This is a genomic window from Saccharopolyspora sp. ASAGF58, assembly GCF_012277335.1.
GTDB classification, from domain to species: domain Bacteria; phylum Actinomycetota; class Actinomycetes; order Mycobacteriales; family Pseudonocardiaceae; genus Saccharopolyspora; species Saccharopolyspora hattusasensis.
Genome location: NZ_CP040605.1, coordinates 1,565,001 through 1,792,183, shown reverse-complemented (window position 1 = coordinate 1,792,183; position 227,183 = coordinate 1,565,001). Strand labels below are relative to the sequence as shown.

Annotated in this window: 220 protein-coding genes, 1 tRNA gene and 8 pseudogenes (2 of these 229 cut by a window edge); 128 read left to right on the top strand and 101 right to left on the bottom strand. The window is 69.3% G+C overall.

The annotated features are described in order from the left end of the window. The 6 genes from sucC to purH all read left to right on the top strand — a co-directional run. Nucleotides 1-144, top strand: partial view of an ADP-forming succinate--CoA ligase subunit beta gene (sucC, locus tag FDZ84_RS08220; protein WP_168585401.1) — the end only. The gene continues 1,023 nt to the left of window position 1, outside the view; only the last 144 of its 1,167 coding nucleotides appear in the window; its start codon lies beyond the left edge, outside the window; it ends in the stop codon at nt 142-144. A 4-nt stretch (nt 145-148) separates the two neighbouring features. Continuing rightward, a complete protein-coding gene (gene sucD, locus FDZ84_RS08215; protein ID WP_168585400.1) occupies nt 149-1,033 on the top strand; it encodes a succinate--CoA ligase subunit alpha in 885 nt (294 codons plus the stop codon). 262 nt (nt 1,034-1,295) lie between these two features. Continuing rightward, nucleotides 1,296-2,237 (top strand): DUF5336 domain-containing protein, encoded by a 942-nt coding sequence (locus FDZ84_RS37685; protein ID WP_246868883.1) that lies wholly within the window; start codon nt 1,296-1,298, stop codon nt 2,235-2,237. Nucleotides 2,238-2,545: 308 nt separating this feature from the next. Next, nucleotides 2,546-4,018 carry a DUF6350 family protein gene (locus FDZ84_RS08205; protein ID WP_168585399.1) on the top strand — a complete coding sequence of 491 codons (1,473 nt, stop codon included), beginning with the start codon at nt 2,546-2,548 and terminating at the stop codon, nt 4,016-4,018. Nucleotides 4,019-4,208: 190 nt separating this feature from the next. Then, nucleotides 4,209-4,790, top strand: a complete 582-nt coding sequence (gene purN, locus FDZ84_RS08200; RefSeq protein WP_371812813.1) for a phosphoribosylglycinamide formyltransferase — start codon at nt 4,209-4,211, stop codon at nt 4,788-4,790. Then, entirely contained in the window at nt 4,787-6,352 is a 1,566-nt protein-coding gene (purH, locus tag FDZ84_RS08195) for a bifunctional phosphoribosylaminoimidazolecarboxamide formyltransferase/IMP cyclohydrolase (RefSeq protein ID WP_168585398.1), read from the top strand. The genes purN and purH overlap by 4 nt, the downstream gene beginning before the upstream one ends. 232 nt (nt 6,353-6,584) lie before the next feature. Here the strand turns inward: purH and FDZ84_RS08190 are convergent, their stop codons facing one another. Further along, nucleotides 6,585-6,845, bottom strand: coding sequence for a type II toxin-antitoxin system RelE/ParE family toxin (locus tag FDZ84_RS08190; RefSeq protein WP_168585397.1), 261 nt, complete (start codon nt 6,843-6,845; stop codon nt 6,585-6,587). After that, entirely contained in the window at nt 6,842-7,165 is a 324-nt protein-coding gene (locus FDZ84_RS08185; RefSeq protein WP_246868882.1) for a type II toxin-antitoxin system Phd/YefM family antitoxin, read from the bottom strand. The genes FDZ84_RS08190 and FDZ84_RS08185 overlap by 4 nt, the downstream gene beginning before the upstream one ends. Nucleotides 7,166-7,396: 231 nt before the next feature. On the opposite strand from FDZ84_RS08185, the gene FDZ84_RS08180 reads away from it, so the two are divergent. The 3 genes from FDZ84_RS08180 (at nt 7,397) to FDZ84_RS08170 (ending at nt 13,142) form a co-directional block, all read left to right on the top strand. Beyond that, entirely contained in the window at nt 7,397-8,110 is a 714-nt protein-coding gene (locus FDZ84_RS08180) for a hypothetical protein (RefSeq protein ID WP_168585396.1), read from the top strand. 2 nt (nt 8,111-8,112) lie between these two features. Further along, nucleotides 8,113-9,783, top strand: coding sequence for a DNA polymerase Y family protein (locus FDZ84_RS08175; protein ID WP_168589895.1), 1,671 nt, complete (start codon nt 8,113-8,115; stop codon nt 9,781-9,783). Between the two features lie 74 nt (nt 9,784-9,857). Next, complete coding sequence (locus FDZ84_RS08170; protein ID WP_168585395.1) at nt 9,858-13,142, top strand: error-prone DNA polymerase; 3,285 nt, start codon at nt 9,858-9,860, stop codon at nt 13,140-13,142. A gap of 887 nt (nt 13,143-14,029) precedes the next feature. Here the strand turns inward: FDZ84_RS08170 and FDZ84_RS38705 are convergent. Both FDZ84_RS38705 and FDZ84_RS38700 read right to left on the bottom strand, forming a co-directional pair. Next, nucleotides 14,030-14,626, bottom strand: a complete 597-nt coding sequence (locus FDZ84_RS38705; RefSeq protein ID WP_246868881.1) for a peptidase dimerization domain-containing protein — start codon at nt 14,624-14,626, stop codon at nt 14,030-14,032. Nucleotides 14,627-14,711: 85 nt separating this feature from the next. Beyond that, nucleotides 14,712-14,825, bottom strand: a pseudogene (locus FDZ84_RS38700) (hypothetical protein); the annotation flags it as partial. Nucleotides 14,826-15,183: 358 nt separating this feature from the next. Between FDZ84_RS38700 and FDZ84_RS08160 the strand changes: the two are divergent. The 4 genes from FDZ84_RS08160 to FDZ84_RS40565 all read left to right on the top strand — a co-directional run bounded on the left by FDZ84_RS08160 (nt 15,184) and on the right by FDZ84_RS40565 (nt 17,672). Next, entirely contained in the window at nt 15,184-15,645 is a 462-nt protein-coding gene (locus tag FDZ84_RS08160) for a universal stress protein (protein ID WP_246868880.1), read from the top strand. Between the two features lie 219 nt (nt 15,646-15,864). After that, nucleotides 15,865-16,233: a zinc ribbon domain-containing protein gene (locus FDZ84_RS40570; RefSeq protein WP_371812811.1), complete on the top strand. Its 369-nt coding sequence runs from the start codon at nt 15,865-15,867 to the stop codon at nt 16,231-16,233. Nucleotides 16,234-16,572: 339 nt separating this feature from the next. Further along, the gene (locus FDZ84_RS08145; protein ID WP_168589894.1) at nt 16,573-17,163 is read left to right on the top strand and encodes a pentapeptide repeat-containing protein; all 591 of its coding nucleotides are present in this window, start codon (nt 16,573-16,575) and stop codon (nt 17,161-17,163) included. After that, nucleotides 17,055-17,672 (top strand): DUF5753 domain-containing protein, encoded by a 618-nt coding sequence (locus FDZ84_RS40565; RefSeq protein ID WP_371812876.1) that lies wholly within the window; start codon nt 17,055-17,057, stop codon nt 17,670-17,672. The genes FDZ84_RS08145 and FDZ84_RS40565 overlap by 109 nt, the downstream gene beginning before the upstream one ends. A gap of 302 nt (nt 17,673-17,974) precedes the next feature. Here FDZ84_RS40565 and FDZ84_RS08140 read toward each other — a convergent pair whose 3' ends face one another. Continuing rightward, nucleotides 17,975-20,542: a TNT domain-containing protein gene (locus tag FDZ84_RS08140; protein ID WP_168585393.1), complete on the bottom strand. Its 2,568-nt coding sequence runs from the start codon at nt 20,540-20,542 to the stop codon at nt 17,975-17,977. A gap of 349 nt (nt 20,543-20,891) precedes the next feature. Here FDZ84_RS08140 and FDZ84_RS08135 point away from each other — a divergent pair, with 349 nt between their 5' ends. From FDZ84_RS08135 to FDZ84_RS38680, 6 genes and pseudogenes are all read left to right on the top strand, one after another. Continuing rightward, the gene (locus tag FDZ84_RS08135) at nt 20,892-22,079 is read left to right on the top strand and encodes an MFS transporter (protein ID WP_210435473.1); all 1,188 of its coding nucleotides are present in this window, start codon (nt 20,892-20,894) and stop codon (nt 22,077-22,079) included. Nucleotides 22,080-22,138: 59 nt separating this feature from the next. After that, nucleotides 22,139-22,522, top strand: a pseudogene (locus FDZ84_RS40560) (DMT family transporter). Next, the gene (locus FDZ84_RS38685; RefSeq protein WP_246868877.1) at nt 22,519-23,064 is read left to right on the top strand and encodes a DMT family transporter; all 546 of its coding nucleotides are present in this window, start codon (nt 22,519-22,521) and stop codon (nt 23,062-23,064) included. Before FDZ84_RS40560 ends, FDZ84_RS38685 begins: the two are co-directional and overlap by 4 nt. A gap of 6 nt (nt 23,065-23,070) precedes the next feature. Then, complete coding sequence (locus FDZ84_RS08125; protein ID WP_168585392.1) at nt 23,071-23,922, top strand: bifunctional methylenetetrahydrofolate dehydrogenase/methenyltetrahydrofolate cyclohydrolase; 852 nt, start codon at nt 23,071-23,073, stop codon at nt 23,920-23,922. A 51-nt stretch (nt 23,923-23,973) separates the two neighbouring features. Continuing rightward, the gene (locus FDZ84_RS08120) at nt 23,974-24,267 is read left to right on the top strand and encodes a DUF3017 domain-containing protein (protein ID WP_010315983.1); all 294 of its coding nucleotides are present in this window, start codon (nt 23,974-23,976) and stop codon (nt 24,265-24,267) included. Then, nucleotides 24,264-24,429, top strand: a pseudogene (locus FDZ84_RS38680) (GntR family transcriptional regulator); the annotation flags it as partial. The gene FDZ84_RS08120 and the pseudogene FDZ84_RS38680, both read left to right, overlap by 4 nt. A 31-nt stretch (nt 24,430-24,460) precedes the next feature. Here the strand turns inward: FDZ84_RS38680 and FDZ84_RS08110 are convergent. Continuing rightward, a complete protein-coding gene (locus tag FDZ84_RS08110) occupies nt 24,461-25,297 on the bottom strand; it encodes a DUF4253 domain-containing protein (RefSeq protein ID WP_168585391.1) in 837 nt (278 codons plus the stop codon). Between the two features lie 88 nt (nt 25,298-25,385). After that, nucleotides 25,386-26,429, bottom strand: a complete 1,044-nt coding sequence (locus tag FDZ84_RS08105; protein WP_168585390.1) for a medium chain dehydrogenase/reductase family protein — start codon at nt 26,427-26,429, stop codon at nt 25,386-25,388. Nucleotides 26,430-26,524: 95 nt separating this feature from the next. Here FDZ84_RS08105 and FDZ84_RS08100 point away from each other — a divergent pair, with 95 nt between their 5' ends. Next, nucleotides 26,525-27,205 (top strand): TetR/AcrR family transcriptional regulator, encoded by a 681-nt coding sequence (locus tag FDZ84_RS08100; RefSeq protein ID WP_168585389.1) that lies wholly within the window; start codon nt 26,525-26,527, stop codon nt 27,203-27,205. 334 nt (nt 27,206-27,539) lie between these two features. Here FDZ84_RS08100 and FDZ84_RS08095 read toward each other — a convergent pair whose 3' ends face one another. The 3 genes from FDZ84_RS08095 to FDZ84_RS08085 form a co-directional block, all read right to left on the bottom strand. Continuing rightward, on the bottom strand, nt 27,540-27,740 hold the full coding sequence (locus FDZ84_RS08095) for a DUF1918 domain-containing protein (RefSeq protein WP_168585388.1): 201 nt from the start codon (nt 27,738-27,740) through the stop codon (nt 27,540-27,542). Between the two features lie 84 nt (nt 27,741-27,824). Further along, nucleotides 27,825-28,253 (bottom strand): hypothetical protein, encoded by a 429-nt coding sequence (locus tag FDZ84_RS08090; protein ID WP_168585387.1) that lies wholly within the window; start codon nt 28,251-28,253, stop codon nt 27,825-27,827. Nucleotides 28,254-28,585: 332 nt separating this feature from the next. Next, a complete protein-coding gene (locus tag FDZ84_RS08085; protein WP_168585386.1) occupies nt 28,586-29,416 on the bottom strand; it encodes a metal-dependent hydrolase in 831 nt (276 codons plus the stop codon). 208 nt (nt 29,417-29,624) lie between these two features. Between FDZ84_RS08085 and FDZ84_RS08080 the strand changes: the two genes are divergently transcribed. The 8 genes from FDZ84_RS08080 to FDZ84_RS08045 all read left to right on the top strand — a co-directional run bounded on the left by FDZ84_RS08080 (nt 29,625) and on the right by FDZ84_RS08045 (nt 35,920). Continuing rightward, nucleotides 29,625-30,845, top strand: coding sequence for an NADP-dependent isocitrate dehydrogenase (locus tag FDZ84_RS08080; RefSeq protein WP_168585385.1), 1,221 nt, complete (start codon nt 29,625-29,627; stop codon nt 30,843-30,845). An 832-nt stretch (nt 30,846-31,677) separates the two neighbouring features. Further along, nucleotides 31,678-32,244, top strand: a complete 567-nt coding sequence (locus FDZ84_RS08075; RefSeq protein WP_168585384.1) for a hypothetical protein — start codon at nt 31,678-31,680, stop codon at nt 32,242-32,244. Nucleotides 32,245-32,296: 52 nt separating this feature from the next. Further along, nucleotides 32,297-32,941, top strand: coding sequence for a hypothetical protein (locus FDZ84_RS08070; RefSeq protein WP_168585383.1), 645 nt, complete (start codon nt 32,297-32,299; stop codon nt 32,939-32,941). A 478-nt stretch (nt 32,942-33,419) separates the two neighbouring features. Next, nucleotides 33,420-33,728 (top strand): SH3 domain-containing protein, encoded by a 309-nt coding sequence (locus tag FDZ84_RS08065; RefSeq protein ID WP_168585382.1) that lies wholly within the window; start codon nt 33,420-33,422, stop codon nt 33,726-33,728. Nucleotides 33,729-33,793: 65 nt separating this feature from the next. After that, nucleotides 33,794-33,994, top strand: coding sequence for a DUF4177 domain-containing protein (locus tag FDZ84_RS08060; protein ID WP_093273837.1), 201 nt, complete (start codon nt 33,794-33,796; stop codon nt 33,992-33,994). A gap of 69 nt (nt 33,995-34,063) precedes the next feature. Further along, nucleotides 34,064-34,138 (top strand) — tRNA-Val (locus tag FDZ84_RS08055). Nucleotides 34,139-34,790: 652 nt separating this feature from the next. Next, nucleotides 34,791-35,315, top strand: coding sequence for an RICIN domain-containing protein (locus tag FDZ84_RS08050; RefSeq protein ID WP_168585381.1), 525 nt, complete (start codon nt 34,791-34,793; stop codon nt 35,313-35,315). A gap of 305 nt (nt 35,316-35,620) precedes the next feature. Then, nucleotides 35,621-35,920, top strand: coding sequence for a hypothetical protein (locus FDZ84_RS08045; protein ID WP_168585380.1), 300 nt, complete (start codon nt 35,621-35,623; stop codon nt 35,918-35,920). Between the two features lie 132 nt (nt 35,921-36,052). Here the strand turns inward: FDZ84_RS08045 and FDZ84_RS08040 are convergent, their stop codons facing one another. Next, nucleotides 36,053-36,352, bottom strand: a complete 300-nt coding sequence (locus tag FDZ84_RS08040) for a hypothetical protein (protein ID WP_168584083.1) — start codon at nt 36,350-36,352, stop codon at nt 36,053-36,055. 708 nt (nt 36,353-37,060) lie between these two features. On the opposite strand from FDZ84_RS08040, the gene FDZ84_RS08035 reads away from it, so the two are divergent. After that, complete coding sequence (locus FDZ84_RS08035; RefSeq protein ID WP_168585379.1) at nt 37,061-37,462, top strand: SSI family serine proteinase inhibitor; 402 nt, start codon at nt 37,061-37,063, stop codon at nt 37,460-37,462. Nucleotides 37,463-37,826: 364 nt separating this feature from the next. Here FDZ84_RS08035 and FDZ84_RS08030 read toward each other — a convergent pair whose 3' ends face one another. Beyond that, entirely contained in the window at nt 37,827-38,237 is a 411-nt protein-coding gene (locus FDZ84_RS08030) for a hypothetical protein (RefSeq protein ID WP_168585378.1), read from the bottom strand. Nucleotides 38,238-38,708: 471 nt separating this feature from the next. Here FDZ84_RS08030 and FDZ84_RS08025 point away from each other — a divergent pair, with 471 nt between their 5' ends. Next, nucleotides 38,709-39,005, top strand: a complete 297-nt coding sequence (locus FDZ84_RS08025) for a hypothetical protein (protein WP_168585377.1) — start codon at nt 38,709-38,711, stop codon at nt 39,003-39,005. Nucleotides 39,006-39,273: 268 nt separating this feature from the next. Further along, nucleotides 39,274-39,597, top strand: coding sequence for a hypothetical protein (locus FDZ84_RS08020; RefSeq protein WP_168585376.1), 324 nt, complete (start codon nt 39,274-39,276; stop codon nt 39,595-39,597). Nucleotides 39,598-39,927: 330 nt separating this feature from the next. Here the strand turns inward: FDZ84_RS08020 and FDZ84_RS08015 are convergent, their stop codons facing one another. From FDZ84_RS08015 to FDZ84_RS08000, 4 genes are all read right to left on the bottom strand, one after another. Beyond that, nucleotides 39,928-40,197, bottom strand: coding sequence for a hypothetical protein (locus tag FDZ84_RS08015; protein WP_168585375.1), 270 nt, complete (start codon nt 40,195-40,197; stop codon nt 39,928-39,930). A 174-nt stretch (nt 40,198-40,371) separates the two neighbouring features. Next, nucleotides 40,372-40,683: a hypothetical protein gene (locus FDZ84_RS08010; RefSeq protein ID WP_168585374.1), complete on the bottom strand. Its 312-nt coding sequence runs from the start codon at nt 40,681-40,683 to the stop codon at nt 40,372-40,374. Nucleotides 40,684-40,943: 260 nt separating this feature from the next. Next, the gene (locus tag FDZ84_RS08005; protein WP_168585373.1) at nt 40,944-41,243 is read right to left on the bottom strand and encodes a MoaD/ThiS family protein; all 300 of its coding nucleotides are present in this window, start codon (nt 41,241-41,243) and stop codon (nt 40,944-40,946) included. Next, a complete protein-coding gene (locus tag FDZ84_RS08000; RefSeq protein ID WP_168585372.1) occupies nt 41,240-42,355 on the bottom strand; it encodes an exo-alpha-sialidase in 1,116 nt (371 codons plus the stop codon). The genes FDZ84_RS08005 and FDZ84_RS08000 overlap by 4 nt, the downstream gene beginning before the upstream one ends. 314 nt (nt 42,356-42,669) lie before the next feature. Here FDZ84_RS08000 and FDZ84_RS40555 point away from each other — a divergent pair, with 314 nt between their 5' ends. After that, on the top strand, nt 42,670-42,930 hold the full coding sequence (locus FDZ84_RS40555) for a PfkB family carbohydrate kinase (protein ID WP_371812809.1): 261 nt from the start codon (nt 42,670-42,672) through the stop codon (nt 42,928-42,930). Between the two features lie 191 nt (nt 42,931-43,121). Beyond that, nucleotides 43,122-43,826, top strand: coding sequence for an HAD family acid phosphatase (locus FDZ84_RS07990; protein ID WP_210435472.1), 705 nt, complete (start codon nt 43,122-43,124; stop codon nt 43,824-43,826). Between the two features lie 520 nt (nt 43,827-44,346). On the opposite strand, the gene FDZ84_RS07985 is transcribed toward FDZ84_RS07990, so the two are convergent. The 3 genes from FDZ84_RS07985 to FDZ84_RS07975 form a co-directional block, all read right to left on the bottom strand. Further along, nucleotides 44,347-44,703 (bottom strand): hypothetical protein, encoded by a 357-nt coding sequence (locus FDZ84_RS07985; RefSeq protein ID WP_168585371.1) that lies wholly within the window; start codon nt 44,701-44,703, stop codon nt 44,347-44,349. Between the two features lie 66 nt (nt 44,704-44,769). Next, on the bottom strand, nt 44,770-45,006 hold the full coding sequence (locus tag FDZ84_RS07980) for a DUF397 domain-containing protein (RefSeq protein WP_168585370.1): 237 nt from the start codon (nt 45,004-45,006) through the stop codon (nt 44,770-44,772). A 241-nt stretch (nt 45,007-45,247) separates the two neighbouring features. After that, on the bottom strand, nt 45,248-46,114 hold the full coding sequence (locus FDZ84_RS07975; protein WP_168585369.1) for a helix-turn-helix transcriptional regulator: 867 nt from the start codon (nt 46,112-46,114) through the stop codon (nt 45,248-45,250). A gap of 387 nt (nt 46,115-46,501) precedes the next feature. Here FDZ84_RS07975 and FDZ84_RS07970 point away from each other — a divergent pair, with 387 nt between their 5' ends. After that, nucleotides 46,502-47,296, top strand: coding sequence for an exodeoxyribonuclease III (locus tag FDZ84_RS07970; protein ID WP_168585368.1), 795 nt, complete (start codon nt 46,502-46,504; stop codon nt 47,294-47,296). Nucleotides 47,297-47,665: 369 nt separating this feature from the next. Here FDZ84_RS07970 and FDZ84_RS07965 read toward each other — a convergent pair whose 3' ends face one another. Continuing rightward, on the bottom strand, nt 47,666-48,196 hold the full coding sequence (locus FDZ84_RS07965; protein ID WP_168589891.1) for a dihydrofolate reductase family protein: 531 nt from the start codon (nt 48,194-48,196) through the stop codon (nt 47,666-47,668). 379 nt (nt 48,197-48,575) lie between these two features. On the opposite strand from FDZ84_RS07965, the gene FDZ84_RS07960 reads away from it, so the two are divergent. After that, the gene (locus tag FDZ84_RS07960) at nt 48,576-49,679 is read left to right on the top strand and encodes a methyltransferase domain-containing protein (protein WP_168585367.1); all 1,104 of its coding nucleotides are present in this window, start codon (nt 48,576-48,578) and stop codon (nt 49,677-49,679) included. Nucleotides 49,680-49,701: 22 nt separating this feature from the next. Here FDZ84_RS07960 and FDZ84_RS07955 read toward each other — a convergent pair whose 3' ends face one another. Further along, nucleotides 49,702-50,937 (bottom strand): NAD(P)/FAD-dependent oxidoreductase, encoded by a 1,236-nt coding sequence (locus FDZ84_RS07955; RefSeq protein ID WP_168585366.1) that lies wholly within the window; start codon nt 50,935-50,937, stop codon nt 49,702-49,704. Between the two features lie 173 nt (nt 50,938-51,110). After that, complete coding sequence (locus FDZ84_RS07950) at nt 51,111-52,604, bottom strand: S8 family serine peptidase (RefSeq protein WP_246868876.1); 1,494 nt, start codon at nt 52,602-52,604, stop codon at nt 51,111-51,113. A 230-nt stretch (nt 52,605-52,834) separates the two neighbouring features. Between FDZ84_RS07950 and FDZ84_RS07945 the strand changes: the two genes are divergently transcribed. From FDZ84_RS07945 to yhjD, 4 genes are all read left to right on the top strand, one after another. Next, complete coding sequence (locus FDZ84_RS07945; protein ID WP_246869137.1) at nt 52,835-55,363, top strand: bifunctional FO biosynthesis protein CofGH; 2,529 nt, start codon at nt 52,835-52,837, stop codon at nt 55,361-55,363. 288 nt (nt 55,364-55,651) lie between these two features. After that, nucleotides 55,652-55,861: a hypothetical protein gene (locus FDZ84_RS07940; RefSeq protein ID WP_168584082.1), complete on the top strand. Its 210-nt coding sequence runs from the start codon at nt 55,652-55,654 to the stop codon at nt 55,859-55,861. Nucleotides 55,862-55,921: 60 nt separating this feature from the next. Further along, a complete protein-coding gene (gene trpS / locus FDZ84_RS07935) occupies nt 55,922-56,965 on the top strand; it encodes a tryptophan--tRNA ligase (protein ID WP_168585364.1) in 1,044 nt (347 codons plus the stop codon). Between the two features lie 62 nt (nt 56,966-57,027). Then, nucleotides 57,028-58,068, top strand: a complete 1,041-nt coding sequence (yhjD, locus tag FDZ84_RS07930; RefSeq protein WP_168585363.1) for an inner membrane protein YhjD — start codon at nt 57,028-57,030, stop codon at nt 58,066-58,068. Nucleotides 58,069-58,161: 93 nt separating this feature from the next. Here the strand turns inward: yhjD and FDZ84_RS07925 are convergent, their stop codons facing one another. After that, nucleotides 58,162-58,887, bottom strand: coding sequence for an alpha/beta fold hydrolase (locus FDZ84_RS07925; RefSeq protein ID WP_168585362.1), 726 nt, complete (start codon nt 58,885-58,887; stop codon nt 58,162-58,164). Nucleotides 58,888-59,055: 168 nt separating this feature from the next. Between FDZ84_RS07925 and FDZ84_RS40550 the strand changes: the two genes are divergently transcribed. Next, nucleotides 59,056-59,265 carry a WYL domain-containing protein gene (locus FDZ84_RS40550; protein ID WP_371812808.1) on the top strand — a complete coding sequence of 70 codons (210 nt, stop codon included), beginning with the start codon at nt 59,056-59,058 and terminating at the stop codon, nt 59,263-59,265. A 62-nt stretch (nt 59,266-59,327) separates the two neighbouring features. Here FDZ84_RS40550 and FDZ84_RS07915 read toward each other — a convergent pair whose 3' ends face one another. After that, nucleotides 59,328-60,434: a D-alanyl-D-alanine carboxypeptidase family protein gene (locus tag FDZ84_RS07915; protein ID WP_168585361.1), complete on the bottom strand. Its 1,107-nt coding sequence runs from the start codon at nt 60,432-60,434 to the stop codon at nt 59,328-59,330. Between the two features lie 241 nt (nt 60,435-60,675). Between FDZ84_RS07915 and FDZ84_RS07910 the strand changes: the two genes are divergently transcribed. Further along, nucleotides 60,676-60,903, top strand: coding sequence for an SCO4848 family membrane protein (locus FDZ84_RS07910; RefSeq protein WP_029536182.1), 228 nt, complete (start codon nt 60,676-60,678; stop codon nt 60,901-60,903). A 649-nt stretch (nt 60,904-61,552) separates the two neighbouring features. Here FDZ84_RS07910 and FDZ84_RS07905 read toward each other — a convergent pair. From FDZ84_RS07905 to sdhC, 4 genes are all read right to left on the bottom strand, one after another. Then, entirely contained in the window at nt 61,553-62,338 is a 786-nt protein-coding gene (locus FDZ84_RS07905; protein ID WP_168585360.1) for a succinate dehydrogenase iron-sulfur subunit, read from the bottom strand. Then, nucleotides 62,338-64,128, bottom strand: a complete 1,791-nt coding sequence (sdhA, locus tag FDZ84_RS07900) for a succinate dehydrogenase flavoprotein subunit (RefSeq protein ID WP_168585359.1) — start codon at nt 64,126-64,128, stop codon at nt 62,338-62,340. The genes FDZ84_RS07905 and sdhA overlap by 1 nt, the downstream gene beginning before the upstream one ends. 73 nt (nt 64,129-64,201) lie before the next feature. After that, entirely contained in the window at nt 64,202-64,621 is a 420-nt protein-coding gene (locus FDZ84_RS07895) for a succinate dehydrogenase hydrophobic membrane anchor subunit (RefSeq protein WP_168585358.1), read from the bottom strand. Nucleotides 64,622-64,625: 4 nt separating this feature from the next. Then, a complete protein-coding gene (gene sdhC, locus FDZ84_RS07890; protein WP_168585357.1) occupies nt 64,626-65,060 on the bottom strand; it encodes a succinate dehydrogenase, cytochrome b556 subunit in 435 nt (144 codons plus the stop codon). A 443-nt stretch (nt 65,061-65,503) separates the two neighbouring features. On the opposite strand from sdhC, the gene FDZ84_RS07885 reads away from it, so the two are divergent. The 5 genes from FDZ84_RS07885 to FDZ84_RS07865 all read left to right on the top strand — a co-directional run bounded on the left by FDZ84_RS07885 (nt 65,504) and on the right by FDZ84_RS07865 (nt 71,124). Continuing rightward, on the top strand, nt 65,504-66,673 hold the full coding sequence (locus tag FDZ84_RS07885) for a BMP family protein (RefSeq protein WP_168585356.1): 1,170 nt from the start codon (nt 65,504-65,506) through the stop codon (nt 66,671-66,673). A 169-nt stretch (nt 66,674-66,842) separates the two neighbouring features. Next, nucleotides 66,843-68,393, top strand: a complete 1,551-nt coding sequence (locus FDZ84_RS07880) for an ABC transporter ATP-binding protein (RefSeq protein WP_168585355.1) — start codon at nt 66,843-66,845, stop codon at nt 68,391-68,393. After that, on the top strand, nt 68,390-69,484 hold the full coding sequence (locus FDZ84_RS07875) for an ABC transporter permease (RefSeq protein WP_168585354.1): 1,095 nt from the start codon (nt 68,390-68,392) through the stop codon (nt 69,482-69,484). Before FDZ84_RS07880 ends, FDZ84_RS07875 begins: the two co-directional genes overlap by 4 nt. Then, nucleotides 69,481-70,743, top strand: coding sequence for an ABC transporter permease (locus tag FDZ84_RS07870; protein WP_210435470.1), 1,263 nt, complete (start codon nt 69,481-69,483; stop codon nt 70,741-70,743). The genes FDZ84_RS07875 and FDZ84_RS07870 overlap by 4 nt, the downstream gene beginning before the upstream one ends. Then, complete coding sequence (locus FDZ84_RS07865) at nt 70,744-71,124, top strand: cytidine deaminase (protein ID WP_168585353.1); 381 nt, start codon at nt 70,744-70,746, stop codon at nt 71,122-71,124. A gap of 126 nt (nt 71,125-71,250) precedes the next feature. On the opposite strand, the gene FDZ84_RS07860 is transcribed toward FDZ84_RS07865, so the two are convergent. Further along, entirely contained in the window at nt 71,251-71,841 is a 591-nt protein-coding gene (locus tag FDZ84_RS07860) for a DUF3800 domain-containing protein (RefSeq protein WP_168585352.1), read from the bottom strand. Nucleotides 71,842-72,031: 190 nt separating this feature from the next. Here FDZ84_RS07860 and FDZ84_RS07855 point away from each other — a divergent pair, with 190 nt between their 5' ends. Next, entirely contained in the window at nt 72,032-73,333 is a 1,302-nt protein-coding gene (locus FDZ84_RS07855; protein WP_246868875.1) for a thymidine phosphorylase, read from the top strand. A gap of 26 nt (nt 73,334-73,359) precedes the next feature. Here FDZ84_RS07855 and FDZ84_RS07850 read toward each other — a convergent pair whose 3' ends face one another. Beyond that, nucleotides 73,360-74,553, bottom strand: a complete 1,194-nt coding sequence (locus tag FDZ84_RS07850; protein WP_168585350.1) for a hypothetical protein — start codon at nt 74,551-74,553, stop codon at nt 73,360-73,362. Between the two features lie 322 nt (nt 74,554-74,875). On the opposite strand from FDZ84_RS07850, the gene FDZ84_RS07845 reads away from it, so the two are divergent. Then, a complete protein-coding gene (locus tag FDZ84_RS07845) occupies nt 74,876-75,964 on the top strand; it encodes an adenosine deaminase (RefSeq protein WP_168585349.1) in 1,089 nt (362 codons plus the stop codon). 63 nt (nt 75,965-76,027) lie between these two features. Continuing rightward, nucleotides 76,028-76,309 (top strand): hypothetical protein, encoded by a 282-nt coding sequence (locus FDZ84_RS07840; protein ID WP_210435469.1) that lies wholly within the window; start codon nt 76,028-76,030, stop codon nt 76,307-76,309. 74 nt (nt 76,310-76,383) lie between these two features. Here FDZ84_RS07840 and FDZ84_RS07835 read toward each other — a convergent pair whose 3' ends face one another. Then, nucleotides 76,384-77,610 carry a primosomal protein gene (locus FDZ84_RS07835; RefSeq protein WP_168589888.1) on the bottom strand — a complete coding sequence of 409 codons (1,227 nt, stop codon included), beginning with the start codon at nt 77,608-77,610 and terminating at the stop codon, nt 76,384-76,386. A 260-nt stretch (nt 77,611-77,870) separates the two neighbouring features. Here FDZ84_RS07835 and FDZ84_RS07830 point away from each other — a divergent pair, with 260 nt between their 5' ends. After that, nucleotides 77,871-78,449: an SMI1/KNR4 family protein gene (locus FDZ84_RS07830; RefSeq protein ID WP_168585348.1), complete on the top strand. Its 579-nt coding sequence runs from the start codon at nt 77,871-77,873 to the stop codon at nt 78,447-78,449. A gap of 207 nt (nt 78,450-78,656) precedes the next feature. On the opposite strand, the gene FDZ84_RS07825 is transcribed toward FDZ84_RS07830, so the two are convergent. The 9 genes from FDZ84_RS07825 to FDZ84_RS07785 form a co-directional block, all read right to left on the bottom strand. Continuing rightward, nucleotides 78,657-80,267, bottom strand: a complete 1,611-nt coding sequence (locus FDZ84_RS07825; protein ID WP_210435184.1) for an ISL3 family transposase — start codon at nt 80,265-80,267, stop codon at nt 78,657-78,659. A gap of 129 nt (nt 80,268-80,396) precedes the next feature. Further along, on the bottom strand, nt 80,397-81,275 hold the full coding sequence (locus FDZ84_RS07820) for an aldehyde dehydrogenase (RefSeq protein ID WP_168585347.1): 879 nt from the start codon (nt 81,273-81,275) through the stop codon (nt 80,397-80,399). Then, complete coding sequence (locus FDZ84_RS07815; protein ID WP_168585346.1) at nt 81,268-82,707, bottom strand: aldehyde dehydrogenase family protein; 1,440 nt, start codon at nt 82,705-82,707, stop codon at nt 81,268-81,270. Before FDZ84_RS07815 ends, FDZ84_RS07820 begins: the two co-directional genes overlap by 8 nt. After that, complete coding sequence (gene deoC, locus FDZ84_RS07810; protein ID WP_246868874.1) at nt 82,707-83,684, bottom strand: deoxyribose-phosphate aldolase; 978 nt, start codon at nt 83,682-83,684, stop codon at nt 82,707-82,709. The genes FDZ84_RS07815 and deoC overlap by 1 nt, the downstream gene beginning before the upstream one ends. A gap of 180 nt (nt 83,685-83,864) precedes the next feature. Next, nucleotides 83,865-85,058 carry a hypothetical protein gene (locus tag FDZ84_RS07805; protein ID WP_246868873.1) on the bottom strand — a complete coding sequence of 398 codons (1,194 nt, stop codon included), beginning with the start codon at nt 85,056-85,058 and terminating at the stop codon, nt 83,865-83,867. A gap of 27 nt (nt 85,059-85,085) precedes the next feature. After that, nucleotides 85,086-86,540: a hypothetical protein gene (locus tag FDZ84_RS07800; protein ID WP_168585345.1), complete on the bottom strand. Its 1,455-nt coding sequence runs from the start codon at nt 86,538-86,540 to the stop codon at nt 85,086-85,088. Further along, entirely contained in the window at nt 86,537-87,013 is a 477-nt protein-coding gene (locus tag FDZ84_RS07795) for a hypothetical protein (RefSeq protein WP_168585344.1), read from the bottom strand. The genes FDZ84_RS07800 and FDZ84_RS07795 overlap by 4 nt, the downstream gene beginning before the upstream one ends. Further along, on the bottom strand, nt 87,010-88,341 hold the full coding sequence (locus FDZ84_RS07790) for a hypothetical protein (RefSeq protein ID WP_168585343.1): 1,332 nt from the start codon (nt 88,339-88,341) through the stop codon (nt 87,010-87,012). The genes FDZ84_RS07795 and FDZ84_RS07790 overlap by 4 nt, the downstream gene beginning before the upstream one ends. Then, nucleotides 88,325-89,191 (bottom strand): hypothetical protein, encoded by an 867-nt coding sequence (locus tag FDZ84_RS07785; protein ID WP_168585342.1) that lies wholly within the window; start codon nt 89,189-89,191, stop codon nt 88,325-88,327. The genes FDZ84_RS07790 and FDZ84_RS07785 overlap by 17 nt, the downstream gene beginning before the upstream one ends. Before the next feature lie 294 nt (nt 89,192-89,485). On the opposite strand from FDZ84_RS07785, the gene FDZ84_RS07780 reads away from it, so the two are divergent. Beyond that, the gene (locus FDZ84_RS07780) at nt 89,486-89,941 is read left to right on the top strand and encodes a helix-turn-helix transcriptional regulator (protein WP_168585341.1); all 456 of its coding nucleotides are present in this window, start codon (nt 89,486-89,488) and stop codon (nt 89,939-89,941) included. A gap of 721 nt (nt 89,942-90,662) precedes the next feature. On the opposite strand, the gene FDZ84_RS38665 is transcribed toward FDZ84_RS07780, so the two are convergent. From FDZ84_RS38665 to FDZ84_RS07770, 4 genes are all read right to left on the bottom strand, one after another. Further along, on the bottom strand, nt 90,663-91,070 hold the full coding sequence (locus tag FDZ84_RS38665; protein WP_246868872.1) for a PhoX family protein: 408 nt from the start codon (nt 91,068-91,070) through the stop codon (nt 90,663-90,665). A 12-nt stretch (nt 91,071-91,082) separates the two neighbouring features. Then, nucleotides 91,083-91,196, bottom strand: coding sequence for a PhoX family protein (locus tag FDZ84_RS38660; protein ID WP_246868871.1), 114 nt, complete (start codon nt 91,194-91,196; stop codon nt 91,083-91,085). Next, a complete protein-coding gene (locus tag FDZ84_RS38655) occupies nt 91,168-91,734 on the bottom strand; it encodes a trypsin-like peptidase domain-containing protein (protein ID WP_256413746.1) in 567 nt (188 codons plus the stop codon). The genes FDZ84_RS38660 and FDZ84_RS38655 overlap by 29 nt, the downstream gene beginning before the upstream one ends. Before the next feature lie 141 nt (nt 91,735-91,875). Then, nucleotides 91,876-92,199, bottom strand: a complete 324-nt coding sequence (locus tag FDZ84_RS07770) for a CU044_2847 family protein (protein WP_168585340.1) — start codon at nt 92,197-92,199, stop codon at nt 91,876-91,878. A gap of 202 nt (nt 92,200-92,401) precedes the next feature. Here FDZ84_RS07770 and FDZ84_RS07765 point away from each other — a divergent pair, with 202 nt between their 5' ends. Next, the gene (locus FDZ84_RS07765) at nt 92,402-93,535 is read left to right on the top strand and encodes a glutathione-independent formaldehyde dehydrogenase (protein ID WP_168585339.1); all 1,134 of its coding nucleotides are present in this window, start codon (nt 92,402-92,404) and stop codon (nt 93,533-93,535) included. A gap of 215 nt (nt 93,536-93,750) precedes the next feature. Further along, complete coding sequence (locus FDZ84_RS07760; protein WP_168585338.1) at nt 93,751-93,921, top strand: hypothetical protein; 171 nt, start codon at nt 93,751-93,753, stop codon at nt 93,919-93,921. A 50-nt stretch (nt 93,922-93,971) separates the two neighbouring features. Here the strand turns inward: FDZ84_RS07760 and FDZ84_RS07755 are convergent, their stop codons facing one another. Further along, entirely contained in the window at nt 93,972-95,276 is a 1,305-nt protein-coding gene (locus tag FDZ84_RS07755; protein WP_246868869.1) for an FAD-dependent monooxygenase, read from the bottom strand. On the opposite strand from FDZ84_RS07755, the gene FDZ84_RS07750 reads away from it, so the two are divergent. From FDZ84_RS07750 to FDZ84_RS07740, 3 genes are all read left to right on the top strand, one after another. Further along, nucleotides 95,256-95,759: a TetR/AcrR family transcriptional regulator C-terminal domain-containing protein gene (locus FDZ84_RS07750; protein ID WP_246868868.1), complete on the top strand. Its 504-nt coding sequence runs from the start codon at nt 95,256-95,258 to the stop codon at nt 95,757-95,759. The genes FDZ84_RS07755 and FDZ84_RS07750 overlap by 21 nt on opposite strands. Before the next feature lie 276 nt (nt 95,760-96,035). Then, nucleotides 96,036-96,659 (top strand): uracil phosphoribosyltransferase, encoded by a 624-nt coding sequence (upp, locus tag FDZ84_RS07745; protein WP_168585337.1) that lies wholly within the window; start codon nt 96,036-96,038, stop codon nt 96,657-96,659. 305 nt (nt 96,660-96,964) lie between these two features. After that, nucleotides 96,965-98,314 (top strand): glycoside hydrolase family 18 protein, encoded by a 1,350-nt coding sequence (locus FDZ84_RS07740; protein ID WP_168585336.1) that lies wholly within the window; start codon nt 96,965-96,967, stop codon nt 98,312-98,314. Between the two features lie 170 nt (nt 98,315-98,484). On the opposite strand, the gene FDZ84_RS07735 is transcribed toward FDZ84_RS07740, so the two are convergent. Further along, nucleotides 98,485-99,075, bottom strand: coding sequence for a TetR/AcrR family transcriptional regulator (locus FDZ84_RS07735; protein WP_168585335.1), 591 nt, complete (start codon nt 99,073-99,075; stop codon nt 98,485-98,487). Nucleotides 99,076-99,128: 53 nt separating this feature from the next. Between FDZ84_RS07735 and FDZ84_RS07730 the strand changes: the two genes are divergently transcribed. Together FDZ84_RS07730 and FDZ84_RS07725 are read left to right on the top strand one after the other, a co-directional pair. Next, a complete protein-coding gene (locus tag FDZ84_RS07730) occupies nt 99,129-99,335 on the top strand; it encodes a type II toxin-antitoxin system VapB family antitoxin (protein ID WP_168585334.1) in 207 nt (68 codons plus the stop codon). A gap of 14 nt (nt 99,336-99,349) precedes the next feature. Beyond that, nucleotides 99,350-99,730 carry a type II toxin-antitoxin system death-on-curing family toxin gene (locus tag FDZ84_RS07725; protein ID WP_168585333.1) on the top strand — a complete coding sequence of 127 codons (381 nt, stop codon included), beginning with the start codon at nt 99,350-99,352 and terminating at the stop codon, nt 99,728-99,730. A gap of 288 nt (nt 99,731-100,018) precedes the next feature. On the opposite strand, the gene FDZ84_RS07720 is transcribed toward FDZ84_RS07725, so the two are convergent. From FDZ84_RS07720 to FDZ84_RS07695, 6 genes are all read right to left on the bottom strand, one after another. Beyond that, on the bottom strand, nt 100,019-100,354 hold the full coding sequence (locus FDZ84_RS07720) for a hypothetical protein (RefSeq protein ID WP_168585332.1): 336 nt from the start codon (nt 100,352-100,354) through the stop codon (nt 100,019-100,021). Nucleotides 100,355-100,744: 390 nt separating this feature from the next. Continuing rightward, nucleotides 100,745-101,197 (bottom strand): flavodoxin family protein, encoded by a 453-nt coding sequence (locus tag FDZ84_RS07715; protein ID WP_168585331.1) that lies wholly within the window; start codon nt 101,195-101,197, stop codon nt 100,745-100,747. A gap of 2 nt (nt 101,198-101,199) precedes the next feature. Beyond that, nucleotides 101,200-102,864 (bottom strand): phospho-sugar mutase, encoded by a 1,665-nt coding sequence (locus FDZ84_RS07710; RefSeq protein ID WP_246868867.1) that lies wholly within the window; start codon nt 102,862-102,864, stop codon nt 101,200-101,202. Nucleotides 102,865-103,018: 154 nt separating this feature from the next. Next, on the bottom strand, nt 103,019-103,828 hold the full coding sequence (locus tag FDZ84_RS07705; RefSeq protein ID WP_168585330.1) for a purine-nucleoside phosphorylase: 810 nt from the start codon (nt 103,826-103,828) through the stop codon (nt 103,019-103,021). A 41-nt stretch (nt 103,829-103,869) separates the two neighbouring features. Beyond that, nucleotides 103,870-104,049, bottom strand: coding sequence for a hypothetical protein (locus FDZ84_RS07700; protein ID WP_168584081.1), 180 nt, complete (start codon nt 104,047-104,049; stop codon nt 103,870-103,872). A 37-nt stretch (nt 104,050-104,086) separates the two neighbouring features. After that, on the bottom strand, nt 104,087-105,778 hold the full coding sequence (locus tag FDZ84_RS07695) for a serine/threonine-protein kinase (RefSeq protein WP_168585329.1): 1,692 nt from the start codon (nt 105,776-105,778) through the stop codon (nt 104,087-104,089). Between the two features lie 445 nt (nt 105,779-106,223). On the opposite strand from FDZ84_RS07695, the gene mbhE reads away from it, so the two are divergent. The 11 genes from mbhE to FDZ84_RS07635 all read left to right on the top strand — a co-directional run bounded on the left by mbhE (nt 106,224) and on the right by FDZ84_RS07635 (nt 116,988). Then, nucleotides 106,224-108,602 (top strand): hydrogen gas-evolving membrane-bound hydrogenase subunit E, encoded by a 2,379-nt coding sequence (gene mbhE, locus FDZ84_RS07690; protein ID WP_168585328.1) that lies wholly within the window; start codon nt 106,224-106,226, stop codon nt 108,600-108,602. Beyond that, nucleotides 108,599-109,144: an MnhB domain-containing protein gene (locus FDZ84_RS07685; protein ID WP_168585327.1), complete on the top strand. Its 546-nt coding sequence runs from the start codon at nt 108,599-108,601 to the stop codon at nt 109,142-109,144. The genes mbhE and FDZ84_RS07685 overlap by 4 nt, the downstream gene beginning before the upstream one ends. Further along, entirely contained in the window at nt 109,141-109,557 is a 417-nt protein-coding gene (locus FDZ84_RS07680) for a Na(+)/H(+) antiporter subunit C (RefSeq protein WP_168585326.1), read from the top strand. The genes FDZ84_RS07685 and FDZ84_RS07680 overlap by 4 nt, the downstream gene beginning before the upstream one ends. Beyond that, a complete protein-coding gene (locus FDZ84_RS07675; RefSeq protein ID WP_168585325.1) occupies nt 109,554-111,089 on the top strand; it encodes a Na+/H+ antiporter subunit D in 1,536 nt (511 codons plus the stop codon). Before FDZ84_RS07680 ends, FDZ84_RS07675 begins: the two co-directional genes overlap by 4 nt. Continuing rightward, the gene (locus FDZ84_RS07670) at nt 111,082-111,633 is read left to right on the top strand and encodes a Na+/H+ antiporter subunit E (protein ID WP_246868866.1); all 552 of its coding nucleotides are present in this window, start codon (nt 111,082-111,084) and stop codon (nt 111,631-111,633) included. The genes FDZ84_RS07675 and FDZ84_RS07670 overlap by 8 nt, the downstream gene beginning before the upstream one ends. Before the next feature lie 2 nt (nt 111,634-111,635). Next, entirely contained in the window at nt 111,636-111,902 is a 267-nt protein-coding gene (locus tag FDZ84_RS07665; RefSeq protein WP_168585324.1) for a monovalent cation/H+ antiporter complex subunit F, read from the top strand. After that, on the top strand, nt 111,899-112,246 hold the full coding sequence (mnhG, locus tag FDZ84_RS07660; protein ID WP_168585323.1) for a monovalent cation/H(+) antiporter subunit G: 348 nt from the start codon (nt 111,899-111,901) through the stop codon (nt 112,244-112,246). Before FDZ84_RS07665 ends, mnhG begins: the two co-directional genes overlap by 4 nt. Before the next feature lie 156 nt (nt 112,247-112,402). Beyond that, nucleotides 112,403-112,681: a hypothetical protein gene (locus FDZ84_RS07655; protein WP_168585322.1), complete on the top strand. Its 279-nt coding sequence runs from the start codon at nt 112,403-112,405 to the stop codon at nt 112,679-112,681. A 485-nt stretch (nt 112,682-113,166) separates the two neighbouring features. Further along, the gene (locus FDZ84_RS07650; RefSeq protein WP_168585321.1) at nt 113,167-114,387 is read left to right on the top strand and encodes a M20 family metallopeptidase; all 1,221 of its coding nucleotides are present in this window, start codon (nt 113,167-113,169) and stop codon (nt 114,385-114,387) included. Nucleotides 114,388-114,548: 161 nt separating this feature from the next. Continuing rightward, on the top strand, nt 114,549-115,802 hold the full coding sequence (locus FDZ84_RS07645; RefSeq protein ID WP_168589882.1) for an amidohydrolase: 1,254 nt from the start codon (nt 114,549-114,551) through the stop codon (nt 115,800-115,802). A gap of 523 nt (nt 115,803-116,325) precedes the next feature. Then, entirely contained in the window at nt 116,326-116,988 is a 663-nt protein-coding gene (locus FDZ84_RS07635) for a hypothetical protein (RefSeq protein ID WP_246868865.1), read from the top strand. 41 nt (nt 116,989-117,029) lie between these two features. Here the strand turns inward: FDZ84_RS07635 and FDZ84_RS07630 are convergent, their stop codons facing one another. After that, entirely contained in the window at nt 117,030-117,233 is a 204-nt protein-coding gene (locus FDZ84_RS07630) for a hypothetical protein (RefSeq protein ID WP_168585320.1), read from the bottom strand. Nucleotides 117,234-117,567: 334 nt separating this feature from the next. On the opposite strand from FDZ84_RS07630, the gene FDZ84_RS07625 reads away from it, so the two are divergent. Both FDZ84_RS07625 and FDZ84_RS07620 read left to right on the top strand, forming a co-directional pair. Then, on the top strand, nt 117,568-118,335 hold the full coding sequence (locus tag FDZ84_RS07625) for an HAD family hydrolase (protein ID WP_246868864.1): 768 nt from the start codon (nt 117,568-117,570) through the stop codon (nt 118,333-118,335). Nucleotides 118,336-118,364: 29 nt separating this feature from the next. Continuing rightward, a complete protein-coding gene (locus FDZ84_RS07620) occupies nt 118,365-119,807 on the top strand; it encodes an FGGY-family carbohydrate kinase (protein ID WP_168589879.1) in 1,443 nt (480 codons plus the stop codon). On the opposite strand, the gene FDZ84_RS07615 is transcribed toward FDZ84_RS07620, so the two are convergent. From FDZ84_RS07615 to FDZ84_RS07595, 6 genes are all read right to left on the bottom strand, one after another. After that, entirely contained in the window at nt 119,808-120,092 is a 285-nt protein-coding gene (locus tag FDZ84_RS07615) for a nuclear transport factor 2 family protein (RefSeq protein WP_246868863.1), read from the bottom strand. It lies immediately after the preceding gene. A 222-nt stretch (nt 120,093-120,314) separates the two neighbouring features. Then, nucleotides 120,315-120,479, bottom strand: a complete 165-nt coding sequence (locus tag FDZ84_RS07610; RefSeq protein ID WP_168585319.1) for a hypothetical protein — start codon at nt 120,477-120,479, stop codon at nt 120,315-120,317. A 41-nt stretch (nt 120,480-120,520) separates the two neighbouring features. Then, nucleotides 120,521-120,766: a WYL domain-containing protein gene (locus tag FDZ84_RS38650; protein ID WP_246868862.1), complete on the bottom strand. Its 246-nt coding sequence runs from the start codon at nt 120,764-120,766 to the stop codon at nt 120,521-120,523. 36 nt (nt 120,767-120,802) lie between these two features. Then, entirely contained in the window at nt 120,803-120,985 is a 183-nt protein-coding gene (locus FDZ84_RS38645) for a hypothetical protein (protein ID WP_246868861.1), read from the bottom strand. Nucleotides 120,986-120,993: 8 nt separating this feature from the next. Next, a complete protein-coding gene (locus FDZ84_RS07600; protein WP_246868860.1) occupies nt 120,994-121,782 on the bottom strand; it encodes a DeoR/GlpR family DNA-binding transcription regulator in 789 nt (262 codons plus the stop codon). A gap of 81 nt (nt 121,783-121,863) precedes the next feature. Then, complete coding sequence (locus FDZ84_RS07595) at nt 121,864-122,316, bottom strand: gamma-glutamylcyclotransferase (protein WP_010315748.1); 453 nt, start codon at nt 122,314-122,316, stop codon at nt 121,864-121,866. A 223-nt stretch (nt 122,317-122,539) separates the two neighbouring features. On the opposite strand from FDZ84_RS07595, the gene FDZ84_RS07590 reads away from it, so the two are divergent. The 3 genes from FDZ84_RS07590 to FDZ84_RS07580 all read left to right on the top strand — a co-directional run bounded on the left by FDZ84_RS07590 (nt 122,540) and on the right by FDZ84_RS07580 (nt 125,879). Next, nucleotides 122,540-123,943: an NAD(P)H-quinone dehydrogenase gene (locus FDZ84_RS07590; RefSeq protein WP_168585318.1), complete on the top strand. Its 1,404-nt coding sequence runs from the start codon at nt 122,540-122,542 to the stop codon at nt 123,941-123,943. 268 nt (nt 123,944-124,211) lie between these two features. Continuing rightward, complete coding sequence (locus tag FDZ84_RS07585; RefSeq protein WP_168585317.1) at nt 124,212-124,610, top strand: thiol-disulfide oxidoreductase DCC family protein; 399 nt, start codon at nt 124,212-124,214, stop codon at nt 124,608-124,610. Between the two features lie 240 nt (nt 124,611-124,850). After that, the gene (locus tag FDZ84_RS07580) at nt 124,851-125,879 is read left to right on the top strand and encodes a tetratricopeptide repeat protein (RefSeq protein WP_168585316.1); all 1,029 of its coding nucleotides are present in this window, start codon (nt 124,851-124,853) and stop codon (nt 125,877-125,879) included. A gap of 424 nt (nt 125,880-126,303) precedes the next feature. On the opposite strand, the gene FDZ84_RS07575 is transcribed toward FDZ84_RS07580, so the two are convergent. Together FDZ84_RS07575 and FDZ84_RS07570 are read right to left on the bottom strand one after the other, a co-directional pair. Next, nucleotides 126,304-126,513, bottom strand: a complete 210-nt coding sequence (locus tag FDZ84_RS07575) for a hypothetical protein (protein ID WP_168585315.1) — start codon at nt 126,511-126,513, stop codon at nt 126,304-126,306. Then, nucleotides 126,501-127,253 (bottom strand): MBL fold metallo-hydrolase, encoded by a 753-nt coding sequence (locus tag FDZ84_RS07570; protein ID WP_168585314.1) that lies wholly within the window; start codon nt 127,251-127,253, stop codon nt 126,501-126,503. Before FDZ84_RS07570 ends, FDZ84_RS07575 begins: the two co-directional genes overlap by 13 nt. 424 nt (nt 127,254-127,677) lie before the next feature. Here FDZ84_RS07570 and FDZ84_RS07565 point away from each other — a divergent pair, with 424 nt between their 5' ends. Next, nucleotides 127,678-128,859 carry a macrolide family glycosyltransferase gene (locus FDZ84_RS07565; protein ID WP_168585313.1) on the top strand — a complete coding sequence of 394 codons (1,182 nt, stop codon included), beginning with the start codon at nt 127,678-127,680 and terminating at the stop codon, nt 128,857-128,859. 70 nt (nt 128,860-128,929) lie between these two features. On the opposite strand, the gene FDZ84_RS07560 is transcribed toward FDZ84_RS07565, so the two are convergent. Further along, nucleotides 128,930-129,799: an amidohydrolase family protein gene (locus FDZ84_RS07560; protein ID WP_210435467.1), complete on the bottom strand. Its 870-nt coding sequence runs from the start codon at nt 129,797-129,799 to the stop codon at nt 128,930-128,932. 392 nt (nt 129,800-130,191) lie between these two features. Here FDZ84_RS07560 and FDZ84_RS07555 point away from each other — a divergent pair, with 392 nt between their 5' ends. The 6 genes and pseudogenes from FDZ84_RS07555 to FDZ84_RS07530 all read left to right on the top strand — a co-directional run bounded on the left by FDZ84_RS07555 (nt 130,192) and on the right by FDZ84_RS07530 (nt 135,028). Further along, nucleotides 130,192-131,514, top strand: a complete 1,323-nt coding sequence (locus FDZ84_RS07555; protein WP_168585311.1) for an L-fuconate dehydratase — start codon at nt 130,192-130,194, stop codon at nt 131,512-131,514. After that, a pseudogene (locus FDZ84_RS07550) lies at nt 131,514-132,270 on the top strand (SDR family NAD(P)-dependent oxidoreductase). The gene FDZ84_RS07555 and the pseudogene FDZ84_RS07550 overlap by 1 nt, the downstream one beginning before the upstream one ends. 12 nt (nt 132,271-132,282) lie before the next feature. Next, entirely contained in the window at nt 132,283-132,609 is a 327-nt protein-coding gene (locus FDZ84_RS07545) for an L-rhamnose mutarotase (protein ID WP_168585310.1), read from the top strand. Next, nucleotides 132,606-133,625 carry an aldo/keto reductase gene (locus FDZ84_RS07540; protein ID WP_168585309.1) on the top strand — a complete coding sequence of 340 codons (1,020 nt, stop codon included), beginning with the start codon at nt 132,606-132,608 and terminating at the stop codon, nt 133,623-133,625. Before FDZ84_RS07545 ends, FDZ84_RS07540 begins: the two co-directional genes overlap by 4 nt. 79 nt (nt 133,626-133,704) lie before the next feature. Then, nucleotides 133,705-134,538 (top strand): NAD(P)H-binding protein, encoded by an 834-nt coding sequence (locus tag FDZ84_RS07535; protein WP_168585308.1) that lies wholly within the window; start codon nt 133,705-133,707, stop codon nt 134,536-134,538. Between the two features lie 262 nt (nt 134,539-134,800). After that, nucleotides 134,801-135,028, top strand: coding sequence for a hypothetical protein (locus FDZ84_RS07530; protein ID WP_168585307.1), 228 nt, complete (start codon nt 134,801-134,803; stop codon nt 135,026-135,028). Nucleotides 135,029-135,320: 292 nt separating this feature from the next. On the opposite strand, the gene FDZ84_RS07525 is transcribed toward FDZ84_RS07530, so the two are convergent. Further along, nucleotides 135,321-135,476 (bottom strand): hypothetical protein, encoded by a 156-nt coding sequence (locus FDZ84_RS07525; protein WP_168585306.1) that lies wholly within the window; start codon nt 135,474-135,476, stop codon nt 135,321-135,323. 461 nt (nt 135,477-135,937) lie between these two features. Between FDZ84_RS07525 and FDZ84_RS07520 the strand changes: the two genes are divergently transcribed. Further along, nucleotides 135,938-136,390, top strand: a complete 453-nt coding sequence (locus FDZ84_RS07520; protein ID WP_168585305.1) for a L,D-transpeptidase — start codon at nt 135,938-135,940, stop codon at nt 136,388-136,390. A gap of 558 nt (nt 136,391-136,948) precedes the next feature. On the opposite strand, the pseudogene FDZ84_RS07515 reads toward FDZ84_RS07520, so the two are convergent. After that, a pseudogene (locus FDZ84_RS07515) lies at nt 136,949-137,322 on the bottom strand (hypothetical protein). A 92-nt stretch (nt 137,323-137,414) separates the two neighbouring features. Next, nucleotides 137,415-137,835 (bottom strand): annotated as a pseudogene (gene tnpA, locus FDZ84_RS07510) (IS200/IS605 family transposase). A 24-nt stretch (nt 137,836-137,859) separates the two neighbouring features. On the opposite strand from tnpA, the gene FDZ84_RS07505 reads away from it, so the two are divergent. Together FDZ84_RS07505 and FDZ84_RS07500 are read left to right on the top strand one after the other, a co-directional pair. Beyond that, nucleotides 137,860-139,062: an RNA-guided endonuclease TnpB family protein gene (locus FDZ84_RS07505; RefSeq protein WP_168585304.1), complete on the top strand. Its 1,203-nt coding sequence runs from the start codon at nt 137,860-137,862 to the stop codon at nt 139,060-139,062. Nucleotides 139,063-139,327: 265 nt separating this feature from the next. Further along, a pseudogene (locus tag FDZ84_RS07500) lies at nt 139,328-139,666 on the top strand (DUF3558 family protein); the annotation flags it as partial. A gap of 264 nt (nt 139,667-139,930) precedes the next feature. Here the strand turns inward: FDZ84_RS07500 and glpK are convergent. Both glpK and FDZ84_RS07490 read right to left on the bottom strand, forming a co-directional pair. Next, nucleotides 139,931-141,436 (bottom strand): glycerol kinase GlpK, encoded by a 1,506-nt coding sequence (gene glpK / locus FDZ84_RS07495; RefSeq protein WP_168585303.1) that lies wholly within the window; start codon nt 141,434-141,436, stop codon nt 139,931-139,933. Nucleotides 141,437-141,469: 33 nt separating this feature from the next. Further along, nucleotides 141,470-142,216, bottom strand: a complete 747-nt coding sequence (locus tag FDZ84_RS07490) for an MIP/aquaporin family protein (protein ID WP_168585302.1) — start codon at nt 142,214-142,216, stop codon at nt 141,470-141,472. A gap of 457 nt (nt 142,217-142,673) precedes the next feature. Here FDZ84_RS07490 and FDZ84_RS07485 point away from each other — a divergent pair, with 457 nt between their 5' ends. After that, a complete protein-coding gene (locus tag FDZ84_RS07485; RefSeq protein ID WP_210435466.1) occupies nt 142,674-143,501 on the top strand; it encodes a DeoR/GlpR family DNA-binding transcription regulator in 828 nt (275 codons plus the stop codon). Next, nucleotides 143,501-145,336: a glycerol-3-phosphate dehydrogenase gene (gene glpD / locus FDZ84_RS07480; protein ID WP_246869136.1), complete on the top strand. Its 1,836-nt coding sequence runs from the start codon at nt 143,501-143,503 to the stop codon at nt 145,334-145,336. The genes FDZ84_RS07485 and glpD overlap by 1 nt, the downstream gene beginning before the upstream one ends. Nucleotides 145,337-145,424: 88 nt before the next feature. On the opposite strand, the gene FDZ84_RS07475 is transcribed toward glpD, so the two are convergent. The 6 genes from FDZ84_RS07475 to FDZ84_RS07450 form a co-directional block, all read right to left on the bottom strand. Further along, the gene (locus tag FDZ84_RS07475) at nt 145,425-146,222 is read right to left on the bottom strand and encodes an ESX secretion-associated protein EspG (RefSeq protein WP_168585299.1); all 798 of its coding nucleotides are present in this window, start codon (nt 146,220-146,222) and stop codon (nt 145,425-145,427) included. Continuing rightward, nucleotides 146,219-147,067, bottom strand: coding sequence for a PPE domain-containing protein (locus FDZ84_RS07470; protein ID WP_168585298.1), 849 nt, complete (start codon nt 147,065-147,067; stop codon nt 146,219-146,221). Before FDZ84_RS07470 ends, FDZ84_RS07475 begins: the two co-directional genes overlap by 4 nt. Before the next feature lie 5 nt (nt 147,068-147,072). Next, nucleotides 147,073-147,447, bottom strand: a complete 375-nt coding sequence (locus FDZ84_RS07465) for a hypothetical protein (RefSeq protein WP_168585297.1) — start codon at nt 147,445-147,447, stop codon at nt 147,073-147,075. 322 nt (nt 147,448-147,769) lie between these two features. Further along, nucleotides 147,770-148,426 (bottom strand): DUF3558 domain-containing protein, encoded by a 657-nt coding sequence (locus FDZ84_RS07460; RefSeq protein WP_168585296.1) that lies wholly within the window; start codon nt 148,424-148,426, stop codon nt 147,770-147,772. A gap of 46 nt (nt 148,427-148,472) precedes the next feature. Continuing rightward, entirely contained in the window at nt 148,473-148,850 is a 378-nt protein-coding gene (locus tag FDZ84_RS07455; RefSeq protein ID WP_223839932.1) for a DUF1707 domain-containing protein, read from the bottom strand. 131 nt (nt 148,851-148,981) lie between these two features. Beyond that, entirely contained in the window at nt 148,982-149,149 is a 168-nt protein-coding gene (locus FDZ84_RS07450) for a DUF397 domain-containing protein (RefSeq protein ID WP_168589876.1), read from the bottom strand. A 339-nt stretch (nt 149,150-149,488) separates the two neighbouring features. Between FDZ84_RS07450 and dnaE the strand changes: the two genes are divergently transcribed. After that, the gene (gene dnaE / locus FDZ84_RS07445) at nt 149,489-153,085 is read left to right on the top strand and encodes a DNA polymerase III subunit alpha (protein ID WP_210435465.1); all 3,597 of its coding nucleotides are present in this window, start codon (nt 149,489-149,491) and stop codon (nt 153,083-153,085) included. Nucleotides 153,086-153,518: 433 nt separating this feature from the next. Here dnaE and FDZ84_RS07440 read toward each other — a convergent pair whose 3' ends face one another. Genes FDZ84_RS07440 through FDZ84_RS07425 form a run of 4 tightly spaced genes read right to left on the bottom strand, consistent with a single transcriptional unit; the run spans nt 153,519 to nt 155,315 of the window. Beyond that, nucleotides 153,519-153,707, bottom strand: a complete 189-nt coding sequence (locus FDZ84_RS07440) for a DUF397 domain-containing protein (protein ID WP_371812806.1) — start codon at nt 153,705-153,707, stop codon at nt 153,519-153,521. A gap of 2 nt (nt 153,708-153,709) precedes the next feature. Beyond that, nucleotides 153,710-154,573, bottom strand: coding sequence for a helix-turn-helix transcriptional regulator (locus tag FDZ84_RS07435; RefSeq protein WP_168585295.1), 864 nt, complete (start codon nt 154,571-154,573; stop codon nt 153,710-153,712). Nucleotides 154,574-154,590: 17 nt separating this feature from the next. Then, nucleotides 154,591-155,109, bottom strand: coding sequence for a DUF6879 family protein (locus FDZ84_RS07430; protein ID WP_168585294.1), 519 nt, complete (start codon nt 155,107-155,109; stop codon nt 154,591-154,593). After that, complete coding sequence (locus FDZ84_RS07425) at nt 155,109-155,315, bottom strand: hypothetical protein (protein WP_168585293.1); 207 nt, start codon at nt 155,313-155,315, stop codon at nt 155,109-155,111. The genes FDZ84_RS07430 and FDZ84_RS07425 overlap by 1 nt, the downstream gene beginning before the upstream one ends. A 177-nt stretch (nt 155,316-155,492) precedes the next feature. Between FDZ84_RS07425 and FDZ84_RS07420 the strand changes: the two genes are divergently transcribed. Genes FDZ84_RS07420 through FDZ84_RS07410 form a run of 3 tightly spaced genes read left to right on the top strand, consistent with a single transcriptional unit; the run spans nt 155,493 to nt 156,300 of the window. Continuing rightward, nucleotides 155,493-155,753 (top strand): zinc finger protein, encoded by a 261-nt coding sequence (locus FDZ84_RS07420; RefSeq protein WP_246868859.1) that lies wholly within the window; start codon nt 155,493-155,495, stop codon nt 155,751-155,753. After that, complete coding sequence (locus FDZ84_RS07415; RefSeq protein ID WP_168585291.1) at nt 155,750-155,959, top strand: hypothetical protein; 210 nt, start codon at nt 155,750-155,752, stop codon at nt 155,957-155,959. Before FDZ84_RS07420 ends, FDZ84_RS07415 begins: the two co-directional genes overlap by 4 nt. After that, complete coding sequence (locus FDZ84_RS07410; protein ID WP_168585290.1) at nt 155,956-156,300, top strand: hypothetical protein; 345 nt, start codon at nt 155,956-155,958, stop codon at nt 156,298-156,300. The genes FDZ84_RS07415 and FDZ84_RS07410 overlap by 4 nt, the downstream gene beginning before the upstream one ends. 613 nt (nt 156,301-156,913) lie before the next feature. Here the strand turns inward: FDZ84_RS07410 and FDZ84_RS07405 are convergent. The 3 genes from FDZ84_RS07405 to FDZ84_RS40540 form a co-directional block, all read right to left on the bottom strand. After that, nucleotides 156,914-157,549, bottom strand: coding sequence for a nucleoside triphosphate pyrophosphatase (locus FDZ84_RS07405; protein ID WP_168585289.1), 636 nt, complete (start codon nt 157,547-157,549; stop codon nt 156,914-156,916). A gap of 113 nt (nt 157,550-157,662) precedes the next feature. Continuing rightward, nucleotides 157,663-157,872 carry a hypothetical protein gene (locus FDZ84_RS40545; protein ID WP_371812805.1) on the bottom strand — a complete coding sequence of 70 codons (210 nt, stop codon included), beginning with the start codon at nt 157,870-157,872 and terminating at the stop codon, nt 157,663-157,665. Then, nucleotides 157,863-158,003 (bottom strand): CocE/NonD family hydrolase, encoded by a 141-nt coding sequence (locus FDZ84_RS40540; protein WP_371812804.1) that lies wholly within the window; start codon nt 158,001-158,003, stop codon nt 157,863-157,865. Before FDZ84_RS40540 ends, FDZ84_RS40545 begins: the two co-directional genes overlap by 10 nt. 349 nt (nt 158,004-158,352) lie before the next feature. Here FDZ84_RS40540 and FDZ84_RS07395 point away from each other — a divergent pair, with 349 nt between their 5' ends. The 4 genes from FDZ84_RS07395 (at nt 158,353) to FDZ84_RS07380 (ending at nt 161,397) form a co-directional block, all read left to right on the top strand. Next, nucleotides 158,353-159,186 carry a biotin--[acetyl-CoA-carboxylase] ligase gene (locus FDZ84_RS07395; RefSeq protein ID WP_210435464.1) on the top strand — a complete coding sequence of 278 codons (834 nt, stop codon included), beginning with the start codon at nt 158,353-158,355 and terminating at the stop codon, nt 159,184-159,186. Between the two features lie 74 nt (nt 159,187-159,260). After that, nucleotides 159,261-159,782 carry a PH domain-containing protein gene (locus FDZ84_RS07390; RefSeq protein ID WP_168585287.1) on the top strand — a complete coding sequence of 174 codons (522 nt, stop codon included), beginning with the start codon at nt 159,261-159,263 and terminating at the stop codon, nt 159,780-159,782. Next, a complete protein-coding gene (locus FDZ84_RS07385; protein WP_168585286.1) occupies nt 159,782-160,747 on the top strand; it encodes a hydroxymethylglutaryl-CoA lyase in 966 nt (321 codons plus the stop codon). Before FDZ84_RS07390 ends, FDZ84_RS07385 begins: the two co-directional genes overlap by 1 nt. Continuing rightward, nucleotides 160,744-161,397 carry an adenosylcobinamide amidohydrolase gene (locus FDZ84_RS07380; protein ID WP_168585285.1) on the top strand — a complete coding sequence of 218 codons (654 nt, stop codon included), beginning with the start codon at nt 160,744-160,746 and terminating at the stop codon, nt 161,395-161,397. The genes FDZ84_RS07385 and FDZ84_RS07380 overlap by 4 nt, the downstream gene beginning before the upstream one ends. A gap of 253 nt (nt 161,398-161,650) precedes the next feature. On the opposite strand, the gene FDZ84_RS37670 is transcribed toward FDZ84_RS07380, so the two are convergent. Continuing rightward, nucleotides 161,651-161,836 (bottom strand): hypothetical protein, encoded by a 186-nt coding sequence (locus FDZ84_RS37670; RefSeq protein ID WP_210435463.1) that lies wholly within the window; start codon nt 161,834-161,836, stop codon nt 161,651-161,653. Between the two features lie 278 nt (nt 161,837-162,114). On the opposite strand from FDZ84_RS37670, the gene FDZ84_RS07370 reads away from it, so the two are divergent. From FDZ84_RS07370 to FDZ84_RS07350, 5 genes are all read left to right on the top strand, one after another. Then, nucleotides 162,115-162,579, top strand: a complete 465-nt coding sequence (locus FDZ84_RS07370) for a YbaB/EbfC family nucleoid-associated protein (protein ID WP_168585284.1) — start codon at nt 162,115-162,117, stop codon at nt 162,577-162,579. A 2-nt stretch (nt 162,580-162,581) separates the two neighbouring features. Continuing rightward, nucleotides 162,582-162,902 (top strand): WXG100 family type VII secretion target, encoded by a 321-nt coding sequence (locus tag FDZ84_RS07365; protein ID WP_246868858.1) that lies wholly within the window; start codon nt 162,582-162,584, stop codon nt 162,900-162,902. Between the two features lie 7 nt (nt 162,903-162,909). Further along, nucleotides 162,910-165,378, top strand: coding sequence for a glycohydrolase toxin TNT-related protein (locus FDZ84_RS07360; RefSeq protein WP_168585282.1), 2,469 nt, complete (start codon nt 162,910-162,912; stop codon nt 165,376-165,378). Further along, nucleotides 165,375-165,680, top strand: a complete 306-nt coding sequence (locus FDZ84_RS07355; protein WP_168585281.1) for a hypothetical protein — start codon at nt 165,375-165,377, stop codon at nt 165,678-165,680. The genes FDZ84_RS07360 and FDZ84_RS07355 overlap by 4 nt, the downstream gene beginning before the upstream one ends. A gap of 605 nt (nt 165,681-166,285) precedes the next feature. Beyond that, nucleotides 166,286-167,995: a DUF2339 domain-containing protein gene (locus tag FDZ84_RS07350; RefSeq protein WP_246868857.1), complete on the top strand. Its 1,710-nt coding sequence runs from the start codon at nt 166,286-166,288 to the stop codon at nt 167,993-167,995. Between the two features lie 123 nt (nt 167,996-168,118). Here the strand turns inward: FDZ84_RS07350 and FDZ84_RS07345 are convergent, their stop codons facing one another. From FDZ84_RS07345 to hisN, 3 genes are all read right to left on the bottom strand, one after another. Continuing rightward, nucleotides 168,119-168,304 carry a DUF397 domain-containing protein gene (locus FDZ84_RS07345; RefSeq protein ID WP_168585280.1) on the bottom strand — a complete coding sequence of 62 codons (186 nt, stop codon included), beginning with the start codon at nt 168,302-168,304 and terminating at the stop codon, nt 168,119-168,121. Then, nucleotides 168,297-168,596 (bottom strand): Scr1 family TA system antitoxin-like transcriptional regulator, encoded by a 300-nt coding sequence (locus FDZ84_RS07340; RefSeq protein ID WP_168585279.1) that lies wholly within the window; start codon nt 168,594-168,596, stop codon nt 168,297-168,299. The genes FDZ84_RS07345 and FDZ84_RS07340 overlap by 8 nt, the downstream gene beginning before the upstream one ends. Before the next feature lie 158 nt (nt 168,597-168,754). Next, entirely contained in the window at nt 168,755-169,528 is a 774-nt protein-coding gene (gene hisN / locus FDZ84_RS07335; protein ID WP_168585278.1) for a histidinol-phosphatase, read from the bottom strand. 114 nt (nt 169,529-169,642) lie between these two features. Between hisN and FDZ84_RS07330 the strand changes: the two genes are divergently transcribed. Continuing rightward, nucleotides 169,643-170,317: a response regulator transcription factor gene (locus FDZ84_RS07330; protein WP_168585277.1), complete on the top strand. Its 675-nt coding sequence runs from the start codon at nt 169,643-169,645 to the stop codon at nt 170,315-170,317. Between the two features lie 6 nt (nt 170,318-170,323). After that, nucleotides 170,324-171,598, top strand: a complete 1,275-nt coding sequence (locus FDZ84_RS07325; RefSeq protein ID WP_168585276.1) for an ATP-binding protein — start codon at nt 170,324-170,326, stop codon at nt 171,596-171,598. A 308-nt stretch (nt 171,599-171,906) separates the two neighbouring features. On the opposite strand, the gene FDZ84_RS07320 is transcribed toward FDZ84_RS07325, so the two are convergent. Further along, nucleotides 171,907-172,434: a GtrA family protein gene (locus FDZ84_RS07320; RefSeq protein ID WP_168585275.1), complete on the bottom strand. Its 528-nt coding sequence runs from the start codon at nt 172,432-172,434 to the stop codon at nt 171,907-171,909. A 49-nt stretch (nt 172,435-172,483) separates the two neighbouring features. Beyond that, nucleotides 172,484-174,979, bottom strand: a complete 2,496-nt coding sequence (locus FDZ84_RS38640) for a sigma-70 family RNA polymerase sigma factor (RefSeq protein WP_246868856.1) — start codon at nt 174,977-174,979, stop codon at nt 172,484-172,486. 225 nt (nt 174,980-175,204) lie between these two features. Between FDZ84_RS38640 and FDZ84_RS07310 the strand changes: the two genes are divergently transcribed. From FDZ84_RS07310 to FDZ84_RS07295, 4 genes are all read left to right on the top strand, one after another. Next, nucleotides 175,205-175,978, top strand: coding sequence for a hypothetical protein (locus FDZ84_RS07310; RefSeq protein ID WP_168585274.1), 774 nt, complete (start codon nt 175,205-175,207; stop codon nt 175,976-175,978). Between the two features lie 174 nt (nt 175,979-176,152). Beyond that, on the top strand, nt 176,153-177,337 hold the full coding sequence (locus FDZ84_RS07305; RefSeq protein ID WP_168585273.1) for a 5-(carboxyamino)imidazole ribonucleotide synthase: 1,185 nt from the start codon (nt 176,153-176,155) through the stop codon (nt 177,335-177,337). A gap of 67 nt (nt 177,338-177,404) precedes the next feature. After that, a complete protein-coding gene (gene purE / locus FDZ84_RS07300) occupies nt 177,405-177,893 on the top strand; it encodes a 5-(carboxyamino)imidazole ribonucleotide mutase (RefSeq protein WP_168589872.1) in 489 nt (162 codons plus the stop codon). A 433-nt stretch (nt 177,894-178,326) separates the two neighbouring features. Beyond that, on the top strand, nt 178,327-178,752 hold the full coding sequence (locus FDZ84_RS07295; RefSeq protein ID WP_210435462.1) for a DoxX family protein: 426 nt from the start codon (nt 178,327-178,329) through the stop codon (nt 178,750-178,752). 223 nt (nt 178,753-178,975) lie between these two features. On the opposite strand, the gene FDZ84_RS07290 is transcribed toward FDZ84_RS07295, so the two are convergent. The 3 genes from FDZ84_RS07290 to FDZ84_RS07280 all read right to left on the bottom strand — a co-directional run bounded on the left by FDZ84_RS07290 (nt 178,976) and on the right by FDZ84_RS07280 (nt 182,889). Beyond that, entirely contained in the window at nt 178,976-179,686 is a 711-nt protein-coding gene (locus tag FDZ84_RS07290; RefSeq protein ID WP_168585271.1) for a TIGR03089 family protein, read from the bottom strand. Between the two features lie 166 nt (nt 179,687-179,852). Then, nucleotides 179,853-181,034 carry an LCP family protein gene (locus tag FDZ84_RS07285; protein WP_168585270.1) on the bottom strand — a complete coding sequence of 394 codons (1,182 nt, stop codon included), beginning with the start codon at nt 181,032-181,034 and terminating at the stop codon, nt 179,853-179,855. A 136-nt stretch (nt 181,035-181,170) separates the two neighbouring features. Next, nucleotides 181,171-182,889, bottom strand: coding sequence for an LCP family protein (locus FDZ84_RS07280; protein WP_246868855.1), 1,719 nt, complete (start codon nt 182,887-182,889; stop codon nt 181,171-181,173). Between the two features lie 249 nt (nt 182,890-183,138). Here FDZ84_RS07280 and rfbB point away from each other — a divergent pair, with 249 nt between their 5' ends. Both rfbB and rfbD read left to right on the top strand, forming a co-directional pair. After that, complete coding sequence (rfbB, locus tag FDZ84_RS07275) at nt 183,139-184,128, top strand: dTDP-glucose 4,6-dehydratase (RefSeq protein WP_168585269.1); 990 nt, start codon at nt 183,139-183,141, stop codon at nt 184,126-184,128. Continuing rightward, a complete protein-coding gene (rfbD, locus tag FDZ84_RS07270) occupies nt 184,125-185,042 on the top strand; it encodes a dTDP-4-dehydrorhamnose reductase (protein WP_168585268.1) in 918 nt (305 codons plus the stop codon). Before rfbB ends, rfbD begins: the two co-directional genes overlap by 4 nt. A 176-nt stretch (nt 185,043-185,218) precedes the next feature. On the opposite strand, the gene FDZ84_RS07265 is transcribed toward rfbD, so the two are convergent. The 3 genes from FDZ84_RS07265 to FDZ84_RS07255 form a co-directional block, all read right to left on the bottom strand. Then, nucleotides 185,219-186,277 (bottom strand): glycosyltransferase family 1 protein, encoded by a 1,059-nt coding sequence (locus tag FDZ84_RS07265; protein WP_168585267.1) that lies wholly within the window; start codon nt 186,275-186,277, stop codon nt 185,219-185,221. Continuing rightward, entirely contained in the window at nt 186,267-188,777 is a 2,511-nt protein-coding gene (locus FDZ84_RS07260) for a glycosyltransferase (RefSeq protein WP_210435461.1), read from the bottom strand. Before FDZ84_RS07260 ends, FDZ84_RS07265 begins: the two co-directional genes overlap by 11 nt. A gap of 217 nt (nt 188,778-188,994) precedes the next feature. Beyond that, the gene (locus FDZ84_RS07255; RefSeq protein WP_168585266.1) at nt 188,995-189,942 is read right to left on the bottom strand and encodes a glycosyltransferase family 2 protein; all 948 of its coding nucleotides are present in this window, start codon (nt 189,940-189,942) and stop codon (nt 188,995-188,997) included. A gap of 170 nt (nt 189,943-190,112) precedes the next feature. Between FDZ84_RS07255 and FDZ84_RS07250 the strand changes: the two genes are divergently transcribed. The 3 genes from FDZ84_RS07250 (at nt 190,113) to FDZ84_RS07240 (ending at nt 193,516) form a co-directional block, all read left to right on the top strand. Next, nucleotides 190,113-191,213: a glycosyltransferase family 1 protein gene (locus tag FDZ84_RS07250; protein ID WP_168589869.1), complete on the top strand. Its 1,101-nt coding sequence runs from the start codon at nt 190,113-190,115 to the stop codon at nt 191,211-191,213. A gap of 141 nt (nt 191,214-191,354) precedes the next feature. Next, nucleotides 191,355-192,485 (top strand): glycosyltransferase family 1 protein, encoded by a 1,131-nt coding sequence (locus FDZ84_RS07245; RefSeq protein WP_168589868.1) that lies wholly within the window; start codon nt 191,355-191,357, stop codon nt 192,483-192,485. A 170-nt stretch (nt 192,486-192,655) separates the two neighbouring features. Continuing rightward, nucleotides 192,656-193,516, top strand: coding sequence for a glycosyltransferase family 2 protein (locus FDZ84_RS07240; RefSeq protein ID WP_168585265.1), 861 nt, complete (start codon nt 192,656-192,658; stop codon nt 193,514-193,516). Nucleotides 193,517-193,576: 60 nt separating this feature from the next. Here FDZ84_RS07240 and FDZ84_RS07235 read toward each other — a convergent pair whose 3' ends face one another. Continuing rightward, entirely contained in the window at nt 193,577-193,933 is a 357-nt protein-coding gene (locus FDZ84_RS07235; protein WP_168585264.1) for a hypothetical protein, read from the bottom strand. Nucleotides 193,934-194,104: 171 nt separating this feature from the next. Between FDZ84_RS07235 and FDZ84_RS07230 the strand changes: the two genes are divergently transcribed. Beyond that, nucleotides 194,105-195,202, top strand: a complete 1,098-nt coding sequence (locus tag FDZ84_RS07230; RefSeq protein WP_168585263.1) for a sugar phosphate nucleotidyltransferase — start codon at nt 194,105-194,107, stop codon at nt 195,200-195,202. Between the two features lie 20 nt (nt 195,203-195,222). Continuing rightward, a complete protein-coding gene (locus FDZ84_RS07225) occupies nt 195,223-196,134 on the top strand; it encodes a DNA-3-methyladenine glycosylase (RefSeq protein ID WP_210435460.1) in 912 nt (303 codons plus the stop codon). Nucleotides 196,135-196,448: 314 nt separating this feature from the next. On the opposite strand, the gene FDZ84_RS07220 is transcribed toward FDZ84_RS07225, so the two are convergent. The 4 genes from FDZ84_RS07220 to FDZ84_RS07205 form a co-directional block, all read right to left on the bottom strand. Further along, nucleotides 196,449-196,985 carry an NUDIX hydrolase gene (locus FDZ84_RS07220; RefSeq protein ID WP_168585262.1) on the bottom strand — a complete coding sequence of 179 codons (537 nt, stop codon included), beginning with the start codon at nt 196,983-196,985 and terminating at the stop codon, nt 196,449-196,451. Then, nucleotides 196,982-198,325, bottom strand: a complete 1,344-nt coding sequence (locus FDZ84_RS07215) for a coenzyme F420-0:L-glutamate ligase (protein WP_168585261.1) — start codon at nt 198,323-198,325, stop codon at nt 196,982-196,984. Before FDZ84_RS07215 ends, FDZ84_RS07220 begins: the two co-directional genes overlap by 4 nt. Beyond that, nucleotides 198,322-199,314 (bottom strand): 2-phospho-L-lactate transferase, encoded by a 993-nt coding sequence (cofD, locus tag FDZ84_RS07210; protein ID WP_168585260.1) that lies wholly within the window; start codon nt 199,312-199,314, stop codon nt 198,322-198,324. Before cofD ends, FDZ84_RS07215 begins: the two co-directional genes overlap by 4 nt. Nucleotides 199,315-199,486: 172 nt before the next feature. After that, nucleotides 199,487-200,248, bottom strand: a complete 762-nt coding sequence (locus FDZ84_RS07205) for a site-2 protease family protein (protein WP_168585259.1) — start codon at nt 200,246-200,248, stop codon at nt 199,487-199,489. 490 nt (nt 200,249-200,738) lie between these two features. On the opposite strand from FDZ84_RS07205, the gene FDZ84_RS07200 reads away from it, so the two are divergent. Together FDZ84_RS07200 and FDZ84_RS07195 are read left to right on the top strand one after the other, a co-directional pair. Beyond that, nucleotides 200,739-201,053, top strand: a complete 315-nt coding sequence (locus FDZ84_RS07200; RefSeq protein ID WP_223839945.1) for a WhiB family transcriptional regulator — start codon at nt 200,739-200,741, stop codon at nt 201,051-201,053. A gap of 140 nt (nt 201,054-201,193) precedes the next feature. Next, nucleotides 201,194-204,289, top strand: coding sequence for a glycosyltransferase (locus FDZ84_RS07195; RefSeq protein ID WP_168585258.1), 3,096 nt, complete (start codon nt 201,194-201,196; stop codon nt 204,287-204,289). A 377-nt stretch (nt 204,290-204,666) separates the two neighbouring features. Here FDZ84_RS07195 and FDZ84_RS07190 read toward each other — a convergent pair whose 3' ends face one another. Next, on the bottom strand, nt 204,667-205,140 hold the full coding sequence (locus FDZ84_RS07190) for a metallopeptidase family protein (protein WP_168585257.1): 474 nt from the start codon (nt 205,138-205,140) through the stop codon (nt 204,667-204,669). 321 nt (nt 205,141-205,461) lie between these two features. Here FDZ84_RS07190 and FDZ84_RS07185 point away from each other — a divergent pair, with 321 nt between their 5' ends. The 7 genes from FDZ84_RS07185 to FDZ84_RS07155 all read left to right on the top strand — a co-directional run bounded on the left by FDZ84_RS07185 (nt 205,462) and on the right by FDZ84_RS07155 (nt 212,710). Next, on the top strand, nt 205,462-205,821 hold the full coding sequence (locus FDZ84_RS07185) for a DUF3499 domain-containing protein (protein ID WP_168589865.1): 360 nt from the start codon (nt 205,462-205,464) through the stop codon (nt 205,819-205,821). 107 nt (nt 205,822-205,928) lie between these two features. Next, complete coding sequence (locus FDZ84_RS07180; protein ID WP_168585256.1) at nt 205,929-207,278, top strand: phosphomannomutase/phosphoglucomutase; 1,350 nt, start codon at nt 205,929-205,931, stop codon at nt 207,276-207,278. A 60-nt stretch (nt 207,279-207,338) separates the two neighbouring features. After that, on the top strand, nt 207,339-207,554 hold the full coding sequence (locus FDZ84_RS07175) for a Trm112 family protein (RefSeq protein ID WP_168585255.1): 216 nt from the start codon (nt 207,339-207,341) through the stop codon (nt 207,552-207,554). Nucleotides 207,555-207,559: 5 nt separating this feature from the next. After that, nucleotides 207,560-208,639 carry an SIS domain-containing protein gene (locus FDZ84_RS07170; RefSeq protein ID WP_168585254.1) on the top strand — a complete coding sequence of 360 codons (1,080 nt, stop codon included), beginning with the start codon at nt 207,560-207,562 and terminating at the stop codon, nt 208,637-208,639. A gap of 107 nt (nt 208,640-208,746) precedes the next feature. Continuing rightward, a complete protein-coding gene (gene manA, locus FDZ84_RS07165) occupies nt 208,747-210,003 on the top strand; it encodes a mannose-6-phosphate isomerase, class I (RefSeq protein WP_168589864.1) in 1,257 nt (418 codons plus the stop codon). A 111-nt stretch (nt 210,004-210,114) separates the two neighbouring features. Then, nucleotides 210,115-211,038, top strand: a complete 924-nt coding sequence (locus FDZ84_RS07160) for a cation diffusion facilitator family transporter (protein ID WP_168585253.1) — start codon at nt 210,115-210,117, stop codon at nt 211,036-211,038. A 133-nt stretch (nt 211,039-211,171) separates the two neighbouring features. Next, nucleotides 211,172-212,710: an amino acid permease gene (locus FDZ84_RS07155; RefSeq protein WP_210435459.1), complete on the top strand. Its 1,539-nt coding sequence runs from the start codon at nt 211,172-211,174 to the stop codon at nt 212,708-212,710. 404 nt (nt 212,711-213,114) lie between these two features. Here FDZ84_RS07155 and FDZ84_RS07150 read toward each other — a convergent pair whose 3' ends face one another. After that, on the bottom strand, nt 213,115-215,898 hold the full coding sequence (locus tag FDZ84_RS07150) for a hypothetical protein (RefSeq protein WP_168585252.1): 2,784 nt from the start codon (nt 215,896-215,898) through the stop codon (nt 213,115-213,117). Between the two features lie 381 nt (nt 215,899-216,279). Next, nucleotides 216,280-216,757, bottom strand: a pseudogene (locus tag FDZ84_RS07145) (OsmC family protein). Nucleotides 216,758-216,855: 98 nt separating this feature from the next. Here FDZ84_RS07145 and FDZ84_RS07140 point away from each other — a divergent pair. From FDZ84_RS07140 to secA, 7 genes are all read left to right on the top strand, one after another. Next, on the top strand, nt 216,856-217,503 hold the full coding sequence (locus FDZ84_RS07140; RefSeq protein ID WP_168589862.1) for a dTMP kinase: 648 nt from the start codon (nt 216,856-216,858) through the stop codon (nt 217,501-217,503). A gap of 256 nt (nt 217,504-217,759) precedes the next feature. Beyond that, entirely contained in the window at nt 217,760-218,437 is a 678-nt protein-coding gene (gene mtrA / locus FDZ84_RS07135) for an MtrAB system response regulator MtrA (protein ID WP_168585251.1), read from the top strand. Between the two features lie 290 nt (nt 218,438-218,727). After that, nucleotides 218,728-220,488: an MtrAB system histidine kinase MtrB gene (mtrB, locus tag FDZ84_RS07130; protein ID WP_168585250.1), complete on the top strand. Its 1,761-nt coding sequence runs from the start codon at nt 218,728-218,730 to the stop codon at nt 220,486-220,488. Continuing rightward, on the top strand, nt 220,485-222,215 hold the full coding sequence (locus FDZ84_RS07125) for an LpqB family beta-propeller domain-containing protein (RefSeq protein ID WP_168585249.1): 1,731 nt from the start codon (nt 220,485-220,487) through the stop codon (nt 222,213-222,215). The genes mtrB and FDZ84_RS07125 overlap by 4 nt, the downstream gene beginning before the upstream one ends. A gap of 55 nt (nt 222,216-222,270) precedes the next feature. Beyond that, the gene (locus tag FDZ84_RS07120) at nt 222,271-222,957 is read left to right on the top strand and encodes a ComF family protein (RefSeq protein ID WP_168585248.1); all 687 of its coding nucleotides are present in this window, start codon (nt 222,271-222,273) and stop codon (nt 222,955-222,957) included. A 416-nt stretch (nt 222,958-223,373) separates the two neighbouring features. Further along, complete coding sequence (hpf, locus tag FDZ84_RS07115; protein ID WP_168585247.1) at nt 223,374-224,051, top strand: ribosome hibernation-promoting factor, HPF/YfiA family; 678 nt, start codon at nt 223,374-223,376, stop codon at nt 224,049-224,051. Nucleotides 224,052-224,234: 183 nt separating this feature from the next. Next, on the top strand, nt 224,235-227,120 hold the full coding sequence (gene secA, locus FDZ84_RS07110) for a preprotein translocase subunit SecA (protein WP_168585246.1): 2,886 nt from the start codon (nt 224,235-224,237) through the stop codon (nt 227,118-227,120). Here secA and FDZ84_RS07105 read toward each other — a convergent pair whose 3' ends face one another. Next, nucleotides 227,121-227,183 carry the end of an Rv3235 family protein gene (locus tag FDZ84_RS07105; protein ID WP_168585245.1) on the bottom strand. Its footprint extends 294 nt past the window's final position, so only the last 63 of its 357 coding nucleotides appear in the window; the start codon falls outside the window, past its right edge; it ends in the stop codon at nt 227,121-227,123.

Below are 227,183 nucleotides of genomic sequence, written 5' to 3'. Positions count from 1 at the left end.
AAGCCGCTGGTCGTCCGCCTCGACGGCAACAACGTCGAAGAGGGTCGCCGCATCCTGGCCGAGGCCAACCACCCGGTCGTGACGATGGTGGACACCATGGACGGTGCGGCCGACAAGGCCGCCGAGCTGGCTGCGGGGGCATGAGGCCATGGCTATCTTCCTCAACGAGAACAGCAAGGTCATCGTTCAGGGCATCACCGGCTCTGAAGGCACCAAGCACACCGCTCGGATGCTGCGCTCCGGCACCAACATCGTCGGCGGCGTGAACGCCCGCAAGGCCGGGCAGACCGTCGAGATCGAGGGCAAGCAGCTCACGGTCTTCGGCACTGTCAAGGAGGCCCTGAAGGAGACCGGCGCCGACGTGTCGGTCGTCTTCGTGCCGCCGAAGTTCGCCAAGGACGCCGTGATCGAGGCCATCGACGCCGAGATCGGCCTGGCCGTGGTCATCACCGAGGGCATCCCGGTGCACGACTCCGCCTACTTCTGGGCGCACGCCAACGCCACCGGCAACAAGACCCGGATCATCGGGCCGAACTGCCCGGGCATCATCTCGCCCGGCAAGTCCAACGCCGGCATCATCCCGGCCAACATCACCGGCCCGGGCAAGATCGGCCTGGTGTCCAAGTCGGGCACGCTGACCTACCAGATGATGTACGAGCTGCGGGACATCGGTTTCTCCAGCGCCGTCGGCATCGGTGGCGACCCGATCATCGGCACCACCCACATCGACGCGCTGCAGGCCTTCGAGGACGACCCGGAGACCGAGGCCATCGTCATGATCGGCGAGATCGGTGGGGACGCCGAGGAACGGGCGGCCGACTACATCAAGGCCAACATCACCAAGCCGGTGGTGGGCTACGTGGCCGGTTTCACCGCGCCGGAGGGCAAGACCATGGGCCACGCGGGCGCCATCGTCTCCGGTTCGTCCGGCACCGCCGCGGCGAAGAAGGAGGCCCTGGAGGCCGCCGGGGTCAAGGTCGGCAAGACGCCGAGCGAGACCGCCAAGCTGATGCGCGAGATCGTCAAGGGCTGAGCGCCCGATCTCGGCACATCGTTTTCGGGGCCGGACGCCTTCGGGAGTCCGGCCCCGATGGCTTTCTGAAAGCTTTTGGGCGGCCGGCGGAACTTCGAGTGCCGCCCCGACGTCCGAGACCTTGCGGCGGTGCCGGAACGCATGCCCGGCCGATACCGCTGGCAAGTCCCGGTTTTGCGGTCTTCCGGCACACCGAGCCCGGTTGATTGGATACCGTCAGCAAGCTCCGCCCCGAGTGTTCAAGCGAGGAGTCCGTCCAGCCATGTCCGCGCCCTTCCCCCGACAGTCGACGCCGGCAGCCCAGGGAAGCTCCGGCGTTTCGCTCGGTCTCAACGAGATCCTGGTCCTGGTGGCGGCAGGCGCCGGTCTGATCGGATACCTGATCGGCTTCTTCGACGGGGTCGCCGGGGTGGCGATCGGCAGCCTCGTCGGTTTTTCCCTGATCGTCTCCGCGTCGCTGGCGGGCCTGCGGTTCCTGCCGAAGACGCCGGACGCGCTGTTCGCGGCCGCGCCGCTGTCCGCCTACGCGACGCTCGCGCTGCTGCAGGACCTCGTCGGTGGTGCCTCGGGCGGGATCGTCGTGGTGCTACTGCTGCTGTCGATCGCGCAGTTGGGTGCTGTGGTCGGCATCCTGCTTATCGAGGCTGGCATCGTCGACGCGCCGTCGAAGCCCGCGCAGCCGAAACCGCCCTTCGGGCAGTCCGGCCCGTTCCAGCCGGGCAAGCGCGGTGGCCCGTCCGGTCCAGGTGGTCCCGGTAGTCCCAGTGGACCCGGTGGACCGAGCGGCCCGGGAGGACCCAGTGGCCCGGGAGGACCCAGTGGTCCGGGCGGACCCAGTGGCCCGGGCGGACCTGGTGCGCCTGCTTGGAACCAGCCCGGTCAGTTCGGTCAGCCGGGCGGCGGTTGGAGCCCGGCGTCCGGTTCCCAGCCCCAGCAGCCCGGTGGTTGGGAGCCTGCCTCCGGTGGTTTCCAGCCCTCGAACCAGCCGGGGCAGCCGGGCCCGTCGAGCCAGTCCGCGCCGCCGTCGAGCCCGTCCGGTCAGCCGAGCCAGCCTGGTCAGCCAGGACCGTCGAGCCAGTCCGGTCAGCCGAGCCAGTCCGGCCAATCGGGTCAATCGGGTCAATCGGGCCAATCTAGCCAGGGCGCTGGTCCGCAGGGCACCCAGCAGATGCCGCACCCGGGCGCCAACCCACCCAGCTTCTGATCGGTTCGGCTTGGACGAGTGCGGGCGGCGCTGCCGCTCGCGCTCGTTCTTTGCCGGCTCGCGGTTCGCGATCGAGCTAAGCGGCCTCGTTGCGGGATCCGTTCGGTTGCGGGATCCGTTCGAAGGAGGTCGGACGACTAGGACCGACTAGGACGTGATCCGCCCGGCATGCCCCCAAGCGTCAGTCCCGTTCGGTACGAGACGACTCGGTACCGATGTCCAATGTGGACCAAGAGTGTCGCTCGATGGGCGGAGGTTGCGGCGTGTTGTGACCCGTTCGGCGGAATGTCAGTGCGACATTCAGCCGCGTGTCCGTGCTCGACTCGATTCCCCACGCCATCGCCGACGGCCCCCGCGAACGCCGGACCGGGATGCGCTGGTGGTTGCTCGCGGTGGCCGTCGTCGTGGTCCTGCTCGCCGGCTACCTGATCGCCGCGGGGCTGATCGCGCTGGTGATGGCGACCGCCGACGGCGCGCAGTTCAACCCGGTCGTGGTGCTGGTGGGAGCCCTGCCAGGGTGGCTCGCGCTGCACCAGACGGCGCTGAAGATCACGGACGCTCCGCTGAGCGTCCTGCCGTTGCTGCCGACCGCGCTGGTGATGCTGCTGATCGCCATCGCATCGGCCTGGGTCGCGCGGCGCTCCCGCCTGCGACGCCCGGACCAGGCGTGGCCGTTGATCACGGCGATGGGTCTGGTGCACGCCTTCGTAGGTGCCGGCATCGCAGTGGTGCTGGGCGGGCCAGTGCACGCGATCCCGGTGGATGCGTTCGTGAGCTGCGGGCTGACCGCGACGATCGCCTCGGCGGCCGGCGTGGCGAACCGGTGCGGGCTGATCTACCTGGTCTGGGAGCGGGTCGAAGCCGAGGTCTGGTCGGGCATGCGCCTCGGCCTGCTGGCGTTGGCCGCGCTCGTCGGGGCCGGTGGCGTGGTGCTGCTGGCCGGGATCTGCTTGTCGGGCTCGGCGATGGTCGCCGCGATGACCAGCCTCGGGAACACCGCAGGTGACGCGGTCGGCACCACGCTGGCGTCGATCCTGTACCTCCCGAACGCGGTGCTGGCGGGCTGGTCCTTCGCCGCCGGGACGGGCCTGTCGATCGGTCGGCTCGATGTCCAGCCGCTGCACGTCGTGCCCGGCCCGGTGCCGGACTTGCCGCTGCTCGCAGTCCTGCCGACGCACGATTCGGCGGCCTGGTGGGCGATCGTGCTGGCGCTGCCGCTCGTCGTCGGGCTCCTCGTCGGAGCCGCCTGCCGCCGGGTGCCCGGCAGCCTGGCGCGCAGGCTGCTCGCGGTCGGTGTGGCGGCCGTGGTCGCGGCGCTCGGGACGTTGCTGCTCGCGCACGTCGCGGGAGGCGATCTGGGCAATGGTCCGTTCGGGCAGGTGACGCTGCGGCCCGTCGCACTGGCCGCGGCGACACTGTGCTGGGTCGCGATTCCGGGCGCCGCCGTCACCTGGCTTGCCGGGCCGGACATCTACGAGCTCGCCACCGAGGAAACCGCTGGTCCGGAGGCCGATGGCGAGGCGCCCGAAGAGGCGAACGCAGATGCAGCCGACACCGCCGGTGACGCCGCGGACACCGATGCGGACAGCACCGCCGATGCCGACGGCGATCACGCCGACCCGACGCCCGACGCCGCATCCGTGGAGGACGAACCGGACGACTTGGAACCGGCGATTCCGCAAGCCCGCACGGCCGCGGATGCGGAGCCGCCCGTGCGCAAGGTCAGCGAGATCGACCCCACCGAGTTCGACGGCGACCTCTCTGGGGAAGACCGGAGGTGAGGGCTGCGCCACTCGCCAGGGCCCTGGTGGCGTCGGCACCGCAATCGGCGCTTACGCTGCTGCGAGAGATCGTGCCGAGGCATGTCAGGAGCGAACGCTGAACCCGAGTACGCCCGACCAGCCGAGCGCCGCCGCGCACTCGCAACACACCCGGTTCGCCACCGCTGGCCCAGCGCGGGTCGTCGTACTGGTGTCCGGCTCCGGCACCCTGCTGCAGGCCCTGCTCGATGCGACGAGCTCACCCGGCTTCCCGGTGCAGGTGGTCGCGGTGGGCGCCGATCGCGACGGCATCGAGGGACTGGCCCGCGCCAAGCGCGCCGGGGTGCCGACCTTCGTGCACCGGGTCAAGGACCACGCCAGTCGTGCGGACTGGGACCGGGCGCTGACCGAGGCCTGCGCCGAGCACGAGCCGGACCTGGTGGTCTCCGCCGGGTTCATGAAGCTCGTCGGCGACGACTTCCTGGCCCGCTTCGCCGGCCGGTACCTCAACAGCCACCCGGCGCTGCTGCCGTCGTTCCCCGGAATGCACGGGGTGCGGGATGCGCTGGAGTATGGGGTTCGGGTCACCGGCTGCACGTTGTTCGTGGTGGACGCCGGCGTGGACACCGGGCCGATCCTGGCGCAGGAAGCGGTCGAGGTGCGGCCCGACGACGACGAGGCGAGCCTCCACGAGCGGATCAAGGCCGTCGAACGGCGGCTGCTGGTCGACACCCTGGAAGAGCTGGCGTTGCACGGTTGGACCGTGCAGGGACGGAAGGTGAGTATCCCGTGACCGCGAACTCGCAGGAGCGGCGAGCCGTTCGCCGCGCGCTGATCGGCGTGTCGGACAAGTCTGGCCTGCTGGAGCTGGCCACCGGGCTGCACGCCGCAGGCGTGGAGATCGTGTCCACCGGCGGCACGGCCCGCACGATCGCAGCTGCGGGCGTGCCGGTCACCCCGGTCGAGGAGCTCACCGGGTTCCCGGAGGCGCTCGACGGCCGGGTCAAGACCCTGCACCCGCGGGTGCACGCCGGGCTGCTCGCCGACCTGCGCCGCCCGGAGCACGCCGACCAGCTGCGCGACCTGAACATCGCGCCGTTCGATCTGCTGATCGTGAACCTGTACCCCTTCGTGCAGACGGTGGCCTCGGGCGCCGCGCCGGATGAGGTGATCGAGCAGATCGACATCGGCGGGCCGGCGATGGTCCGAGCCTCGGCCAAGAACCACGCGAACGTCGCCGTCGTGGTCGACCCGAGCCGCTACGAGTGGGTGCTGGAGCAGGTCCGCGAGGGCGGCTTCACGCTGGCCGACCGGGTCGAGCTGGCCGCGGCCGCGTTCCGGCACACCGCGTCCTACGACGTTGCGGTCGCGTCCTGGATGAGCAAGGTGCCGACCGGGGACGACTCGGTGTTTCCCGGCTGGATCGGGGAGACCTGGGAGCGCCGCTCCGCGCTGCGCTACGGCGAGAACCCGCACCAGCCCGCCGCGCTGTACGTCTCCGGCGGTGAAGCGACCGGGCTGGCGGCCGCGGCACAGCTGCACGGCAAGGAGATGTCGTACAACAACTACGTCGACGCCGACGCCGCGTGGCGCGCTGCGCACGACCACAGCGAGCCGTGCGCGGCGATCATCAAGCACGCCAACCCGTGCGGGATCGCGGTGGCCGACGACATCGCCGCAGCGCACCGCAAGGCGCACGAGTGCGACTCGGTGAGCGCGTACGGCGGCGTGATCGCGACGAACCGCGAGGTGTCGCTGGAGATGGCCCAGCAGGTCGCCGAGATCTTCACCGAGGTGATCGTGGCGCCGGGCTACGCCGACGGCGCGGTGGACGTGCTGAGCAAGAAGAAGAACATCCGGATCCTGACCGCGCAGCCGCCCAAGAGCGGCCGGATCGAGATGCGGGCGATCTCCGGCGGCATGCTGGTGCAGGGCTCCGACGCCATCGACGCCGAGGGCGACGACCCGGCGAACTGGACGCTGGCGACCGGCTCGCCGGTGGACGAGGCCACGCTGGCGGACCTGAAGTTCGCCTGGCGCGCCTGCCGCGCGGTGAAGTCCAACGCGATCCTGCTGGCCAACGACGGGGCGACCGTCGGCGTGGGCATGGGCCAGGTGAACCGGGTCGACTCGGCGCGCCTCGCGGTGTCGCGGGCGGGTGACCGGGCGAAGGGCTCGGTGGCCGCGTCCGACGCGTTCTTCCCGTTCGCGGATGGCCCGCAGGTGCTCCTGGACGCCGGGGTTCGCGCGATCGTGCAGCCCGGCGGCTCGGTCCGCGACGACGAAACCATCGCGGCGGCGGAGGCGGCCGGAGTGCCCCTCTACTTCACGGGGACGCGCCACTTCGCGCACTGATCATCGCGAGTGGGGCGCCGGGCCGTTACTGCTGGTCCGGCGCCCCGCTTTTTGGTGCTCGGGGTACTCGGTGAACGCGTTCTCGAGTCCGTCGCGGCAGGACTTCTCGGTCAGTCGAAGCTCGTCGAGGTATGCGGCACACTCAGCAGCGTTCCGCTGCAATCGTGCGTAGGCGGCCAGGGCGGCTGCCTGCTCTGCAGGGCTGGCTGTGCGCGTTCCCGACATTTGCTTCCTATCGGTAGACGTCGGCTCGATGGGCGATCCGGACGACTTCGACCACCACGGTGTCGTCTTGAATCGCGTACACCACGCGGTACGCGCTCCGTCGAGCCGAGTGCAGGCCCTTGAACTCTCCGAACAGTGGTTTGCCGAGCCGGTGCGGGTTCTCGGCCAGCGGCCCGAAGATGAACTCGGCGCAAGCCGATGCGACCTTCTCCGGGAAGCATGCGAGGTCGCGCCCTGCACGTGCGGTGATCTTGATCGTGTAGGTCACTGCAGGTAGCGACTCTTGATTTCTTCGGTGTCAACGAAGCGCTCCGCTGCCGCGTCTGCCACGCCCTCCCGAATGGCCTCCGCCTCGCCGGGAGTGGTCAGTAGGTCCAGGGTCTCTTCTAGGGACGACAGGTCGTCGGGGGAGATGAGGACCGCGGCGGGTCGACCATGCCGGGTGATTTCAACTCGATCATGGGTGCTCTCGACCTGCGCGACCACCTCTGACAGCCGGTCGCGAGCTTCTCCTAATGGGATCGTCGTCATAAGTCGAGTGTAGCCAAAAGTTTGGCGTAAACCTTTCTCGAACAGTTGTTCACTCAATCTGGCGATGGGTCTTGACGCGGGCCGCTGCGCAGGGTTTACTTAACCTTGTTCGAACTGAGGTTCGAGATAACGGAAGTGGCCGGTGTCGGGGTCGGCTACTCCGATGGAGTCGGCGCTGTGTTCCAGGTGCAGGCGCAGCGCAGACTCCACCGCTGTCTTCCCCACAGCGGCTGATGGGTGCCCGCGCCGGGGTCGGGCACCCATACGGTCACATGTGGGGAGGCAGCGATGTCCGCGATGGCGTCCTTGACGACGCTGGGCGCGTCCACGGCTGACGGGGTGTCCGTGGGTGTGCCGGCCGTCGAGGCGGGTGGTGTCCCGGGAGCGGGCCGGGTGCTGCCCACGCGGACGGAGCTCGCCGCCGTGCTGCCATGGCCAGGTTTGCGCCGTGGCAGCACGGTGGCGGTGCACGGATCGGTTTCACTGCTGTTCGCGCTGCTGTCGGAGGCGACGGCGAACGGGTCGTGGGCAGCGGTGGTGGGGTTGTCCGGCATAAGTCTTGTCGCGGCGGCCGAAGCCGGGGTGGAGCTCGCCAGGCTCGCGGTGGTGCCGCGGCCGGGCGGCGATCCGGTGGGTGTGATCGCCGCGCTGCTCGACGGGGTCGACCTGGTGGCGGTGGGCGGCACCAGGCAGGTGGCCGATCCGGATGCCCGCCGGTTGTCGGCGCGGGCGCGCAATCGAGGTTCGGTGCTGCTGCCGTTCGGTCCGTGGTCCGGGGCCGAGGTGCAGCTGCGGTGCACCGATGCCAGTTGGCAAGGACTTGGGCAGGGCCATGGCTACCTGCGGGAACGTGCCGTCACGGTGCGCGCGGGCGGGCGCGGTGCGGCGTCCCGGCCGCGTTCGTGTCGACTGCTGCTCCCGGCGCGGGACGGGACGATCGGGGTGCCCGCGGACGAGCCGGGCGAGATCGTCCGGCCGCAGCTGAGGCCGGTGGCCGGGTGATGATGATGCCGCCTCGTCGCCTCGTCATCTGGTGTCCGGACTGGCCGGTGGTCGCCGCCGCTCGCGCCGCCGGGCTCGGACCGCTGGTGCCTGCTGCGGTGTTCGCGGCAAATCGGGTGGTGGCCTGCTCGGAAACGGCTCGCGGCAGCGGGGTGCGTCGCGGGATGCGCCGCCGCGAGGCGCAGGGCCGGTGTCCGGAACTGGTGGTGTGCGAACACGACCCGGCCCGGGATGTGCGGTTGTTCGAGCCGGTCGTGGCGGCGGTCGAAGAGCTGATGCCGGGCGTGGAGGTCGTGCGGCCGGGACTGGTGGCGGTCCCGGCGCGGGGGCCTGCCCGTTACTTCGGATCCGAGGGGGCCGTCGCCGAGCGAGTGGTGGACCAGTTGGACGCGCAGGTCGGTGTCGAGTGCCGGATCGGCGTCGCAGACGGGCTGTTCGCGGCCGTCCTGGCGGCTCGGCGCAGCGAGCACGTGGCGCCCGGGCGCAGCCGGGAATTCCTCGCCCCGCTGCCGATCGAGGAGATCGACCAGCTGACCGATCAGCTCAACGGACAGCGTGCCGCCGATCAGTCGGAACTGGTGGATCTGTTGCGGCGGTTGGGGATTCGCACGGTGGGCGAGTTCGCGGCACTGTCCTCGTCGGACGTGTCCACCCGGTTCGGGCGGGCCGCGCTGCTGGTGCACCGCGCGGCCGGGGGCGGGGAAGAGCGGCCGGTCGAGCGGCGCCGCCCGCCGTCGGACCTGGTGGTGGAAGAGGAACTCGATCCGCCGCTGGACCGGGTGGACCAAGCCGCGTTCGCGGCGAAGATCCTGGCGGACCAGTTGCACGCCAGGCTGGGCGAACTCGGGCTGGCCTGCACCAGGCTGGGGATTTCGGCCCGCACCGAGCACGGCGAGGAACTGCACCGGGTGTGGCGGTGCGCGGAGCCGTTGACGCCGGCGGCCACCGCGGACCGGGTGCGCTGGCAACTCGACGGCTGGTTGAACGGCCGCAGTGGTCGGCAGCGTCCGACGGCCGGGGTGAGCGTGCTGAGCCTGCGGCCGGAGGAGGTCGTCGGGGCAGGTGGGCTGCAGCTCGACCTGCTCAACGCCGCGACCGGGGAAGCGGACGCCCGCGCCGGGCGTGCGCTCGCGCGGGTGCAGGGCATGCTGGGGCCGGAGGCGGTCCTGACCGGGGTGCTCGGCGGCGGCCGGGACCTGCGCGACCAGGTTCGGTTCGTGCCGTGGGGCGATGAACGCCGCCCCGCGCTGCCTGCCGCCCGGCCATGGCCGGGGCGCATTCCGTCGCCGTCGCCATCTGTGGTGCCGGATTCGCCCTGGCCTGCGGAGGTTTTCGACGGCGACGGTTATCCGGTGGGCGTCACCGACCGGCATCGGCTCACCGCCGCGCCGTGTCGCGTGGGGGTGTCGGGCGGGCGGTCGCGAGCGGTGTCCAACTGGGCCGGGCCGTGGCCGGTGGCGGAGCGCTGGTGGGCGGAGCTGCTGGCGGACGGAGCGGGCCAGACGACGCCGGCGGTGCAGGTGCCGCCGCGGTCGTCGGTGCGGGTTCAGGTCGTGCTCGAGCCGGAGGCGGACCCGGCTGCGGCCGCCGGTGCCGACGATGCGGCGGGCGAAGTGGCGCTGCTGCTGGTGCACGAAGGGGGCCGGTGGTGGGTGCAGGGCGCCTATCGATAGTGGCGAACACTCGTTCGAGTGGAGTGCGGCTTATTTGGTAGCGTCGATGATTCGAACAGGAGTTCACTGGCTTCATGAGTTGGTTCAACCCGCCCCAGACGTGGTCTGACCTGGAGAAGGCGCTCTCCGGGCGACCGCCCTTACCCGCCGGGCGCCGCCTGCGCGACGAGAGGCGGCCCGGCGGCGAGAACGAAGGTCCAGCGTGGACTCCGCAGCGCGTGGACGCCGCACCAGTGGTGCCCTATGCGGAGCTGCACGCGCACTCCAACTTCAGCTTCCTCGACGGCGCGAGCCACCCCGAGGAACTGGCGGCGGAGGCGGCGCGGCTCGGGCTGGAGGCGATCGCGCTGACCGACCACGACGGGCTGTACGGGGTGGTCCGCTTCGCCGAGTCCGCGGCAGAGCACGGGGTGCGCACCGTGTTCGGCGCGGAGCTGAGCCTAGGACTTCCGGCGCCGCAGAACGGGGTCGCGGATCCGGAAGGCCGGCATCTGCTGGTGCTGGCTCACGATCCGGCCGGTTACGCGAGCCTGTGCCGGGCGATCAGCGAAGCCCAGTTGGCAGGCGAGGTGAAGGGACGTCCGGTGTACGAGCTGGAGCGGCTCGCGGAGGCGGCAGCGGGGCACTGGCAGGTGCTCACCGGGTGCCGAAAGGGCGCCGTCCCGGCGGCGCTCGTCGAAAGCGGTCCGGCGGCGGCCACCGCGGAGTTGGAGCGGCTGATCGAGCTGTTCGGCCGGGACCACGTCACGGTGGAGCTGACCGACCACGGGCTGCCCGCCGATTCGGAGCGCAACGACGCCCTGGTCGAGCTCGCCGACCGCGCAGGGGTGTCCACAGTGGCCACCACCGGTGCGCACCTCGCCCGGCCGGAACGCGCTCGGCTGGCCTCCGCGGTGGCGGCGATCCGGGCCCGCCGCAGCCTGGACGACATGGACGGCTGGCTGCCCGCCTGGGCGGGCAACTACCTGCGTTCCGGCGCGGAGCTGGCCGGGATGTTCGCCCGCTATCCGGGGGCCGTGCAGCGGGCCGCCGAACTAGGCCGGGAGTTCGCCTTCGACCTGAAGCTGGTCGCCCCGAAGCTGCCCCCGTTCGACGTGCCGACGGGCCGCACCGAGGCGAGCTGGCTGCGCGAACTCACCTACCAGGGCGCGCTCGACCGGTACGGCCTGCCGCAGGACAACCCTGCGGCCTACCGGCAGATCGAGCACGAGCTGGCGATGATCGAGCAGCTGGAGTTCCCCGGCTACTTCCTAGTGGTGTCCGACATCGTGGAGTTCTGCCGGAACCAGCGGATCCTGTGCCAGGGGCGGGGTTCGGCGGCGAATTCGGCGGTGTGCTTCGCGCTGCGGATCACCAACGCCGACCCGGTCCGCTACCGACTGCTCTTCGAGCGGTTCCTCACCCCGGAGCGGGACGGGCCGCCCGACATCGACCTGGACATCGAGTCGGACCGCCGCGAGGAGGTGATCCAGTACGTCTACCGCAAGCACGGCCGGATGCACGCCGCGCAGGTCGCGAACGTGATCAGCTACCGGCCGCGGTCCGCGGTGCGGGACGTCGCGCGGGCCCTCGGCTATTCGCCCGGTCAGCAGGACGCCTGGAGCAAGGAGATCGAACACTGGGGACCGCTGCCCGAGGACTCCGAGATCCCCGATCCGGTGCGCGGGCTGGCTGGCGAGTTGATGGGCTTCCCCCGGCACCTGGGCATCCACTCCGGCGGGATGGTGATCTGCCACCAGCCGGTCAGCGAGGTCTGCCCGGTGGAGTGGGCGAGGATGCCCGGCCGCACGGTCCTGCAGTGGGACAAGGACGACTGCGCGGAAGTCGGTTTGGTCAAGTTCGACCTGCTGGGCCTCGGCATGCTCTCGGCGCTGCACTACGCGATCGACATGGCCCTCGAACACCACGGGATCGAGGTCGACCTCGGCGAGTTGGACCTGAACGACGACGCGGTGTACGAGATGTTGCGGCGGGCCGACGCGGTCGGGGTGTTCCAGGTGGAGAGCCGCGCGCAGCTGGCCACGCTGCCGAGGTTGAAGCCGCGGGAGTTCTACGACCTCGTGGTGGAGGTGGCGCTGATCCGGCCGGGCCCGATCCAGGGCGGTTCGGTGCACCCGTACATCCGGCGCCGCAACGGGCTGGAAGAGTGGGATTTCGAGCACCCGTCGATGGCCGGTGCGCTGCAGAAGACCCTTGGCGTTCCGCTGTTCCAGGAACAGCTGATGCAGCTCGCGGTCGACGTCGCGGGCTTCTCCCCAGCCGAGGCAGACCAGCTGCGGCGGGCGATGGGGGCCAAGCGTTCCGCGGAGCGGATGGAGCGACTCCGGGGGCGGCTGTTCGAGGGGATGGCGGCCAAGGGCATTTCGGGGGAGCTGGCGGAGCGGATCTACCAGCGGATGCTGGCCTTCGCGAACTACGGCTTCCCGGAGAGCCATGCCCTGAGCTTCGCGCTGCTGGTCTTCGCCAGCGCGTGGTTCAAGCACTACTACCCGGCGGTGTTCTGCGCGGCGCTGCTCAAGGCCCAGCCGATGGGTTTCTACTCGCCGCAGTCGTTGGTCGCGGACGCCCGCCGGCACGGGGTGCGGGTGCGCGGACCGGACGTCAATGCGAGTCGGGCCCAGGCAGACCTGGAGCCGGATGAAGCCAGCGAAGGCGAGCGGGCGGTGCGCCTGGGGCTGGCTTCCGTGCGCAAGCTCGGGGAAGGCGCCGCCGAGCGGTTGGTCACCGAACGTGCGGAAAACGGCCCGTACAGCGACATGGCCGATGTGGCGCGCCGAACGCATCTGACTGCCGCGCAGATGGAGGCGTTGGCGACCGCCGGCGCCTTCGACTGCTTCGGCCTGTCCCGGCGGGAGGCGCTGTGGAACGCCGCCGCCGCTGCCGGCGACCGGCCGGATCGGTTGCCGGGCACCACCGCGTCGGCCGCCGCCCCTGCGTTGCCGGGGATGGACGGCGTGGAGATGGCTGCCGCGGATGTGTGGGCCACCGGGGTGTCGCCGGACAGCTTCCCCTTGCAGTTCGTCCGCTCCAGGTTGGACGAGCTGGGGGCGCTCTCGGCGTCGCAACTGTCCGAAGTGGAGCACGGAACCCGGGTGCTGGTGGGCGGTGCGGTGACCCACCGGCAGCGGCCGGCGACGGCGGGCGGCATCACGTTCCTGAACCTGGAGGACGAGACCGGAATGGTCAACGTCATGTGCTCGCAGGGTTTGTGGGCGCGCTACCGAAAGGTCGGGCGCACCAGCGCGGCGTTGCTGGTGCGCGGAATCGTCGAACGAGCGGAAGGAGTGATCAATCTGAGAGCTGACCGGCTGCAGAAACTGGAAGTGCGCATCCCCTCGACCTCGCGCGACTTCCACTAGCCACGGCGAGCCTCGCATCTCGCCGGCCACTGCGGCCACCGAACCCGGCGTCGACCATGCCCGACCGGCAGCGGAAGAACACTTCTCCCTCCCAGAGTGTGGTTCCGAAACCTGACCGGAGGCAACGGAAACGCCAGAGCTCGGGCACGACGTGCGTGCCGGCACGCGTGCCCGGGCCATTCGAAATCCCTGTCCACCGTTCACGAAACGTGTCAAAACGTTCCGTTTGCAGATGACTCGCGCCACCTGCGTTGACCACCAGGAAGACTGGTGGCCTTCACGCTTCCTCGACCACTGCCAGCACGAACGCTGGTCTGACACGGTCTCCACGTGCGTTTGGCCTTGCGGCGGTTCCCACGCAACTCGCGGTACCTGACGTGTTTCACCTGCCGCCGCAGGAAAAACTGCTGACCGGGCTTGGCTTTCGCTCGGTCAGCAAGCAATACGCCACACCACGCTCTGTCACACATTGACACAGGATCCGGAACTGTCAGTAACCCCTCGCCCAGCCGGATGCGCAGGAGGCGCCCTTGGTAGCTCAACATGCCGGTGCAGCACGTCGTTCGCCTTGGCTGCCCGTCTTTCGTGGCCCGGGCATTCGATGCTGCGGTGTCCCCGACATGGCGATGCCGGGCGATGTTGCTCCTGACCGCTGACGTCGCGGGAAATTTCGGTGAGTCCGCCCGAGCAGAGGACTCAGGACATCGCAGGAGGTCAGGCGATGCCGCAGCGGCGGATTGCCAGCAGGGCGTAAGCGCGCGCGGCCCTCTCCAGCTCCATGATCGCGACGTGTTCGTCGTGCGCGTAGCGGATGTCGCCGGGCCCGTACTGGAGCGTCGGGATTCCGGCGGCAGCGTACAGCCGCAGGTCCGTGCCGTACGGGGCATCTACCGCCGACGGGTGGGGAGCCCCGGCCGCGGCGACGGCGTCCTGGGTTTCGGCGAGCAGTTGATGTCCTTCGGGCAGCGTCCGCTGGCGAAGACTCCGCCCGGCCAGGCGACCCAGACCGGGTGCTCCGCCAACCACGGGTCCGCGGCGCACGCCTGCGCAATGGTTTCGGCGAAGTCGGCTTTCGCGGCGTCGATCGACTCGTCGATGCGGACGCCGTAGCGACCTTCGGCGATCGCGAGGTCCGGCACCGTGCTGGCCCAGTCGCCGACTCGCGCCATGCCGATGGACAGCGGATACGGCACGTCGAGGTGCGCGACCAGCGGGTCGGGGTCCGCGTTGCGGCGGGCCTCCAGCTCGCGCAGCACCGGCAGCAGTTCGGCGAGCTTGTCCAACGCGTTCACGCCGCGGTAGCGGGTGGATCCGTGCGTGCTCTGACCGGTGATTTCGGGCCGGAACGTGAGTGACCCGCCGGTCGCCGCCACGATCGTGCCCAAGCTCGGCTCGGCCAGGACGCAAGCGGCACCGCGATGTCCGCGCTGGAGCGTCGCGAAGGCGCCCAGCCCGCCGTCCTCCTCGCCGACGACGGTGTGCACGGCCACCGACCGGGCGAGCCCGATCGGTGGCCGTGCACAGGGCCTGCAGCGCACCGAAGATCGCGGCCAGCCCGCACTTCATGTCGCAGGTGCCTTGACCAGCGGCGATGCCGTTCTCGACCCGCAACGCGTACGGGTCGCGGTTCGGCCGCCGGTCGAGGTCGTCGGCCGGGACGACGTCGGTGTGCCCGCAGAACACCAACGCGGGCTCCGGGCCGTCGTCGTGCACGCCGACGCAGCCGTAGGCGACGTCGCGGTCGGCTTCCTGCCCTGGGAAGTCGGGCTGCTCGGCGAGCGCCCGGGCGTCGATGCGCCAGTGGTCCACCCGGTGCCTCAGCGCGCCGAGCTTGTCGGCGCACACTGCTGGGCGTCGTGCTCGCCGCTGGTGCCGCCGACGCTGGGGATCGCGACGAGTTCTCACAGGTCGTTCAGAATCCGTTCGCGTCCACCGCGTCCAATGCGCGACGTTCGAGGTCGGAGGGGGTTTGTGCGCCGTTCGCGTTTCGAGTGTGTCGCATGCGTCCAACTGCTCGGCGCGCGCCCACTACCATCTCCGCGTGGCCGAAGGCGACAAAACCAAGCGTGATTTCGAGATCGGCAAGGACGGACTGGGCGGCATCGTCGTGGGCATGGACGGCTCCCCGGCGAGCTTCCACGCCGCGGCGTGGGCGGCCGGCCTTGCCAGGCGGGAGCGCGCCCGCCTGGTGCTGGTCTACGTCGAGGCGGTGGGCGGCGTGGCCTACTGGTCGCCGATGGGCGTCGCGGTGGCCAGCGAGGCAGCCGAGAGCCTGGTCGAGGAGCTGAAGAAGGAGGTCGTGTCGCACCTGAAGTGGGTGGACATCGACTGGGACTTCGTGCACCACCGCGGCGACCCGGCGGTCGGCCTGGAGCAGGTCGCGGAGCAGTACCGGGCGGATCTGATCGTGGTCGGCAGGTCCCGCCGCCGCGGTGGCCTGCTTGGCACCGTGCCGGCGACCCTGGTGGTGGAGGCGGTCCGCCCGGTGGTCGTCGTGCCGTGATCGTTCACGAGTCCGGGGTCAGCACGAGGTAGGCGAAGCCGAGGGCACCGCGGTATCGCGCAGCCACGTGGCGCGGTGCCTCGTCGGCGAGGGCGCGGACTCCGTCGCGCGGCTGCGTCGGGATTGTCCAACAGCCACTTCTCCAGGGCGCCGCACCAGCGGGATTCGAAGCTGTCCCCACTGTCCCACTCGTCGGTGCTGGCAGTCGCGAGCCGCAGCATGCGGAATCCGCATTTCTCGGTGAGCTCGACCAGATCGGCGAGCGACAGGTCTACGCCGAGGTCGCTACGCATCGGCGTCTCGTCCCGGAAGGCCTCGCCGAAGAGCAACCGTCCACCGCCTCGCGGCCGGGGCCGGATCGCTTCGAACGCCTGCTGGGTACCGCCCCACGCATGGCTGCTGCACTACACCTCGCAGCACTGCCCGCTGTGTGGTCACACCGAGCGGGCCAACAGGCCCAATCGGGACTTTTTCTCGTGTCGTCGGTGTGGTCTCGCTGGACCCGCTGACGTCGTCGCCGGGGTCAACATGCGCGACCGCGCACGCTCGGCGTGGGTATTTGTAAACATGCCCGATCCCACCGGCTAGGTGTGTATGCGACCCGTCTCAGCACAGCCAGCGGTGAGACGGGAGCGCAAGCAAAGCCCCCACGGGCCGAGCCGCTTAAAAGCCCGGTCCTTAAGGGCCGAGTTGTTTACGGACTACCTGCGAGCCGACGAACCTGCTCGTCGAGCGTGGGGGGCGTTCAAGCAGCGGCTGGCGGTGAGCGCGCCGGACCTGTCGGGCTACGCGCAGATCAAGGCTCCCGCGACCGACGTCCTGATGGCGGCGGCCGAGCGGTGGGCCGCCCGCCACCGGCTGGACCGTCTCGTGACCCCAGGAGACGGTGCCTCCGGGAACGTCGGTGCCGCGTGCCACCCTAGGGGCATGACGAGCGCGGTCGGCGAGGACTTCCAGGACGCGGTGCTGACGGACGAGCAGTGGGAGGGGCGAACGTTCGAGCGCTGCGACTTCACCGATGCCGACCTGTCCGGGCTGAGCACCCGCAATTGCGTGTTCACCGATTGCGTGTTCACCGGCACCGATCTCAACGGTTCGAAGCACGTCGCCACGGCCTTCCGGTCCTGCAAGTTCGAACGCACGGTGTTCGGTAAGTCCACTTTGGATGGATGCAGCCTCCTGGGGTCGAGCTTCGTGGACTGCCGCCTGCGCGCGTGGACGCTGCGCGAGACGGACCTGACGCTGGTGGGCATGGGCAAAGCGGATCTGCGCGGCATGGACCTGCGCGGAATCCGCTTCCGCGAAGCCAATCTCACCGAATGCGACCTCCGCCGCTGCGACCTGCGCGAAGCGGACTTCACGGGTGCCCGCCTGCTCGGCGCCCGCCTGGAAGAGGCGGACCTGAGGGAATCCCGGATCGACGCCGATGCTTTCGTGCAGGCGAACCTCAGGGGAGCCCGCATCGACACGATGACGGCCCTCGCCTTCGCAGCCGCCCACGGCCTCCGAGTCGACTAACCCTTCCCCGCAATCCGTCGACTTGGCAGGGGAGGTCGTCGAGCGAGGAGGTCTGGCGTTACTCGCAGAACTTCATCGACGGCCTGCTGCAAACCCCGGAGTACGCAGCCGCCTTCTTGGAACTGGGTCCGAAGGCGACGGAGCAGAGCGTCAAGCAGCAAGTCGAGTTCCGCCGCGCACGTCAGGACCGGGTCAATCGGGAAGACAGCCCGACCAAACTCCGCGTGGTGCTCGACGAAGCGGCGCTGCGCCGAAAGGTCGGCGGCACCGATGCCACGCGCGACCAGATCCGCCACCTCGTGGAGCTCGCGGAGCGACCCAGCATCACGATTCAGGTCGTTCCGTTCGACGCGGGCGCGTACCCCGGCATGCAGAGTCCGTTCACCTGCTGCGGTTCGCCGAGTGATTCGACGACATGCATGCCGTCTACCTGGAGAACCAGCGCGGCGCGGTCTAGATGGAGCGTCCCACTGACATCAAGTACTACATCCGGCTCTTCGAGCGGATGACCGACGTCGCGCTAGCGCTGCGGGAAACCGCGCATTTCATGGATAACCTGGCTTCGTCCCTGTGAACATGCCCGAGGGAAAAGCGCGATGTGACGGATCTTTCCAGTGCCTTATGGCGAAAGAGCACGTACAGCACAGAGCAAGGCACTTGCGTGGAGTCGGCGTTGAACGTGCCGGGGGGGGTGCCGTGCGGGATTCGAAGGCTCCGGAGCAGGTGTCTTGGTGTTCAGCCCGACCCAGCCGCAGGGGTTCCTCGCCGCAGCTGGGTCGGGCCGCTTCGACCGCTGATGAACGGGATCGGGTTACTCCATGGGTGGGCGGTCGTTGGCCGGCATTTCGGCCAGGGTGCCGTCCGCGAGGAGTTCGCTGATCGTTGCGGGGAGCACGAACGCCGTGCCGCCACCGGGTTGTTCGAACCACGGCACCGCGGTGCCTCGCATCGCCTGGAGCGGCCGCTGCACCCGGTACGCGAAGTACGAGCGGTTCGACCACTGCGGCGGAAGCGAACGGTGCGTGTACGGCGTGCGGATCGTGTACGTGACGTTGCCGTTCGGCTCGCCGAACCGGTCCAGTTCGGTGCCCGGCTGCAACATCACGATCCGCCGGTCCCGGTACAGCGTCAGCGGCGGCTCACCGCTGAGCGGCTGGATCTGCTGCCCGCCCTGGGGCTGCCCGCCCTGGGGCTGCCCGCCCTGGGGCTGCCCAGCCTGCGGCTGCCCAGCCTGCGGCTGCCCAGCCTGCGGTTGACCTGGCTGGCCGCCCTGCGGCGGACGCGACAGCCCTGGCGGCGGTCCCTGCCGGTGTGGGCCGGCCATGCCGAGCCCACCCGGGCCTGGGCGCCGCTCCGCGCCGCCGGCCGGGCCCTGAGCAGAACCTGGCGGCACCGGAGCGCCGCTTTCCCGGCGCGGCTGGCGCTTCGGCAGGGGCGGCGGCGCGCCCGGTCCGCCGACGGGCGGCTGCGCGGGCTGCCCGACCGGCGGCGACGGCGGTGCCGTCGGACCAGCCGGGGGCTGTGCGGGGCGGTCCAGCCTCGGTGCGGACTGGAACCGGGGCGTGTAGTCCCCGGCCTGGGCCGCGGGTTCCTGGCTCGATGGTTCCGGCGGCGCACCCGCCGGCTCCTGGTTCGCGGTGAACAGCGGGTTCGCCCCGCCGAGTTCCGGTTCCGGCGCCGAACGCTGCGGCAGAGCGGCCGGTTCTGCCGGGGAGCGCTGCGGCAGGTCGGGAACTTCTGGCACCGAGCGCTGCGGGAGGTCGGGAACGTCGGGCGCGGAGCGCTGCGGGAGGTCGAAAGTCTCGGGCGCGGAGCGCTGCGGGAGGTCGGGGACTTCTGGCGCGGAGCGCTGCGGGAGGTCGGGAGCCTCGGGCGCGGAGCGCTGCGGCAGGTCGGGAACGTCCGGCGCCGAACGCTGCGGGAGGTCGGCCACCGGGGCGGGGCCCGGCGCCGCAGCGCTGGCGGGCCGGTCCATTAGGAGGCTGCCCAGCAGGTACGCGGCGGCGTGGTCGACGCGGGCGAACCGGACTTCTTCGCCGCCGTCGGAACCGGCGGTGACGACCCAGTCCGCGCCGTCCTCGATCAAGCAGCGGGCGTCCGGGCTGTGGCTCCCGATGCGGTAGCCGGCACCGTCCACCCGGTGGTCGGTGAGCCGGTCGTGCAGCTTGGCCAGCACTTCCTGCGTGTCGGGCGCTTCGGCCTCGTCGAGCACGTGCCGGGATCCGCCGGTCGGCTCGGCGCGCTCGGGCTCGTCGTCGAAGTCCGGCTCCGGAATGGGCTCCGGCCTGGCAGACGAGGTCTCCGGCTCGTCGTCGAGTCCGTCGTCGAGTCCGTCGTCGAGTCCGTTGTCGAATTCGTTGTCGAATTCGTTGTCGAGCCCGTTGTCGAGTTCGTCGACAGGCTGGTCAAGGAGTTCGCTGACCGCTGCGTCGCGGGTGACGTCGTCGACCTCGACGAGCTGGAAGCCGCGGCTGCGGATGTGCTCGACGAGTTCGGCTTCCGGCGGCACCCCGTACTGCGTCAGGTAGTACGCGATGGCGCCCGGCCAGAGCCAGGCGCCGTCGGTGTGCCAGGTGCCCGGCACCGAGGCGGCGCGCTCCGGGTCGAGCTGGTCCTCTTCGTCCTCGCGGGAGGCGAGCACGACCGGGGCGTTCTCCAGGTACTGGCGCAGCGCCGCGACTTCCTCGGCCGGGACCGGCTGGCGGTCGGCGACCACCGGGCGGCCTTGCTCGTCGTAGTCGTCGAAGACGTTGGCCACCTGGAACCCGTCGGCCGGTTCGGCGATCCCCGGCTCCGGGATCGGCGCCTGGGCGACAGCGGGTCCGGCGTCCACGAGTTTGGGGGCAGCGGGTCCGGGGGCGGCGGATTCGACCACCGGTGCCTCAGCGACCGGCGGCTCCACGGTCGACTGCTCGGCGGTCGGTGCTTCGGAGGCCTGGACAGGGGTGCCGTCGAAGCGCTCCCGCATCCAGTCCGGGACGTTCTCCTCGGCGCGCGGGTAGCGGCGCAGTTCGTCGACGTACGCGGCGCGCGGCAGCGGGCGCTGCCAGAGGGGCTCGGAATCGAAGTTGATGTCGATCCGGTAGCTCGATGGACGTTCGACGACGTAGAGCGCGCTGAGCCAGGTGCCCACGTCGGGCCGGTACATGCCTTCGCGCAGGCGCTCGAAGATCTCCTGCAGTTCGATCGGCGGCTCCCAGGGGCGGGAACTGCCGTCTTGCACGGCCACCTCACCCAGCAGGTCGTGGTACTCACCGGTGGCGCGGTACTCCACCGTGATCTCCTGCCAGTCCTCGGGAGCGCCCTGTAACAGCAGAACCCCGATCCTGCGGGCGATCTGCTCCTGCTCTTCCGGACTGATCGCTGTCGGACGCGACATGGGCGACATCCTCCCCCTCTCGACGAAGCAACCCGACTCCACCCCGGCCAAGACGCTACTCGACGCGAACCCGGTGATGTGAGTTGTGGGCGAGTTCAGCGCTGTTGGTCCAGGACACGTGCGCACCTCCAAGATCCTCATCACATCGCGCGGTGATCTCGTCACGAGAGCCTGCCTGCTGGGCGGCCGGATGAACATCACACCACCAGGTGGATCGGACCAGCGGTGGTCCGGCCGAGGCGGATGGTCGACGAAATTCGGTAGCGGTACGGGCGTGCCAGACGCCAGAGTGAGTCGTGTGCTGCGTCCTTATCGACTTCTGGCGGCGGTTCCGCATGCGTCGAGCCTGATGGCGTTCAGCCTGCTCGGGCGCCTGCACATGCCTGCCCTGGCGATGGTGCTGGCCTTCCTGGTCGTCGACTGGACCGGGTCGTACGCCATCGGCGGCGTCATCGGGGCGACGGTCACGGCAGGTCAGGCCATCGCCGGACCGCTGCGCGGCCGGGCCGCCGATCGCAGTTCGGCGCCGCGCCTCCTAGTGGTGACCGGGCTGGGTTCCGGGCTCGGGATGGCGGCGATGGTCGTGGTGTCGCGCTGGGTGGATCCGGCGCAGTGGTGGCTGATGCTGCCGGTGGCGCTGCTCGCGGGGCTGTCGCACCCGCCGATCACGCAAGTCGGTCGGGCGATCTGGCCGCGGCTGACCGACGGTCCGGCGCGGGAGGCGGCCTTCGCGGTGGAGGCGACGCTGCAGGAGCTGCTGTTCGTGATCGCGCCGATGCTGGCGTCGTTCGTGGTGGCCGCTTGGGGTCCGGTCGCCGCGATGTTGTCCTGCGCGGCCTGGGCGGCTCTCGGTGCGGCGATGTTCGCTGCTTCGCTGTTGCGCGCGGGGATGCGCGAGGCGCCGGGGGACGGCGCGAGCGGTGCCGGCAAGACCGGGTCGCTGTTCCGGGTGCCGGGTTTCACGTCGTTGCTGCTGTTCTTCGCGCTGCTGGTCGGCGGGTTGATCGCGGTGGACCTGATGCTCGTCGGCTGGGCCCGAGAGCGGGGCGCCCTGGAGCTTGCGGGGCTGCTGGCCATGGTGTGGGCGGTCGGTTCGCTGGCCGGTGGCCTGGTGTCGGGCGGTTTCGCGGCGCGCCCGCGGCTTTGGCTGCGCGTCCTGCTCGCCGCGCTCGGGCTCGCCGCCCTGGTGCCCGCTTTGCCGCCGATCGCCGATCCGGGTTCGCCGTGGTTGGTCGGCGCGATCTTGCTGGTCGGGGGCACCGCGATCGCGCCGACGCTGGCCGCTTGCAACGGGCGGCTGGCGGACCTGACGCCGGTCGAGCGGCGCAGCGAGGCGTTCGGCTGGATGGCCAGCGCGACGATGCTGGGCGGCGCGCTGGCCGCCCCGCTGGCGGGTTGGATGCTCGACGTCTCCGGCCCGGCGGCGGCTGCCGCGGCGGCGGCCGGATTGGCGTTGCTGGGCTTCGGGTTTGTCGTACATCACAGCGTTCGGGCATCGCGTGCGCTGCCGGAGACGGAGCAGACTTCGGTTACGTGACTGCTACTTCCGTGCGGCGAACGCATGACCGGCCGAAGACCCGGGAACGAGTGCTCGGCATGTTCGGCGCGGCCGGGGTCGGGGTGCTGCTCGCCATCCAGGCGCGGATCAACGGCACGCTCGGAGCGCGGATGGACGACGGGATCGCCGCCGGGCTGATCTCGTTCCTGTGCGGTTTCGTCGTGCTCGTGGCGGCGACCTTCGTGATCCCGCAGGCGCGGCGCGGCTGGCGGAACCTCCGCGCCGAGCTGCGCAAACCGGATGGTCTGCGGCCATGACAGTGCCTCGGGGGCGTGTGCGGCGGATATCTGGTGTTCACGCAGGGAATGGCGGCGACGGCGCTCGGCGTCGCGATGTTCACCGTCGCGGTGGTGGCCGGGCAGATCAGCAGCGGCCTTGTGGTGGACCGGCTCGGATTGGGTCCGGCCGGCCCCAGCACGTGACCCCGGCGCGGCTGTTCGGGGCCGGGCTGGCCTTGGTGGCGGTGGTGATCGCGGTGTCCACGCAGTTGGGAAGCGGTCGAGCGAGCTGGCTGGTGCTGCTGCCCGCGCTGGCCGGGATCGGGCTCGGCTTGCAGGCGGCGGTCAACGGCCGGATGAAGCAGGCCGTGGACTCCACGGTGTTCGCGGCGATGTTCAACTTCGGCGTCGGGATGACAGCCGTCGCGCTGGCGTTCGCGGTCGAGGTCGTGCTGCGCGGCCTGCCGCCGTTGCCGGCCGATGCGTGGCTCTACACCGGCGGTTTCCTGGGGACCTTGGTGATCGGCGGGTCGGTGGCGCTGGTGCGCTTCACCGGCGTGCTGGTGCTCAGCCTGGGCATGATCGCCGGTCAGCTGGTCGGCGCGCTGCTGCTCGACGTGTTCGCCCCGGCCGGTGCGGGCATCTCGACGTCCACGTTCCTCGGCGTGCTGCTCACGTTGGTGGCCGTCGGTGTGGCCGCAATGCCGGACCGGGCGGGACGGTCCGCGCGCCGTCTGCCACGATGAACAGCCGTGAGCGCGACGATTCTGGACGGCAAGGCCACCAAGGACGCGATTTTCGACGAGCTGCGGCCCCGGGTCGCCCGGCTCGTCGAGCAGGGGCACGCACCAGGGCTGGCCACAGTGCTGGTCGGGGATGACCCCGGCTCGCAGTCTTACGTGCGCGCCAAGCACAACGACTGCGCCAAGGTCGGCATCAAGTCGATCCGCAAGGACCTGCCCGCCGACGTCAGTCAGGCCGACGTCGAGGCGGTGCTGGACGAGCTCAACGCCGACCCGGCCTGTACCGGCTACATCGTGCAGCTGCCGCTGCCCAAGCACCTCGACGCCGGGCCGCTGCTTGAGCGCATCGCGCCGGAGAAGGACGCGGACGGGCTGCACCCGATCAGCCTGGGGCGCCTGGTGCTCGGCGAGGAGGCACCGCTGCCGTGCACCCCGCGCGGCATCATCGAGCTGCTGCGCCGCTACGACGTGCCACTGAACGGTGCGCAGGTCGCGGTCGTCGGCCGCGGCATCACCGTCGGCCGCCCGATCGGCCTGCTGCTCACGCGGCGCAGCGAGAACGCCACGGTCACGCTTTGCCACACCGGGACCAGGGATCTCGCCGAGGAGGTGCGCCGCGCGGACATCGTCATCGCGGCGGCAGGCAAGCCGCACCTGATCACGGCGGACATGGTCAAGCCGGGCGCGGCGGTGCTCGATGTCGGTGTGAGCCGCACCGACGCCGGGCTGGCCGGGGACGTGCACCCGGACGTCGTGCAGGTCGCCGGGTTCGTGTCGCCCAACCCCGGCGGGGTCGGGCCGATGACCCGCGCGATGCTGCTGACCAACGTCGTCGAGGCGGCGGAGCGCAACGCCGGCTGATCCGTGCCGGGGGTGCCCCCGGTTAGAGTCCACCACCACGGGAGGAACGGCGTGAGCGAACGGTTCGGCGACGGGTCGCGCCTTTCGGTGCACGTGCCGTTCGGCCTGGTGCTGCTGGGCGTGCTGATCGGGCTCCTGCTGATCGCCCTCGGGCATTGGCGGCGGGGTTCGGTGTTGCTCGGTGTTGCGCTGCTGGTCGCGGCGGCGATGCGCGGCATGGTCCCGCAGGAGCGGGCCGGGTTGTTGGCGATCCGCAGCAGAGCTGTGGACGTCCTGCTCTACAGCGGGTTCGGGCTGGTGATCATCGCTGTGGCGATGACCATCAAGGGCGGGCTGCTGGGCTGAGCGCCGTGCGCATCGATCATCGGGCGGATCAGCCGGTTCGCAGCGGGATTCCCGAGCACGGCCGGATTCCGCGCTACTACGCGGTGAAGATCGAGCTGCTCGATCGACGAGCTGGGCGAGGGTACCGCGCTGCCCGCGGAGCGGGAGCTCGCCGAGCGCTTCGGGCGGTTAGCAGCCGAAACGTCAGCCCGGGCTACTCCCACCAGAAGGACCAGGTGCGGCGGCCGCGGATCTCCTGGGCGTAGGCCCCGATGGTGCCCGTCTCCTGGATGATCCGGTCCGGGCAGAAGGTCCAGTGCTCCGCGGCGACCGCTGCGGCGTGGTCCGGGTCCTGCGGAGGCGCCGCCACGCTGAGGTCGAGCCGGTCCGGGCCTAGGCGCAACAAGCGCGCCCCGAAGCGCTCCTCCCAGCTGCGGGCCATCGCCGAAAGCCCCGCCGTCCGCGACACGTGGTTCGCCGCGCCCGACCAGCCCAGCGCCGTCAGCACGTCCGCGCCGCGCTGAACCGGGACCAGCGCGAGCCGGGTGTCGGCGTCGATGAAGCGCGGCAACTGCTGGTTGGCCAGGACATCCGGGTCCGCCAGCAGGTTCCCGCCCCGCGCCGGTCCCGGGCACGCGTAACCGAACGGGGCCAGCACTTCCAGGTCGTACGCGGGCCCCAGGTCGTCGTCGGCCTGCACCAGGCCGTCCCAGATCCGGACCATCACGTCGACGACCCGCCAGCGATCGATGTGCTCGAGCGGTTCCGGCGGCACGACACCGACGGTGCACCGCTCCCCGTAGACCTCGTCGCTGTCGCACAGCAGCAGCGGCAACAGGCCGGTGAGGCTGTGCTCGGCTCGGAGGGCGGCGATCAACTGCGGCACCGGGGCGGCGTCGCTGATCCAGCACAGCGGGGTGGGGTTGTCGCTGAGAGCGGTCTGCTCGGTCAGCACCTCACCTGGCGGTAGCGGGACGGAAACCGCTGCACGGGTGCCGAAAACAGCGGACAGGTCGGCAGGAGCCCCCGCTTGCCGGTCGTCTCGCAACACTTCACCGCCTCCTAGCCAAACGCCCCTCGTCGCGGACCACCTTAGAGGCAGGCCTGGACCTGTTTCCGCGGCGGTGCGCGCGCGAGGCCTAGGCGCGATCCAGCGAAAGGCCGGGGACGAGCACGATTCGCCCGGTCTCGGTGCCCGCCATGTGCAGGTCCAGGGCGCGCGCCGCGGATTCCAGTGGCAGCCGGCGGGCGACCAGGGGCCGCAACTGTCCACAGGCGACCATTCGGAGCAGCTCCGCGAGATCCGTTCGGAACTGGGCGTTCGGCTTGACGTAGTACATGCGCATCCGGCGGCCGCCCGTGCGCCCGAACAGCCGCGCCAGCTCCCAGCCGGCGAGCCGCCGCCCCAGGCCGAGGTAGGGCAGCCACCACGGTCCGTCGTCGTGCAGCGTCGCCGAACTGCCGTAGGCGTGCAGGGAGCCGCCGGGCGTGAGGAGTCGCCACGACCGATCCAGGCTCGCCGGACCGAGCGGGTCGAAGATGGCGTCCACGCCGCCGGGCGCGAGCTCCGCGACGCGGCTCCCGACGTCCTCGGTGCGGTGGTCGATCAGCTCCACCCCGATGTCCCGCAGCGCTTCGTGCCGACGAGCGGAGGCCGTTCCGATCACGCGGACCCCGGCGGCGACGCCGAGCTGGGCCAGCAGGATGCCGACCCCGCCGCCGACGCCGTGCACGAGCACCGTCTGTCCACGTCGGACTTTCGCCGCGCGGTGCAGCAGCTGCCAGGCCGTGACGCCGTTGAGCACCACCGAGACCGCCGTCGCGGCGTCGATGTCGTCGGGCACGGGAACCAGTTCGCTGTCGCGCACTTCGACGTATTCGGCCCACGCGCCGGTGCGCGGCATCGCCGCGACCCGCTGGCCGGGACGCCAAGAGGTCACCGCCGAACCGACCTCGAAGACCTCGCCGACCAGGTCGTAGCCGGGCACGAACGGGAACTTCGGCTGTGCCGGGTAGCGCCCGCGCAGCATCTGGACTTCGGCGAAGGCCACCCCGGCGGCCTCGACGCGGACCAGCACGCCGTGCGGCCCGGGCGCGGGCGGCGCGCTGCGGCGCGTGGTGACGACTTCGGTCCCGCCGAGGCCGGTCAGCACGATCTCGGTGCCGCTGGTGGGGATGGTCATGGACGCCTCTCTGTTAGAGCTAATTCTGTTGGTTAGAACATATAACATAACTATGAGCCTGTTACGGTTGGGCTGTCAAGCGGAGGAGGCAGGGCATGGAAGCAGCGCCGCGCAGCCCGCGCGAGCGGTTCCGGGAGCAGACCCGCGGCGAGGCCAAGCGGGTCGCGCTGGAGCAGCTCGCCGAATCGGGGCCGGAGGGGATCTCGGTGAACGCGATCGCGAAGCGGATGGGCATCACCGGCCCCGCGCTCTACCGGTACTTCGAGAACCGGGACGCGCTGCTGACGGATCTGATCGTGGACGCCTACCGGGACCTCGGCGACGCGCTGGACGACGTGGTGCAGGCGAACCGGCGGAAGGCGCCCGCGACGAGGTTCCGCGAGCTCGCCGCGCGGTTCCGGTCGTGGGCCCTGGAGCAGCCACACCGGTACCTGCTGCTGTTCGGCACGCCCGTGCCGGGCTTCCGGGCCCCGGAACTCACCATCGACCTCGCCGACCGGGCGTTCCGGCCCCTCCTCGACGTGTTCGCCGAACTGGCCCCCGACGGCCTACCCGGGGAGCGCACGATCCTGGACCGGCAGCTGACGGCCTGGCGCGAGCTGCGCGGCGGGCCGGCCGCACCGCCGGCTGTGCTGCAACGCGGACTGCATGCGTGGTCGCGCATGCACGGCCTGGTCAGCCTGGAAGTGGAGGGGCAGTTCGTCGCCATGGGCGTCGATCCGGAGCCGTTGTTCCGGGCGGAGGTGGAGTCGATCCTCGCCCAGCCCTGGCAGTAGAGACCGTTCCCGAAATCGTTTGCCTTGAGCTTCTGGTGGCTGCCCTGGCGGGAGGGGGTGGTGCCGCCCCGCCAAGTGGTGTGAAGCGAACGGCCCGCTCGCCTCGGTAGGCGGCTCGAACGGTCCGTCCGCTTCAACGAGCACATTCCAACAGCCGCTACACCCAGCCGACGCGCTCGCCGCGGACGCGCACGATTTCCGCCGGGACGTCGGGTGCCCTGCCCGTAGGCGGGCATCGTGGACCTGTGGCGGCGCGAGTGTGCGTGCACCGCTCGCCTGACGTCGACAGGTCGTGCCCGCCGCCTGCGCAGTCCGCTTGCCGCGATTTGCGGGGTCAGTCGCCCTCGCGGGGACGGGGCGTCTCGATCGAGCAATCGCCGCCCGGGTACACCAAGCCTTCGTGGCCGTCCCTGAACCGCACCTTGTACGGCGGGGCACCGTCCTCGCCGAGGACTTCCAGGATCTCGGCGAGCTTGTCGGCCTCGTCGACGTGCCTGCTGTGCACGTGCAGTTGGTCGCCTACGGCTGCTTTCATCACCCATCACCTCCGCGGTCCCAGACTAGGTGACCGAGGCCACACCGCGCATCGGGTGAGCCGCGGAGGTGATGGGCCGTTTCGTCAGTTGCCGATCTGCGAGCAGGTGGTGGTCACCTGCCGGTACTTCTCGAGCTGGGTGCTGGTCCACTCCGCGCTCGACTCCAGCGTGATCTCGCCGGAGGCGACCTGCTGCACGGACCGCTGGACGTCGATCAGGTTCTGCCGCAGCGTCTGGTCGGCCGTCTGCTCGGCCAGCTGGCGCAGTTCCTCAGCCTTCGCTTGCGCGTCGGCCTGCGCCTGCTTCGGGTCGGCGAAGTTGGGCATGAAGCTCGCGACGTTGATCGCCCGCAGGCAGGCCGACGCCGCGTCCAGGTTGGCCTGAGCCTGCTGGAGCTGCTCGTCGGCATTCTGCAGGTTCTGCCGGGCTTCCTGGACCTCGCCGCACGCGGCGAGGCCGATCAGCAGCGGCAACGACAGCGCTGCCACCACGAACCGCTTTCGAGCTCGCATGTTCCCTCCGGGGCTTCGGGCGGCGCCGGTGTGATTGCCGCTCTTGTACCCTATCGGCCCCGGAACGAGCGATGGGCGAAATGTCGTATCCTGCGGTGCCCGACGTCTCTATTCGAAGCGAACGGCCTGTTCGCGCCACCTGGAGCCGGTCGCAAAATTACGCCCATCACGTACCGTGATCGATCGATGACGGCTGAGGCGGCCACTGGTGGAGGAACGGCGGCGATCGAGCCTGATTTGGTACTTCGGTTCAGCCGTTTTCGCCGAAAACGCGACAGGCTCCCTGATGGCGCGAACGATCCGTTCGCTCCCTCAGGGAGGCTCGCGACGGGTCAGGACGGGGCGAGCCAGGCCATGACCTCGGGCGGCAGGTCGAGCTGGGCGAGCCACGGGGCCGCGCCGACGCGGTAGAGGGCGACCGCGCTGAAAACCACGGCGGCGATCGTCAGGCCCGGGCCGACCAGCATCATCTCGACCTTGCCGCCGGTCCTCATCCGTAGTGCCTTCGGCGGGGCGACCGGGTACCAGGTCATGCCGCTCAGCGGCACCGGCCAGAGCATCGGGCAACCCTGCTCGGTGATCGCGTCGCCGATGAAATGCGCGATGCAGCCGATCATCACCGCCACCCCGAAGGCCGCGGCGTTGGTGGGCTGGTCGTCGGCCCAGGCCCAGCAGGCGATGGTGAGCAGCACCGAGGCCACGGTGATCAGTAGCGCGTCCTTGCCGGAGGACCAGGTGTGCAGCAGCCCGCGGACCGCAAGCCCGGCGAAGAAGAACATCAGCACGCCGAGCGCGGCGCCCTCGCTGGTCTGCGCGATCGCCGTGGTGATCAGCCCGGCGAGCACCGCGAAGACGATGGTGTGGGTGAAGCCGCGGTGGGTGCCTTCCCGGTCGCTGTCGTGCTTGGTGCGGGTGAGGCGGTAGATGAAGCCGCTGAAGCCGCTGATCCCGGCCGACGCGCCGCGGGAGACGGCGCCGAAGGTGCTGGCCACCGTCGACTTGGGGTGGTCGATGTCGGGCAGCAGCGCGGCCCCGGCGGAAAGCGTCGCGCCGACCACCCAGGTCTTCGGGGATAATTGTCCCAGCGTGTGCGTGTCGGCCAGGGCGGTCACTGCCGCCCAAGCCGCGACACCGCTCATTGCGTGCGTCGGTCCAGTCGACACGGGCCCCTCCAATATCAGCCAACCAACCAAAGATCGTCCGATCGAGTGTCGAGCCTAGAAGAAGATCACGACACAGGGCACGCATCACGAACAGTGGCGCATCGCGCGTCCGCGCGGGTGGTGGTGGGCGACGGGGACAGGGCACAATCGAGGCCGATAGCAGTACGCTTGTACCGCTTGCATTCTCGCGAGAGGAGCACCCCGCCACATGAGCAAGATCAAGGTTCAGGGCACCGTAGCCGAGCTCGACGGCGATGAGATGACCCGGATCATCTGGTCCTTCATCAAGGACAAGCTGATCCACCCGTACCTGGACATCAACCTCGACTACTACGACCTCGGCATCGAGCACCGGGACGCCACCGACGACCAGGTCACGGTCGATGCGGCCAACGCCATCGCCAAGCACGGCGTCGGCGTGAAGTGCGCCACCATCACCCCGGACGAAGCCCGCGTGGAGGAATTCGGCCTGAAGAAGATGTGGCGGAGCCCGAACGGGACGATCCGCAACATCCTCGGCGGCGTCATCTTCCGCGAGCCGATCGTGATCTCCAACATCCCGCGCTACGTGCCAACCTGGACGAAGCCGATCGTCATCGGCCGTCACGCACACGGCGACCAGTACAAGGCCACCGACTTCAAGGTCCCCGGCCCGGGCACCGTCACCGTCACCTTCACCCCGGAGGACGGTGGCGAGCCGATCGAGTTCGAGGTCGCCAAGTTCGGTGCGGACGGCGGCGTCGCGATGGCGATGTACAACTACCGCAAGTCCATCGAGGAGTTCGCGCGCGCGTCCCTCCGCTACGGGCTCGATCGCGGCTACCCGGTCTACATGTCGACCAAGAACACGATCCTCAAGGCCTACGACGGCATGTTCAAGGACGTGTTCCAGGAGATCTTCGACAACGAGTACAAGGCCGAGTTCGACGCCAAGGGCATCACCTACGAGCACCGGCTGATCGACGACATGGTCGCCAGCGCCCTGAAGTGGGAGGGCGGCTACGTCTGGGCCTGCAAGAACTACGACGGTGACGTGCAGTCCGACACCGTGGCGCAGGGCTTCGGCTCGCTGGGCCTGATGACCTCGGTCCTGATGACCGCCGACGGCAAGGTGGAGGCCGAGGCCGCGCACGGCACGGTGACCCGCCACTACCGCCAGCACCAGCAGGGCAAGCCGACCTCGACGAACCCGATCGCGTCGATCTTCGCCTGGACCCGGGGCCTGCAGCACCGCGGCAAGCTGGACTCGACCCCGGAGGTCGTCGGCTTCGCCGACACCCTGGAGAAGGTCGTCATCGAGACCGTCGAGAGCGGCAAGATGACCAAGGACCTAGCGCTGCTCGTCGGCGGTGACCAGGCGTTCCAGACCACCGAGGAGTTCCTCGCGACGCTGGACGAGAACCTCCAGAAGAAGATGGCCGACCGCTGATCTTCGGCACCTGGTGAGAACGCCGTCCCCCTCGCGGGGGCGGCGTTTCGGTTTTCCGGGCGTCAGGGGGCGAAGACGCAGAACTCGTTGCCTTCCGCAATACCCCACTTGTGACATCTCTTTTCTGCCGCTGGCCCCGGTGGTGCGGAAATCGCTGCGACGCAAGGGTTTCGCCGCATTGAACAGGCACATGACGAACCGGCCACCACGCTCAGTGGCTGAGCAAGGTGGCCGGTTCTGCTGAAACTCAGGGCGGCGGTCGACCGTCTACCTGCGCTCGCTTCCGGGGTAGTCCGGAGCGCAGGTCGGAGTGCTCTCAACGAGGCCTTGATCAGGGCGGCCTCGTCGAACTCCGGAGTGATCCGCCGTGTTTTCTCCAGCCAGAGCTGGAACGGTGTCTTCCAGACATCATCGAGCCGCTATTCGGCGAAGTCACCTGGGACCCCGAGTGGGAGTCCTACGTCCGCCGATACCAGATCGGCTGGATCGAGCTGGCGCGCAAGAACGGCAATCCGAGCTGCTGGCGTTCATCGCATCATGGTCGCCGCGACCACGGCCGGGGACGATCCTGCCAGCTTCGCGCCCGCAGCGAGCACGACGAGGTGCGTGCGGATCATGCACGACCCAGACCGGGCGCGGCACCGCTTCGCCTACGTCCGCAACGTCGTCCTCGACGGGCGGACCAACGGCCGGTCACGCTTGATCGCCCGGTAGTTCGGTTGCCACAAGGACCCACAAGGACTCTGCTCTTGAAGTTATCTAAGAGAATTCCTCACGGGTTCTGAGTGAATCGCCGGGTATACCAGCCTCAGTGTGGGCACGAAGATCCCTAATGTCCGATGGAAAACTGCGCCGGAACCGCAAATTCATGCTGGAGGATGAGGCGATGATGCCGGTCAGGCTGCGTCGAGGTTTGGCTGTCGTGACTGTCGCAGGAGGGCTGGCTGCTGCTCTAGCTGGCAACGCGGGGGCTGCTCCCCGAAACTACATTGATTCTGCAGAGATTCTCCCGAAAGATCCAACGGTCCGGGAGCGGCTAATTGATGATTGCTTGCGGGATCCAAATGTTCCCGCAGGAAGCGAAGTGCTTGCCCTCAACAATGCCCCGGGTGGCCGGGTTAATTTGCTCTGCGGAAACGAAGGATTCGGAGCGCGCCACATTCACGCAGGCCACCCTATCGACAACTCGAACGCATTTGCGGCATGCTGGCTGGTTACCATAGCTAAAAACAACACTAACCCAGGGAGCGATCCCAACGGCACTACGGAGTGGCATTACGTTTATGGTGTCGGAAAGGAGGCGGTGGTCGTCACCGATAATGCAGACCGCGACACCATTACGGCTTACACAAAGGGGCCGAATGGCGCAGACTGGGAGGGATGCGCCGCCACCTTGTAAACAGCACTCGCATGGCACACCCGGCGACCGCTGGGTGTGCCACACTTGGAAGATGGTGGAGTACAACATCCGCGCCGCGCAGCCATCTGAGGCCGAGGTAGAAAGCCTGACGAATGAGCTCGTAGTCCGTCCGCATGTCACACCAGATGACGGTTCGGTGAGCAGGATGGTCGAGTGGCTCCGAACCGAACGACGTAAAGGCGGAGCCGAGCTGGCAGGATTTCACATTGCGGAACACCCAGTGTTCGATTCGTTTGCGAGTCGCAATGCTTTGAATAGTCCAGGTGTGATCGAGTCCGTGCTCGCCCATGAATCCGTGCGCGATTCGTTGCCGTACTTCCGGATTGCCAGCCCGCTTAAGTACAGGGACTTTGGGCGCCGCCTTCGCGGGTGGAGTGTTGTCTGGCCTTACCGGGTCGCGGGCGATTGGGCAACCTGCTTGGATTCAGGCGGATTCGACGTATTTCCCGATGAAGTCAAAGGGACGGGCCGAGAGGCACGTGGGGCTGCGGCTATGGACACGGCGATGTCCGCGTACAAGGCTCTCACTGGTGGTCGCTACCGCCCTGGCATTTGTGCCTATCAAACCTCGGACGCCTGGTGTGAATGGTTTCCTGGTGTTTTCAACAGCACGTGGATCGTGTACGACTCGGGCTTCCGCCTGCTGTGGCTTCTGGCGATCACCGACATGGATTGATGCCCTAGATCCCATCAAGCAGCGATAGCCTTGGCCGAGGCAATCGCCCTCCTGAATGCCCGGAAGACGGCTGAGCAGCCAGCCGCTGTGAATCAGTGACTTAACTGCAATACGGGACGTACGGCCTAAATTCGGCGGGTTTGGTCCGTACGCAGTTTCCTTGGCGGGTAGGGCGATACCAACCCCTCGCGCACAGAAGGACACGCGGTCCGGCCGCTTGATTCTCAGGCAGTGAGGAGAAGTTTGCCAGCCTCTTGTTGACTTCATCTAGCCGTCGGGCGAGTGCCCAGGCCAAGGGCAAGGTCCAGATCGCGGCCATGCGAGCGATTCAACCGGGCTACAGCCTGCGCTCGAACGCCGGGCGGGCGACACCCGAGGCGTTGAACCGGGCGTGCCGACGGGTGCTCCGGGTTCCGTCGCCGCTTCCGGCGTCGGACGCTGTGCCTTGGACGACCGTGGTCGACCAGGGAGGTATGCCATGTTCCTGCTGCCCCGCTCGTTGCTGCTCATCGGCGCCGGTGTTCTCGGGGTGAGCTACCTGATCGGCACCGGACAGGCCGGCAGCCGATTCGGCGGACCCGAGCCGTGCACCTTCCGGGTCACCGCCGACGTGCTCAACGTCCGCTCCGGTCCCAGCTCGACGAACGCCCGGGTGGGCGAGCTGCGACAGGGCGCGGAGGTGGCCGCGACGCCCAACGTGGTCGGCGGCTTCCGCGATCTCGGCGACGCGCACTGGGCCGCCACCGAGTTCTTGGCCCCAGCGCCGGACAGCACCTGCGGCCCCTGACGGAACCCGCGGCGGCCGCGCATCGTTCACCCCATGACACGTGTTCGCGCTGACGGGGAGAGCCGATGCCGTACCAGTACAAGGTCGTGGAGCTCCGGGAGAAGTGGCTCGGCGGCAAGATGTCCGGCGACAAGCTGGAGCGGGTCCTCAACGACCACGCCGCCGACGGTTGGCAGCTGAAGGCGATCACTGGTGCGGACGTCAAGGGCCGGTTGGGCCCGGGTGGCGTCGAGGGTCTGCTGGTCACCTTCGAGCGCCAGGTGTGAGGGCGGGGTGGTGCACGCCCGCGCTGGGGGCTCCGCTAGGCTGGTGCCTGCAAGCGGCCGGGCCGCTCGGCGCGATTAGCTCAGCGGGAGAGCACTACCTTGACACGGTAGGGGTCACTGGTTCAATCCCAGTATCGCGCACCAGCTCTCGCAGTTCGGAGCCCCTGTCGACGCACGTCGGCGGGGGCTTTCGGCGCTCCGGGCGGGGCACACGTGTCCATTGTGGGTCTCAGGCTTGCGGAACGTGAAGTTGGTCCGGCGGCGGCAGCAAGTGGATGGAGTTCTACCTCTACGACGTCCACCGGTCGCCCGGGTTGATCACGTCGATGACTTCCTTCGCGCGAACACGCACTGGTTCCAGCCCGCTGTGGCGCGACCACGGCGGCGCGCAGGCCGTGGTGTGCTACTTCGACCTGCTGGGCCGAGGCTTCCGGACATCCGGTGTTCCTGATGACCTTTCGGGTTTGGCTCGACCGCAACGCGAATCACCCTTCTGCCGGATGTCTACTGGGGACTCCGGCCGTGCGGCGACTCCTGCCGGTCGTGGACGAGGCCTGCGCGCCCCGACTTCTTAACCTGAAATGAGAGTCATCTTTCTCAGTTTTGGGTGTTGCGAAAAAGGTCCATTGAGGACTGTTATACGCGTTGATCTAGGCGTCGTTACCGAAGTCGCTGATCGACCACTCGTTGTAGTGACCCGGTGCGAACTTTCGCTCCGCTGCTGGTAGAGATCCTTATCGGATGGTCGGAAAACCGATCGCCATTCCCGAAAAACATTCTGTGTGGAGGGGTAGTAATGAAGCGTGCTCGCTGGATGCTGGGTGCCCTCGGTGCCTTGGCGGCGGTTTCCCTCGTGCCGGCCGGTGCCCAGGCTGCGTCGGCTCCTTCCCCCATCGGATTCAGCACGGAGATCACCAGCGCGGTCGACGGTTCCCGGTGGGCCGACTTCGGCGGCGACCCGGTGATCAAGGCCGCCCAGTTCGGGGTGTTCGGCGACGCTGACAAGTGGGTCGTGTCGAACCAGTACGACGGCAGCGTGACCATCCGGAACCAGCAGACGAACCGGTGCGCGCAGGCTAACCTGCAATGGGGGCCGGAGGTCCTCGCCGTGCCGTGCCTGCCCGGAAGCCTGAGCCAGCGCTGGATCGTGGAGGAGCGCGCGGCCGGTTACGTCATCAGCCCGCGGGCGACGCCGGACCTGGCGGTGTCCGTGGAACAGCCGAACTCCCCCGCGGGGAGCTGGCTGAAGCTCGAGCCGCGCTGGGACCTGAACGGGTCCAGCACCGCCAAGTCCGGGCACGTCTTCCGGTTCGGCATCTGATCTGATCACGGTGGCCCCGCTGGGGCCGGAGAAGTGCAGCGGCCCGCTGGTCCGACGAGCAGTCGTCGGCCCAGCGGGCTTCTTCTTGCTCGAATCGGCGAAAGCGGTGTCGCCCAACGGTGATCACTACATGGTGTGATCACCGGAGTTTTGCTTGCCACCGAATGTCGTTGCACCGGTAGATTTCTGTTGCCCCTTTTTCGGGGTTTGGATTCCGCGAAACCCGAAGGCGATGTGCATTTCCAGGATCGCTGCGGGGATCAGGAACAGTGCGGAAATAGTCGGTCTACGAAGGGAATCGGTTGATGCGTACTGCAAAGCGCGTGCTCGCTGCCGCCGCTGTGGGGGTGCCGCTGCTGCTCGGGGTGTCGGGTACGGCTCTGGCCGCTCAGGGCAACGGGCACCCGGTGAAGGCTTCCTGGATCGTGAAGGAGACCCAGGAGCAGAGCGCGCAGAACCACACGGTACAGAACAACATCAACGTCTCGCCCATCACGCAGATCAGCCACAACAGCAAGGGCGAGCAGGCGGCGATGACCTTTACCCAGCAGAACAACGTCAACGACACCGAGCAGACCGAGGGTGAGATGGACGTCGACGACTAGGGTCGGCACAGCCGCCCGATCAGTCGTGGCGGAGATGAAGGAAGATGAAAAAGGCTTGGCCCGGCGAGAGAATCGCCGGGCCAAGCCCTTTCATGGTGCGGTCGAACCGCGGCAGCGAGGGGGTCCCTGCCGTCAGTCCTCGTCCGCCTGCCAGGCCGCCTCGGTCTGGTCGGTGTCGGCGTCGTTGGCCTGGTTGCTCCAGCTCACCGAGTTCGCCTCGCCGCTACCGACGTTGAACGTGTACTGCGTCGGCTTGTTGAGGTTGGCCTGCTCGGTGTTGGCGTCCTGGTCCTGGTTCTGGAGCTGGTTGTCGGAGATGGTCGGCCATCCCTTGTGGTGGTGGCCGCCGTCGGCGAGAGCCATTCCCGGGGCGCCGAGCAGGATGGGAAGGCCCAGGGCGGTAGCAGCGATGACGCGCTTGGCAGAACGCATAACGAATATTCCCCTTCGTACTGATTTGTCGAATGACGCCGCAGGAATCGCCGACCGCCTTTGTCGGGTCGAATGGCAGTGGATTCCCATCGGGTTTTGAAACCCTGCCGCAGCGGGGTCTTCTAAAACATAGCGCTGCCTGATCTTCTCGCAACCCCAGATTTCGGTCGCTCACCTCATCTGATGATCTCCACTGGAATATGCACGGTGCGGCGCACCGGATGAGGATCTTCGTCCGGGGCAATACGCTGCGTTGTGCAGTAGTTCGTCGTGCGGCGGCGTCGGAACCGATCACGCGATCGGCGATCGCAGCACGTTTGTGTCGGATCGTGACTACGTTCCGTTCGTCGCTCCTGCGCTGCATTCGATTTGCGGATGATCAACGTCGGCACGAGGAGCCGGGACTCGATTAATGGGCAAATCTACGTGAAATTTCGTCATTTATCCACGGGTTCGGAACGCTGATGAGCTAATGGGCGCTACCCGGTGTCGTCAGGCGGCCCGGCGCCGTCGCCGAGTCGGATCGTCGCCCGCGGTCGCCGTAGATCTTCCGGGAGCGAATTCGGGGCTCATTGGTGGCTGGCGGTGATGATCACCGCTTCGAGGGAATCCGATCGGTGATCGTTTTCGGCTCGCGCGGAGAGGTCGTTCCGGGTGCGGTAAGGAAGACGGGGGTTTCCATTCCGGCCAGGACGGAGGATGCACGAAATGACCGAATCTCGGTTGCTCGGCCGCGGTGTCGCCGGCATTGTCTTCGCTGCGGTGGTGCTGGTTCCAGGGGTTGCTGCGGCCGCGTCCGGCGATGACGCGGACCAGAGCACGCTCAAGCTGACGGTGACGGAGTCCCAGAAGTCCCGGACTGTCACGCTGAACTGCGACCCGGCGAGCGGGGACCACCCGCGCGCGTCCGTAGCGTGCGACGAATTGCACCGGGTTGAAGGGAAGTTCGAGCGGTTGGACCCGGGGCAGCCGAAGAACTGCACCAAGGAAAGCCGGCAGACCACCGCATCCGCGGAGGGGACCTGGCGCGGCCAACCGGTCGGCTACCAGGTACTGCTGGCCAATCCCTGCGAGCTGAAGGCCGCGACCGGTTCCGTGTTCGCCTTCTGAGCGCACGAACCGCCGAGCGCCGGCTGGCCGGAACATCTGCCGGAACACGCTCCTGATGTCTTCGCCACACCCCATGGATTGCCGAAAGGCAAGGAGTGCAGCGTAAAAGTCGCCGCCCGTGGTCCAGAAGCGCACGCCACGCGGCGGAACCAAGGCGGGATCGCATGTTGGAGGGTGCGACTCTGGCCCTCCGGTCCGCCTGCGCCGCACTCTCGCAGTGGCTTCACCGGCTCCCCGGTGAAGCCACTGATCCATTTCCGGGATCCGGTGGTCGCAGCACTGCGGATGAGGACTGTCGATGAGCACGGCAAAAAGTCGGGGAGCGGGACTGTTCCCGCTCCCCGAAATGATTCCGGCACCTGTCCTAGCAGTGTCCAGTGATGGTCCGGTCGATGACGACCGTAGGACCCGTCGTCACGATGAGCCGGGAGCTTCCGTTGTTGGCGACGGTGACGCTGTTGATGGATACGCCGCCGCCGCTGACTGACCCGCTGGCCCGCACGTTTCCGTCCACTGCCACGGAGTACGAAACCGCCTGGCGGGCATTGGTGGCGCTCCGGAACGTCAGCCGCACGGTGGTGAGATCCTCCTGTCCCACAGCATCTTTCAGAAATTTCCCAACGATGGGCAGGTCTGCGGTGCGCAGGCACCGGGCTTCGCCCACCTCCACGTGCAGCGGTGGTCCGGCCCATGCGGTCGCGGCTGCCACCGAGGCGCCGGCGGTCAGCGTCCCGAGCGCGGCCAGCACGACCGCCGTCTTGCTGCGAATTTCCATGGCTTGCCTCCTGAAACGAAGTCCGTATCGGGATCAGCAACAAACGCTAGGGGTGGTTCGCGCGATGTGCGCGCGAGCTTCCCTTTCTTGATCCAAACGGGCGAAGTGTCTCAAGTTGGCGACGCCGATCGTGTTGCGCAAGTCCTTATAGCGCAATGCCTTTAGGGTTCGACGTTCTTGATCATTTCGTGATCGGGATCGGGATTCTACGTCTTGATCCTTTCTGTGGCGGTCGCAATTGCTTCATCTGATCAGTTGAGTTGTGCGGGTTGAGATCGGTCAGCCGAACGACGCTGCGTAGTCGTGCATCCGCAAGGGTGGCGAGCGATTCTCTTTGGTGTGACCCGACATGCCGGACCCCCCATATCAATGGCAACGTTTCTCTTGCCGGTCGGTGCACCCCCCAAATCCCCAGAATTCCGGGGAACTCAAACCGACCTGGTCATGTCCAACATGGATGGGAGTTAAGGAATGCGTACTTCGATTCGTCTTCTCGGTGTTACCGCCGCTGCGGCCGCGATGCTGGCGATGGGTTCGCCTGCCTTTGCCGGCGGGCACGGCAAGGGTCACGAGAAGGACGACCACTCGGTGACCTCCTCCGAGGCCAACGGCGGCAACGGCAAGGGTGGCAACGGTGGCATCGGCGTGAACGTCCTCTGTGGCATCGGTGTCGGTATCCTGGGCGAGGGCAAGGGCTCCTGCTCGGCCGGCAACGGCGGCAACGGCGTCGGCGGCGACGCCGAAGCCACCTCGTACGACGAGGACTGACGCCGAACCGGGCACCGGCAGCCCGGAGCGTCGAGTTGAGAGCGTGTCGACCGGTCTGTGCGCCGGTCGGCACGCTCTTTCTTTGCGGGCACAACGAAGTTGATCGCACCTCTGGGTGACTGGGGGTGTGATCTGCATGTCGCTGGGGGTGTTTTGCGGACTTCGGTGAAAGGGTCCACGCGTTGATCTCGGCTCCCGCCGAACTTCCCTCGGGTTTCAGCGGCGGGGCTGTTCAACCAAGTGGTATCCATCCAGATTGGAGTCTGCAGTGCGCAAGTCTGTTCGTGCTCTGTTCGCCGGGGCCGCCGCGGTCGGATTGCTCGCGATGGGAGCGTCTCCGGCGCTGGCCGCCAAGGGCAAGGAAAAGACGTCGGACGACGACTCCACCGTCACGGCCGCGGCCGAAGGTGGTAAGGGCGGCAACGGCGGCAACGGTGGCTTCGGGATCAACGTGTGCCCGTCGATCGCATTGTTGGCGCCGGCGAAGGCGAACTGCGGTGCCGGCAACGGCGGCAGCGCCAACGGTGGCGACGCGGAAGCCTATGCGGAAGACGACAGCAAGGACCGGAAGTACTCCAGCGACGACGAGTGATTTTGGAGCTTCCTGGCGAAGGGAGCCGCGGGTTCCGCGTCGGTCTTCCTGCCGGAAGACCGTCGCGCCGCGTCCGAGTTTCGAGTTGGTAGCGGGTAGGCCGCGTCCGAGAAATCCCACGGCCTGCCCGCTTTTCGAGCGTAACGCTGCCGTTCCGGTGCCCCCGGCTGAAGTGGCGAAAGCACCCGCATCGGGCGACTGGCGCCGCTTGGCGAACTAGCCTCGGCCACAGTGGACGATCGGGATTGACGGATTTCGTCGGTGCACGTGAGAATGTGCCGGTCTCCTTGCGGAGGCCGGCACATTCATCTTTTGCTCAGCGGGCGACCTTCAGTCGTCGTCGTCGCTGTTCTCCTCGGCCACCGCGGTCGAGTGCCCGTCGGTGCTCCCGCCGTTCGGCGCGACCGAGCATTGGGCCGTGATCTGACCGCCGGTGAGGGAGATCGGTCGGCAGATGCTGAAACCCTGGCCGGCTTCGCCCGCGCTACCGGGCTTCTCCTTGGTGCTTTCGTCCGCGACCGCCTGGGGCAGCATGCTCGTCGCCAGCACGCCGATGCCGAGTGCGGCGGCGGTGCTGAGGATGCGAACAGAAATAATCATCGGTCTCCTTTCGCGTCGTCGCTCCGGGTACGCCGGCCAGATCGTCCACCGGTCGGCGTTCCTGGCCGGGCGAAGACCTCGTATCGGGTGGACCCTGGGTGGATCAGCGCCCGGCCGCTCCCGTTCGGGCGGGAGCGCCCGGGCTGAACCGGACCCGCGAGGTCGGCGTCAGTCCTAGTCGGACTCGGTGTCCCGGCTGTCGTCTTCCGCGTAGGCTTCCGCGTCGCCGCCGTTGGCGTTGCCGCCCTTGCCCGCGGTGCAGTTGGCCTCGGCCTTCGCGAGGACGCTGATCGCCGGGCAGATGTTCAGGCCGAACCCGCCGTTGCCGCCGTTCCCGCCGTTGCCGCCCTGGGCTGCGGCCGTGACGACGGAGTCGTCGTCCGACTCCTTGGCCTTGCCCTTCGCGGCGAGGGCCGGGGACGCACCCATCGCGAGCAGGCCCACGGCGGCGACTCCGGCGAGCAGGGCACGTGCTGAACTGCGCATGTCAGACTCCGATTTGGTTGATTTCCGGTGGCGTCAGACGGGCACGGAATCCCGGGATCCCGGACCGGCCGCGCGATTGACGCGGCAAACCTTCCACCGGGGCCGAGAATTGACACGCCAACACGCCGGAGCGCCCGCTCTACCACCCATTAGTTGAACGGGCACGCCGAGCAGCACAATTTCGTCCAGTTTGGACAGCCCGTCGCATCCATCAGTCGAAGGATGGGACAACCAGTTCGGTTCGCGAGGGCGGGGCTCGGTCAGCCGCCCGCCATAGCTCCGACGATCAGGTACGGCTCCTCGCCCGCCGCGACCTCTTCCGGAAGCGGGGCGTCCGGCGACTCGTGGGAGAGGTCCCGCTCGCAGGCGAAGAAGCGGATGAACGCCCGGCGCAGGTGGGTTTCCTGGTCGCGGATGGTGCCGCGCAGCATCGGATAGCGGGCTTCGAGCGCGTCGAGCACCGCGCGCTGCGTGGGCCGGCCGTCGAGGTCCAGCTCGATCTCGCGGTCCGCGATCTTGGCCAGCGTCCGCAGGTGGGCGGGGAGCGCGACCCTGATCATGGCAGCGTCTGCACCTCGACGGACAGCACCGCCGGCAGGTCCCGGACGATCGGCCGCCAGCTATCCCCGGCGTCGGGCGACACGTACACCTGGCCGCCGGTGGTGCCAAAGTAGATGCCGCACTCGTCCAGCGAGTCCACCGCCATCGCGTCCCGCAGCACGTTGACGTAGCAGTGTTTCTGCGGCAGGCCCTTGGTCAGCGGCTCCCATTCGCCGCCGCCGGTCCGGCTGCGGTAGACGCGCAGCCTGCCCTCGGGCGGGTAGTGCTGCTCGTCGCTCTTGATCGGCACGACGTACACCGTGTCCGGTTCGTGGGCGTGCACGTCGATCGGGAAGCCGAAGTCGGTCGGCAGGTCGCCGCTGATCTCGTACCAGGAATCGCCGGCGTCGTCGCTGCGCATCACGTCCCAGTGCTTCTGCATGAACAGCACGTTCGGGCGTTCGCGGTGCAGGGCGATGCGGTGCACGCAGTGGCCGACGTCCGCGTCCGGGTCGGGAATGCCCTCCGAGTGCAGGCCGTGGTTGATCGGTTGCCAGCTCTTGCCGCCGTCGTCGGTCCGGAAGGCGCCCGCCGCCGAGATGGCGGTGAAGAGCCGGTTCGGGTTGTCCGGCGCGTGGATGATCGTGTGCAGGCACATCCCGCCGGCGCCCGGCTGCCAGCCGGAGGCGGAGTCGTGTTCGCGCAGCGCGCGCAGTTCCTGCCAGGTCTGGCCGCCGTCGGTGGTGCGGAACAGCGCGGCGTCCTCGACCCCGGCATACACGGTGTCCGGGTCGGTCGGCGACGGCTCGAGGTGCCAGACTCGCTCGAACTCCCAGGGGTGCGGCGTGCCGTCGTACCACCGGTGCGTGCCGGGGGTGCCGTCGTAGGAGAACTGGTTGCCGACCGGTTCCCAGGTCTGGCCGCCGTCGTCGGAGCGCTGGATCAACTGGCCGAACCAGCCGAGCGACGGCGATGCGTACAACCGGTCGGGGTCCGCTGGCGAGGCCTTGAGGTGGTACAGCTGCCAACCGCCGAAGAGCGGGCCGCTGATGTCCCACCGCTCGCGGGCGCCGTCCGCGGTGAGGATGAACGCGCCCTTGCGGGTGCCGACGAGAACTCGGACACAGCTCATGAGGAACCCCTGCTCAACAGTGGGACGCTTGTTCGATGTCGGTCACCGTAGGACCATGGGTCGCTCGTGTCTTCTCGATCTTGTGACTCGGCGTCCCGGCGAACCGTGCTGTCCCGGGTGAGCGGTCGGCGAGCCTAGCGCCCGTGAGTTTCCTAAGTCAATCCCTGGTTTGTGTTGATCTTCGTGGTGGCTTGGTGGGTGGCGGGACCGGACAGCGACTCCGAGCGCAGGGCCGCGTAGCGGGCTTGATCACCTCGTTGATCAGCGCGAGGCGCTGGTCGAACGGGATCAAGGCCGACTTCATCGCGTTCACCGTGAACCACTGCTCCATCAGCGCGGAAGGCAAGGGCGCCAACCAGGCGGTCGCCGCCGCACGGCTCGGCGCCCGGACGGCGCTGGTGGGTCGGGTCGGCGCGGACGCGCACGGCGAGACGCTGCTGGCAGCCCTGCGCGCCGACGGCGTCGACACCACGCAAACCCATCGCGACGTCGAAGCGGATACCGGCACCGCGTTGATCCGTTTCGGAGACCGGAGCGAACACGGTCGATGCGGTCGACTCCACCGGAGCGGGTGATGCTTTCGCCGCAACCGTGGCTTGCCGCCTCTGCCAGGGCGATCTGCTTCCCCTGCCGTGCGTCGGGCGACCCGCGTGGGAGCTTGCAGCGTGCAACACTCCGGTGCGCAAGCGTCCTATCCCGTGCTCGACCGCGTGCTGAGCGGATCCGGGCTGCCGGATTAGTCCCCGCCGCTAGGAGATTCCTCATCGTGTCCGATCGAAAGTCCCCCGCACTCCTTAGGATTGCCTCGTCCTTCGCCCTGCTCGGAGTGCTCGCCACCGGCTGCGCCGCTGCCCAGGGCGCCGAAGTCGCGAAGGCCGGCGAACCCCCGAACCTGACGGAGCTCAAGGAGTCCATCGTGGACTACCACGATTCGGGGCGGTGGGACGCCGACATCGCCGAGGCTGACCGGCGCGGCCAGGACTACCTGGCCAAGCGCCTGGAGCAGGGCGTGTCGAAACCGGCGATCGTACTGGACATCGACGACACCAGCGTGTCCACCTACGGGTACGCGAAGGACATCAACTTCGGTTTCGACAAGGAGTCGTCCGACGAGTACGTGCTCGCGCGCGGGCCTGTCGGGATCGCCGCGACGAGAGACCTGGCGCGATTCGCGGACTCCCACGGCGTCGCGATCTTCTTCGTCACCGGCAGGCGGGAGAGCCCGCAGATGCGCGAGGCCAGCCTGCTGGACCTCGAGGAGGAGGGCTACCCCGAGCCCGACGCCCTGTACCTGCGGCCGACGGACGACCACCGGCCGTCGGTGGTGCCGTACAAGAGCGGTACCCGCGCCGAAATCGAGCGGCAGGGCTACCAGATCATCCTCAGCGTCGGCGACCAGGAGTCCGACCTGGCCGGCGGCCACGCCGAACGCGGCGTGAAGCTGCCCAACCCCATGTACAAACTCCCCTGACCTGCGCTCGGCGCCGACGCCTGCACGGGTCGGCGCCGAGTCCTGTGTGGACTCATCGGCGGCGCAGGTCGCGGACCTTGCGGGCTCGGAGTGGGTTGCCGATAGGCCCCGGTGGGCTTGGGTTCGCATCCGGTCTGGGATGTCGGTGAGGTCGTGGTCCAGGACCAGCACGTGCTGCAGGTACCTCAGCAGACCGGCCGCCTTCGGGTGTGGGAATCCGCTGGTCTGCTGGCGCCCGCGCGCCGGGCACCAAGTACCGGATATTCAGCCCGATCGACGTCCGCGACGTTGCGGATGGTCAAGATGCTCCGGCAGGGGCAGGTATCTGCTTCCCCAGATCCGGCAGGTGCTCGACGGGCTCCGGCAGACGGGCAGCAGCGACCTCCCGCGCCGGGGCGCCGTCACGCGGGAACTCGATCGGTTCGGGGACCCGGCTCCGGGGCATGGTCCACAGAGGACTCCAGCGCCGGGGTCGGGGCGAGGTCTGGAGCGGCGGACCTGGGCGGTCCACCGCGGTGGCTCAGGCGGAGGCGGCCAGCCAGGCTGAGCGGCCCGCGTTGGTCGGCAGCCAGCAGCCCTTGGGCTGGCCGCCGAGCTCCGGGGTCGGCTCGGACAGCGCGAGCAGTTCGGCGATCACCTCGCGCGCCGGGCCGGTGGTGCGCCACAGGACCTTGCTCGGGAAGAGCACGTCGGGCTCGTCACCGGGGATCCGCGCCGCGTCGGCGTCGTGCTCGCCGAAGAGCTGCAGGATGTCGAAAACCCCGTGATGGACGCGGATTCCCACCACGGCGACCAGGCCGCCGTTGGTGTCGCGAGGGTGCGCGAACTGGAAGTCGTGGGCTACCAGGGCTTGCAGGCCGTTGGTAATCTCGTTCATGGCGCCACCGAGTTTCGTCGTCAAGGGCTTCAACCGTGGCTCCGCGCGGAGTGTCGGCGCGGCTGGTCAGACGATCAAGTCGTCGAACTCGCCGTCCTTGGCACCGTGCAGGAATGCGGCGATCTCATCCCGGCTGTAGACCAGTGCTGGACCCTCGGGGTAACGCGAGTTTCTGACGGCGATCCCGCCGTCGACCAACGGTGCCAATTCGACGCAGTTGCCCACCGCTCCGCTGTGGCGGCTCTTTCGCCACACCGCGTTGAAAAGCTGCTGCGCGGGCATACCGTTCTGGATGTTCGTCATCCGAACCTCACCCTTCCCCGACTAACGCTGCACGATCATCTGCACGTGCAGATGATCGTGCACCAAATTAGCAGGTGCAGATGCACGGTTGAATGCACGTGCATCTCAATGAGACCTTGATCACTCTTTTGGGTTAGTTTCGTAGCCTTGACGGTGACTCGTTAGTGCACGGATATCCTGAGCCGATATTCGGGCACAAAAAAGCCACCGCCGGGGGATATCCGGCGGTGGCGGCTGGACGTCAGCTGTGCTTCAGGACCTGCAGCAACGTCTTGCGGGTCTCCTCCGGGGTCTGCGCGTCGACCGCGAGCCGGTGGCTGACCTTGCTATACACCTCGACCTCGTCCGGCTTGTCCAGGTACAGCGCGCCGCAGAGGTGTTCCAGGTAGACGATGTCCGGCAGCTCCGGCTCGGCGAAGCGCAGGATCGTGAACGCGCCCTCCGCGCCGGACCGGCCGAGCTCGAACGGCAGGATCTGCAGAGTCACCGCGGACATCGCCGTCGCATCGAGCAGGAACTGGATCTGCTCGCGCAGCACCTCCCGGCTGCCGATCGGCCGGTGCAGCACCGACTCGTCGATCACCGCCCACAACCGCGGCGCCTTCGGCTGCATGAACAGCTTCTGGCGCTGCATGCGCAGCCGGACGCGCCGGTCGAGCTCGTCCGCCGGGAACTCGGGGCGGCCCTGGATGGCGACCGCGCGGGCGTACTTCTCGGTCTGCAGCAGACCAGGCACGAACTGGATCTCGTAGGTCTGGATGCGGGAGGCCGATTCCTCCAAGCCGACGTAGTCCTGGAACCACGACGGCATCAGGTCGTTGAAGCGGTGCCACCAGCCCGGTTCGTTCGAACGGCGCACCAGGTCCAGAAAGGACTCCTGCTCCGACTCGTCGGTCACCCCGTAGAGGTTGAGGAGGTCGGCGACGTCGCGCTCCTTGAAACCGACTCGGCCCAGTTCGAGGCGGCTGATCTTCGATCCGGAGCCGCGGATGGCGTAGCCGGCGTCCTCCCGGGAGATGCCGCTCGCCTCGCGCAGTCGGCGCAGCTGGCTGCCCAGCACGAGACGGCGGGCGGTTGGGCCGCTTCCCGTGGCACTGTCCGGGGCCACGCGAAACCTCCTGTGGAATGGGCTCTACGATCCACTGTCGCGATCCAGCGGTTGAACGTTACGCGGAGGGATAGTAGTGGAATCCAGCCGCAGGTCGAGTGTCTTACCCGGATTGGCGGTATCTGCCCACCAGCAACGCTCTCGATGCTTGATCACCTAACGCTGGTCAGCGCCGGGGAGGCAATGGGGTTGGGGGTGGCATGACACGAACCGGAGCTGGGCGTGCGGTGGGTTGCCGACGTTTCGGCGGGCTCGACGTGCTCGAGCCGGGCCTGGTGCGGGTGGCGACGTGGTGGGCGGACGGGCCCGGCGAGCCGCTGAACGCCTTCCGGTGGGGCGGGGTGACCGGCGAGTTGATCGTCGGTACCGGTGGTTACCCTCGCTGGCGTGCTGACTGTGTCGACCGTGAACGTCAACGGCCTGCGCGCCGCCGCCAAGAAGGGCTTCGTGGAGTGGCTCGCCGCCACGCGAGCCGACGTGATCTGCATGCAGGAGACCCGTGCGGAGGCCGACCAGCTCACGTCCGAGGTCCGGGAACCCGCCGGTTGGCACACCGTGCTTGCCCCGAGCTCGGCGAAGGGCCGCGCCGGGGTGGCGATCTACAGCCGCGCGGAGCCAACGGCGGTGCGCATCGGCTTCGGCTCGGCGGAGTTCGACGAGAGCGGCCGGTACGCGGAGATCGACCTGCCGGGCGTCGTGGTGGCCAGCCTCTACCTGCCCAGCGGCGACGTCGGCACCCTGCGCCAGGACGAGAAGGAACGCTTCATGAAGGAGTTCCGTGCGTACCTGGGTGACCTGCAGGAACGCGCCGCGGCGGAAGGCCGCGAGGTGCTGGTGTGCGGCGATTGGAACATCGCTCACCAGCAGATCGACCTGAAGAACTGGAAGTCCAACCAGAAGGAAGCGGGCTTCCTGCCGGAGGAGCGGGCCTGGCTGACGGAGGTCTTCGAGAGCGGTTACGCGGACGTGGTCCGCCGCCTCCACCCGGAAGGCCCCGGCCCGTACTCCTGGTGGTCCTACCGGGGGAAGGCCTTCGACAACGACTCCGGATGGCGTATCGACTACCTCGTCAGTTCGCTCGGCCTGGCAAGTCGCTGCACGGATGCATACGTGGAGAAGGCTGAGAGCTATGACCAGCGCTGGTCGGACCACGCGCCGGTGACGGCGGTCTTTGACTTCTGACCCGTCTCGTTCCCGATGACGGGTACCAGTTCGACGACACCGGACACGGAAAGGTGTAGGGCTCTCCGCGAGGATCCCGCTCGCGGCGCCCAGGCAGTACTGAATTGCCTGGGCGCCGACACAACATCGAACCCGGAACCATCGACCACTGCTGTGGTCAGGTCGAGCCCGTCGAGCGCGCGCAACTGGTCGAGTAGCGACTTGTGCACGAGCGGGAGAGCCTCGGCCCAAGTTCAGTCCCGCAACCGACGCCAATACGTCACGCTTGAACACCCCGCGACCGAGGACGGTAGCTGTGACCAGTGGACCAGCCGCCCCCGGCCGCCTCGTGGACCTCCTCCAGCACCTGCCCTAACCCGCCGCGGCGGGTCAGGGCTTGGTGTACGTCAGGTGCATCACGCCGCTGTTGAAGACGTGGGTGTCGGCGAGGTCGTACTGCTCGGGGGCGAAATCGCCGCCGAAGAGCGGGATTCCGGCGGCGGCGACCACCGGGTGCAGCTTGATGATCATTTCGTCGATCTCCGGTCGCAGCGCCGCCGCGAGCTTTCCGCCGCCGCAGAGCCAGATTCCCATGCCTTCTTCCCGTTTCAGCTCCCGCACCCGTTCGACCGGGTCGGTGGCGACGAATTCCACCGTGGGGTCCGGGCTTTCGGTGATGCTGCGGGAGAACACGATGCTGCGCAGGTGCCGATAGGCGTTCGTTATCCCGTCCCGCACACCGATTTCCCAGCTGCCGCGTCCCTGCAGGACCGTGTCGAAGTGCTTGTTCGGCGCGTCGGTGAGGTAGATCAGCGGGCGGATGTGCGTCGGCATGATTTCCGGGTACTCCTCGCGGATGAAGGTGCCGTGGTCGCCTTCGTGCAGGAAGAAGTCCGGGTTGTCGTTGGCCGGGACGGTGATGAAGCCTGATCGCCACCTTCGTCAACCGCTCCCTGGCATCCTGACGGTCTTCGGGTGTTCAGCTCCCATTAGGCGGTTGTGCTATTCCGGTGAGCCGTTTGGCCTAGCGTTGCTGCCAAAATGTGCCTCGAAAGCGTGATCCTGTTTCATTTTCAGGAAAATCCGCCCCACCTATGTGCTCTCATTGACGGCGCCGCAACGCTCGGTGAATTGGCCCGCGCTGCGACGAGGGCCTGATCGATTGGGAGGTCGGAATGGGCAAGCGGGACGTGGACCGCGACGGCCAGGGCGAAGCCCAACCGGAGAAGTGGGAGAACTGGGGCAATAAGGACGACGGCAACAAGCACGAAGGCGACGACGAGTAAGGCGACACGAAGAAGTGACCGCTTGGCGTGAACGGCTCGGTGTACCGCGCGATCGGTTCATCCCGCCCGAGGTGTGGGTCGATGACCCCGTCACGGGCGGGTTCGTCTCGGTGTCCAGGAAGACCGACGGGGCGCGGTGGCGAGAACTGGTCGAGGCCGACGAGCCGATCATCACGCAGGTCGACGACGGCAAGACCCGGCCCGGAGCCGTCGGCTTTCAGCCGAGCAGCTCGTGCAGCAAGCCGTCGCTCGTGGCCGACATGCTCGACGCCCTCCAGGTGGAGGACGGCCATCGGGTGCTGGAGATCGGCACGGGAACCGGCTGGAACGCGGCGAACCTCCGCGAGCGCGTGGGCGACGACGGCCAGGTGACCTCGCTCGAGGTGGACCTCGAGCTCGCCGAGCAGGCGGTCCGAGCGCTGATCGGCGCGGGGTGCGCGGTCGTGGTGGTGACCGCGGACGGGACCAAGGGCTACCCGGATCGCGCGCCGTACGACCGGCTGATCGCCACCGCTTCCGTGCGCCGAGTCCCCCGGGCTTGGATCGAGCAGGCAGTTCCCGGCGGCGTGATCGTGACGCCGTGGGGCACCGACTACTGCAACGGCACTCTTCTCCGGCTCACCGTGCCGGGGGACGGTTCGGCGTGGGGGAGATGCGGCAAGAACCTTCGGTTCATGCGGGTTCGCGATCAGCGCCGCGAATTCCTCGGCCCGTCCGACGCCGAGATATCCGGCGCCGAAAAGGGGACAACCCTCCGAAGCGCACGGGAACTCTTCGAGATGACGGAGTTCTCGCACGCAGCGTTCACCATCGGGCTTCGCGTCCCGAGCTGCTACCTCACCATTGAGGACATCGACGCCGATCACCGGCACATCGAGCTGCACGACGTCCGTTCCGCGTCGTGGGCCCGCGTGATCATGGCACGCGGGGCCGATTTCGAGGTCTACCAGCTCGGTCCGCGCCGGCTTTGGGACGAGGCCGACGCCGCGTACGCCCGGTGGCTCGAATCGGGTCTCCCGACGCCTGACCGGTACGGGCTCACGATCACGGTGGACGGTACCCACGAGGTGTGGTTGGACGAACCGACCAGCGAGCACCGGTGGGCAGTCGAGCTCTGACGCCCGGTCCGGCGCTCGACCGTCAGCGGGCGATCAGTTCGTTCAGGGGGGTTTCCGGGTCCGCCAGGAGATTCGTGTCGACCGTCGTGGCCGAGGTGATCAGGGTTTTGATCTGGTCCTGCACGTCCCAGATGTTCACGTTCATGCCCGCCAGGACTCGGCCTTCGGCTAGCCAGAAGGCGATGAACTCGCGGGCTTCGACATCCCCGCGGAACACCACCTGGTCGTATCCGTCCGGGTCGACGTAGCCGAGGTACTCCATACCCAGGTCGTACTGGTCGGTGAAGAAGTAAGGCAGCTCCGAGTACTTTCCGTCGCGCCCCAGCATCGACGCCGCCGCGGTGGCCGGCTGGTTGAGCGCGTTCGCCCAGTGCTCCACCCGGATCTGCTTGCCCAGCAACGGGTTGAACGCGTTGGTCACGTCGCCGGCCGCGACGATGTTCGGGTCTCCGGTGCGCAGCGAGGCGTCGACGAGGATGCCGTTCTCCACCCGCAGCCCGGCGTCCCTGGCCAGCGCGACGTCCGGCTCCACGCCGACCGCGACCAGCACCGCCTGGGCCGGAACCTCGGCGCCGTCCTTCAGCCGCACCCCGGCTGCCCGGCCGCTGTCGACCAGGATTTCGCTCACGGCGGCGCCGAAGCGGAAGTCCACGCCGTGGTCCCGGTGCAGTGCCGCGAAGACCTCGGCCACTTCGGGACCGAGCACCCGCAGCAGCGGCAGCTCGGTCGTCTCGACGACGGTCACGGCCACGCCGGCTTCGCGCGCGGCGGCGGTGACTTCGAGCCCGATCCAGCCCGCGCCGACCACCACGAGCCGTTCGATGTCGTTCAGGGTCTGCTTGATCAGGTCGGAATCCTCGACCCGGCGCAGGTACAGGACGCCGTCGGCGTCGATCCCGGGCACCGGCAGCGAACGGGGATGCGCACCGGTCGCGATCAGCAGCTTGTCGAAGTCGATCCGGCTGTTGTCGGAGAGCTCCACCTGGCGCAGCGCCCGGTCGATCCGCCGCACCGACACCCCGAGCTGCAGGTCCACCCGGTTGTCGGCGTACCAGGATTCGTCGTGCACGTAAGCGCTGGCGAAGTCGGCGTTGCCCATCAGGTACGCCTTGGACAGCGGCGGGCGCTCGTACGGGCGGTGCCGTTCGTCCCCGAGCAGTGCGATGCGCCCGTCGAACCCCAGATCGCGCAGCGCCTGCGCACCCTTGGCGCCGGCCATGCCGGCACCGACGATCACGAAGGTCTCCGAATCAGCCACGACAGCGCCTCACTCCCACCCGACAACCCTCCGGATCGTCAGCGTCCTGCCGTCAACTCGCCCAAGCAACCCCAGATCGTGCGAATTGGACGGTATGAAGGGCACCTTCGACCGGCAAAGCCGGTAAAGCCGGCCGAAGGTGCCCTTCGGTTATCACCCGTTAGTGGGAGAGGTCACTTCTGGACGGCGTCGAGGGCGTCGATGAGGCCCGCGCCGTAGAAGCCGGCTCCGCTCTTGCCGCCGGAGCAGACCGCGTCCGGCTTGCCGTCGCCGTCCGGGTCGTAGCTCGTCGGGCATGCCAGTGCGTCAGCCTGGTTGGTCAGCGCGCCGACCACCTGCTGGGCGTTCCAGTCCTGGTGCGTGCTGCGCAGCAGCGCGACCACGCCCGCGGCGTGCGGCCCGGCCATCGAGGTGCCCTGCATCCAGCCCCAGCCGCCGCCGGGCACCGTGGACAGCACCCGACCGTTCTGCGACGGCGTCTGCGGGATCTGGTTCTTGTCACCACCGGGCGCGGTCACCGTGATCGAACCCAGGCCGTGGTTGGAGTAGTAAGACTTCACCGCGTCCGAGCCCACCGCGGACACCGCGACCACACCCGGCAGCTCCCCTGGCAGGACGTGGCACTCGTGCCCGGTCTTGCGGTCCTGCGTCGGTCCGCCGTTGTTCGGGCTGTCGGTGTCGCGGATCGGCTTGGACAGGTCCCAGTTGCTGTTGCCCGCCGACACCACGTTCACGACGTCCTTGCCCTGCGCGTACGCGGCCGCGCGGCGCACCGCCTCGGCACCGGCCCGCTGGTCCGGGTCGCTGTCGCACCACAGGTACCAGGGGTCGACGAAGTAGGAGTTGTTGGTGACGTCGAAGCCGTGCTCGGCCGCCCAGATGAATCCGCAGACCGCGTACTCGGGGTAGATGAAGCCGCCGTCGTCGATGACCCGCACCGAGGCCAGCGTGACGTTCGGCGCGACACCGGAGATGCCGACGCCGTTGCGCGCGGCGGCGATGGTGCCCGCGGTGTGGGTGCCGTGGTTCTGCGTCGGGTCCTGCGGCTGCCAGGCCTCCTGCCGGATGTCCGGCACACCCTCGTTCACGCAGCTCACCGACTTGGAGACGTCCAGGTTCGGCTTCAGGTCCGGGTGCGCCGGGTCGATGCCGTAGTCCAGCACGCCGACCGTGATGTCCTTGCTGCCCTGGGAGATCGCGCTCGCCTGGTCGGCCTTGATCTGCCGCATGTCCCACTGCTCGGGCTCAAGCGGCTCCGCGTTCGCGTTGGCCGAGAACGCGGCGGGACCGGCCTTGCCCTCCAGCGACTCCAGCCGCAGCGACTGCGCGGGCGGCAGCTGCTCGGCGAGGTTGCGGCTGGCACCGGCCTGCTCGACGGCGGGCTGGGTGCGCACCGCGGCGGCGAATCCGGGATCCGTCGAGGTCGCGACGATCACGCCGATCTGCGGCCAGCTCTGCACGACGGTTCCGCCGACCGCGCGCACCGATTCCGCTGTCTGCTGCAGGCCGTCGCCGGTCGGGCCGAGCACGACGAAGTGCACCGGTGCGGCGGCGGCCGCGGGGGCTGGATCGGCCGCGCTGACGATGCCTGCGGGTACCAACAGCGCCAACGCGAGTGCCGAGCCGGCCATACGCGCGACTCGACCATTCTTTCTAGAGCGTGACACGTGTCCCTCCTATGGAGACATAGTGCGATTCACCCAGTGGTTTTCGTCGGATCTTGCGCGTGCTTCGGTGATCGTGGGTAGGACAGAACGGAGTAATTCAATAGCCGATAGTGAGGCGTGCGGCACGTCTGCGGCGGTTGGGCGGTAGGCGCTCGACCACTTAGAGTCGGCAGGTGTCGGTTGCAGATCTGGAAGTTTCCCCGCCGGAGCCCACCCCGAGCGAATCGGCGATGCGCCGCGCGCTCCGCCGCGCCACCGATGGTGTTTCGCTGAATGCCGCCGAAGCCGCGGTCCTGCTGCACGCCCGCGGCGAAGACCTGGAAAAACTGCTGGCCGCGGCCGGTCGCGCGCGGGACGCGCACCTGGTCGCCGAGGGCCACGAAGGTGTGGTCACCTACAGCCGGAACGTGTTCATCCCGTTGACCCGGCTGTGCCGGGATCGCTGTCACTACTGCACTTTCGCCACCGTGCCGCACCGGGTGAAATCCGCCTACCTGGAACGCGACGAGGTACTGGAGATCGCCCTGCGGGGTGCGGCCGCGGGCTGCAAGGAAGCCCTGTTCACCCTCGGAGACCGGCCCGAAGAGCGCTGGCCCGCGGCCCGGGAGTGGCTGGAGGCGCGCGGCTATTCCTCCACAGTGGACTACGTGCGGTCCTGCGCCATCGCGGTGCTGGAGGAAACCGGCCTGCTGCCGCACCTGAACCCCGGCGTGCTCAGCTGGTCGGAGCTGACCAGGCTCAAGCCGGTCGCGGCGAGCATGGGCATGATGCTGGAGACCACCGCCGAGCGGCTTTGGCGGGAGAAGGGCGGGCCGCACTTCGGCAGCCCGGACAAGGAACCCGCCGTCCGGCTTCGAGTGCTGGCCGACGCCGGACGTGTCGCGGTGCCGTTCACCAGCGGAATCCTCATCGGAATCGGCGAAACCCGCGCCGAGCGCGCCGAGTCGCTGCTCGCGCTGCGCAGCGCCGCCCGCCAGTACGGGCACATCCAGGAAATCATCGTGCAGAACTTCCGGGCGAAACCGGACACCGCGATGCGCGGCATGCCCGACGCCGACCTGCACGACCTGGCCGCCACGATCGCGGTCGCGCGGCTGCTGATGCCCTCCGGGGTGAGCGTGCAGGCGCCGCCGAACCTCATCGGCGACGAGCAGCTGCTGATGCTGCGCGCCGGGATCGACGACTGGGGCGGGGTTTCCCCGGTGACCCCGGACCACGTCAACCCGGAACGGCCGTGGCCGCACATCGACGAGCTCGCCGCGAAGACCCGCGAAGGCGGCTTCGAGCTGCGGGAACGCCTGACCGCCTACCCGCGCTACGTGCGCGCCGGGCTGGCCGGGGACAGCACCCAGTGGCTGGACCTGCGGGTGGCCGGCCACGTCGCGGCACTGTCCGGTTCGGACGGTTTCGCCGACGCCGACGCCGCACCGGTCGGGCGCGAATGGCAGGAGCCGGACGGCGGGTTCGAGTCCATCGGCCGCACCGACCTGCACCGCAGCATCGACACGACGGGCCGCACGGGGGATCGCCGCGGCGACTTCGACACGGTCTACGGCGACTGGGACGAGCTGCGTCGCCAGCTGCCCGCCGACGCGGCCCCGGAGCGGCTCGACGCCGATGCGCGGGACGGGCTGCGGCTGGCCGAGACCGACCCGGCCGCGCTGCTCGACGAGAGCCGCACCGCCGCCGCCATGGCCTTGATGACCTGCGACGGAGCCGCGATGGATGCGCTCGCCGGGATCGCCGACGGCCTGCGCCGGGACGTGGTGGGTGACGACATCACCTACGTGGTCAACCGCAACATCAACTTCTCCAACATCTGCTACGTGGGGTGCCGCTTCTGCGCCTTCGCGCAGCGGGAGCGCGACGCCGACGCCTACCGGCTCTCGCCGGATGAGGTCGCCGATCGCGCCGACGAGGCGTGGCGGGCCGGGGCCACCGAGATCTGCATGCAGGGCGGCATCGACCCGCGGCTGCCGGTGTCCGGCTACGCCGAGCTCGTGCGCGCGATCAAGCAGCGGGTGCCCGAGATGCACGTCCACGCGTTCAGCCCGATGGAGATCGTCAGCGCCGCGGCCAAGGCCGGGGCGAGCATCGCCGACTGGCTGGCCGAGCTTAAGAGGGCCGGCCTGGGCAGCATTCCCGGCACCGCGGCGGAGATCCTCGACGACGAGGTGCGCTGGGTGCTGACCAAGGGCAAGCTCCCCGCCGCCGAGTGGATCGAGGTCGTCAGCACCGCGCACCGGCTCGGCATCCCGTCCTCGTCGACCATGATGTACGGCCACGTCGACACCCCGGAGCACTGGCTCGGCCACTTCCGCACCCTGGCCGGTGTGCAGGACGCCGCGGCTGAGCACGGCAGCGCCGGGTTCACCGAGTTCGTCCCGCTGCCGTTCGTGCACCGCAACGCGCCGATCTACCTCGCCGGGCTCGCGCGCCCGGGCCCGACCCGCCGGGACAACCGCGCGGTGCACGCGATGGCGCGCATCTTGTTGCACGGCCGGATCGACAACGTCCAGTGCTCGTGGGTGAAGCTCGGCGACGAGGGCACCTCGGAGGTGCTCAACGGCGGCGCCAACGACGTCGGCGGGACGTTGATGGAGGAGACCATCAGCCGGATGGCCGGCTCCGAGCACGGCTCGGAGCGGACCGTCGAGGAGCTGCACGAGCTGGCCGCTCGGGCGGGTCGTTCCGCCCGGCAGCGCAGTACCACTTACGAGCGAATTGGCCGGGTGCAGCTGGGGATCAGCCCGGCCTAACCCGATTTGATGTGATGTGGATCACCGAATTGGCCGCGGTCGGGATCGGTATTCGGGCGATTCTGGCTGCTGGCCTGCTCGTTTATTGGTCTGGAGGCCCGGCGAAAGTCGTTAAGGATTGGAAAATATGATCACTGCGTCGTGGCCGGTTTACGCAAAGCGACCACGCCGGTAACCGGTGGTCGGTACGTTCCGCCACCGAACTCGGACGATTAGGTGACCTGAACGGGTCAACTTTCGTAGGGAGGCACGCCCGTGGGTAGCCGAATATCCCGCGTGGTCACGCGGGTGTCCGTGCTTGGCGCCGCGCTCGCCGCGGTGCTCCTGGCGGCCGCCGGCGGCGCCGCTGCCGTCGGCTCGCCCGTCCTCGCGGCCAGCCCCCTGGAATCGCTGAGCGCTCCGGTCGGCCTCACCGCGGTCGCCCTCGGAGTGGTCGGCATGGTCGCGGGCATGTTCCGGAAGAAGAAGATCCAGCCAGAGAACCAGCGCAAGACCTGACCCAGGGATAACCGGAGAGGTCGATCCCACAGCTCCGGCGGGACTTGCGAGAATCACCACGTGAGCAGCGACAGCCCCGCACCCCAGACCAGCGACCAGCCCGCGGCGCGGCCGCGCGTGCTGTCCGGCATCCAGCCCACCGCCGACTCGTTCCACCTCGGCAACTACCTGGGCGCCCTGCGGGAATGGGTCACCATGCAAGACGACCACGACGCCTTCTACTGCGTCGTCGACCTGCACGCCATCACCGTCGCGCAGGACCCGGAACTGCTGCGCCAGCGTACCCGGCTCTCCGCCGCCCAACTGCTCGCGATCGGCATCGACCCCGACCGCTCGACGCTGTTCGTGCAGAGCCACATCCCGGAACACGCCCAGCTCAGCTGGGTCCTGGAATGCCTGACCGGGTTCGGCGAGGCCGGTCGGATGACCCAGTTCAAGGACAAGTCCGCCCGCCAGGAAGCCGACCACGTCAGCGTCGGGCTGTTCACCTACCCGGTGCTGCAGGCCGCGGACATCCTGCTCTACCAGGCCGACGCGGTCCCGGTCGGCGAGGACCAGCGCCAGCACCTGGAGCTCACCCGCAACCTGGCGCAGCGGTTCAACTCCCGCTACGGCCATACCTTCACGGTGCCCGCAGCGCACATCCCCAAGGAAACCGCCAAGATCTACGACCTGCAGGACCCGACTTCGAAGATGAGCAAGTCGGTGCCCGCCGGGGTCGTCGAGCTGCTGGAGGCGCCGAAGCGCTCGGCCAAGAAGATCCGCTCTGCGGTCACCGACCTGGAGCGGGAGATCCGCTACGACGTAGAGAACAAGCCGGGCATCAGCAACCTGCTGGTGATCTACTCGGCGCTGACCGGCCGCAGCATCGCCGACCTGGAGGCCGCCTACGAGGGCAAGGGCTACGGCGACCTGAAGAAGGAGCTCGGCGAGGTCGTGGTCGAGTTCGTCACGCCGTTCCAGGAGAAGGTCCGCAGCTACCTCGACGACCCGGCCGAACTGGACAAGGTCCTGCACCGGGGCGCGGAGCGGGCGCGGGCGGTCTCGGCGGAAACCTTGCGGACCGTCTTCGACCGGATGGGATTCCTTCCGCCGATGGGCTGAACTGATCAACTGCGGGTAGCCTGCCACCGTTCGGGGGAAGCCGTTGCGGCGGGAGGTGCACCGTGGCCGGTCAGGAGCAGGACACGAAGCCGGGCCGATTGGCGCTGCTGCGCCGCCGCCACGCGTGGTTGGACCGGCTCATCCGGGCCTTCGAGCGCTACCAGGGCCAGTACGGCGACTACTACGCCGCCGCGATCACCTACTTCAGCGTGCTCGCGCTGGTGCCGCTGCTGATGATCGCCTTCGCCGTGGCCGGTTTCGTGCTGAGCGGGAACCCGGAACTGCTGGGGCGGCTGCAGACGTCGATCACCTCCGCGGTGCCCAGCCCGGCGATGAGCGACATGCTCAACCGCGTCGTCCAGCAGGCGATCAGCCAGGCCGGGACGGTCGGTGTGATCGGCCTGCTCGCCGCGCTGTACTCGGGGCTCGGTTGGATGACAAACCTGCGGGAGGCGCTGACTGCACAGTGGACGCAGGAGCCGGCGAATCAGTCGATGGTCCGGCGGACGGCCGCCGACCTGGGGTCGCTGATCGGGCTCGGCGCGGCGGTGGCCGTCTCGCTGGGCATCAGCGCGCTCGGCGGCGGGGTCGGGCGGTGGCTGTTCGAGCTGGTCGGGATCGAGGACAATCCGGCCGCGGCGTTCGTGCTACGGGTGCTGTCGATACTGCTGTCGCTGTTGGCGAGCTGGCTGGTGTTCTTGTGGGTGCTGGCGCGGCTGCCGCGCAAGCCGGTCACGTTGCACAGCGCGGTGTGGGGCGCGCTGTTCGCCGCGATCGGGTTCGAGGTCCTCAAGCAGGTCGGGGTGGTTTATCTGAACAGCGTCACCAGCTCGCCGGCGGGCGTGGCGTTCGGCCCGATCCTCGGTCTGCTGGTGTTCGCCAACCTGACCTCGCGGTTCATCCTGTTCGTCACGGCTTGGACGGCATCGGCCCGGGAGAACCTGGAGGTCGCGCCTCCGCGGCCGCCGGGCCCGGCGATCATTCGGCCGGTGGTCCAGGTGCGGGACCGGGTGGGCGTGCGGGCCACGGCGGGCCTGGTGGGCCTCTTGGGCCTGGTGGGCCTCGGCGCCATCGCGGGCTGGGCCTTGCGCCGCAAGCGCTGACCCCTGCGTCCCGCCGCAATTTCAATGGAAATCGGACCTCTGATTTCCATTGAAATTGCGGAAGTTATCCACAACCTCCGGCGTTGCGGACGGTCATCCGGCGATGCGGGAGAGCATTGCCGCGAGGTCGGCCGGGCGGGAGAACATCGGCCAGTGGCCGGTCGGGAGGTGGTGCACCTCAGCCCCGGCCATCGGCGCGAACAGCGGGATGCCGCTGTCGATGAGGGCCTGGACCTGCTCCGGGGTTGAGGTTGACGCGATCACCGAGATCGGCGTGCCCGGGATGCCCTCCGGCCGCTGCAGGGACTGCGTCGCGGTGGCGAACGGCTGCGGCGTGCTCATGGCGCGCATGCGGGCCAGCATCTCATCGGACAGCCCGGCGAGATCTTCCGGGCCGAACTCGGGGAGCGGGAGGCGCCAGCCGTCGCCTTGGGCCTCGACCTTCTTGCGCCACTCCTCCTGGACCTCCGGCGGGTTGAAGTCCAGCACGGATACGCCGCCCGGCATCGGCCCGGCGTCGACGTAGACGATGCGCGCGATCCGGTCCGGGATGCGGTCGGCGGCGCCGGTGACGGGCACGTTCGCGCCGCTGTGCCCGACCAGCACGACGTCCCGGAGGTCGTTCTGCTCGATGAACCGGACCAGGTCCGCTACGTGCGTCTCGACGCCGACCTCCGGCGAGGCTTCGGCGGCCCGGTCGGCGAGGCCGGGCATCGTCACCGGGTGGACGTCGTGGCCCGCCGCCCGCAGGTCCAGCGTCACGTCCTCCCACGCCCATGCACCGAGCCAGAAGCCGGGGACCAGCACGATCGTCGCCATTGCAGCACTCCTTCTCAGCCGGATCGATGGCCTGGACACTAGGCTCGATGCCGGACAGAAATCGCCCGGATTGTTCTGCGGGGAGACCCGTGTCACATCCCACGAGCTGGGTGTTGGCGATGCTGGAGCTGCCCGCAGGCGCACCAGCGGGTCGGCGGCTCGGCGTGGTTGGTCTTCCACTCCGGACGTTGGTACGTGACCGGCCACGACCACCGCAGCGGTGAGGCCCGCACCTTCCGGGTCGACCGGATCGGGTCGGCGGAGCTGCGGGCCAGTGCCCGTGAGTGGTTTTGGTTGCCATGGCGCCCAAAACCACTCACGGATCTATTCCCGGATCGCAACGACCACGGACCGTTAACAACGACCACGGACCGTTAACAACGACCACGGACCGTTAACTGATTGGATCCCGGCCAGCGGCGCGCCGGTAGCGGGTTCTGTCAGGGGTGGTCGCCGTTCTGCCTGCGGCGCGCGGCGGCGGCCAGACGCGCGCGGCGATGTCGGAGCGCCAGGACACCCGCAACCGCGACGGCGGCGATCGCGATCAGCGTCAACGGCCAGCCGACCGTGCCGAACATCGACGAGCTCTGCGCCTGGCTGGTCTCCGGCGAATCCGCCGCCGCGTTCTCCACCGGGGACGGGCGGGGTGACCTGGTCACCAGCTCGCCGACCGGGGCGCTGGCGTCGAGCCCGAACCCGTAGTCCAGCAGGCGCATGGTCTGCTGGGACTGCCGGATCGGTTGGTTCTCGCCGCGCATCAGCACCGCCACCAGCCGGCGTCCGTCGCGCTCGGCGGCACCGATGAACGTGTGCCGCGCATCGTCGGTGAACCCGGTCTTGCCGCCGATGGCGCCGGGGTAGTTGAGCAGCACCTGGTTGTCGGACCAGACCTCCAGCGGCGGGCCGCCCGGCTTGCCCGGCAGCAGCGTGTTGTGGACGCCGGCGATCGAGGCGAACGCCGGCTCGTGCATCGCCGCCCGGAAGATGGCCGCCAGGTCGTAGGCCGAAGTGCTCATGCCCGGACCGTCCAGCCCGGACGGCGTCGCGACCCGGGTGTCCAGCGCGCCCAGCTCGCGGGCCAGCGCGTTGACCTTGTCGAGCGTGGCGTCGAACCCACCCATCTTCATGGCGAGCGCGTGCGCGGCGTCGTTGCCGGACCGCATGATCAATCCGGACAGCACCTGCTGCACGGTGTAGGTGACGCCGGGGCTGAGCCCGACCCGGCTGCCCTCCTGGTTAGCGTCCTCCTGGGTGACGATGATCGTGTCGTCCATCCGCAGCTCGCGGATCGCGGTTAGCGCGGTGAGGACCTTGATCGTCGATGCCGGGCGGTGCCTGGCGTGCGGGTCCTTCGCCGCCAGCACGGCCCCGCTGTCCAGGTCTGCCAGCACCCAGCTCTCGGCGCTGACCTCGGGGGGCGGCTCCGGCAGGCCCGGCGCGAGGATCACGCCGCACTCCGCCATTCGGTCCCCGCCGACCGGCGTCTCCGGGACCGGCACCGGCTCGGGGACCGGCGAGCCCGGCGCGGGCACCTCGGAGGTGTCCACCGGAGGCGGCGGAACGGCGTTAGGGCACGCTGCCGGCGGTTGGGCCGCGGCCGTGCCGCCGGTTGCCAGCGCTAGCGAAGCGGCGAGAGTGCAAATGGCCGCACTTAGCGCGGATTTCGTGCGGAGTTGACCGCGGGCACTCAGAGGCACACGCAGCAGGCTAGCCAATCGCCGTGAGCACCGAGACGCAGACCGCCCCCGGACAGGTGGGTGAAGCAGGTTACAGCGGATACTGGGGGCCGTGACAATTTCCCGCCGCGTTGCGTTGTTCCTGCTGGCCTTCGGCGTCTGGTCGTACCTGCTGTGGCCGAACTTCGTGCGCAACATCTGGAACAGCGACCGCTCCTGGGCGGGCGGTTCGCCGACGTCCTACCTGATCGTCCACCTGGTGATCGCGGTGGTCTCCCTGGTCTTGGGCACGATCATCGGGGTCCTCGGCTGGCGGGCCTACCGGGCCGCCCGCCGCTGACCGCCGGCAAGCTAGCGAGCAGGTTCAAGACGACCGCATCCGCGGCACCCCGCCCTTGCGACCCAGACCGAACGCGACCCGATAGATGTCGGGAAGGTCGAGCTTGCCGTTCTTTCGGTTCGTCATCACGCCCAGTTCGATCAGCTCGGCGATGAGCTCCGACAGCTTGGTGCCGCGCGGGCCGGTCGCTGCCGGAGCCTGGTCGGACGCCAGTTGGAGGGCGTCGAGCTGCGTTTTCAGGTCGGCGTCTCGCCAGCAGGACTTCCACGTCCTGCTGCTCGATCGGCACCTGCAGTCCCTTCAGCGGCTCGATTGCGGTGGCGACCCAGGGGATGTCCTCGGCTTACTTGCCCGGTTTCGTCGGCCAGGTGGTTCGGCAACCAGGTGTAGGTGTGCCCTTTGCGATGGTTATTCCCCATGTGGAGTCCGGCGATGTTGACGAATTCGTCCTTCTGTCGACCGCCGTCGCCGACCAGCGATTCAGACGGGATACCAGCAAGGCATAGAGGTTGGCGCCGTCGGCAGGGAGCAGCCAGACTGCGCCGAGAGCGTACTGACTTGATGTAACCGTGCGCGTGCACATTGTCAGGAAGGCAAAGGGAAACGGCGCCCACCTCCGGGGAGGCGGGCGCCGTCGGTGTTCACTGGGTCAGCGGCGGCGGAACATCAGGGCTCGCTTGACCTCTTGGATCGCCTTCGTGACCTGGATGCCTCGCGGGCAGGCATCCGTGCAGTTGAAGGTCGTGCGGCACCGCCACACGCCGTCGACGTCGTTGAGGATGTCGAGCCGCTCCTCGGCGCCCTCGTCACGGCTGTCGAAGATGAACCGGTGCGCGTTGACGATCGCCGCCGGGCCGAAGTAGTTGCCGTCCGACCAGTACACCGGGCACGACGTGGTGCACGCCGCGCACAGGATGCACTTGGTGGTGTCGTCGAACCTGGCCCGCTCGGCGACCGACTGGATGCGCTCCCTGGTCGGCTCGTTGCCAGTGGTCATCAGGTACGGCTTGACCGACCGGTAGGCCTCGAAGAACGGCTCCATGTCGACCAGCAGGTCCTTCTCGACCGGCAGGCCCTTGATCGGCTCGATGGTCAGCGTGGTCTCGCCGCCCTTGGCCAGCAGGTCCTTCATCAGCACCTTGCAGGCCAGCCGGTTGACCCCGTTGATGCGCATCGCGTCGGAGCCGCACACGCCGTGCGCGCAGGACCGGCGGAAGGTCAGCGTGCCGTCGACGTACCACTTGATGTAGTGCAGCAGGTTCAGCACGCGGTCCGACGGCAGCGCCGGGACCCGGTAGGACTCCCAGTGCAGGTCCTCGTCGACCTCCGGGTTGTACCGAAGGATCTTGACGGTGACCATCGTGGCGCCGTCCGGGATCGGCGGGGCGTCACCCGGAAGATCGGTCGTGTCGTTGTTCGTGGTAGCGGCGGTCATCAGTACTTACGCTCCATCGGCTGGTACCGGGTGACGACGACGGGCTTGTAGTCCAGGCGGATGTCGGCCTGGAAACCGGTCAACCCGAGCGGCGCGTTCGGGTCCTCCTGGTCGGGCAACACCTTGTACTGCATGCTGTGCCGCATGAAGTTGACGTCGTCCCGGGCGGTGTAGTCCTCGCGGGCGTGGCCGCCGCGAGACTCCTTGCGGGCCAGCGCGGCGTTGACCAGCGCCTCGGCCAGGTCGAGCAGGAAGCCCAGCTCGATGGCCTCCAGCAGGTCGGAGTTGTACCGCTTGCCCTTGTCGTGCACGGAGATCCGGCCGTAGCGCTCCTTGAGCGCCTGCACGTCCGACAGCGCCGTCTTGAGGGTCTCCTCGGTGCGGTACACCGAGGCGTTGGCGTCCATCGTCTGCTGCAGCTCGGTGCGGATCGTGGCGACCCGCTCGCCGCCGTGCGCGGTGCGCAGGTGGTCGACCATGCCCTGCACGAGCTTGGTCGGCTCCTCCGGCAGCTCCACGTGGTCGTGGTTGAGCGCGTACTCGGCGGCGGCGATGCCCGACCGGCGGCCGAACACGTTGATGTCCAGCAGCGAGTTGGTGCCCAGCCGGTTCGAGCCGTGCACGGAGACGCAGGCGCACTCGCCGGCCGCGTACAGGCCGGGGATGGTGTTGTCGTTGTCCCGCAGCACCTCGCCGACGATGTTGGTCGGGATGCCGCCCATCGCGTAGTGCGCAGTCGGGTAGACCGGCACCGGCTCCTTGGTGGGTTCCACGCCCAGGTAGGTGCGGGAGAACTCCATGATGTCCGGGAGCTTCGCTTCGAGCAGGTCCTCGCCGAGGTGCGTCACGTCCAGCAGCACGTAGTCCTTGTTCGGACCCGCGCCGCGGCCTTCCAGCACCTCCAGGGCCATCGACCGGGCGACGATGTCGCGCGGCGCCAGGTCCTTGATCGTCGGGGCGTAGCGCTCCATGAACCGCTCGCCGTCGGCGTTGCGCAGGATGCCGCCCTCGCCGCGGACGCCCTCGGTGATCAGGATGCCCAGGCCGGCCAGGCCGGTCGGGTGGAACTGGTAGAACTCCATGTCCTCCAGCGGCAGGCCCTTGCGGTAGATGATGCCCATGCCATCACCGGTGAGGGTGTGCGCGTTCGAGGTGGTCTTGAAGACCTTGCCGAAGCCGCCGGTGGCGAAGATGACCGACTTGGCCTGGAAGACGTGGATCTCGCCGGTGGCCAGCTCGTAGGCGATCGCACCGGAGCAGACCTGCTGGCCGTCCGGGCCGTCGCTGAGCATGATGTCCAGGACGTAGAACTCGTTGTAGAACTCCACGCCGTGCTTGACGCAGTTCTGGTAGAGCGTCTGCAGGATCATGTGGCCGGTGCGGTCCGCGGCGTAGCAGGCGCGGCGGACCGGGGCCTTGCCGTGGTCGCGGGTGTGGCCGCCGAACCGGCGCTGGTCGATCTTGCCTTCCGGGGTCCGGTTGAACGGCAGCCCCATCTTCTCCAGGTCCAGGACCGCGTCGATGGCTTCCTTCGCCATGATCTCGGCGGCGTCCTGGTCGACCAGGTAGTCACCGCCCTTGATGGTGTCGAAGGTGTGCCACTCCCAGTTGTCCTCTTCGACGTTGGCCAACGCCGCGCACATGCCGCCCTGGGCGGCGCCGGTGTGCGAACGGGTGGGGTAGAGCTTGGTCAGCACGGCAGTGCGGGCGCGCTGCCCGGATTCGATCGCGGCGCGCATCCCGGCGCCGCCGGCGCCGACGATGACCACGTCGTACTTGTGGAATTGCATGGTCGCCTCCTCGGGCTGTGGCGGGACCCGCGGGTGGGGCGTCGATCTCGCCACGCTGTGGTCGTCTGCGGAGCTAGCCGATGTTCGGGTCGAAGGTGAAGATCACGAAGGTGCCCAGACCCACGGTCAGCAAGACCGAGACGTACAGCAGCATCTTCAGCCAGAAGCGTGTGCCGTCTTTTCGGGAGTAGTCGTTGATGACGGTGCGGAGTCCGTTACCGCCATGCAGACCCGCCAGCCATAGCATGGTGAGGTCCCAGAACTGCCAGAACGGAGAGGCCCAGCGGCCCGCGACGAACGCGAAGTTGATCTTGTGGACGCCGCCGTCCAGGAACAGCATGATCAGCAGATGCCCGAGCACCAGGAACAGCAGCACCACACCGGACAGCCGCATGAACAACCAGCTGTAGAGCTCGAAGTTGTTGCGGCGCGCGGCGGGGCGCGACGAGGTGCGCGGCTTCTCCACGGAAAGCGGTGCGTCGGTGACGGTCATTTGCTCAACCCCCGAAAACTTCCGTGACTGCGCGGCCGATCAGGCTGATCGCGGCCGGGATGATCAACACCAGCCAGAGCACCACGACCGTCCACAGCATCGGCTTCTGGTACTTCGTGCCCTTGGCCCAGAAGTCGACCAGCATGACCCGGATGCCGTTGAAGGCGTGGAACAGCACAGCCGCCAGCAGCCCCAGCTCGAACAGGATCATCACCGGGTGCTTGTAGGTTTCGATGACCGTGTCGTAGGCGTTCGGCGAAACCCGGACCAGGGCGGTGTCCAGGACGTGTACGAACAAGAAGAAGAAGGTGAGTACGCCCGTGATTCGGTGGGCGACCCACGACCACATGCCCAGATCGCCGCGGTAGAGGCTCCCCTTGGCGCGCGGTGCGGTGGCGCGCTGCGGTGCCTCTGCTGCGGAGGCGGTGGTGCTGGCCATGGTGGAAGGCCTCCAACCTCGCTGGTGGACTGACGGCCCCGTTCGGGAACAAGGGGCGACCGGCCCCGAGTTGCAGTTGGTCCCAATTGGTATTGGGTGCACGCCCGTCACCGGCCACGAACTGGGGCCTTGACGCAAGGGATGCTAGACCCGACTAAACGCCCGGGCCTACTCGCCTGCGCTCTCTGTGATCGACCAGACAAGAGTCCCGCCTCGGTTGATCGATGTAGAAATCATTTCGTGACACGCGAGCAATGCTCAAGCAGCAGCGTCAAGACTTAATTTCGAGAGCCACGTCACCGAATGGCGTGCGCCGCGCCCTGGAAGAACAATTCACCAGGAGGCAACACCTTCGTGTGGAGTTCGTCCGGGCCGCGGGCTTCCGGCAAGCCGGAACCGCAGGCGAATGGGCCGCGGCGGGACCAACAGGAAAGGGGAACGGCATGCGGCGAACGCCGATATGGGGAAGGCGCTCGGGTGCCGGAGGACCGCGCCGCAACGGCGCGGCAGTGGTCGCAGTGCTGCTCACCGGTGCGTTCGCGCTGGCGGGATGTGCGAAGGACAGCGGGGGTGGGGGAAATAACAATGCCCAGGGCCAGGGGTGCCGGCTGAGCGCGCCTCCAGCCGGGGCCGCACCGACCACTTCGGCCGCCGAGCAGCAGCCCGCGCCGCAGGCGCCCGCGATGCGGGTGGGGCTCGCCTTCGACATCGGTGGGCGCGGCGATGCCTCGTTCAACGACGCCTCGGTCGCCGGGCTGGACCGGGCGAAGTCGCAGATGGGCTTCACCGACGTCAAGGAGCTCGACGCCGGGGCCGGTGAGCCGGAGGACGCCAAGCAGACCCGGCTGCGGCAGCTGGCGCGCGAGGGCTACAACCCGGTGATCGCGGTCGGCTACGCCTACGCGGACGCGCTCAAGCTCGTCGCCCCGGAATTCCCGGGCACCAAGTTCGCGATCATCGACGAGGATGTGCAGGGGATCCCGAACGTCACGTCGCTGGTGTTCGCCGAGGAGCAGGGCTCGTTCCTGGTCGGCGTGATCGCGGCGCACAAGTCGAAGAACTGCCACATCGGCTTCGTCGGCGGGGTCAACACCCCGCTGATCCAGAAGTTCGAGGCCGGGTACGTGGCGGGTGCCAAGGCGGCCGCACCGGACATCAAGATCGAGCGCAAGTACCTGACGCCGGCCGGTGACTTCAGCGGCTTCCAGGACCCCAACAAGGGTTCCGAGGTCGCGACCGGCCAGCTGGAGGCGGGCGCCGACGTGCTCTACCACGCGGCGGGCGCCTCCGGTAAGGGCGTCTTCTCGTCGGTGAAGTCCGCGAACGCGCTGGCGATCGGGGTCGACTCCGACCAGTACAACCAGCCGACGGTCGCGGAGTACAAGGACGTGATCATCAGCTCCATGCTCAAGCGGGTGGACCTCGCGGTGTACGACTACATCGCGGCGATCGCGCGCAACGACCTGGGCTCGATGCCGAAGAAGTTCGACCTGTCCATCGACGGCGTGGGCTACTCCACGTCCGGCGGCAAGGTCACCGACCTGATGCCCGCGGTGGACGCCTACAAGTCGGCCATCGCACGCGGCGAGATCAAGGTTTCCGGCAAGCCGTAACCCGCCAGGTGAGGGGCATCTCCGGCCGAGCCGATCGGCTGGCGGTGCCCCTCCCGCTCAACTCGACCGAGTGGCGGGTTCGCGCCAAGATCGTCACGGTTGTGCCGAAACCGTCCATTGTTGAGCGTCCAGCTGGTTCGCTGCCCGTGCCGACGTCCCACGGAGCCTCATGAACACCTCGACTGAGCCGGATTCCGGCGGCCGACCCGGCGAAACCGGGTCCCTGGCCGTCGAGCTGACCGGCATCACCAAGACCTTCCCCGGCGTGGTCGCCAACTCCGACGTGAACCTCTCGGTGCGAACCGCCGAGGTGCACGCGTTGTGCGGCGAGAACGGGGCCGGCAAGTCCACCCTGATGAAGATCCTCTACGGGATGCAGGCCCCGGACTCCGGCACGATCCGCGTGCGCGGCGAGGAAGTCCGCTTCCGCACGCCGGCCGAGGCGATCCGCGCCGGTATCGGCATGGTGCACCAGCACTTCATGCTCGCCGACAACCTCACCGTGCTCGAGAACATCGTCCTCGGCGCCGAAGACGAGCACGGCATCGGCGCGAAGGCCCGCCGGCGGGTGCTCGGGCTCGCTGAGCAGGCAGGGTTCGAAATGCGCCCGGACGTGCTGGTCGAGCGGCTGGGCGTCGCCGACCGGCAGCGGGTGGAGATCCTCAAAGTCCTGTACCGGGGTGCGCGCATCATCATCCTCGACGAGCCGACCGCGGTGCTGGTCCCGCAGGAGGTGGACGAGCTGTTCGCCACCCTGCGCACCATGCGTGAACAGGGCTTCACGTTCCTGTTCATCTCGCACAAGCTCGACGAGGTGCGGGCCATCGCCGACACCATCACGGTCCTGCGGCGCGGCACCACGGTCGGCACCGTCCCGGCCGCGGAGATCACCAGCCGCCGGCTCGCCGAGATGATGGTGGGCAGCGAACTGCCGGTGCCCGAGCACGGCGAGTCAACGGTGCTCGATCGCGACGTGCTCGTCGTCACCGGCCTGTCCGCATCGGAACAGGACCGGATGCTGCTCGCCGGCATCGACCTGACGGTGCGGGTCGGTGAGGTCGTCGGCATCGCCGGTGTTGAGGGCAACGGCCAGACCGAGCTCGTCGAGGCGATCATGGGCATGCGGCCGGTCACCAACGGCCGGGTCTCGCTAGGCGACCGCGACCTGACCGGGCTGTCGACGCTGGCGCGCCGCGAAGCGGGCATCGGCTACGTGCCGGAGGACCGGCACCGGCAGGGCCTGCTGCTGGACGAGTCGTTGTGGATCAACAGGATCCTCGGCCACCAGACCCGCCGGCCGACGGCCCACGGGATCTGGCTGGACCGGGCGGGCGCGAAGGCCGACACCCAGCGGATCATTGAGGAGTTCGACGTCCGCACCCCCGGCATCGACGTGGACGCGGCCGCGCTGTCCGGCGGCAACCAGCAGAAGCTCGTGGTCGGCCGGGAGCTCTCCTGCGACCCGGCACTGCTCATCGCCGCGCACCCGACACGTGGCGTGGACGTCGGTGCGCAGGCGGGCATCTGGGGCCATCTGCGCGCCGCCCGGTCGGCGGGCCTCGCGGTCCTGCTGATCTCGGCCGACCTCGACGAGCTGATCGGCCTTTCCGACACCATCCGGGTGATGTTCCGGGGGCAGTTGGTCGCGACGGCCGACCCGCGCTCGGTGACCCCGGAGGAACTCGGCGCGGCGATGACCGGCGCAGGGGAGGCCGCATGAACACCTGGCGGACGCGGCTGCTGCCGCCAGCGCTGGCGATCGTCTTCTCGGCGGTGCTGTGCAGCGTGGTGCTGCTGGTCTCCGGCGCGGACCCGCTGTCGACGCTGGCGGAGATGATCGCGCAGGTCGGCCGCGGCACGACCGCCGTAAACATCGTCAACACGGCGGGGGCGTACTACCTGGTGGCGATCGCGGCCGCGATCGGATTCCAGATGAACCTGCTGAACATCGGCATCGAGGGCCAGTGCCGGCTGGCCGCTTGCGTCGCGGCGATCGTCGGCGGCGCGGTGAGCCTGCCGTTCGGGCTGCACGCGGCGCTGGTCGTGGTGGTTGGCGCGGTCACCGGCGCGCTGTGGTGCGGGATCGCGGCGGTGCTCAAGGTCTACCGCGGGGTGTCCGAGGTGATCTCCACGATCATGCTCAACACCCTGTCCATTGGCGTGATCGCCTTCCTGGTGCGGACGTTCGGCGAGATGCGCGGTAATACCCAGGGCACGGAGATCATCCCAGGCAGCGGCCTGGTGCCCGGGATTCCGCTGGGTGGCGCGGGCACGGTGTTCGGGCTGGTGCTGCTGGCGGTGCTGGTCGGCATCGGGTACGCGGTGCTCATTGACCGCACCCGCTACGGCTTCGAACTGCGCGCCTCTGGCCTGTCGCCGACGGCAGCCGTGGCCGGCGGGGTGAACTCCAAGCGCATGATCATGTCCGCGATGCTGCTCTCCGGTGCCATCGCGGGCCTGGCCGGGCTGCCGGAGATCCTCGGCCGGGACCACACGTTCATGATCAACTTTTCGGCCGGCTACGGCTTCGCGGGGCTGGCCATCGCCCTGCTGGGCCGCAACCACCCGATCGGCGTCGCCTTCGGCGCGCTGCTGTGGTCCTTCCTGGACAAGAGTTCGCTGACGCTGGACAACATCGGCGTGCCCAAGGAGATCGTGACGATCCTGCAGGGCGCGATCGTGCTGTCGGTCGTCGTCGCGTACGAGTTGGTGCGCCGCCGCGAACTCGCCGCCGAGCAGCGGCGGGTCGGGCGCGAGCTGGGCACCGTGGCCACTCCGGCCGCCGCCGGAACCGGAGGTGAGCGGGCATGACCGCGGTCGTGACCAAATCGGCACCGGCGGACCGGAAAACCGGCCTCGGCCGCCGGATGCCCGGCTGGGCCCGCGTCCTGCTGTGGGTGGCGGTCGGTTTCCTGGCGGTGTCGATCACCTCGTACCAGACCGGCGTCCCCCAGCTGACCTCGTCCGGCACCGTGCAGGCGGCGGTGCGGCTGGGCATCCCGATCCTGCTGGCCGCCCTAGGCGGGTTGTGGGCGGAGCGCTCCGGGGTCATCAACATCGGCCTGGAAGGCATGATGATCCTGGGCACCTGGGGCGGTGCCTGGGCCGGCTACCAGTGGGGGCCGCTGGCCGGGCTCGTCGCCGCGGCGGTGTTCGGCGCCCTCGGCGGTCTGGTGCACGCGGTGGCGACGGTGACCTTCGGGGTGAACCACATCGTGTCCGGCGTGGCGATAAACCTGCTCGGCGCGGGCACCGCGAAGTACCTGTCGACGCTGCTGTTCGAGCCGATCTCGCGGAACCCGCGGGAGTCGCCGCCGGTGCCGAAGTTCGACACCTACTCGATGCAGCCGGTGGCCGGCTGGCTGCAGCAGCTGGAGGACCTGCAGCGGGTCGGCATCTCCGACGCGGCGGGCATCCTCGGCGGCCTGGTCTCCGGAGTCTCGCCGCTGACCATGCTGGCCTACCTGCTGGTTCCGGTGAGCTACCTGGTGCTGTGGCGCTCGCCGTTCGGGCTGCGGCTGCGGTCCTGCGGCGAGAACCCGGTCGCGGCGGAGTCGCTGGGTGTGAACGTCTACCGCTACAAGTACATCGCGGTGATCATCTCCGGTGCGCTGGCCGGGCTTGGCGGCGCAGCGCTGATCCTCAACCCGGGTCAGGCGGGCTACCTCGAGGGCCAGACCAACAACCGGGGCTATATCGGCCTGGCGGCGATGATCTTCGGCAACTGGCGGCCGGGCGGGCTGCTCGGCGGCGCGGCGCTGTTCGGCTACTCCGACGGCCTGCAGCTGCGCAGCGGCGAGACCAGCGTGCACGCGCTGTTCTACGGTGCGACGCTGCTTCTGGTGGTGGTCACGGCCGTGCAGGTGTGGCGGCGCAGCTGGTTCGCAGCCGGCCTCTCGCTGGTTGCAGCCGCGGTGATGTACGCGGTGTACTGGTACACCGACTCGCTGCCCGAGGAACTCACCGCCTACACCCCGCACCTGGTGACACTGGTGGTGCTCGCGGCGGCATCGCAACGACTAAGACCACCAGAGGCGAACGGTCTGCAGTACCGCAGAGGCGAGGACTAGATGACGTCCACTGTGGACTGGGAGGCGCTGCGCGCCGCGGCGGTGGAAGCCGCGGCGCTGGCGTACTGCCCGTATTCGAAGTTGCAGGTCGGAGCGGCGGCGCTGTGCGACGACGGTCGAGTGGTGACCGGCTGCAACGTGGAGAACGGCTCCTTCGGCCTCACGTTGTGCGCGGAGTGCACCATGGCGGGCCAACTGCGTCTGACCGGCGGAGGCCGGTTCGTGGCGGTGGCCTGCCGAAGCGGAACGGGTGACCTGCTGATGCCGTGCGGCCGCTGCCGCCAACTCCTCTTCGAACTGGGCGGCCCGGACTGCCTGGTCGACACCCCCAGCGGAACCCTCCCGATGCGGGAAGTCCTCCCCGACGCCTTCGAGCTTTAGGCGGCCGTTGGTCAAGCCGTGTATGATGTCCATGAGAGCTCGGCATCGTGGGTGTCGGGCGAGTCGCAAGGTCAGGTGCTTCCCGGGGCAGACCGGGACCCTGACCTTACGCATGTCCGGAGGCAGTTAGCAATCGATCGCCAAGTCGATCTGGTAGAGACGGGCGTCCAGGAGCTCACGGCAGCTGTCTGATCCTTCCCTGCTGAACCGGACTGCACCAGCCACGATGTCCGCCGCCCAGAGTAGGGCCTCGCGACTTCCAGGCAGGTGTTTGATTTGGAAGACAGCTCCCTTGGGGAGTTCGTAGCGGGCCCCTCGCACGGTTGCAACGTCTCGGTCATTGAGCGCCCGCGATCGGCCCTCCATCAACAGGCGATCGACTCCGTAGCTGTGCAGCTCATGAATCAGCTTGGTGAGGCATAGGGCACGGGCGCGTTCCTGTCGTCGACTTGGGACGGGGGTTCCGACCACGACGACGTGAAATCCTTCGAGCTCGGCCACGGTCTTTGCCGCGTTGTGCTTCTCTTGCGAAGTCATCTCGTTCCAGTGCAGCTTGTATGTGTCGCGGCCACCACGTAGTTCGTGCATCGCAGATCTCGCCGGATCGTGGCTGCCAGTCTCGAAAACCACCGCAGCGAGGATGTAGTACCCGCCAACTTCGGCTTCCCGAAATGACTCGTCGGCGAAGGCTTGGTTGCCTGCCTCGGGGAGGATCACCCGGCAAGCCTAGCGTCTCGGTAATGTGCTCCGACTGGACGTTGAAATCCACATTGCGCACGGGTAAGTTGCGAAATCTTGGTCGTGCGCACCAATTTTCGTGAAGATCACCCGTTTGGGGTGTATCTGTTGATGGGGTTCGTTTCTCTATATAGGCGGAGGATTCCTACGGGCTGTGGAGGTGGCGAAAGTGCATTCCGCGATTGACGTGATCCGCGCGAAGCGCGACGGGCAGCGGCTCAGCGACGAGCAGATCGACTGGGTGATCGACGCGTACACCCGGGGCGAGGTCGCCGACGAGCAGATGGCGGCGTTGGCGATGGCGGTGCTGCTGCGCGGCATGACCCCGGCGGAGACGGCTCGCTGGACGGCGGCGATGGTCGCCTCCGGCGAGACGTTGGTGCTGGGCGGGGTTCGAAGGCCCACTGTGGACAAGCACTCCACCGGCGGTGTCGGCGACAAGATCACGCTGCCGCTGACTCCGCTGGTCGCCGCCTGCGGCGCGGCGGTGCCGCAGCTTTCCGGGCGCGGGCTCGGCCATACCGGCGGCACTCTGGACAAGCTGGAGTCGATACCGGGTTGGCGGGCCCGGTTGTCGGCCGACGAGATCCGGGCCCGGCTCGATGAGGTGGGCGCGGTGGTGTGCGCGGCGACGGAGGGGCTGGCCCCGGCCGACCGCAAGCTCTACGCGCTGCGCGATGTGACGGGCACGGTCGAATCGGTTCCGCTGATCGCCAGCTCGATCATGAGCAAGAAGATCGCCGAGGGCGTGCAGTCGCTGGTGCTGGACGTCAAGTGCGGTTCGGGCGCGTTCATGAAGGACCTGGACCAGGCGCGGGAGCTGGCCGCCGCGCTGGTGGACATCGGCACCGCCAACGGTCTGCGCACGAGCGCGCTGATCACCGACATGTCGGTTCCGCTGGGCCGCGCGGTCGGCAATGCGCTGGAAGTGGCCGAGGCCGTGGAGGTGCTGCGCGGCGGCGGGCCGCCGGACGTGGTGGAGCTGACGCTGGACCTGGCCCGCGAAATGCTCGACCACGCGGGCTTGTCCGATGTGGACCCGGCCGAGGCGTTGGCCGACGGCCGGGCGTACGACTCGTGGTGCCGGATGATCAAGGCCCAGGACGGCGACCCCGAGGCAGCGTTGCCGCGCGCCGAGCATGTCGAAGTCGTGACCGCGCCCGAGACCGGGACGCTGGCGAAGCTCGACGCGTACGCGGTCGGGGTTGCGGCCTGGCGCCTCGGGGCGGGGCGGGCCCGCAAGGAGGACGACGTCCAGCACGCCGCAGGCGTGCTGTGCCTGGCGAAGCCGGGTGAGCGCGTGACGGCGGGCCAGCCGCTGCTGGAACTGCACACCGACCGGCCGGAAACCATTGCCGGGTCCCAAGATGCGTTGGTGGGCGCATACGAGATCAGCGGCGCCGACGAGGTGTCGACGCCGCTGATCCTGGATCGGGTGGCCGCGGGCCACGTATCGACCGAGCCACCCTGATCGTGCGGCCCGGTCGCGCGGGCTTCTCAGGCGCTTTCGGCGGTGAAGTCGTCTTCGCCGTCTGCGGTGAGGGCCTTGTCGGTGTCGCGCTTTGCGCTCTTGGACCGGCCTCGGCGCTGCTGCCGGGGCAGGGTGGTGGGCGGCGGCGGGGCGGACGGCGCGCTGCCGCCGAGGATCAGCTCCGCGAACGTCGCCATCGCCTCGTCGAGCTGACCGGCGTGCCGCCGCTCGCTCTCTTCGTTGGCCTCGCGGACCAGGGCGCCCAGCGCGTCGCCGTCGGGACGCGAGGACAGCGTGCCGGACAGCTGCGACAGGTTCTTCGACAGCGTGCCGCCGAGCTCGCCGAGGCCGTTCTTGACGCCCTCTTCGACGTTGTCCAGGCGGCTGGTGAAGCCCTGCTCGACGTTGTCTATCCGGGTGTTGACGTTGTCCTCGACCTGGGTGAGGTGACCGGAGACCTGGTCCAGCCGGTTGGTGAGCTGCTCCAGACGCTCGGCCAGCTTGTCCAGCCGGTCGGTCGGGTCCACGGCGGGACGCGCGGCGAGCTGGTCGAGCTTGGCGTCCAGCTGATCGCGGGTGCCGGAGACCGCTTCGGCGAGCGTGTTCTGGGCGTTGGCGGCGGAGTCGGTGACCGCGCGCTGCAGCGCCTCGCGGGTGCCGTCGAGGTGCTCGTGCACGCCTTCGTCGATCTCGGCGAAGCGGCCGCGCAGGCTGGTCTCCAGCGAGTCGATGCGCTCGCGCACCGGGGCGTGCACCGCCGACGGCAGTGCCTCCAGCCGGCCGTCCTGCTTGTCGAGGTGCAGGCCGAGCTCGTCGAGGCGCTTGTGGATGTGGCCGAGCTTGTCCTCCAGGCCGTCCATGCGGCCGGAGACGCCGTCCATCCGGCCCGCCACGCCGTCCAGTCGCCCGTCCAGCTGCGCGAACGGCTTGGCGAGCTTGTCCACCAAGCCGTCGACGGCGCTCTTCAGGTCGACGAGCGCGCCGTCATGCCCTTCCAGCTTGGCGAGTGCCTCGTCGAGTCGTTCGGCGAGCACGCTGACCTCGGTGCGGTCGGGCAGCTCGGACAGGCGTTTCCGCACGGAGCCCAGGGACTCCAGCGGCGACAGCCGGGCGTGGATTTCGTCCAGGGCGTCGAAAATCTGCTGCTGCTCGCTCTCGCGGATCTCAGCCGCACGCGTGAGCATGTTGCGCATGCGGTCGAACGACATGTTCTCGGTCACGGCTAGGGGCGTCCTTCGTCGAGGGGGGTGAGGACTCCAGGAGCCTAGCTAGTCGGTTCCCGCGTTCCCAGGCACCCCCCGATACATAGCGTGATCATCAAGACGTTCTTGGCTCCGATCGGTCTCGTTTTATTAGGCCAAAAAGTCTAATGGAGGTGCCGCTGAATGATGCAAGAGTCGTGATTGCGTCCATCTGGGTGAGTTTTTAGGGACGGCCGTCCGGTTGAACGTGGCCGGAAAGCCGGACGTATCCGGGGTTACTCCCGGCTGCCGGTTGGTAGCTTTGCGCGAGCTCTTAGTCGGCGCGCTGTAACGTGGCTGCATGTCGACTCCGGTGAACCTGGACACGATCCGGCTGGTGCCGAAGGTGCTGCTGCACGACCACCTCGACGGCGGCCTGCGGCCGCAGACCGTCATCGATCTCGCGCGGGCGGCGGGATACTCCGGCCTGCCCCACGATGACGCCGATGAGTTGGGAAGATGGTTCGCTGCGGCGGCTGATTCGGGGTCGCTGGAACGCTATCTGGAGACTTTCTCGCACACCGTCGCCGTGATGCAGACGGAGGAGGCGCTGGCCCGGGTCGCCGCCGAGTGCGTCGAGGATCTGGCCGCGGACGGGGTGGTGTACGCGGAGATCCGCTACGCCCCGGAACTGTTCCAGGAACAGGGGCTGACGCTCGACCGGATCGTGGAGGCGGTTCAGGGCGGATTCCGGGATGGCGAACGCCGCGCCGCCGCCGAAGGAAAACGTATCCGAATCGGTACCTTGTTGTGCGCGATGCGGCAGAATGCGCGGTCGGCGGAAATCGCGAACCTCGCGGTCCGGTATCGCGACTCCGAGGTGGTCGGCTTCGACATCGCGGGTCCGGAAGCGGGATTTCCGCCCACCCGGAACCTGGACGCCTTCGAATATCTCCGACAGCAGAACGCGCATTTCACCATTCACGCTGGTGAGGCGTTCGGTCTGCCGTCGATCTGGGAGGCGATCCAGCACTGCGGCGCGGAGCGCCTCGGGCACGGCGTGCGCATCGTCGACGACATCAAGGTCGACGAGGACGGCTCGGTCCACCTTGGTCGGCTGGCGTCCTACATCCGGGACCGGCGGATCCCGCTGGAGATGTGCCCGTCGTCGAACCTGCAGACCGGGGCCACCAAGTCGATCGCCGAGCATCCGATCGGTCTGCTGGCGAAGCTGCGCTTCCGGGTCACGGTGAACACGGACAACCGGCTGATGAGCCACTGCTCGATGTCCAGCGAGTTCGCCGCCCTGCACGAGGCGTTCGGCTACGGGTGGGCGGACATGCAGTGGTTCGCGGTGAACGCGATGAAGTCGGCGTTCATCGGCTTCGATGAGCGGCTGGAGATCATCGATGATCTGATCAAGCCGGGCTACGCAGCGTTGCTGGAATGACGTGCGACCGCCGCCGAGCCGGGTGCGCGCGGCGGAGGCCGTGGATCGCGTGCGGCGGAGGCCGTGGATACTGCCAAGCCTGAATGCGATTCACGATCCGCGCGAGCGCGGCGGCGATTCGCCCGGCTGCCGCACCGCTGGCGGCGCGTCCTGTGGTGCATGGAGGCCGCGCGCCTGACGACGGCGGACGTCAGCAGAAAGCTCGGCATCAGCCGCAACAGCGCCGCCGCGCTCGCCTACCGAGCGCGGAAAGGTTTGCGGGAGTCCTATTCCCAGGTGTGCGCGGGCGAACCCAGCCGCCGCCGACTAGCGGCACCGGGAGTACTGCTCGCCGAGGCGGTTTGAGACCGCCGGACCGGGAGCGGGCGGCGATTTCGCGCGAAATCGCCGCCCAGCACACTTACTGAATCCGGTGCGGCTCAGTGCGTGCGGAACCGCTCTTCCAAGGCCTCCACCAGCTTGCGCCACGTCGCGACCTCGGCGTCGAACGGGGCGCTCGGCGGCAGCCGGTTCGGGCTCGGACGCAGCACGAAGGAGACCAGCCAGCCGAGCCGCTCCGAAGGCTGCAACGCCTGCTCGACGCTGTCGTCGCCAGCCCACGTCGCCGCGTCCATCAGTAGTTCCTCGGCAAGGTCCAGCTGGGTCGGGTCCACTTCCGACGGTCCGGCGCCGAGGTCGGCGTCCAGACCGGTCAGCACGTAGGTGTTCTCGGGGTCAACGTCGATCTGCAGCTCGCCCGCGGTGGCCCGCTCCTGGACCTGCGACCAGGTCGCGACCCGGGCTAGGTCGGTGTCCTCCACGGCGGCGTCGTCGGCCAGGAACCGGGCCAGCGCGCGTGGCGTGGGAAACACGTCGATCTTGCCGCCCGTGCCGAGGAAGATCGGGTCGTCGTCGAGGTAGCAGCGCAGCGAGTAGTGCTCGCCGGTGCCAGTGATGATCCGGATCGGGTCGATGCCGACCTCGCCCCAGAAGCCGACCTCGACCTCTTCGATGTCGTCGACCTCGGGCGCTTCGGCGGCGCCGGCCTCTTCCTCGGCGTCGGCCTCCAACGCCTCCGCGAGCTCGGTTTCCGCCGTGGCGACCGCGTCGGCCGGCACGTCCGGAGTGGTGACTACGGCGTCGATGGCATCCAGCAGCTCGTCCCAGCGCTCGACGACGACCTGGCACAGGTCGGTCCAGCGACGCTGCCCGTCCTTGCCGGAGAACGCGAAGGTGCCCTGGTCGAGCATGGCGAAACCGTCGGCCGCGTCGAGCACGTCGTGCACCGCGTCCAGCTCGCAGACGTCGGCCAGCGAGCGGGCGATCTCGACGATGTCGGCCAGCTCGCTGATGGTCCAGGTGTCCATCGGCTCGGCGACCAGCTCGGGCACGCCGACCAGGTCGTACTGGTGGTCCTCGTCCGGGCTCAGTTCGACCGCGGACAGGGCGGGCACCACGTGCCAGGCTGGGTGGTCGTCGAGGTCGTGCTCCTCGGCGGTGCGCACGAACGCCGCCAGGCGCGCGGCATCGGGGAACGCGTAGAGGTCGTCCTCGTGTCCGAGGAATGCCTCCCATTCCTCGCCGTCCTCGCGCCAACGCGGTGCCCACAGTGTGACGACGTCGCCCTGCGGGAGCCCGAGCTCGATGGGGACGATGTCCTGCGCCATCTCTCTACCTCCGGTCACCGAACCAGACCTCGCGGAAGCCTACGGGCTCCGCGTTCACAGCGTGTTCCCCGGTCCGGCTGTCACCGTATCGAGCCCCTCGAAAGCAACGTTCGACGGAACAGTTCGTAACGATCATCACTCGGATGCGCAGCTGTGGCCCAAGCGGAGTTGGGCCCTTCGGCGTAGTGACGGCCCGCACCCGGCTGTCAGGTCCCGGTTGGCGGTACCGGTCTGGTGAGTTCCCGACGATCATGGTCGGAATGGATGTCACGGAGCTGTGGACGAAGATCGTGCTCTGGCTGGCGGAGCACGCCCCGGTCACCGCAGCCGCCTTGCGTCCCCCCGAACCGCCCGACCTCGCCGAGCTGGCGGCAGAGTTCGCCGTCGAGCTGCCCGCCGAACTGCGCGAGCTGTGGACGTGCTGCGGTGGCACCGGCACCGATGTGCTGGCCGACGTCCTGCCGCCCTTCTACACGCCCTACAGCGCGGCGCAGGCGCTCCAGTCCTGGCGCGATCACCGCGAGAACTGGACGGCGCAGTGGGAGCGGCCGGCCTGCGACTACTACGCGGGCTCGCCGGGCTCCAGCTTCCACCCGTCGTGGATCCCGATCGCTGGTGATGGTTTCGCGGACGAGCTCGTGGTGGACCTGCGGCCGGGACCGCTGGCGGGCTGTGTGCTGGAGTGGGAGCAGGAGGCGGCCCAGGTGCTGAGGCCGGAGTGGAAGGACGTCACGTCGATGCTCGCCGACGTCCACCGGGCGCTGACCGAGGGAGTCCCGGCGGGCCACAGCTACCCGACGGTGACCGAGGACGGCCGCCTCGACTGGCAGATCAGCTGATTCGACTCGCCCGGCGACAGGACGGACGATCGTCCAACCCGCGGATCCGATCGCGAGTGCGCGTGGCCTACTGTCAAGGACACGGCGGTCGAGGTCCGCAATTTCCATGGAACCCGCCGGGTCCAATTTCAATGGAAATCGAAGGTCCAATTTCCAGGCTCTGTCGCAAATTGCGTGATCAACTTTTTGGTGGCTGGATCTTGGGGATCATGTCGTGAGCAGGATGCGCTTGCGTAGTAGGTCCAGTTTGGCCCGCCCGAAGGACTGCCTTTTCAGGTATTTCGCCCTGTTCACGGCCCCTTCCGTTGGGCCATTGCTCCAGGTGAGGGTGAGCCCGGCGGTCACCGCGGCCAGATCTTGGCGGAGGCCGTTGACGAACGAGCGTAGAGCGGGCAGGTCGTCAGCGCAGACGCGGTCCATCCAGTCGGGCAGCAGATCGCCGCGCAGGTCGCGGATCATGCTGGCGAACGCGCCGACGTGGCGGCGGGTGGCCTCCAACTCGGGGCAGCGGGCCAGGACGGCCTTGAGTCGTTGCCCGTCGTCGTCCGGGAGGTTGTCGGGGTCGCGCATGATCCAGCCGACGACCTCCCGGATCTTCGGCGGCCTCGGCGCGGACTCGGGGGCTTTGCCGGTGGAGCGGAAGGGACGCAGGTAGCGATAGACGGTCTGAGCGCTGCCACCGTAGCCCTGCTCGCGGATCTCGCGGACCAACAGGGAGACGTTGGCGCAGCCGTCGTTAAACCGCTGGTGCAGGTAGGGCTTGTATTCGTCCAATAAGGATGAACGGGAGGCGGTCTTGGAGAGGAGTTCTTCGACGCTGCCGGCCTGGAAGTATCGGCGCGCGGTCTTGCGGTCGAGGTCGAGCTCGCGTGCCACCGCACGGATGCGCTTGCCCTGGGCACGTAAGGATTGCACGGCTGCGTACCGCTGGCGGATCCGCGCCGCCAGGCCGGATTCGGCGGCCTCGCCAGAGACGGCTGGCTCTGCGACCGGTGTCGGGCTCGGCGACACCTCGGCCGCGCCGTCGGCAACGGTGTCGCCCTCGCCGCGTGCATCGTCGACGGCGGGCTCGATCAGGCAGCCGCGGTGCCCGAGCACGGTCTTCTCCACTGCCTCGCCCAGGTTCTTCCACAGATGCCACCGGTCCGCGCATTGCACCGCCTGAGGCGCACCGCGGGAAGCGCCCTCGGCATAGGCTCCGGACCTATCGCGTGTAATCACCTGGATCTCGGGATGCTTCTTGAGCCACTCGGCGAGGGTGTCGGCCTCCCGGCCCTCCAGCACATCGACGGGTCGATGGGTGGCCATGTCCAGCAAGATAGTGGCGTAGTTCTGCCCACGTCTGATCGCGAAGTCATCCACCCCGAGCACGGTTACCGCTTCCACCGGCGGGTCGGGCACGGCTCGCACCAGCCGCAACAGCGTGTCCCGTCCCGCCCGCAGCCCCAGACGATTGGCCAGTCGGGCTCCCGCACGGCCGGCCAGCGCCAGCCCGATCGACTCCAGCATCCCGCGCAGCGGCAGGCTCCGCCGGGCATGGCGCATGGTCAGGCCCTCCACCTGCTCGGCGAACGTCCGCACCGAACAGTCCTGGTGAGTGCAGAAAAACCGCCGCACCCGCAGCCACAACACCACCGGCCGACCTGCCACCGCCACGTCCGCCACTGTGCGGTCGTACCGACTATGCACCCGCGCCGAACAGTTGCCGCAGGCCGGGCACGCCGCCGAGGAGGCCCTGGCCGATGCCCAGATCCGCACCCCCGCGTCTTCCTGCTCCACCCGCTCAACCACCACCCCGGCCAGATGCGGAAGCAGCACGCCAACACCGTGATCATCACACACGAACCATGATCGCAAAACCAGGCCAGCGCCGATCACCCAGGCAATAGTTGATCACGCAAATTGCGACAGAGCCAATTTCCATTGAAATTGCGGGCCTCACGATTGTCAGGTGCCGACCGGGTGCCAGACGGTCTTGACCTCGGTGAAGGCGCGCAGGCGCTGGAGGCCCGGCTCCCGGGTCCAGTCCGGTTCGCCGCGCACCGGCAGCACGCGCTTGACCGTGTCCGCTGCCGTCTTGGCGAGCTCGGCGCGCAGCTCTTCTGGCGCGCCAGTCGGGTCCAGGGCGTTGACGTCGGCGTGGGCGGCTAGCCAGGGGGCGAGTTCGGCCGCCTGGCCGGTCAGGACGTTGACCACGCCCCCTGGCACGTCGGAGGTCGCCAGCACCTCGGCGAAGGTCACGGCGGGCAGCGGCTGGTCCGCGCTGGCGACCACGACGCAGGTGTTTCCGGCCGCGATCACCGGGGCCACCACGCTGATCAGGCCGAGCAGCGAGGAATCCGGGGGCGCGAGCACTCCCACCACGCCGGTCGGTTCCGGGACGCTGAACGAGAAGTACGGCCCCGCAACGGGATTCGCGGCGCCGAGCACCATCGAGATCTTGTCGGTCCAGCCCGCGTACCAGACCATCCGGTCCACGGCATCATCCACAGTGGACCGCGACTGCTTGCGGGACAGGCCCTCCGCGGCGGAGATCTCGGCGGCGAACTGCTCGCGTCGGCCTTCCATCACCTCGGCGATCCGGAACAGCACCTGGCCGCGGTTGTAGGCCGTCGCGCCGGACCAGCCGCCGAACGCCTTGCGCGCGGCGGCGACCGCGTCGCGGACGTCCTTGCGGGACGCGTGCGCGGCGTTGGCCAGGAACGCGCCCTGCCGGTCGTGCACCGGGTACACCCGGCCCGACTCGGAGCGTGGGAACGAACCACCGATGTAGAGCTTGTAGGTCTTGGCCACGGCTAGCCGCTCCGGGGTGCGGTTGTCAGACATCGAGGTACGCCTCCAAACCGGCGCGTCCGCCTTCGCGGCCGAAGCCGGATTCCTGGTAGCCGCCGAACGGGGCGGTCGGATCGAACCGGTTGAAGGTGTTCGCCCACACCACACCGGCCCGCAGCCGCTGCGCCGCCCACAGGATCCGGGACCCCTTCTCGGTCCAGATCCCGGCCGACAGGCCGTACGGGGTGTTGTTGGCCTTGGCGATGGCCTCCGCCGGGGTGCGGAAGGTCAGCACCGAGAGCACCGGCCCGAAGATCTCCTCACGGGCGATCCGCATCGACTGCTGGACGTCGGAGAACACGGTGGGGGAGAAGAAGAACCCCTTCTCCGGCAGCGGGCATGGGCTGGTCCAGCGCTGGGCTCCCTCGGCGTCGCCACTGGCGGCCAGCTCGGTGATCTTGGCCAGCTGCTCGGCGGAGTTGATCGCGCCGACGTCGGTGTTCTTGTCCAGCGGGTCGCCGACCCGCAACGTCTGGACCCGGATCCGCAGCTTCTCGAGCAGCTCGTCGGCGATCGACTCCTGCACCAGCAGCCGCGAGCCTGCGCAGCAGACGTGGCCCTGGTTGAAGAAGATCCCGTTCACGATGCCCTCGACGGCCTGGTCGAGCGGGGCGTCGTCGAAGACGATGTTCGCGGCCTTGCCGCCGAGCTCCAGCGTCAGCTTCTTGCCGGAACCCGCGACGCTGCGCTGGATCTGCTTGCCGACCTCGGTGGAGCCGGTGAACGCGACCTTGTGGACTCCGGGGTGCGCGACCAGCGCGGCGCCGATGTCACCGGCGCCGGGCACGATGTTCACCACGCCCGGCGGCAGCCCGGCCTGCTGGCAGATCTCCGCGAACACCAGCGCGGTCAGCGGCGTCGTCTCGGCGGGCTTGAGCACCACGGTATTGCCGCAGGCCAGCGCCGGGGCGATCTTCCAGGCCAGCATGAGCAGCGGGAAGTTCCACGGGATGACCTGCCCGGCGACGCCGAGCGGCCGCGGGTCGGGCCCGTAGCCGGCGTAGCCGAGCTTGTCGGCCCAGCCGGCGTGGTGGAAGAAGTGCGCCGCGGCGGTCGGGATGTCGGCGTCCCGCGACTCCTTGATCGGCTTGCCGTTGTCCAGCGACTCCAGCACCGCGAGCTCGCGGCCGCGTTCCTGGATCAGCCGGGCGATGCGGAACAGGTACTTCGCGCGTTCCTTGCCCGGCATCGTCGACCAGGTGTCGTCGAAGGCCCGCCGCGCCGCCCGGACCGCTTCGTCCACATCGGACACCGAAGCGCTGGAGACCTCGGCCAGCGGTTCCTCGGTGGCCGGGTTGATGCTCTTCAGCGGCTCGCCGCCGCCGTCGACGAACTCGCCGTCGACGAACATCCGGTAGCTGGGCTTGAGGTTCGCGATGTCCCGTGACTCCGGCGCCGGTGCGTACTCCCACGGGCTATCGATCATCAGTCCACCGCCACGTAGTCGGGGCCGCTGTAGTGGCCGTCGAGCTGGGTGTGCCGCTGCATCAGCAGGTCGCCGAGCAGGCTGGACGCGCCGAATCGGAACAGTTTCGGGGTCAGCCACTCCGGGCCGGCGATCTCGTGCACGGCCACCAGGTAGCGGATCGCGTCCTTGGTGTTGCGGATCCCGCCCGCGGGCTTGACGCCGCGCAGCTGCCCGGTGGAATCCCGCCAGTTGCGGACCGCCTGGAGCATCAGGTGCGTCACCGGGAGGGTCGCAGCCGGGGAGACCTTGCCGGTGGAGGTCTTAATGAAGTCCCCGCCCGCGAGCAGCGCGAGCCAGGATGCGCGGCGCACGTTGTCGTAGGTCGCGAGCTCGCCGGTCTCCAGGATGACCTTCAGGTGCGCGTCGCCGCAGGCGGCCTTGACGGCCTGGATCTCCTCGACGACCTGCCCGTACCGGCCGGCCAGGAAAGCGCCGCGGTCGATAACCATGTCGATCTCGTCGGCGCCCGCGGCCACGGCGTACGCCACGTCGGCGAGCTTCACCGCCAGCGCCGAGCGGCCGGACGGGAACGCCGTCGCGACCGAGGCGACCTGGATGCCGGTGCCGTCGAGGGCCCGGACCGCGGTGGCGGCCATGTCGGAGTAGACGCAGACGGCTGCGACCTGCGGGGTGTCCGGCCGCTCCGGGTCGGGGTGGCGGGCTTTGGCACACAGCGCGCGGACCTTGCCCTCGGTGTCGGCGCCTTCCAGCGTCGTTAGGTCGATCATCGAGATCGCGGTGTCGATCGCCCAGCGCTTCGCGCCCTTCTTGATGCTCCGCGTCGCGAGGCCGGCGGCCCGCTGCTCCAACCCGACCTGGTCGACGCCGGGTAGGCCGTGCAGGAACCGGCGCAACGACCGGTCGTCCCGGATGGCATCGGCGAGCTCGGACATGGCGAGCTCGGTGAGCTCGGACAGGGGCGGCGACTGTGCCATGCCCGGAGTCTAAGCGCCAACCCCGCACCGCCGCTGCGACTGGAGTGATCACGCCACGCGGCGTGGATTTCATCTGGTCGGGCGTTCCACCCGGGTATTCGCGCAGGAGGATGCCCGTGAGCGCTTTTGGGGGCTATGGCACCCAAAAGCGCTCACGGGCCTTGAACTGGGGTCCGGCGGTCACCTGGGGTGGCCGTTGAGGCGAGCTCGGCGGGCCAGGGCCGGTTGGTTGCTGCGGCCCGGTTCCGGGCGGTCGCCCCGGGACGGCGTCGCGACGCCTGCCGGCTGCTGGCGGTCCCACGGGAGCAGCTGCTTGGAGCCCGTGCGGTCCGCCAGGCGCAGGGACTGCGCCGAGGTGATCCACTCCTCCGCGGGTTCCGCGATCTCCAGCAGCAGCGCCTCGAACTCCGAGCGCGTCGTTTCCAGGATGTGCGGCGCCGCCAACCAGCGCAGGACGTTGCGGCCGGTCACCGCCATCCGCTGCCGCGGCGAGGTGACCAGCTTATCGTCGAAGTAGCGGATCAGGACCTCGTCCACCACATCCCACGCGTTCGCGGCGCCGAACAGGTCCTTGACGTCCTCGGCGTCGAGGATCTGGAAGCACTCCTCCAGCAGCTGCATGACCTCCACCCGCAGCACGTTCAGGTGGCCGTAGGAGGTGAACTTCAGGTTGTTGCGCAGGTCCAGGCCGCTGCGCCGCACCACGGCCATGCTGCCGAAGGCCATGTCGTGCGCCCGTTCCCGGATGACGTCGGAGATCCGCTTGTCCCGCCAGAACAGCGCGACCTGGTTGTTGAACTGGACGAACAACCGGTGGAAGTCGGTGTTCGGCCGCGAGTTCGCCGAGCCCTGCCCGCGCCCGTAGCCGAGCACCCGCCGGTAGGCGCTGATCCGGTCGCGCTTGGTGTAGCGCAGCACGTCGCGCCGGTCGAACCGATACAGCCCGAACGCGCCCGGCCCGTCGGAGAGCCGGATCGTGCCGCGCTGGAACAGCTCCTGCATCTTCTGCACGACGCGAAAGAACCCGATCCTCTCGTGCTGGTACAGGTAGTAGAGGTCGCCGACGGCGAGGATGCGTTCGGACGCGATCGTTTCGTCGTAGGTCTCGATGCCGTGCGGCATGCGCGTCGCGCCGAGGTCCCCGGCCGACTCGCCGCCGAGGCCCACCAGCTGCGCGAAGCCGCCGTCGGCCGGGCGGGGCTCGTTCTGGGCCTCGGTTTCGACGGCGAAGAGCATGTCGTCGATCTGTTTGAGGATCGCCTCGCCGACCTGGGGATTGCTGCCCAGCTCGTTCGACAGGTTGCCGGCGACCTGTCTGCGCAGCGCGGCGACCCGGTCGAACAGTTCCCGGTACTGCTTTTCGGTGGCCATCATTCCTCCGTGCGGGGCGCGGGCGGACCGCTATTCCGGCCGCGGGGCGGGCTTGGGCTCGGGACGCTTGCGCTGGCTGCGCGGCTTGGCCGCGGGATCGGTCGTCGAGATCGGGGCAGCCGTAGTGGTGGTTGCCGGCGCGGGTGCCACGGCCGGTGCGCTCGGTGCCACCGGCGGCGGATCGGTGGGCGCGGTTCCGGGTGGCGGCTGATCCGGTGGTTTCGGCCCAGCATCCGGCGGCGGTGCAGGCGGTGCAGGCGGTGCAGGCGGTCCAGGTGGGTCGGCGGGCTTCGCGCCGTGCCGGATCGGCCGGGCTACCCGCACGATCTCCTGCAGGTGGTCGTGCAGTTCGTCGACCGCGCGCTGGACCCGGAAGCTGAAGAACCCCGGCGGCAACGTCGCCCGGTAGTTGCCCGGCACGTCCTGCTTGTCGTCGTCGGAGCGCCTGGGCAGGTTGCCGACGAGCCGCTCCAACCGCTCGGCGACCTGCAGGAACGCGCTGTCCACGCCGTCCTTTCCCGCGACTTCGATCAGCTTGCGGCCTTCGAAGCAGGTGAAGTCGTGCGTCCAGCGCAGCAATCCGCCGAGCGACATCGAGCCGCCGTCCGGATCGGGGATGCGCAGCACCTCGCGGTCGCCGCGGTGGATACTCACCGAGCTCAACGCCGCGACGAGCTCTTCGGTCTGCACTGCGGCGGCCGAAAGCAGCTGGGACAGCGCCACGACAGCGGGGCCGAAGAACGGCGCCTGCCCGGTTTCGGGCTGCGCGAACGGGTCGATCCGGCCGCGGGCGTCCAGCCAGCCGCGGTACAGCGACAGCACCCAGTCGACGAGCGTGATGAACGAGGTCTGGACCCGCTCCTCTTCGATGGTGTTGACCAGGCCGCCGATCAGCCCGAACTCGTTGCGCAGCTCCCCGAGGTGCCCGCGCACCAGGTCTGGGTCCACCGCGGATCCCGGGTTCCCGAGCAGCAGCACGAAGAGCTGATCCACGCGCGGGACCCGCAGCAGCGGGCTCTCCAGCTCCTTGCGGATCTCCTCCAGCTCGTGGCGCACCAGGCTGCGGAATCCCTCGCCGTTCTCCGGATCCGAGCCCGCTCGCAGCGGCTTCAGCGAGTCGAGCAGCGCGGTCGCGTCCTTGATGGCGCTGCGCGCCCGCGCGGCCAGCGACGCCTGCCCGCCGGTGACCGCACCCAGGTCGGCCTGGATCGCGTAGCCGCGTGGCGTCCACTTGGCTTCGGTGTGTCCCTCAACGCGCTTGAGCTCGAAGCTCCCGGTCAGCGCGGCGGTGAAGCCCTTGGTGTCGCCGTCGCGCCACTTCCAGCCCAGCACGTCGCCGATCGCCTTGTTCGCGATGTCGCCGGGGCGCTCGCAGCACGGCGGGTCGTGCCGGGTGATCAGCGGATACGCGCTGTCGATGTCCTGGGCCGGCGGCAGCGCGGCGCCCCGGTCGTCGTTGACACGGCCGTCGTTGGTGATGCTCATCGCCTGCCCTCGCAGTTCCCCTTGATGCCGAACCGCACCGCGAGTTCGGCTGCCTCGCGCCAACACCGCAGCATGGTGTCCTCCGTGCTGCGCAACGAATCCACACAACCGTCCACACCGGACCGGATGCTGCGCGCCCAACCGAGCCATTCCGGTCCGCGCCCCTGCACCGCTCGCGCGAGGTCCGTTGCCGCGTGGTGGCAGCGGAATTCGTCGTCCAGCCGCCGTTGCATGCGCAGCAGCGCCAGCGCCGTGGTGTGGAGGACATCGGCGTCGACCCGGTCTCGAACCGCGCGCAGCGCCGGTTGCAGGTCGGCGGTGCCGTCGGTGACGACCTCGGCGAGCCGGTCCGACACCGCCGGGCTCTCGCCGGTCGGGCGGTCCTCGACCACGGTGACCTCCAGCGCCCGCCACGCGGCCGCGAACCGCCGGAGTTCCCTCGTCAGGACGGGGAATTCGCCGCGCAAGGTCATCGCGCTCGCCTCCCCAGCTCTTCCATGAAGAACCGCACCAACCGCTTCGGCGGTGCCATCCGCTGTTCGAGCGCGTGCCGGACGGCGCCGATCAGGAACCGCTCCGGCAACACACCGGGTGACACGCCGTCGGCTAATCGCCCGGCGGCCTCCTCGATCATCCGCTGTTCCTTCGGCTCGAACCGCAGAACCCGCGACAGGCTGCGGTTTCCCAGCGACGGGAAGGAGGTGAAGCACATCGCGTCCACCACCGCCGGGATCGCCCGGTCGGCGGTCGCCAGCAGCGCCCGCGGCGCGCCGGGCAGCTCGGCCCGCGGGTACATCGCGCGCCAGGCCCCCGCGTGCTGCCCGGCGCGCTCCGCGAAGCCCATCCGGGCGAGCAGCTCGATCGATAGCTTCCCGCGCAGGTAGGGCACGGGATGCACCGCCGCGCGCCGAAACTTCATCGTCTGCCGCCGGTCCCGCGCGATCACGTCGAACAGCGAGCCCACGACCAGCGGCCCGCCGAGCAGCAGGCCGGACAGGTCCGCGAACGTCTCCCGGTTCCAGCGCACCCAGACCGACACAACCGAGGGCGGCAGCCCGAGCTCGGTCAACCTGGCCGCGACCTGCATCGGGATCGCCCTCGCCAGCCCGAGGTCGTTCTGCAGGTTGTGGCTGACCTCGTGCAGCACCGCGCCGAGCGTCCACGGGTTGACCAGCCGGTGGTAGGGCAGCTGGATCAGCGGGAACGGGTTCAGCCGGTTACTCAGTCGTTGCAGCGGGATGCCGCGCCGAGACGTCGCCGGGCCGTGGCTGGGTTCCAGGTAGCAGAATGGCGGCGGCGTCGGGATCGAACGCCAGCGCCCGATCCCTAGGTAGGCGTACTGATAGCAGTCCAGGGCGATGCGGTCGGCCGCCACCAGCCACGGGGCGAACGTGCTCTGCCGCTGGTTGAACAGCTCCAGGTAGAAGTCCCAAAGCCGCTCGGTGTCACGCACCCAGCGCTGCGACCGGGACTTCGCATCCAGCAGGGCCCGCAACCGGCGCGGATCCGGATGCGCCGCGGCGGCTTCCGCCGCGCGGCGGACCGCGCGGGTGGCTTGGTTGAGCGGTTCTCGCAGGGTGGACATGGTTTCGTTGACGGCCACCAGGTGCGCCCGGCTGGGTCCGGTGGCCGGGTCGCCGAACTCCGCCCAGCTGAACGGCCGCAGCGCGCCCAGGTGCCGTTCGACGTTGGTGGCCTGGATGCGCACCCAGTCGGCCAGCAGTCGTTCTGTTCCGCGATCGAGTCGCCGGGTCGGCCGGGCCCGCGCCGGGGCCGACCGCAGCTCAGCGACGGCGGCCACGGCCCTTCCCCCGACTACGGGCCTTGCCGGCGCTGCGGGCCCGGGCCGTCCTCGAGCGGGCGGCCTGCGCCCGGCGGACCTGGGTCGCCCGGTTCGTCCGGCGGACCGGCCTGGCGGCGGGCCTGCGCCCCCGGCGGTTGGCCGGACGACGACGTCGGCCCCGGCCGCCTCCTATGGCGTCGGCGGTGTGCCCGGCCAGCGAGCGGGCGATGTGCCGGCCGGTGACCTTCTGCCCGTTCGCGTAGCGGTGGCCGATGTCCCGCACCGTGCGCCCGGCGATCTTGGGCACTTGGCGCACCATCTTGCGGGTGGTGGGGCTGCGCCACAACTTCTTGCCGATCGAGGTGACGCCCTTGATGATCTTTGGGGCGAACTTCTTGGCCAGTGGCAAGACCTTCGGCGCCAGGCTCATCGCCAGCGGTGCGAGCGCCCCCAGGAAACCTTCGACCTCGGCTTCGGTTTCGGCGCGCTCGGCCTCGAAGGCGAGCTTGGCCATCGTCTCGGCGTCGGAGTAGACGCGGCGGACCGGGTCGGCGAAGTACTCGTACTCGTACTCGTACTCGTCCGCGAACTCGGCTTCGAGTTCGCGGACCAGCTGCTCGAACTCGGCCTCCAGTTCGTCCTCGAATTCGTCCTCGTCCTCGTCTTCGTCCTCGAACTCCAGCTCCAGCTCGTCCTCCAGTTCGCGGACCAGGCCCTCCAGCTCGTCTTCGAACTCGTCCTCGAACTCCAGCTCGTCCTCGAACTCCTGGTCGAAGCCCTCCAGTTCGTCCTCATCCTCGAACTCGTCCTCCAGTTCGCGGGCCAGCTCGTCCTCCAGCTCGCCGTCGACGGCTCGGTAGCGACTCATGGCGGATCCTCCTGTCCTGCACCGCGTCCGGCGGCGTTTTCGGGAGCCGGCCGTCGGTGAGCGCGTGCGAACAGTCCAAGGCAAGCGAGCATTCGGGTGCCAGTCGCACGTTCAAGTGCCCACCGTCCGGGTTAGTTAACCTGGATGTCACTCGAATCGACGATGCGCGGACGGTCGATGTTGGCTTTGCTGGTATGCGTCGCGGCGAAACCGTGACCGGCCTGCGAAGGGGGAACGGGCCGTTGTGAGGCGGCGCGATCCGCCGTCCGCGGCCGGGACTGGGGAGGCCGGTACATGCCGGATGATTCGACTGCCGCGTCAATTCCGCGAATCCACCGAGGATCGCCCGAACCGGAACCGCCCTGGCGGGGGCCGGAGCGGCGCGACGACCTCGGTTCAGACGAACTGGTGCAGCACCTGGTGCGCGCATTGGTGCGGCGGGTCGGCGAGCTCGACGGATCACCCAGGGTGGGGCGAAAACCGTTGCTGGACATGACGGAGCTCGGCATGCGCTGCCTGTTGCTGCCGGTTGTGCCGAAGGTCGACGAGGTCCTCAGCCCGCGGGAGCGGGAGATCGCGCGGATGGTCGGCCTCGGCTACACCAACCGTTCGATAGCGGCGGTGCTGGACATCAGTCTCTACACGGTTTCCGCCCACATGCGGCGAATTTTCATCAAGCTAGGCGTTGGTTCACGCGCCGCGATGGTGGCCGCGCTTTCTGGCAATCCGGACCTCTACGGCTCGGACTAGGAATCCGAAAACCGCGCTGGAATCCCGTATTTGCTCCGAATGCGCCCGTTCGAGTGATCAGTCGGCGGCCCGGCGGTTCGCCCGGGCCACGCGGGCTGAAACGCGAACGGTGGGGGCCAGGCTGGGCAGTTTCAGGTAAAACTGCCCAGCCAGATGATCGGTACCATGCGAGTGTGATCAGGCTTCGATTGCCTCGGGCGTTGGTGTGGGATCACAACGCTCACTACCACCCGTGGTTGTTGCGTCAGCACGAAATCCACGTCGCGGCAGCGCAAATCCTCCCCGGTGCCCAGGTACGCCGCCGCCTCTTCTGGCGCTATGCCCTGGTGTGGCGCAAACCCTTCACCCGCATCCCCACCACGTGATCGCCCGGCGGCGTTCACCCGGAGTTGTGTCAATTTCGCGAGAAATTGACGTTCACCCGGGGGATGGGCAATTTCTCGCGAAATTGCGGCTGGTCCCAGGGTTCCCGCGGTTTCCATTGAAACTGCGGCAGGTCTCGAGGATCCCACAGTTTCAATGGAAACCGCGGAAGAACTTCCGCCGGAGGAGGAGATGCGGTGGCCGGAGGAACCGGTGGCGGAGTTCGTGGGCTCCTGGTCAGGTCCCGTGAGTACTTTCTGGCGCTATAGCGACAAGAAGTACTCACGTGCATCTAGCGGCGGAACGGTCCGGTGATCTCGTAGGTGTCGCCGTCGGAGAACTCGCCGGACGGGCCGTACTACGAGGAAAAGTACATTCGGTCGCCGGCCGGGTTGAACGCCGGACCGGTCAGCCCGGATGAGTCGTAACCGTTCACCCGCGGCATCGGGGCCACTACGTCGTCCGGCGTGATGATGCAGATCTCCATGTTGTCGCCCTCCTCGGCGACGTACAGGTCGCCGATGGCGCTCCCGGTGACGTTGTCAACGGCACGCAGGCTGCCGTCGCCGTCGTAGGCGAGTCCGAACGTATCGTCGGCGAGGTTGAACTGCCAGACCCGGCTGTCGCCCGTGGTGCTGAACCAACACCTGTCGGAGGCGTAGTAGCAGCCTTCGCCGCCGCCGAAGTGCTTCGCCTCGGCGACCTGCTCGCGGGTCGGCGTGTCACGTTCGGCGGGCGTCGGCTCCGGGACCTCCACCCAGGTCACCTGCCCCGACGTTTACTCGCCTGCGACCAGCACTTCCAGCAGTCCACCCGCGCCGAGGTCGCCCCAGTTGTTCGGCCGGAACCGGTAGAAGAAGCCATCAGGCTCGTCCTCGGTCAGGGAGATCACCTTGCGGACCGGGTCGCACGCCGCGGCTTCGTGGTTGAAGCTGCTCGTCGACTTCGTCGTCGCGGCCGTGGAACAGGGCGGCGTCCTCTTCCCGGAACGGCTGCAGACCCCGGTACGGGTCGCGGTCCGGGGTCGTCCAGGCATCGCCGAGCGCCGTCGTCGGTACCAGGTGGGCCGTGGTCCCGCTGCGGGCCGAGGTGGTCACGACCATCCCGACGATGCCGCGCAGCTCCTCGTCCCAGACCGGGGCTCCGCTGAAGCCCGGTTCGGTGCGCCAGCGGTCCGGGTCGACCGCCATCTGGATGCGGCCCGGGCCCTGCGCGCCGACCAGGCGGCCGGTCACCCAGATCCCGTCCGGCATGTCGCGCGGGAAGCCGAAGGTCCGGAAGCGGTGGTCGCGGACGTCGCCGATGATCCGGGCCGGAACCGGCGGCGCCCCCGGTGGTGCGTCTGCCAGCCGCAGGATCGCGACGTCCAGGTCGTCGCCCTGCGACAACACTTCGACGGCGTGGTCGTTGGCTGCCCAGCAACGGGAAATCGGCGACCGGCGTCGCTCCGCCGACCACGTGGGCGCAGGTGGCGACCACGCCCGGTGCGGCCAGGAACCCCGCGCCCAGGACGGTCCGGTCCTCGCGGAGCCGGACCACCGCCGGGTCGAGCGGATCGGCCGCCAGGCCGGTCATTTGCTCGACTTGGAGTCGCTCCACTCGACGGAGACGTTGAAGTTGGCCTCGCCCGTCGACTTGGCGACCGCGAGGTTGGCTTCCCCGGTGACCTTGATGCCGAACTGCACGCTGATCTTCGACGGCGGCTGTTCCATCGCGCGCAGCTCGCCGAGGACCGCCTCGGCGGCGGACCGGATGCTGCCCATCGCCTTCTGCACGGTCTCGGAAGCCTGCACGACCTTCCCGGCGCCGCCGACCGGGATCGCGCCCTGACCGTCTGCGGCCTCGATGAGCAGTTCGCAGCCGTCGTCCAGCGGCATCTTGACCAGCAGTGTCATGACCCGGAACCCCCGAACTCGCACCTGCGGACTTGATCGAAGTTAGCCGAAGATCACCCGCTGGTGGGTGAAGTTCCGGCAACTCCCCGTAGGACCCTCGTTCGGGTGACGCCCGTCCGAGTCTCAGGTCTTCCCGCTCGGGGTAATCCCTGGTCGGCATGCAGATGGATTTCGCGCGTCTTCCACCCGGAGGTGGTCAACGATGAAAGCAGTCGTGTACCAGGAACCATTCTCGGTCGCGATCAACGAGGTGGACCGGCCGACGATCGAGCACCCCAACGACGTGATCGTGCGCATCACCTCGACCGCCATCTGCGGCTCCGACCTGCACATGTACGAGGGCCGGACGGCTGCCGAACCGGGCATCGTATTCGGGCACGAGAACATGGGCATCATCGAGGAGGTCGGCTCCGGTGTGACCAGCCTGAACCGCGGCGACCGGGTCGTGATGCCGTTCAACGTGGCCTGCGGGTTCTGCAAGAACTGCATGGCGGGCAACACCGGGTTCTGCCTGACCGTCAACCCCGGCTTCGCCGGCGGCGCCTACGGCTACGTCGCGATGGGGCCCTACACCGGCGGTCAGGCCGAATACCTGCGGGTGCCGTTCGCCGACTTCAACTGCCTGACGCTGCCGGCCGACGGCAGCCACGAGGCCGACTTCGTGCTGCTGGCCGACATCTTCCCGACCGGCTACCACGGCTGCGAGCTCGCCCAGGTCTCGCCAGGCGAGAGCGTCGTCGTCTACGGGGCCGGGCCCGTCGGGCTGATGGCCGCCTACTCGGCGCTGCTGCGCGGCGCGGCGAGGGTGTTCTGCGTCGACCGCGTGCCGGAGCGGCTGGCGAAGGCGGAGGAGATCGGGGCCATCCCGATCGACTTCTCCAAGGGTGACCCGGTCGAGATGATCAAGGAGCAGACCAACGGCGAGGGCACCGACAAGGGCGTCGACGCGGTCGGCTACCAGGCGCAGGTCGGCGACGGCTCGAAGGAGGAACCGGCCGTCGTGCTGAACTCGCTGATCGACACCGTGCGCGCGACCGGCCGGCTGGGCGTGCCGGGCCTGTACGTGCCGTCCGACCCCGGTGGGCCGAGCGAGGAGGCAAAGAAGGGGATGCTGCTCGTCTCGATCGGCCGGATGTTCGAGAAGGGCCAGGTCATCGGCACCGGGCAGTGCAACGTGAAGCGCTACAACCGGCAGCTGCGGGACATGATCATCGCGGGCCGCGCCAAGCCCAGCTTCGTCGTCTCCCACGAGCTGTCCCTGTCCGAGGCGCCGGACGCCTACCGGAAGTTCGACCAACGCATCGAGGGCTACACCAAGGTCGTCCTGCACCCGTGAGCAGGACGCGGTGAAGGGCACCTTCGAGCAACCCGGAGCCTGTTGCAAAGCCCATCACGGACCGTGATCGATCGGTGACGGATACTGGCGGACGAACGGCGGCGATCGAGACTGATCTAGTACTTCGGTTCAGCCGTTTTCGCCGAACACAGCCTCCTCGGTTGCCCAGAGGTGCCCGTCACTCCTGATCGCAGACGTCGTCGAGGCCGGCGCAGATGTCGAAGGCGCACGCGGCCGGGGCAACGGCTTCAGTGTCGAGGCCGTCGGTCGTCCGGCCGCTGGAGATCTGGTGGACGTTTACCCAGACCGCGATCGGTTCAGCGGGGGACGAGCGCCGGACCTGGGAACTGCTCAGGGAACTGGCGTCGAACCAGGCCCCGAGCTGACGGCGTGGATTCGCAGTTTCATCCGAAACTGCAACACCCACCCGCGGCTTTCAGCGGTCGAGGACCGCACGGAGGGCTTTCTCCAGGTCGGCGGCGGTGCCGGGCCCCTGGCTGCGCCACGCGATGAAGCGGTCCGGGCGGATCAGCACGGCCCCGTCCGCGTCGACCCCGTACGGCCCGGTCCAGGCGCCGGTGACTTCACCACCGATCAGTTGCGGCTTCAGCCGGACCTCCAGGGTGGCGGCGACCTCATCGGCGGCCCTGGCCCACGCGCCGGATCCGGTCAGCAGCACGAAACTCCGGCCGAACAGGTCGATCGTGGACAGATCTCCATCTGGTGTGGACAGTCGTACGTGCGGGGCCCGCGAGCCCGGGCGGCCCGTCGGACGGGTCGCGTCCTCTAGGAGCTCGCCCTCGTCGCCGGGCTCCCGGACGACCGCGCCATTGTGCCGGTAGCCGAACAGCAGCACTGCCGGGTCTTCGATCGGCTGCGCGTCTCCTTCTCGAGCCAGGTCGGGCCGGTTGCGCACGATGGCGTTCCGGTACTGGTTCTCCGCGATCAGCTCGCCGACTGGCCGTCGCTCCGCGTCGTGGCTGTCGAGCAGTCCCGGCCCGGCCTCGCCCCGGAGCACCGCGGCGAGCTTCCACGCCAGGTAGAAGCCGTCCATCAGCGCGGTGTTGCCGCCCATCCCGCCCTGTGGCGGCATGGTGTGCGCGGCGTCGCCGACCAGGTGCACCCGCCCGGAGCTGAACTGGTCGGCCACCCGCATGCTCGCCACCGTGGTGTCCGTCATCAGGATCTCGACGTCCAGCCCGGGCACGCCGGTGACCAGCCGGATCTGCTCCAGGCTGCGCTCCTCGGTGAAGTCCGCCAGGTCCTCGCGCTCCGGGTCGTGGCCGACGCCGACCACGAACTGGTCGGGGTGGTCGGTGCTGGCCAGCACGCCGGTGCCGCCGGAGAGCTTCGGGTTCTGCAGGTAGTACATGACCTGGCGGTCGTCGACGACGGCCGACAGGTCGGCGCGCACCAGCCAGTGAATCGAGTGCCCGAGGGCGCCGCGGCCGTGAGTGCCGATGCCGAGCTGTTCGCGGATCGGGCTACGGTGGCCGTCGGCGGCGACGAGGTAGTCGGCGTGCACCGCGCGGGTTCCGGTGGCGTCGGAAAGTACTGCGCGAACGCCGTTCTCGTCCTGCTCGAACGATTGCAGCTTGGTGGAGAAGCGGATTTCGGCGCCCAGCTCGCGGGCGCGCTCGGTCAGGATGCGTTCCGCACTGGCCTGGCTGGCGTCGGCTGCTCCTGCGGGCGTCAGGTGGTCGAGCGGTGCGAAGGTGTCGTGCAGGATTTCGCGGAACACCGGGCCGCTCGCGCTTTCCGCGATGCGCAGCAAGTACCGCAGCCCGACCCGGAGAAGTGGCAGGAGCAGATCAAGGGCCTGATCCGCCAGCAGGTGGAGGTGCTCACGGCGCACCCCGGCATCGCCCAGGTAGTGATGCGCACTCCGGCGCCGACCGGGCCGAACGCGCTGGTCGTGTCCGAGGCGATGATGGCCGTCCTGCGCTCGGCCGGGCTGTCCGACCGCGTGGTGGCGTTCGCCGTCGACATCCTCGCCCTGTTCGGCACGGCGGTCGCCATGGAACGCAGCGCGGACTTCGGCCTCAGTGATGCGGAGCGGATCGAACGGATGGAAATGGTCCAGCAGTACTTCTCGGAGCTGCCGGCGGACCGGTTCCCGACGATGGTCTCGATGCTCCCGGCGCTGATGTCCGGCGACGAGGAAGAGCGCTTCGATTTTGGCCTCGACATCCTCGTCCAAGGCATCGCCGCCACCCCGCACTGACACCCCCGCCAGGTTCCGGCGCAATTTCAATGGAAATCGGACCTTCGATTTCCATTGAAATCGAAGAAGTAGTCCACAGCCTCCGGCGTGTCGGGCCGCGACACACCGGTGACTGTGGACAACCCGCAATTTCCATTGAAATTGGACCTTCGATTTCAATGGAAATTGCTGACGGTGACGGCGGGTTGACGCCCGGCTGCGGTCGGGTGCGACCGTGGACACGTTGTTGAGCAGCGGCAACGTGTCGCCCAGGGTTGGCGGTTACTGTTGTCGGTCATGGATGTACGGGTCGTGGACCACCCCCTGGTGAAAGCAAGGCTGTCCACAATGCGCGATGCGCGTACCAACAGCGCCGCGTTCCGCGCCGCGTTGCAAGAGCTGACGCTGATGCTCATCTACGAGGCGACGCGGGGCGCCGAGGTCGCGGTGGAGCCCATCCACACGCCCGTGGCGCGCACCAACGGCTTCCGGCTGGCGAACCCGCCGCTGCTGGTTCCGGTGCTGCGGGCCGGTCTCGGCATGGCCGACCAGGCGCACCGGCTGATCCCGGAAGCGCAGATGGGATTCGTCGGCCTCGCCAGGGACGAGACCACCCTGCAGCCCACGCCGTACCTGGAGTCGCTGCCCGCCGACCTCGCCGGGCGTCCGGTGTTCGTGCTGGACCCGATGCTGGCCACCGGCGGCTCGATGGTGCACACGATCAGCCTGCTGACCGACCGCGGTGCCACCGACGTCACGGCGATCTGCACGCTGGCCGCCCCGGAGGGCGTGCGCCGGCTCGAGGAGTCCGGGCTGCCGGTGCGGGTGGTGACCGCGAGCGTCGACGAGCGGCTCAACGAGTCGGGCTACATTGTCCCGGGCCTCGGCGACGCGGGTGACCGCGAGTACGGCGCGGTCTGACGACTCCAAGATCGCGCGGAGGATGAGCGTTCCCGATTTTGCCCGAAGTCGGGAACGCCGCTGCCGCGCCGCAGCGGGAATTTCCCGATTTTTCCTAAGGCTGGAAGCCCTGGAGATGCCTCGGCACGTCGTGTCGCGGCCGGTCCTACCTGGGATTTCCGGGATTCGTGGGGTGCTCGCCGCGGGTGCTGTCGTGAGCCGCCCGCAGTAGCGACTTGCGGCCAAACGGGCGCTATCTGGTCTAGACCTAACCCGAATATGGTCTAAACCATCTTGAGCGATCCCACGATGACGCAGGAGTCGCCATGTCCGTAAGACGCCGCTTCCCGTTCCGACTGCCGGTGTTGCTCGCCGCGATCCTCGCGCTGGGGCTGCCCGCGCTGGCCGCCCCGGCCGGGGCCGCAGACACCCCGGCCGCCCCCCAGCCGCAGGCCGCCGCCCGCAAGGTCGGCTACTTCACCCAGTGGTCGATCTACGATCGCAACTACTTCGTCAAGAACCTCGACACCTCCGGTGCCGCCGGGCAGTTGACTCACCTCAACTACGCCTTCGGCAACCTCAACGCCGGCGGCAAGTGCTTCCAGGTCAACCAGGCCGGCGAAGGCGACGCCTGGGCCGACTACCAGCGCCGCTTCACCGCCGAGCAGACCGTCAACGGCACGGCCGACGCCTACGACCAGCCGCTGGCGGGCAACCTCAACCAGCTCAAGCAGCTCAAGGCGAAGCACCCCGGCCTGAAGGTCTACATCTCCTTCGGCGGCTGGACCTGGTCGAAGAACTTCCACGCGGCCGCGGCGACCCCCGAATCCCGTGCCGCCCACGTCAAGTCCTGCATCGACATGTGGATCCGCGGCAACCTGCCGAAGATCGGCGAACCGCAGGGCGGGGACGGCGTCGCCGCGGGCGTCTTCGACGGCGTCGACCTCGACTGGGAGTGGCCGGCCTCCGAGGGTGGCCCCGGCAACGTCGTCGACCCGGCGGACAAGCAGAACTACACCGCGCTGCTGCAGGAATGGCGCACCCAGCTCGACGACGTCGGCCAGGAGCTCGGCAAGGCCTACGACATCAGCGCGTTCCTGCCCGCCGACCCGAAGAAGATCGAGGCCGGCTACGAGATGCCGAAGGTCTTCGACCTGCTCACCTTCGGCACGATCCAGGGCTACGACCTGCACGGCGCCTACGACCCGACGACCAACCACCAGTCGGCGATCTTCAGCCCCGATGGCGACCCGTCGCCGGAGAAGTGGAGCATCGACCAGACGGTCAAGGCCTGGCGTGCAGCCGGGGCGCCGAACGACAAGCTAGTGCTCGGCGTGCCGTTCTACGGTCGCGGCTGGACTGGGGTGCCGAACCAGAACAACGGCCTGTTCCAGAGCTCGACGGGTCCCGCCCCGGCAAGGTACGAGGCCGGCTTCGAGGACTACAAGGTGCTCAAGGCCAAGGCCGGCTCGTTCACCCTGCACCGCGACGAGAAGGCCGGTTTCGCCTGGCTCTACGACGGAACCACGTTCTGGACCTTCGACGACGCGGCCGAGATCACCCGCAAGGTCGAGTACCTCAAGCAGCAGGGCCTCGGCGGCGCGATGGTCTGGTCGATGGACGGCGACACCCCCGAGGGTGAACTCATGACCGCCATCCACAACGCGCTCGGCTGAGGACGTTTCGGAGCGTGCCGCGCGGCGGTGCGGGCGGCGGAACCCCGAACGCCCCTGCACCGGGCGAGAACCGGCACGACCCGGAGGCAGTCGTGGGCGCCCGTGGCCATTGACCAGGCCTGGAGGCTCACGACGCGCTGGCTTCGGAGGAACCCCCCGCCGCTTCGGGGTCAGCGCCGCCAACCGGCGAAACCATTGCGCAGTGCCTGGTCGTAGCGGGCGCTGCGCTCGTCTTCGGTGGGCGCCGAACCGCTCAGCTCCAGCGAGACCAGGCCGTGCACCAGGGCCCAGGCCGCGAAGACGACCTCGGCCGGGTCGGCGTCGATCAGCTCCCCGTCCTCGATGCCCTTGCCGATGGCGTCCCGCAGCGGCTGGATGCTGCGCAGCGCCTGCTCCCACGCCTGCTCGTCGGGGGTGAAGTCGGGCACCGCGTGGCCGAACATGATCGAGTAGAAGTGTGGGTTGGCCAGCGCGCTGTCCCGGTAGGCGTGGCCCAGCGCGGTCAGGTCGTGCTCCGAGTCGCCGGTCCGAGCCACCCGCTCCATCCGGTCGCACAACCGCCGGAACCCCTCGACGTACAGCTCGCGGACCAGCCCCGGCTTGCCGCCGAGCAGGGAGTACACCGCGGTGGTCGAGGTGCCCACGTCCGCGGCGAGTCGGCGCAGGCTGAGCCCTTCCGGGCCGTGCGCGGAGAGCAGCTCCCCGGCCCGGTCCAGCAGGCGGGTGCGGAGGGCTTCGTCGTGCGCTCGCGGTCTCGCCATCGACCGAAAGTATCGCCTTTGACGAGTGGTATCAGCGCGATACCATCTACCGCATGGCCATGACCCTGCGCCTCACCGAGGAAGAGAACCAGCGGCTCGCCGAGCTCGCGGCGGCCGAGGGACGGTCCAAGCAGGAGGTCGTGCGCAGCGCGCTAGCGGAGCGCTGGGCGCGGCAGCAGAAGGAGCAGCAGCTAGACGACGTCATGCGACGCGTCCTGCCGCGATATCAGGGCTTGTTGGACAAGCTCGGTCCTGCATGATCAACTATTGACCGGTGACCGTATATCTCGACACTTCCGACCTGCTCCTGCTCGCGACGGCTGTGGCCGACGGCGATCTGCTGGTGCGGGACAGCGGACTGCTAGACGCGGCGGCGTACCGCCCGCGCGCGGAGGTTCTCGGCGTACCCGCCTACGAGACGCTGTGGCTGAAGTCGGCCGCGCTGCTGGATTCGATCGTGCGCACCCGGCCGCTGGCCGAGGGCAACTGGCGGCTGGGCTGGGTGGCCGCGGTGGCGATGTGCGACGTGAACGGCTGGTGGGTGGAAGCCGACGACGAGACGGCCCTGGTGCTGGTCCGCGAGGTCGGCCGCGACCAGCGAGAACTCCCCGCAGTGGCGGACCAGTTGGAGCGCTGGGCCAAGCCCAAGGTCTGAACTTTCCCGTCGGTGCGCGAATCCGTGGCGCGCAATGTGATTCGCCGCTGAGGGTGGCGGCTGCGGGCGATGGCCGCACAGCTTCAGTTGAAACTGTGGTTTCCCGCCGCGCGTTGTTGGCGCGGTGATGTGGCCCGGGGTCCCGGTGCTGAGCTCTGAACGGCGATGGCCCGCCCGGGGGCCGGGCGGGCCATCGCGATCAATTCGTTCGGTTCTGCGGCCGAGGTCCGTTGGTTTCCGGCACTGCTCGCCGTGGTCGGCCGACCACGCCGGTACGTGCCGCAGGTCTCAGCCGACGGCGCCGCTCTGCAATCTCCGCAGGGCGATCGGTGCTCCTGCTAGATCCTCTTCGTTGCAGAGCAACTTGAGGTCGTAGTAGGGGACGCCTTCGCGATCGTCGTAGTCCAGGTGGACTGCGATGACATCGATGGGTTCACCCAGCCAGTTCTGGGCTTCGCGAAGCCATTGGGCGGACCGCTCCAGGGCGGCCGGCAGGTCGTCGTCACGGAACTCGACAGGTCGGTAGGGAACGCCCTGAACCTGATCGTTCGGACCGGGGGGCTGTGGGAGATCCACGGAGACGCCGGAGTCGTCGAGTTCGAGTCGGATCGCTTCCTCACTCACTGTCGCAGGGTAACCCCTGCGGCTGGACAAATGCTGCCGGAGTCCTGCGCAGTTCTCCTCGATCGACCTGCTGAGCTGCTCGGACCGGTCGGTCGATTACGATGAGCGAGGTGCGGGGCGCCCCGAACATCGCACGTTGATGAGGGAAGGCGGGCTTTGCCCGGGGCGCCCCACTGCCGTCAAGGGGCGCGCCCCGACGACACGATCAGGTTACTCCGACCGGGCGGACCAAGATCAACTGGGGTTGGTCGCGGAACACGGCGATTTCGCGCGAAATCGCCGCCCGGCACGCGTGGGGGGTGGCGATTTCGCGCGAAATCGCCGCCCGCCAGCTCCGGACGGGGCGCCGTTGCGCGGTCGATGTGAGTGCGGAAACGTCGTCGCGGCTGTTCAGGGCATCAGCCCGGCCGCGACGGTGGCGCCGAGTTCCCAGCAGGCCTCCAGCGCATCCTTGTCCGGCTGGCCGAGCACCGTGACCGGTTCCGCCACCTGCTGCCACGACAGACCCTTCGTGATCGACCGGATCGCTCGCAGTGCGCCCTCCACGCCCTCGTTGCCGTGCACGTAGCAGCCGTACGGCCGACCGATCGTCGAATCCAGGCACGGGTAGTAGATCGTGTCGAAGAAGTGCTTGAGCGCGCCGCTGATGTAGCCGAGGTTCGCCGGGGTGCCCAGCAGGTAGCCGTCGGCTTCGAGGACATCGCTGGCGGTGGCGCTCAACGCCGCTCGCCGCACCACTTCGACGTCCTCGATCTCGTCGGTCGTGGCTCCCGCGACGACCTTCTCGAACATCGCCTGCATGCCCGGCGACGGCGTGTGGTGCACGATCAGCAGTCTCGGCATCGTCAGTCCCCCCGCACCAGATCGGAAACCGCCTGCTTCAGCGCGTCCAGCCGGTCCGCGGCCCGCTGTTTCGCCGCCGCCAGCGGGAGTTCGCCGACGTGCTCGACTACCTGCAGGTAGCACTTGAGCTTGGGTTCGGTCCCGGACGGGCGGATGACGACGCGCAGCCCACCCGTCCCGGTGATCACCAGGGCATCGGTTCCTGGCAACAGGTCGTCCACGTCCACAGTGGTCTCCGCGAGCTTGGTCGGCGGCTGTTCGCGGAGCCGCTGCATGATTCGCGGAATTGCGCTCAGATCCGTGACCCGCACCGAAACCTGGCCGGTCTGGTGCACACCGTGCTTCGCGGAAAGCGCATCGAGCAGCTCCGGAACGCTGCGCCCGGATGCTTTCGCAGTGGCGGCCAGGTCGCTTGCCAGGACGGCGGTGGAGATGCCGTCCTTGTCACGCACCGCGTCCGGATCGACGCAATGCCCGAGCGCTTCCTCGTAGGCGTAGACCAGTCCGGTTCCGGCGCCGTCACCGGCCCGCACCAACCACTTGAACCCGGTCAGCGTCTCGTCGTAGCGGACGCCGAACTCGGCGGCGATCGAGCGCAGCATGGTCGCCGAAACGATCGTGGTCGCCACCAACGGGTCTGGATCCCTGTCGGAGTCCAGTGTGGACAGAATCTGCTGGGCGAGCAGGACGCCGGTTTCGTCGCCGCGCAGCATCCGCCAGGCGCCGTCCTCCTCGACACCGAGCGCGCACCGGTCGGCGTCTGGGTCCAGCGCGATCGCCAGGTCCGCGCCGACCTCGGCGGCCAGTTCCAGCAGCGCGTCGGTCGCCCCCGGTTCCTCCGGGTTCGGGAAGCCGACGGTGGGGAAGTCCGGGTCCGGTTTCGCTTGGGACGCAACGAGGCGCACGTCGTCGAATCCCACGCGATGCAATGCCTGCAGCAGCGTCTGCGCGCCGACGCCGTGCAATGCGGTCGCCACGATCCGGAGCCTGCGGGCGTTGCCGCGCGGCAGCGTCGACACCCGTGCCAGGTAGTCGTCGAGTGCGGACCCGCAGATCGACCAGCTTTCCTCGCGCGGCACCGCGTTCGCCGCCGGAGTCGCGGCGATCGCCGCCTCGATCTCGGTGTCGGTCGGGCTCACCAGGTGAATGCCGCCCTGCAAGTACAGCTTGTAGCCGTTGTCGTGCGGCGGATTGTGCGATGCGGTGATCTGGATGCCCGCGACCGCGTGCAGCGCGCGGGCGGCGTAGGCCAGCACCGGCGTCGGCAGCGGTTCGGGCAGCATCCGCACGTCGAAACCGGCGGCGGCCAGCACACCCGCGGCGTCAGCGGCGAAGTCCTCCGAGCCGTGCCGCGCGTCGCGACCGACCACCACGACACCGCCGGCGTGACCGTGCTTGGTCAACCAGGCCGCCAGGCCCGCAGTCGTGCGCACGACCACGGCGCGGTTCATGCCGTTCGCACCCGCGCGCACCGCCGCGCGCAGGCCTGCGGTGCCGAACTGAGGCATGCCGGACATCCGGTCCGCGAGCTGCGGGGCGTCGGCGTCGAGCAACTGCTGCAACTCGGCCTGCGTTCGCGCGTCGATGTCGTCGGCGATCCAGCGCCGAGCGGCCTCGCGCACCTGCGCATCCAGCGTCACGCCGCCTCCAGAGCTCCGTTGCATCATGAATGGTTCCGTCAGTGATTCTGGGCGCTGCGGTGCCGGCTCGTAAGCCGGTTTCGGTCCTTGAATCCGCGTATTGGTCATGCACGAATCGGTGATCCGGAGTCCGGACGGCGTCTGAGGTACCGCCACCCGGGACGATCCCGGAAAGCTGCCCCTACGCGGCTTCCAGCAGGGAGCGCAGGAGCTTGCCCATCCGGCTGGCCGAAGCCTGGCCCGCGTCCAGGACTTCCTGGTGGTTCAACGGTTGCCCGGACAGCCCGGCAGCCAGGTTCGTCACCAGCGATAGCCCGAACACCTCGGCGCCTTCGGCGCGGGCCGCGATGGCCTCCAGCACCGTGGACATACCCACCAGGTCGACGCCGAGCCCGCGCAGCATCCGGATCTCCGCCGGCGTCTCGAAGTGCGGGCCGGGCAGCCCGGCGTAGACGCCCTCCTCCAGCGAGGAGTCGATGCCGCGGGCCAGTTCCCGCAGCCGCGGCGAGTAAAGGTCGGTGAGGTCCACGAAGTTCGCGCCGACCAGCGGCGACCGGGCGGTCATGTTGACGTGGTCGCTGATCAGCACCGGCTGACCGACCTGCATGCCCTCGCGCAGCCCGCCGGCGGCGTTGGTGAGCACCACGGTCCGGCACCCGGCGGCGACCGCGGTCCGCACGCCGTGCACCACCGGCTCGATGCCCTTGCCCTCGTAAAGGTGCGTCCGCCCGAGCGTGACCAGCACCCGCTTGTTGCCTACCGGCACGGACCAGATCTTGCCGCTGTGCCCGATCGCGCCAGGCGCGGCGAAGCCCGGCAGGTCGGACATGCTCAGCTCGGTGGCCGGCCGGCCGATCTCCTCGGCGGCAGGCTGCCAACCGGAACCGAGCACCACGACGATGTCGTGACGGTCGATGCCGGTGATCTCGGCGAGCTTGGCGGCGGCCGCGCTAGCGGCGGCGGACGGGTCAGAAGTCGTCGTAGGCGTCACGGGCGCGCAGCTTAGTCCGTGCCGAGCCGCTCGGCGGCGTTTCAGCCCGCGGGGAGCGAGTCGAGCATGCCGCTGGCCTCGGCGAAGGCGAAGTGGTCCACGTAGTCGCGGGATTCGACGATCTGGCCGTCCCGCACCCGGAGCACGAACACGCAGGGCACGGCGAACTCGCGAGGACCCTGCGGATCGTGTTCGGTGGCCTGGACGTCCGATGAGGACATTCCCGCAGCTCACGGCAGATGGGCTGCGGGAACATCCTCATGGACCGATGTGCAGGGTCGGCTGGATCTGGTTGAGGATCGGTTCGCTGGTCCGCGCCTGGCGGCTCGGTACCGTGACCCGCACGATCCAGAGGTCGTTGCCGTGGCGGATCAACTCCGCGGTGGTGCCGAGCTGCCGCCCCTCGGTGGGAGAGCCGATCAGCGACTTCTCGGTCGTCCGGTACCTCAGGCGCTGCTGGTCTTGGCCGGTGGGAACGGCGGACTCCACGGCGACTCCCGACGGGCCCGAGGCGGAGTTCTGCAGCGCTGCCTCGTAGTCCGACATCTCCTTGCCGGAGCGGAAGAAACCGCCGTAGCGCTGCACGGCGATCTCCGTGGTGCCGTCCGGGGACACGAACGACACCACCGCGCTGTTGGCGAAGTCGTTGCGCTCGCTGTGGAACAGCCGCCAGCCCGGATCGCCCGGGGCCTTGATGCTGAACTCCTCGGCGTTCGGGGCGGCCGTGTGTTTCGCGATGTCGTGGTGCGTGATCAGGTACAACTGACCGGGCTTGACCAGCGGCGGCGCCGAATCCGGCAGCACCGACGCGCCCGCGGCCAGCCGGGTCGCGGCGAAACCCCCGGCCAGTGCGGCGGCGAAGAGCACGACCGCGACGACGCCGAGCGCGAGCACCGCCCACGGCGACCTGCGGCGCGCCTGCGGCGGCGGATCCTTCAACGCGAACGGCGGCAGGCCGGGATCCTGGGCCAGCGGCACCGAGCCAGGTCCGATCGAGGGCTGCTGCATCGGCGGAGGCGACGACGACACCAGCTGCCGCACCTTCACCGTCGGCGCATCCGGGTCCAGCAGCATCGCGAACGGGCGGTTCCCGGGCTCGGGCAGCAGGTGCTGGATCCGGCGGCGCGCTTCGGTCAACGGCATTCGCTGCGTCGGGTCCTTGACCATCAGGCCCCGGACGATGTCGCCGATCGGGCCTGGCCGGGTGACGACCGGCACGGGACCACGCACCACCTCGGTCACGGTGGCCAGCGGATCGTCCTGCACGTCGTAGGGCGTGTGCCCCTCGGCCGCGGCGAACATCGTCGCGCCAAACCCCCAGAGGTCGGCGGCGGCGGTGACGGCCTCGCCCGCGGCGACCTCCGGCGCGATGAACGCCGGGGTCCCGAGCAGGATGCCGGTGCTGGTGATGGTGTGCTCGGCGATGTTGCGGGAGATCCCGAAGTCGCTGACCTTGATCCGGCCGTCGTCGCCGATCAGCACGTTGCCGGGTTTGACGTCGCGGTGCACGATGCCCGCCCGGTGCGCGGCTTCCAGCCCGGAGGCGACGCCGTCGGCGATCATCGCCAGCTGGTGGTCGTCGAGCGCGCCGTGCTTACCGAGGATCGCGGCGAGGCTCTGCGACGGCACCAGCTCCATGACGACGAACGGTTCGCCGTCCTCGCGGGCGACGTCGTAGAGCGTCACGACGTTGGGGTGCGACAGGACGGCGATGGCGCGGGCTTCCCGGAGCGCCCGCTCGCGCAGCTCAGCGGCCTCCTCGTCCGGCATCCCCGGCGGGAGCTTGACCTCCTTGATCGCCACTTGGCGGCGCAGCAGCTCGTCCGTGCCGGACCACACGGTGCCCATCGCACCGCCGCCGAGCTTGCTGTCCAAGCGGTACCGGTCCGCGATCAGCCGGCCGGCGCCGGCCAGGGTGTCGGGCTCGTAGCTATCCGTGGGCACGGCCATATTTTCCATGGTCGGCAGGATGGGCGAGGCGGAACCGGCAAGGATCGTTGCTCAGCTGGGACGATTACCCGACACCCCGAGACGATCACCTAGCGTGGCGGTATCGGCGTTACGAAAAGTGAACAATCCCACGCCGACGGTCGCGGGGACGCCTCCCCGGATGTCGCCAAGGTCATTTCGTCGCAACGAAAAAAGGCCTCCGAGCGGCCAATACGCCGCCGGTGGCGGATTGGCTCGGACTGGGGCGTTTCGGATAAGTTGGGCTCCGATCGGACCTCGCTGTGCATCGGTGGCCCGAGCCTTCCTCAAGCCGATATTCGCAGCGTTTGCACGCCGCCGACATCATTCGTCGCGGTGCGTCTGCGGTGGCGTTGGCAAACAATCCCGGTGGCCGGGTGTCGGCGGGTCCGGGTGACCACGACCAATCGGCGTCGAGGAGGTGCCTTTGCTCGCGTTCGTCATCGTGCACCTGCTGGTGGCTCTCGCGCTCCCGTTTCTCGCCCGGCGCAGCACCCGTGCCGCGTTCCTGACCGCGGCCGTCCCGCCGGCGGCGGCGCTGGTGTGGGTGCTGGCGCAGGCGCAACCGGTGCTGGCCGAGCAGGTGATCACCGAGACGGTCGCGTGGGCGCCGCTGATCGGACTTGAGTTCAGCTTCCGGCTGGACCCGCTCGCGCTGCTGATGACCGTGTTGGTGGCCGGCATCGGCGCGCTGGTGCTGATCTACTCCGACTCGTACTTCAGCCGCGGCGGCGGTGCCGCGAGGCGTTCCGCGCCGCTGCTGCTGGCCTTCGCGGGCGCGATGCTCGGGCTGGTCTTCGCCGACGACCTGATCACCGTCTACGTCTTCTGGGAACTGACCACGATCTGCTCGTTCCTGCTGGTCGGGCAGGCCGGGATCAGCCGCGAGTCGCGGCGGTCGGCGCTGCAGGCGCTAATGATCACCAGCCTGGGCGGGCTGGTGATGCTGCTCGGTTTCGTGGTGCTCGGCGAGTCCGCGGGCACCTACCGGATCTCCGAGCTGATCGCGAAGCCGCCCGGCGGCACCTCGGTCGCGGTGGCCGCGGTGCTGATCCTGGTCGGCGCGTTCACCAAGTCCGCGCAGCTGCCGTTCCACAACTGGCTGCCCGCCGCGATGGTGGCGCCGACGCCCATCAGCGCGTACCTGCACGCCGCATCGATGGTCAAGGCCGGTGTGTTCCTGGTGGCCCGGCTGGGGCCGGTGTTCGCCGGCATGCCGCAGTGGTGGTTGCCGACCGTGGTGTTCGGCCTGGCCACCATGCTGCTGGGCGGCTGGCGGGCGCTGCACGAGTACGACCTGAAGAAGCTGCTCGCCTACGGCACGGTCAGCCAGCTCGGCTTCCTGATGGTGCTGCTCGGTACCGGTACCTACACGGCGGCGGTCGCCGGGACCACGATGTTGTTGGCGCACGGCCTGTTCAAGGCCACGTTGTTCCTGGTCGTCGGCATCATCGACCACCAGGCGGGCACCCGCGACATCCGGGAGCTGTCCGGGCTGGGCCGCCGGATGCCGTGGCTGGCGGGGATCGCGACCCTGGGCGCGGCGTCGATGGCCGGGCTGCCGCCGATGCTCGGTTTCGTCGGCAAGGAAGCGGCGTTCAGCGCTTTCCTCGGTGGCTCCCAGCCGGAACTGCTGGTGGACGTGGTGCTGGTGGTCGGCTCGATGCTGACCGTCGCCTACAGCCTCCGGCTGCTGTGGGGCGCCTTCGCGGCGAAGCGGGACATCGCGCCGACCGAAGCGAAGCCGGCCGGCTTCGAAGCCCTGGTGCCCGCCGGGTTGCCCGCGCTCGCAGGCGTTGTCCTGGGCATCGGGTTCCCGATCGCCGACCGCCTCGCGAGCGCTTACGCCAGCGCCTTCCCGCCCGGCGACAACCCTTACCACCTGGGACTTTGGCACGGATTGACGCTGCCGCTGCTGCTGTCGGCGATCGCGGTCACCGGCGGTGTCGTGCTGCACCTGGGGCGGGTGCGCCTGACCGCGCTGCGCAACGACCTGCCGCGCCTGCTGGACGCGCAGCGCGGGTACGAGCGGATCATGGCTCTGCTGGAGCGGATCGCGGTCGGGGTCACCGGTCGCCTGCAGGTCGGTTCGCTGCCGACCTACCTCGGCATCATCCTGCTGACCGTGCTGGCGATCCCCGGCTCGGCGCTGTTGATGCGTGCCAGCGTGCCGGCGGACCTGCGCCTCTACGACAACCTCCTGCAGATCCCGTTGGGGATCGTGGTGGTCGTGGCGGCGATCGCGGTGCTGCGCTCGCGCCGCCGGTTGACCGGGGTGCTGCTGGTCGGCGTCGTCGGCTACGGCATCGGTGGGCTGTTCATCGTGGACGGTGGCCCGGACCTCGCGCTGGCGCAGTTCCTGGTCGAGACGTTGACGCTGGTGGCGTTCGTGTTCGTGCTGCGCCGGCTGCCGGTTCGCTTCACCCAGTCCGAAACGCGGACCACGCGGGCGCTGCGGGTGCCCAAGGCGATCATTGCCGGCGCGGCCGGAGTGTTCATCTCGCTGGCCGCGGTCGTCTTCGGCGCGGCCCGGCAGGCGCCGTCGGAGGCCAGCGCCGAGTTCATCGCCAACGCCGAGAAGGGCGCCGGCGCGACCAACGTGGTTAACGCGATCATCGTCGACTTCCGCGCCTTCGACACCGTCGGCGAGATCTCGGTGCTCGCCGTCGCGGCGACCGGCGTCGCCAGCCTGATCCTGGCGTCCCGGCACGAACGGCGGAAACGCAGCACCCGCGTGGCACCGGCGACGCGGGTCAAGATCCCGGCCCTTGCCGAGCAGCAGCAGCAGGAGGAGGTGCGCGAATGACATCACCGACGAAGCCCAAACCCGCCTGGACGAGCTGGGACGCCCCGAGCGAACGCTGGCTGCTGTCCGGCTTCCCCCGCGAAGGGACGCAGCGCACCGTGCTGCTGGAGCTGGCCTCCCGGATCGTGTTCCCGACGGTGCTGGTGCTGTCGATCTACCTGCTGTTCGCCGGGCACGACCGGGCCGGCGGCGGATTCAGCGGCGGCCTGGTCGCCGGGCAGGCGTTCGTGCTGCGGTACCTGGCCGGCGGCCGGATGGACGACAGCGCCGTCGTCTCGATGCGCCCGCCGGTGCTCATCGGCCTCGGCCTGACCATCGCGACCGGCTCCGCGTTCCTGCCGCTGTTCTTCGGCGGGCAGATCCTGGAGACCGCGATCTACAAGTTCACCGTGCCGCTGCTCGGTGAGATCAAGTTCGTCTCCAGCGTGTTGCTTGACAGCGGGGTCTACCTGCTGATCGTCGGCGTCGTGCTGGACCTGCTGCGCACCCTGGGCTCGGGCATCGAAGCCGACGTCGAAGCGGCGGCCAGGGGGCAGCGATGACGGTCAACCTGACGATGGCGGTCGTGCTCGCCGTGCTGTACTCGGTCGGCTTCTATCTGCTGATGCAGCGCTCGCTGATGCGGATCCTGCTGGGCATCGTGATCCTCGGCCACGGCTCCAACCTGCTGCTGCAGACCGCCGGCGGTCCGCCCGCCGGCGCCGCGATGATCGGCACCACCCCGCCGAACGAGATGGCCGACCCGCTGCCGCAGGCCATGGCGCTCACCGCGATCGTGATCACCTTCGCGCTGACCACCTTCCTGCTGGCGCTGGCGTACCGGTCGTGGACGCTGCTCGGCCACGACGAGGTCCGCGACGACGTGGAGGACCGGCGCATCCAGCGGATGGAGCGCCGCCTCGCCGAGTCCGAGGACGACAGCACCGAAGAACTGGCGAAGGAGGCCACGCAGTGACAGTCCTGGTGGCCTTGCCCGTGTTGTTGCCGTTGGCCGCTGCTGGACTGTCGTTGGCGCTGGGTCGGTTCGCCGACCTGCAGCGCGCACTCGGGCTCCTGGTGCTCGGCGGGATCATCGTCGACGCGGCCGTACTGCTCTACGTCGCGGACCGCTACGGCCCGGTGGTGCTGCAGATGGGCGCGTGGCCCGCGCCGTTCGGCATCACCCTCGTCGCCGACCGGCTTTCGGCGCTGCTGCTGGTCGTTTCGTCGGTGGTGACCTTCGCGGTGCTGATCTACTCGATCGGCCAGCGCATCACCGACTACGGTCGCCAGCGCTCCAGCACCACGTTCCACCCGATGTACCTGATGCTGTGCGCGGGCGTGTCGCTGGCGTACCTCACCGGCGACCTGTTCAACCTGTTCGTCGCGTTCGAGATCATGCTGAGTTCGTCGTACGTGCTGATCACCCGGCGCACCACGGCCACCCGGATCCGGGCGGGCATGACCTACACGATCGTCAGCCTGGCCTCGTCGCTGCTGTTCATCACGATGATCGCGCTGGTGTACGCGTCCACGGGCACGGTCAACCTGGCCGACCTGGGCGAGAAGGTGCGGCAACTGCCGGACGGGCTGCAGGTCGCGCTCGCGCTGCTGGTGGTTATCGTCTTCGGGGTGAAGGCGGCGATGGTGCCGCTGCACTTCTGGCTGCCGGACAGCTACCCGACCGCGCCCGCGCCGGTCACCGCGGTCTTCGCCGGACTGCTGACCAAGGTCGGCATCTACGCGCTGATCCGCACCCAGACGCTGGTCTTCAGCCATTCCGAGAGCTGGAACCTGATGCTGGGCATCGCGCTGATCACCATGATCGTCGGCGCGCTGGGTGCGCTGGCGCAGAACGACCTCAACAGGCTGCTGTCGTTCCTGCTGGTCAGCCACATCGGGTACATGCTGTTCGGGCTCGGCGTATACGACGTGGTGGGGCTGACCGGCGTGATCCTCTACGTGGTGCACCACATCACCGTGCAGGCCACGTTGTTCCTGGTCAGCGGTTTGATCACGCGGCACACCGGCACCGTGGCGCTGACCCGGATGGGTGGGCTGGCGAAGGCCGCGCCGCTGATCGCGGTGTTGTTCGCGCTGCCTGCGCTGAGCCTGGCCGGGGTACCGCCGTTCTCCGGCTTCGTCGCCAAGCTGGCGCTGCTGCAGGCCGGTGCCGGCGCGGGCACCTGGACGGCCTACGCGGTGACCGGCGGGGCAGTGCTGACCAGCCTGCTCACCCTGTACGCGATGGCGCGGGTGTGGACCCGGGCGTTCTGGGGCCAGGTCAAGGCGCCGGAGCCGGACCCCGATCCCACCGACGAGCTTGTCGTCGGCACTGCCACGTCGAACCGGCCGATGGTCGTCGCGAGCGGGGTGCTGGTGGCGGCGAGCGTGGTGATCGCCGTGGTGGCGGGTCCGCTGGCCGACGTCAGCGGGCGGGCGGCGACCGACCTGATGCACGGCGAGACCTATCGGACGGCGGTGCTGGGAGGTGTCGCCAGTGAGTGAGCAGGCGATCGGCCGCCGGCGGCGGCTGGTGCAACGGCTACCGCTGGTGGCCTGGCTGACCCTGGTCTGGGTGATGCTGTGGGGCACCTTCGACCTCGGCACGCTGTTCTTCGGCCTGGTGGTGGCGCTGCTGGTGTCCACCGTGTTCCCGCTGCCGCCGATCAGCACCAACATCAAGGTGCGGCCGCTGCGGCTGTTGCAACTGGTCGGCTACCTGGCTTGGGACCTGGTGAGCTCCACGGCGCGAGTGTCGTGGCAGGCGCTGCGCCACGGGCCGAACGCGAAGTCGGGCATCGTCGCGGTGACGCTGCGGACCGACTCCGACCACATCACCGCGATGGTCGCCAACGCGGTTTCGCTGGCGCCCGGCCAGTTCGTCCTGCAGATCGACCGGGTCAACCGGATCTGCTACGTCTACGCGCTCGGCATGCGGGTCGAGGACGTCGAATCGGTGCGGCGCGACGTGCTGGCGCTGGAGCGGCGGGTGGTGCAGGCGGTCGGCTCGGCGAACGAGCTGGCGCTGGTTAGCGGACAGGAGGGGTGAGCATGGCCTGGGTCTTCGCGATCACCGTCGGCCTGCTATGCGTGGCCGGCCTGCTGGTGGTCGTCCGGTTGCTGCTCGGCCGCACCACCCTGGACCGGATCGTGGCGGTCGACGTGTTCGTCACGCTGACCGTCGCGGGGACCTGCGTCGGTATGGGCTGGCTGGGCGACGGCTCGAACATCGCGTTGCTAGCCGCCTTCGCGCTGCTGGCCTTCATCGGTTCGGTCAGCGCGGCGCGGTTGATCGAGAAGAAGGAGCCGTACCGATGAGCTGGTTGGACGTGTTCTCCGCGGTGTGCCTGATCGGCGGCGCGCTGTCCTGCCTGTTCGGCGCGATCGGGGTGTTGAGCTTCCCGGACGTGACGGCCCGGCTGCAGGCGGCGACCAAGCCGCAGACCCTCGGGCTGATCCTGATCCTGATCGGCACCGCGGTGCAGCTCGACTTCATCTACGCCTCGGGGCTGATCCTTGTCGGCCTGTTCCAGATGCTCACCGCGCCGGTGCTGGCGCAGCTCGTCGGCCGGGCGGCGTACCGCGCAGACAGCATCGACCGGGAAACCCTGGTGGTGGACGAGCTCGGCGACCGCATCGAGCGGGAGCGGCGGGTTCGCTGACCCGGGTGGTACGCAGGCGTGTCGCGCTGCGCCAATCCGGCACAATTCGCGCGGGACTGGTCACTCTCGGACTCGAATATGATCAAATAGACCTGCATGGGTGACCGCCTGACTGTGTGGTCAACGGACGCGGCGTTAGAAGGGTGTGGAGCCATAATGTGGCGGACCGGCCGCGTGCTCGCTGGCCTTGCGATCACGTTGTTCCTCTTGTTCGCACCGCCCGCGTTGGCGGAGGGCGGAGCCGCGCCCACCGAAGCGCCGGTGGTCGTGCTCGCCCAGGAACCGGGCCCGCCGCCCGCTCCATCCGCCCAGCCGCCGACCGACGAGCGGCAGCGCCTCGCCATCGGCGTCACCGGCGTCGTGTTGATCGCGCTCGTGCTGTTATCCCGCAAGCTGAGGAAGAAGTCTGTCTTCTTCGTCAAGTGGAAGAAGTAGCAGAAGGCGATAAAAACCGGCGGGGTGGTCGGTTCTTTGCGGGATTATCGTGCCAATTCTCGCCATGGACTAGACCTAGCGCCGAACCTGTGGGATTTTCACAACTGGCCGCGTGCGCGGACCCGGCCCCGCCAGGGGTAACGGCGGCTCCAGTGCACCAGCCAAGGGGTATCTAGCCCCCCACCGACGTGGGCCGGCACCGGGAAGCCCCCCGACCGGTGCCGGCCCACACCTTTCCTGGAGATCGCGCGAGTACGGTCGCTCGGCGTGACCTCGGACACTGCCCAGACCGCGGGACCCGCCTCGGCAGCCGGCCCGGGTTGTTGCCGGCGCATTCGATTAACAATATGTAAATATCGCCGGGACTCGAATTCTTCGGTACTGCCGAATCGGCGCCACCCGTTCGTCGCAGTGTGGGTACCGGTGGGCTCCCGGCCGCGCATCGAGCCCGCGCCCCGGATCCGGATGATGCAGGATGGGCGCAAATGAGAACCACCCCGCTCCCGCGCCCCGATGCCGAACGTTCCGCCGCAGCGCACGCCCACTGCCGCGCCTCGGTGCAGCGCCACGAAGCGGAGCTGGTCGAGCTCTCCCGCAGCATCCACGCCGAGCCCGAGCTCGCGTTCGCCGAACACCGCAGCGCCGCCAAGGTCGCCGACCTGCTCGCCCGGCACGGCTTCACCGTCCGAACCCCGGTCGCCGGCCTGGACACCGCACTCGTCGCCGAGGCGGGCAGCGGCGAGCTGGTCGTCGGCATCTGCGCTGAGTACGACGCGCTGCCCGAGGTCGGGCACGCCTGCGGGCACAACGTCATCGCCGCCGCCGGAGTCGGAGCCGCGCTCGCGCTGGCAGAGATCGCCGATGACCTGGGCGTCACGGTGCGGCTGATCGGGACCCCGGCGGAGGAGACCGGCGGCGGCAAGGTGCTGATGCTGGAACGCGGCGTCTTCGACGACGTCGCCCTGGCGATGATGGTGCACCCGGGTCCGGAAGAGGTCTGCCGCCCGGCCGCGCTGGCCATCACCGACCTGGAGGTCCGATACACCGGGCGCGAGGCGCACGCCGCGGCGGCCCCGGAACTCGGCCGCAACGCGGCCGACGCGCTGACGGTCGCGCAGGTCGCCATCGGCCTGTTGCGGCAGCACCTGGAGCCGAGGCAGATGGTGCACGGTATCGTTACAGCAGGTGGCGCGGCACCGAACATCGTTCCCGCGCACACTGCGGCGGTTTACAACCTGCGTGCTGCCGAAGCGCGCTCCCTGCAGCGCCTGGAGAACCGCATTCGGGCCTGCTTCGAGGCGGGTGCGACGGCGACCGGATGTGAGCACGAAGTCGTGCAGATCTCCCCGGTCTACGCGGAGCTGAGCCCCGATGGATGGCTGTCGGAGGCGTACCGCCGCGCGATCACCGAGCTCGGGCGCGAACCGCTCGACCGGGGCGAAGAGCAGGGCCGGGTAATCGGCAGCACCGACATGGGCAACGTGACCCAGGCCTTGCCCGCGATCCATCCGATGATCGCGGTGGACTGCGGCGACGCGGTCAACCACCAGGCGGAATTCGCCGCAGCCTGCGCGACCCCGGCCGCGGATCGAGCGGTGCTCGACGGGGCAGTGGCGATGGCCTGGACCGCGGTGGCCGCCGCATTGGACGGCGCGCAACGAGATCGCCTGCTGGCGGCCGTGCGCGACCGGTCCGGTCGGAGTTAGTCGGAAGAGTTCTGCGCGTCGGGAGGCGTGGCGTGACCGTGGTGGATTCTCGTGGCCCGGAGCCGGGCCAGTCCCGGAACGGTGGTTCTGCGGTGGAAGAGGTGGATTGGGATGCGGCGGAGCGCTCCGCCGTCGCCCGGGGCACCCTCGTCGCGGCGGGTGTGGACGGGCCGAGTGCGCCCATCAGCAGCACCATGTCCAGGGTGGAATCCGCCGTGGACGACCTCGGTGCTGGTCGTGGACCGTCCTGGCTGGATGCCTGGCTGGACGAGAACGCGCACCGTGTGGTGGCCTGGCGACGGCACATCCACTCCTATCCGGAGCTTTCCCGCGCCGAGCACGAGACCACCGCGTTCCTCGCGGAGCGGCTCACCCGGGCCGGCCTGCGCCCCCGGATCCTCCCGGTGGGAACCGGCCTGGTCTGCGACATCGGCGGCGAGACCAGGCCCGGTCAGCGCACTGTGGCGCTGCGGGCCGACATCGACGCGCTGCCGCTGACCGAAGCCATCGGACTGCCGTACGCATCCACAGTGGACGGTGTTGCGCACGCCTGCGGGCACGACGCGCACACGACGGTCGTGCTCGGTGCCGCGCTGGCGCTGGCCGTCGCGCCGAACCTGCCCGGCCGGGTGCGGGTGATCTTCCAGCCAGCCGAAGAAGTGATGCCCGGCGGCGCCCTCGACGTGCTGGCCGCCGGCGCACTCGACGGAGTGGACCGGATCTTCGGGTTGCACTGCGACCCGCGGCTGCTGGTGGGCCAGGTCGGAACACGGGTCGGGGCCATCACGTCGGCGAGCGACTTGCTGGAACTCCGGCTGACCTCGCCCGGCGGGCACACCTCGCGCCCGCACCTGACCGCGGACCTGGTGCACGGGCTGGGCACCGTCATCACGGGCCTGCCGACGTTGCTGTCGCGCCGGGTCGATCCGCGCACCGGGACCGTCCTGACCTGGGGCGCGGTGCACGCGGGGGAGGCGCCGAACGCCATCCCGCAGGACGGCGTGCTCACCGGAACGCTGCGGACGGGCGACCGCGACACCTGGGCGAAGCTGGAGCCGCTGGTGCACGAACTCGTGCACAGCCTGCTGGCACCCCTCGGCGTCGGGTTCGACCTGCAGCATCGGCGCGGGGTGCCGCCGGTGGTCAACGAAGCGGAGAGCACCGAGGTGTTCCGGGCCGGGATCGCGGCGGGGCTCGGCGAAGACGCCCTGGCCAGCACGCCGCAGTCGTCCGGCGGCGAGGACTTCGGCTGGTACCTGGAGCACGTGCCGGGCTCGTTCGCCCGGCTGGGCGTGCACTCCGGGGTCGGTCGGGTCAAGGACCTGCACCAGCCGACGTTCGCGCTGGACGAGCGAGCGCTGTTCGTGGGCATCAGGGCGATGGTGAACACCGCCCTGACCAGCCTGGAACGCTGACCGCCACGGCCTCCCGCGTCCCACCGGGAGGCCGTGCTCGTCGGCCGCCCGGCGACGCTGTTCACCGCCGCGTTTGACCAGGCGAAGGGCCCGCCGGTACCTACGTGGCGATGGAGTCCTTCGAGGGTTCTTTTCTTTGCAAGGCCGCGAGGACGCAAGGCCGCGAGGGCGCGGGGGCGCGGGGCCGCAAGGCCGCGAGGGCGCGGGGGCGCGGGGCGCGGGGCCGCGGGGCGCGGGGGCGCGGGGCCGCGGGGCGCGAGGGCGCGTTCAACTTTGCCCACTCGGCGACCACTTCCCGCAGCGACCGCAGCAACGTGTTCTTCACCATCGTGCCGTTGCGCGGGCCGGTATCACCGGCGGCGGCGGATTGGCCGTCGACGCCGACGGCACGCACCGGGTTTGGTTCGAGTACGAGCTCGGGGCCGCTTCGCCGGAGTCCTGATGATCCCGGCCGATTCCACCTGATTGAGGTGTATCCGGTCGCTGCTGTATCTGTTCGCGGGGTTCCCGCCTCTTTAAAGGCATGACCGCGAACATCATCTCCCCCGAAGTGCGGCCGCCGGAGGCCGCCGAACACGACGGCCCGGGCAGCTGGCCTTCGCTGCACGGTGCCATGACCCGCCGCGACGCGGAGCAGGTGCTCGGCTGCGCCGAGCTCGCGGCCGGTCTCGACGAAGGGGACTGGGTGGAGCCCTGGTACGGGGTGGTCATCCCGGCCGCCCTAGTCCACGACCAGCTGACCCGCGCAGCTGCCGCGCTGCTGCGCGCCGGGCCGCACGCCGTGCTGTCCGGCGCGACTGCGGCGGCGATGCACGGCTGCGATTCGGCAGCCGGCGGTGTTGTGCACGTGACCATCCCCTACGACCGCGAACTCCGCTCCCAGCCGGATCTCGTCATCCACCAGGCATGGGTCCGGGAGTGCGACGTCGTCGAGCTCGACGGACTGCGCACCCAGGCGTTGGACGTCGCCATCTGCGAGCTGCTGTGCACCGGCGAGCAGCGCCCAGCGCTGGATTGCCTTGAACAGGCGCTAGCCCAGCTGGGCGACACCGCCGAGCGCTTTCGGGCCCTCGTCGCCGAACGGCTCGCTCGGCGCAGAGATCGCCGGGGCACCCGGCAGGCCGCCGCCTTGCTCCAGCTCGCCTGGTCGAGGCCGCGCGGCGAGTTGGTCGGAGGTGCGCGATGAGCCCCCGGACGTCAACTCGCGCGCCGGAACCGACCGGCCGCCTAGGCGGCCTCGCGCACCCCGGCGAACCGCGCGTAGGCGTCGTCGTAAAGCGCGCGGTTGGCCTCGCCTGGGTGCAACGGATCGGATGTCCCGACCAGGTCGCGGGCCACCTCGCTGATGCCGCGCCCCGCCAGCAGCGCTTGCGCGGTCCCGGCCGCGCCCCGGCCCCCGGCCTGTTCATCGGTGGTGCGGACGACCGGCAACCGTTCCTAGGGTGAGTGGCCATTATTGGTCGCGTCGTCCGAAGCCGGACTCATCCGGTGATCTCCCGAACGGTCGTGGGGATCTGCTGGTGTCGCCCGGGGGCCCGTGGCGGAAGAACACCCGTGAGCGTTTTTGGGTGCCGTAACACCCAAAAACACTCACGGCGTCCTACTTACCGAAACGCTCCTCGAGATCCGCATAACCGCGAACACCCCCCCCGCCAGGCCGGAGGTGTCGACCCCGGTCGGACGGCACTCGGTCGACTCGGTCGACTCGACCCGTAAATATCACAGCTTCGAGTGTTAAAAATTTCAAGATTGATGTTATTTTGCGATGGGACGTGACACCAAGGTCCCCGTTGCGGACCACGACCGGGAAGGACGCGACGTGCCGCATCAACCCCGTTCCGAATCGGGAGCCGACCGCATTGACCTCGTGCTGATCGACGTCGGCGGCCCCATCTACGACGACAAGGCCTACCGCGACGCGTTGCTGCGTGCCGCGCGCGAACTGGCAGCCGAAGACGGCCGGAGCATCGAGGAAGCCGAGTTCCAGCAGGTCTACGACGAGCGCCGCCAAACCCAGGGCGGGTCCCTGCGCACCGCGGTCGCCGAGCGGTTCCTCACCGCGCAGGACCGGCAGCGGCTGTCCGACCGCGCCGAGCGCTACTGGGAGTACCCGCCATCGGCGTTGCACCCCGACGTGCTCCCGACGCTGCGGCAGCTCGCCGGGCGCTACAAAATCGCGGTCGTGGCCAACCAGCGGGCGGTCGTCGTGGACGCGTTGCGCCGGGATGGCGTGGCCGACTTCATCGACATCTGGGCGGTTTCGGAGGTCGTCGGCGCGGAGAAGCCGGACCCGCGGATCTTCCAGCACGCCCTGCGGGAAGCCGGCGTCGAGCCGAAGCACGCGGCGCACGTCGGCAACCGCCTCGACACGGACGTGCGCGGCGCGCACCGCGTCGGGCTGCGCACGGTGTGGGTGTTGCGCGGCGAAGCTCCGCCGAAACCGACGCCGGAGCAGTTCGCCGAACCCGATGTGGCGGTGTACTCGCTGGCCGAACTGCCCGATGCCTTGGAGAGGTTGCAGGAGGCCCGATGAGCGAACAGCTTTCGACGGGAGGCTCGCCTATGACCGAACTAGTCGCGGGTGTCGACGTCGCGACCGCCAACGTCCGGGTGCAGGTCCACGATCCGGCGGGCGGGGTGGTCGCCTCGGCGTCCCGGCCACTGCCGCAGCCGGTGCGGTCGCGCGGTGGACGCTCCGAACAGGACGCGACCACTTGGTGGCCCGCGGTCCGCGACTGCCTCGCCGAATGCACGACGGCATTGGGACCGCGCAGCACCGAGATCCGCTCGCTTGCGATCTCGGCGACCTCGGGCACGGTCGTCCCAGTCGATGGCGACGGCGAACCGCTCACCGCTGCGCTGATGTACGACGACCGGCGCGCCGAAGCGGAAGCGCGGATCGCCGCCGAGGTCGGCGCGGACCGCTGGCGGCGCACCGGGATCACCCCGTCGGCGGGCTCCGGGCTGGCCCGGATCGGCTGGCTGGCGCGGCACCTCCCGGACGGCACAGCGCTGGTTTGCCACCCCCCGGACCTCATCGCCTGGAAGCTGGTCGGGCACCCCGTCGCCACCGACTCCAGCCACGCATTGAAGAGCGGCTACGACGCCGTGGCAGGCGAGTGGGAGACCGAGGTCTTCGAGGCATTGGGCGTGCCGGACCGCCTGCTGCCGGAGGTCGTGCGCCCGACGGCGGTGCTTGGCGCCGTCGACGCGAGGGGAGCGGCGCAGACCGGCCTGCCGGTCGGCTGCGAGGTGCGCGCCGGGATGACCGACGGCTGCGCGGGTCAGCTGGCTTGCGGAGCAGTCGACGTCGGGCATTTCGTGACGGTCCTCGGGACAACCTTGGTGCTGAAGGGAGTTGCCGAGGAACTCGTGCACGACCCGGCTGGTGCGGTGTACAGCCACCTGCACCCGGACGGGATGTGGCTGCCCGGCGGCGCGGCGAACATCGGCGGCTCCGCGCTGTCCGATGTGGACACCGCTGAGCTGCCGAGCCTGGACGCGGCGGCGACCGAGCGGGGACCGGCCAGCGTGGTCAACTACCCGCTGCGCGGCGAGGGGGAGCGGTTCCCGTTCGTCGCCGAGCACGCCACTCGGTTCGTGCTGGGCGCGCCGGAGGATCGGATCGACGAGTACCGCTCCCGCCTCGAAGGCGTCGCCTTCTGCGAGCGGCTCGCGCTGGAGCGGCTGGCCCAGCTCGGTGCCCCGGCGGAAGGCGCCGTGCGCACCGCAGGCGGCGGCGCCCGCAGCATTGCCTGGTGCCGGATCCGGGCGTCGGTCCTGGACGCCCCGGTGCTGCGCGTCCGAGGCGCGGGAACCGCGCTGGGTGCGGCGCTGCTGGCGGCCAGCGGTTCGGTCTACCCGGACCTGAGCACGGCGGCAGCCGCGATGGTGCCCGGGGGCGAACTCGTCGAGCCGGTGCCGGCGGAGGTGTCCCAACTGGACGACAGCTACCGGCGCTTCCTCGACGAGCTCCGCACCCGGGGCTGGATCTCCGCGACCTGATCAGGATTCGGCGAGGGCTTCGGCGGCGGTGAGGCTGTCCTTGTAGACGGCGTAACGCGTGATCAGGCCGTCCTCGACGGTCAGGTGCAGCGCGCGGAATGCGGTGTACGGCCTGCCGGTGGCCTTCAACGTTTGGCGGATGTCACCGAGCACGACCGCCTCTTTGCCGTCCACGAGGATCCGGGGCGTCGATCCGGCCGTCTCCCCGGGCACGCGGAACTCGGCGATCGTACGGAAGTGGTTGGCGATGTCGGCCCGGGTCGAGCGGGCCCGGCTCCAGGGCACCGCCGGATGACCGCAGGCCGGCAGCCCAGGACCCAGTCGACCTGCTCGGCGAACCGCTCGGCGATCCGTCCGGATCTCCTTCTCCGAGTCGACGCAGTAAATCCATTCGCAATGGCACGGGTTTTCGCGCTCCCGCGTGCGATCGACCCGGGGAACTGGTAATCGGACCGGATCCGCTCGTCCTCGTCGAGGACCGCGACGATGCGTGCGGTCCAGGCGATGTCACCACCGCTGGCCGGGGCCATGTGGGGCGGTGAAGGTGAGCATGTCGCGATGCCAGGTCGCGTCGTCAGCGGCCCTAAAGACGAACCTGCCGTCCCGCACGAACTCGTTGTGAGCTTCGGCGACTCGGGCTTCGATCGCGTCATGCCGCTGGTGCTCCGCCACCGTGCCAACGCTGACGCTGTCCTACCGCGATGTGGAACGCCTCAGCGTGGCTGGAGTTCCGCGGTACGGCGAGCCAGGTCGAACCCGGGCGGCCGGGTGAAGCGCTCGTCGAGGACGTGCATGCCGACGATCCGGGAGATGCGGTAGGTGCGGATCAGTTCGGCTGCACCGGCCGAGAGGTACCAGTGGCCCGCATTCAGGACCACCCGGTACGGCTGCACGGTTCGGGTCGTCTCCTGGGTTCGGCCCAGCGCAGCTGGCGAATCCGCACGGCGCAGTTGTTCCACACTGCGTCGGCAACCTCGGTCAGGTGCGGCGTGCGGTCAGGTGCGGCGTGCGGTCCGCGCCGTGGACCACGCCGGCGCGTCCAGGTGGAATCTTCCGGTGGTCCGATCGGCACGATCGCGCAGTTCTGCGGGCAAGGCGGCCGTGAGTTTGAGCTGGGCCGCGGTCGCGACGGCACCCAACCCGAGTTCGGCGGCGGCCGCAGGCAGCCGCCCGGCCACGCGGACGGTCAGCCTTCGGCGACCTCCAGCGCCACGCCCGCCGACCGCAGCTCGTCGAACAGCGGCTTTGGGGTTCCGGGATCGACCACGACGACGTCGAACTCGGTCAACGGCGCCAACTCGTGCACGGCGCGCCGGTCGAACTTGGAGTGATCCAGCAGCAGCACCCGCTTGCCAGTGGTCTCCATCAGTGCGCGCTTGACCTGGATCGTCTCCTGCGAGCGGTGCAGGCAGTGCCCCTCGACCACCGCGGTGGTCGACATGAACAGCACGTCGGAGCGCATCGTGCGGGCCATGCTGGCCGTGTGCAGGCCGAGGAACGCGTCGTAGGGCGGCTGGTAGTCGCCGCCGAGTCCGATCAGGTGCAGGCCGGGTTCGCCGCTGAGCAGGTTGATCACGGAGAGGAAGTTCGTCACGACGGTGAGCGGACCCAGCGGGGCAAGCCGTTCGGCGACCGCCAGCGCACTGGTGCTGTCGTCGAGCGCAACTACTTGACCAGGCGAAACGAGTCGCACCGCGTGCTTGGCGATGCGGGCCTTCTCGTCGGCCGCGTCGGCGATCCGGGCCCGCACCGAGGTCTCCAGCAGCGCGGTCGGCGTCGATGTCGCGCCGCCGCGCACCTTGCGCAGCCAACCTTGCTGTTCGAGGACGTCCAGGTCGCGGTGGATGGTCATCCCGCTGACGCCGTGCTTGGCGGCCAGCCCCTCGATTCGGACGAACCCGCTGGCCAGCACTTCCTGGCGGATTTGCTCACGCCGGTCCTGCTGGTTGACCGGCATGCCGCCGTTCTCGGCCACGGACACCCCTCACCGCACGTGTGCAACCGGAGTGATTATCACACGTGAGACGTGATATTCAGGGTGGACGTCACGCGGTGTTCACGGGCCGACGTTGTGGCACGGCCGTTTGCGCAGCTTCTCGACGTAGTCCTCGGGAGCCCCCGCCGCTTCGGCGGCATCGGCCATCACGCCGAGATAACGCGCCGACGGCAGCCCGCCCTCGTAGGCGTCCAGCACGTACAGCCAGGCCAGCACCGATCCGTCCAGCGTCTGCACCCGCAGCCGCAGCTTCTTGTGCATGCCGAGCTCGGCGCCCTCCCAGTTGTCGAGCTGCTGCTCGTCCTCCGGGCTGACGTCGTAGAGCACCGTGAAAACCTGGGAACCCGGCTGCTCGACGATCGTGGCGAGGGCCCCTTCCCAGCCGTAGTCCTCGCCGCCGAAGGTCAGCCGCCAGTCCACCAGCCAGCCCGTTCCCGCCATCGGGGAGTGCGGGGCGCGCTTCATCATCTGGGCCGGATCCATGTTGGACCCGTACGCGGCGTACAGAGGCACGCCCAACAGGGTAGCGATCGACAGCCCGTGCGGCGGAGCGGACTACGTCACGAATGTGGGTAACTGTGACGTCCGGGCCGATCACGTCTTCCCCGCGGGATGACCGCGGGTGGTCTGCGCCACGATGGTCAACTCGGGCGGTACCACCCGAAATGACTGAACTTGTCGCAGCGTACGGTGAGTTCGGCGCCCACAAGGCAGGCGGACCGAGGAGGAGCGCGAAGTGACCCGCATCGTGATCATGGGAGGCGGCCCCGCGGGCTACGAGGCGGCGCTGGTCGCGGCTTCGAACGGGGCGGATGTCACGCTGGTCGAGCCGGAGGGCCTCGGCGGGGCGTGCGTGCTCTACGACTGCGTGCCGTCGAAGACCTTCATCGCGTCCGCGGGCGCCCGCTCCGCGTTCCGGGACGCGCGTGATCTCGGCATCCGCACCAAGAGCGAGGACTCCGACGTCGACGTCGCGGTCGTGCACGGCCGGGTCAAGGGCCTGGCGCTCGCGCAGTCCGCCGACATCCGCTCCAGGGTCCGCCGCGAGGGCGTGAAGATCCTGCCCGGCCGCGCGCGGTTCACCAACCCGACCAAGGGCATGGCCGTCCACCACATCGGCGTCGACCTCGCCGACGGCGGCTTCGAGGAGTTGGCCGCGGACGTCGTCCTGATCGCCACCGGCGCCACGCCCCGCATCCTCCAGGGCGCCGAGCCCGACGGGGAGCGGATCCTGACCTGGCGGCAGCTCTACGACCTGCCCGAACTGCCTGAGCACCTGGCCGTGATCGGCTCCGGTGTGACCGGTGTGGAGTTCGCCTCCGCGTACACCGAGATGGGCGTCAAGGTCACCATGATCTCCAGCCGCGACCGGGTGCTGCCGCACGAGGACGCGGACGCCGCTGCGGTGCTGGAAGAGGTTTTCGCCGAGCGCGGCACCGAGGTCGTCAAGCACGCCCGGGCGGAGAAGGTGGAGCGCACCGACTCGGGGGTGCTGATCCACCTCGCAGACGGGCGGCAGGTCGAGGCCAGCCACGCGCTGATGACGGTCGGCTCGGTGCCGAACACCACCGACATCGGCCTGGAGCGGGTGGGCATCGAGCCCGACCGCGGCGGCTACATCCCCGTCGACCGGGTATCGCGGACCAACGTGCCCGGCGTCTACGCGGCAGGCGACTGCACCGGTCTGCTCCTGCTGGCATCGGTGGCGGGCATGCAGGGCCGCATCGCGATGTGGCACGCGCTCGGCGAAGGCGTCACGCCGATCAAGCTCAAGACCGTCGCGGCGAACGTCTTCACGCACCCGGAGATTGCCACGGTCGGGATCAGCCAGCAGGCGATCGACTGCGGAGACGTGCCCGCGCGGACCGTGATGATGCCGCTGGCCACCAACCCGCGGGCGAAGATGGAAGGCCTGCGGCGCGGTTTCCTGAAGGTCTTCTGCCGCCCGCAGACCGGCGTGGTCGTCGGTGGCGTCGTGGTGGCGCCGAACGCCAGCGAGCTGATCCTGCCGATCGCGCTCGCGGTGCAGAACCAGGTGACGGTGGACAACCTGGCGAACACGTTCTCGGTGTACCCGTCTCTGTCCGGCTCGCTGACCGAGGCCGGTCGCCTGCTGATGCGCCACGACGACCTGGACTGAGCGCCGACCGGTCGGCTGGGACTCCCCGGCCGACCGGGTTGATCCGCGGATTCGCGCTCCGGCGCCAGCGTCGCGCAGCGGAGCTCCGAAACCGCCCCCCCCGGGGGGTCAACTGCTCGACGTGACTTCCGCTTCACCTGGTGATCATCGCACGGATGCTGCTCGGCAACGCATACCCGCTGTGCCGAAACCGGCCTCGTTTGCGACCGTTGTTGGTGGGTGCACCCGCCGCACCTGGCGGGCCCGGTGGAAAGGGACACGCGAGGCCATGAGTGAGCTGCCGGTGTTGATCTACGACGGCGACTGCGGGTTCTGCACGCGTAGCGTGCGGCTCGCGGAGCGGTTGCCGGTCCGCATACGCATCCAGGCTTGGCAGGAGGCAGATCTCGCGGCGATGCGGACAACCGCGGACCGGGCCCGGCACGAGGTGCTGTGGGTGGCCACGTCCGGTCGGGTGTTCGGCGGCGCGGCCGCGGTCGCGGAGCTGCTCAAGGAGTGCCGCGCGCCGTGGCCGGTGCTCGGTTGGGGCATGTCCGCCCCGGTGCTGCGGCTGCTGGCCGATCGGGCGTATCGGTGGGTCGCGGCGAACCGCTTCCGGCTGCCCGGTGCCACCCCGGCCTGCCAGCTGCCACCCGCCGAACGTCCCGGCCATTCGGATCGTTCCTGACCGACGTCGATCTCGGCCAAAAGTACTAGGAGTGGTTGCTTCTTTCCTGGCCGATCGGTTGATCTGGGCTGCCAATTCGGCTGAGCCGCCGGACCCCCGCCGAGCCGTAACTTGGATGTCGTTCGGGGGTACGAAAAGGCTTGTGCCCTCCGCTCCAGGGGACCGGCGGAGGGCACGGCCGCAATCCAGACTTGGTGCGTCTTGAGCACCAGAGCGGCAGGAATGGCGAGGTGGCTTGAGATGTACGGGAAGGCGTTCGCACCGGAGTACCAAGGGCAGCTCCGGGACATGTCGGTCAACACGGCCTACGAGGACGTGCTGGCGGCGGCGTTGGAACGCGAGTCGCTGGCGGTGGACGAGGGCTCCGGGCTGGAGCTCGCGCAGGCGCGCCTGGCGGTTGCGGAGGCGTACCGGCGCCTCGGCCGGCTCGACGAGGCGGACGCGGCGTGGCGTGCGAGCTACCGGGCGGCCCGCGACGCGGGCGAGCAGGGCGCGATGGCGTGGGCGCTGTGGAGCGGCGGCACCCTGGCCCGGCAGCGCGGGCAGATGACCGCCGCGGTGCGCTGGCTCAGCTCCGCGCGGGACCTGGCCAAGAAGGCCGGTGAGCTGATCGCGTACGGCTATTCGGTCGCCGGAATCGCCGAAACGCTGCGGATCCGGGGGGATTACGAGGAGGCCCGCGTGCTCCACGAGGAGCTGCTGGCGGAGGCCCGTCGGCGGGGCGAGTGCCGGCACACGGTGTGGGCATTGGAAGGCCTGGCGCAGCTCGACCGCAACGCGGGCGATCTGGACTCCGCTTGGCGGCGGTTCGACGAGGCCGCCGAGATCGCCGAAGCGGGCGGGGATGAGCGGGGCCTCGCCTGGGCGTTGCGGGGGCTGGCGGACGTCATGTCGTTACGCGGGGAGCACGACGAGGCGCTGCGCCTGCTATCGCGGGCCGAGCAGATCTGCCGCCGGATGGACCTGACCAGCGCCCTGGCCTACAACCGCAAGATGCGCGGCAATGTCCTCTTCCGCGCGTGCTGGTACGGAGAGGCCGCACGCACCTACCGGGATGCGCAGAACATGTTCCGGTCCATCAACGAACCGCGCGGTGCCGCGCTTGCCGAGCTGGGCTTGTTGAAGAGCCTCGACAAGCTGGGCCGGCCACGACCGGTCACCGAAAGGGATCTGCGCGCCCTGCGGGACGCGTTGGACAGCCGGGAACTGCGGCACACCAGGCGAATGGTGGAGGAGGCGATCAGCGAAATGGCAGAGATCGCGGCCTGAGCGCTCCGCCTCGTGCGCGCGAAACACTGGTCTACGACTGGGTGTTCTCCGCTTCTGGCCGCGGGGTCTGGAACGGAAGCTGTGCCCCAATTCCCGGCCGAGCCCGAAGTAGTGGCGGAAGTTGTAGATCAGCGGGCTCCACTCCGCTGGGTCGACGTGGTGGGTGCCGGGAACCACGAGGCGTGGGTCGCAGCGCACCCGCAGCACCTGCGCCTCGATGATGCGGAAGTTCTCGGCGGCATCTGCCTGCACCCGAGTCGCCCGGGCCTCCAGCTGAACCGGGCACTCGGCGACGCGGGGCGGGCGCACCAGGTCGGAGGGCTCCGGGCGAAGTCCGGCGGCGCCGAACTTGTCCGGCTCGAAGCGGAACACGCCGCGCTTTTGGTCCGGAACCGGGTTCCGGCCAGTCAGGGGCGCCAGCTGCTCAACGGCGGACCACTGCTCGGGTGCCGGAAAGTTGATCATGCGCCCATGCGGACGACATGGGCGCGAGGTTGGCCGTGCCGTCCGAGTTCTCTGTCGACAACAGCACGACCGGCGTCCCGAAGTACAGGATGCTCGGCGCGATGGTCACGTGGTCGACCGCAGCACTGCTGTTGGTTCGGGCGTCGTTGCCGGGCGTCATGGTGTCCATGACCAGCAACTGTAGGGAGGTGTTGTTTCGGTGAAGGCCGAACTGTTGTGGGCGACGTCGTGAGTTTTTTGCGCCACTGCACGGAGTTCCGCACCGGCTTTGCTGCTGATCGGTTCCCCGTGGCCGAAGCAGGCGACCTCGGTGTCGAGTTCGGCGAGGCGGTGGAACGACTCGATGGTCCGCGCGCGATCCACGGTGAACGTGCCGAGCATCAGCTCGCCAACGTTGGCGATCGTGTCCCCAGTGAAGAGAATTCGGCTCTTTGACAAATAAACAGCGATGCTCCCATCGGTGTGCCCCGGGATGGAAATCACCCGCGCGCCGCCCGCGAAGTCCAGCACGTCCCCGTCGCCGAGTTCGTGGTCGACCGGGCAGGGCGGCGCAGGCGGGACGTTAGGGTTGATGCCCTCGAGCAGGGGGCGTTCCCAATCGAGCAGCACGGGCTCGGCCTTCTTCCGCTCGCCCCGGACGACGGGCGCGTCGGCGCCGTGGGCCAGCACCGGCGCACCGGTAGCGGCGCGGAGCTCGGCGGCGGAACCGACGTGGTCCTCGTGCCCGTGGGTGATGACGATCCGCTCCAGATCGATGCCCAGTTCGGTCAGCAGCCCCGTGATGGCCGAACCGGAACCGGCGATCCCGGTGTCGATGAGGGTCGCGGAGCGGACCTCGTGCCACAGGTAGGCCTGTCTGGTTTCGAGCCGCAGCATGTGGAGGTTCGGCGCGATCTCGATCACGTCCATGCCACCAACCTAAGCCGCGGTTCGGGCGGCGCTCGCCGTTTTCGTTGCGGGTGAACGTGTTCGCTGCGTGACCGGCCGCACAGCATGCGCGCCTTGGCGAAATGGACGCGACATCGGGCGGGCTGTCCGTTAGGCTCGAACGATGGCCCAATGGCAGCAGTTCTACCACTGATCAAGCCGCCGCGAACGCGGCGATGTTCAGGCGATTTCACCGTCTGACCCACGGCGCTTCGACGCGCATCCCGTTCCCAGGTCAGGGGATTCGTGCACACTCGTGAAAACCCCGGGCGCTGACTGCTGGTCTCCGGCTGTCCGCGTGCCGATGTTCTGCGACGAGTGGCTGATGCGGTCGTGCGCTGCGATCCGAGCTTACCTTTCGCGCTGCTCGCTGACCGAGGGCGCTTCTGATCAGGAGTAGAACCAGATGGCCAAGACGGCTCAGAACAGCTTCCGCACCAGGCCCGCGCACATCGCGTTCATGTCCATCCCGGCGCACGGACACGTCAACCCTGGACTGGGGTTGGTCACCGGTCTGGTGGAGCGCGGGCACCGCGTCACGTACGCCACGACCGATGACTTCGCGGCACAGGTCGAGGAGGCCGGTGCGACGCCGGTCCGCTACACCTCGACGTTGCCGGGGCCCTCGGCTGCCACGCAAGAGTGGCCGGAAGAAGAGGTCCCGGCCCTGACGATGTTCCTCGACGAGACCATGGCCGCAGTGCCGCAGCTCGAACGGGCGTACGCGGCGGACCGTCCGGATCTCATCGTGTACGACATCGCGGCCTTCCCCGCCCTCGTGCTGGCCGAGAAATGGCAGGTGCCCTGCATCCAGCTGTCTCCGACCCACGTCTACTTCGAAGGCATCGAGGAGACCTTTGGCATCGAACCGTCGCCCGAGTCCTCCGCGGTGCACGCCAGGTACGACGAGTACTTTGTCCGGCAGGGTGTCGAGGTGACCTTCCAGGACATGGGGAAGCCGCGCCGCGGCATCGTGACCATTCCCCGGACGTTCCAGTACGGGGAGCGAGTTTCAGACTCGTTCGACTTCGTCGGCCCGATGCTCACCGACCGGGCATTCCAGGGGGATTGGCAGGCCCCGGATTCTCGTCCGGTGCTGGTGATCTCGCTGGGCTCGGCCTACAACCACCAGTTGGAGTTCTACCGCAAATGCCTGCGGGCGTTCGCCGACCTCGACTGGCACGTGGTGATGTCGGTCGGGCGGTCCACGGACCCGGCGGAACTCGGTGAGCTCCCGCCGAATTTCGAGGTGCGGCAATGGATTCCACAGCTCCGGGTGCTGTCGCAGGCGAGCGCGTTCATCACGCACGCGGGCATGGGCGGCACTATGGAGGGCCTGTCCCACGGGGTGCCGCTGATCGCGGTTCCGCAGGCGACCGACCAGTTCATGAACGCGGCCCGGATCGAGGAACTTGACCTGGGCACCCGGCTGGACTGCGAGACGGTCACCCCGGAGCAGCTCCGGGAGGCCTTGGAGCAGATCACCACGAGTGAGGTGGTTCGGCTGCGGGTGAATGAAATGCGGCAGGAGATCCAGGAAGCCGGTGGCTTGCGGCGGGCCGTCGAAATCCTTGAATCCATGCTGTGACGACCGATGTCGAGGTGGGCTGCCGGGCAACCCCGGTGGCCCACCGTTCGGCAACGCGAAGCAACCACGGCTAGCGGAGGCGTTCGCTGGCGGCCGCAGCGAGCCGTCCGGCCTGCGCCACGTCCCCGATCAGCCTGCCGTGGCGCTTGACCACCCGGCCGGCGACCAGCACCGTGTCGACGTTGCCCGGGTGTGCCGCGAGCACGAGTGCTTCGGCGGATGCGTTGAGCAGCGAAAGGTTCACGTCATCGGCCCTCGGCAGTACGACGTCGGCTTCCTTGCCCGGCGTCAGCGAGCGGGTGCGGTCCGCCACGCCGCAGGCTGCTGCACCATGAGAGGTCGCCCAGCGCATAACCTCCCTTGTGGACAGTTTCCTTCCTGAGGGCGACGGTGCGCGCTTCGACCGCGATCCGCAGCTACGTGAACATGTCACCTGCTGCGGCAGTTCGCTGTCCACGCTGAGGATTGGTGCGAGGCCGGCGTGCAGCAGGCGTTCGATCGTCGGCAGGCCCAGCCCGGGCATGGTCAGCTCGATCTGCGACGCGATGGAGATGCTGACTCCGTGGTCGGCCGCGAGCTCGTGGTCGCCGCAACTCGAGACGTGCACGAAGGTGAGATCCGGCCGGAGCAGGCCCGCTTCGTCCGGCAGGGCTACGTAGTCGTTGCCGGAGACGTGCATGGTGATCGGGATCCCGAGCTCGCGCGCCATCCTGAAGTCTGCGGTGGTGACTTCAGGGACCGTGCTGCTTGGCCCGCGTGCGCCCATGGCCAGGGTGAGCAGGCCGTCGTCACCGGGTATCTTCTCCCGCAGTTGGCGCAGGTCGGCCGGATTCGGCTCGGTGCTGTTCGTCAGCCAGCAATCCGCATCGGTGTACGGCCAGCCGTGCGCGAAGACGGCTTGGATCCCGGTCGCGCAGCGCATCGAGGCCCGCATCGGCATGGGCAGGGGTGTTCTGGACGTGGGCACAGTCCACGAGGGTCGTCACGCTGCTGTCGAGTGCCTTCAAGGCTCCGGCAAGGTGCCCGCGTACCCGTCCGCCGGTCGAATCCGAGGCCCGATGCGGTGGAAAATCTCCCGAAGTAGTCTCGGAAACCCCAATCCGCGCCCCGATGCCGCACCACGGTCTGCCAGATGTGGCGATGGGTGTCCACGAACCCGGGCAGCACGAGCACGCCGGTCGCGTCGATGGTCGCCGCGCCGACCGTCGGCATGTCGGGACCGATTGCGATGATCCTGCGGATCAAAGTTGGAATTCGCGGTGGAGGTAGCTATACCTTAGGGACGCGCTCGTTGCCGGGAGGAGCGGACGTGCCTGAAGCGAGGTGGACGTGATGCCAGCGACGATCACCGGCCTGCGGACGTACGACATCCGGTTCCCCACCTCCCGCGAGCTGGACGGCTCGGACGCGATGAACCCGGACCCGGACTACTCGGCGTCCTACGTCGTGATCGGCACGGACTCGACCGACGGCCTGGAGGGGCACGGCTTCGCCTTCACCATCGGCCGCGGAAACGACGTGCAGACCGCGGCGATCAGGGCGCTGGAACCCGCACTGGTCGGTCGCGCCGTAAAGGAAACCCTGGACGACCTCGGCGGAATGTGGCGGGAGCTGGTGCACGACTCACAGCTGCGCTGGCTGGGGCCGGAAAAAGGCGTGGTGCACATGGCGATCGCGGCCGTGGTCAACGCCCTTTGGGAGCTGAAGGCCAACTGGGCGGGCAAGCCGTTGTGGCAGCTGCTCGCCGAGCTGGCGCCGGAGCAGCTGGCCGAGCTCGTCGACTTCCGATACCTCAGCGATGCACTGACACCGGGCGAGGCATTGGAGATCCTGCAGCGGGCCGAGCCGGGTCGGGCGGAGCGCGCGGCGCAGCTCCGGGACGGCGGCTACCCGGCGTACACCACGACTCCGGGCTGGCTCGGATATTCCGACGAGAAGTTGCGGCGTCTCTGCCGGGATGCGGTCAAGCAGGGGTTCCGGCAGGTGAAGCTAAAGGTCGGAGCGGACCTGGCGGACGACGTCCGGTGGCTGCGGATCGCCCGCGAGGCGGTCGGGCCGGACATCCGCATCGCGGTCGACGCCAACCAGCGCTGGGACGTGGGAACCGCGATCGACTGGATCCGTGAACTCGCCCCGTTCGACCCGTGGTGGGTGGAGGAACCGACCAGCCCGGACGACGTGCTGGGCCACGCCGCCATCGCGAAGGCGATCGCGCCGGTCCGGGTCGCCACCGGCGAGCACGTGGCGAACCGGGTCGTGTTCAAGCAGCTGTTGCAGGCGAACGCCCTGTCCTACCTGCAACTGGACGCCGCGCGCGTCGCCGGGGTCAACGAGAACGTGGCGATCCTGCTGCTTGCCGCGAAGTTCGGGGTGCCCGTGTGCCCGCACGCGGGCGGGGTCGGCCTGTGCGAGCTGGTGCAGCACCTGGCCATGTTCGACTTCGTCGCGGTGTCGGGATCCATGGACGACCGGGTCACCGAGTACGTCGACCACCTGCACGAGCACTTCGTCGACCCGGTGAGGCTCAGCGGCGGCAACTACCTGGCCCCGAGCCGCCCCGGGTTCTCCGCGCAGCTGCGACCGGAGGCGATGGTCGACTACGCATACCCCGACGGCACGGTTTGGAAGTCGATCGCCGGGGGGACCGTGGCCTAATGAGCGAATTCGCCGGTCAGACCGCCGTCGTCACCGGAGGTGGTTCGGGTTCGGGTATCGGCTTGGCGGTGGTCACCGAGCTCGCCGCACGCGGCGCCGCGGTCGCAGCCCTCGACCTCGACCCGTCCGGCGTGCCGGCGGACGTGCTCGGACTGCGCTGCGACGTGGTCGACGAGGAGTCGGTGTCCGCGGCGGTCGAGCAGGTCGCGCATCGGCTCGGCGGTGTGGACGTCCTGGTCAACAACGCTGGGATCGGTGCGCAGGGCACGGTCGAGACCAACCACTACGACGAGTGGCGCCGGGTCTTCGACGTCAACGTCCTGGGCATCGTGCGCACGACCCGAGCGTGCCTGCCGCATCTGCGCGAGTCGTCGGCCGCGGCGATCGTGAACACCTGCTCGATCGCGGCCACGGCGGGGCTGCCCAACCGGGCGCTCTACAGCGCGAGCAAAGGCGCGGTGCTGTCGCTGACCTTGGCGATGGCCGCCGACCACGTGTCGGAGGAAATCCGCGTCAACTGCGTCAACCCGGGTACCGTCGATACGCCCTGGGTGCGCCGGCTGCTCGCGGCCGCCGACGATCCGGACGCGGGAACTGCGTGCGCTGCAGGCCCGCCAGCCCACCGGGCGGCTCGTGTCGGTGGCCGAAGTCGCCGCGGCCGTCGCCTACCTGGCCGGTCCGGCGGCCGGGTCCACCACCGGCACGGCGCTCGCGGTGGACGGCGGGATGCAGGGCCTGCGCCTGCGGAAGAACTGAAGGGACCTGGAGATGCAGCGAATTGCCTTGCACACCAAGCTCAAACCCGGCAAGGAAGCCGAGTACGAGCGGGTGCACGCGGTTATCCCGGCCGAACTCGACGCGGCGCTGCGAGCTGCGGGCGTGCACAGCTGGCGGATCTGGCGCGACGGCCAAGACCTCTTCCACGTGGTGGAGGTTGAGGACTACCGGGCGATGCGGCGTGCCTTGCGCGACCACCCCGTGAATGTCGCCTGGCAGGCCACGATGTCCGAGCTCCTGGCCGTCGAGGACGACTACTCGGGCGCGGACACCGGGTTGAAGCAGGTGTGGGAGTTACCCAGAAGCCACGGCGCATGAAGTCGGATCGGCTGGGTGGGTCCGAGGTTTCGGTCTCGGCGCTGGGGTTCGGGGGCTCCGTGATCGGCAACCTGTACCGCGCGGTGGACGAAGACACCGCGCTCGGTGCGGTAGATGCGGCGTGGGGCGCAGGAATCCGTTACTTCGACACTGCTCCGCACTACGGGCTGGGACTGGCCGAGCGTCGGCTCGGCCGAGCCCTCACCGGGCGCCCGAGGGACGAGTTCGCCGTGTCCACCAAGGTCGGCAGGCTGCTGGTGCCCGATCCGCGAGGCGCGGGGATGCAGGACGACGCGGGTTTCGAGGTTCCCGCCGATCACCGGAGGGTTTGGGACTTCAGCGCCGACGGGGTGCGGCGCTCGTTGGATGACAGCCTGCGGCGGCTCGGCCTGGACCGCATCGACTTGGTGCTGATCCACGACCCGGACGACCACTGGGCGCAGGCCGTCAGCGAGGCGTACCCGGCCTTGCACGAGCTGCGGGCCCAGGGCGTGATCGGCGCGATCGGGGTCGGCATGAACCAGTGGCAGATGCTGGAGCGGTTCGTGGCGGAAACCGATGTGGACGCGGTGCTGCTCGCGGGCCGGTACACCTTGCTCGAACAGTCCGCAGTGGACAGCATGTTGCCGGCGTGCCTCCGGCGCAACGTGTCGGTCCTCGCCGCCGGCGTCTTCAACGGCGGTGTGCTGGCCACCGACGAGCTGGGGCCGGAAGCCATGTACGACTACGCCCCGGCCGCGCCGGAACTGCGAGCGCGCGTGGCCCGGATGGCAGAGGTGATCCACCGCCACGGCGCGAGCGTCCCGCAGGTTGCGATTGCCTTCGCCGCCGAACATCCTGCGGTCGTGAGTGTCGTGGTGGGGGCCCGGTCGGCCGCGGAGGTCCGGGGCAACGCCGAACTGTTCGATCGACCGGTGCCGGCGGAGTTGTGGGGCGACCTGATCGCAGCAGGACTGCTCCGGCCAGGCTTGCCACTACCCACCGGATATCGGGCTCGAAGCCGACATCGGGGATGAACCGCTCGTTCGATTGACTTCGAGTGCGCTGGAGGTCCTAGCGTGAATGTGATCATCCAGTGAGCCGAGGGGATTCTCCATGACCGTGTTGGTGAGCGGCGCGACCGGCAACGTAGGGCGTCGTGTGGTCGATCGTCTGCTGGCGGCCGGAGCGCCGGTGCGCGCGCTGACCAGGCGGCCGGAAACTGCGGGGCTGCCAGGCGGTGTCGAGGTCGTCGGTGGCGGCCTCACCGAGCCGGATGTGCTGGCGAATGCGCTCGCCGGCGTCGACCGCGTCTTCCTGTTCCCGGTGCCCGAAGGCGTCGGGACGTTCGTCGAGCAGGCGAAGTCGGCCGGCGTCCGACGTATCGTGCTGTTGTCCTCGAAGGCGGTGGAGTCCGCCGGCAACAACCCGATCGGCGAGCGGCACCGCGTGCTCGAAGAGGCGGTGGCGGCGGGCGGCTTCGAGTGGACCTACCTCCGGCCCGGCCCGTTCTCGACGAACTCCTTGGCCTGGGCCGAATCGATCCGCGCCGAAGGCGTCGTCCGCGAGCCGTACGCCGAAGCGCGGCAGACGCCGATTCACGAGGACGACATAGCGGCAGTGGCGGTGACCGCCTTGCTGGAGGAGGGGCACTCCGGGGTGGCCTATCCGCTGAGCGGGCCGGAATCCATCACGGTGGGCGAGCAGGTGCAGGCGATCGGCGCCGCGATCGGCCGGGAGATCAAGCTTGAGGAGGAGACTCCTGAGCAAACCCGCGCCCGCTGGGTCGCCGACGGCGTTCCGGCGGGCGTCGCAGACACGCTGCTCTCCTACCGGCAGCAGAGCGCGCAGAACCCGGAGGTACCGGCGCGGACGGTCGAGCAGGTGACCGGGCGTCCCGCACGCACCTTCACCCAGTGGGCCGTCGACCACGCCGACGACTTCCGTTGATACTGTCCGGAAAACCGGTCGCCGACGTTGCCCGAGACCCCTTAATCTCGGGCCATGGCGATTGTTTCGGTGCTTTACCACCCCGGTGAGCGACTGCCGGATCCCGGTCTTCCGCTGCCGCCCGACCTCACGGTAGTGGAGCTGCCGCTGCCCCACGGCGACGTGTGGCAGCGCCTCGGCGTGCTGTACCCGGCCGTCGCGGACGAGGTAGCTCGTGCCGTCGACCGAGGTGCGGTTCCGACCGTGGTGTCCCGGGGACTGCATGGATTCTCTCGCCGTGCTCGCCGGGCTGCAGCGGATGGGGACCGATGTGCCGATCGTCTGGTTCGACGCGCAGGGCGACGTGCAGATCCTGGAGACCACGGAATCCGGTTACGTGGGCGGAATGCCGGTGCGGATCGCGGTCGGCCACCGCCCCGAGCTGATCGCGGACCGGCTCGGGCTCCGCCCACTGCCGGAGAGCCGTGCACCGCACCTGGCACCCCGATGAGCACAACGGCTAAGCCAGATCAAGAGTGCTGGCTGACCTGCTGGCGGCGAGCAACGCGCCGCGCTAGTCGATCTGCCGGGACAGCAACGATTTCGTCCGGCGCGACCAACGATGCCCGGCCACGTCCGGTGATCTTGGAGACCGATCGCCGGACTTCCCGAAGCCGGAAATGCCAAACCGCCATGCCGCGACGAGTCGCCCCTCGACCGGCGCGCGGCGGTGCCATGAGCCGGGTGGTGCGATTCGGCAGGCACCACCCGGCCACAACGTCCAAGCCGAGGTGCTCGGCGGCTCAGCCCTTTTGGGTGACCACCACGAGATGAGTGGTGTCATGGCTGGCATCCAGCGCGAAGACGCCGACTCCGCCGACCACCGCGTCCGGGATCCGGGTGCCCACGGGCAGCGGCTTGCAGCTACTTTCCCGGTCTTCATCCCACTCGCTTTCCACGCGCGCCGATCCGGGCGGAGCCCGAACAAGCCGGCCTCGCCTCGAATCGGACAAATCGTCAGAATCCGGAAGGTTCAAGCCGACCGTGGGCCTGGGGCTGAGTTGATCAAGCCCGAATGTGCCCTGCTTGGCTTGATCAACGAAAAGTGGCGCCGTTCGGTTTCGTCGATTCGAGAACGGTTTGAGCCAAGGTGCTCGTGGGGGAGCGAACGCGGCTTGGTCACGTCGGGTGCGCGGCCGCGTACTGTGCGAATCGCCGCCGTGCAAGTATTGGGAGTGACGTTGGTCACTCGGGGTCGATTCGATGTTTTTCCCAGTGCATAAAGGCAATCGAGCGAAACCGCATGTTCCCCCTTGGGGTGCCCGCTCGGGCGTGGCGCGACCCGTTCGCGGATCGGACGCTGCATCGGCGTGTGGCATCGTCGGGGACCCAAAGCGATGCGCGAAGGCATGAGGAGAAGATGGGCATCAGGAAAGCGCAGGCGCTCACCGTGGCGGCCCTGGTCGCCAGCGGTGTGCTCGCGGGCGGAGTCGTCACCGCGCAGGCCACGGGCGGCAGTCCGAGTCCGTGCCGGGCGAGCGCCAAGGCGTGCGTGAGCCTGTCGACTAAGCAGGCCTGGCTCCAGAGCAACGGGACCACCAGCTATGGCCCGGTCCCGATCACCAGTGGCAAGCCAGGATCGGAGACCCCGACCGGTGTCTTCCGGGTGCAGTGGAAGGACGCCGACCACCGCAGCAGCGAGTTCAACAATGCGCCGATGCCGAATTCGGTGTTCTTCACCAACACCGGCGTCGCCTTCCACGAGGGAAGCCTGCGAGCCCAGTCCAACGGCTGCGTGCACCTGTCCACGACGGCAGCGAAGCGGTTCTTCGACACCCTGAACCCAGGCGACGAGGTCCAGGTCGTCCCCTGACGCCGAACGGAGCAAGGCGTATCGGCGGCGCGAGTCGTGATGTAGCCAGGCGGTTCGTCCGTGGCACGGGTGCGGCCGGTCGATGCGGGCTCTCGTTCGCCCGAAGGGGTGGCATATGCCAATCGGTATTTGCCTGAAACGGTGTTGTGTTTAGGGTGGACGCACGCGAGTGACGTTCGCGTCCGAAACCCAGTCGCCGATTTCGCAGGTCGATGGCTGGTCCATGGGCTGCGGCGTTTGGTCAGCACCCTAGGTTGGCCAGACGCCGCAGCTCTCCGGGTGCGGAACTCGTCAACGTCGAGCAGTTCGCAGATGTGGCCGTCGAGGCGCGGGGCTGGTCGGCCGGTGCCGCTGGTCTTCCCCAGGAACACCGACCGTGAAACGCGGCGCAACCCCTCGAGAATGCGAGTTGCGCCGCCTGCCGGTCGATAACGATGTCCAGTGTGGACGGATGTTTCACTCGACCCTGCCGAAAGACTGGTTTTCCGAAGGGCCTACCCAGAGCGCCCGCCCGGCAGGTGTTGCCGGGCGGGCGCTCGATACGTTCGGAACTGGTCGTTAGTCGGAGCGCGACGCGACGTCTTGCTCGATGCGCTCGAAGATGTCGGAGTCGGTGTCCCCTGCCATTCAGGCATGGCTTCCCAGTCAGCCATGTACGCGGGCTTGGGGGCGTCGAAGGGTTTGAAGATCTGCCCGATCCAGCACAGCGCCACGAATCGCCCCTTTTGCTCGCGGGCGAGCTTGGCCGTGTTGCCCTCAGTCGCGAGGATGGAATCATGCACCTGTTGGTACACGGCTGCCGCGCTGGCCCGCTCCCAAAGGGGCGTGTCCTTCCACGGGGCGATGTAGCCGGGCTTCGGCTCGTCGGGGTAGTAGGTGTTCACCCCGGCGATCCACGCCTCGCGGAAGATCCGTCCCTGCTCGTCCGACACTGAATCGCTCCTCGCCGAAGGGAACGTAGCGCGGATGCCCCGTCTTTTAGGGCGGGGAGGAAGCGCATCAATTCCGTGCTTAAGCCGACCACTCAGGCAGCGGGGCGGGTTTGCCGTTCGATGTACTGGCGCACCACGGAAATCGGTGCGTCTCCGACCGACCCGGCAAAGTAGGAGCCCGACCACAACCGGACACCTCTCCAGTAAGCGAACCGCAGGTCTTCGTACTCCTTACGCAACAGCCGGGAGGATACCCCCTTTGAGGGAGTTGACCAGTTTCGACACCGCGACCTTGGGTGGGAAGCTGACCAGCAGATGCACGTGGTTGGCTTCGCCGTTGAACTCTTCCAGTTCGGTTTCGAAGTCGCCGCATACCTCCCGCATGATTTTTTCCATGCGGGTCAGGTGTGCGTCGGTGAACACGGGGTGCCGGTACTTCGTGACGAAAACCAAGTGAGCATGCATGCGGAAAACTACGTGTCTTCCTGTACGGAACTCGCTGTCGATGGCCATAAACCCAATGCTACGGTGATCCATATGGCAGCAACAGTGAAGACCGAGGATGCCGGGCACGCCCGGTACACCTATCGGCTTCGTTTGTCGCTGACCTCCCGGCATGCGCTGCTGGCCGAGTGGGATCGGTGCCGGTGGGTATGGAACCAGTGCGTGGCCACCTCCCGTCAGGCGTACCGTGCGGGCGAGAAATGCGGTCCCGCGCACCTGTGCAAGCTGCTGACCGGATGGCGGAGTGAACACGACTGGCTGAGTGCCGGCGGTTCGGTTCCGCAGCAGCGGATCATCCGTGACTTCGCCAAGTCCCGCGCCAAGGCGTTGAAGGACGTCAAGGCCCGGTTGCCGATGCGGCAGCGGGCGGGCATGCCGAAGTTCAAGAAAAAGGCGCTCGCGCGTCCGAGCTTGAACTACACGCGGCGCGGGTACCGGATCACCGACGGTCGCCTGCACCTGGCGGGTGGCATCGTGTGCGCGGTGGTGTGGTCCCGCGAGCTTCCCTGCGCGCCGTCGTCGGTGCGTGTGTACCAGGACGCCCAAGGGCACTGGTATTGCTCGTTCGTGGTCGCGACCGAGGTACGGTCGTTGCCGGAAACCGGTCAGGTGATCGGCATCGACTGGGGTGTGACCGAGACCGCTACGACCACATCCGAAGCGCACGATCTTCCGCATGCCGAGCACGGCAAGCGTGCGGCGGTGAAGCTGGCCCGCTATCAGCGGATGATGGCCTGGCGTCGGCCGGCGAAGGGCAAGCCCGCTTCAAAGGGATACCGCAAAGCCCAACGCCGGGCCGCGAAAGCGCACGCGAAGGTCGCCCGCCAGCGTCAGGACACGGCCCGTAAATGGGCCTTGCGCGTGGCGAGGGACCACGATGCGATCGCGGTGGAGGACTTCCGCCCGAAATTTCTCGCGAAGACCACGATGGCCAGGAAAGCGGCTGATGCTGCGATCTCGGCCACGAAAAACGAACTGATCATGATGGGGCGCAAGCACGGACGCCTGGTGATGCTTGTCGATCCGAAGCACTCGACAATGGACTGTGGACAGTGCGGGGCGAGAACCAAGCACGCGCTGCCGCTGTCGGAACGAACCTATACCTGTACCGCGTGCGGGCACGTCTGTCCGAGAGACAAGAACTCCGCGCGTGTGATGCTGGTCCGGGCTGGGCTGTACCCGGCTGGTGTTGAGGGCGCAAGACCTCCCGAGGCGCTGCCTCGGGAGGCTGCCTGAGCCAGGAATCCCCACTACGCCTGGAGACGAGGGACGAAGAATCCCCCGCCTTCAGGCGGGGGAGCAGTCAAAAGATCCTTGATCTGCGAATCCAGGCAGCGCACGTGTCGCTCGCCGAGGTACGACACCAGGCGCACTCGCAGGCCTCCGAGCTTGCGGCCAACGTATCCGGCCGATGCCGTCTGTCGGGCGCTGTCCACTGCCGCGGCACCGCTCATGACGAGTTGGTCGACATCGCCGCGTTGGTACCGTCGGTGTCGGAGGGCAGGGCGAGAAAGTCGAGCAGCTCAAGTTCGAGCCGGGTTGCTCGTATGAGGGGGAGGACAGGCTCGTCACCCTGTACAAGAACGAGCAGGAGACCGTCGACAAGTACCAGACCGACGGCAAGTGGGACAGCTACGAAAAGTTCAACCTCAACGGGCGCAACGCTGCCCACGGCGTCGCGGTGGGATCTTCCGGTCGCGGTATCTGCTCTGTACTGGTCGACGCAGGCGGTGGCGTCGTTCAGATCAAGGTCAGCGGAATCACGAAGAACGACGTTCCTGACCCCTGCGGAGAAGCTGAAAAGGTTGCTCGACAGGTTGAATCGAGGCTTCCCCAGTAGCGGCTTCTGGACCCGCTGAACGGCTCGCCGTTGCGGAATAGCAAGCCAACAGTCAAGAATCCGAGCCTGCTCAGATCATTGCGCGGGGTCTGATCGGCGAGTGGGACACGCTCCCGGTGACACGGCGGCGTGACCTGCTTTCGCGACTGGTTCGCAAGGTGCAGATCACGCCGCCGCAACGACGCTGTGGGCCAGCAGGGATCGCCATGATCCCTGTCTGGGAGCCCGAAACGCCTGTCGTAGATTCACTGCAACAGTAGGTCTTTAGGACACCCAGTCGAAGGTCTTCGTAACAGCTTTCTGCCACTGGTGGTACTGCTTTTCGCGAAGCTCCTTCGGCATCTGCGGGTCCCACTGCTTGTCCTTGGCCCAGTTCGAGCGGATGTCCTCCTCGCTGGTCCAGAAACCGACCGCGAGGCCCGCCGCGTAGGCCGCGCCGAGCGCGGTGGTCTCGGCGACCACCGGGCGGATTACCGGGACGCCGAGGATGTCGGCCTGGAACTGCATCAGCAGCTCGTTGACCACCATGCCGCCGTCCACCTTCAGCGACTTCAACGGCACGCCGGAGTCGGCGTTCATGGCCTCGATCACCTCGCGGGTCTGGAACGCCGTGGCCTCCAGCACCGCGCGGGCCAGGTGGCCGCGGTTGACGTACCGGGTCAGGCCGACGATCGCGCCGCGCGCGTCGGAGCGCCAGTGCGGGGCGAACAACCCGGAGAACGCGGGCACGAAGTACGCGCCACCGTTGTCGTCGACGCTGCGGGCGAGCTGTTCGATCTCCGGGGCGGTGGCGATGATGCCGAGGTTGTCCCGCAGCCACTGCACCAGCGACCCGGTGACCGCGATGGAACCCTCCAGGCAGTACACCGTGTCGTTGCTGCCGATCTTGTAGCCGACCGTGGTCAACAGCCCGTTCTGGCTGATCACCCGCTCGGTCCCGGTGTTGAGCAGCACGAAGTTGCCGGTGCCGTAGGTGTTCTTGGCCTCACCGGGCGACAGGCAGGCCTGCCCGAAGGTGGCGGCCTGCTGGTCGCCGAGGATGCCGGCGATCGGGATTCCCGCGAACACACCGCGTTCCCGGAACGTCCCGTACACCTCCGACGAGGACCGGATCTCCGGCAGCATCGCCGTCGGCACCCCGATCTCGGCGCAGATGCCGGCGTCCCATTCGAGCCGCTCCAGGTCCATCAGCAACGTTCGGGAGGCGTTCGTCGGGTCGGTGATGTGCAGGCCGCCGTCCGGGCCACCGGTGCTGTTCCACAGCACCCAGGTGTCCATGTTGCCGAACAGCAGCTCGCCCTTCTCGGCGCGCTTCCGGGCACCGTCCACATTGTCCAGGATCCACTTCACCTTGGGGCCGGAGAAGTAGGTCGCCAGCGGCAGGCCGGTCTTGCTCTGGTACCGGTTCTGGCCGCCTTCGCCGGACGCCAGCGAGTTGACGATCTCGTCGGTGCGGGTGTCCTGCCAGACGATCGCGTTGTAGACCGGCTTGCCGGTCGCCTTCTCCCAAACCACGGTGGTTTCCCGCTGGTTGGTGATGCCGCAGGCCGCGATGTCCGAGGACACCAGGTCGGCCTTGGCCAGCGCGCTCGCGCAGACCTGCCGGGTGTTCTGCCAGATCTCGTTCGGGTCGTGCTCGACCCAGCCGGCTTTGGGGAAGATCTGCCGGTGCTCCATCTGGTCGACGGTCACGACTCGGCCGGAGTGGTCGAAGATCATGCACCGCGTCGACGTGGTTCCCTGATCGATGGCGGCGACGTACGAGGCCATTTTCGTCTTACCTTCCTTCAGTGGAGTGTTGGGTCAGCTGATGGGCAGTGCCAGCGCCAGCAGGCCGGCCAGCACGCCACCGATGACCGGGCCGGCGATCGGAATCCAGGAGTAGCCCCAGCCGACGGAGCCCTTGCGGCGGATCGGCAGCATCGCGTAGGCGATGCGCGGCCCGAGGTCGCGTGCGGGGTTGATGGCGTACCCGGTCGGTCCGCCGAGCGAGTTTCCGATGCCGATTACGATGAAGGCGACCGCGGCGTAACCGAGCGCCGCGTTGCCGAACGACGGCACGCCGGGCGTTTCGCCGACACCCGCCTGCGGGCTGAGGATGATCCAGAAGACCAGCACGAACGTGCCGATGATCTCGGTGATCAGGTTCCACGGCGCGTTCGGCACCGTCGGGCTGGTGGCGAAGACGCCGAGGGTGTTCGCCGGGTCGTCGTGGGTGTCGAACTGCAGCTTGTAGGCGGCCCAGCAGAGAATCGCGCCCAGCGTGCCACCGACGAGCTGCGCGATGATGTAGACGGGAACTTCCGGCCACGGGACTTGGCCGTTGACCGCGAGCCCGAGCGTCACCGCCGGGTTGATGTGCGCGTTGGACGGTGCCGCAACGCTGGCGCCGGCGAAAACCGCGAAACCCCAACCGAAGTTGACGAGCAGGAAACCGCCTTCGTAGCCACGGTTCTTGCGCAGCACGGTGTTCGCAACGACGCCGCAACCTAACAGGGTGAGTATTGCCGTCCCCATCATCTCCCAGAGGAAGATCTCACCAAGACTCATTCTGCCGTTCCCCTCTTAATGCCGCCGTGGGCACAGGCGGGTTTTGTGACTGTCCGAGATGGAGTGAGTCGGGACGGTACTGCCGCATAGCAACACGTGTCCATGCATGCCGCCACTCGTAGGCAACAGGTTGGTCTGTACCGCCTAGTCGTGCGTATCGGCTGGTAGTAGCGGAGCCCGACCCGTGATCGATGATCTCGATCAGCGGGTGGCGCGGGGCCGGTGAGCAGCCCGCGGTGCGGGGCTTACCCCAGGCATCGACGCGCACGGCGGGTCACACTAAACTTGCGAAAACAAACGTCGCAAGATGGCCCTGATGATGTTTTTATCAGATTAGATGGTGACGCTGGATCGGCTTCGGGCTGCGCCGGACCGCGCGGGGCCGTCCCAGGCGCGATGACCAGGGGTTTCGCGACGACCAGGATTTCGCGATGACCAGGGATTTGAGGTGGACGAGATGTCCGGTCGACGCCCGTCGGGGAAGCAGCAGGACCGGCGGCGCAAGATCACCGATCTGGTCATGGCGGAAGGCACCATGCGGATCGACGATCTCGTCGAGACCGTCGGGGTCAGCGCGATGACGGTGTACCGGGATCTCGCCGACCTCGAATCGCAGGGGCTGGTGCACCGCAACCGCGGCTACGTTTCGGCGGCTTCTTCGCTGCTTTACGAGGCCGCGTCGGAATACCGGTTGCAGCAGAACACCGCGGAGAAAGAAGAAATCGCCCGGGCCGCGGCGGAACTGATCGAGCCGGGGCAGGCGCTGGTGCTCGACGATTCGACGACCGGCGTGTACCTGGCCCGGCTGCTGCCGGAACGCGCGCCGTCGACCGTCGTCACCAATCACCGCGGGGTGTTCGGCGAACTCGCCGGGGTTCCGGGCATCAGCCTGATCTGCGTGGGCGGCGACTACCTGCCGTGGGCCGACGCGTTCGTCGGCGGGATGGCCCTGGACGCGTTGCGGAACCTGCGCGTCGACCTGGCGATCATGTCGGTCTCCGCCGTGACCGACGGGATCTGCTGCTACCCGCAGCAGGAAATGGTGCAGATCAAGAAGGCCATGCTGGCCTCGGCGCGGCGGCGGGTGCTCTACGTCGACCACACCAAGTTCCGCCGGCGAGCGCTGCACGCGGTCGCTCCGGTCGAGGACTTCGACGTCGTGATTGTGGATTCGCAGACGACGCGCGCCGATATCGAGGCCCTGCGCGACCGCGGCGCGCGGGTCGAGCAGGCAGGAAATGCGCGGAGTGCCGAACCGGGCACGAAGGGTGCAGGTCGGGCATGATGTCCACCGCAGTCCGGACTGGCGCCGAGTCCGGGTTCCGCGTCGGCGGGGTGGTTAGCGGTGGGACGCGATTCGAGCGAGGAGGACGCCTGGTGTCCAAGGACAAAATCGAAACCGAGAACCGGTTGAAGGGCACGTTGGGGCCCGCCGAGCGGGCGGAGAACTGGCGGCGGCTCGGTTCGGACGAGTTCGACATCGTCGTGATCGGCGGCGGCGTGGTCGGTGCGGGTGCGGCGCTGGACGCGGCCACCCGCGGGCTGCGGGTGGCGCTGGTGGAGGCCCGCGACCTGGCGGCAGGTACTTCCAGCCGCTCCAGCAAGCTGTTCCACGGCGGACTCCGCTACCTGGAGCAATTGGAGTTCTCGCTGGTCCGCGAGGCCCTCCGGGAACGCGAGCTGATGCTCACCCGGATCGCGCCGCACCTCGTGAAGCCGGTCCCGTTCCTGTACCCGCTGACCCACCGGTTCTGGGAGCGCCCCTACACCGCCGCGGGCATGTTCCTCTACGACACGATGGGCGGCGCCCGGTCCGTGCCGGGGCAGAAGCACCTCACGCGCGCTGGCGCGCTGCGGATGGTGCCGGCGCTGAAGCGCAACGCGATGATCGGCGGCATCCGTTACTACGACGCCCAGGCCGACGACGCGCGGCACACCATGATGGTAGGCCGCACCGCCGCCCGCTACGGCGCCGTGATCACGACGTCCACGCAGGTCACCGGTTTCCTGCGGGAGGCCGACCGGATCGCCGGGGTCCGGGTGCGCGACGTGGAGTCCGGCGAAGAGGTCGAGGTCCGCGCGCAGGCCGTGATCAACGCGACCGGGGTGTGGACCGACGAGCTGCAGAAGCTCTCCGGCGGGCGCGGGCGTTTCCGGGTCCGGTCCAGCAAGGGCGTGCACATCGTGGTGCCCCGCGACCGCATCGTGGCCGAGTCGGGCATCATCCTGCGCACCGAGAAGTCGGTGCTGTTCGTCATCCCGTGGGGCAACCACTGGATCGTCGGCACCACCGACACCGACTGGCACTTCGACCTGGCGCACCCGGCGGCCACCAAGAAGGACATCGACTACCTGCTGGAGCACGTCAACTCGGTGTTGGCGACGCCGCTGACCCACAACGACATCGAAGGCGTTTACGCGGGGCTGCGGCCGCTGCTGGCCGGGGAGAGCGAGGAAACTTCGAAGCTGTCCCGGGAACACGCGGTCGCGCGGGTCGCGCCCGGGCTGGTGGCGATCGCCGGCGGCAAGTACACGACGTACCGGGTCATGGCGGCCGACGCCGTGACCGCCGTCGCGCCGGACATCACCGGACGGATGGCGTCGTCGATCACCGACCGGGTGCCGCTGCTCGGCGCCGACGGATACCACGCGCTGATCAACCAGGCCGACCAGTTGGCCGCCGCGCACGGGTTGCACCCGTACCGCATCCGGCACCTGCTGGACCGCTACGGCTCGGAGATCCACGACGTGCTCGCCCTCGGCGACGGGCGGCCCGAGCTGCTCAAGCCGATCCCGGCTGCGCCGAACTACCTGCAGGCCGAGGTTGTCTACGCGTGCAGCCACGAAGGCGCGCTGCACCTGGAGGACGTGCTGACCCGGCGCACCCGGATCTCCATCGAGTACGCGCACCGCGGCGTGGAATGCGCCGAACCGGTCGCGCGGTTGATGGCCGAGGCGCTCGGCTGGGACGACGCGCGCGTGGCCCGCGAGGTCGAGGTGTACGCCAAGCGGGTCGAGGCGGAGCGGGATTCGCAGACACAGCCCGACGACCAGGCGGCCGACGCGAAGCGCTCGGCGGCCCCGGAGGCGCGGGAGCGCATCGTCGAACCGGTGGTGTAGGCATCTTCGGCTCTGCGGCGCGGTCGGTGGCCCCAACAGGCACCGGCCGCGCTTTTCCTCGCGGTGAAAACGTAAAGCAGGTCGTGGATCACGGTTCTGCGGTCACCTCGGCGAGCAGCTCCTCGAGGTGCCCGATCAGGCGTCGGGTGTCGACCGGTGCGACGGTGCTCCACACGTCGCCGGATGGCGACTCCCGCCGCAGCTGAGCGTACCGGCCGTGCGCGGTGTCGAAGAAGCCGATGACCCGATCGGCTCGGACGCGGCGACCGACCCGGTCGCGGGCGGCAGTGCCGAACTGCCCGCGCGCGTCGACCCCGGCGGCCATGCTCATCAGGATCTCGGCGTCGTCCGGGCGGATTCCCCGGCGTTGCAACGCACTTTGCAGCTGCTCGACGTTGTCGCCCGCATCCGCGGCGGCGCCGTCGAGATCGCCGCTGCGCACCGACACCGAACGGCCGGGGCCAGGCCGGAGCCTCGGCAGCACCGAAACCGCTTCTCGCGGCAGCCCGCTCGCCGCTGCTGGCCGCAGGCCGAAGGTGTCCCCGTCCTTCACGGCCAGCACCGCGTGCTCGGATTCGGCATCGGAGGCCGCGAGCACCCGAACGCTGCGCCGCAACCAGATCCGCCCGTCGACCTCGCGGCCGGGGCGGGCCAGCAGCCGCAGCATCCATTCGAGTTCCGGATCGAGCCCGGTCGGACGGCCTAGTTCGCGGGCGCCCAGCGATCGCCACGCCGATTCCACCAGCTTCGCGCGTTCGCTGTGGGTGCGTCCGGGTGATGGGACCTTGAGTACCAGCGGCATGGTCTCCAATCCGAGGTGCTCGATGAGCACGTCGAACTCCAGTGCCGACAGGTGGAGCTGGCGCCCGGTGCCGGTGACCGTCATTGTCCGGGCTCGCCGCCGATCACCGGGCGGGACAACGTCTGCGGCTCGTCGAAGAACCCGCCTTGGCGGCCGACCTTTTCGGTCACCTTCTGGTCCACCGGGTCGTCGCGGTCCTTGCGCGCCCACTTGTCCGCAGAGCGCCCGTCACCGCCGCGCGTCGATCCGCCGGCACCCGGCGGCCCCGGTCGCTGCTCGGGGACTCGCACGGAATGCGTCGTCGGCGTCGAGGGAACTCGTGCCGCGGGCACCGAAGTGGCGCCCCAGCTGATGGTCACGTACTGCTGCCTGCCGGAGCCGCCGCTGATCGGGGCGTCGACCACCACCTGCGGCGGCTGGGTGAACGACGCCAGCGACGTGGTGTTGTCCTTCGTTGAAGCCTCGTACGTGCGCATCACGTCGAAGGCTCGCTGTTCGGCGGCGTGCTGCTTGGCTTCCTGCAGCTCGTAGTCGGTCTGCCCGCCGAAGAGGTGCGTGAGCAGCGTTTCCGAGGTGCTCGGTTCCTCGGTGGTGATCTGCACCGGAGGCGGCATGTCCTGGCGGGCCTTGCTGATGAACTCCGCCTGCTGTTCGGCCCGTTCCCGCATCACGCTGGTGGCCTGCTGAGCCTGGGCCGCCCAGTCGCCCAGCGGGCGCAGCCCGTCGTGGGCGCTGTCCGCCGCGATGCCCTGCCAACCGGCCATCGCCGACGACACGGCAGCGGCCAGCCCGGCGTCGATATCGCTCAGCGCGCGGGTGAGTTCGCCCCACCGCCGGACGCTGTCGATCGAGCCGTCCGGCCCGGGGCCCTCGTTGATCTGCGCGAACAGCTCGGGGTGGCGGTATCCCTGCCAACGGTGATCGCTCATCGGGATCAGCAACCCCCGCCGATTCCCGCAGCGCTGTCGTCGTCGATCCGTTCGTACTGCCGGCTGGCGAGCCGCAGCGACTCGGCGGCCGCCTGCAGCTGGTCGCGGTAACCGCACAGCGCGCTCAGCGCGTCGTCGTCGCCGCCGACGGAGCGCCGGTTGAACTTCTCGGCCGCGTCGGCGCTGATCGGATCGCCGGCCCAGGGCCGGATGCGCAGTTCGGTGATGGCGTGCTCGATCTGCAGGCCGACCGCATCCAGCGATTCCTGCAGCGCGTTCACCAGCCTCGGAATGGAGGCGGGCTCGACTTGCACCGAGCCCCCCGACGTTCCGGGCAGGGCTTCGGTCGAGCTGTCGCCCCACGGAGCAGTGAGCGGCACGTTTTCCCCTCCCACAGGTAAGGGCCCAGGTGACGGGTGCGGGCCCCTTGTGCCTGAACGCCCGGGCGGTGCAGGGCGGTGTGGCCCTGGCCGGGTGTTCGCGGGCATCCGGCGAATGCCGGGACCCGAGCGCTCAAGGTACTAAACGTCCGCCGAACACTGTAGTCAGCAATCATCACGCTGGGGAGTGCTCCATACGCGGTCAGTATCACTCTGGTGGTTGCTCAGTGTGAACGACAGAGGTCCGGAGCAGCGTCCAGTGTCACTCCGTGGAGTCAATTACGGCGGAATTATTGATCCGAGCGGGTCATGCGGTCGTGTGCTACTGCGGCTTGGTCCGGGGAGCGGACGGTTTCGTCGAGGACGTTTCCGGTGCGGCCAGGCTCGCCAGCGCGGCTTCGGCGACCCGCTGGGCCCCGGCGCACAGCTGATTGACCGGCGGTGGCGGCTGGCCCCCGTCGTCCCGGTAGAGGACGTCGAGGTGCTGGCCTTCGGCGACGTCCACCGCGACGTTGCAGGACAGGTCCAGTCCCGGCGTCTTGATCACCAGCGCCGGGAAGCCGCCGATCACCACGGGCGAGGCCTCCACCTGCGCGGTGTCGTCGGTCCACACCCCCATGCTCTCGGTGGTGATCAACGCCAACCTGGCGCCCACCTTCGCCGTGGTGTTGCGGTAGCTGCAGGTGGCCGCGTCGCCGAAGCCCACCTCGGAGCCGGGCAGCGGCGCCCGGTCGAAACCGAGCTGGTGGCGCTGGTCGGCGGTGAGCAGCCGGCACGGGTCCACCCCGTCGAGGGCGAGCTCGAAGGGCCGCGGCGGCAGCGGCGGCGGAGCGCTCGTCGTGGGCAGTGGCGGCGGCAGTGAGGCCGCGGTGTCCGATGTTCGCTCCGCCTGCCATAGGCCACACCCGGTGAGGGTGAGTGTGCCGACGGCGAGCAGTGCGCTCAGCCGTCCCGCCCCGGTGATCCGCGAGCTGTGCATGACCTCACCGTAACGAAACGTGGTCGATTGTGACGGTCGGCGTCGATCAGCGGCGCCAGGAGAGCCAGAGGACGGCAATCAGCGGGATCAGCAGGATCGGGGCCAATTGCCGGGCGACCACGACCAGGAAGATGACCATGATCGCCGCGCAGATGGCCAGGACGATCTTCCCGGCGGCCGGGGGCATCGCCGTTCGGGCGGCGGGAGTCTGCTGCGGCGGGGAGCTCGGCCACGGCTCGGGCAGGTCCTCGAACAGCGCGTTCAGTTCGGAGCGGAACCGGGCGGTCGCGACCTGCTGGCAGCGCTCGTCGTACTCGTGGACGTCGAGGCGCCCGGCGGAGAAGTGTTCGCCGAGCAGCCGCATCGCGCTCTCCCGCTCGGGATCGCCGATCCGGAGGTCCTTGCCCCGTCGACCGTTTTCCACACCCCCATCCTACGTTCGGCGGACCTCCGATCGGGGGCCTCACCACCAGGTTCCGGGGTTCGTGAACCGTTCGCCAACAATGCGGGAATCCGGTGTTCAACGCCGTTGAACACCGGATTCCCGGCGTCGGGTCAGACGTCTGCGTTCACGGCGGCGACGAACGCCGCCGACTGGCCAGCAGTCGTGGTGAAGCACCCGGCGGCGCGGTTCTTCGTGTCGCGCACCGCTGCGCCATCACCGATGCGGCCGACCTCGGCACAATCGCCCTCTCGAACCCCGGCGCGGCTCTGGTCGCGGATTCAGGACCGGTCGACGGGCCGTTCCACCGTTCACGCAACGTGTAAAAACGTTCCGCGAGCCGACACCGGTGCCCACGTTGGCCAGCGCCCGTCCGGCGCTGGTCTTCCCGTGGTGGCGATACCCGCCGCCAGCACAGTGCTGGTCTTACGTGGTTTTTCATGGGCTGTCACGACGCAACTCGCCGGCCACCCACCGGCCAGCTCTAACCGCCGAAGGCTCGGTGTAGCTGGGGTAGCAACACGGTCCCGATGCTGCCTGGTTACACCGAGTGGGACGACTAGAGTTGTGGGACCTCTGCCCGCCCCCGCCCCCTATCTGATCTTTCCGGAGATGGCCGCGTGTCTGATCGGTTCGTTCACCTGCACGTGCACACCGAGTTCTCGATGCTCGACGGTGCAGCCAAGCACGACGCGCTGTTCGCCGAGGTCGCTCGGCTCGAACAGCCCGCGGTGGCAATGACCGACCACGGCAACATGTTCGGCGCGCACAGCTTCTACACGAACGCCAAGAAGAGCGGGATCAAGCCGATCATCGGCATCGAGGCCTATCTCGCTCCGGAGAGCCGTTTCCACAAGAAGCCGGTGTTCTGGGGTGAGCGGGCTCGCACCGGGAAACGGGAGCTCGACGAGTACGGCGAGAGCGGCGACGTGTCGGGCGCGGGTGCCTACACCCACATGACCATGCTCGCCCAGAACTCGACCGGGCTGCGCAATCTGTTCAAGCTGTCGTCGCTGGCGTCCATGCAGGGCTTTTTCCGCAAGCCACGCATGGACAGGGAACTGCTCGCCGATCACTCCGAGGGGATCATCGCGACGAGCGGGTGCTTGGCCGGTGAGATCCTGACACGGCTTCGGCTCGGCCAGAAGCAAGAGGCCTTGCAGGCCGCCTCGGACTACAAGGACATCTTCGGCGCGGACCGCTTCTTCATCGAGGTCATGGACCACGGTATCCAGATGGAGCGCAACATCCGTGGCGAGCTGCTGGACATTGCCAAGCAGCTCGAACTGCGCACGGTGGCGACCAACGACAGCCACTACGTGACCGCGGATCAGGCCGGGCACCATGACGCGCTGCTGTGTTTGCAGACTCGGTCGATGCTGGCCGACACCGAGCGGTTCAAATTCAACGGTGACGGCTACCACATCAAGTCGTCGGCCGAGATGCGCGAATACTGGGACACCGAGGTGCCCGGCGCGGCGGACAGCACGCTGCTGATCGCCGACATGGTCGAGGGCTACGACGACGTGTTCGCGGCGACCAACCGCATGCCACAGGCCAAGATCAAGCCCGGTCGTACCGACGTCGAGGTGCTGCGCGACGAGGTCGAGGAGCTCATCCCAACCCGGTTCCCTGGCGACAGCTTCACCCAGGAGTACCGCGACCAGCTGGAGTGGGAACTCAAGGTCATCACGGAGAAGGGCTACAGCTCGTACTTCCTGGTTGTCGGCGACATGATCCGGTGGGCGAAGAACAACGGGATCAGGGTCGGGCCGGGTCGTGGCTCGGCGGCCGGTGCGCTGCTGTCGTATGTGCTGCACATCATCGACATCGACCCGTTGCAGCACGGGCTGCTGTTCGAGCGGTTCCTCAACCCCGAACGTGACTCGCCGCCGGACATCGACATCGACTTCGACGAGCGTCAGCGCGAACGAGTCATCCAGTATGCCAAGGAAAAGTACGGTACCGAGTACTTCGCGAAGGTCATCACCTACGGCACGATTAAGACCAAGGCGGCGTTCAAGGACGCTGCTCGCGTGCACCTCGGTCAGCCCGGTTTCCAGCTCGCCGACCAGTTCAGCAAGGCGCTACCGGCGCCGATCGCGGCGAAGGACATCCCGTTGTCCGGGATCGTCGACCCGCAACACGAGCGCTACGCAGAGGCCACCGAGGTCCGCAGCCTGATCGAGAACGATCAGCAGATCGGCAAAATCTTCGACACCGCCCGTGGCCTTGAGGGACTGATCCGCAACGCCGGTGTGCACGCGTGTGCGCACATCATTTCCCGTGAACCACTGCTCGATGTGCTGCCGCTGTGGAAGCGGGACGACGGCGAGATCATCACCGGGTGGGACGGTCCGCAGTGTGAGGCGGTCGGCCTACTCAAGATCGATATTCTCGGGCTGGTCAACATGACCACCATCGACGACACCGTGCGGATGGTGAAGACCAACCACGGCACGGAGATCGAACCGCTTGAGATCCCGCTCGACGATCCCAAGACGTACGAGATGTTGGGCTGCGGCGACAGCTTGGGTGTGTTCCAGCTTGAAGGCGGGGGCATGCAGAGCTTGCTGAAACGCTTGCAGCCCACCGAGTTCCCGGATGTCGTGGCAGTCAACGCGCTGTACCGGCCGGGCCCGATGGACGTCAACGCGCACCTCGACTACGCCGACCGCAAGAACGGCAAGAAGCCCGTCGAGCCGATCCACCCCGAACTCGACGAACCGCTAAAGGACATTCTCGGCGAGACCTACGGCCTGATCGTCTACCAAGAGCAGATCATGGCCATCGCCCAGAAAGTCGCCGGATACACGCTCGGTCAAGCGGACTTGCTGAGGCGTGCGATGGGTAAGAAGAAGAAAGAGGTGATGGACGAGCAGTTCGCCCGCTTCGAGGCCGGCATGCGCGAGCGCGGCTACTCGAAGGAAGCCATCGACCAGCTGTGGGCGACGGTGCTGCCCTTCGCCGGGTACGCGTTCAACAAGTCCCACGCCGCCGCCTACGGCCTGGTGACGTACTGGACCGCCTACCTCAAGGCGCACTACCCGGCCGAGTACATGGCCGCGCTGCTCACCGCCAACGCCAACAACAAGGACAAGACCGCCGTCTACCTGTCCGAGTGCCGCCGGATGAGCATCCGCGTGCTGCCGCCGGACGTGAACGAATCCGTCGTCGAGCACACCGCGATCGAGGGCCGGATCCGGTTCGGGATGGGCGCGATCCGCAACGTCGGGTCGAACGTGGTCGAGTCGATCGTCAAGACCCGTAAGGACAAGGGGCGCTACAGCTCGTTCACCGATTTCCTCGACAAGGCCGAGATCACCGCGTGCAACAAGCGGGTCCTGGAATCCCTGATCAAGGCCGGTGCGTTCGACTCGCTCGGGCAGACCCGGATGGCGCTGGTCCAGCACCACGAGGCCGCGGTTGACGCCGTGATCGGTCTCAAGCGGCAAGAGGCAATGGGGCAGTTCGACCTGTTCGGCACTGCCGACGACACCGCACCCGCCGATGACACCTCACCGCTCGCGCATCTGAAATTCACCGACGAGGAATGGCCGCGTAAGCAGCTACTCGCCTACGAGCGGGAAATGCTCGGCCTGTATGTCTCGGCGCACCCGTTGGACGGTGCCGAGCGGTTGCTGGCGCCGTACCAGGACACCAGCATTGCCGCGCTCGTCGGCGGTGAACGTGAACCCGGCGGCTACGGCAAGGATAAGGACCAGCCCAAGATCGCAGGGATGATCTCGGGCATTCAGCGGCGCATCAACAAGAATGGGAAGCCGTGGGCGATTGTCACGCTGGAGGACTTCGACGCCAGCGTGGAGGTTCTGTTCTTTCCGCAGTCCTACGAGATGTTCTCCGATTGCCTGATCGAGGACAACGCGCTGGCGGTCAAGGGTCGGGTGAACGAGCGCGAGGGCGAGATCAGCGTGTTCGCCTCGGACGCTGTGCCGATCGACATCGCTGCGGCCGAGCACGCGCCCGGCTCTGAACCGCCGTTGGTGCTGCGGGCCGACACCAAGAAACTCAGCAGCGACACGATCGCCGAGCTCCGCAACACGCTGGGCACCTACCGCGGCGCGACCCCGGTGCACATCCACTTGGGAAAGACACGGCTCGAACTGCCCGCGTGGCCGGTCAAGGTCTGCACCGAGCTCGTGTCCGAGCTCAAGTCCGTGCGCGGCATCGCGATCGAACGCGTGGGAGCGGCGTGACGAAAGAGCCGGAAGTCGAGCGGACACCACAGTGACGGTGCGTGCGCCTCGGGTCGCCGATCCTGGCTGCGGTCACCGTGCCCGTGCACGAACGTCAGGTTACCCAAGTTGAGGGGTCGTGAGTACGTAACCGTGCTAGAGCCCTGCTGCGCACTCACGACTCGCACGTCTGTCCGGTGGCCGACCCGGTAGCTCCCATTAGGCCTTGACCAGGTTGCTGGCGTCGTCGAGCAGCGGGGTGCTCGGCTTGGCCAGCACCTCGTCGTCGAGCAGGCCCTCGCTGCGGGCCACCACGACCGGGACGACGAGCTGGGGACATTTTTCTTAGACCCTGTACCGGTCACATTGGATCTCCTCGAAGCGCTAACCCCAGAGGAAATGCCAGCGCCCGCCCGGTACCAGGACTACCGGGCGGGCGCTTCTTTGTTGTGGGTCAGGCGTCGAACTTGCCGCCCTTGATCGCGGCGACGAACGACGACCAGCGCTCGTTGGTGAAACTGAGCAGGCCACCGTCGCGGTCCTTTGTGTCGCGCACGCCGGTCATGTTGGGTGCGGTGCCGACCTCGACGCACTGTTCGGGGTTGTGCAGGCTCTTGGTGGACTTGCGCCAGTTGGTGAACACGGTCAGTCCTTCGTCGTCGGTGGATCGGGTAGCTGGGCGATTTCGGTGGAGATCTGCACGAGCAGACGCCGCGCGTTGTCGCCTTCGACCGCGGCCTGCCACAGGCTGTCAGCGAGTCGGTTGTAAAGGGCGACGTCGTCGGGATCGTCGGTGTTGATCTCAGTGTTGACGGTCTCGACGAACACGGTGTCGCCGATGATCCAAAACCCGCTTGCCGGGATGTGCGGCCACCGGGTGTTGAGCGGAATGATGCCGAACCGGACGGTCGCCAGCCCGCACAACGCGATCAAGCGATCGATCTGCGCCACCATCGTTTGCGGCGGGCAGGCGAAGTACCGCAGGGCCGATTCAGCGATGAGCAGTTCGACGTGCTTGGCCGAGTCGTAGAGAGCATGCTGGCGTTCCAGACGAACCTGCACAGCTGCGTCAGTGTCGTTCGGCACCTGCTGCAACGCGGCGGCCGAGCTGAGCACGTGGCGAGCGTAGTCAGCGGTCTGGACGAGACCAGGCACGACTACGAGTTCGAACGCACGGATCGTGCTTGCTTCGGCCTCGATACCGCGGCTGTGCTCTTGCCGTCGCCGGTGCCCGGTCCGCAGCTGCCGTTTCCAGTTGGAGGATTCCAGCCGGATCGTCCGCAACTCGTCGCGGAGCTCGGTCGCCGCCGGTTCTGGAACCTTGGTGAGCCGCACCCAGGTCAGCAGATCGGCGTCGGTCGCGAGCTGCTTGCCGTTCTCGATCTTGGAGATCTTGGACGGCTGCCAACCGGCGGCGCTGGCGAACTCCCTGCCGGAGTAGCCGGCGCTTTCCCGGAGTTCGCGCAGTCGATCGCCGAATTCGAGCTTGTGCCGTTCGGGTGTGCTCACAGGTTCATCTCGTCGGGTCAGGGTGTCAGGACCGTCTCAAAGGGTGCCGCATGACTCCACGCGATCCCGCGCCACCTCCTGTGCCTTGCCACCGTGTCGGCGTCGTCGACGAGTTCGGCGGCGATCATGCCGTGCCTGTCGAAGTGCATGATCGCGACCAACTCGTCGTCGAACAACCAGAAATCGTGATCGGGTAGGTTGTACTCGGCTGCGGCGGCGGTCGACATGACGCGGATGTCCTCGCCCGCGGCAGCGTTGTCCGGTGCCGCGAACATCTCGAACCGTAGGTAGTCGGTCAGTGGCTCGGTGAGCACCCGCACCCGCTCGAAGCGCCGCCCCGCTGCGGTTGCCTGCCGGACGTTGGCCAGCCATTCCGTCGTGAAAGACATGTCGGGCGTTTCGCTTGCGAGGAACTGCCGGAACGCTTCCGCCTCGTGCGGCTCCCGGTATTCGGGCTGGCATTCCCAGCGCCAGGCCGAGCGCGTGAAGGTCTCAAACAGCCGCCCGAAGTCCTCGCCTCGTACGAGCCGGGTCATCACGTGTCCTTCGGCGCGAACGACAGCAGCTCGGCGGGAATCTCAACGGCGGTTTCCGTCTCCGGCATCCCCCGGTCGTAGAGCGCCGCAAGAGCTTCTGGGTCGTCGATCTTGTAGCCCTGCACGACGTAGGTGCCCCGGTCCGTGGCGTACAGATTCGGGCACGAGCCGTTGATGCTGGTAGTCCCCAAGAACGTGAGCTTCATAGCCCCTCCAGATCGTCGAAACACCGAGCATCCTGCAAGCAACTTCAGCAATCGTCAATGTCCAGCCGGGCACTTAACCCCGCTCGGCGTAGCGTAGCTACCCCGGATGGGCGTAGTTGCTCTGAAATTTCTCGAATTGCTTGTATTATTGCTCGGGTGGGCGTCACAGTCATCGCCATGACCAGCATTGGCGCGACGTACCGGCCGCACCCCTTTCATTGGGTTCCAGCCGCCGGGCAGCGGCACGCGAGCGCTGACGAGCACCCGCCAGCCGCGTCGATCTACCCGGACGGCACCAAGGTCACGACGCTGTGCGAGCGGACCGTCAAGGCCGCGACCGGCGACATGGCCTGGCTGTGGGAGACGTGCCCGGACTGCAACGCGGCGGCGCACGTGCTCGCCCAATGCCCGATGCCGCCGGCGGTGTGTGCGCGGTGAGCGCCGAGCACGCCCACATCGGGCGCATGATCCGCGCAACGGTGTTGATGCTCGGGTACGCCGCCGACGACGTTGAGCGCGGCCGGTGGAGCGACGACGAAATCCGGCGACTCGGCGACCAGCTCGCGACGGTTGCCGCTGCACTGCGCGGTGAAGGGAAGACGCCGGAACCACTTGTGATCGACGGCGAGAGGACAGTCCGATGATCGCCGCGTTGGTCGCAAGCGGTCTGCTCGGCGTTGGCGGGCTCGCGCTGTGGGCGACGTTCTACTACGCCCCGGCACAGCACGCCGGTAGCGGTGAAGGTGCGCTGACGGTTGCCTATCTGGTCGCGCGGGTGGAGGCCGAGACGCGCGGACATGGCCGGCACCAGCTGCGCGAGCCGCGCACCGTGCAGATGCGCGGCGATCTGGCCGATGCGCTCGCCGTCGAGGAAACCCGGCACCTGCCACTAATCGAGTCTGGTTTGCCGGTCGATGACCGGGAAGCGATGGCGCGGCACCCCGGAATGCTGCGGCGGCTGCTCGCCGCGTTGCAAAGCCTGTAGACCCGGTGGGAATGCCGCTGCCGATCCCGGCCGGTGTTCCCACCGCAACCACGTACGGCCCCCCGACGTCGTCTGACCATTCACCCCAGCTCCCCGGCGCGGAACGGCCGACCGACCCGACATGGCGGCCGTGGTGGGGTCGACGAGCGGCAGTGCGCCGCAACCGGCCCCACCGCGCCGGGGGTACCCCGGCAGATGATTACAGACAGGGAGAGGATCACTACGATGCTGTACACGTGCCCCACCTGCAACGGCAACGGGACTGTCAGCCAGAAACAGCAGTCTCGACGCAAGGGCGAAGGGGAAGAGGTCGTCGAGGTGGACTGCCGGACCTGTGATGGCTCTGGCCAGCTCGAAAGCCCACCCGCCTAGGAGGTAGCCATGCCCGATAGCGCCGCCGAAGGTTCGACGTGCCGGGGCTGCGGGGGCACCGGCCGTGTTCAGGTGCCACGCCAGTTTATGTCGTTGCAGACGGGTGCGGTGTCGACCGTGATGGCGCCCGCTCGGTGCCCGCACTGCCGCGAAACCCCCGGCCGCCAACGCGACTACGGCCCACCCGCGTGATGAGGTAACCGAATTGTGTTCGTATTCACTTGGGTGGCGGGAACCGGAGTCACTCGGTGTTCGGTGAGCTCCACAGCGTCACGACGCTGACGCCGACCTCGGCGAGGAGTTTGCGGGTCAGCGGCAGGCTGATCCCGAGCACGCTGGACGGGTCGCCGTCCACGCCTTCGATGAACCAGCCGCCGAAGCCTTCGAGCGTGAAACCGCCTGCCACGTGCAGCGGTTCGCCGGTCTCCAGGTAGGCGTCGAGCTCGGCCTCGGTCGGCTCGCCGAACCGCACGGTGGTGCTCAGGTGCCCCTGGGCGCGCGCGCTGATCTCGCCGTCCTGGAGTCGGACGATGGCGTGCCCGGTCAGCAGTTCCCCGCTGCTCCCGGCATTCTGCGCCCATCGCTTCGCAGCGGCCTCGCGGGTTCCCGGCTTGCCGACGATCTCCCCGTGCGCCATGAGCAGCATCGAATCGCAGCCGACGATCACCGCGTTCGGTTCGGCTGCGGCGATGTCGGCGACCACGGCTTCTGCCTTCGCTTGAGCGAGCGCGCTGACCAGTTCGGCCGGGCTGGGATCGGGCAAGGCCGCTGCCACTGCGTCCTCGTCGACGCCGGAGACCTGGACCAGCGGTTCGATCCCGGCGGAGCGCAGCACGGAAAGGCGGGCGGACGAAGCGGAAGCAAGCACGAAGCGCACACGTCGATGCTAGTGCTTGCAGTTGCCGACGCGGCTGCGGTTCCGCCGCTGGAGGCGGAGTCCACCGAACGCGAGCGGCGAACCCGGGTCGAGGTGCCAGCTCACGACCTCTTCTAGTTCCGGGGCGGGTCTTTCGGCGGCTGAGGATGCTCCGGACAGAAATGTCCCACGCTCGCGGTCACCCGCTCGGCGTTCGGCACGTAGGCCCGCTCGGTCCACAGTGGAGTCACGTCGCCGTTGGCCGGGGCGCAGTCGGTCAGCTCCTGCTTGACCGGGCCGCAATCCGGGCGGCCACCCTCCTCGACGCTCTGGGTCAGGCCCACCGGTCGAACCCGCACGACACGCCGTCGGAGCGGTAGTAGTCGTACCAGGAGCTGATCGCGACGATCGCGACGATGGTGCGCAGGCCCCCGACGCCGTTGGCGATCGTGCCGTCGTAGGACTTGCCGATCATGCCGACGTCCCCGGTCGACCGGCCGGCGTAGACCGCGCTCCCGCCGGCCGGCGCGTCGAACCCGGACGCGTGGCCTCATGTCAGTCAAGGGAAGTGATCGTTCTCCGCCCGGAACGAGACAGGAAGATCACTGGCAGCGTCGCCCATGGTGATCAGGCACTGGGCGAGTGGCCTCGACGATCTCGGAATCCAGGTCGGATCGATCCGCCGGTGCGAACTGCAGGATCATCTCGCAGCCGCGCACGATGGCTCGCAGCGGCACGGACGAATCAATCGAACCCAATTCGGCCTCCTAATAGCGGCGACCATCGTCCCAAGACCGCGGGATTCAGCCGCGGCATAGGCTGGGGTGGTGGGTGTTCCGGTTTTGCTGGATGGCGAGCGGTTGCGCGCTCGGTTGGTCGACGGCGGTCCTTTTGCCGCGCTCGACGTGGTGACCACCACCGGGTCGACGAACACCGATCTGGTGGCCGCCGCCGGGCGGGGTGCCGCCGACCGGACCGTGCTGATCGCCGAGGAGCAGCATGCCGGGCGCGGGCGGATGCAGCGGCAGTGGGCGTCGCATCGCGGGCATGGCCTGTTCCTGAGCGTGTTGCTGCGGCCGAAGGTGCCGCAGGCCGCGATCGCCTGGTTGCCGCTGATCGCCGGGGTCGCGTTGGCCGAGACCGTCGACCGCGCGACCGGGGTCCCCGCCACGCTGAAGTGGCCCAACGACCTGCTGCTCGGCGACGGCGGCGAGTGGTCGAAAGGTGCCGGGATCCTGGCCGAGGCCGTGGCCGGTCCGGACGGCATGGCGATCGTGCTCGGCATGGGGATCAACGTGTTCCAGCAGCGCGAAGACCTGCCGCGAGGCGCCGGCGGCCTGCCCGCGACGTCGTTGGCGGCCGAGGGCGCCGAGGTCGATCGCGAGGAGTTCGCGGTGGCGTTGCTCACGTCGTTCGCCGAGGTCGACGACCGGTGGCGGGGCGCGGCCGGGGACGTGGTGGCCAGCGGTCTGCTGGACCGCTACCGGCGGCTGTGCAGCACCCTCGGGCAGCAGGTGCGCGTCGAACTCGGCGCGGATGACCAGCTGCGCGGCGTCGCGACCGACATCGACGAGACCGGTCGGCTCGTCGTCCGCTCCGCCGACGGCGGCACCACCGCGGTGTCCGCGGGAGACGTGGTGCATCTGCGACGGGCTTGACCGATGTCCGCGTAATCGGACGAGCCCAGCCGGTAACGTGATCGGCAACCGGCGAAGAGGCTGAGGAGGACCCGGTGACCTACCCAGACGGCCTGCTCGGCGCGGACGAGCACGTGGTCGTGCACAAGCACCCGCACTGGAAGATGCTGATCGTTCCGGTGCTGGTGCTGTTCCTGGTCGTCGGCGGCGGATCCTACCTGGCGGCGCTGGCCGCGCCCACCTCCTGGCACCTGCCCGCCTGGATCGGCCTGGGTGTCGTCGGGGCGGTCCTGATCATCTGGTTCACGCTCGCCCCGCTGGTGCGCTGGCGCACCACGCACTTCGTGGTGACCACGCACCGGCTGATGGTGCGCGAGGGCGTGTTCACCCGCACCGGTATCGACATCCCGATGTCCCGCATCAACTCCGTGCGGTTCCGGCACGGACTGCTGGACCGCATACTCGGCTGCGGCACCCTCGTCGTCGAATCCGCTTCGGACGAGCCGTTGGAGTTCGACGACATCCCGCAGGTGGAGCGGGTGCACACCTTGCTGTACCGCGAGGTCAACGACGACCCGCGGGACGACTGGGGCTACCGCACCAGGGAGGACGACTGATGGGGCCGCGTGAACTTGGGCTGCCGATGCAAATGGCCTCGCCGGAGCCGGGCGAGCTCCCGACCGAGGTGACGATCTGGGAGGTCGGGGCCCGCGACGGGCTGCAGAACGAGAAGGAAGTCGTCCCGGTCGAGGTCAAGCTGGAGTTCCTGCAGCGGATGGCCGACGCCGGGCTGGGCGTGCTGGAGGCCACCAGCTTCGTCCGCCCGGAGTGGGTGCCGCAACTGGCGGACGCCGCCGAGCTGCTGGCGGGGCTGCAGCGGGCGCCGGGGGTGCGCTACCCCGTGCTGGTGCCGAACGCTCGGGGCCTGGACCGGGCACTGGAATCGGGTGTTCGCGACATTGCGATCTTCGCCGCGGCGACCGAGACGTTCACCCAGCGCAACCTTAACCGCAGCCTGGACGAGCAGTTCGCGATGTTCGACCCGGTGGTGCAGCGCGCGGTCGGCGAAGGGCTGGCCGTGCGCGGCTACGTTTCAATGTGCTTCGGCGACCCGTGGGAGGGCGCCGTGCCGGTCGAGCAGGTCGTTTCGGTGGGCAAGCGGCTGCTGGAGATGGGTTGCTGGCAGCTGTCGCTCGGCGACACCATCGGCGTCGCGACTCCCGGGCACGTCGAGGCCCTGGTTCGCGCGTTCGTCGCGGCCGGGGTCAGGGTGGACCGGCTGGCGGTGCACTTCCACGACACCTACGGGCAGGCGCTCGCCAATACCTACGCGGCGCTCCGACTCGGCGTGTCCACAGTGGACTCTTCGGCGGGTGGGCTCGGCGGCTGCCCGTACGCGAAGTCGGCCACCGGCAACCTGGCCACCGAGGACCTGGTGTGGATGCTCGACGGGCTGGGCCTCAAGCACGGCGTCGACCTCGGGAAGCTCGTGGAGACCAGCGTGTGGATGGCCGAGCGGCTCGGCCGACCTAGCCCGTCCCGCGTGGTCAAGGCCCTGGGAACCGCCGCTTCAGGTTCGTGAGCGCGCCGACCGCGGCGCTGCACACGCTGCACGGTCGGCCGCTGCTGGCCTGGCGCTGCGCCCGGCAGTGGCTGGCGATCTCGTCGGCCACCCACGGCGGCGGGATCGGCCCGCGATCGTGGGTGCTGAACGCAACGGTAGTGACCGACTACGACCATCCCGATCCGGCGGCCCACGTCGCCGAAATGGCCGATGAGCTCGGGTTGTCCGGCGGCGGCGTCGGGTTGCTCACCGCGGTCGACGTGCGCCACGAGGTGACCTCGGTCGACGGCGGTGTGCAGGCGAGCGTGACAACCGGCGTCAGCCACCCCATCTGGGCCGCGGCGCGCGAACCGGCGGCGCAGGCCTGGACGCCGGGCACGATCAACGCGGTGTGCTGGTCCCCGGTACGGCTCAGCGAGGCGGCGCTGGTAAACGCGGTCGCGACGGTTACCGAGGCCAAGGCGCAAGCCCTGGTGGAGTCGGGTGTCGCGGGCACCGGCACGGTCACGGACGCGACGGTGGTCCTCTGCCCGCTGGACGGCGAAGCCGAGCCCTACGGCGGCCCGCGCTCCCGCGTCGGCGCCGGGCTGGCGCGCACGGTGCACGCGGCGGTCACCGCAGGCCTGCGTGTCCAGCACCCGCGCCGCCGCGAAGATCCGGACCGGTAACCACCCGGGAGTACCTGCGGGCGCTATAGAACGTGTGCGGGAACTCGTTGTGCCGCGGCGGTACGCCTGGCGTCACTGGTGTGGAACGAACGGCCTGTTCACGTCGGTAGGTGGCGCGAATGATCCGTTCGCTCACACACATCACGGGCTTTGCCCTGGATAGTTCGGGGTCCCCCGGCCCCGTTAGGGCGTGTTAAGAGCCTCGGCGCTTCAGAGACACGACAGCCTCGATAGCGCCTAAAGCGCTCGCGGCTCATGAACAGCTGAAACGCTCAGCGCGGCTCCCGGGTGCTGAACAGCGCGACGAAGGTGAAGCGCATGACTCGCTCTTCGCCGCGATCTGCTCGGCGAACGCCAGCATCTCCGCCCGGTCGACCTCCACGTCGCCCAGGTCGAAAACCCGCCCCGGCGCGAGGTCTTCGTACGCGATCATGCCCATCGTCTCATCGTCGCAGCGGTTTTCCCGGTCCGCGCTGAGAGGGTGTTCACAGGCTGTACTCGGTGATTCCGGGTCGGATCGGACAATCCGGTTCTGCTGGTCGGCCGGGCGAAAAATCCCCCGACCGGCATGGAACCATCAGCGCAGCGGCGTGCGTCCAAGTCGCGACGTGCAGTCTGCGGTCACCGGCCGCGGACGACCGCTTTGCCGTTGCCGACCGGACGCCGGGCGCCGCGCGCCCGCGACGGAGCCACCAGCGAACAGGGAGGGGAGCGGCCGTGTCGACCGACCACCGTGCCCAGGTAGCGGAGCTGATGGCGGACTACCGGCGCAGTCGGGAACGGCTCGCCGAGACGCACCACGACTTGTCCTCGATCGCCGAGACCGCTCGCTCCGAGGACGGCAGCGTGCAGGTCGTGGTCGGGCCGCAGGGCGTGCTGCGCGAGGTGGTCCTCTCCGGCGACGTCTACGAGCGGCAGCGCCCGGCGCAGCTCGCCGCGACCATCGTGCAGCTGACAGCGGCGGCGGCGCAGGCGGCGTCCCGCCGGGCGGCCGACGTGCTCGCCGAGGTGCTGCCTGCCGGGACTGATCCGGAGCTGCTGCTCGGCGGACGCGCCGACGGCGCGTCTGATTCGGCGCCGCGCAACGAATCGCGGCGCATCGACGACAATGTCGATGACGATGACGATGACTTCTCGGATGCGAGCTGGTTGCGGCAGGGCCCGGCGGAACGGAAGTGGTGACGATGAGCGGCTTCCGAAGTGATCTCGGGCAGCTGACCAAGCATGCCGGGGAGTTCGGCGGCCTCGCCGGGCAGGCGCGGCGGATCGCCGACACCCTCCGCGAGGCGCTCGACGTCGCCGGTGACTGCTGGGGCGGCGACGAAATCGGCGCGAGCTTCGCCCGCACCCATTGCGGGCGCGCCGGCCAGGCGCTGGACGACCTCGGTGCGATGTCCGGGCGGCTGCACGACATGGGCGAGAAGTTCGCCGCGACCGTCGCCACGACCGGGCAGGCCGACGCCGGCAACGCCGACGTGCTCGGCCGACTAGCCGGGCGGGGGTGACCGGCGCATGGGCATCGAACTTCCCGCCGAACTCAAGGATGTCGCGGCGCGGACTGGCGCGAAGTGGCCGGAAGCCGACGAGGACAAGATGCGGGAGTCGGCGTCGGCGTGGCGGGACGCGGCGAAGTCGATCGAGGCGCTCACCAGTGCCGCCGACAGCACTGCGCAGGGCGCGCTCGGTGCGTTCGACGGCGAGGCCGCCCAGGCGGCGCGCCGGGACTGGGACAAGTTGGTCGCCGACGACGGGGTGCTGCCGTCATCGGCCAAGCAGTGCCGAGCCGCTGCGGACCGCCTGGACCACGCGGCCGAGCAGGTCGGCGCGGCGAAAGTTCAGCTGGTGCGGGAACTGGTGGTGCTGGCGAAGCAGACCGACGCGGCCGAACAGGCGGCTGCCGCCGGGCATCCGCAGGCGCTGGCCGCGCTGGACTCGGCGCTGAACGGCGCGGCGGCGAACGTGGCGCAGGTCCACAACACGCTGACGTCGGCGGTGGACCTGGACAGCGGCGTGCTGGTGGAACCGCACGGCCCGCAAGGCCTGTTGTCCGCCGACGGTGACGCCCTGGGCGCAGCATCGTCCACAGTGGATGCGGCTGTGACTCACGGGGCCGATGCCGTGTCCGGGGCGGCCGGTGCGGTTGGCGAGACTGCGCATGGAGCTGTCGACGGCGTTGGACGGGTCGCCAGCGAGACCGCTGACGGTGTTGGACGGGTCGCCAGCGAGACCGTTGGTGGCGCTGCGGAAGGCATTGGCCGGGCCGCGCACGAGACCGTTGGTGGCGCTGCGGGGGGCGTCGGCCGGGCCGCGCATGACACTGTTGGGGACGTCGGGGGCGCGGTCGAAGGTGTCGGTCGATCTGCGCACGGAACAGTTGGGGGTGTCGCAGCAGGTGCGCACGGCGCTGTCGAAGAAGTTGCACGAACCGCAGGTCCCTGGCAGGGCGATGCCGAGCACACCGGCCCGGTCAAGGTCGATCCCGGCGGCTGGGCCCCAGGCCTCGCCGACGCGCACACCGGCCCGATCCCGGTGATCGGCGACTCCGCCCGCTCGGGCTGGACGCCCGAGGGCGGCGACCCCGCCTCCAGCACAGCGCCGCACGCGGTGCACTCCGCCTGGGCTTCGCCGCAGGCTCCGCAGCCGCCGCTGGCGGGCGCGGCCGCGCCGTCGCAGGGCTTCGGTCCGCCGCCTCCGGCGGCTCAGGGCGGCCACTTCGTGGCGCAGCCCGGTGCGCCGGGGGCTCCGCCGGTGTCGGCTGCTCCGCCTCCGGCGGCCGCAGCGCGCCCACCGATGCCGCCGGTCGCTCCGCGCGGCCCGATCGCCTTCGGCTCTCCCGGCTCGCAGGCACCTCAAGCGCCGCAGCCTCAAACGCACAAGCCCCAGGCGCCGCAGCCTCAAACGCACCAGCCCCAGACGCACCAGCCGATGCAGCGCGCTCCGTTGCGTCCGCTTCCGGCTCCGGCGCAGCCGCCCGCTCCGGTGGTGCCGGACGCGCCGCAGCGCCCGTTGCGGCAGGGCAGCCGCAACGCGGATGTGGTCGCGTTCGTGCTGCACCAGTTCCCGATCGGCTACATGCCCGTCGCGGCGAGCAGGGCGAGCAGGCAACTGCCGGTGCCGGAGGCGGTCGAGGAGGACCGGCCCGGATTGAGCTTCCCGCCGCAGGACCACCCACAGTCGCACTTGGTGGACGACAGCGATGCGCTGGAGCGCGCGCGGTCGGCCGAGGTTTATGCGGCAGCGCAGCGCGATCGGGCCGAGCGGAGCGAGCCCGAGCAGCTGCCTGCGGAGCTCACCGAGGGCCATGAGCCGCTCGGCGAGCTCAGCGAGCCGGAGTGGGAGCGCCGGTTCTTGGCACGCGTCGGCGAGCGGAGCGAGTACGCGTGGCCGCCGGCGGCGGAGTTCCCGGAGGGCGGCGTGGAACCGGCGGAGCCGGTGGTGTTGGAGCCGGACACGGTGCTCGACTGCCTGGGCAGCGGCGACGGCCGCATTTTGTTCGCCGCTGCAACGCCTTTCGCGCAGCGGTCGTTGCCCGCTGCGTATGACGAGCGCGACTACCGGCGGTATCGGGTCATGCGCCCGCTGCCGGTGTGGCAGGCCGTTGCCGCGCCGTGGTTCGCGCAGCCCGGTGGCGGCAAGCGCTACCGCGCGACCTATTCGCTGATCGATCTCGTCGGGCTCGGTTACCTGGTGGAGCTGACCAAGGCGCGGGAGGTCGCCGAGGCGGCGACCCTGCGCATCGCCCGCGAGGATGTGTCAGACGGAGGGGCGGTGGTTTCGACCGTCGATTCTCCGCGCGAGGAGGCGACCTCGGAGGATGACGGGAAGACCGCCGTGGCTTCGACCGAGCGGATCACCAGGGACGATGTCGAGGTCAAGGCGGCCGAAGCCGGCGTGGCGTCGAAGCTGCGGATCGCGCGCGATGAGGCGGACGACGGTCCGGCGACAACTGATGGCGCGACGGCGCAGGAGGCCGCGAAGTGAACACCGAATCCGTGCTCGGCTGGCTCGTGGCGATGGGCGTCCCGGAAGACCTGGTGTCCGTGGGGGCCGAGGCCGACGACGCCTGGTGCCTGGTGCGCGATGAGGTCGACGGCGCCCCGGCCTGGGAGGTCTTCTGGCGCGAGCAGGGGAATCGCTACGACTGGGCGCGGTTCACGAGCGAGCAGGTGGCGTGTTTCTACCTGTTCGGCAGGCTCACCTGGACCCAGGCGTTGCGCGGGGCCGTCGGCCCGGTCGACGTCACCAGCACGCCGGCGAAGGGCACCGTTGCACATCGCGCGTGAGCCGGAGGTTTCGCGGTTTCCGCAGTTCCTGGCCTGGTTGTGGGCTCACGACCGGCTTCGGTGCGCATCCGTATCAAGCTGTGATCGCATCTGAGTAGTGCTACCGATGCTGGTGCGCCGGAGGGCGTGCAGACTTCAGGACCATGTCGCAACAACAGCCCGGCGAAGCACTGCAACTGGTCGCAGGTGAGTTGCACGCCATCGGCCAGCGGCTGACGTACCTGGGCAACATGGTGCAAGCCCAGCTGCAGGCGCCACAACAGCGCCCGCACCAGCAACAGGCTGCAACGCAGCAGTATCCGGTTGCAACGCAGCAGTATCCGGTTGTGCGGCCGCATCAAGCCACGTCCGAGCAGCAGTCTGACGTTGCGGAGCATCGTCAGGCTCCGGCACCCGAGCATCCGGCGGGATCCGAGCAAGAACCTGCTGCGGCTGAGACTCATACTTCGGCGAAACAACCGGCTGCAACGCAGCAGTATCCGGTTGGACCTGCGCAGCAAACCCAGGCCTTCGCGCAGCATTTTGTTGCAGGCCAGCAGCACTCGGGATTCGGGCAACAATCTGAAGCGGAGCAGTCCCAGGCATCTGCGCAACAATCGGCCGCCATGCAGTATCCGGTTGGACCCGAACAGCAAATCGCTGCTGCGCAGCACTATCAGGCTTATGCGCAACAATCGGCCGCCATGCAGCCGCGGGCGGCACCGCGGCCGTATCCGGGGTTGTCGCAGGTCCCGGCTGGGGATGCGCGTCAGCGGTTCGGCGCGGACCTGGAACCGAGCCGCGTCCTGGCCTGGGTCGGCGCCGGGGTGACCTTGCTGGGCGTGGTGTTCCTGCTGGTGCTCGCCGTGCAGCAGGAATGGTTGGGGCCGGGCGCGCGGGTCGCTGGTGGCGCGGTGCTCGCCGCGCTGCTGGTCGCGGCCGGGTGGTGGATGCATTGCCGGTCCGCGGCCGACGAGTCGGGCGGGGCGGGTCGAATCGCCGGATTCGCCCTCGCCACAACTGGTTTCGGCGCATTGTTCCTGGACGTGGTGGCGGCCACCGCGCTTTACGACTACCTGCCGGTGCCTACCGGGCTCGGGGTCGGCCTCGCGGTCAGCGTCGCCGGCCTGGCGCTCGCGGATCGGTGGCGGGCGCAGCCGTTGGCCCTCGGCGTGGTGCTCAGCTCGGCGATCTGCGCGCCGCTGATCACGCAGACCGCGGATTCGCTGCTCGTCGGCTTCGTAGTGCTGGTGCAGGTCGCGGCGACCCCGGTGCAGGTGCGACGGGGTTGGGCTGGCCTCGCGGTGGCGGCCGGAGTTCCCACCGTGCTGGCTGCTTTGGCAGCGAGCGTGCGGGGGATCTGGATTCACGACACCGCGCTAGTGGTCGCGATCTTCGCCGCCGCGGTGCTCGGCGTGGCGGTCGCGGCGATCACCGCAGGTGCCCGGCCGGATGCGGATGGGACGGCCATCGGTCTGCTCATCGCCGCACCGACGCCGGCCTTCCTAACCGGGCCGCTGATGCTGGAGCGTCCGGCGGCGGGCGCGATCGGCACCGCAATGGTCGTGCTGCTGGTGGGAATCTGGGCGGCCGGGCGGTTCACGCCCGCGTTCCGGAACCGGTTGTCGACCCGGTTCGTCGCCGCGGCCGGCGGCATGGCCGCTGTCGCCGCGGTGCAGACGACCCTGACCTTCCTGGATTCATCGAGCTGGGGAACGGCGCTGCTATGCGAAGCGCTGCTGCTCGGCGTCGGCGGATTCCTGTTGCGGAGCCCGGGAGTGCTGCTCGGGGCGACGTGCTACGCGACCTTCGGGTTCCTGCTGGCATTCTTCAACGAGCTGCCGATCACCGCGCTCCTCTGGCACGACGGCGGCACCGGGATCCGCGGCCTGCTGGCCGGACTGCTGGTCGCGCTGGTGGCGGTGGCCCTGCCGGTCGCGGCGACTCGGATCGGGAAGCTGGCGGAACTGCCGGGGTCGCTGCCGCTGTGGGCGGCATCGGGACTGGCGCTGCTGTACGCAACGGCGAGCGCGACGATGGCGGCGTGCCTGCTGGTGAGCGACGCACGGGAGAGCTTCCTCACCGGCCACATCCTGATCACCCTGAGCTGGGTGGTGGCGGCGATCGCGTTGCTGCTGCGGGGAGTCCGGGTGAAGCACCTGCGCATCGCGGGCCTGGTGCTGATCGCGGTGTCCCTGGCGAAGCTGCTGCTGTTCGACCTGGCGACCCTGGACGGCTTCGCCCGGGTGATCGCCTTCCTCTGCGCGGGCCTGATCCTCCTGGCGGCAGGCTCCGCCTACGCCCGCCTCTTGAACAGAGGCAAACCAACGGAGTGAACGGCCGCTCGCCCAAGGTCCGTGGGGAGCGGCGATTTCGCGCGAAATCGCCGCTCCCCACGCCTGCCGGGTGGCGATTTCGCGCGAAATCGCCACCTGGCCTGTCCCAATCTGCGCGGCGCCTCACCGGTAGTGGTCGGCCTTGATGGCGGATAAGAAGCTGTGCCAGCGCCCGATGTTGAAGGCGAGGGTGCCGCCGTCGGGGTCCTTGGAGTCACGCACGGCCGTCGCATCCGGCGTCATCGCCACCTCGACGCAGTTGTGCACGGAGCCACTTCGGCTGCTCTTCCGCCACACCAGTTCACTCATCGCCGAGCCTCCCCACGATGTCCTTGATCAAGCAGGTCGACTCTTCCTTGTCCAACGCGCAGTGGTCCAGCTTTTGGCAGGCTTTCATGAATGGCTCCACGTCGGCAGGCTCTGTCAGAGCGACTGCGAAGTAGCGGGCTTCGACGAAGACGTGCGAGGTGCCGTCGCGCAGCTCGTAGAGGGAGAAAGATCCATCCAAGGCCGGGTGCGGCGTTGCGGTCAACGGCACCATCCGCAGCGAGACGTTGTCCCTGCGCTGCAAGATCAGCAGGTGCTCGAGCTGTTCACGCATACGCCGGTTCGGCCGGGGGGCTCAGTGCGGCGGCGGGTGGGTTCCTTCGCTGTGCGAGGTGTGGATGCGGATTCCGTTCGCTGGGGCAACGCGCCGATCCGGTCTGGGGGTTCTCGACGGGGTCGCAGGCCCCGACCTCGCGCCCGGCCGCCGGAACCCTACTTCTGCAGGAGCTGCAGGGCTTCCGAGTGCAGGTGGCCGTTGGTGGAAAGGGCGCTTCCGCCGTCGTAGCGGGGATTTCCCGACAGGTCGGTGAAGGTGCCGCCCGCTTCCTCCACCAAAACCTGGGCCGCCGCCACGTCCCACGGGTTGACGATCGGTTCCGCGGCGATGTCGATCACGCCCTCCGCGACCAGGCAGTGGTGCCAGAAGTCGCCGAACGCCCGGTTCTCCCAGCAGGCGTCGATCAGCCGCAGGTAGGACTCCCGCGAGTGGTACTCCACCCACGTGCCCAGGTGGGTCGTCGACACGTACGCGTCGGCGAGGTCCCGCACCCCGGACACCCCGATCCGCTCCGGCTCCGCGTCGCCGGTGCGGCACCAGGCGCCCGCCCCGGCCGCCGCCCACCAGCGCTTGCCGAGCGCCGGGGCGCTGATCACGCCGACCACCGGTCGGCCGTCGTCGACCAGCGCGATGAGCGTCGCCCACACCGGGATGCCGCGCAGGAAGTTCTTCGTGCCGTCGATCGGGTCGAGCACCCACGCCCGGCCCGCCCCGGCAGCGCCGCCGCGTTCCTCGCCCGCGACCACGTCGTCCGGGCGCTGTGCGCCGAGCACCTCGCGCACCGCGTCCTCGACCGCGAGGTCCGCGTCGGTGACCGGTGTGCGGTCGGGCTTGCGGTCCACGCTCAGGTCCCGGGCCCGGAACCGGCCGACGGTGATCCCGTCAGCGACGTCGGCGAGGTGCAGGGCGAGGTCCAGATCGCGGGTCACGCAGGAACCCTAGCCGCTGCGCCCGGCGATCCGCGAAGGGCCCGCAACCAGCCGGTTCCGGCGAATCGCCCAGGACACCGGACGTGATCATCTGCGCCCTCTAGTCTGGAAGGCGTGAGCGTGGTGCTGCTGGCAGAAGACGACCCGGCCATCGCTGTGCCGTTGTCCAGAGCGCTGCAGCGCGAGGGCTATTCGGTGCAGGTGAGCGAAGACGGCCCATCGACGCTGCGCGCCGCCGCTTCGGGCGGGATCGATCTCCTGGTGCTCGACCTCGGGCTGCCGGAGATGGACGGCCTGGAGGTGTGCCGGCGGCTGCGGGCGCAGGGCCGCGGCCTCCCGGTGTTGATGCTCACCGCGCGCACCGACGAGGTCGACTTCGTCGTCGGCCTCGACGCGGGCGCCGACGACTACGTCGCCAAGCCGTTCCGGCTCGCGGAGCTGATGGCCCGGATCCGCGCCCTGCTGCGCCGCGGCGCCCCGGAGACCCTGGAGGCCTCCGGCGTCCGGCTCGACCTGACGGCCCGCCGGGTGCTGGTCAACGAGCACGAGGTGCAGCTGGCGAACAAGGAGTACGAGCTGCTGCGGGTGCTGATGCAGCACGCTGGCCAGGTGGTGACCCGCGAGGAGATCCTCGAAGAGGTCTGGCCGGAGTCCGACCGCAAGGGCAGCAAGACGCTGGACATGCACATCTCGTGGCTGCGCCGGAAGCTCAGCGACAGCAACGGCCGACTCGACGAGACCCGGATCGCCACGGTGCGCGGCGTCGGGTTCCGCTTTAACGCGGACTGATCCGCGATGCGCCGCCGGATCCTGCAGGCCACGCTACTCGCGGTGGCGGTCACCGCGGTCGTGCTTGGCTTGCCGCTGGGTTTCAGCGCGCTGAAGCTCGTCCAGGACCTCACGGCCGGCGATCTGACCACCCGGGCGCAGCAGATCGCGACGCTCCTCGACGAGCAGATCGCCTCGCAGCGCTCGATCGACCTCAACGCGGCGCGGCTGGCGGTGCCCGACGGGGCCCGGCTGATCGTGCGCACGCAGGCGCACGACTATGTCTACGGCCCGGATCCCGGGCAGGATCCGCTGGTGGAGAGCGTGCCGATGGTGCAGAGCGGCACGGTCACGATCGCCGCGCCGAGCGCCCCGGTGCGCACCCAGCAGCTCCAGGTGGCGGCGTTGGTGTTGATGCTGGTGGTGCTCTCAGCCGGCACCGGGATGATCGTCGCGACGCTCACCGCCCGGCGGCTCGCCGACCCGTTGAAGCACGTCGCGGCGCGTGCGGCCCGGCTCGGTGCCGGCGATTTCCGCGCCGACCCGCAGCGGCACCAGGTCCCGGAACTGGACCGCGTCGCCGATGCGCTGGACGCCTCTGGCGCGGCATTGTCGCAGCTAGTGCAGCGCGAGCGCGATCTCGTGGGTGACGTCTCGCACCAGCTGCGCAGTCGGCTCACCGCGCTGCACCTGAGGCTGGAGGCGCTCGCCGCAGCGGACGACCCGGAGATCGCCGAGGAGGCCAGCGCGGCTCTCGAACAGGCCGAACGACTCTCCGGGGTGCTCGACGACCTGCTCGCGGCGGCCACCGCGGCGCGCGCTCGGGACGCCGAGCCCCTGGACGTGTCCAGCCTGCTCACCGATGTCGCAGGGGAGTGGCGGGAGCCGCTGAAGGCTGCGGGGCGGACGCTGCGGCTGAAGGTGTCGGAAGGCCTGCTCGCGCGGGCCACCCCCACGCGCCTGCGGGAGACGATCGGCGTGCTGCTCGACAACGCGCTGCGGCACGGCGAGGGAACCGTGATGCTGGCCGCGAGGCAGGGCGGCGGAACCGTCGTCGTCGAGGTCGGCGACTCCGGACCGGGCGTGCCGGATGCCCTGGTGCCGTACCTGTTCGAGCGCGGCTTCTCCGGAAGGGGCTCGACCGGCGTCGGCCTGGCGCTGGCCCGAGCCCTGGTGGAGGCGGACGGCGGACGGCTGGAGCTGAGCCAAGCGCGCCCGGCGATGTTCGAGGTGTTCCTCCCGATCGCCCGAGCAGACGACATCCTCGGCGTTTCCTGGAACCGCGAGTCCACCCCCCGCTGACCCGGCACCGCACTTAACCGGCGAAGACCACGCTTCCGCTGTTCAAAACCCGTGAGCGGTTCGGGGCACCGGCAGGGGCTGATTGTGAACCCGTCGTGCCTGGCGGTTCGGTAACGACCCCATCGGGAATTGCCTGGCCCGGACGCGTCAGCCGGGGTGTGAAGCGAGCGGCCTGTTCGGGTCGGTAGGTGGCGCGAACTGTCGGTTCGCTTCAAACAGCACCTTCCAAGGCAGCCTTTGCAGCCCCAAGGCACTCACGGCCGGAAGCCGCTACCCGCAGCGCTGGGCGGGACGAGTTCGGACAGGTCTCAGCGGGCTGAGATTCGGTCGCGGGGGGAGGGGCGGCGGTCGGGTTGCTCGGCGGGGAAGACCCACTTGCGGAACGCCCACCAGCGGAACGCCATGCCGACCAGCAGCCCGATGATCTGCCCCGACGTGAAGTCGGCGATCTCCTCCACCAGCCGACTCGTGAAGGGCGTCTGCAGGTGCAGCATGTACCGCGAGATCCACAGCGGCGCCGAGTACAACCCGACCCCGATGCCGCTGATCACGAAGTACAGCGTCGCCTCGTAGTGCCGCCGCCGACCGCCGCGGGTGCGGAACGACCACTCCCGGTTCAGCACATACGACACGATCGTCGCGACCAGCACCGCGATGACCTTCGAGGTGACCGGCTTCGGTGACAGGATCGTCAGCTTCAGCGCGTAGAAGATGCCCGTGTCGATGAAGAACGTGATCGCGCCGACGACCCCGAACTTGAGCAACTCGCGGTGCCGGATCGCGAGGGACCGGTACGGCTGCGGGATGCGCGCGAGTACCGAATCGACAGCGGACACGTCCTCGAGTCTACGGAGCTACTCCAACTGAGCGACTTCACTCGGCGATTTAACTCGGGTGTGGGCGTGTCGTGGAATCCGTCGTCGAGCTGCTGGGCGGCGTCGAGCTGCTGGGCGGCGTTGTGCTGCTCGGCGTCGAGCTGCTCGGCGGCGTACTGCTGGGCGGTGTCGACGTGGTCGGTGGCCTGGTGGTCGGTGGCGTCGTGGTGGGTGGCGTCGTGCCCGGCGGAGCGGTGGTCGTAGGACTGCTCGACGGCGGGACCGGTTGCGACAGGTTCGGCGGCCAAGGCCACCAGCAGTGTGGCGGGGTCCACGGCGGCCGGTCGCCCCAGCCGTGCTCGTCCCACGGCGGCCGGTCGCTCCAACCCGGCGGGGTCCATGGCGGGCGGTAGCCCCAGCCCGGCGGCCACCACGGGCACTCCGGCAGCGTGCTCGTGGGCGTCGGGGTCGGCGCGGGCGGTTCCGGCGCCGGCGGTGCGGGCGGCACCCACGGGTACCAGAGCCGCACGGACACCGGATCACTGTCGCGGGCCGAACCCAAGGTCCCGGACACCGGGATTGTCACGTAGCGGATGATCCAACCGGCGTCCGGCTCGGCCCCGGCCTGCGTTGGCTCTGCCGGGTCGGCCTCTACGAGACCGGTCCCGATCGGTTCCGGCCATGGGAAGCCGGGCAGGGCGCTGACCCAGATTTCGCTGTGGAAGGACTTGCCCGGGGCCAGCTCGGCGGCGCACCGAATCCGGCGCTGGTCCACGGGCTCGGCGGCGCACTTCGGCGACATCCCGGCCGCTTGGACGCCCTCGGGCAGCTGGGCCAAGGCTACGGCGCGCCCGGTGCTGGTTCCGGTGTTGCGCACGTCGATCGTGATCCGGCTGCACAGCCACGGCGCGTGGTCCAAGCTGCCGGTGCCGCACAGCTGCAGCGTTCCCGGGTTCCAGGCGGAAGTCCGGACGTCCACGCCGTCCACCGGTGCCGGCCGGCGGACCACGACCGGAACTGCCGGCAGGTGCAGCTGGATCTCGGTGCCGGCGTTGATGCGCGCCGTGATATCGCCGCTGGTAGCGGACTCGTCGGCCTGCACGCGGTAGTCGAAGACGAACGTCTCGCCGGGCCGTAGGCCGCGATCGGTGGTGCAGGCGATCGAGCCGGTCTTGTTCGTGCACCTCACCGACGGCGCGTCCGGGGCTTGGACGCGGGCCGGGGCAGACGATGCGACCCAGCTCTGCGGGGTGGTCGAGGCAGGCCCGGACCGCACGGCGGTCGGCAGCTGCGCGGACACGCCCGGCGGCAGGTTCAGCGTCGAGATGACCGGCTCGGACGGCCCGGAGCCGCTGTTGCTCACCGTGATCGGCAACGCCGCCGGGGCTCCCCCGGCGACCAGCTGGATCGGCTCGCCCGGGCCCGAGGCGTTCAGGCTCGGCGTCGCCGGTGGCGGCGCGGGCTGCGGAGCCGGTTGCTGCGGCGGAGACTGCGGAGCCGGGGACTGCGGAGCCGGAGACTGCGGAGCCGGGGACTGCGGAGCCGGAGGTGGCGGCTGGACCGCGGGTGGCGGAGTCGACGCGACGGGCACCGGCTGTTCCGTGCCGGAGGTCAAGGCGATGGCGATGGCCGCGGCGAGCACTGCGGTCGCCGCTCCGGCAGTGAGCGCTTGGCGGGGTGCACTGCTCGCCGCGCTCGCAACACCGGAGGCGCTACCTGCGGCGACCGCCGCCCCGGCGGCCGTTCCGCCGGAGGAGGCGAGCGCGAGGTAACCGGTGACCGAGCCACCGAGCACCAGCGGCGCGATGATGACCCGCAGCGCACCGTTGACGTCGGCGAGTTCGGCGGCCAGCGCGCGGCAGCGGTAGCAGCCGTCGAGGTGCGCTTCGACCTGGGTCGTTTCCCGCTTGGACAGCCCGCCTCGGGTCCAAGCGCCGAGCCGGTCGACGGCGGCCCGGCACTGCTCGACGCCGGACTCGGCGTCGTCCAGGTGCCCGAGGTGAACCTGCAGGTAGGCCTGGCGGAGTCCCTCGCGGGCCCGGTAGGCGAGTGCGGAAACCCCGTTGGGGGTCAGGCCGAGCAGCGGCGCCACCTGGGCCGGGGTCTGGCCCTCGACCTCGACGTGCCACAGCACGGTCTGCCAGCGCTCCGGCAGCCGCGCGAACGCCTGCGCGGCGAGTGTGCGCTCCAGGCCGGCGACCGCGGTGTCGGTGAAGGGCACGCTGACGTCGGCGCCGGACACCTCCGCGACGTCGTCGGCGAGCTGCACCCTGCGCTCCCGGCGGGTCCGGTCGTAGGCGGTGTGCCGCAGGGCCGTGAGCAGGTAGGCGCGGAACGCGGTGTTCGGCCCGCGACCGTCCCGCAGCGTGTCGAGCACCTTCGCGAAGGCCTCGGACACCAGGTCATCGGTTTCCGCCGGGGACTTCGCGACCTGCCGAGCCATGTTGTACGCCGCTGCGACGTGTCGCTCGTACAGCTGCGCGTAAGCCGCGGACGAGCCGTTGCGGACCTCTTCCAGCAGTTCACCGTCGCTGGGGTCCTGCACTTCCGCCGGGACTGTCGCCACGCCGCACCTACCTCCCCGCAGGGCGCTCGCCGTTCTCTGTGTGTTCTAACGATCATCTGCGCCAGATGACATGACGCGAAAAAGTTGAAGATTATTGTGATCTGGATCTTATTGCTCGCGCCATTCACTCCACCGTCATGGGCGACCCGCTGCTTCGTCCCATCGGCGGGTTGTTGAAGAGGAGGAGCGTTGAGCATGAGGGAGTGGCCGCTGTGGTGTGACGAAATGACTGACGAGGGGCGGCGCAGGGCGCTTCGGTCGCGCTGGCGCACCGCGAGCCTAGCCGCGGGGTGGCCGTTTCCGAGCGACTGGGCGTCGGATGCGGTCGACGCGGTGTGTTCGGCGGTCGTCGCGGAAGAAGACCTCGCGGATCCGCTGGCCGATCTCGGCGCGTCCAGAGCGGAAGCCGGTGTCGGCCTCGCCGGGACGTTGCAGGACCTCGCCGCGTTGCACGCGGTGTCGGAAGGCGAGCACGACGGGCTGGTGTCCGCCGACCCGGATGCGGTGCCGGCGGCGATGGTTCGCGCCACCGCGCTGGGCTGGTCGGACGTGGTGGCCCGGATGTCGGTCGGCCGCGAGGTGGAGGACCCGCTCACCGGCCTGACCACGGCCGGCTACCTGCGCACCCGGCTGCACGAGGTCTACCGGGCGGCCCGCGTGGAGGGGCGGGCCGCCGGTGATGGGCACGCGTTGGTGACTGTGTCGCTCGCCGTCAACGCCGACGACTACCCGCAGATGATGGCGATGGTGCTGATCGCCGACGCACTGCGGATCGTGTTCGACGGCGGGGAGACGACGTCGCTGCTGCGGTCCGCGACGGCGGTGGTGCTCGCGTCGCGCGACCGGCTGCTGCCGGCCCGCTGTCTCCAGGCGCGCTGGACCATCCAGCACCGACTGGCGGCGGACCCGGCACTGCACGGTTGCGGGCCGTTGCTCCTGCGGGAGGAGCTCCTGCCGGACGACCACGACCAGGCCTGCGAGCTGCTGGCCTCCCTGTGACGGCAGTTTCAATTGGAAACTGCGCAAGTCCCCAGTCGTCCGGGGGCGTCGGCACGTCCTCCAGTTTCAATCGAAACTGGAGGACCGATTCCCGCGGACCTCGGCGCTGTGAGGTGGGTCGCGTCGGGGCGGTCCCCGCGCGGATGCGGGGTGTGCGCGCCTTAGGCTTGCGGGGTGGACCACCGCACCGGAACCCCAGTTGTCGGCATGATCGGTGGTGGCCAGCTCGCGAGGATGACCCACCAGGCTGCGATCCCGTTGGGGCAGTCGCTGAAGGTGTTGGCCACCTCGGCGGACGACGCCGCCGCGCTCGTCGTGCCGAACGTGGAGATCGGGCACCACGCGGACCTCGATGCGCTGAAGAACTTCGCGCAGGGGTGCGATGTGGTCACCTTCGACCACGAGCACGTGCCCGGCGAACACCTCCGCGTGCTGGCTGCGGCGGGGGTTTCCGTGCAGCCGGGCCCGGATGCGCTGCTGCACGCGCAGGACAAGCTTGTGATGCGCCGCAAGCTGGCCGAACTCGGTCTCCCGGTGCCGCCGTTCGCGGAGGTCACCGAGGTCGCCGACGTGCTGGAGTTCGGCGCCGAGCACGGCTGGCCGTGCGTGCTGAAGACCGCCCGCGGCGGCTACGACGGCCGTGGCGTGTGGGTGCTCGACACCCCGGACGGCGCGAAGCACACCGTCACCGAGCTGTTGGGAAGCGGCGCGCAGCTGCTCGTCGAGCAGCGAGTGCCGCTGCGCCGCGAGCTCGCCGCGCTGGTCGCGCGCTCGCCGTTCGGGCAGGGCGCGGCGTGGCCGCTGGTGGAGACGGTGCAGGAGGACGGCATCTGCGTACAGGTGCTCGCGCCCGCCCCGAACGCCTCGGCGGAACTCGTCGAGCAGGCCCAGGGCCTAGCGCTGAAGATCGCCGAATCGCTCGATGTCACCGGCGTCCTCGCGGTCGAGCTGTTCGAGACCGACGACGGCCTGGTGATCAACGAGCTGGCGATGCGCCCGCACAACTCCGGACACTGGACCATCGAAGGCTCCCGGACCTCGCAGTTCGAGCAGCACCTGCGCGCGGTGCTGGACTACCCGCTGGGCAGCACCGAGCAGACCGCGCCGGCCGTGGTGATGGCCAACCTGCTGGGTTCGCCGATCGAGCTGAAGATGGGCGTGGACGAGCGGCTGCACCACTTGTTCGCCCGCTACCCGCACGCGAAGGTCCACCTGTACGGCAAGAGCGAGCGCCCGGGGCGCAAGCTCGGCCACGTGACCGTGCTCGGGGACCGGATGGACGAGGTGCGGGAGCAGGCGCGGCTGGCCGCACACTGGCTGTCGCACGCCGAATGGCTCGACGGCCACCAGATCCACTGACGCAACACGACGCAGCGAAGCGAGAGGTCCGAGCGTGGCAGGCGAGAACCCCCTGGTCGGCGTGATCATGGGCAGCGACTCCGACTGGCCGGTGATGCAGGCCGCCGCGGACGCGCTCACCGAGTTCGACGTGCCGTTCGAGGCGGGCGTCTACTCCGCGCACCGCACGCCGCAGCGGATGCTCGACTACGCGCGCACCGCCGCCGACCGCGGCATCCGGGTGATCATCGCCGGAGCCGGTGGTGCCGCGCATCTGCCGGGCATGGTCGCCTCGGCCACCGTGCTGCCGGTGATCGGTGTGCCGGTGCCGCTGAAGTACCTGGACGGGATGGATTCGCTGCTGTCGATCGTGCAGATGCCCGCCGGGGTGCCGGTGGCGACGGTGTCGGTGGGCGGGGCCCGAAACGCCGGTCTGCTCGCGGTCCGGACGCTGGCGGCGGACTCCGGAGAGCTGGGGGCCCGCCTGCGCGCGGACATGTCCAAGTTCCAGTCCGACCTGGAAGAGATGGTCCTCGGCAAGCACGCCGCTCTCCAGGAGAAGGCCACCCAGCGCTGACCCCACCCGGGTCCGCCGCAATTTCCATTGAAATCGGACCTGGCCGATGCCGGTGGGTTGCACGTCCCGCTGGATCTCCATGCCGAGCCATTCGCCTTCGAACGGCCGGTGCAGGTAGAGCGTGATGTCGGTGTTGATCCACGGCCCGAAGATCGGTCCGGTCGGGCTGGCCGCGCTGATGCAGTCGACGAACACCGCGACGTGACCGAGCGGGCACAGCGGCCCACCGGGCAGCAGCGGTAGCGGCATCCCCGACGTTACCCGCCAGTATTCATGGTGGTACTACTCGTTTGCCGCTTTTGTGGTGACTTGTCGTGGGACTCGTTCCGGATCGCGGGAGAGCTGTGAAGATCTTCTCAGCGAGGAATAGTACTTGAAGCTTCATGCAATGCTTGGTGGCGTCGCCAGACATCGACCCCGAAAGGTTCTTCCCATGCAGCACAGTCTTCGTGACGTGACGGCCCTGGTCGCGCGCCTCGTCGTGGGCGCGACATTCCTCGCGCACGCCTACCAGAAGTTCGTGCTCTACGGAATCGACAATGTCGTCGCTTCGTTCGGCAAGATGGGCCTGCCCCCGGTGGCGGCGTGGTTCACCGCGCTGGTCGAGCTGCTCGGCGGCCTGGGGTTGATCCTGGGCGTGCTGATGCCGGTCGCCGGCGTTCTGCTCGCGGCGGTCATGGTGGGCGCGATCTTCGCCGCGCACCTCAGCGGCGGCTTCTTCTCGGCGGACGGCGGCTTCGAGTACGTGCTGGTGCTCGCGGCGGCCAGCCTGGCGCTCGGTTTCAGCGGTCCGCGCTTCACGCTCGCCGCGCTGTTCAATGGCAAGTCGGCGACGCGCAGTGAGAAGGCCGCGGCCTGATCGAGTGAAGTGTGAAGGGCGCCTCCTGCCAACCTGATTGGCAGGAGGCGCCCTTAACCTTGAGGAAGCGGCGGGAACCGCTCTTGCACCTCTGCGGGTCCTTAGGCGTCGTCAGGCGAGGGCAGTCCCGACGGGCATGCGTGAACCGGGGATCCCGCAGCCCATGCGGCGTCCGGGATTCCGGTACCCGCACCGCCACGCAGAACGAGCTCGGCGGCAGTCGCTAGTTCAGCTCGACGGTGATGCGCTCGTCGGAGCGGCGTTGGTCCAGCTTCTGCGGGTCCGGGTTGGTGCAGTGCACCAGCGAGGCCTGCGCGGCCAGCGCCGCGAGCAAGCCGTCCACCACCCCGCCCGGCAGCCACCATTCCAATGTGGACATGACCCGGTCGTCGCGGCCGATGTGCAGGGATTCGGCGCGCTGCCGCGCCTCGGTGACAAGTTCGTCGACCGACAGCTCCAGCAGCGCCGGGGTGGCACCGCCGACCGGCGAGAGCGGGCTGAAGTCGTCGCCGTGCACGCGGATGTCCGACGCGTAATCGGCGACGCCGCCGGGCAGGTCGCGCACCGGAGCTCCGAGCGCGTCCAGGCCCACGGCGGCGATCGTGTGTGCGCCCTTGCCGCGGTCCAGGTCGGCCGCCGGGACGAACGCCACCTCGGCGCCCTGCGGGTCGTCCGTGATGTGCGCCCCGCACCACCAAGCCCCCAGCAGCACCCCGACGGTCTGCCAATGCGCCGGCAGCGCCACCAGGACCGGCGTGCCCGGCTCCAGGTCGAGCTCGTCGACCAGCCAGTTCGCCGTCTTCGCCGCCCAGTTCGCGGTGGTCGCGCGGGACAGCTCGATGCGCGCACCGGTGGCGTCGTCGTAGTGCGTGATCAGCGGTTTCGGCGCCCCGCTGGCCAGCAGCGGACCGAGCAGTGCCTGGGTAACGCTCATGGTGCGAGCGTAACGGTCACGGCCCGAGGCCGAAGTCGCGGAGCTGTCCCGCGGCCGGAGATCCCGAGCTTCGGGAGCACCTTGTGCAGGTGGAGTACCGTGAGCGTTTTTGGGCGCCACAGCACCGGAAACCACTCACGTACCTCGACCAGCCGTAGCCGGGGTGCTAGTTGACGCAGGGGATTCCGCCGTCGGAGGTGATCGGCTGCTGGGTGCGCGCCGTGCCGTCCAGGCGCAGCCGCGGCGTCGCGGCCAGCCGCGGCGGTCCCGGGGTGATCAGCTTGCCGAAGAAGGCCTGCGCCGCCGCCGGCTCGACGCTGACGATGTACTGCCCGCGGTCGTCGCGGGCGCCGTTGTCGATCACCGGCATTGTCACGAACGTGACTCGCCCCGCGGCCAGTTCCTGCATCTGCTGCACGAAGCCCAGCGGGTCCCAGCCGTCGTCGAGCACCACCGCGCGGCGGGTGGCCTGGACCAGGTCGTTGATCATCCCCGGGTCGGTGAGCGTGCCGGCGGACAGCACCTTGTTGGCCAGCCCGGCCATGAACACCTGCTGGCGCACGATCCGGTCCAGGTCGCCGCGCGGCAGGCCGTGCCGCTGTCGCACGAACGCCAGCGCGTCGCCGCCGGAGATGGTGTGCCGTCCCGCGGTGAAGTCCGCGCCGGAATCCTTGTCGCTGGTGGCCTGCTGCAGGCAGATGTCGACCCCGCCGACGGCCTCGGTGAGCTCGAAGAACCCGAGCAGGTTGATCTCCGCGTAGTGGTCGATGCGCAGCCCGGTGAGGTTCTGGACGGTCTGCACCAGCGCGCGCTGCCCGGCCAGCCGCGCGTTGTGCTCGACCTCCGCCTCCGGCACGCCGTCGGCCCGCAGCTTCGCCGCCGTGGCTCCTTTCGTCAGCCCGTAGACGGCGTTGATCTTCTCCGGGCGGCTGCCCGGCACATTGGTGTAGGTGTCGCGCGGAATCGACACGGCGGTCGGCTGCGTGGTGTTGTGCGGGATCCGGATCACCACGAGGCTGTCCGTGTTAAGGCCCCGGTCCGCCTCGGTGCGCAGCTGCTTCAGCGTGCTCTCCGGCAGCGGGTTGCCCTGCGCGTCGGTGCGGCTGTCGCTGCCGACCAGCAGAACGTCCGTCGCGCCGTCGTCGGCGGGTGGCGTCTGCGGCACTTCGGCGAGAACCTTCGCCGAGGTGACGTCGCTGAGCCGGTCCACCACGATCCAGCCGATGGCGGTGAGGGCGAGCACGACGGCCGAGATCAGCGCGATCGCGCTGCGCCCGGCGATGCGGACCCCGGACCGGCGCGGATGGCTCGATGCCGCCGCTTCCGGTTCCTGTTCCGGTTCGCCCATTTCGTTCTCCCCCAACCGTTTGTCCTGCCGACGAGCTAGGTTAGCCGCCCGGGAAACCCCCTGGCGGCAGCACGGCGGTTAACCGTGGCTGAAACCTCGCGGGGAAGACGCGCTCACATCGCCCTGGTGATGCCGGTCATCGCACGCAGGGCACGCCGTCCGCGGTGATAACCGGCTCCTCGTCGGGTGCCGTCTGAGCTGGCAGCGGCGCGGCCTGGCGCAGCCCGTCGAGCCGAACGGTCTGGGCACCGGCGAAGTTCTGCGTGCCCGGGCCCTTGTAGTCCTTGCCCAGGTAGACCTGCACGCTGCCGGCTTTGACGCTGGAGCGTGCTTCCGTGGGCACCCCGCCGAGAGCGTCCGAGACCTGCTTCGCGGCCGCCTCTTCACCGGCTGCGTAGTAGATGACCGAGCGGTCCATGGACTCGGCGTTGGAGCTGCCACCGGCCTTGTAGCCCTGCCCGGAGATCTCGTCGAGCACCCGCGCGGCCAGGCCGCTGACGCCGGAGGAGTTGAAGACGCTGACCGAGATGTCCGCCCGGGCCTGCACCGCGATCTGCTTCTGCTGCCGTTCCTGCGGCGACAGCAGCAAATCCGCGGCGAACTGCCTGACCTCCGGGATGTTGATCGTGACGTCCTCCGACCCGGAGGAGCCGACCAGGTGCACCGGGGCGGTGAAGAACTGCACGTCGCCGCTCGCGATGCCTTGCATCTGCTGGGCGAATCCCAGCACATCGCTGGCCAGCCCGGGGTCCAGGATCACCGACTTCTGGATGGCGTTGACCAGTTCGGTCAGCTTGGCCGGGTTGGTCAGCGTCCCGGTGGACATGACCTTGCGGACGAGCGCGGACATGAAGACCTGCTGGCGCTTGCCGCGATCCAGTTCGTTGATCAGGCCGTGCCGCTGGCGGACGAAGGCCAGCGCGTCGGCGCCCTGAATGGTCTGCTGGCCCTTGCGGAAGTTCGCGCCGGACATGGAGTCCTTGGTGTCGTCCTTCAGGCAGACCTCGACACCGCCGATGGCGTTGGTCACGTCGTAGAAGCCGAGCAGGTTGACCTCGGCGTAGTGGTCGATGCTGACGCCGGTGATGTTCTCGATGGTGCGCAGCAGCAACTGCTTCCCGGCCAGCCTCGACTTCTCGTCGAGTTCCTTCTCGTCGGTGATGCCCTGCTTCTTCAGCTTCGCCACTTCGGCCTGCTTGCCGCGGTTCATCGTCTCGGTGAGCTTGGTCTTGCCCTCCCCGAGACCGATGTCGACCAGCGTGTCGCGGGGGAAGGAGATCGCGCTGGCGCTCTGCCCGCCGTTGGGGATGCGGACCAGGATCATCGCGTCGGTGAGGTCGCCGCCGTCGAAGCTGGTGCGCAGTTCCCGCAGTACGTTCTCGGGCAGCGGGTTCCCGTAGGCGTCGGTGCGGCTATCGTTGCCGATCAGCAGGATGTCGGTGGCGCCGTCCGGGGCGCTGAGGCCCTCGCCGATGACGTCGGCGGTGGAGGTGTTGCCGCCGCCGGGCCGGAACATCGCCCAGCCGAACCCGGTGGCGCTCAGCACCAGCACGGACAGCAGCGCGAACAGCGTCCGGCCGAAGGTGCGCGCGCCCCGGTGGTTGCGTCGCCGTTGCCAGACATCGCCTTCCGGGGGAACCTGCGCATTCCCCGAACGGGTGGGAGAACGGCGACGAGCGTCACTCTGGGCGGACCGGCGGCCGGGGCCGCTGGGAGGTGGGGCGGCTCCGCCGCGACGACTGCTCGGCGGGGTGACGCCGACCCCGGGCCGACCCTGGGCACCGGGTCCGCGGGGCGGAACGGGTCTGCCGGGCTGACCTTGCGGGCCGCCTGGCCACCTCGGCCGGTCCTCCACGAATCCTCCTTGGCCTGCCGGCGGGCGTTACACGTTCGGGAAGTGATTTTGCTCGTGTTCCGGATGCAGGTTAGCGGTGTTCTCGGGGCGGTTGGGCAGGTCCCAGTAACAGTGGTGATATCACTCATAAGGTGAACCGACTGTGTCACGTTGCGTAACGCGGGAGCCTGCTTCGTAGCTCGGTGTGTCATGCCAGACTGCGGACGCGGACCTGCAGCGGGCCGCGAAATCCCGGCGAGGAAGGGCACGATGCGGATTCTGGTCACCGGCGGAGCCGGCTTCATCGGCTCGCACTACGTTCGGCAGCTGCTCGGTGGTGCGTACCCCGCGTTCGCCGACGCCGACGTGGTTGTGCTCGACAAGCTCACCTACGCCGGCAACGAGGCGAACCTGGCGCCGGTCGCGGACAACCCCCGGCTGAAGTTCGTCCGCGGCGACATCTGCGACCGCGAACTGGTCGGCGGCCTGATGTCCGGCGCGGACGTGGTGGTGCATTTCGCCGCCGAAACCCACGTCGACCGCTCGATCACCGGCTCGGACGCCTTCGTGACCACCAACGTCGTCGGCACCAACGTGCTGCTGCAGGCCGCACTCGACGCCGGGGTCGGCAAGTTCGTGCACGTTTCCACCGACGAGGTCTACGGCTCCATCGAGGACGGCTCGTGGCCCGAGGACCACGCGCTGGAGCCGAATTCCCCGTACTCGGCGGCGAAAGCAGGCTCGGACCTGCTGGCCCGCGCCTACCACCGCACCCACGGCCTGCCGGTGTGCATCACCCGCTGCTCCAACAACTACGGGCCCTACCAGTTCCCGGAGAAGGTGCTGCCGCTGTTCATCACGAACCTGGTGGACGGCATCCAGGTGCCGCTCTACGGAGACGGGCTCAACGTGCGGGACTGGCTGCACGTAAGCGACCACTGCCGGGGCATCCAGCTGGTGGCCGAGTCCGGGCGCGCGGGCGAGATCTACAACATCGGCGGCGGCACCGAACTGACGAACAAGGAGCTGACCGAGCGGCTGCTGGCGGAGCTTGGCCTCGGCTGGTCGGTGGTGCGGCCGGTCACCGATCGCAAGGGTCACGACCGCCGCTACTCGGTGGACCACCGCAAGATCGTCGAGCAACTGGGGTACGCGCCGCAGGTCGACTTCGAGACCGGGCTGCGCGAGACGATCCGCTGGTACCAGGACAACCGCGACTGGTGGGAGCCGCTGAAGGCCCGATCGGCGGTGGCGCGATGAGCCGCCTCGCCGTGCTGGTGCCCGGCGGCCGCGGCCAGCTGGGCTCGGAGCTGGCCCGGATACTCGCCGCGCGGCCGGGGACGCTGGTGCACCGGCCGGGTTCCCGGGAACTGGACGTCACCGACGCCGAGGAGGTCGCCGACGCGGTGGGATCCTTCGCGGAGACGGCGAAGGACGCCGAGTTGCGACCGGTGGTGATCAACGCGGCGGCGTACACGGCGGTGGACGCGGCCGAGTCCGACCCAGACCGCGCGGCCCGGATCAACGCCGAAGGCGCGGCCTCGCTGGCGAAAGCGTGCCGCAGCAGCGGTCTGCCCCTGGTGCACGTGTCGACGGATTACGTGTTCCCCGGTGATGGGGCCCGGCCGTACGAGCCGACGGACCCGACCGGACCGCGATCGGTCTACGGGCGCACCAAGCTCGAAGGCGAACGGGCGGTGCTGGAGTCCGGCGCGCGGGCCTGGGTGGTGCGCACGGCGTGGGTGTACGGCGCGAGCGGCAAGAACTTCCTGAAAACGATGATCCGCCTCTCCGGGGAGCGCGACACGCTGTCCGTTGTGGACGATCAGATCGGCTCGCCGACGTGGGCGGCGGACCTGGCGAGCGGCCTGCTGGAACTAGCCGAACGGGTCGCCGAACGCCGCGGACCGGAGCAGAAGGTGCTGCACTGCACCAACTCCGGCCAGGTGACCTGGTGCGAGTTCGCGCGGGCGATCTTCGCGGAACTCGGCCTGGACGAGAACCGCGTCCACCCGTGCACGACGGCGGACTTCCCCCTCCCGGCGCATCGCCCGGCCTACTCGGTCCTGTCCGACGCGGCCTGGCGAGAGGCGGGCCTGACCCCGATGCGCACCTGGCGGGAAGCCCTGGCGGCGGCCTTCGAGAAAGACGGCGAAACCCTCCGGCCCCGCTGACCGGTCACCCGAAGGGCGCGAGTCGCCCCTGCAGGGCAGCTTCGACGCGATGTCGGCTGGTGCGGCCTGGCGCGGTGTGCACAAGGAGCATTGCCTGATCCCGCGGGGAGACGGAAGAAAGGCCAGGCGGCCCGGGGGCATGACCGGGAGCCTGGCCTGACGCTTGTCTGAGGCGTTCAGCCTGCGGCGAGTCGGTATGCGTTCAGGGTTGCTTCGGCGCAGGTCCGCCAGGTGAAGGTTTTTGCTTGGGCACGGCCCTTTTCCGCGTCTGGGGGACTGGTCAGGGCTTGCTGCAGGGCTTCGTTGAGCGCCATCGGGTCGCCGTAGGGGAAGCGGATCGCTTGGTCCGCCGTGACTTCGCGGAGGGCTGGGATGTCCGAGCACACCACCGGCGTGCCGCAGGCGAGTGCTTCCAGGGCCGGCAGGCCGAATCCCTCGTCGCGGGAGGGGAGGACGAGGGCGCTGGCTCCCGCGACCAGGCGGCGCAGGTGGTCTTCCGGGAGGTAGCCGGTGCGGATGACCCCGTTGTGGGTTCCCGCTTCGCCGGGGCCCGCGATTACCAGTGGCGGTAGGCCGGACCCCTTGGCTTCCAAGGCTTCCAGCAGCCCCGGGAGTCCCTTGCGGGGGCCCTCGGCGCCGACGAACAGCAGGTACTCCGACGGGAGCCCATAGTGGACCAGAAGGTCGGAGTGCATTGGTGTTGCGGAGAACCACTCCGGATCGACGCCGAGCGGAGTTACCGTGACCTTGCCCCGCGGGACGTCGAGGCGGGAGCTGACGGCATCGGCGGCCGCAGCCGTCGGCGTGCACACCATCCGCGCCCGCCGGGCGGAACTCCGCACGAGCTCGGGCAAGTCGGGCCCGGCCAGCGACGGATCGTCCAGGAACGCCAGGTCGTGCACCGTCACCACGCCGCCCGCTCGGATCGACGGTGGCAGCACGAAGTTCGTGCCGTGCACCACCTGCGCCGCCCCGGCGAGCAGCTCCACCGGCGGGAAAGTTCCCCGCTGCCAGAGCTTCCGCACGACACGCGCCGGGATCGGCGGCCCCACCGCGCGCGTTCCGGCCGGGGCCAGCGAACGCAACTCCCGCCAGCCGCGCGTGGTGAGCCCGATCAGCCGAACGTCCACAAGGGCCGCAAGCTCGGCCACCAGCGACGCGGTGTAGCGCCCGATCCCGGTGCGCCGACCGAGCAGCGGGGTGCCGTCCAGTACGACGCGCAGGTCAGCGGCCACGGAACCGCTCGCCGGCGAGCCGCCGAAGCCGGCCGGTGGCCCGCTTCGCGACCTCGAAAGGCCCGCCCACGTCGAGGTATTCGCGCAGCAGCGCGATGTCGCGGCGCACCGTCTCGACCCGGTTCAGCTGCGGGCTGCGCACGAGCGGCGCGCTCGCCTTGAGCCGGTCCGCGGCCGGGCGCGGGTCGCGGCAGAACTCCGTCAGCGGCGCGAGCACCGACTCCCAGGTGAACCGCTCGCGGACCGGGGCGATGCGGCGGCGGCACTCGGCGGCGAACTCCTCGTCGTAGAGCGTCTTCTCCAGCGCCGCGGCCAGCGCGTCCGGATCCTCGGCTGGCACCACGACCCCGATGCCCTCCGCACGCACCAGGTCGGCGAACGAGTCGCCGTCGGTGGTCACCACCGGCAGCCCGGACCACAGGTAGTCCAGTACGCGGGTGCGGAACGCGAACGTCGTCTCCACGTGCTCGAAGTGAGTGGTGACGCCGCAGTCCGCATCGAGCAGGTAGTTCTGCCGCTCGCCGTAGGGAACCCAGGTCTCGTTGAAGAACACGAACTTGTCGGTCAGCCCGAGCCGCCGGGCCAGGCCGCGGGTCTGCTCGGCCATGCCCATCTCCGGCACGTCCGGGTTCGGGTGCTTCATGCCGAGGAAGAACAGCCGGACGTCGTCGTGCTGCTGGGAAAGCCGGTGCACCGCGTGCAGCAGCGTCAGCGGGTCGAACCAGCTGTAGACGCCGCCGGCCCACAGCACCACCTTGTCCTCGGACGCGATGCCGGACCGGTTGCCCTTGATCGCCGGGCCGGTGCGGCGCGGCGCGACCGACGGCAGGCCGAACGGCACGACCGAGAGCAGCGAGCGGACCGTCGGGTCGTTGTCGTACAGGCCGGGGGTCAAGCGCCCCAGCGAGGCGAGGTGGCCCAGCCAGAAGTGCCGCTGCCGCTCCGAGGCGCAGAGGAAGAAATCGCCGCGCTGCAGTTGGGCGTTGAGCACCTTGGTGACGCCGGTCAGGTCCTTCGCACGCCGCTCGTCGTCGGTGTCGCGACCCTGTTCCAGCAGTTCCAGGTGCATCGGGTCGTAGACGTCGCACACCACGACCTTGGTGGACCCGACGTGCTTGAGCGCCGGCACCATCTCCAGCACGTGGCCCTGCAGCACCACGACGTCCGCCCAGTCGACGTGGGCACCGAGCTCGCGCGGTTTCGCCGCGACCACTGCGAAACCCGACTCCGGCGGGCTGACCAGCGCGTTGACGCTGACCAACCGGACCTCGTGCTCGGCGGAGAGAACCTCGGCCATGTGCCACGCGCGGATCGCCGGGCCGGCCATCCGCTCGGTGACCGCGTCGCCGGTGATCACCACGACCTTCCGCGGGCGGCCGAAGACCCCGTCCAGCTCGAACGCCTCGACCAGGGCGTCGTGCGCGGCCAGGTAGCGCGGCAGCGGGTAGGCGGGCTCCATCGCCTTGCGCATCAGCGGCACCAGGTCCGCGTCGGTGCGCACGCGCGCCTGCTGCTCCTCTTCTCGGGACCGCTTCAGCGACGGCAGCATCTCGACGAATTGGTCGATGGCCAGCATCCCGGCCAGCGCGGAGCGGTCGATCGGAACCGGGCTGTCGTCCTCGTGGTCGCCGCGCCGGGTGATCTCCAGCTGCGTCGGGTCGATCTCGCCGCGCGCGGTGGCGCGTCGTACGGACAGCGCCATCGCGGCGGGCAGCGCCTTCGCCAGCGTCTCGTCGGAGACGTTCTTGTAGAGCGCCGCCAGCGCGTTGCGCTCCAGCAGGTAGTGCTCCCGCGCCGAGGACACGTCGGCCATCGACGCGTGGTGGCGGTGGAACGTCAGCGAGCGCGGCTCGTAGTGGACGCGCCAGCCGCGCAGGTTCAACCGCCAGCCGAGGTCGACGTCCTCGTAGAACATGAAGAAGCGCTCGTCGAAGCCGTCGAGGGCGGCGAACAGCTCGGCCCGCACGAACAGCGCCGAACCGGTCCCGAACAGCACATCCCGCGCCGCGTCGTGCGAACCGTCGTCGACCTCGCCCGCGTGGCGCTTGTAGCCCATGCCGAACCAGGTCAGGCCGCCGTCGACGAAGTCGATGTGCCGGCCCTCCCAGTCCAGGACCTTGCTGGCGACCGCGCCCACGGTCGGCTCCGACCGCAGCACCGCGACGGCCGCCCGAACCCAGTCGCGGTCCGGCCTGGCGTCGTTGTTGAGGAAGGCCAGCACCTGGCCGGTGGCGTTGCGCGCCGCGAGGTTGCACCCGCCGGCGAAACCGCGGTTGGTGTCTGACTCGATCAGCCGCACCTCCGGCGCGGCGGCCCGGATCTGCTCGGCGCTGCCGTCACCGGAGGCGTTGTCGACGCAGATCACCTCCAGCCGGTCGGCCGGGTAGTCGAGATCCTCGCGGAGCGCGCGCAGGCAGGTGATGGTGTCGTCCGCGCCGCGGTAGTTGACCACGATCACCGACACCACGGGCAGGTTGCTGCGGTCGGACAATTCAGCCACGTCCTAAAGCGTGCACCATCGCCCGGCACGGCCTGCGGGGTGTCGGAGAAATCGCGACCATCCCGACACCTCGAGCCGCCGACCGACATGCCGGGGCGTGTCGGTTCGGGTGGGTGTGTTGGGTGGAGCGAACGGACTGGGTAGGGCTCGTGAGTGTTCGTTCCGGTTCTTACCGATAGGAACACTCACGAGCCCTACGGGAGGGCGGGTGCTGGATTCAAGCGCCTGCCCACGTCTCCCAGACTTCGTGCCGCGGAACCCGGGCCGCCCGGCCGATCTGATGCCGGGCGCGGAGCGCCGCGGGCAGGCAAACGACGACCTCGGCCAGTACGCCGAGCCGCAAGGCGACGCGGAAGTTCGCTGCGTCGGGAACGCAACGATCCCCGGTTGCGCGCCGTAACGGCAAGGCGAAGGTGATCGCCGCGAAGCGGGCGAGCTCTCGCGCCGCGACCGCAGCGGGAGCGCAGCGAAGCAGCGTGAGCAGGCGGTTCCGCTCGTTCCAGCGGTGGAACAATGCCGAACCCGGCAGCGTCGTCGCGCCGTGCAGGTGCGAGGCGGCGGCGTCGGGCGCCGGTACGATCCGATGCCCGGCTAGGCGGAGCCGCCACGCGGCGTCGGTGTCCTCGTAGTAGCAAAAGAAGTGAGCCGGCACGCCGCCAGCGGAACGGAGGTGCGCGGTGCGTAGCAGCGCCGCGCCGCCGCAGAAGCCGAACACGCCGCCGGAGGCATCAGGCGCGTCAGCGCCGTGGCCGTCGGCGGTGAGGCGCACGCCGGCGGACTGCACGCGGCCGTCCGGCGTGCGGAGCACGGAGGACGCTGCGGCGGCGGAGCCGTCCGCGTCGAGCGCGCCCTCGAGCGCCGCGAGCCAGCCGGAGGCTGGCGCAGCGTCGTCGTTTAGCCACGCGACGTAAGGAGTGCGGATGCGGTCGAGCGCGGCGGCGATTCCGCCGGCGTAGCCGGTGTTGCGGCGTAGCCGCAGCACTTCCGGCGCCGACGGGTGGGCGGCGACCAGGTCGGCCGTGCCGTCGTCGGAGGCGTTGTCGACCACGAGCGTCCGATGTGGACGGTCTTGGGCCGCCAGTGCGTCCAGGCACGCCTCGATGTGGTCCCGTCCTCGCCAGGTCACCACGACCACGGTGCTGCGCACCCGTTCCGACGCCGTCACGCCCGAAGACGTTACCCACCAGCGCCACCGAGCTGCTCGCAGTCCCCGGTCCTCGATCTCGCACAGCCTTGACCACCTGCGATAACGGCCCGGTCGGCGGCTTCGTGGGGCGGCGCTGGACGTCGAGCTCGGGAACCGGCGGTCGCCCCAGCCTGCGGGTGCGGGAAGCTGTGCGGGTGCCCGAGCTCGTCGCGATCACCGAACAGCTGCTCGCCCCGGTTCCCGGCGGAACCGGGCGCTATACACGGGAGCTGCTGCGCGCGATGGCCGAAACCGCGCCTAGCGGGTGGGAGCTGAGCAGCGTCGTCAGCCGCGGCGGCGATCCCGAAGCGGCCCGGGTTCCCGGCGTCCACGGGCCGCGGGTGCTGCCGGTCCCGCGCCGCGCGCTGATCGCCGCTTGGGAGCGGGGGTTCCCGTTCTGGCCGGGCGGCGACTCGGTGCACGCCATGACGCCCCTCGCGCCACCCGCGAAAAGCGGGCGCGGTCTGGTGGTGACCGTGCACGACACGGTTCCGTGGACGCATCCGGAAACGCTGACGCCGCACGGAGTTTCCTGGCACCGACGGGCGATCAGCCGCGCCGCGCGGCACGCCGACGCACTGGTCGTGCCGACCGCCGCAGTGGCCGACGATCTCGCGAAGCGCATCCCGATCAACGCTCGCCTGCAGGTCATCGGCGAAGGCGTCACCCCATCCCTGCTGGTCGAACCGGACCCTGCCACGGTCGCGGAACTGGCGTTGCCCGCGCGGTACGTGCTGGCGATCGGCACGGTTGAGCCGCGCAAGGGCTACGAACACCTGGTGCGGGCGATGGCCGAACCCACCGCCCCGGACGTGCCGCTGCTGATCGTCGGCCGTCGAGGCTGGGGCGACGTCGACGTGCCGCGGATCGCCGCCGAGTGCGGCTTGCCACATGTGCGCGTGCTGGAGTCGGTTTCCGACGCAGAACTCGCCGCCCTGCTGCGGAACGCGACGGCGCTGGCCGCGCCGAGCCTCGCGGAAGGCTTCGGCCTCCCGCTTGTCGAGGCGATGGCGCTCGGCGTGCCGATCGTGCATTCCGATGCGCCGGCTCTGGTCGAGGTCGCAGGTGGAGCCGGTGTAACTGTCCCGCGTGCCGACCCGTCCGCGCTCGCCGCAGCCTTGCGCACCGTCGTCGACGGTCCCGCTCGCCGGAACGAACTGATCGCGGCCGGAACCCGGCGGGTCGCGGATTTCACCTGGCAGCAGGCGGCGCTGGAAGTCTGGCGCGTGCACCTCGACATCGCCGGCTGATTTCGCGGCCAGCACGGTGCAAACCGGGAACCCGGGCATTGGCGCACCGGGCAAAGCAGGGCAGAACACATTTTCGTCCACTCGTCACGGGCCCGGGCATCCGCACCGTAATCTGCTCAGGTGCACAGAGGCGAGCCGCACATTCTCATCGACGCCACCGCAGTCCCCGCGGATCGAGGCGGCGTCGGCCGGTACGTCGACTCCCTGCTGGCGGCCCTGGACGCGGACGGCGCCCGGCTCACCGTCGCCTGCCAACCGCGCGACGCGGAGCTGTACGCGACCAGCGCGCCGCGCACCGAAGTCGTGCCCGCCACCGAAGCCGTCGCGACCCGGACCGCCCGCCTGACCTGGGAACAGACCACCCTGCCGCTGCTGGTGCGCCGGCTCGGGATCGACGTCCTGCACTCGCCGCACTACACGACGCCGCTGGCCAACCCGGCCGCGTCGGTGGTCACCCTGCACGATGCGACCTTCTTCACCAACCCGGCGGTCCACTCGCCGGTCAAGGCCAGGTTCTTCCGCGCGTGGACGCGCACCGCGCTGCGTCGCGCAACGCTGTGCATCGTGCCGAGCAAGGCGACCGCGGCCGAGCTGTCCCGCGCCGTACGTGCGGACCGCGCCCGCATGCCTGTCATGTACCACGGCGTCGACCCGGACCGGTTCCACCCGCCGACAACGGAGGAGATCCGGGAGGTGCGCGAGCGGCTGAGCCTGCACGACCAGCCGTACGTGGCGTTCCTCGGCGCACTGGAACCGCGCAAGAACGTGCCGGCGCTGATCCGCGGCTTCATGCTGGCCTGCCAGGGCCGCACCGACTCGCCGGCGCTGGTGCTGGCCGGTCAGCCGGGCTGGGATACCCGCGTCGAACGGGCGCTGGAGGCCGTGCCGCACCGGATCCGGGTGATCCGGGCCGGTTATCTGCCGTTCAAGCAGCTGGCCGGCTTCCTCGGCGGCGCCCACCTGGTCGCCTACCCGAGCATCGGCGAGGGCTTCGGCCTGCCTGTGCTGGAGGCGATGGCCTGCGGTGCCGCGGTCCTAACGACGCGGCGGCTGAGCCTCCCGGAGGTCGGCGGCGACGCCGTCGCCTACTGCGGCGTGGGCGCGGGCGACATCGCGGCTGGCCTGACGGAGCTGCTGGACGACCCGGCCCGCCGAGCCGCGCTGGCCGCGGCGGCCCAACTCCGCGCGAAGGAGTTCACCTGGGCGTCCTGCGCGACCCAGCACCGCACGGCCTTCGCCAGAGCCCACCACATCCACACCCGCACCCGCTGACCACGAGCAGCCCCGACTCGTGAGTGCTTTGGGGTGCCCTGGCGACCCCAAACGCACACGAGCCCTGACCAGGCAAAACGGGGCTTCTGCCGGTGCGCGGGCGATGAATTCCACATGGAACTCCGGTCGGGTGGCTGTCCGGTAGGCGGCGTTCGGCAGAATATGGTGGCGTGACCGACGCGCGCACCTACGGCGACGAACTCGCCGTTGTCTCCGTGACTTACTCCCCGGGCGAGACCCTGGAGCAGTTCCTCGACACGCTGAACAAGGCGACGGACCGGTCGGTCCGGGTGATCCTCGCCGACAACGGTTCCACCGACGGCGTTCCGGAACAGGCCGCCGCAGCACGCGCGAACGTCGACTTCGTGCCCACCGGCGGCAACCTCGGCTACGGCAGCGCCGCCAACCGCGGCATGGCCGAACTCGGCGACGAGTACGGCTGGGTCGTGGTCGCCAACCCCGACCTGGAGTGGAGTGCCGGTTCGCTCGACGAACTCCTGGCCGCCGCCAAGCGCTGGCCGCGCGGGGGATCGTTCGGCCCGCTGATCAAGGAACCCAACGGCGACGTCTACCCGTCGGCCCGGCTGCTGCCGTCGATCGGCCGCGGCGCCGGACACGCGCTGCTGGGCAAGATCTGGCCGAAGAACCCGTGGTCCAGCGCCTACCGCCAGTCCGAGGCGGCGATCACCGAGCGCCCGGCGGGCTGGTTGTCGGGTTCCTGCCTGCTGCTGCGCCGCGAGGCCTTCGACTCCATCGACGGCTTCGACCCGCGCTACTTCATGTATTTCGAGGACGTCGACCTCGGCGACCGGCTGGGCAAGAAGGGCTGGCTGAACGTCTACGTGCCGAGCGCGGAGATCATGCACATCGGCGGGCACTCGACCTCGGGCTCCTCGAAGCGGATGCTGGTCGAACACCACCGCAGCGCCTACCGCTACCTCGCCGACCGCTACCGGGGGCCGGTCTGGGCCCCGCTGCGGTTCGCGTTTCGCGCGGCGCTGACCGCTCGCGCGCGCATCGCGACGCGCTGAGTTCGAGTGGCGTCCTCCGCGCGGGAGTTGCCGCCGCAGTCCCGCGCTCGCAGCGCGGCCTCAGTGGGGGTACTGGTTCGCCTGCGAACCCAGCGGGCCGAACTCGTTCGGTCCGCGCTGCGTGTGGTACGGGTTCGGCGGCAGATGTTGCTGGCCCTGCCCGTAATCCTCCGTCGGCCAGCCGCCGTGCTGCGGCTCCAGCCGCTGGCGCAGGGACTGCTGCTGCGGGTGCTGCTGGCCCTGCGGCGGGAGCACCTGCGTGGCGTCCGCGGAGTCGGCCTGGTTGACGACCTCGCGCGGGATGCGAACGGTGCTCGCGGCATCCATCGGCGAGGTGGCATTGTCGGGGGTAACGACGAACGCGCCACGTGCCCGCGCGCGAGCAAGTGCTTCGTCGGCTCGGCGACGCGGGTCCATGTGGATGCCCTCTCAGTCGTTCGCAGTCGGTGGTTCGCGTGGGCTGGCGTCGAAGTGGGCACGGCCACTGTGGGCGGGCCCGGTGTTCATTATGCCGTTGCCCCTGCCAGAGTATTCCCCCTAATGGGTTTTCGTCACTGAAGTCCATCAGGTAGAGGAGGATCAACGCCGATGTCCGCGGATTCGCAGGACCCGGCCGCGTCGCCGACGGCGGAAGCGGTAGTGCTGGTAGGTGGTCGGGGCGTGCGGCTGCGGCCGCTGACCCTGTCGGCGCCCAAGCCGATGTTGCCGACCGCCGGAGTCCCATTCCTGAGCCACCTGCTGTCCCGGATCCGGGCGGCCGGCATCGAGCACGTGGTGCTCGGCACGTCCTACAAGGCGGAGGTGTTCGCGGAGCACTTCGGCGACGGCTCCGAGTTCGGCCTGCGTCTGGAGTACGTCGTCGAGCCGGAGCCGCTGGACACCGCGGGCGCGATCCGCAACGTCGCGGACCGGCTCACCGCCGACGACGTGCTCGTGTTCAACGGCGACATCCTTTCCGGGGTGGACCTGGCGAAGCTGCTGGAAACCCACCGCGGCGCCGCGGCGGACGTGACGATGCACCTGGTCAAGGTCGCCGACCCGCGCTGGTTCGGCTGCGTGCCCACCGATGCCGACGGGCGGGTCACCGCGTTCCTGGAGAAGACCGAGGACCCGCCGGTCGACCAGATCAATGCGGGCTGCTACGTGTTCCGCCGCGAGGTGATCGACACGATCCCGGCGGGGCGGCCGGTGTCGGTGGAACGCGAGACCTTCCCCCAGTTGCTGGCCTCGGGCGCGACCGTGCAGGGCTACATCGACACCTCGTACTGGCTGGACATGGGAACCCCGGCGGCGTTCGTCCGCGGCTCGGCGGACCTGGTGCTGGGCACGGCGCCGTCGAACGCGCTGCCCGGTGAACGCGGCGAGGCACTGGTGCTGGACGGCGCGGAGGTCGCCGCCGATGCGGAAGTCTGCGGCGGGACCGCGGTCGGCAAGGGAAGCGTGGTGGAGCCCGGGGCGCGCGTCGTCGAATCCGTGCTTTTCGATGGGGTTCGCATCGAGCGGAATGCCGTGATCGAGCGGAGCGTGATCGGCAGCGGCGCGACGATCGGTGCGGGTGCCGTGCTGCACGACGCGATCATCGGCGACGGCGCGCGGATCGGTGCGGACTGCGAACTGCTGAACGGGGTGCGGGTGTGGCCGGGCGTTGAGCTGCCCGACCGCGGCGTCCGCTTCTCCGCGGACTGACGGCGTACTTTCGGAGCAGCATGAGCGATGCCCTGACCCGAACCTGGCGCCCGTCGTACCCGCTGGACCTGCCGCGGGTGCTGGCGCCGTTGCGCCGGGGGAGCGGTGATCCGACCACGCGGGTGGATGCGTCGGGCGAGGTCTGGTGGGCAACCACGACCCGGACCGGCCCGACCACGCTGCGGCTGCAGAAGGACGGCACGGCAACGGTGACCGCGACGGCGTGGGGGCAGGGCGCGCGTTCCGTGCTGGACAACGTCCCGGACCTGCTCGGGGATTCCGATGACGACACCGGTTTCGTCGCGGTGCACGACGTCGTCGAGCGCGGCCGGCGCGCATCGCGGGGAGTGCGGTTGTGCACTTCGGGGCGGGTTTGGGACGTCCTGGTCGCCGCGGTGCTGGAGCAGAAGGTCACCAACCGGGAGGCGTGGCGGTCCTGGCGGGAGCTCTGCTGGCGCTTCGGCAGCCGCGCCCCGGGACCGGTGGCGAAGCTCTGGGTGGTGCCTGATCCGGTGCAGCTGCGCCGAATCCCGGACTGGGAGTGGCATCGGGCGGGCATCGACGGAGCCCGCCGCCGCACGCTGATCGCCGCCGCGTCGGTGGCCGGACGCCTGGAGCGAGCGGTCGAGCTGCGCGGAGTCGAGGGCCGGGAGCTGCTGCAGAAGGTGCCGGGCATCGGCCCGTGGACGGCGGCTGAAATCGCCCAACGGGCCTGGGGCGACCCGGACGCGGTCAGCGTCGGCGACTTCCACCTGCCGACGATCGTCGGCACGGCCCTGGTCGGCCACCCCGTGGACGACGAAGGAATGCTCGAAGCCCTGGCCCCGTACGAGGGCCAGCGCCACAGAGCGGTCCGCTACCTCGGAGCGGCAGGTGTCAACCGCTCCCGCTACGCCCCGAGAATGCCAATCCGCAACTACCGCACCATGTAAGGTCCGCCCGTCGTAAGGCCCGCCCGTTCGGAGGCCCACCCGTTCGGAGGCCCACCCGTTCGGAGGCCCACCCGTTCGGAGGCCCACCCGTTCGGAGGCCCGCAATTTCAATGGAAATCGTAGGCCCGATTTCCATTGAAATTGCGGCGATCGCCGCGACGACGTCCGCGGGAGCCCGGGGAAGCGCCCCGCTCCAAGACCGGTGAGGAGCGTCATGAGTCCGGCATTCCGCCCCGTACGCCCACCTAGCGGCCTCGCGACCCCAACCCGGAATTGCTCGTGGCCGCTACCCGGGCACTCGGTGCCGTCGTCGACTACCCGCGGGCTCGGGCCGCGGTGATCAGGGGGCCGAGGTCGGTGTCTTCGGGGAGCGCGTTCACCGGCCACCAGCGGAGGTCGAGGGACTCTTCGCTGCGGGCCGGCTCCGCGCCTTCCGGGGCTCGCACGATGAAGCGCACGTCAAAGTGGCGGGTCGGCTTGCCCAGCGAGCAGGTGATCGGGTGCACGTCCAGGTGCACCGGCTCCGGATCCACGACCAGACCGTCCACACCGGACTCCTCGGTCGCCTCGCGCAACGCGGCACCCGCCAGCGACGTGTCCGCTGGCTCGCAGTGGCCGCCGAGCTGCAACCACCTGCCCACCCGGGGGTGCAGCGTGAGCAGCACGTTCTCGCCCGTGGCGTCGAGCAGCACGGCCGACGCCGTCACGTGGCCCGGCTCGCACGCCCGCAGGCAGGCGTCCTGCCGGGCGTCCAGCAAGGTCAGGAAGGAGTGGCGCAGCGCCTCCTGCTGCGGATCGTCCGCTCGCCACTCATCGAGCACGCGCAGCGCGTCCGCGTGAAGTCCGCTCAAAGCTCCACCAATCCGTCGTCGAGAACCCGCGGCTCCCGGGGGCCGGCGACGGGCTCCGCGGCGTGGCCCACCGTCACCGCGCCCAACGGCTCCCAAGATTCGGGCAGGTCGAGCGAGGCCCGCACGACTTCCGGGCAGAACAGCGTCGAGGACACCCAGCACGAGCCGAGCTCCTCGGCCGCCAGCGCGACCAGCAAGCCCTGCACCGCCGCGCCGCCGGCGACGGTGAACATCTGCCGTTCCGCCTCGGTGCGCTTCGGGTCGGGGTAGTCGTGCGAGCCCTCGCGGACCAGGAACGGCAGCACCAGCTCCGGCGCCGCGTAGAGCAGATCGCCGCGCCCGACCCGGCGCTGCGCCGCCTCCTCGGAGAGGCCGTCGGCGCGCAGGTCTTCCAGCCAGGCGGTACGCATCGCGTCGAGCAGTTTCGTCCGAAGTGGACGATCGCGCAGCCAGACGAACCGGACCGGGCGGGTGTGATGCGGCGCGGGCGCGGTCAGCGCGGCACCGACGGCGCGGCGCATCGCGTCGGCGTCCACAGGGGTGTCGGCGAACGAACGCACCGAGCGGCGCAGCAGCACCGCCTCGCGGCGACCCTGCGCCAGCGCTTCCGCCGTGCCCATCCGGAACAGGTCTTCTTCGACGGGACGCACCAGGTCGCGGGCGCTCGACCCGTCGTCGGTGGTGGTCATCCCGCGCACCACGGCGACCGGGACCGCCCCCAGCTTGCCCTTGACCAGGTCGGCCGCCCCGGCGATCTCGTCGGCCACCGCGACCTCGGTAACCGCCAGCTCGTTGCCCTGCGAATCGGTGGCGCCCGCGTAGCGGTGCAGCACGCGCAGACCGGCGGCGCCGATCGCCACATCGGTCTGCCCGACCCGCCAGGCACGGCCCATCGTGTCGGTCACCACGACCGCGACCTGCACGCCGAGGCGCTCGGCGAGCCCGGCCCGCAGCTTGCGCGCGGACGCATCCGGGTCGTCCGGCAGCAGCGCGATCTGGTCCAGCGCGACGTTCGAGGCGTCGACGCCCGAGGCCGCCTGCACGATGCCGAGCTTGTTCTGGGTGATCATGAACCGCTCGCGGCGCGCCAGCACGTGGGTGGCCTCGGCCAGCACCAGCTCGCGGCGCAGCTTGTCGCGCAGTTCCGGGTCGCGGGGCGTGGACACCATCCGGCCCTCGACCTTCGACACCACCTTGCTGGTGACCACCACGACGTCGCCGTCGCTGAGCCAGGGCGCGGCGGCCGCGATCGACGCGGCCAGGTCGTCGCCCGGTCCGAACTCGGGCAGCCCGCCCACCGCGAACAGCTGCAACCCACCCGCGGCCGCGTGATCCTTCATCGCCCCTCCCGGGCAAGGTCGAATGCCGCCTGCGCCATCGCGGCGGTGGCGTCCACATCGGACATCAACAGCGGCACCGCGCGAACCCGCACCCCGGGGACGTCGGCCTCGTCGCCGGTGTGCACCAACCAGCCGTCCAGGATGCCCTCGTCGTCCTGCCGGGAGCCATAGTGCCGACCGACCGCCTCGGCGGAGCTGTCCACCCCGATCGCGGTCAGGCACGCGTCCGCCATGCCCCGCAGCGGCCGACCGCCGATGATCGGCGACAGCCCCACCACCGGAGCGGAGGTCTCCCGCAGCGCGGTGCGGAAGCCCGGCACCGCGAGCAGCGTTCCGATGCTGACCACCGGGTTCGACGGCGCCAGCAGCACGACGTCAGCCTGCGCGATCGCGTCCAGCACGGCCGGCGTCGGCTTCGCCTCGTCCGCTCCCACCGGCACGATCGCGTGCGCTTCCGGCTCCGCGCGGTAGCGAACCCACCACTCCTGGAAGTGCACCGCCCGCTGGTCGCCGTGGTCGGGGACGTCGATCGCGACGTGCGTCTCGACCCGCTCGTCGGTGACCGGCAGCAACCGGACCCCGGGCCGCCAGCGGTCGCACAGCGCCTCGGTCACCGCCGACAGCGAGTAGCCCGCGCGCAACATCCGGGACCGCACCAGGTGGGTGGCGATGTCGCGGTCGCCGAGCCCGAACCAGGTCGGCTCGGCGCCGTAGGCCGCCAGCTCCTCCTTGACCGACCAGGTTTCGTCGACCCGGCCCCAGCCCTTCTCGGTGTCGATGCCGTCGCCGAGGGTGTACATGCAGGTGTCGAGGTCCGGGCAGACTCGCAGCCCGTGCATCCACGCGTCGTCGCCCACGTTGACCACCGCGGTGACTTCGTGCTCGGACTCCTGCTGCGGTTCGCCGATCGCGGGCAAGCCCAACGCCGCTTTGACCCCGAGCAGGAACCGCGCGCCGCCGACCCCGCCGACCAGAACTACGACCTTCACGGCCCCGATCCTCGCACGCCCGCCGAACCCGAGGGCGAGAACCTCGATGTCTCCGAGGTCACTGCGCGAGCTGTTGCTGATCGTAGCTCTCCGCCGCCGATGGTTGGGTGGGCCGTGAGTGCTTTTGGGCGCTATGGCACCGGAAAGCGCTCACGGCCGGTCGGGCGGACGATCACAGGAAGCCGAAGATGCTGCGGAAAATCCCTTGGCCCAAGAAGGCCTGGAGCGCGTCGCCGCCGGCGAGGCCGAACACGAAGTAGGCGAGCCCGAAGAACGCCCTGCCGACGAACGGCACCCCGATCAGCAGCAGGAACAGCACCAGCGGCGCCCACGGCCGCGCCTTCTCGCCGAACCGGCGGGCCGGACCGGACAGCCACGGCTCGATTGCGCCGTACCCGTCCAGGCCGGGGATCGGCAGGATGTTCAGCACGAACGCGATCACCTGCAGGAAGGCCAGGTAGGACAGGCCCGCCGACAAGGCGGTCGGCATTGTCGGCACGACGGCCACGGCGATCGAGATCAGCAGGCCCAGCACCAAGTTCGTCAGCGGCCCGGCCAGCGACACCATCGACTCGGTGCGCCGGGACCGCAGCGCGTGGTGGTTGATCCACACCGCGCCGCCCGGCAGCGGGATGCCGCCGAGGGCCACGAACAGCAGCGGCAGCACGATGCTCAGGACCGGGTCGGTGTAGCGCCGGGGGTCCAGCGTCAGGTAGCCCTTCGCGCGTACCGACCAGTCGCCGCCGCGGAATGCGATGATCGCGTGGCCGAATTCGTGCAGGCACAACGAGGTCGCCCAGCCGCCGAGCACGATCAGCACCACGCCGCCGACCTGGGCGGCGTTGTTCTCCAGCGTGGCGAGCACGCCGCCGAGCACGGTCAAGCCGACGAGGCCGAGGAACAGGGGGCTTACGCGCAGAGCGGATTTGGTCACGTCCTCCAGTGTCCACGAACGACTCGGTGGCCGTCCGGGCTTGTGCCCCGGCGAAGATGATGTCCGGGTGGTATTCATGATCGTGGGGGCCTGGCGGTGCGGCACAAGGAGTACCGGCGATGCGCCGAATTGAGCTCATCCCCGAGGCGGAGAGGGATGTCCCCCTACGGAAGGTCTCCGCTTGACCGCAAGGAGCTACACGGGTGTAATCACAGCAGTGTCATTCGTCGCTGAAATGATCGTTTCTCGGGTGGAAGCCGGTTGGATCGTTGTGGCGGCGGCCGATCGGGTGCGGGAGACCCGGTCGGGTACCGGTCGATCGAGGCGCCGCCCGCGGTGAGAGGCAGGCAGCGCGGCCGATCGGCGACGGCACCGCCGCCGTCGAAGCGCGGAGTCCCCGCAGCGGGGACCGGCGACCTGCGAGCAGGAGTGCGTCCTGTTCCGGCCCTGGGGAGGGCCGGTGGGAACGGGAGAAATCGGGGGACCAACGATGTGGGAATCAGGAGATGGCCGCCTCGCGGAGCGTGGGGACGCCACCGCGGTGGAACTCGACGTCCTGGCCGAGCTGTTCGAGGCGACGGACGAAGAACAGGAATGGCAGGAGCGCGCGTTGTGCGCGCAAACCGATCCGGAGGCGTTCTTCCCGGAGAAGGGCGGCTCGACCCGGGAGGCAAAGCGCATCTGCGCGGGCTGCGAAGTTCGCTCCGAATGCCTGGAGTACGCGCTGCAGCACGACGAGCGCTTCGGCATCTGGGGAGGACTGTCCGAAAGGGAACGCCGGAAGCTCAAGCGCAGCGCGGTCTGACCGGTCGGGCCTCGCCGGCCGCGGTTCCGCTGCGACCACCAGCGAAAGCCCACCCCGTGAACGCTGTTTCATTCGGGGGTTTCTTCCGCTCCTGGTGCATTACCGTTGCGCGGTAGTGGATCAGTTAGCGGGAGGGCAATTTGGTCGCGCCGGTGCTGGCGGTGTTGGTCTGTCACGACGGGGAGACTTGGCTGCCGGAGGTCTTCGCGGCGCTGGGCGACCTGACGGAACGACCGCGGCACGTGGTGGCCGTCGACACCGGCTCGAACGACCGCACCCCGGAACTGCTCGCTCGAGCGCGCACGGATCGCGTCGTCGACGACGTGCTCACGATGCCGCGCGAAACCCGGTTCGGCGCCGCCGTCGCGGAAGCGTTGGCGCACGCGACGAAGAGGTGGGCCGATCCGGGGCGCTGGTTGTGGCTGTTGCACGACGATTCCGCACCCGAGCCTGAGTGCCTGGAGCATTTGCTGCGCGCTGCCGGGGAAGATTCGTCCGCCGCGCTGCTCGGCCCGCTCGGGTTGGACTGGGCGGATCCCCGGCTGGTGGTGGATGCGGGCCTGAGCACCGATGCTTCCGGGCATCGGCAGACCGGCATCGGACGGTCCGAACTGGACCCCGAGCTGGTCGGCGGCGCGCCACCGGCGTCCGGTGCGCTGGCGGTGGCGACGGCCGGTGCGCTGGTGCGACGCGATGTCTTCGAGCAGCTCAACGGCTTCGACCTCGATCTCGCCGACAACGTGGACATCGACCTGGGTTGGCGGATCAACCTGGACGGGCACGGCGTCCGGTGGGCTCCCGCCGCGCGGATGCGGCATGCGGTCGCGAGGCGCAGTCCCCGGGCCGGGGAGCGCGCCGACCAGGTCCGCACGTTCCTGGTCAACGCTCCGATGGGGGCGTTCTTGCTCGGCCTGCCGCGACTGTTCCTCCTGACGTTGTTGCGGATGTGCGGTTTCGCTGCTCTGCGGCGGTGGAGCGAGTCGCGCGCCGAGCTCGCGGTGTTGCGCAGATTGCTCGGGGGTCGGCTGTACCTGCTGGCAGGAAGGGTTACGCGCGCCGGGACGATCTCCATCCGGCACGGCGTCCGCGGCCTGTTCACGAGTCGGTTGGCGCGGCTTCGGAATTGGGCGCGCGCCGGGTTCGAGGGTTTGGTCCGCGAGCGGGTGCGGCGGGATCTGGCCTTGGGGCGGGAACCGGAAGGCTGGCGGATCAAGGCCGTTCCAGAAGGGCCGCCGCAGATGGCGAAGCCAGGGCGGTCGGGGCTGGTCGTGGTGCCGGTGCCGGAGACAGGGGGGCCGAAGCCGTCGCCGTCGAAGCGGGACGCGGCGCGGCCGGATCTGCTGGTCGTTCCGGTCGACCGCTGGCGGGTGCTGCGCGAGCTGTTGTTGACGCCGCCCGTGGTGCTCGCGGTCCTGCTGGCGGTATTCGCCTTGTTCACCAATGGATTGCTCGCGGACCGGTTCGGGGCCGGCCTGCAAGGCGGCAGGCTGCTACCGGTGGCAGATCTGGCGACGACGTGGCGCGACTACCTGGCGGCCTGGCATCCGGTCAACGGCGGCACCGGCGCGCCAGCGTCCCCGTCGTTGCTGGTGCTCGCGTTGTTCGGCACCGTCCTAGGTGGACCGTCGGTAGTGGTGTCGATCCTGCTGCTGTTCGGTGCTCCGCTCGCGGGGTTGAGCGCTTACCTGGCGACACGCGCGCTTCCGGTGTCCCGACTGCGGCGAGCCCTCGCCGCCGGTGCTTACGCCTTGCTGCCCGCGGCGTCGCTTTCCGCTGGGCAAGGCCGTTTGGACGTGGTGGTCGCGCACATTCTGGTGCCGTTGCTGCTGGCCGGGATCGCCTCGGTGGTCGGGCGGTCGGACGGGCATTGGTTGGGGACGGCGTGCCTGACTGCTTTGGGCCTCGCGGCGTTGGGTGCGTTCGCGCCGCTGCTGCACATCGCGTTGGTCGTGTTCGCCCTGCTGTCTTTCGTCGTGTTGCCCAGCGAAGGGCAGCGTGATCGACGCCGGCTGGCCGGGCTGGTGGCGGTGGCGCTGTTGTCCGTCGCGTGCCTGCTGCCGTGGCCTTCCGTCCTGCTGCGCAACCCGAAGATGGCGTTGCACGGGATCGGTGCGCGGGTCACCGAAGATCCGGCCGGGGCCTGGCTGTTGGCGTTGAGCCCGGACGGATCACCGACGAGCCTGGTCGGCGCGTTGTTCGTCCTCGCCGCGGTCGTCGCGCTGGTCACGGCCTGGTCCCCGCGGATGCTGCCGGGCGCGGCCGTCGCGATCTTCGGTTGGGCGCTGGCGGCTTTGGTGGACAATCTCCCCGCTCAACCGATCATCGGCGGCGTGAGCACGATTGGCTGGACCGGTGGACCGCTGGTGATCGTCGCGGCCGGGTGCGGCTGGATCGTGCTGGTGGCCCGGAAGCCGCGCGTGCCAGCCAAGATCCTGCTGCCGGTGCTGGCCATCGGCCTGCTTGGCCTGGCGATCAGCGCCGCGTTCGCCACGATCGGGGGGCCGCTGCGCGCACAGCAGAACACCACCGCGGATCTGCCAGGTTCGCTGCTGATCCTCGATCCCGGGCCGCAACCCGCAAGGCTCGTGGACGGCACTGGGCCCCGCTTCGGCGACGACGACCTCGCGTCGGTCGGCACGGCCGTCGACTGGCTCCGCCAGGTCGACGACGACCTGCAGTCCGGCAACGCCGCGCGGGTGCGCGGCGCGCTCGCGGCCACGGCGGCTCGCGGCACCGGGTTCATCGCGGTTCCGGCCGACTCCCGGATCCCGGAGCTCTCCGGCGGCCTGGCCACCGAGCACGAGCGGCTGCCCGACGGACGGCGCGTCCTGCAGTTGCAGATGCCGAGGAGCCAGGTGGAGCTGCTCGGGCCGGACCTCGCGCGGCAGGCGCGAACCGAGCCTGCCCCGACACCAGAGGCGAGGCCGTTGCCGGTCGCCGCCGAGCTGCCGCTGTTCACGGTCCGGGTGTCCGAGGGCGGTGCCGGTCGGGCGCTGGTCCTCGGCGCGGAGAACGAGCCCGGCTGGTACGCCCGGATCGACGGTCGGCCGTTCCCGCTGGCCACCGCCTGGAGCCACCAGGTGGCGATCCCGCTGCCGGGGAACGCGGCCGAAGTCCAGGTCGGTTACGCCGGGACCCCCCGCACGGCGCTGCTGGGCCTGCAGTTGGCGTTCATCCTGTTCACCCTCATCGCGGCGCTCCCCGAACGCCGCCGGACTCGATCCGGAAACACCTGACGCGCGGAGGATTCCCGTTTTTACCTGAACTCGGCGTTCTGATGTGGCAGCGCCCGCTCCGATTCCGCCTGCTGCCCGGAGGTTTCGGCTCGTGTCAGACGGCGGGCAGCTGAGGCCGCCAACATGCCCCGCTAGGCGCCTGTCGGCGAATGCCGTCCGCGCCTTGGAAGCGGCGTAGCCGCTTGCATTCACCTTGCCAAGACGACCGTCGGCTTTCTGAGAGGTTTTCTGGTGAGGACGGCCCCTCCGCCGCGTATTGGACATACATCAGGAGGGGCACCCGCAGTCCAGGGAACCTCTCAAGGCCGCTAAGCGACCACCCACCCAGACCATTCACCAACGGGTTGTAGGCGCCCATCACCGCCGGGAGTCGCTGGTCACTGGCCTTCGATGACGTCGGGGTCCAGCCCGAGGTAGGTCGCGACCTGCTCGACGAGCACGTCGTGCAGCAGGTCCGCCATGTCCATGCCGTCGCGCGCCCGTGCTTCCAGCGGCCGCCGGTACAGCACGATGCGCGCACGGGTCGGCAGCCCGCGCCGGTCGACGCCCGCCGGGACGAGCCGGGCCAGCGGCACGTTGGCGTCCACCACCACATCGTCGTCCCAGACCAGCTTCTCCGGGGTGGTGCTGGTGATCTCGGGTACCTCGTCGACGGCGACGTCTAGCTGGGTCAGCTCGGCGTGCCAGCGCTGCTCGATCGGTTCGAGGGCCTCCAGCACCAGCGCGTCGAACCGCTGCGAGCGGCTGCGCGACACCGGAACCGAGGACGGGTACAGCGGTCCGCGCAGGCCACGGCCCCGCCGGTCCCGACGGAAGCGGCTTCGACGCCGAGATCCACGTGCGGTCACCACGGGCCGAGGGTACGCCTTCGGCGGTCAAGGTCGGGACAAGCGTCAGGGAGGATTCGGTGCCTGTCTCCCAACTGCCGCCGCGCGATGGCCCCGACGGCAGCAGCGGCCGCCCTGTCCAGGCACAACTCGGGATCACGTGGCGGTGCGAAGCCGTTCGACCGGCGGACCCTCGACCTCCTCCCGCCAGCCCGGAACAACCACTGCGACCCGGACTGTTCGCGCAGAGCAGACAGGCCGGAAACAGTCGCTAGCGGCGCCTATCGCGAGCGGTTTCCGCGTGCCTGCGCCGCACGCCGGAGCGGGGACGCTATCGTGCGTGTCGTGCGGAGCGTGAGGCGTTGCTCGCGGACCGGGTGTACCAACCCGGCCGTCGCCACGCTCACTTATGCCTACGCGGACTCCACCGCGGTCGTCGGCCCCTTGGCCACCTACGCCGAGCCCCACAGCTACGATCTGTGCGAAGCGCACGCGCTGCGGCTCACCGTGCCGAAGGGCTGGGAGGTCGTGCGGCACGAAGGTGAGTTCGCGCCACCAGAGCCTTCCGACGACGACCTGACCGCGCTCGCCGAGGCGGTGCGGGAGGCCGGTCGCCCGGACCGGCCGGTCGAGGCCCACGGCCTCACCCCGGGCGGGAGCCGCCGAGGACACCTGCGGGCGCTGCCCGATCCGATCGACGAATGAATAGATCGTGACGAACGGCTCGCGCGGGCCAAGCTGGCTCCACCGGGCACTCGATCGCCGGTAGGCTTCGGACCACGTCGTCGGACGCGGAACGGGGAGGGTGCAGCGTGCGAGACCTGTCGGGGATCGTCAAGGCATACGACATCCGGGGCGTGGTCGGCGACGGCTTGGACGCCGACGTGGTGCGGGAGATCGGCGCCGCTTTCACCCGGCTCGTAGGTGGCCCTGCGGTGGTCATCGGGCACGACATGCGGGAATCCTCACCGGGGTTGGCCGAGGCGTTCGCCGAAGGCGTCACCGGACAGGGCGTCGACGTGATCAACATCGGCCTGGCCAGCACCGACATGCTGTACTTCGCCTCCGGGCGGCTGGACCTGCCCGGCGCGATGTTCACCGCCAGCCACAACCCGGCCCGTTACAACGGCATCAAGCTGTGCCGTGCCGGGGCCGCCCCGGTCGGTCAGGACAGCGGCCTGTCCGAGATCCAGGAGTTGGTCGCCCACGGCGTGCCGGAGTTCCTGGGCGCGAAGGGCACCGCCACGCAGCGGAACCTGGTCGACGAATACGCCGCCTTCCTGCGCGAACTCGTCGACATCAGCGGTATCCGCCCGCTGAAGATTGTGGTGGACGCCGGCAACGGGATGGGCGGGCACACGGTCCCGACCGTCTTCGACGGCCTGCCGATCGAGCTCGTGCCGATGTACTTCGAGCTGGACGGAACCTTCCCCAACCACGAGGCCAACCCGCTGGACCCGGCGAACCTGGTCGACCTGCAGGCGAAGGTCCGCGAGGTCGGCGCCGACGCCGGGCTGGCCTTCGACGGCGACGCCGACCGCTGCTTCGTGGTCGACGAGCGCGCCGAACCGGTCTCGCCGAGCGCGATCACCGCGCTGGTCGCCGTCCAGGAACTGGCCAAGGAGCCCGGCGGGACAATCATCCACAACCTGATCACCTCCAAGGTCGTGCCCGAGATCGTCGCCGAGCACGGCGGCAGGCCGGTGCGGACCCGCGTCGGGCACTCGTTCATCAAGCAGACGATGGCCGAGACCGGGGCGATCTTCGGTGGGGAGCACTCCGCCCACTACTACTTCCGCGACTTCTGGCGCGCCGACTCCGGCATGCTCGCCGCGCTGCACATGCTCGCCGCGCTCGGCGGCCAGGACAAGCCGCTGTCCGAGCTGATGGCCGACTACTCGCGGTACGCCGCCTCCGGCGAGATCAACTCCACGGTCGACGACCAGCAGGGCCGGATGCGCGCCGTGGCAGCGGCCTTCGGTGACCGCAATGGCGCTCGTGTGGACGAGCTCGACGGGCTTACCGTGGAGCTGTCGGACGGCTCGTGGTTCAACTTGCGCCCGTCTAACACCGAACCGCTGCTCCGGCTCAACGTCGAGGCGAGGGACACTGACACGATGACCGCGCTGCGCGACGAGGTGCTGGCGATCGTCCGCGGATGACGTCCTTGCGGTCGGAGTGCGTGCCCGCGGGGTCGGTGCGGGTGAGTTTGGGAGGAAATAGTGGCCGTTGACCTGCAACCGCAGCTGTTGGAGATCCTGGCTTGCCCGTGCCCTGAGCACGCGTCGCTGCGGCCGGGGCTGGGGGAGGACGCGCAGGCCGACTACCTGACCTGCACCTCCTGCGGCCGCGGGTTCCCCGTCCGGGACGGGATTCCGGTGCTGCTGCTGGACGAGGCCGTCGGGGGCCCGGCCCCGGTCGCTGCCGGGGAGGGGTGACGTTCGTGCTGGACGACAGTCTCTTCGACGATCCGGCCAGGCTGGCCGACGTGGACTCCGGTGGCCTGCTGCGGCTCGCCGCCCTCTCCGGAGCGCAGGTCCGAGCCGCGCTGGAGACCGCGGGCGAGGCGGGGCTGGACGACCTCGCCGACGGTCGCCCGCGCGCCGTGGTGCTGTTGGCGCGGCCGGGCGTGGGGCCGGCCGTCTGCAGCCTGCTGGGCGCCCTCGCCGGGCCGCGGTGCCCGGTGCCGATGGTGATCGCCGAAGCCGTCCCGGCATGGGTCGGCGCGTTGGACGTCGTCTTCGCGCACACCGACGACGTCGGCGACGCGGTGCTGGCCGAATCGGTCTCGGTGGCCTGCCGCCGCGGCGCGACGGTCGTGCTCGCGGTCCCGGCGGACGGCCCGGTCGCCGCCGCTGGTGCGGGCCGCGCGAAGGTGCTCCCGCCGCGCATCCCGGTACCGCCGGCGCTGTCGTTCGCACATGTCTTCGCGGCCGGGCTCAGCACGCTCGGCGCCCTCGGGCTGCTGCGCTTCGACGCCGAACACCTGGCCGACGTGCTCGACCGGGAAGCCGAACGCGCGCACCCGAACCACGAGTCGTTGATCAACCCCGCGAAGTCGTTGGCGTTGCGCCTGGCCGACCGCACCCCGCTGCTCTGGGGCCTCGACCCGGTGTCCACAGCCGTCGCCGCGCACGGCCGGTTCGCACTCGGCTGCCACGCCGGAGTGCCCTGCGACGTCGCCGACTACCCGCAGGCGGTCACCGAGCGGGCGCTGCACCGAGCCGCTGCGGCGGTCGGATCCGAGGCGGACCTGTTCGCCGACCCCGAGGACGCCCCAGGTGCTCTGCTGCGCGCGTTCCTGGTCAGCTTGCGGCACGACGCACACGGGGAGGCCATCGAACGAGGCGCTGTGCGCGACTTGCCCAGCGCGGACCTCGTCACGCCCGGCGAGTCGGTGAGCGACGACGCCGTGCTGCGGTCCGGGGCGCTGGCCGCCCGGTTCGACCTGGCCGCCGTTTACCTGGGGTTGGCCGCCGGAACCCTGAACGGGCCCGGCTGGCCGGCGTTGGCGATGCACTGAGGGAAAGTTCAGGGGATGCCCCGATGCCGCCCGCCGGTCCGGCGCGGTGTGCTGTGCTGGGCGTCGAGCACGGGCAGACGCGAGGACGAGGAAGCGAGAAAACGACTGTGGAGCTACTGCGGAACGCGGTGCGCCCCTATGCGTGGGGCTCGCGTACCGCTATTGCTGATCTGCTCGGTCGGCCTGTCCCGACACCGCACCCCGAAGCCGAGCTGTGGATGGGCGCCCACCCCGGAGACCCGTCGCGGGTGGTCCGGTCCGACGGGGCAGAGGTGTCGCTGCTGTCCCTGCTGGACAGCGACCCTGCGCACCACCTGGGCCCGGAGTGCGTGGACCGGTGGGGCGGCCGGTTGCCGTTCCTGCTCAAGGTACTCGCGGCCGACGAGCCGCTGAGCCTGCAGGCGCACCCGTCGGCGGCGCAGGCCGCAGAGGGTTTCCACCGGGAGGAAGAAGCGGGCATCGCCCGCAACGCCCCCAACCGCAATTACCCGGACCCCACCGCGAAACCCGAGCTGATTTGCGCGTTGACCGAGTTCCACGCACTAGCCGGGTTCCGCGACGCGCAACGCACCGTGCGGCTGCTGGACGAACTGGCCCTCCCCAGTCTGCGCGCCCACCGCGAGCTGCTCGCCGCGCAACCCGATGCCGACGGGCTGCGCGCCCTGTTCACGACCTGGATCACGCTCCCCGAGCACTACCTGCGAGAAGTGCTGCCGGACCTGCTGGACGCCTGCGTGGCGCACGTGCGTGGCCGTGGCGAGTTCGCCCTCGAATGCCGGACGGTGCTCGAACTGGGCGAGGCCTACCCGAACGATGCCGGGGTGCTGGCCAGCCTGCTGCTGAACCGGCTCGTGCTCCAGCCGGGCGAGGCGATCTTCCTGCCCGCGGGGAACCTGCACGCCTACCTGCACGGCACCGGCATCGAGATCCTGGCCAACTCCGACAACATCCTGCGCTGCGGCCTGACGCCCAAGCACGTCGACGTCCCGGAGCTGCTGCGGGTCCTGGACTTCGCCTGCGGCAACATGCGGGTGCTCAAGGGCGAGTCGCTGGACGCGAACCTGACCGCCTACCGGACCCCGGCCGCCGAGTTCGAGCTGTCCAGGTTGGACTGGACGCCGGCCGAATCCGGCCCGGTCCTGCTGGATTCCGCCGGGCCGCAGATCCTGCTGTGCACCAGGGGAAGCGTCCGGCTGACCAGCGGCGCGCACGGCGGCAACGGGTCGTTGCCGCGCGAACTGGTGCTGGAACGCGGCCACTCGGTGTGGCTGGCGGCGTCCGACCCCGCCGTGCGGGTGCACCCCGTCGAGCTCGACGCGGACGGCAACGCCCAGGTCTTCCGCGCCGCCGCGGGCACGCTCTGAAACCCCGCGTTTCCGCGGACTCTATCCCCCGCGCGGGAACCAGCGGGTAGATTTCTCCCGTCATCGGGCCGGCCACCGGCCCCTTTCGCATACCGAATCGGGAGAAACATCGTGTCAGCAGGAGGCGGGACCAAGGCCATCGTGGCCGCGCTGGCCGCCAACGCAGGCATCGCCGTCGCCAAGTTCGGCGGGTTCCTGTTCACCGGGTCCTCGTCAATGCTGGCGGAATCGGTGCACTCGCTCGCCGACACCTCGAACCAGGCCCTGCTGCTGCTGGGGCAGAAGACCTCGCGGCGCAAGCCAACCGAGGAGCACCCCTTCGGGTACGGCCGGGACCGCTACTTCTACTCCTTCGTCGTCGCGCTGCTGCTGTTCAGCCTGGGCTCGGTGTTCGCGCTCTACGAGGGCACCCACAAGGTCCAGCACCCCGAGCCGCTGGAGTCGGCGTGGGTGGCGGTGGTCATCCTGCTGATCGCGATCGGCCTGGAGTCCTTCAGCTTCATCACGGCGATCAAGGAATCGAAGGCGCTCAAGGGCGGGCTGTCCTGGTGGCAGTTCATCCGGCAGGCCAAGACCCCGGAGCTACCGGTGGTGCTGCTGGAGGACTTAGGCGCGCTGATCGGCCTGGTGCTCGCGCTCGGCGGCGTCGGGCTCACCGTGCTGACCGGCAACCCGGTGTGGGACGGCATCGGCACCGTGTGCATCGGCCTCCTGTTGGGGGCGATCGCGATCGTGCTGATCGTCGAGACGAAGAGCCTGCTCATCGGCGAGGGCGCCGCCCGCGACGTGCTCGACGAGATCGTGGCGCAGCTCGAGTCCGAGCGCGTCGAGAAGGTCATCCACATCCGCACCCAGTACCTCGGTCCGGACGAGCTGCTGATCGCCGCCAAGATCGGCCTCGCCCCATCGTTGTCGGTGCGGGAGGTGGCCGCCGAGATCGACGACGCCGAGGCGAGGATCAGGGCGAAGGTGCCCGCGGCGCGCCTCATCTACCTCGAACCGGACTTGGAACGGGGCCGGGCTACGACCGGGTGACACCTATCTGCACGATGGGGAGCATCACGAAGCGTTAACGAATCGGGTGCCGGACTCAAGTCAGCGAGTACCAATCGAGAGATTCCAGGGTTAAGGTGCGATCCACAATTTGGGATTACTGAGGGAGGCGACAGTGCCAGGCACTGGGCTGTGGCGAACCAAGTCGGTCGAACAATCCATTCTGGATACCGACGAACCGGACACCAAGCTACGAAAGAACCTCGGCACCTGGGACCTGATCGTCTTCGGCGTGTCCGTGGTCATCGGTGCCGGCATCTTCACCCTCGCCGCGAGAACGGCAGGCGATGTCACTGGTCCTTCGGTATCACTCGCGTTCGTGCTCGCGGCGATCGCCTGCGGGTTGGCGGCGCTGTGCTACGCCGAGTTCGCCTCCACCGTTCCGGTCGCGGGCAGCGCGTACACGTACTCCTACGCCACGTTCGGCGAGTTCATCGCCTGGATCATCGGCTGGGACCTGATCCTGGAGTTCGCCGTCGCGGCGGCCGCGGTGGCCAAGGGCTGGTCGATCTACCTGGAGCAGGTGCTCAAGCTGATCGGCCTCGAGGTGCCCACGGTGCTGCCGCTCGGGCCGCTCCAGTTCGACTGGGGCGCCGTGCTGCTCACGGTGGTGCTGTGCACCCTGCTGGCCATCGGCACGAAGCTGTCGGCCCGCGTCAGCCTGGTCATCACGCTGATCAAGGTGGCCGTGGTGCTGCTGGTCATCGTGGTCGGCCTGGCCTACGTCAACGCGTCGAACTACAGCCCGTTCATCCCGCCGGCGCAGGCCGCCGCCGAGGACAGCCCGAAGCTGGAGCAGTCCCTGCTGTCGTTGATCCTCGGCGGCGAGACCAGCACCTACGGTGTCTTCGGCCTGCTGGCCGCGGCCTCGCTGGTGTTCTTCGCCTTCATCGGCTTCGACATCGTGGCCACCACCGCTGAGGAGACTCGCAACCCGCAGAAGATGGCGCCGCGCGGCATCCTCGGCAGCCTGGCGATCGTCACCGTGCTCTACGTCGCGGTCGCGATGGTGGTCACCGGCATGGTGCCCTACTCCGACCTGGCCACCGCCGAGGACGGCACCCGTGCCACGCTGGCCACGGCGTTCGCCCAGCACGGCATCAACTGGGCGGCGGCGATCATCTCGGTCGGCGCCCTGGCCGGTCTGACCACGGTCGTCATGGTGCTGCTGCTGGGGCAGACCCGCGTGCTGTTCGCGATGTCCCGCGACGGCCTCGTGCCGCGCGGCCTGGCCAAGACCGACCCGAAGACCGGCACCCCGGTCCGCGCGACCGTGCTGGTCGGTGCGGTCGTGGTCGTCGCGTCCGGGTTCTTCCCCGCGGACAAGCTGGAAGAGATGGTCAACGTCGGCACGCTGTTTGCCTTCGTGCTCGTCTCGCTCGGCGTGATCGTGCTCCGCAGGACCCGGCCCGACCTGCCGCGCGGCTTCCGCGCCCCGCTGGTGCCGTTCGTGCCGATCCTGGCGATCATCGCCTGCATCTGGCTGATGCTGAACCTGACCGCGCTGACCTGGGTCCGGTTCGTGGTCTGGATGGCGGCCGGCGTGGTGATCTACTTCCTGTACGGCCGCACCCACTCACGGCTGGGCCAGCGCCAGGCCGACGAGGTGGCCGCAGGTGGCGCAGTGCCCCGCGACGCGGAGTCGACCGAGTAGTCCGGTGACGCGCTGATCGATCGAAGCGGCGCCGCCTCATGAGGGCGGCGCCGCTTTTTGCATCCTCATTCGAACAAATGTTCACCTACCTGAGTGATGATCTCCCGGACTCGGGCCTGGATCATGGGATGCATGACATCGAAATCAGCTGTGACTAGGAACATTTACCCCGCCGCGCGCTCGTCCAGCAGAGCGGAGGGATCTGGGTGGCGGAGAGGCGCAGGAGGCCCTGATGGATGCTTCGCGTGCGCCGACTTCGTGCGTGATGCGAGGTCTTCGGGTGGACCGCCGCCGAGTTGGTCCATGCCTGGCGGAGGCGGCCCTCGGCCAGGCATGGAGCGTGGCGTGCTGTCGTGGTGGCCCCTCGGATCCCCGACGTCCGGTGGTCGGCCGCCCGACGCCGTTCAGCGATCGGAGGAGCGCAGCGGCATGCCGCGTTCCCACGGGGCGGTGCGGCCGCGGGGTTCGGTGATCTCCGGTAGCACCGACGGCTCCGGTCGGGGCCTCGTGTCCTGCTGCCGCGGCACCGCTGCGGTGGCCCGCTCCCGCTCGTCGACCCGAGCCGTCTCCGTCTCCTCGTCGTCGACCGGTTTGCGGGCCAATTCCTCGATAGTCTCGCCGAGGGACCCGCCGTCACCGCCCTGCGCCGTCAGGTGAGGCGCCTTCGGCGTGATCACCGGGGCCTGCGTCGTGGCCAGGGTCTGTGCCGGGGTCTGTGTCGTGGCTGGGGCCGGGGCTGGGGCCGGGGCCGGGGTCGGGGTCGGGGTCGGGGTCGGGGCCGTGGTCGGGGCCTGCGGTCGCAGCGGCAGCGCGGCCCCGCGGACCGGGGTTTCCAGGCCTGCGGCCATCGCGACGGCGCGGTCCCATTCCGGGTCGCCGCTGTAGTCGGTGTGCCCGAGCACGCCGGGAACCCAGCGGCGGCAGGAGAACGGGCCGCGCTGCGGGTCCGGGAGCCAATGGTCGCCGCCGAGCACCAGGGCGCCGGTCGGTCCGCGAGTGGCGGCTGGCAGCGGACCCTCGGTGCCGTCGGCCCGGAGCCCGACCCCGATCAGCATGCCGTCGTATACCTGCCGGTTCCAGGTGGTCACCGCGCCGCCGATCGGGTCGGTGCCGCGGCACAGCGAGCGCCAGCGACCGCCGAGCGCGCGGGCGAGGTCGCGCAGCGACGCGTGCGGCACCACGCCGGGGAACGCGCGCGGGTAAGCCCACTGGAGCTGGGAGCCCGCGGTCACCAGTCCGACCCGTTCGCGGTCGGCCTCGGGCAGCGACTCCAGCAGCCGGGCGGTCGCGACGGCCGCGAGCAGGCTGCCCTGGCTGTGCCCGACGAGCACCACGCGGGTATTCGGGTCGGCGAGGTGCACGGTGGCGCGGGCGGCGAGTTCGGGGATCACCTTCAGCGCGTAGCACGGTGGCACCACGGGATGCGCCTCGCGCGGCCAGAACAGGGCCAGATCGCAGAGCACGCCGAGGTAGCGGGCCGTGTCGCGCTTGGTGGCGGCCAGGTACACCATCCGCAGCAACCCAACGGCGAGCGTCGCGAGCGCGGCGACCCCCACTCCGACCAGCCAGCCGGACCAGGCGAAGCCCGGCAGTTCAGCGACCCGCGCCACCAGGGCCAACGCGGCGCTGACCGCCAGCACCCCAGCGATCACGAGGAGGACGAGATGTGAATAGCGGCGCTGCAGGTCCGCCCACTTCCAGGCATTGGCCGCCGCGCGCTGGTCTGCGGGCCGACCCGCGTGCAGCAGGGCGACCTCGTCGGGGATCGAGTCGTCGGCTCCCAAGGGACCGTCCGGGCCGTCCCCGCCGGGACCGTCGTTGTCGGTGAGCCCCGTGCGCCACCGCTTCACCAGCATCCACGGGGTTCCGATGATCCCGGCGGCCAGGAGCAGCACGGCGGTCGTGCCCCAGAAGATCGTCACGTCGTCGTACGCGGCGGGCAGCAACAGCACCGGGTCGCCGGGCTCCTGCGAGGCGCCGAGCGCCTTGCTCACGCTCAGCCCGAGGCCCGCGCCGAACCCGTTGCCGAGCATGCACGCGACCATCAGCACCGGAGCGGTCATCCAGCCACCAGCCCATGGGCGGAGCCTAGGCGGGCAAGCCTTCCAGCCGGGCCGTGCCAGCAGTGCGGCGGGCGCGAGCAGGACGGCCACCGCAAGGCAGGTGAATACCAGCGCGCCGGTGATCGCGTCGATCGTGGCGCCCGAGCCCGGCAACTCGCCCGCCAGCGGTCCGGGGAGGAACGCGACCGAGCACAACAGCACTACGGCGGTGGAGATCAGTGCGCGGCGCGGAGTGCGACCGAGAACGCTCCGCAGCGCCTTCTCCTTGCCGTCGAGCTGCATTCGGGCCGGGTCGTCGAGCGCGACGGTTCCGGTCAAGGCGATGGCGAGCAGTGTCGCGGCGACCAGCCAACGCGGATCGGCGCTGATCGCGAACGGCCCACCGAGCGCGACCAAAGCCACTGTGGACAGTGCGGCGACGATGTGCAGTGCGCGCAGTGCGGGCGTGTCCGGGTCTGCGACGACATTCGCGCCGGGCAGCATCGGTGCTCGGGCCGAGTGCTGCGGTTTGTCGGTCTTCGGAGCGGAGATTTGCCAGGACACAGTGGACAAGCGATGCATTAGGAGGATCACGAGCCCAACAGGCAGCAGGGCGGCCGAGGAGCGCAGGATGTCGATGCGCCGGACGGCGTCCGGGACGAACTCCATGCATGGCACGCCGGGCTGGAGGCATTGCGCGGCGACCAGGTCCAGGGTGACGACCGTCAACTGCGCGACGAACAGCATCGTCAGCAGTACGGCGGAAATGCGGAGCAGCGCGCGCAGCGCGGACGAGAGTGCGCTGCTGAGCGGGTTGCCGGTCTTGGCCGGCGGCAGCATCCAGTGGGCCATGTTGGCCAGCGCGAACGGGAACAGCAGGGCCCAGGTCGCCTTGGTCAGGCCGCCGGAGGTCATGCCGCCCCAGACGTAGCCTTCGACGATGCGGGGCACCGCGCGGTCTCCGGCCGACAGCATCGGTCCGGGAACGGGACGGCGCAGGCGGTCGGCCGGGCGCATGATGCGACCGATGCCGTCGCCGGCGACGTCCACCGAGGCCACCGAATCGGTCAGCTCGTCGCCCGTGGTGCCGAGGATGCCGTGTACCCGCAGCTCGACGACGCGGGTGTCGGGCCCGGGTATTTGCACTGGATCCTCCCGAGCGGTTGTTGATCGTCGAAATGTCGGTGGCGATTCTCCACCGCTGATCGACATCTGGCGAGCTATGCCCCTCCGATTGTGATCGCCCGGAGTACCCCATGTCCCGGATTCCTCGCAGGTTTCTGGGCTGGTTTGGCGCGGCGGTGTGGTTGTGGCCCGTCGGGAGCAGCTGGTCCCGGCTCGGGTGAGGCGGCCGCGGCTGCGCGCAAGGCAATCGGCGGAGCCGGTTGCGCCGCGCTGACCAGCAAGTTTGATCGCTTTCCTGGGACAAGGGGCGGGTGTTGATGAGGGAGACTTAGCGAGCGGCGCCGGTCCGGTGGTGACCTGCGCCGGGGAACTCCGCCGGTCGGCGGAGTTCCCCGGCGAACGTCACTGCGGGGTGGTGATCTCGGGCTCGTGGCGGACCGGGAAGTTGACCGAGTTGGCGATGAAGCACTTGCTTTGCGCCTGCTCGTGCAGCTTCTCGGCCATCGGCAGCATCGCCACGTCGGCGATCGTCACCTGTGAGCGGAGCACGACCTCGGTGAAGTGCCCACCGGTGTCGGGGTTTCAACCATGTCTCCGCTCGCGTCGTCCTGGTAGGCGGTGACGACGATGCCCGAGGTGCTGCACAGCGCGAGATACCACAGCATGTGGCACTGGGACAAAGCCGCGACCAGGAGGTCTTCCGGGTTGTGGAGTTCGGGATCGCCGCGGAAAGCGGGATCGGCCGACGCCTTCAGCGGCGGCTTGCCGTCGACGTCCACGACGTGTTCGCCGCTGTAGCCGCGGTACGAAGCGGTCCGTCGCCGGTGTTGCCGGTCCAGGTGGCTGTCGTTCGATAGGAACTGCGGCATACTTGTTGTATACTACGGAATCGATTGCGGCAGAACAGGATTCGTGCAATCGGGCGAGTGGTCGAGGGCGTCCGGAGGGGAGGTGACCGACTCGACTACCGTCGTTGGCGTGGGTCGACTAATCGTCATCGAGGGTCTGGACGGCGCTGGCAAGCGCACGCTCGCCAACGGGATTGCGGCGGAGCTGACCGCTCGCGGCCGCTCCGTGGCCCGCTCGGCGTTCCCGCGCTACGCGGACAACGTCCACGCCGAGCTCTTCGCCGAGGCGCTCCGCGGTCGCCACGGCGACCTCGGCGGCTCCGTCCACGGCATGGCCGTCCTCAACGCGCTCGACCGCCGTGCCGCGGCGGACTCGCTGCGCGCGGACCTCCGCACGCACGACGTCGTCCTCCTCGACCGCTACGTCGCCTCGAACGCCGCTTACGGCGCCGCTCGGCTCCACCAGGACGGTCACGGCGACTTCGTCGCCTGGGTCTACGAGCTGGAGGTGACGCGCTTCGCGCTGCCGAAACCGGATCTGCAGATCCTGCTGCAGGTTCCGTCGGAGGTGGCGGCCGCCCGCGCCGAGCACCGGGAACGGACCGAAGTGGACCGCCAGCGCGATGCCTTCGAGTCGGATGCGTCGTTGCAGCAGCGCTGCGGCAAGGTCTACGAGCAGCTTGCGGCGGAGAACTGGTGGTCGCCATGGGTGGTGGTAGACGGCGTGAACCACGTGGACTTCGCGGCTCTCGTCGACAAGCACGTCCTGGTGTGGTGAGCGGCAGGCGGTCCCGCGCGGAACGGTCCTAAGTGCACATTCGCCCGATGGTGCAGCTCTAGGCCGAGTTCTCGTTGCTACGCGGCGTGATTCGAGCGATACCCGCGGTGGAGTCTCGACGGTGTGCAAAACCACTGCTGTGAGTACTCCATTCGGCGGTATCGGTTGGGTCGAACCGGTCGCTGTGCCGCGACCTGCGACGACGATCAGCGGGTGGATGCACGGCGGCGGGGTGACAAGTGCAACCATGTTGGCCATGAAGGCACGCGTGCTCGTGGTGGACGACGATCCGGCCCTGGCCGAAATGCTGACCATCGTGCTCCGGGGCGAGGGGTTCGAGACCGCCGTCGTCAACGATGGCACCAAGGCGTTGCCTGCCTTGCGGGAGCTCAAGCCGGACCTTGTCCTGCTGGACCTGATGCTGCCGGGGATTAACGGCATCGACGTCTGCAAGGCCATCCGCACCGAGTCCGTCGTGCCGATCGTGATGTTGACCGCGAAGAGCGACACGGTCGACGTGGTGCTGGGCCTGGAGTCCGGCGCCGACGACTACGTGGTCAAGCCGTTCAAGCCGAAGGAGCTGATCGCCCGGCTGCGGGCCCGGCTGCGCAGGACTGATGCGGAGCCGGCCGAGGTGCTGACCATCGGCGACGTGACCATCGACGTGCCCGGCCACGAGGTGACCCGCGACGGCCAGTCGATCGCGCTGACCCCACTGGAGTTCGACCTGCTGGTGGCGCTGGCCCGCAAGCCGCGCCAGGTGTTCACCCGCGAGGTCTTGCTGGAGCAGGTGTGGGGTTACCGGCATGCCGCCGACACCCGGTTGGTCAACGTCCACGTCCAGCGCCTGCGGTCGAAGGTGGAGCGCGACCCGGAGCGCCCCGAGGTGGTGCTCACGGTCCGTGGCGTCGGTTACAAGGCCGGCCCCCCGTGATGTCGTGATCGAGAGTCGGGGCGCCCGCTCGCGAGCAGGCGCCCCGACTCTTCCAAGCGAAGTTCCGGGGTGGTGTCGCAGCCCCGGAGACCGCACCGTGCCCGGCCCGCCCCTGGAGGACGGGTGGTGCGAGTTGCGTGTGGTGGAAGAAGCGGCTTGGGCGGCAAGACCTCCCACCGAGCGCAGTGGTCTCGCGACCGGTTGCGGACACCGGTGTAGGTCGTCGGTCGAGCCTTTGACAAAGTTGCTAGCCGGGTCATAGCCGCGGAGGGGCCCGGGGGACGGTTGCCGTGAGCGTGTGGACGCGTCGAGGCCGCTTGGTTCAGCGGCTGATCAGCCGTGTCCGCGAAGAGGCCCGCAGCCGGTGGCGCCGCTTCGAGGCGCTGTGGCGGCGCTCGATGCAGTTGCGCGTCGTGGTAAGCACCCTCGCCCTGTCGATGGCCGTGGTCTTCGTGCTGGGCATGGTGCTGCAGTGGCAGATCACCTCGCAGCTGTTGACCGCCAAGGAGGCCGCCGCGATCTCGCAGGTCGAGGTCAGCCAGCCGATCCTGGAGCGCGAACTGACCGCGGTCGACCCGAACGCGGACAACGTCGCCGAACAGCTGCAGGCCGCGCTGAACCGGCTGACGACGACGTCCTCCGGGCAGTCCACGACCGACACGGTGGCCGGGGCGTTCGAGCCAGTGCTGGTCGACGGTCGCGCGCCGGGTGACCGGCGGCTGCAACCGGCCGCGGGCCCGATCTCCTACGTGCCGGACGACCTGCGCCAGTTCGTCGAGCGCGGCCAGCTGACCACCAAGATCACCACGGTGACGAACGAGACAGGCGCCGTCACGATGCTCGCGGTGGGCACCCCGGTAAGCACCGCGACCCGGCCGCTGCAGGTCTACCTGCTGTTCCCGCTGACCGCCGAGCAGAACACCCTCCGGGTCGTGCAGCAAACCCTGCTGCTCGGCGCGCTGGTGCTGCTGGTGCTGCTGGGCGCCATCACGAACCTGGTGACCCGCCAGGTAGTGCGCCCGGTGCGGCAGGCCGCGCAGATCGCCGAGCAGCTCGCCGAGGGCGATCTGGACAAGCGGATGCGGGTGATCGGCGAGGACGATGTGGCCCGGCTGGCCGAGTCGTTCAACGAGATGGCCGACAGCCTCAAGCACCAGATCACGAAGCTCGAGGAGTTCGGCCAGCTGCAGCGCCGGTTCACCTCGGACGTCTCCCATGAGCTGCGCACCCCGCTGACCACGGTGCGGATGGCCGCCGACGTGCTGCACGCCTCCCGGGAGCAGTTCCCGCCCGGTCTGTCCCGCTCGACCGAGTTGCTGGTGGACGAGCTCGACCGGTTCGAATCGCTGCTGGCCGACCTGCTGGAGATCTCCCGGTTGGACGCCGGCGTCGCCGACCTGGCCGCCGAGCCGCTGGACCTCACCGAGCTGGCGGAGCGTTCGGTGGAGTCGTTGCGCGCGATCGCCGACACCAGCGGTGTGGCGCTGCGGGTGATCGCGCCGTCCACCGCGCGCGCCGATCTCACCATCGTCGCCGACGCCCGCCGGGTAGAGCGGATCATGCGGAACCTGGTGGCCAACGCAATCGACCACGCCGAAGGCGGACCGGTGGAGATCCGCTTCGGCGGGAACGAGCATGCCGTCGCGGTGACCGTCCGGGACTACGGCGTCGGGCTGCGCTCGGGCGAGGCCGAGCTGGTGTTCACCCGGTTCTGGCGGGCCGACCCGTCCCGTAACAGGCGCACCGGTGGCACCGGCCTCGGGCTGTCGATCAGCCAGGAGGACGCCCGGTTGCACGGCGGCACGCTGGACGCGTGGGGTGAGCCCGGCGAGGGCTCCTGCTTCCGGCTCACCCTGCCCCGACGGCCGGGGGACTCGTTCGACGAAAGCCCGCTGCAACTGCCCGGCAACCGCCGCATCGCGGCGCCGGAGGCGCTGCTCGCAGCCGGCGTCGGTCCGCCGCAGGATGGCGAGGCCGGGGAGGCCGGTGAGCGGGAGATCCGCGACCTCGGACCGGCGCGGCTCTCCGAGGAGACCTGGGAGGACAAGTGAGGGACGTGCGTCTCGTCCGCCGGGTGGCGGTGCTGTTGGCCCTGCTGCTGTCGGTGTCGGCGTGCGCATCGATCCCGGAGAGCTCGGATCCGAAGGCGGTCCGGGCGGTCGACGAGAGCAACGCGACCGCGCCGGTGCCCCAGCCGCCCAGCGGCACCGACCCGCTCGCCCTGGTCCGCAGCTTCGTCAACTCGTCCGCCGTCCCGGAGAGCAACCACGAGTCGGCGCGGCTGCACCTCACCCCGCCGGTCGGCCGGGCCTGGACCCCGCCGCCGGGCCTGCTGATCGTGGACAACGTCGACACGATCCCGGCGCAGCCTGCCGTGCCGTTGCCCAACGGTGCGCAGGTGGTCGGCCTGCAGGCCGACAAGGTGGGGCGGCTTCTGCCGGACTCGTCCTTCGTGCCGGAGACCGGTGAGTACCAGACGCAGGTGCGCGTGGAGCGGCAGCCGAACGGCGAGTGGCGCATCGCGACGCCGCCACCCGAACTCGTCACCAGCCGGAGCTCGTTCAACGCCGTGTACCGGGCGGTCCCGATCTACTTCATGGACCACGACTCGACCGGCGTCGTCCCGGATTTGCGGTACGTGGTGTCGCAGCCGGCGAGTACGCTGCCCAGGCGGGTCGTCGACCTGCTGACCAGCGGGCCGTCCGAAGGTCTGCAGTCTGCGATGCACACGGCCATCCCCGCCGGGGTGCATCCGAAGACCAACCCCACCGAAACCAGGGACGGTGCCCTGGAGGTCAACCTCAGCGATCTCGGAACTTTGCCGCGTGAAAACCGTCGGCTGATCGCGGCCCAGGTCGTGTTCACCCTGCAAAGCGTCAGCAACGCACGCGTGCGGCTGAAGGTGGAGGGCTCGCCGCTGCTGTCGGACGGGAAGGACCTGTGGCCCACCGACCTCGGGTCCTACGAGACCAACAACATCCCGCGCCAGGACTTGCCCGGGTTGGCCGTGGTCGACGAGCGGCTGGTGGTCCTGAACGAGAACGCGCCGCCGATCCCGGGCCCGGCCGGCTCGGGCGAGTACGACGTGCTCCGGGCCGGGCAGTCGCCCGACGGCGCACAGCTCGCGGCGGTCACCCGACGCCCCGGTGGCGTCGGTGTCGAGCTGCGGGTCGGCCGCTACGGCGGGCACCTGCCCGAACTCCCGACTACCGGTGCCGACATGAGCAAACCGACCTGGCGCGGGAAATCCGAAGTGTGGACCGTTGTGGACGGTCGCGACGTGGTCCGCGCGCTGGCCAGCGGCAACAGCTGGGTGCCGCGTCAAGTGGATGCCGGGGCGCTCTCCGGTCGCGGGCCGATCAACGACCTGCGGCTGTCCCGCGACGGCACCCGGGTCGCGGCGGTGGTCAACGGGCGGCTCGTGGTGGCCGGAGTGTCCGATCAGGACGATCGGGTAATGCTGCAGCGGCCGATCGAGCTGCCGTCCCCGGAGGCAGTGCGGATCACCGGCGTCGAGTGGCTGCAGAACGACTCGCTGGTGGCGGTCACCGACAGCAACACCACGCCGGTATTCGAGGTGTCGGTCGACGGGTTCCGCTGGGCCCCGTTCACCGCGGCTAACCTCGGCCAGCCGTTGAAAGCGGTGACGGTCGCAAGCGGTGGCCGGGTGGTTGTCGGCGACCGCAGCGGGATCTGGGAGTCCCGGGACACCGACGACGTCTGGTCCCTGCTCCCGGTCCCGATCCGCGGTGGCTCCATCCCGTTCTTCCCCGGCTGACCGGACCCGACACGCGTCGGTGAGTCGGGCGAGCGATCTGCGGCACGATCTGCCGATGCGCGTTCCTTGGCTCGACGCCGGGCTTTCTGGGCTGGTTGACCTGGTGCTGCCGCTGCGCTGCGCGGGCTGCGACGTGGCGGGCACGGCCTGGTGCCGGGACTGCTCGCGCGAGCTGGGCGGGCTCCGCCGCGTCGAACGACCGCTGCTCGAACCGGGGCCACCGGCGTACGCGCTCGGCAGGTACCGGGGCGCGGCCCGCCGTGCGGTGCTCGCCTACAAGGAGTCCGGTCGCCGCCACCTAGCCGAGCCGCTGGCCCGGCACCTCGCGGTCGGGCTGTGCGCGATCGCTGCGGAGCACCGGCTCGACCAGGCGTGGTGTCTGGTGCCGGCGCCGTCGAGGGCGATCGCATCCCGTCGCCGGGGTGGCGCGCACATGTCCCGCATCGCGCACCGGGCGGCGGCCGCGCTGACCGCCTCTGGTCAACCCTCGGTCGTCGCGGATTGCCTGATCACCGCACGTGGGGCGGCGGATTCGGCCGGTCTGGATGCGGCCGAACGAGTGCGCAACCTGTCCGGCCGAGTGCTCGGCCGGACAGGTCGAATTCCACCGCCGACGGCGCAAGTGGCCGTGATCGACGACGTCATCACCACCGCGGCGACAGCCGCGAGCTGCGTGGCGGTGCTTGGAACCGCAGGTGTCGAAGTCGCTGCGGTGCTCAGCCTGACCGCGACGGCGGGCTGAAGCATTCGGGTGGATTGCGGTTGGCCGAACGGCCTCGGGAACTTCACCTGCCGTCCACACGTTTTCCCGTTGTGAGCAGGCACAATCCGGTCCTTCGGCGACCCGGCGCGGAGCTACTGCGCGTAGCCTCCGAACGGGTGAAAATTGAGTCCGATGGGGTTCCACGGATGCGGATGGTTCACCCTGCTTCATGCTTCGAACGGTGGCACCAATCACTCTCGGTGGCCGCTTGACTTCGCCCGACAAGGGGGGTGTCACAAATCGGTAAACCGAGCTAACGTGCCACTCAATCCAGCCAACCGAGGCGGAGGGAAGGAGCGAAAGTCCATGTCCCTGGCGCCGGAAGTGAGCTGATTGCCTTCCGCGCGCCCGCCGAGCACACCTCGCCTACGGCACGCAAGGAACGGAGGTCGTGAATGGACATCGTCGTCAAGGGTCGCAACGTCGAGGTTCCCGAGCACTACCGGGAGCACGTCAATTCGAAGCTGACCCGGCTTGAGCGGTACAACAAGAAGGCCATTCGGGCTGATGTGGAACTGTTCCACGAGCGGAATCCCCGCCAGGCCAAAAACTGCCAGCGAGTCGAGATCACGCTGATGGGCAAGGGCACGCCCGTTCGTGCCGAGGCCTGCGCCGGCGATTTCTACGCCGCACTCGACGCCGCGACGACCAAGCTGGAGAGCAGGCTCCGGCGCATGCACGACCGTAGAAAGGTGCACTACGGACAGCACAACCCGACTTCTGTGGCCGAGGCGACCGCAGCGATGGCGGACCGGCCCGTGGTGATGGGCCAGGGCGCCGCCGCGGCCGAAGGCCGGACCGCGCTGCTGGAAGCGCCCCGGGAGGTGGACGAGTACGCCGCCGAGGTACCGGAACAGCGGATGGCCGCGGAGGACGGGTACGAACCTGGTCGGGTCATCCGAGAGAAGGAACACCCGGCCAAACCGATGACCGTCGACCAAGCCCTCTACGAGATGGAACTGGTCGGACACGACTTCTACCTCTTCTCCGACGCCGATAGCGGTAGGCCGAGCGTGGTCTACCGGCGGAAGGGATTCGACTACGGCGTGATCAGGTTGGCGGACGCCCTGTAGGGCGAGTCTGCGCCAACGCCGACCCGAACGGCTGTCCCCCGCGTACCGTGGTTCGCGGGGGACAGCCGCGTGTGGGGCCCGCCGGGGCCGCACCGTATCGCGGGTTCCCATCACCAGCTCTAATACGATGGCCACAAAGCGTCCGTGACGGACGCGTCACGATCAGCTAGTGAGGTCGACCGGATGGTCCTGTCCCGACTGCTCCGCGCCGGCGAGGGCAAGATGCTAAAGCGTCTGCGCAACATCGCGGCGCACATCAACGAGCTTGAAAAGGACGTCGTCGCACTGTCCGACGCCGAGCTGCGGGGCAAGACCGACGAGTTCAAACGCCGGCACGCCGAAGGTGAAGCCCTCGACGAACTGCTGCCCGAAGCCTTCGCGGTGGCTCGGGAGGGCGCCAAGCGCACTCTGGGCCAGCGCCACTTCGACGTGCAGCTGATGGGCGGCGCGACCCTGCACCTCGGCAACATCGCCGAGATGAAGACCGGTGAGGGTAAGACCCTGACCTGCGTGCTGCCCGCCTACCTCAACGCGATCACCGGCAAGGGTGTGCACGTCGTCACGACCAACGACTACCTGGCACGCCGCGACGCCGAGTGGATGGGCCGCGTGCACCGCTTCCTCGGCCTGGACGTCGGCGCGATCCTGGCCGACATGACGCCGGAGCAGCGGCGCAAGGCCTACGCGGCGGACATCACCTACGGCACGAACAACGAGTTCGGCTTCGACTACCTGCGCGACAACATGGCCTGGAGCCTGGCCGACTGCGTGCAGCGCGGGCACAACTTCGCCGTCGTCGACGAGGTCGACTCCATCCTGATCGACGAGGCCCGGACGCCGCTGATCATCTCCGGTCCCGCCGACCAGTCCTCGCGCTGGTACCAGGAGTTCGCCCGGCTCGCCCCGATGCTCAAGCGCGACCAGCACTACGAGGTGGACGAGCGCAAGCGCACCGTCGGCGTCACCGAAGACGGCGTCACCCTCATCGAGGACCAGCTCGGCATCGACAACCTCTACGAGGCGGCCAACACCCCGCTGGTCGGCTACCTCAACAACGCGCTGAAGGCCAAAGAGCTTTACAAGTGTGACAAGGACTACATCGTCCGCGACGGCGAGGTGCTGATCGTCGACGAGTTCACCGGCCGCATCCTGGCCGGGCGCCGCTACAACGAGGGCATGCACCAGGCGATCGAGGCCAAGGAAGGCGTTGAGATCAAGGCCGAGAACCAGACTCTGGCCACGATCACGCTGCAGAACTACTTCCGCCTCTACGACAAGCTGGCCGGCATGACCGGTACGGCCGAGACCGAGGCGGCCGAGTTCCACACCACCTACAAGCTCGGCGTGGTGCCGATCCCGACCAACAAGCCGATGGCCCGTGCCGACCAGCCGGACCTGGTCTACAAGACCGAGCCGGCGAAGTTCGAAGCGGTCGCCGAGGACATCGAGGAGCGGTACCAGGCGGGCCAGCCGGTCCTGGTGGGCACCACCAGCGTGGAGCGCTCCGAGTACCTGTCGAAGCTGCTCACCCAAAAGGGCATCCCGCACAACGTACTGAACGCGAAGAACCACGCGCGGGAAGCCGCGATCATTGCCGAGGCGGGTCGCAAGGGCGCGGTCACGGTCGCCACCAACATGGCCGGTCGCGGTACCGACATCGTGCTCGGCGGCAACATCGACCACCTCGCCGACGCCGAACTGCGCAGCCGCGGCCTCGACCCGGTGGAGAACCGCGAGCAGTACGAAGCCGAATGGCCTGCGGTGGTCGAAAAGATCACCGCGCAGGCCAAGGCCGAGGGCGAGGAGATCCGCGAGGTCGGCGGCCTCTACGTGCTGGGTACCGAGCGGCACGAGTCGCGGCGCATCGACAACCAGCTCCGCGGCCGTTCCGGCCGGCAGGGCGACCCCGGCGAGTCTCGGTTCTACCTGTCGCTGGGCGACGAGCTGATGCGGCGCTTCAACGCCGCGATGGTCGAGACCGTGATGACCCGGCTCAAGGTGCCCGACGACGTGCCGATCGAGCACAAGATGGTCAGCCGCGCCATCCGCAGCGCGCAGACCCAGGTCGAGCAGCAGAACATGGAGATCCGCAAGAACGTCCTCAAGTACGACGAGGTCATGAACCAGCAGCGGACCGTCATCTACGACGAGCGGCACCGCGTGCTGGCCGGTGAAGACCTGCACGAGCAGGTTATGCACATGCTCACCGACGTGGTGACCGCCTACGTCGACGCGGAGACCGCCGAGGGCTACGCCGAGGACTGGGACTTCGAGAAGCTCTGGACCGCGCTGAAGGCCCTCTACCCGGTGTCGATCGGCTGGGAAGCGCTCGTCGAGGACGAGGAGGACCTGTCCAAGGAGCGCCTGCTGGAACTCGTCCTGGAGGACGCGCGCGACGGGTACGCGAAACGCGAGGCGGAGGTCGACGGCAAGGTCGGGCCGGGCGCGATGCGCGAGCTTGAGCGCCGGGTGGTGCTCAGCGTCCTGGACCGCAAGTGGCGCGAACACCTCTACGAGATGGACTACCTCAAGGAGGGCATCGGGCTGCGGGCGATGGCGCAGCGCGACCCGTTGATCGAGTACCGCCGCGAGGGCTTCGACATGTTCGGGGCAATGCTGGAGGCGCTCAAGGAGGAGTCTGTCGGATTCCTGTTCAACGTCCAGGTCGAGGCGGCCGAGCCGCAGCCCGCGCCGGAGGCCCCGGCGGTGCCGGTGTCGGTCAGCCAGGTCGGCAGCGGCACTCCGGACGTGCCCCAGACCCCGCAGCCGACGCAACCGGCCCCACAGCAGGCCGCGCAACCGCGGCCCAAGCGGGCCCGGCATGCGTCCGCCGGCCCCGCGTTGAGCCAGCTCGCGCCGGCGGGTGACGGCGAGCAGGTCCCGTCCGCGCTGCGCGGCAAGGGCCTCGGTTCGCCGCAGCAGCAGGGGCTGAGCTACTCCGGGCCGGACGAGACCGGCGGCGTGGAGACCAGCAGCGACGCGGACCAGGGCCCGGAGGCGCGCGGCGGCACCCGTCGCGAGCGCCGGGCGGCCGCGCGAGCCGAGTCGAAGAAGCAGAAGAAGCGCTGATCAGACCAGGGACAACAGGGTGCAAACCCAGCGCCCGTCGTCCTGTTCGACGCGCATGACCAG

Bases quoted from the DNA above. Each gene is read 5' to 3' on its own strand.
- FDZ84_RS08010 (WP_168585374.1), bottom strand. From the start codon at position 40,683: ATGCGCAGTTCAGCACGTGCCCTGCTCGCCGGAGTCGCCGCCGTGGGC.
- FDZ84_RS08105 (WP_168585390.1), bottom strand. From the start codon at position 26,429: ATGACCATCCCCACCAGCGGCACCGAGATCGTGCTGACCGGCCTCGGC.
- FDZ84_RS07475 (WP_168585299.1), bottom strand. From the start codon at position 146,222: ATGACGGTCACCGGCACCGGGCGCCAGCTCCACCTGTCGGCACTGGAG.
- FDZ84_RS40570 (WP_371812811.1), top strand. From the start codon at position 15,865: ATGCGGAATCCGCATTTCTCGGTGAGCTCGACCAGATCGGCGAGCGAC.
- FDZ84_RS07425 (WP_168585293.1), bottom strand. From the start codon at position 155,315: ATGAAGCTCACGTTCTTGGGGACTACCAGCATCAACGGCTCGTGCCCG.
- FDZ84_RS07350 (WP_246868857.1), top strand. From the start codon at position 166,286: ATGCAGTATCCGGTTGGACCCGAACAGCAAATCGCTGCTGCGCAGCAC.
- FDZ84_RS07535 (WP_168585308.1), top strand. From the start codon at position 133,705: ATGACCGTGTTGGTGAGCGGCGCGACCGGCAACGTAGGGCGTCGTGTG.
- FDZ84_RS07685 (WP_168585327.1), top strand. From the start codon at position 108,599: ATGACATCACCGACGAAGCCCAAACCCGCCTGGACGAGCTGGGACGCC.
- FDZ84_RS08070 (WP_168585383.1), top strand. From the start codon at position 32,297: ATGGTGGAGTACAACATCCGCGCCGCGCAGCCATCTGAGGCCGAGGTA.
- FDZ84_RS07230 (WP_168585263.1), top strand. From the start codon at position 194,105: ATGTCCGCGGATTCGCAGGACCCGGCCGCGTCGCCGACGGCGGAAGCG.
- FDZ84_RS07635 (WP_246868865.1), top strand. From the start codon at position 116,326: ATGACCGCGAACATCATCTCCCCCGAAGTGCGGCCGCCGGAGGCCGCC.
- deoC (WP_246868874.1), bottom strand. From the start codon at position 83,684: ATGGCACAGTCGCCGCCCCTGTCCGAGCTCACCGAGCTCGCCATGTCC.
- FDZ84_RS07835 (WP_168589888.1), bottom strand. From the start codon at position 77,610: ATGGCGCAGGACATCGTCCCCATCGAGCTCGGGCTCCCGCAGGGCGAC.
- FDZ84_RS08180 (WP_168585396.1), top strand. From the start codon at position 7,397: ATGTCCGCGATGGCGTCCTTGACGACGCTGGGCGCGTCCACGGCTGAC.
- FDZ84_RS07505 (WP_168585304.1), top strand. From the start codon at position 137,860: ATGGCAGCAACAGTGAAGACCGAGGATGCCGGGCACGCCCGGTACACC.
- FDZ84_RS08040 (WP_168584083.1), bottom strand. From the start codon at position 36,352: ATGCGTTCTGCCAAGCGCGTCATCGCTGCTACCGCCCTGGGCCTTCCC.
- FDZ84_RS07765 (WP_168585339.1), top strand. From the start codon at position 92,402: ATGAAAGCAGTCGTGTACCAGGAACCATTCTCGGTCGCGATCAACGAG.
- FDZ84_RS08015 (WP_168585375.1), bottom strand. From the start codon at position 40,197: ATGATTATTTCTGTTCGCATCCTCAGCACCGCCGCCGCACTCGGCATC.
- FDZ84_RS07800 (WP_168585345.1), bottom strand. From the start codon at position 86,540: ATGAGCATCACCAACGACGGCCGTGTCAACGACGACCGGGGCGCCGCG.
- rfbB (WP_168585269.1), top strand. From the start codon at position 183,139: ATGCGGATTCTGGTCACCGGCGGAGCCGGCTTCATCGGCTCGCACTAC.
- FDZ84_RS07715 (WP_168585331.1), bottom strand. From the start codon at position 101,197: ATGCCGAGACTGCTGATCGTGCACCACACGCCGTCGCCGGGCATGCAG.
- FDZ84_RS07740 (WP_168585336.1), top strand. From the start codon at position 96,965: ATGTCCGTAAGACGCCGCTTCCCGTTCCGACTGCCGGTGTTGCTCGCC.
- FDZ84_RS07885 (WP_168585356.1), top strand. From the start codon at position 65,504: ATGCGGCGAACGCCGATATGGGGAAGGCGCTCGGGTGCCGGAGGACCG.
- FDZ84_RS08030 (WP_168585378.1), bottom strand. From the start codon at position 38,237: ATGGAAATTCGCAGCAAGACGGCGGTCGTGCTGGCCGCGCTCGGGACG.
- FDZ84_RS07820 (WP_168585347.1), bottom strand. From the start codon at position 81,275: ATGTCTGACAACCGCACCCCGGAGCGGCTAGCCGTGGCCAAGACCTAC.
- FDZ84_RS08060 (WP_093273837.1), top strand. From the start codon at position 33,794: ATGCCGTACCAGTACAAGGTCGTGGAGCTCCGGGAGAAGTGGCTCGGC.
- FDZ84_RS07215 (WP_168585261.1), bottom strand. From the start codon at position 198,325: ATGAAGGATCACGCGGCCGCGGGTGGGTTGCAGCTGTTCGCGGTGGGC.
- FDZ84_RS07785 (WP_168585342.1), bottom strand. From the start codon at position 89,191: ATGAGTCGCTACCGAGCCGTCGACGGCGAGCTGGAGGACGAGCTGGCC.
- FDZ84_RS07385 (WP_168585286.1), top strand. From the start codon at position 159,782: ATGGGGCCGCGTGAACTTGGGCTGCCGATGCAAATGGCCTCGCCGGAG.
- FDZ84_RS07520 (WP_168585305.1), top strand. From the start codon at position 135,938: ATGGGCATCAGGAAAGCGCAGGCGCTCACCGTGGCGGCCCTGGTCGCC.
- FDZ84_RS07815 (WP_168585346.1), bottom strand. From the start codon at position 82,707: ATGATCGATAGCCCGTGGGAGTACGCACCGGCGCCGGAGTCACGGGAC.
- FDZ84_RS08045 (WP_168585380.1), top strand. From the start codon at position 35,621: ATGCGTACTGCAAAGCGCGTGCTCGCTGCCGCCGCTGTGGGGGTGCCG.
- FDZ84_RS07585 (WP_168585317.1), top strand. From the start codon at position 124,212: ATGAGTGAGCTGCCGGTGTTGATCTACGACGGCGACTGCGGGTTCTGC.
- FDZ84_RS07845 (WP_168585349.1), top strand. From the start codon at position 74,876: ATGTCGACTCCGGTGAACCTGGACACGATCCGGCTGGTGCCGAAGGTG.
- FDZ84_RS08025 (WP_168585377.1), top strand. From the start codon at position 38,709: ATGCGTACTTCGATTCGTCTTCTCGGTGTTACCGCCGCTGCGGCCGCG.
- rfbD (WP_168585268.1), top strand. From the start codon at position 184,125: ATGAGCCGCCTCGCCGTGCTGGTGCCCGGCGGCCGCGGCCAGCTGGGC.
- FDZ84_RS07580 (WP_168585316.1), top strand. From the start codon at position 124,851: ATGTACGGGAAGGCGTTCGCACCGGAGTACCAAGGGCAGCTCCGGGAC.
- glpD (WP_246869136.1), top strand. From the start codon at position 143,501: ATGTCCACCGCAGTCCGGACTGGCGCCGAGTCCGGGTTCCGCGTCGGC.
- FDZ84_RS08090 (WP_168585387.1), bottom strand. From the start codon at position 28,253: ATGCGAGCTCGAAAGCGGTTCGTGGTGGCAGCGCTGTCGTTGCCGCTG.
- FDZ84_RS08000 (WP_168585372.1), bottom strand. From the start codon at position 42,355: ATGAGCTGTGTCCGAGTTCTCGTCGGCACCCGCAAGGGCGCGTTCATC.
- FDZ84_RS07225 (WP_210435460.1), top strand. From the start codon at position 195,223: ATGAGCGATGCCCTGACCCGAACCTGGCGCCCGTCGTACCCGCTGGAC.
- FDZ84_RS08080 (WP_168585385.1), top strand. From the start codon at position 29,625: ATGAGCAAGATCAAGGTTCAGGGCACCGTAGCCGAGCTCGACGGCGAT.
- FDZ84_RS07875 (WP_168585354.1), top strand. From the start codon at position 68,390: ATGAACACCTGGCGGACGCGGCTGCTGCCGCCAGCGCTGGCGATCGTC.
- FDZ84_RS37685 (WP_246868883.1), top strand. From the start codon at position 1,296: ATGTCCGCGCCCTTCCCCCGACAGTCGACGCCGGCAGCCCAGGGAAGC.
- FDZ84_RS07700 (WP_168584081.1), bottom strand. From the start codon at position 104,049: ATGTCCTCATCGGACGTCCAGGCCACCGAACACGATCCGCAGGGTCCT.
- mtrA (WP_168585251.1), top strand. From the start codon at position 217,760: ATGAAGGCACGCGTGCTCGTGGTGGACGACGATCCGGCCCTGGCCGAA.
- FDZ84_RS07570 (WP_168585314.1), bottom strand. From the start codon at position 127,253: ATGGACGTGATCGAGATCGCGCCGAACCTCCACATGCTGCGGCTCGAA.
- glpK (WP_168585303.1), bottom strand. From the start codon at position 141,436: ATGGCCTCGTACGTCGCCGCCATCGATCAGGGAACCACGTCGACGCGG.
- hpf (WP_168585247.1), top strand. From the start codon at position 223,374: ATGGACATCGTCGTCAAGGGTCGCAACGTCGAGGTTCCCGAGCACTAC.
- FDZ84_RS07310 (WP_168585274.1), top strand. From the start codon at position 175,205: ATGACTGACGAGGGGCGGCGCAGGGCGCTTCGGTCGCGCTGGCGCACC.
- FDZ84_RS07805 (WP_246868873.1), bottom strand. From the start codon at position 85,058: ATGATGGCCACCGAAAAGCAGTACCGGGAACTGTTCGACCGGGTCGCC.
- FDZ84_RS07490 (WP_168585302.1), bottom strand. From the start codon at position 142,216: ATGAGTCTTGGTGAGATCTTCCTCTGGGAGATGATGGGGACGGCAATA.
- FDZ84_RS07365 (WP_246868858.1), top strand. From the start codon at position 162,582: ATGAGCGGCTTCCGAAGTGATCTCGGGCAGCTGACCAAGCATGCCGGG.
- FDZ84_RS08170 (WP_168585395.1), top strand. From the start codon at position 9,858: ATGAGTTGGTTCAACCCGCCCCAGACGTGGTCTGACCTGGAGAAGGCG.
- FDZ84_RS07985 (WP_168585371.1), bottom strand. From the start codon at position 44,703: ATGAACGAGATTACCAACGGCCTGCAAGCCCTGGTAGCCCACGACTTC.
- FDZ84_RS07665 (WP_168585324.1), top strand. From the start codon at position 111,636: ATGGCCTGGGTCTTCGCGATCACCGTCGGCCTGCTATGCGTGGCCGGC.
- FDZ84_RS08050 (WP_168585381.1), top strand. From the start codon at position 34,791: ATGAAGCGTGCTCGCTGGATGCTGGGTGCCCTCGGTGCCTTGGCGGCG.
- FDZ84_RS40540 (WP_371812804.1), bottom strand. From the start codon at position 158,003: ATGATCGGCAAGTCCTACGACGGCACGATCGCCAACGGCGTCGGGGGC.
- FDZ84_RS07410 (WP_168585290.1), top strand. From the start codon at position 155,956: ATGATCGCCGCGTTGGTCGCAAGCGGTCTGCTCGGCGTTGGCGGGCTC.
- FDZ84_RS07420 (WP_246868859.1), top strand. From the start codon at position 155,493: ATGACCAGCATTGGCGCGACGTACCGGCCGCACCCCTTTCATTGGGTT.
- FDZ84_RS07925 (WP_168585362.1), bottom strand. From the start codon at position 58,887: ATGGCGACGATCGTGCTGGTCCCCGGCTTCTGGCTCGGTGCATGGGCG.
- FDZ84_RS07485 (WP_210435466.1), top strand. From the start codon at position 142,674: ATGTCCGGTCGACGCCCGTCGGGGAAGCAGCAGGACCGGCGGCGCAAG.
- FDZ84_RS07560 (WP_210435467.1), bottom strand. From the start codon at position 129,799: ATGCCGATGCGGGCCTCGATGCGCTGCGCGACCGGGATCCAAGCCGTC.
- FDZ84_RS07360 (WP_168585282.1), top strand. From the start codon at position 162,910: ATGGGCATCGAACTTCCCGCCGAACTCAAGGATGTCGCGGCGCGGACT.
- FDZ84_RS08065 (WP_168585382.1), top strand. From the start codon at position 33,420: ATGTTCCTGCTGCCCCGCTCGTTGCTGCTCATCGGCGCCGGTGTTCTC.
- FDZ84_RS08005 (WP_168585373.1), bottom strand. From the start codon at position 41,243: ATGATCAGGGTCGCGCTCCCCGCCCACCTGCGGACGCTGGCCAAGATC.
- sdhC (WP_168585357.1), bottom strand. From the start codon at position 65,060: ATGGCCAGCACCACCGCCTCCGCAGCAGAGGCACCGCAGCGCGCCACC.
- FDZ84_RS37670 (WP_210435463.1), bottom strand. From the start codon at position 161,836: ATGGGCATGATCGCGTACGAAGACCTCGCGCCGGGGCGGGTTTTCGAC.
- sdhA (WP_168585359.1), bottom strand. From the start codon at position 64,128: ATGCAATTCCACAAGTACGACGTGGTCATCGTCGGCGCCGGCGGCGCC.
- FDZ84_RS07760 (WP_168585338.1), top strand. From the start codon at position 93,751: ATGTCGAAGGCGCACGCGGCCGGGGCAACGGCTTCAGTGTCGAGGCCG.
- FDZ84_RS08145 (WP_168589894.1), top strand. From the start codon at position 16,573: ATGACGAGCGCGGTCGGCGAGGACTTCCAGGACGCGGTGCTGACGGAC.
- FDZ84_RS07540 (WP_168585309.1), top strand. From the start codon at position 132,606: ATGAAGTCGGATCGGCTGGGTGGGTCCGAGGTTTCGGTCTCGGCGCTG.
- FDZ84_RS08095 (WP_168585388.1), bottom strand. From the start codon at position 27,740: ATGAAAGCAGCCGTAGGCGACCAACTGCACGTGCACAGCAGGCACGTC.
- FDZ84_RS07895 (WP_168585358.1), bottom strand. From the start codon at position 64,621: ATGACCGTCACCGACGCACCGCTTTCCGTGGAGAAGCCGCGCACCTCG.
- FDZ84_RS07200 (WP_223839945.1), top strand. From the start codon at position 200,739: ATGTGGGAATCAGGAGATGGCCGCCTCGCGGAGCGTGGGGACGCCACC.
- purE (WP_168589872.1), top strand. From the start codon at position 177,405: ATGGGCAGCGACTCCGACTGGCCGGTGATGCAGGCCGCCGCGGACGCG.
- FDZ84_RS07945 (WP_246869137.1), top strand. From the start codon at position 52,835: ATGCGCCGCGCGCTCCGCCGCGCCACCGATGGTGTTTCGCTGAATGCC.
- FDZ84_RS07430 (WP_168585294.1), bottom strand. From the start codon at position 155,109: ATGACCCGGCTCGTACGAGGCGAGGACTTCGGGCGGCTGTTTGAGACC.
- FDZ84_RS07730 (WP_168585334.1), top strand. From the start codon at position 99,129: ATGGCCATGACCCTGCGCCTCACCGAGGAAGAGAACCAGCGGCTCGCC.
- FDZ84_RS07980 (WP_168585370.1), bottom strand. From the start codon at position 45,006: ATGACGAACATCCAGAACGGTATGCCCGCGCAGCAGCTTTTCAACGCG.
- FDZ84_RS08075 (WP_168585384.1), top strand. From the start codon at position 31,678: ATGTCCGATGGAAAACTGCGCCGGAACCGCAAATTCATGCTGGAGGAT.
- FDZ84_RS07235 (WP_168585264.1), bottom strand. From the start codon at position 193,933: ATGGACCCGCGTCGCCGAGCCGACGAAGCACTTGCTCGCGCGCGGGCA.
- FDZ84_RS07770 (WP_168585340.1), bottom strand. From the start codon at position 92,199: ATGACACTGCTGGTCAAGATGCCGCTGGACGACGGCTGCGAACTGCTC.
- sucD (WP_168585400.1), top strand. From the start codon at position 149: ATGGCTATCTTCCTCAACGAGAACAGCAAGGTCATCGTTCAGGGCATC.
- upp (WP_168585337.1), top strand. From the start codon at position 96,036: ATGGATGTACGGGTCGTGGACCACCCCCTGGTGAAAGCAAGGCTGTCC.
- mnhG (WP_168585323.1), top strand. From the start codon at position 111,899: ATGAGCTGGTTGGACGTGTTCTCCGCGGTGTGCCTGATCGGCGGCGCG.
- FDZ84_RS07735 (WP_168585335.1), bottom strand. From the start codon at position 99,075: ATGGCGAGACCGCGAGCGCACGACGAAGCCCTCCGCACCCGCCTGCTG.
- FDZ84_RS07545 (WP_168585310.1), top strand. From the start codon at position 132,283: ATGCAGCGAATTGCCTTGCACACCAAGCTCAAACCCGGCAAGGAAGCC.
- FDZ84_RS07780 (WP_168585341.1), top strand. From the start codon at position 89,486: ATGCCGGATGATTCGACTGCCGCGTCAATTCCGCGAATCCACCGAGGA.
- FDZ84_RS07470 (WP_168585298.1), bottom strand. From the start codon at position 147,067: ATGAGCGATCACCGTTGGCAGGGATACCGCCACCCCGAGCTGTTCGCG.
- FDZ84_RS07655 (WP_168585322.1), top strand. From the start codon at position 112,403: ATGTGGCGGACCGGCCGCGTGCTCGCTGGCCTTGCGATCACGTTGTTC.
- FDZ84_RS07830 (WP_168585348.1), top strand. From the start codon at position 77,871: ATGGATGTCACGGAGCTGTGGACGAAGATCGTGCTCTGGCTGGCGGAG.
- FDZ84_RS07695 (WP_168585329.1), bottom strand. From the start codon at position 105,778: ATGGCCGTGCCCACGGATAGCTACGAGCCCGACACCCTGGCCGGCGCC.
- FDZ84_RS07905 (WP_168585360.1), bottom strand. From the start codon at position 62,338: ATGACCGCCGCTACCACGAACAACGACACGACCGATCTTCCGGGTGAC.
- FDZ84_RS07120 (WP_168585248.1), top strand. From the start codon at position 222,271: ATGCGCGTTCCTTGGCTCGACGCCGGGCTTTCTGGGCTGGTTGACCTG.
- FDZ84_RS07575 (WP_168585315.1), bottom strand. From the start codon at position 126,513: ATGGACACCATGACGCCCGGCAACGACGCCCGAACCAACAGCAGTGCT.
- FDZ84_RS07325 (WP_168585276.1), top strand. From the start codon at position 170,324: ATGCGCCGCCGGATCCTGCAGGCCACGCTACTCGCGGTGGCGGTCACC.
- FDZ84_RS07870 (WP_210435470.1), top strand. From the start codon at position 69,481: ATGACCGCGGTCGTGACCAAATCGGCACCGGCGGACCGGAAAACCGGC.
- FDZ84_RS08135 (WP_210435473.1), top strand. From the start codon at position 20,892: ATGGCGTTCAGCCTGCTCGGGCGCCTGCACATGCCTGCCCTGGCGATG.
- FDZ84_RS08175 (WP_168589895.1), top strand. From the start codon at position 8,113: ATGATGCCGCCTCGTCGCCTCGTCATCTGGTGTCCGGACTGGCCGGTG.
- FDZ84_RS07865 (WP_168585353.1), top strand. From the start codon at position 70,744: ATGACGTCCACTGTGGACTGGGAGGCGCTGCGCGCCGCGGCGGTGGAA.
- FDZ84_RS07795 (WP_168585344.1), bottom strand. From the start codon at position 87,013: ATGACCTTGCGCGGCGAATTCCCCGTCCTGACGAGGGAACTCCGGCGG.
- FDZ84_RS07680 (WP_168585326.1), top strand. From the start codon at position 109,141: ATGACGGTCAACCTGACGATGGCGGTCGTGCTCGCCGTGCTGTACTCG.
- FDZ84_RS08100 (WP_168585389.1), top strand. From the start codon at position 26,525: ATGGAAGCAGCGCCGCGCAGCCCGCGCGAGCGGTTCCGGGAGCAGACC.
- FDZ84_RS07290 (WP_168585271.1), bottom strand. From the start codon at position 179,686: ATGAGCGTTACCCAGGCACTGCTCGGTCCGCTGCTGGCCAGCGGGGCG.
- FDZ84_RS07285 (WP_168585270.1), bottom strand. From the start codon at position 181,034: ATGGGCGAACCGGAACAGGAACCGGAAGCGGCGGCATCGAGCCATCCG.
- secA (WP_168585246.1), top strand. From the start codon at position 224,235: ATGGTCCTGTCCCGACTGCTCCGCGCCGGCGAGGGCAAGATGCTAAAG.
- FDZ84_RS07565 (WP_168585313.1), top strand. From the start codon at position 127,678: ATGGCCAAGACGGCTCAGAACAGCTTCCGCACCAGGCCCGCGCACATC.
- FDZ84_RS08140 (WP_168585393.1), bottom strand. From the start codon at position 20,542: ATGTCGCGTCCGACAGCGATCAGTCCGGAAGAGCAGGAGCAGATCGCC.
- FDZ84_RS07460 (WP_168585296.1), bottom strand. From the start codon at position 148,426: ATGCACAGCTCGCGGATCACCGGGGCGGGACGGCTGAGCGCACTGCTC.
- FDZ84_RS07345 (WP_168585280.1), bottom strand. From the start codon at position 168,304: ATGAGTGAACTGGTGTGGCGGAAGAGCAGCCGAAGTGGCTCCGTGCAC.
- FDZ84_RS07555 (WP_168585311.1), top strand. From the start codon at position 130,192: ATGCCAGCGACGATCACCGGCCTGCGGACGTACGACATCCGGTTCCCC.
- FDZ84_RS07650 (WP_168585321.1), top strand. From the start codon at position 113,167: ATGAGAACCACCCCGCTCCCGCGCCCCGATGCCGAACGTTCCGCCGCA.
- FDZ84_RS07620 (WP_168589879.1), top strand. From the start codon at position 118,365: ATGACCGAACTAGTCGCGGGTGTCGACGTCGCGACCGCCAACGTCCGG.
- FDZ84_RS07340 (WP_168585279.1), bottom strand. From the start codon at position 168,596: ATGCGTGAACAGCTCGAGCACCTGCTGATCTTGCAGCGCAGGGACAAC.
- FDZ84_RS08035 (WP_168585379.1), top strand. From the start codon at position 37,061: ATGACCGAATCTCGGTTGCTCGGCCGCGGTGTCGCCGGCATTGTCTTC.
- FDZ84_RS07710 (WP_246868867.1), bottom strand. From the start codon at position 102,864: ATGATGCAACGGAGCTCTGGAGGCGGCGTGACGCTGGATGCGCAGGTG.
- FDZ84_RS07625 (WP_246868864.1), top strand. From the start codon at position 117,568: ATGGGACGTGACACCAAGGTCCCCGTTGCGGACCACGACCGGGAAGGA.
- FDZ84_RS07295 (WP_210435462.1), top strand. From the start codon at position 178,327: ATGCAGCACAGTCTTCGTGACGTGACGGCCCTGGTCGCGCGCCTCGTC.
- FDZ84_RS07530 (WP_168585307.1), top strand. From the start codon at position 134,801: ATGGATTCTCTCGCCGTGCTCGCCGGGCTGCAGCGGATGGGGACCGAT.
- FDZ84_RS07880 (WP_168585355.1), top strand. From the start codon at position 66,843: ATGAACACCTCGACTGAGCCGGATTCCGGCGGCCGACCCGGCGAAACC.